At 58.3% G+C, this 229,517-nt stretch carries 222 protein-coding genes, 1 pseudogene, 2 riboswitches and 1 other annotated feature (2 of these 226 cut by a window edge); of the genes and pseudogenes, 49 read left to right on the top strand and 174 right to left on the bottom strand.

Annotated features, from left to right (window positions below):
- The 9 genes from ribH to ACP26L_RS14440 all read right to left on the bottom strand — a co-directional run.
- On the bottom strand, positions 1-308 hold the 5' portion of the coding sequence (gene ribH, locus ACP26L_RS14480; RefSeq protein WP_426453485.1) for a 6,7-dimethyl-8-ribityllumazine synthase. It extends 163 nt beyond the left edge of the window; only the first 308 of its 471 coding nucleotides appear in the window; it begins with the start codon at positions 306-308; its stop codon lies off the left edge, out of view.
- A gap of 36 nt (positions 309-344) precedes the next feature.
- Complete coding sequence (locus ACP26L_RS14475) at positions 345-1,583, bottom strand: bifunctional 3,4-dihydroxy-2-butanone-4-phosphate synthase/GTP cyclohydrolase II (RefSeq protein ID WP_426453483.1); 1,239 nt, start codon at positions 1,581-1,583, stop codon at positions 345-347.
- A 65-nt stretch (positions 1,584-1,648) separates the two neighbouring features.
- Entirely contained in the window at positions 1,649-2,317 is a 669-nt protein-coding gene (gene ribE, locus ACP26L_RS14470; protein ID WP_426453482.1) for a riboflavin synthase, read from the bottom strand.
- 29 nt (positions 2,318-2,346) lie between these two features.
- Positions 2,347-3,462 carry a bifunctional diaminohydroxyphosphoribosylaminopyrimidine deaminase/5-amino-6-(5-phosphoribosylamino)uracil reductase RibD gene (gene ribD / locus ACP26L_RS14465; protein ID WP_426453480.1) on the bottom strand — a complete coding sequence of 372 codons (1,116 nt, stop codon included), beginning with the start codon at positions 3,460-3,462 and terminating at the stop codon, positions 2,347-2,349.
- Between the two features lie 383 nt (positions 3,463-3,845).
- A riboswitch (FMN riboswitch) is annotated at positions 3,846-4,017 on the bottom strand.
- A gap of 29 nt (positions 4,018-4,046) precedes the next feature.
- Positions 4,047-4,478: a peptidylprolyl isomerase gene (locus ACP26L_RS14460; RefSeq protein ID WP_426453478.1), complete on the bottom strand. Its 432-nt coding sequence runs from the start codon at positions 4,476-4,478 to the stop codon at positions 4,047-4,049.
- A 147-nt stretch (positions 4,479-4,625) separates the two neighbouring features.
- Positions 4,626-5,960, bottom strand: coding sequence for a diaminopimelate decarboxylase (lysA, locus tag ACP26L_RS14455; RefSeq protein ID WP_426453477.1), 1,335 nt, complete (start codon positions 5,958-5,960; stop codon positions 4,626-4,628).
- A gap of 283 nt (positions 5,961-6,243) precedes the next feature.
- On the bottom strand, positions 6,244-8,298 hold the full coding sequence (locus ACP26L_RS14450) for a spore germination protein (protein WP_426453475.1): 2,055 nt from the start codon (positions 8,296-8,298) through the stop codon (positions 6,244-6,246).
- A gap of 68 nt (positions 8,299-8,366) precedes the next feature.
- Positions 8,367-8,792: a stage V sporulation protein AB gene (locus ACP26L_RS14445; protein ID WP_426453474.1), complete on the bottom strand. Its 426-nt coding sequence runs from the start codon at positions 8,790-8,792 to the stop codon at positions 8,367-8,369.
- A 3-nt stretch (positions 8,793-8,795) separates the two neighbouring features.
- The gene (locus ACP26L_RS14440) at positions 8,796-9,443 is read right to left on the bottom strand and encodes a stage V sporulation protein AA (RefSeq protein ID WP_426453472.1); all 648 of its coding nucleotides are present in this window, start codon (positions 9,441-9,443) and stop codon (positions 8,796-8,798) included.
- A gap of 192 nt (positions 9,444-9,635) precedes the next feature.
- Between ACP26L_RS14440 and ACP26L_RS14435 the strand changes: the two genes are divergently transcribed.
- The gene (locus ACP26L_RS14435) at positions 9,636-9,845 is read left to right on the top strand and encodes a DUF378 domain-containing protein (RefSeq protein ID WP_426453471.1); all 210 of its coding nucleotides are present in this window, start codon (positions 9,636-9,638) and stop codon (positions 9,843-9,845) included.
- Positions 9,846-9,995: 150 nt separating this feature from the next.
- Here the strand turns inward: ACP26L_RS14435 and sigF are convergent, their stop codons facing one another.
- The 16 genes from sigF to ACP26L_RS14355 all read right to left on the bottom strand — a co-directional run bounded on the left by sigF (position 9,996) and on the right by ACP26L_RS14355 (position 22,993).
- Complete coding sequence (gene sigF / locus ACP26L_RS14430) at positions 9,996-10,751, bottom strand: RNA polymerase sporulation sigma factor SigF (protein ID WP_013916438.1); 756 nt, start codon at positions 10,749-10,751, stop codon at positions 9,996-9,998.
- Positions 10,752-10,763: 12 nt separating this feature from the next.
- Positions 10,764-11,210, bottom strand: a complete 447-nt coding sequence (gene spoIIAB, locus ACP26L_RS14425) for an anti-sigma F factor (RefSeq protein WP_426453469.1) — start codon at positions 11,208-11,210, stop codon at positions 10,764-10,766.
- Positions 11,207-11,560, bottom strand: coding sequence for an anti-sigma F factor antagonist (spoIIAA, locus tag ACP26L_RS14420; protein WP_426453468.1), 354 nt, complete (start codon positions 11,558-11,560; stop codon positions 11,207-11,209). The genes spoIIAB and spoIIAA overlap by 4 nt, the downstream gene beginning before the upstream one ends.
- A 181-nt stretch (positions 11,561-11,741) precedes the next feature.
- Positions 11,742-12,920, bottom strand: a complete 1,179-nt coding sequence (locus ACP26L_RS14415) for a D-alanyl-D-alanine carboxypeptidase family protein (protein ID WP_426453466.1) — start codon at positions 12,918-12,920, stop codon at positions 11,742-11,744.
- Between the two features lie 104 nt (positions 12,921-13,024).
- Positions 13,025-13,570: a YhcN/YlaJ family sporulation lipoprotein gene (locus ACP26L_RS14410; RefSeq protein ID WP_426453464.1), complete on the bottom strand. Its 546-nt coding sequence runs from the start codon at positions 13,568-13,570 to the stop codon at positions 13,025-13,027.
- Positions 13,571-13,816: 246 nt separating this feature from the next.
- Positions 13,817-14,191: a hypothetical protein gene (locus tag ACP26L_RS14405; protein WP_426453463.1), complete on the bottom strand. Its 375-nt coding sequence runs from the start codon at positions 14,189-14,191 to the stop codon at positions 13,817-13,819.
- Between the two features lie 262 nt (positions 14,192-14,453).
- Entirely contained in the window at positions 14,454-14,858 is a 405-nt protein-coding gene (locus tag ACP26L_RS14400) for a flagellar protein (protein WP_426453462.1), read from the bottom strand.
- A gap of 385 nt (positions 14,859-15,243) precedes the next feature.
- Positions 15,244-16,101 carry a purine-nucleoside phosphorylase gene (locus ACP26L_RS14395; protein ID WP_426453461.1) on the bottom strand — a complete coding sequence of 286 codons (858 nt, stop codon included), beginning with the start codon at positions 16,099-16,101 and terminating at the stop codon, positions 15,244-15,246.
- A gap of 91 nt (positions 16,102-16,192) precedes the next feature.
- The gene (locus ACP26L_RS14390; RefSeq protein WP_426453460.1) at positions 16,193-17,020 is read right to left on the bottom strand and encodes a purine-nucleoside phosphorylase; all 828 of its coding nucleotides are present in this window, start codon (positions 17,018-17,020) and stop codon (positions 16,193-16,195) included.
- A 219-nt stretch (positions 17,021-17,239) separates the two neighbouring features.
- Positions 17,240-18,139 (bottom strand): site-specific tyrosine recombinase XerD, encoded by a 900-nt coding sequence (gene xerD / locus ACP26L_RS14385; protein WP_426453459.1) that lies wholly within the window; start codon positions 18,137-18,139, stop codon positions 17,240-17,242.
- A gap of 135 nt (positions 18,140-18,274) precedes the next feature.
- Positions 18,275-18,517, bottom strand: coding sequence for a YqzK family protein (locus ACP26L_RS14380; protein WP_426453457.1), 243 nt, complete (start codon positions 18,515-18,517; stop codon positions 18,275-18,277).
- 135 nt (positions 18,518-18,652) lie between these two features.
- Positions 18,653-19,777, bottom strand: a complete 1,125-nt coding sequence (gene ald / locus ACP26L_RS14375; protein WP_426453456.1) for an alanine dehydrogenase — start codon at positions 19,775-19,777, stop codon at positions 18,653-18,655.
- A 124-nt stretch (positions 19,778-19,901) separates the two neighbouring features.
- Positions 19,902-20,351, bottom strand: a complete 450-nt coding sequence (locus tag ACP26L_RS14370; protein ID WP_426453455.1) for a Fur family transcriptional regulator — start codon at positions 20,349-20,351, stop codon at positions 19,902-19,904.
- 115 nt (positions 20,352-20,466) lie between these two features.
- Entirely contained in the window at positions 20,467-21,114 is a 648-nt protein-coding gene (gene spoIIM / locus ACP26L_RS14365; protein WP_426453453.1) for a stage II sporulation protein M, read from the bottom strand.
- Positions 21,115-21,245: 131 nt separating this feature from the next.
- Complete coding sequence (locus ACP26L_RS14360) at positions 21,246-22,427, bottom strand: endonuclease Q family protein (protein WP_426453452.1); 1,182 nt, start codon at positions 22,425-22,427, stop codon at positions 21,246-21,248.
- A complete protein-coding gene (locus tag ACP26L_RS14355; protein WP_426453450.1) occupies positions 22,424-22,993 on the bottom strand; it encodes an NUDIX hydrolase in 570 nt (189 codons plus the stop codon). The genes ACP26L_RS14360 and ACP26L_RS14355 overlap by 4 nt, the downstream gene beginning before the upstream one ends.
- 205 nt (positions 22,994-23,198) lie before the next feature.
- Here ACP26L_RS14355 and mciZ point away from each other — a divergent pair, with 205 nt between their 5' ends.
- Positions 23,199-23,462: a Z-ring formation inhibitor MciZ gene (gene mciZ / locus ACP26L_RS14350; protein ID WP_426453448.1), complete on the top strand. Its 264-nt coding sequence runs from the start codon at positions 23,199-23,201 to the stop codon at positions 23,460-23,462.
- 206 nt (positions 23,463-23,668) lie between these two features.
- Here the strand turns inward: mciZ and ACP26L_RS14345 are convergent, their stop codons facing one another.
- A complete protein-coding gene (locus tag ACP26L_RS14345; protein ID WP_426453446.1) occupies positions 23,669-24,811 on the bottom strand; it encodes a M20/M25/M40 family metallo-hydrolase in 1,143 nt (380 codons plus the stop codon).
- A 74-nt stretch (positions 24,812-24,885) separates the two neighbouring features.
- Here ACP26L_RS14345 and prli42 point away from each other — a divergent pair, with 74 nt between their 5' ends.
- A complete protein-coding gene (gene prli42, locus ACP26L_RS14340) occupies positions 24,886-24,981 on the top strand; it encodes a stressosome-associated protein Prli42 (RefSeq protein WP_426453444.1) in 96 nt (31 codons plus the stop codon).
- 27 nt (positions 24,982-25,008) lie between these two features.
- On the opposite strand, the gene ACP26L_RS14335 is transcribed toward prli42, so the two are convergent.
- The 4 genes from ACP26L_RS14335 to lpdA form a co-directional block, all read right to left on the bottom strand.
- Positions 25,009-26,388 (bottom strand): dihydrolipoamide acetyltransferase family protein, encoded by a 1,380-nt coding sequence (locus ACP26L_RS14335; RefSeq protein WP_426453443.1) that lies wholly within the window; start codon positions 26,386-26,388, stop codon positions 25,009-25,011.
- 13 nt (positions 26,389-26,401) lie between these two features.
- Positions 26,402-27,382: an alpha-ketoacid dehydrogenase subunit beta gene (locus tag ACP26L_RS14330; RefSeq protein WP_426453441.1), complete on the bottom strand. Its 981-nt coding sequence runs from the start codon at positions 27,380-27,382 to the stop codon at positions 26,402-26,404.
- Between the two features lies 1 nt (position 27,383).
- Positions 27,384-28,394 (bottom strand): thiamine pyrophosphate-dependent dehydrogenase E1 component subunit alpha, encoded by a 1,011-nt coding sequence (locus ACP26L_RS14325; RefSeq protein WP_426453439.1) that lies wholly within the window; start codon positions 28,392-28,394, stop codon positions 27,384-27,386.
- Between the two features lie 166 nt (positions 28,395-28,560).
- The gene (lpdA, locus tag ACP26L_RS14320; protein WP_426453437.1) at positions 28,561-29,982 is read right to left on the bottom strand and encodes a dihydrolipoyl dehydrogenase; all 1,422 of its coding nucleotides are present in this window, start codon (positions 29,980-29,982) and stop codon (positions 28,561-28,563) included.
- Between the two features lie 209 nt (positions 29,983-30,191).
- Here lpdA and ACP26L_RS14315 point away from each other — a divergent pair, with 209 nt between their 5' ends.
- Complete coding sequence (locus ACP26L_RS14315; RefSeq protein WP_426453435.1) at positions 30,192-30,464, top strand: DUF2627 domain-containing protein; 273 nt, start codon at positions 30,192-30,194, stop codon at positions 30,462-30,464.
- A gap of 33 nt (positions 30,465-30,497) precedes the next feature.
- Here the strand turns inward: ACP26L_RS14315 and ACP26L_RS14310 are convergent, their stop codons facing one another.
- The gene (locus tag ACP26L_RS14310) at positions 30,498-30,797 is read right to left on the bottom strand and encodes a carboxymuconolactone decarboxylase family protein (RefSeq protein ID WP_426454948.1); all 300 of its coding nucleotides are present in this window, start codon (positions 30,795-30,797) and stop codon (positions 30,498-30,500) included.
- Between the two features lie 229 nt (positions 30,798-31,026).
- Between ACP26L_RS14310 and ACP26L_RS14305 the strand changes: the two genes are divergently transcribed.
- From ACP26L_RS14305 to ACP26L_RS14295, 3 genes are all read left to right on the top strand, one after another.
- Positions 31,027-31,347 (top strand): hypothetical protein, encoded by a 321-nt coding sequence (locus ACP26L_RS14305; RefSeq protein WP_426453434.1) that lies wholly within the window; start codon positions 31,027-31,029, stop codon positions 31,345-31,347.
- Between the two features lie 82 nt (positions 31,348-31,429).
- Positions 31,430-31,615 (top strand): DUF2524 domain-containing protein, encoded by a 186-nt coding sequence (locus ACP26L_RS14300; protein ID WP_426453432.1) that lies wholly within the window; start codon positions 31,430-31,432, stop codon positions 31,613-31,615.
- 173 nt (positions 31,616-31,788) lie between these two features.
- Positions 31,789-32,001 carry a hypothetical protein gene (locus tag ACP26L_RS14295; protein ID WP_426453430.1) on the top strand — a complete coding sequence of 71 codons (213 nt, stop codon included), beginning with the start codon at positions 31,789-31,791 and terminating at the stop codon, positions 31,999-32,001.
- A gap of 192 nt (positions 32,002-32,193) precedes the next feature.
- Here the strand turns inward: ACP26L_RS14295 and spo0A are convergent, their stop codons facing one another.
- From spo0A to ACP26L_RS14165, 26 genes are all read right to left on the bottom strand, one after another.
- A complete protein-coding gene (gene spo0A, locus ACP26L_RS14290; RefSeq protein ID WP_426453428.1) occupies positions 32,194-32,994 on the bottom strand; it encodes a sporulation transcription factor Spo0A in 801 nt (266 codons plus the stop codon).
- Between the two features lie 279 nt (positions 32,995-33,273).
- Positions 33,274-34,611 carry a SpoIVB peptidase gene (spoIVB, locus tag ACP26L_RS14285; protein ID WP_426454946.1) on the bottom strand — a complete coding sequence of 446 codons (1,338 nt, stop codon included), beginning with the start codon at positions 34,609-34,611 and terminating at the stop codon, positions 33,274-33,276.
- A gap of 155 nt (positions 34,612-34,766) precedes the next feature.
- Positions 34,767-36,470 (bottom strand): DNA repair protein RecN, encoded by a 1,704-nt coding sequence (gene recN / locus ACP26L_RS14280; RefSeq protein WP_426453426.1) that lies wholly within the window; start codon positions 36,468-36,470, stop codon positions 34,767-34,769.
- Positions 36,471-36,504: 34 nt separating this feature from the next.
- Positions 36,505-36,954, bottom strand: coding sequence for a transcriptional regulator AhrC/ArgR (ahrC, locus tag ACP26L_RS14275; protein ID WP_013916406.1), 450 nt, complete (start codon positions 36,952-36,954; stop codon positions 36,505-36,507).
- 10 nt (positions 36,955-36,964) lie between these two features.
- Complete coding sequence (locus tag ACP26L_RS14270; RefSeq protein ID WP_426453424.1) at positions 36,965-37,462, bottom strand: hypothetical protein; 498 nt, start codon at positions 37,460-37,462, stop codon at positions 36,965-36,967.
- Positions 37,463-37,589: 127 nt separating this feature from the next.
- Positions 37,590-38,426, bottom strand: a complete 837-nt coding sequence (locus tag ACP26L_RS14265; protein WP_426453422.1) for a TlyA family RNA methyltransferase — start codon at positions 38,424-38,426, stop codon at positions 37,590-37,592.
- Between the two features lie 21 nt (positions 38,427-38,447).
- Positions 38,448-40,334 (bottom strand): 1-deoxy-D-xylulose-5-phosphate synthase, encoded by a 1,887-nt coding sequence (gene dxs, locus ACP26L_RS14260; protein WP_426454945.1) that lies wholly within the window; start codon positions 40,332-40,334, stop codon positions 38,448-38,450.
- Positions 40,335-40,782: 448 nt separating this feature from the next.
- Positions 40,783-41,688: a polyprenyl synthetase family protein gene (locus ACP26L_RS14255; RefSeq protein WP_426453421.1), complete on the bottom strand. Its 906-nt coding sequence runs from the start codon at positions 41,686-41,688 to the stop codon at positions 40,783-40,785.
- Positions 41,685-41,933 carry an exodeoxyribonuclease VII small subunit gene (gene xseB / locus ACP26L_RS14250; RefSeq protein WP_426453419.1) on the bottom strand — a complete coding sequence of 83 codons (249 nt, stop codon included), beginning with the start codon at positions 41,931-41,933 and terminating at the stop codon, positions 41,685-41,687. The genes ACP26L_RS14255 and xseB overlap by 4 nt, the downstream gene beginning before the upstream one ends.
- Positions 41,908-43,308, bottom strand: a complete 1,401-nt coding sequence (gene xseA / locus ACP26L_RS14245; RefSeq protein ID WP_426453418.1) for an exodeoxyribonuclease VII large subunit — start codon at positions 43,306-43,308, stop codon at positions 41,908-41,910. The genes xseB and xseA overlap by 26 nt, the downstream gene beginning before the upstream one ends.
- 6 nt (positions 43,309-43,314) lie before the next feature.
- On the bottom strand, positions 43,315-44,181 hold the full coding sequence (gene folD, locus ACP26L_RS14240; RefSeq protein ID WP_426453417.1) for a bifunctional methylenetetrahydrofolate dehydrogenase/methenyltetrahydrofolate cyclohydrolase FolD: 867 nt from the start codon (positions 44,179-44,181) through the stop codon (positions 43,315-43,317).
- A 21-nt stretch (positions 44,182-44,202) separates the two neighbouring features.
- The gene (gene nusB / locus ACP26L_RS14235) at positions 44,203-44,667 is read right to left on the bottom strand and encodes a transcription antitermination factor NusB (RefSeq protein ID WP_426453415.1); all 465 of its coding nucleotides are present in this window, start codon (positions 44,665-44,667) and stop codon (positions 44,203-44,205) included.
- Between the two features lie 118 nt (positions 44,668-44,785).
- Positions 44,786-45,025, bottom strand: coding sequence for a DUF2273 domain-containing protein (locus ACP26L_RS14230; RefSeq protein WP_426453413.1), 240 nt, complete (start codon positions 45,023-45,025; stop codon positions 44,786-44,788).
- 15 nt (positions 45,026-45,040) lie between these two features.
- Positions 45,041-45,601, bottom strand: coding sequence for an alkaline shock response membrane anchor protein AmaP (gene amaP / locus ACP26L_RS14225; RefSeq protein ID WP_426453411.1), 561 nt, complete (start codon positions 45,599-45,601; stop codon positions 45,041-45,043).
- A 78-nt stretch (positions 45,602-45,679) separates the two neighbouring features.
- On the bottom strand, positions 45,680-46,093 hold the full coding sequence (locus tag ACP26L_RS14220; protein WP_426453409.1) for an Asp23/Gls24 family envelope stress response protein: 414 nt from the start codon (positions 46,091-46,093) through the stop codon (positions 45,680-45,682).
- A 349-nt stretch (positions 46,094-46,442) separates the two neighbouring features.
- Positions 46,443-47,801, bottom strand: a complete 1,359-nt coding sequence (gene accC / locus ACP26L_RS14215) for an acetyl-CoA carboxylase biotin carboxylase subunit (protein WP_426453407.1) — start codon at positions 47,799-47,801, stop codon at positions 46,443-46,445.
- Positions 47,802-47,815: 14 nt separating this feature from the next.
- Positions 47,816-48,316, bottom strand: a complete 501-nt coding sequence (gene accB, locus ACP26L_RS14210; RefSeq protein WP_426453406.1) for an acetyl-CoA carboxylase biotin carboxyl carrier protein — start codon at positions 48,314-48,316, stop codon at positions 47,816-47,818.
- 243 nt (positions 48,317-48,559) lie between these two features.
- Positions 48,560-49,468 carry a SpoIIIAH-like family protein gene (locus ACP26L_RS14205; RefSeq protein ID WP_426453404.1) on the bottom strand — a complete coding sequence of 303 codons (909 nt, stop codon included), beginning with the start codon at positions 49,466-49,468 and terminating at the stop codon, positions 48,560-48,562.
- A gap of 36 nt (positions 49,469-49,504) precedes the next feature.
- On the bottom strand, positions 49,505-50,140 hold the full coding sequence (gene spoIIIAG / locus ACP26L_RS14200; protein ID WP_426453402.1) for a stage III sporulation protein AG: 636 nt from the start codon (positions 50,138-50,140) through the stop codon (positions 49,505-49,507).
- Positions 50,141-50,146: 6 nt separating this feature from the next.
- Positions 50,147-50,887, bottom strand: coding sequence for a stage III sporulation protein AF (spoIIIAF, locus tag ACP26L_RS14195; RefSeq protein ID WP_426453400.1), 741 nt, complete (start codon positions 50,885-50,887; stop codon positions 50,147-50,149).
- Positions 50,888-50,914: 27 nt separating this feature from the next.
- The gene (gene spoIIIAE, locus ACP26L_RS14190; RefSeq protein ID WP_426453398.1) at positions 50,915-52,168 is read right to left on the bottom strand and encodes a stage III sporulation protein AE; all 1,254 of its coding nucleotides are present in this window, start codon (positions 52,166-52,168) and stop codon (positions 50,915-50,917) included.
- 24 nt (positions 52,169-52,192) lie between these two features.
- Positions 52,193-52,582, bottom strand: coding sequence for a stage III sporulation protein AD (spoIIIAD, locus tag ACP26L_RS14185; RefSeq protein ID WP_426453396.1), 390 nt, complete (start codon positions 52,580-52,582; stop codon positions 52,193-52,195).
- A gap of 19 nt (positions 52,583-52,601) precedes the next feature.
- Positions 52,602-52,805 (bottom strand): stage III sporulation protein AC, encoded by a 204-nt coding sequence (spoIIIAC, locus tag ACP26L_RS14180; protein ID WP_013916387.1) that lies wholly within the window; start codon positions 52,803-52,805, stop codon positions 52,602-52,604.
- A gap of 63 nt (positions 52,806-52,868) precedes the next feature.
- The gene (spoIIIAB, locus tag ACP26L_RS14175) at positions 52,869-53,387 is read right to left on the bottom strand and encodes a stage III sporulation protein SpoIIIAB (protein ID WP_426453394.1); all 519 of its coding nucleotides are present in this window, start codon (positions 53,385-53,387) and stop codon (positions 52,869-52,871) included.
- Positions 53,388-53,499: 112 nt separating this feature from the next.
- Positions 53,500-54,504: a stage III sporulation protein AA gene (spoIIIAA, locus tag ACP26L_RS14170; protein WP_426453392.1), complete on the bottom strand. Its 1,005-nt coding sequence runs from the start codon at positions 54,502-54,504 to the stop codon at positions 53,500-53,502.
- A gap of 91 nt (positions 54,505-54,595) precedes the next feature.
- Positions 54,596-54,862: a YqhV family protein gene (locus ACP26L_RS14165; protein WP_426454943.1), complete on the bottom strand. Its 267-nt coding sequence runs from the start codon at positions 54,860-54,862 to the stop codon at positions 54,596-54,598.
- 144 nt (positions 54,863-55,006) lie between these two features.
- On the opposite strand from ACP26L_RS14165, the gene ACP26L_RS14160 reads away from it, so the two are divergent.
- The 3 genes from ACP26L_RS14160 (at position 55,007) to ACP26L_RS14150 (ending at position 57,144) form a co-directional block, all read left to right on the top strand.
- Positions 55,007-55,846: a phosphosulfolactate synthase gene (locus ACP26L_RS14160; protein WP_426453390.1), complete on the top strand. Its 840-nt coding sequence runs from the start codon at positions 55,007-55,009 to the stop codon at positions 55,844-55,846.
- A 22-nt stretch (positions 55,847-55,868) separates the two neighbouring features.
- Complete coding sequence (locus ACP26L_RS14155) at positions 55,869-56,612, top strand: 2-phosphosulfolactate phosphatase (protein WP_426453388.1); 744 nt, start codon at positions 55,869-55,871, stop codon at positions 56,610-56,612.
- 67 nt (positions 56,613-56,679) lie between these two features.
- Positions 56,680-57,144, top strand: coding sequence for a DUF441 domain-containing protein (locus ACP26L_RS14150; RefSeq protein WP_426453386.1), 465 nt, complete (start codon positions 56,680-56,682; stop codon positions 57,142-57,144).
- A gap of 36 nt (positions 57,145-57,180) precedes the next feature.
- On the opposite strand, the gene ACP26L_RS14145 is transcribed toward ACP26L_RS14150, so the two are convergent.
- The 12 genes from ACP26L_RS14145 to ACP26L_RS14090 all read right to left on the bottom strand — a co-directional run bounded on the left by ACP26L_RS14145 (position 57,181) and on the right by ACP26L_RS14090 (position 66,885).
- On the bottom strand, positions 57,181-58,437 hold the full coding sequence (locus tag ACP26L_RS14145) for an aspartate kinase (protein WP_426453384.1): 1,257 nt from the start codon (positions 58,435-58,437) through the stop codon (positions 57,181-57,183).
- Positions 58,438-58,535: 98 nt separating this feature from the next.
- Positions 58,536-59,123, bottom strand: a complete 588-nt coding sequence (locus ACP26L_RS14140; protein WP_426454941.1) for a histidine phosphatase family protein — start codon at positions 59,121-59,123, stop codon at positions 58,536-58,538.
- Positions 59,124-59,278: 155 nt separating this feature from the next.
- Positions 59,279-59,551: a hypothetical protein gene (locus ACP26L_RS14135; protein ID WP_426453383.1), complete on the bottom strand. Its 273-nt coding sequence runs from the start codon at positions 59,549-59,551 to the stop codon at positions 59,279-59,281.
- Positions 59,552-59,619: 68 nt separating this feature from the next.
- Positions 59,620-60,282: an HAD family hydrolase gene (locus tag ACP26L_RS14130; protein WP_426453382.1), complete on the bottom strand. Its 663-nt coding sequence runs from the start codon at positions 60,280-60,282 to the stop codon at positions 59,620-59,622.
- Positions 60,283-60,307: 25 nt separating this feature from the next.
- Complete coding sequence (locus ACP26L_RS14125) at positions 60,308-61,006, bottom strand: DUF1361 domain-containing protein (RefSeq protein WP_426453381.1); 699 nt, start codon at positions 61,004-61,006, stop codon at positions 60,308-60,310.
- A 259-nt stretch (positions 61,007-61,265) separates the two neighbouring features.
- Positions 61,266-61,793 carry a hypothetical protein gene (locus ACP26L_RS14120; protein ID WP_426453379.1) on the bottom strand — a complete coding sequence of 176 codons (528 nt, stop codon included), beginning with the start codon at positions 61,791-61,793 and terminating at the stop codon, positions 61,266-61,268.
- A 179-nt stretch (positions 61,794-61,972) separates the two neighbouring features.
- Positions 61,973-63,301: a DRTGG domain-containing protein gene (locus ACP26L_RS14115; RefSeq protein WP_426454940.1), complete on the bottom strand. Its 1,329-nt coding sequence runs from the start codon at positions 63,299-63,301 to the stop codon at positions 61,973-61,975.
- A gap of 211 nt (positions 63,302-63,512) precedes the next feature.
- Positions 63,513-63,890 (bottom strand): O-methyltransferase, encoded by a 378-nt coding sequence (locus tag ACP26L_RS14110; RefSeq protein WP_426453377.1) that lies wholly within the window; start codon positions 63,888-63,890, stop codon positions 63,513-63,515.
- Positions 63,891-64,063: 173 nt separating this feature from the next.
- Positions 64,064-64,621 (bottom strand): elongation factor P, encoded by a 558-nt coding sequence (efp, locus tag ACP26L_RS14105; protein WP_426453376.1) that lies wholly within the window; start codon positions 64,619-64,621, stop codon positions 64,064-64,066.
- A gap of 126 nt (positions 64,622-64,747) precedes the next feature.
- Positions 64,748-65,821, bottom strand: a complete 1,074-nt coding sequence (locus tag ACP26L_RS14100) for a M24 family metallopeptidase (protein ID WP_426453374.1) — start codon at positions 65,819-65,821, stop codon at positions 64,748-64,750.
- Between the two features lie 2 nt (positions 65,822-65,823).
- Positions 65,824-66,270, bottom strand: coding sequence for a type II 3-dehydroquinate dehydratase (gene aroQ, locus ACP26L_RS14095; RefSeq protein ID WP_426453373.1), 447 nt, complete (start codon positions 66,268-66,270; stop codon positions 65,824-65,826).
- 114 nt (positions 66,271-66,384) lie between these two features.
- A complete protein-coding gene (locus ACP26L_RS14090; RefSeq protein ID WP_426453371.1) occupies positions 66,385-66,885 on the bottom strand; it encodes a YqhR family membrane protein in 501 nt (166 codons plus the stop codon).
- A gap of 152 nt (positions 66,886-67,037) precedes the next feature.
- Between ACP26L_RS14090 and ACP26L_RS14085 the strand changes: the two genes are divergently transcribed.
- A complete protein-coding gene (locus ACP26L_RS14085) occupies positions 67,038-67,964 on the top strand; it encodes a DUF1385 domain-containing protein (RefSeq protein ID WP_426453369.1) in 927 nt (308 codons plus the stop codon).
- Between the two features lie 37 nt (positions 67,965-68,001).
- Positions 68,002-68,274 (top strand): hypothetical protein, encoded by a 273-nt coding sequence (locus ACP26L_RS14080; RefSeq protein ID WP_426453368.1) that lies wholly within the window; start codon positions 68,002-68,004, stop codon positions 68,272-68,274.
- Positions 68,275-68,396: 122 nt separating this feature from the next.
- Here ACP26L_RS14080 and ACP26L_RS14075 read toward each other — a convergent pair whose 3' ends face one another.
- Together ACP26L_RS14075 and mntR are read right to left on the bottom strand one after the other, a co-directional pair.
- Positions 68,397-69,431 (bottom strand): patatin-like phospholipase family protein, encoded by a 1,035-nt coding sequence (locus tag ACP26L_RS14075; protein ID WP_426453366.1) that lies wholly within the window; start codon positions 69,429-69,431, stop codon positions 68,397-68,399.
- Between the two features lie 163 nt (positions 69,432-69,594).
- A complete protein-coding gene (gene mntR, locus ACP26L_RS14070) occupies positions 69,595-70,023 on the bottom strand; it encodes a transcriptional regulator MntR (RefSeq protein ID WP_426453364.1) in 429 nt (142 codons plus the stop codon).
- A 242-nt stretch (positions 70,024-70,265) separates the two neighbouring features.
- Between mntR and splB the strand changes: the two genes are divergently transcribed.
- The gene (gene splB / locus ACP26L_RS14065; RefSeq protein WP_426453362.1) at positions 70,266-71,327 is read left to right on the top strand and encodes a spore photoproduct lyase; all 1,062 of its coding nucleotides are present in this window, start codon (positions 70,266-70,268) and stop codon (positions 71,325-71,327) included.
- 44 nt (positions 71,328-71,371) lie between these two features.
- Here splB and ACP26L_RS14060 read toward each other — a convergent pair whose 3' ends face one another.
- The 11 genes from ACP26L_RS14060 to ACP26L_RS14010 all read right to left on the bottom strand — a co-directional run bounded on the left by ACP26L_RS14060 (position 71,372) and on the right by ACP26L_RS14010 (position 81,776).
- Positions 71,372-72,079, bottom strand: coding sequence for a cytochrome c biogenesis CcdA family protein (locus ACP26L_RS14060; protein WP_426453360.1), 708 nt, complete (start codon positions 72,077-72,079; stop codon positions 71,372-71,374).
- Positions 72,080-72,171: 92 nt separating this feature from the next.
- Positions 72,172-72,975 (bottom strand): metal ABC transporter permease, encoded by an 804-nt coding sequence (locus ACP26L_RS14055; RefSeq protein ID WP_426453358.1) that lies wholly within the window; start codon positions 72,973-72,975, stop codon positions 72,172-72,174.
- Positions 72,976-72,992: 17 nt separating this feature from the next.
- On the bottom strand, positions 72,993-73,775 hold the full coding sequence (locus tag ACP26L_RS14050; RefSeq protein ID WP_426453357.1) for a metal ABC transporter ATP-binding protein: 783 nt from the start codon (positions 73,773-73,775) through the stop codon (positions 72,993-72,995).
- 92 nt (positions 73,776-73,867) lie between these two features.
- A complete protein-coding gene (locus ACP26L_RS14045) occupies positions 73,868-74,872 on the bottom strand; it encodes a metal ABC transporter solute-binding protein, Zn/Mn family (protein ID WP_426453355.1) in 1,005 nt (334 codons plus the stop codon).
- 181 nt (positions 74,873-75,053) lie between these two features.
- Positions 75,054-75,602 (bottom strand): hypothetical protein, encoded by a 549-nt coding sequence (locus ACP26L_RS14040; protein ID WP_426453354.1) that lies wholly within the window; start codon positions 75,600-75,602, stop codon positions 75,054-75,056.
- Between the two features lie 31 nt (positions 75,603-75,633).
- Positions 75,634-76,719, bottom strand: a complete 1,086-nt coding sequence (locus ACP26L_RS14035; protein WP_426453352.1) for an alpha-amylase family glycosyl hydrolase — start codon at positions 76,717-76,719, stop codon at positions 75,634-75,636.
- Positions 76,720-76,943: 224 nt separating this feature from the next.
- Positions 76,944-78,017 carry a Gfo/Idh/MocA family protein gene (locus ACP26L_RS14030; protein WP_426453351.1) on the bottom strand — a complete coding sequence of 358 codons (1,074 nt, stop codon included), beginning with the start codon at positions 78,015-78,017 and terminating at the stop codon, positions 76,944-76,946.
- A 111-nt stretch (positions 78,018-78,128) separates the two neighbouring features.
- Positions 78,129-80,150: a methionine--tRNA ligase gene (gene metG / locus ACP26L_RS14025; RefSeq protein ID WP_426453349.1), complete on the bottom strand. Its 2,022-nt coding sequence runs from the start codon at positions 80,148-80,150 to the stop codon at positions 78,129-78,131.
- Between the two features lie 352 nt (positions 80,151-80,502).
- The gene (gene yidD, locus ACP26L_RS14020; protein ID WP_014369977.1) at positions 80,503-80,712 is read right to left on the bottom strand and encodes a membrane protein insertion efficiency factor YidD; all 210 of its coding nucleotides are present in this window, start codon (positions 80,710-80,712) and stop codon (positions 80,503-80,505) included.
- Between the two features lie 63 nt (positions 80,713-80,775).
- A complete protein-coding gene (locus ACP26L_RS14015; RefSeq protein ID WP_426453347.1) occupies positions 80,776-81,213 on the bottom strand; it encodes a hypothetical protein in 438 nt (145 codons plus the stop codon).
- 353 nt (positions 81,214-81,566) lie between these two features.
- Complete coding sequence (locus ACP26L_RS14010; RefSeq protein ID WP_426453345.1) at positions 81,567-81,776, bottom strand: hypothetical protein; 210 nt, start codon at positions 81,774-81,776, stop codon at positions 81,567-81,569.
- 291 nt (positions 81,777-82,067) lie between these two features.
- Between ACP26L_RS14010 and ACP26L_RS14005 the strand changes: the two genes are divergently transcribed.
- Positions 82,068-82,760: a response regulator transcription factor gene (locus tag ACP26L_RS14005; RefSeq protein ID WP_426453343.1), complete on the top strand. Its 693-nt coding sequence runs from the start codon at positions 82,068-82,070 to the stop codon at positions 82,758-82,760.
- A gap of 22 nt (positions 82,761-82,782) precedes the next feature.
- The gene (locus ACP26L_RS14000; protein WP_426453342.1) at positions 82,783-84,963 is read left to right on the top strand and encodes a histidine kinase dimerization/phospho-acceptor domain-containing protein; all 2,181 of its coding nucleotides are present in this window, start codon (positions 82,783-82,785) and stop codon (positions 84,961-84,963) included.
- Positions 84,964-85,074: 111 nt separating this feature from the next.
- Here the strand turns inward: ACP26L_RS14000 and ACP26L_RS13995 are convergent, their stop codons facing one another.
- The 3 genes from ACP26L_RS13995 to ACP26L_RS13985 form a co-directional block, all read right to left on the bottom strand.
- Positions 85,075-85,590: a hypothetical protein gene (locus tag ACP26L_RS13995; protein ID WP_426453340.1), complete on the bottom strand. Its 516-nt coding sequence runs from the start codon at positions 85,588-85,590 to the stop codon at positions 85,075-85,077.
- A 257-nt stretch (positions 85,591-85,847) separates the two neighbouring features.
- Positions 85,848-86,489: a DJ-1/PfpI family protein gene (locus ACP26L_RS13990; protein ID WP_426453338.1), complete on the bottom strand. Its 642-nt coding sequence runs from the start codon at positions 86,487-86,489 to the stop codon at positions 85,848-85,850.
- Positions 86,490-86,786: 297 nt separating this feature from the next.
- Positions 86,787-87,863 carry a rod shape-determining protein gene (locus ACP26L_RS13985; protein WP_426453336.1) on the bottom strand — a complete coding sequence of 359 codons (1,077 nt, stop codon included), beginning with the start codon at positions 87,861-87,863 and terminating at the stop codon, positions 86,787-86,789.
- Between the two features lie 537 nt (positions 87,864-88,400).
- On the opposite strand from ACP26L_RS13985, the gene ACP26L_RS13980 reads away from it, so the two are divergent.
- Both ACP26L_RS13980 and ACP26L_RS13975 read left to right on the top strand, forming a co-directional pair.
- The gene (locus ACP26L_RS13980; RefSeq protein ID WP_426453334.1) at positions 88,401-88,745 is read left to right on the top strand and encodes a hypothetical protein; all 345 of its coding nucleotides are present in this window, start codon (positions 88,401-88,403) and stop codon (positions 88,743-88,745) included.
- Positions 88,732-89,199, top strand: a complete 468-nt coding sequence (locus tag ACP26L_RS13975) for a type II toxin-antitoxin system VapC family toxin (protein ID WP_013916341.1) — start codon at positions 88,732-88,734, stop codon at positions 89,197-89,199. The genes ACP26L_RS13980 and ACP26L_RS13975 overlap by 14 nt, the downstream gene beginning before the upstream one ends.
- A gap of 277 nt (positions 89,200-89,476) precedes the next feature.
- On the opposite strand, the gene ACP26L_RS13970 is transcribed toward ACP26L_RS13975, so the two are convergent.
- The 7 genes from ACP26L_RS13970 to ACP26L_RS13940 form a co-directional block, all read right to left on the bottom strand.
- Positions 89,477-90,379: a GNAT family N-acetyltransferase gene (locus ACP26L_RS13970; protein WP_426453332.1), complete on the bottom strand. Its 903-nt coding sequence runs from the start codon at positions 90,377-90,379 to the stop codon at positions 89,477-89,479.
- Between the two features lie 127 nt (positions 90,380-90,506).
- On the bottom strand, positions 90,507-91,325 hold the full coding sequence (locus tag ACP26L_RS13965) for an inositol monophosphatase family protein (RefSeq protein WP_426453330.1): 819 nt from the start codon (positions 91,323-91,325) through the stop codon (positions 90,507-90,509).
- Complete coding sequence (locus ACP26L_RS13960; protein ID WP_426454939.1) at positions 91,326-91,940, bottom strand: metalloregulator ArsR/SmtB family transcription factor; 615 nt, start codon at positions 91,938-91,940, stop codon at positions 91,326-91,328.
- A gap of 214 nt (positions 91,941-92,154) precedes the next feature.
- Complete coding sequence (locus ACP26L_RS13955) at positions 92,155-93,741, bottom strand: DUF3889 domain-containing protein (RefSeq protein WP_426453328.1); 1,587 nt, start codon at positions 93,739-93,741, stop codon at positions 92,155-92,157.
- 233 nt (positions 93,742-93,974) lie between these two features.
- Positions 93,975-94,769, bottom strand: coding sequence for an ABC transporter ATP-binding protein (locus ACP26L_RS13950; protein ID WP_426453326.1), 795 nt, complete (start codon positions 94,767-94,769; stop codon positions 93,975-93,977).
- Positions 94,769-95,704 carry an ABC transporter permease gene (locus tag ACP26L_RS13945; RefSeq protein ID WP_426453325.1) on the bottom strand — a complete coding sequence of 312 codons (936 nt, stop codon included), beginning with the start codon at positions 95,702-95,704 and terminating at the stop codon, positions 94,769-94,771. Before ACP26L_RS13945 ends, ACP26L_RS13950 begins: the two co-directional genes overlap by 1 nt.
- 69 nt (positions 95,705-95,773) lie before the next feature.
- Entirely contained in the window at positions 95,774-96,823 is a 1,050-nt protein-coding gene (locus tag ACP26L_RS13940) for an ABC transporter substrate-binding protein (RefSeq protein ID WP_426454938.1), read from the bottom strand.
- A 234-nt stretch (positions 96,824-97,057) separates the two neighbouring features.
- Here ACP26L_RS13940 and ACP26L_RS13935 point away from each other — a divergent pair, with 234 nt between their 5' ends.
- Positions 97,058-97,234 (top strand): hypothetical protein, encoded by a 177-nt coding sequence (locus ACP26L_RS13935; RefSeq protein ID WP_426453323.1) that lies wholly within the window; start codon positions 97,058-97,060, stop codon positions 97,232-97,234.
- A gap of 213 nt (positions 97,235-97,447) precedes the next feature.
- A complete protein-coding gene (locus ACP26L_RS13930; RefSeq protein WP_426453322.1) occupies positions 97,448-98,482 on the top strand; it encodes a zinc-binding alcohol dehydrogenase family protein in 1,035 nt (344 codons plus the stop codon).
- A gap of 344 nt (positions 98,483-98,826) precedes the next feature.
- Here ACP26L_RS13930 and ACP26L_RS13925 read toward each other — a convergent pair whose 3' ends face one another.
- From ACP26L_RS13925 to ACP26L_RS13875, 11 genes are all read right to left on the bottom strand, one after another.
- Entirely contained in the window at positions 98,827-99,210 is a 384-nt protein-coding gene (locus ACP26L_RS13925; RefSeq protein WP_426453320.1) for a winged helix-turn-helix transcriptional regulator, read from the bottom strand.
- A gap of 34 nt (positions 99,211-99,244) precedes the next feature.
- On the bottom strand, positions 99,245-100,492 hold the full coding sequence (locus ACP26L_RS13920) for a chromate transporter (protein WP_426453318.1): 1,248 nt from the start codon (positions 100,490-100,492) through the stop codon (positions 99,245-99,247).
- A gap of 268 nt (positions 100,493-100,760) precedes the next feature.
- Positions 100,761-103,040: a hypothetical protein gene (locus tag ACP26L_RS13915; protein ID WP_426453316.1), complete on the bottom strand. Its 2,280-nt coding sequence runs from the start codon at positions 103,038-103,040 to the stop codon at positions 100,761-100,763.
- Between the two features lie 113 nt (positions 103,041-103,153).
- Positions 103,154-104,329 carry an ABC transporter permease gene (locus tag ACP26L_RS13910; protein WP_426453314.1) on the bottom strand — a complete coding sequence of 392 codons (1,176 nt, stop codon included), beginning with the start codon at positions 104,327-104,329 and terminating at the stop codon, positions 103,154-103,156.
- The gene (locus ACP26L_RS13905) at positions 104,326-105,051 is read right to left on the bottom strand and encodes an ABC transporter ATP-binding protein (protein ID WP_426454937.1); all 726 of its coding nucleotides are present in this window, start codon (positions 105,049-105,051) and stop codon (positions 104,326-104,328) included. Before ACP26L_RS13905 ends, ACP26L_RS13910 begins: the two co-directional genes overlap by 4 nt.
- Positions 105,052-105,088: 37 nt before the next feature.
- Positions 105,089-106,771: an efflux RND transporter periplasmic adaptor subunit gene (locus tag ACP26L_RS13900; RefSeq protein WP_426453312.1), complete on the bottom strand. Its 1,683-nt coding sequence runs from the start codon at positions 106,769-106,771 to the stop codon at positions 105,089-105,091.
- A gap of 158 nt (positions 106,772-106,929) precedes the next feature.
- Complete coding sequence (locus tag ACP26L_RS13895) at positions 106,930-107,154, bottom strand: hypothetical protein (RefSeq protein WP_426453310.1); 225 nt, start codon at positions 107,152-107,154, stop codon at positions 106,930-106,932.
- Positions 107,155-107,169: 15 nt separating this feature from the next.
- Complete coding sequence (gene ltrA / locus ACP26L_RS13890; protein ID WP_426449887.1) at positions 107,170-108,462, bottom strand: group II intron reverse transcriptase/maturase; 1,293 nt, start codon at positions 108,460-108,462, stop codon at positions 107,170-107,172.
- 672 nt (positions 108,463-109,134) lie between these two features.
- The gene (locus ACP26L_RS13885) at positions 109,135-110,004 is read right to left on the bottom strand and encodes an SDR family oxidoreductase (RefSeq protein ID WP_426453308.1); all 870 of its coding nucleotides are present in this window, start codon (positions 110,002-110,004) and stop codon (positions 109,135-109,137) included.
- 151 nt (positions 110,005-110,155) lie between these two features.
- A complete protein-coding gene (locus ACP26L_RS13880; protein ID WP_426453306.1) occupies positions 110,156-110,353 on the bottom strand; it encodes a hypothetical protein in 198 nt (65 codons plus the stop codon).
- A gap of 358 nt (positions 110,354-110,711) precedes the next feature.
- Positions 110,712-112,193, bottom strand: coding sequence for an aldehyde dehydrogenase family protein (locus ACP26L_RS13875; protein WP_426453304.1), 1,482 nt, complete (start codon positions 112,191-112,193; stop codon positions 110,712-110,714).
- 268 nt (positions 112,194-112,461) lie between these two features.
- Here ACP26L_RS13875 and ACP26L_RS13870 point away from each other — a divergent pair, with 268 nt between their 5' ends.
- Together ACP26L_RS13870 and ACP26L_RS13865 are read left to right on the top strand one after the other, a co-directional pair.
- Positions 112,462-112,842 carry a winged helix-turn-helix transcriptional regulator gene (locus tag ACP26L_RS13870; RefSeq protein ID WP_426453302.1) on the top strand — a complete coding sequence of 127 codons (381 nt, stop codon included), beginning with the start codon at positions 112,462-112,464 and terminating at the stop codon, positions 112,840-112,842.
- 39 nt (positions 112,843-112,881) lie between these two features.
- Positions 112,882-113,280 (top strand): hypothetical protein, encoded by a 399-nt coding sequence (locus ACP26L_RS13865; RefSeq protein ID WP_426453301.1) that lies wholly within the window; start codon positions 112,882-112,884, stop codon positions 113,278-113,280.
- 113 nt (positions 113,281-113,393) lie between these two features.
- Here ACP26L_RS13865 and mnmH read toward each other — a convergent pair whose 3' ends face one another.
- The 9 genes from mnmH to ACP26L_RS13820 form a co-directional block, all read right to left on the bottom strand.
- Positions 113,394-114,440, bottom strand: coding sequence for a tRNA 2-selenouridine(34) synthase MnmH (gene mnmH, locus ACP26L_RS13860; RefSeq protein ID WP_426453299.1), 1,047 nt, complete (start codon positions 114,438-114,440; stop codon positions 113,394-113,396).
- Positions 114,441-114,485: 45 nt separating this feature from the next.
- Positions 114,486-115,535 (bottom strand): selenide, water dikinase SelD, encoded by a 1,050-nt coding sequence (gene selD / locus ACP26L_RS13855; RefSeq protein WP_426453297.1) that lies wholly within the window; start codon positions 115,533-115,535, stop codon positions 114,486-114,488.
- A 41-nt stretch (positions 115,536-115,576) separates the two neighbouring features.
- On the bottom strand, positions 115,577-116,389 hold the full coding sequence (gene phnC / locus ACP26L_RS13850) for a phosphonate ABC transporter ATP-binding protein (RefSeq protein ID WP_426453295.1): 813 nt from the start codon (positions 116,387-116,389) through the stop codon (positions 115,577-115,579).
- Between the two features lies 1 nt (position 116,390).
- Entirely contained in the window at positions 116,391-117,137 is a 747-nt protein-coding gene (gene phnE, locus ACP26L_RS13845; RefSeq protein WP_426453294.1) for a phosphonate ABC transporter, permease protein PhnE, read from the bottom strand.
- Positions 117,138-117,172: 35 nt separating this feature from the next.
- Positions 117,173-118,117, bottom strand: coding sequence for a phosphate/phosphite/phosphonate ABC transporter substrate-binding protein (gene phnD / locus ACP26L_RS13840; protein ID WP_426453292.1), 945 nt, complete (start codon positions 118,115-118,117; stop codon positions 117,173-117,175).
- Between the two features lie 171 nt (positions 118,118-118,288).
- Positions 118,289-118,579 (bottom strand): DUF3817 domain-containing protein, encoded by a 291-nt coding sequence (locus tag ACP26L_RS13835; RefSeq protein ID WP_426453290.1) that lies wholly within the window; start codon positions 118,577-118,579, stop codon positions 118,289-118,291.
- 160 nt (positions 118,580-118,739) lie between these two features.
- Positions 118,740-118,961, bottom strand: a complete 222-nt coding sequence (locus tag ACP26L_RS13830; protein WP_426453289.1) for a hypothetical protein — start codon at positions 118,959-118,961, stop codon at positions 118,740-118,742.
- A 397-nt stretch (positions 118,962-119,358) separates the two neighbouring features.
- The gene (locus tag ACP26L_RS13825) at positions 119,359-120,636 is read right to left on the bottom strand and encodes a hypothetical protein (RefSeq protein WP_426453288.1); all 1,278 of its coding nucleotides are present in this window, start codon (positions 120,634-120,636) and stop codon (positions 119,359-119,361) included.
- A gap of 39 nt (positions 120,637-120,675) precedes the next feature.
- Positions 120,676-122,178 carry a tagaturonate epimerase family protein gene (locus ACP26L_RS13820; RefSeq protein ID WP_426453286.1) on the bottom strand — a complete coding sequence of 501 codons (1,503 nt, stop codon included), beginning with the start codon at positions 122,176-122,178 and terminating at the stop codon, positions 120,676-120,678.
- 155 nt (positions 122,179-122,333) lie between these two features.
- Here ACP26L_RS13820 and ACP26L_RS13815 point away from each other — a divergent pair, with 155 nt between their 5' ends.
- The 3 genes from ACP26L_RS13815 to ACP26L_RS13805 all read left to right on the top strand — a co-directional run bounded on the left by ACP26L_RS13815 (position 122,334) and on the right by ACP26L_RS13805 (position 125,954).
- Positions 122,334-123,188 carry an AraC family transcriptional regulator gene (locus ACP26L_RS13815; RefSeq protein WP_426453284.1) on the top strand — a complete coding sequence of 285 codons (855 nt, stop codon included), beginning with the start codon at positions 122,334-122,336 and terminating at the stop codon, positions 123,186-123,188.
- A 158-nt stretch (positions 123,189-123,346) separates the two neighbouring features.
- The gene (locus ACP26L_RS13810) at positions 123,347-124,342 is read left to right on the top strand and encodes a glycosyltransferase family 4 protein (RefSeq protein ID WP_426454936.1); all 996 of its coding nucleotides are present in this window, start codon (positions 123,347-123,349) and stop codon (positions 124,340-124,342) included.
- Positions 124,343-124,473: 131 nt separating this feature from the next.
- Positions 124,474-124,573, top strand: a riboswitch (purine riboswitch).
- An 88-nt stretch (positions 124,574-124,661) separates the two neighbouring features.
- The gene (locus tag ACP26L_RS13805; protein WP_426453282.1) at positions 124,662-125,954 is read left to right on the top strand and encodes an NCS2 family permease; all 1,293 of its coding nucleotides are present in this window, start codon (positions 124,662-124,664) and stop codon (positions 125,952-125,954) included.
- A gap of 151 nt (positions 125,955-126,105) precedes the next feature.
- Here ACP26L_RS13805 and ltrA (ACP26L_RS13800) read toward each other — a convergent pair whose 3' ends face one another.
- The 7 genes from ltrA (ACP26L_RS13800) to ACP26L_RS13770 form a co-directional block, all read right to left on the bottom strand.
- On the bottom strand, positions 126,106-127,497 hold the full coding sequence (gene ltrA / locus ACP26L_RS13800; protein ID WP_426453280.1) for a group II intron reverse transcriptase/maturase: 1,392 nt from the start codon (positions 127,495-127,497) through the stop codon (positions 126,106-126,108).
- A 1,138-nt stretch (positions 127,498-128,635) separates the two neighbouring features.
- Positions 128,636-129,847: a cytochrome P450 family protein gene (locus ACP26L_RS13795; protein WP_426453279.1), complete on the bottom strand. Its 1,212-nt coding sequence runs from the start codon at positions 129,845-129,847 to the stop codon at positions 128,636-128,638.
- Positions 129,848-130,765: 918 nt separating this feature from the next.
- On the bottom strand, positions 130,766-131,959 hold the full coding sequence (locus ACP26L_RS13790) for an acetyl-CoA C-acetyltransferase (RefSeq protein WP_426453277.1): 1,194 nt from the start codon (positions 131,957-131,959) through the stop codon (positions 130,766-130,768).
- Positions 131,956-132,636 (bottom strand): 3-oxoacid CoA-transferase subunit B, encoded by a 681-nt coding sequence (locus ACP26L_RS13785; RefSeq protein ID WP_426453275.1) that lies wholly within the window; start codon positions 132,634-132,636, stop codon positions 131,956-131,958. The genes ACP26L_RS13790 and ACP26L_RS13785 overlap by 4 nt, the downstream gene beginning before the upstream one ends.
- A 103-nt stretch (positions 132,637-132,739) precedes the next feature.
- On the bottom strand, positions 132,740-133,447 hold the full coding sequence (locus ACP26L_RS13780; RefSeq protein ID WP_426453274.1) for a CoA transferase subunit A: 708 nt from the start codon (positions 133,445-133,447) through the stop codon (positions 132,740-132,742).
- A 188-nt stretch (positions 133,448-133,635) separates the two neighbouring features.
- Positions 133,636-134,412: a 3-hydroxybutyrate dehydrogenase gene (locus ACP26L_RS13775; protein ID WP_426454934.1), complete on the bottom strand. Its 777-nt coding sequence runs from the start codon at positions 134,410-134,412 to the stop codon at positions 133,636-133,638.
- A gap of 51 nt (positions 134,413-134,463) precedes the next feature.
- Positions 134,464-135,843: a GntP family permease gene (locus ACP26L_RS13770; protein ID WP_426453273.1), complete on the bottom strand. Its 1,380-nt coding sequence runs from the start codon at positions 135,841-135,843 to the stop codon at positions 134,464-134,466.
- Positions 135,844-136,035: 192 nt separating this feature from the next.
- Here ACP26L_RS13770 and ACP26L_RS13765 point away from each other — a divergent pair, with 192 nt between their 5' ends.
- The gene (locus ACP26L_RS13765; protein WP_426453271.1) at positions 136,036-136,926 is read left to right on the top strand and encodes a LysR family transcriptional regulator; all 891 of its coding nucleotides are present in this window, start codon (positions 136,036-136,038) and stop codon (positions 136,924-136,926) included.
- Positions 136,927-137,049: 123 nt separating this feature from the next.
- Here the strand turns inward: ACP26L_RS13765 and ACP26L_RS13760 are convergent, their stop codons facing one another.
- Positions 137,050-138,156, bottom strand: coding sequence for an AbrB family transcriptional regulator (locus tag ACP26L_RS13760; protein WP_426453269.1), 1,107 nt, complete (start codon positions 138,154-138,156; stop codon positions 137,050-137,052).
- A gap of 97 nt (positions 138,157-138,253) precedes the next feature.
- Entirely contained in the window at positions 138,254-139,543 is a 1,290-nt protein-coding gene (locus tag ACP26L_RS13755) for a Gfo/Idh/MocA family protein (protein WP_426453267.1), read from the bottom strand.
- 157 nt (positions 139,544-139,700) lie between these two features.
- Here ACP26L_RS13755 and ACP26L_RS13750 point away from each other — a divergent pair, with 157 nt between their 5' ends.
- Positions 139,701-140,588: a helix-turn-helix domain-containing protein gene (locus tag ACP26L_RS13750; protein ID WP_426453266.1), complete on the top strand. Its 888-nt coding sequence runs from the start codon at positions 139,701-139,703 to the stop codon at positions 140,586-140,588.
- A 187-nt stretch (positions 140,589-140,775) separates the two neighbouring features.
- Here ACP26L_RS13750 and ACP26L_RS13745 read toward each other — a convergent pair whose 3' ends face one another.
- The 7 genes from ACP26L_RS13745 to ACP26L_RS13715 all read right to left on the bottom strand — a co-directional run bounded on the left by ACP26L_RS13745 (position 140,776) and on the right by ACP26L_RS13715 (position 147,020).
- On the bottom strand, positions 140,776-141,891 hold the full coding sequence (locus ACP26L_RS13745; RefSeq protein WP_426453265.1) for an aminopeptidase: 1,116 nt from the start codon (positions 141,889-141,891) through the stop codon (positions 140,776-140,778).
- A 166-nt stretch (positions 141,892-142,057) separates the two neighbouring features.
- Positions 142,058-142,240 (bottom strand): hypothetical protein, encoded by a 183-nt coding sequence (locus tag ACP26L_RS13740; protein ID WP_426453263.1) that lies wholly within the window; start codon positions 142,238-142,240, stop codon positions 142,058-142,060.
- A gap of 94 nt (positions 142,241-142,334) precedes the next feature.
- Positions 142,335-142,553, bottom strand: a complete 219-nt coding sequence (locus ACP26L_RS13735; RefSeq protein WP_426454932.1) for a helix-turn-helix transcriptional regulator — start codon at positions 142,551-142,553, stop codon at positions 142,335-142,337.
- A gap of 229 nt (positions 142,554-142,782) precedes the next feature.
- Positions 142,783-143,226, bottom strand: a complete 444-nt coding sequence (gene ndk / locus ACP26L_RS13730; RefSeq protein ID WP_426453261.1) for a nucleoside-diphosphate kinase — start codon at positions 143,224-143,226, stop codon at positions 142,783-142,785.
- A gap of 470 nt (positions 143,227-143,696) precedes the next feature.
- Positions 143,697-144,989 (bottom strand): UDP-N-acetylglucosamine 1-carboxyvinyltransferase, encoded by a 1,293-nt coding sequence (gene murA, locus ACP26L_RS13725; RefSeq protein ID WP_426453259.1) that lies wholly within the window; start codon positions 144,987-144,989, stop codon positions 143,697-143,699.
- A gap of 29 nt (positions 144,990-145,018) precedes the next feature.
- Positions 145,019-145,723, bottom strand: coding sequence for an FHA domain-containing protein (locus ACP26L_RS13720; RefSeq protein WP_426453257.1), 705 nt, complete (start codon positions 145,721-145,723; stop codon positions 145,019-145,021).
- A 103-nt stretch (positions 145,724-145,826) separates the two neighbouring features.
- A complete protein-coding gene (locus tag ACP26L_RS13715) occupies positions 145,827-147,020 on the bottom strand; it encodes a DUF2087 domain-containing protein (RefSeq protein ID WP_426453255.1) in 1,194 nt (397 codons plus the stop codon).
- Positions 147,021-147,234: 214 nt separating this feature from the next.
- Between ACP26L_RS13715 and ACP26L_RS13710 the strand changes: the two genes are divergently transcribed.
- Both ACP26L_RS13710 and hisS read left to right on the top strand, forming a co-directional pair.
- Positions 147,235-148,761 (top strand): LTA synthase family protein, encoded by a 1,527-nt coding sequence (locus ACP26L_RS13710; RefSeq protein ID WP_426453253.1) that lies wholly within the window; start codon positions 147,235-147,237, stop codon positions 148,759-148,761.
- Positions 148,762-148,900: 139 nt separating this feature from the next.
- Positions 148,901-149,192: a binding site (T-box leader), on the top strand.
- 98 nt (positions 149,193-149,290) lie between these two features.
- A complete protein-coding gene (hisS, locus tag ACP26L_RS13705) occupies positions 149,291-150,544 on the top strand; it encodes a histidine--tRNA ligase (RefSeq protein WP_426453252.1) in 1,254 nt (417 codons plus the stop codon).
- A gap of 464 nt (positions 150,545-151,008) precedes the next feature.
- On the opposite strand, the gene ACP26L_RS13700 is transcribed toward hisS, so the two are convergent.
- Positions 151,009-152,769, bottom strand: coding sequence for an ABC transporter ATP-binding protein (locus ACP26L_RS13700; RefSeq protein ID WP_426453250.1), 1,761 nt, complete (start codon positions 152,767-152,769; stop codon positions 151,009-151,011).
- The gene (locus ACP26L_RS13695) at positions 152,766-154,526 is read right to left on the bottom strand and encodes an ABC transporter ATP-binding protein (protein WP_426453248.1); all 1,761 of its coding nucleotides are present in this window, start codon (positions 154,524-154,526) and stop codon (positions 152,766-152,768) included. Before ACP26L_RS13695 ends, ACP26L_RS13700 begins: the two co-directional genes overlap by 4 nt.
- 243 nt (positions 154,527-154,769) lie before the next feature.
- Here ACP26L_RS13695 and ACP26L_RS13690 point away from each other — a divergent pair, with 243 nt between their 5' ends.
- Positions 154,770-157,112, top strand: coding sequence for an EAL domain-containing protein (locus ACP26L_RS13690; protein WP_426453247.1), 2,343 nt, complete (start codon positions 154,770-154,772; stop codon positions 157,110-157,112).
- Between the two features lie 146 nt (positions 157,113-157,258).
- On the opposite strand, the gene ACP26L_RS13685 is transcribed toward ACP26L_RS13690, so the two are convergent.
- The 3 genes from ACP26L_RS13685 to ACP26L_RS13675 form a co-directional block, all read right to left on the bottom strand.
- Complete coding sequence (locus ACP26L_RS13685; protein ID WP_426453245.1) at positions 157,259-157,717, bottom strand: GNAT family N-acetyltransferase; 459 nt, start codon at positions 157,715-157,717, stop codon at positions 157,259-157,261.
- A gap of 38 nt (positions 157,718-157,755) precedes the next feature.
- On the bottom strand, positions 157,756-158,415 hold the full coding sequence (locus ACP26L_RS13680; protein WP_426453243.1) for a metal-dependent hydrolase: 660 nt from the start codon (positions 158,413-158,415) through the stop codon (positions 157,756-157,758).
- Positions 158,416-158,667: 252 nt separating this feature from the next.
- Positions 158,668-159,030: a response regulator gene (locus tag ACP26L_RS13675; RefSeq protein WP_014650693.1), complete on the bottom strand. Its 363-nt coding sequence runs from the start codon at positions 159,028-159,030 to the stop codon at positions 158,668-158,670.
- A 335-nt stretch (positions 159,031-159,365) separates the two neighbouring features.
- Between ACP26L_RS13675 and ACP26L_RS13670 the strand changes: the two genes are divergently transcribed.
- Positions 159,366-160,337: a Gfo/Idh/MocA family protein gene (locus ACP26L_RS13670; protein ID WP_426453241.1), complete on the top strand. Its 972-nt coding sequence runs from the start codon at positions 159,366-159,368 to the stop codon at positions 160,335-160,337.
- A gap of 42 nt (positions 160,338-160,379) precedes the next feature.
- Positions 160,380-161,396: a LacI family DNA-binding transcriptional regulator gene (locus tag ACP26L_RS13665; protein ID WP_426453239.1), complete on the top strand. Its 1,017-nt coding sequence runs from the start codon at positions 160,380-160,382 to the stop codon at positions 161,394-161,396.
- Between the two features lie 236 nt (positions 161,397-161,632).
- Here the strand turns inward: ACP26L_RS13665 and ACP26L_RS13660 are convergent, their stop codons facing one another.
- From ACP26L_RS13660 to ACP26L_RS13635, 6 genes are all read right to left on the bottom strand, one after another.
- A complete protein-coding gene (locus tag ACP26L_RS13660; protein WP_426453237.1) occupies positions 161,633-164,062 on the bottom strand; it encodes an EAL domain-containing protein in 2,430 nt (809 codons plus the stop codon).
- A 183-nt stretch (positions 164,063-164,245) separates the two neighbouring features.
- Positions 164,246-165,949 (bottom strand): methyl-accepting chemotaxis protein, encoded by a 1,704-nt coding sequence (locus tag ACP26L_RS13655; protein ID WP_426453235.1) that lies wholly within the window; start codon positions 165,947-165,949, stop codon positions 164,246-164,248.
- Between the two features lie 37 nt (positions 165,950-165,986).
- Positions 165,987-167,039, bottom strand: a complete 1,053-nt coding sequence (locus ACP26L_RS13650) for a sugar ABC transporter substrate-binding protein (RefSeq protein WP_426453233.1) — start codon at positions 167,037-167,039, stop codon at positions 165,987-165,989.
- Positions 167,040-167,275: 236 nt separating this feature from the next.
- Positions 167,276-167,491, bottom strand: a complete 216-nt coding sequence (locus tag ACP26L_RS13645) for a hypothetical protein (protein WP_426453231.1) — start codon at positions 167,489-167,491, stop codon at positions 167,276-167,278.
- Positions 167,492-167,676: 185 nt separating this feature from the next.
- Positions 167,677-168,675, bottom strand: coding sequence for an SH3 domain-containing protein (locus tag ACP26L_RS13640; protein ID WP_426453230.1), 999 nt, complete (start codon positions 168,673-168,675; stop codon positions 167,677-167,679).
- A 284-nt stretch (positions 168,676-168,959) separates the two neighbouring features.
- On the bottom strand, positions 168,960-170,603 hold the full coding sequence (locus ACP26L_RS13635) for an alginate lyase family protein (protein WP_426453228.1): 1,644 nt from the start codon (positions 170,601-170,603) through the stop codon (positions 168,960-168,962).
- 775 nt (positions 170,604-171,378) lie between these two features.
- On the opposite strand from ACP26L_RS13635, the gene ACP26L_RS13630 reads away from it, so the two are divergent.
- Positions 171,379-172,320, top strand: coding sequence for a HAMP domain-containing protein (locus ACP26L_RS13630; protein WP_426453226.1), 942 nt, complete (start codon positions 171,379-171,381; stop codon positions 172,318-172,320).
- 70 nt (positions 172,321-172,390) lie between these two features.
- On the opposite strand, the gene ACP26L_RS13625 is transcribed toward ACP26L_RS13630, so the two are convergent.
- Positions 172,391-174,361: a discoidin domain-containing protein gene (locus ACP26L_RS13625; RefSeq protein WP_426453224.1), complete on the bottom strand. Its 1,971-nt coding sequence runs from the start codon at positions 174,359-174,361 to the stop codon at positions 172,391-172,393.
- Positions 174,362-174,449: 88 nt separating this feature from the next.
- Positions 174,450-175,094, bottom strand: coding sequence for a hypothetical protein (locus ACP26L_RS13620; protein ID WP_426453222.1), 645 nt, complete (start codon positions 175,092-175,094; stop codon positions 174,450-174,452).
- A gap of 96 nt (positions 175,095-175,190) precedes the next feature.
- Here ACP26L_RS13620 and ACP26L_RS13615 point away from each other — a divergent pair, with 96 nt between their 5' ends.
- Positions 175,191-175,367 (top strand): hypothetical protein, encoded by a 177-nt coding sequence (locus tag ACP26L_RS13615; protein ID WP_426453220.1) that lies wholly within the window; start codon positions 175,191-175,193, stop codon positions 175,365-175,367.
- A 468-nt stretch (positions 175,368-175,835) separates the two neighbouring features.
- Here the strand turns inward: ACP26L_RS13615 and ACP26L_RS13610 are convergent, their stop codons facing one another.
- The 11 genes from ACP26L_RS13610 to ACP26L_RS13560 form a co-directional block, all read right to left on the bottom strand.
- Positions 175,836-176,972 carry a sugar ABC transporter permease gene (locus ACP26L_RS13610; RefSeq protein ID WP_426454930.1) on the bottom strand — a complete coding sequence of 379 codons (1,137 nt, stop codon included), beginning with the start codon at positions 176,970-176,972 and terminating at the stop codon, positions 175,836-175,838.
- A gap of 59 nt (positions 176,973-177,031) precedes the next feature.
- Entirely contained in the window at positions 177,032-178,543 is a 1,512-nt protein-coding gene (locus tag ACP26L_RS13605; RefSeq protein WP_426453218.1) for a xylose ABC transporter ATP-binding protein, read from the bottom strand.
- Between the two features lie 83 nt (positions 178,544-178,626).
- A complete protein-coding gene (gene xylF / locus ACP26L_RS13600; RefSeq protein WP_426453216.1) occupies positions 178,627-179,727 on the bottom strand; it encodes a D-xylose ABC transporter substrate-binding protein in 1,101 nt (366 codons plus the stop codon).
- A 248-nt stretch (positions 179,728-179,975) separates the two neighbouring features.
- Positions 179,976-181,574, bottom strand: coding sequence for a helix-turn-helix domain-containing protein (locus tag ACP26L_RS13595; protein WP_426453215.1), 1,599 nt, complete (start codon positions 181,572-181,574; stop codon positions 179,976-179,978).
- Positions 181,567-183,033, bottom strand: a complete 1,467-nt coding sequence (locus ACP26L_RS13590) for a sensor histidine kinase (protein WP_426453214.1) — start codon at positions 183,031-183,033, stop codon at positions 181,567-181,569. Before ACP26L_RS13590 ends, ACP26L_RS13595 begins: the two co-directional genes overlap by 8 nt.
- Complete coding sequence (locus ACP26L_RS13585; RefSeq protein WP_426453212.1) at positions 183,030-183,986, bottom strand: sugar-binding protein; 957 nt, start codon at positions 183,984-183,986, stop codon at positions 183,030-183,032. Before ACP26L_RS13585 ends, ACP26L_RS13590 begins: the two co-directional genes overlap by 4 nt.
- 150 nt (positions 183,987-184,136) lie before the next feature.
- On the bottom strand, positions 184,137-185,120 hold the full coding sequence (locus tag ACP26L_RS13580; RefSeq protein ID WP_426453210.1) for a glycoside hydrolase family 43 protein: 984 nt from the start codon (positions 185,118-185,120) through the stop codon (positions 184,137-184,139).
- 162 nt (positions 185,121-185,282) lie between these two features.
- Positions 185,283-185,603 (bottom strand): hypothetical protein, encoded by a 321-nt coding sequence (locus tag ACP26L_RS13575; RefSeq protein WP_426453208.1) that lies wholly within the window; start codon positions 185,601-185,603, stop codon positions 185,283-185,285.
- Positions 185,604-185,728: 125 nt separating this feature from the next.
- A complete protein-coding gene (locus ACP26L_RS13570) occupies positions 185,729-187,123 on the bottom strand; it encodes a hypothetical protein (protein ID WP_426453207.1) in 1,395 nt (464 codons plus the stop codon).
- Positions 187,124-188,659: 1,536 nt separating this feature from the next.
- Complete coding sequence (locus tag ACP26L_RS13565; protein WP_426453205.1) at positions 188,660-189,997, bottom strand: replication initiation protein; 1,338 nt, start codon at positions 189,995-189,997, stop codon at positions 188,660-188,662.
- A gap of 136 nt (positions 189,998-190,133) precedes the next feature.
- Positions 190,134-191,330 (bottom strand): FAD-dependent monooxygenase, encoded by a 1,197-nt coding sequence (locus ACP26L_RS13560; RefSeq protein ID WP_426454928.1) that lies wholly within the window; start codon positions 191,328-191,330, stop codon positions 190,134-190,136.
- Positions 191,331-191,529: 199 nt separating this feature from the next.
- Between ACP26L_RS13560 and ACP26L_RS13555 the strand changes: the two genes are divergently transcribed.
- Positions 191,530-192,345: a TetR/AcrR family transcriptional regulator gene (locus tag ACP26L_RS13555; protein WP_426453203.1), complete on the top strand. Its 816-nt coding sequence runs from the start codon at positions 191,530-191,532 to the stop codon at positions 192,343-192,345.
- A 62-nt stretch (positions 192,346-192,407) separates the two neighbouring features.
- On the opposite strand, the gene ACP26L_RS13550 is transcribed toward ACP26L_RS13555, so the two are convergent.
- Positions 192,408-193,811 (bottom strand): MFS transporter, encoded by a 1,404-nt coding sequence (locus tag ACP26L_RS13550; protein WP_426453201.1) that lies wholly within the window; start codon positions 193,809-193,811, stop codon positions 192,408-192,410.
- Between the two features lie 115 nt (positions 193,812-193,926).
- Here ACP26L_RS13550 and ACP26L_RS13545 point away from each other — a divergent pair, with 115 nt between their 5' ends.
- On the top strand, positions 193,927-194,820 hold the full coding sequence (locus tag ACP26L_RS13545) for a LysR family transcriptional regulator (protein WP_426453199.1): 894 nt from the start codon (positions 193,927-193,929) through the stop codon (positions 194,818-194,820).
- A gap of 88 nt (positions 194,821-194,908) precedes the next feature.
- Here the strand turns inward: ACP26L_RS13545 and ACP26L_RS13540 are convergent, their stop codons facing one another.
- From ACP26L_RS13540 to ACP26L_RS13530, 3 genes are all read right to left on the bottom strand, one after another.
- On the bottom strand, positions 194,909-195,685 hold the full coding sequence (locus ACP26L_RS13540) for a DUF817 domain-containing protein (RefSeq protein ID WP_426454926.1): 777 nt from the start codon (positions 195,683-195,685) through the stop codon (positions 194,909-194,911).
- A gap of 180 nt (positions 195,686-195,865) precedes the next feature.
- Entirely contained in the window at positions 195,866-196,093 is a 228-nt protein-coding gene (locus tag ACP26L_RS13535) for a helix-turn-helix domain-containing protein (RefSeq protein ID WP_426453197.1), read from the bottom strand.
- Between the two features lie 10 nt (positions 196,094-196,103).
- Positions 196,104-196,586, bottom strand: coding sequence for a DUF2975 domain-containing protein (locus ACP26L_RS13530; protein WP_426453195.1), 483 nt, complete (start codon positions 196,584-196,586; stop codon positions 196,104-196,106).
- Between the two features lie 327 nt (positions 196,587-196,913).
- Between ACP26L_RS13530 and ACP26L_RS13525 the strand changes: the two genes are divergently transcribed.
- Positions 196,914-197,549, top strand: coding sequence for a glycoside hydrolase family 11 protein (locus ACP26L_RS13525; protein ID WP_426453193.1), 636 nt, complete (start codon positions 196,914-196,916; stop codon positions 197,547-197,549).
- 173 nt (positions 197,550-197,722) lie between these two features.
- Positions 197,723-198,583, top strand: a complete 861-nt coding sequence (locus ACP26L_RS13520; protein WP_426453191.1) for a formylglycine-generating enzyme family protein — start codon at positions 197,723-197,725, stop codon at positions 198,581-198,583.
- Between the two features lie 229 nt (positions 198,584-198,812).
- On the opposite strand, the gene ACP26L_RS13515 is transcribed toward ACP26L_RS13520, so the two are convergent.
- On the bottom strand, positions 198,813-198,962 hold the full coding sequence (locus ACP26L_RS13515) for a PDZ domain-containing protein (RefSeq protein WP_426453189.1): 150 nt from the start codon (positions 198,960-198,962) through the stop codon (positions 198,813-198,815).
- Positions 198,963-199,127: 165 nt separating this feature from the next.
- On the bottom strand, positions 199,128-199,520 hold the full coding sequence (locus ACP26L_RS13510) for a RidA family protein (protein WP_426453187.1): 393 nt from the start codon (positions 199,518-199,520) through the stop codon (positions 199,128-199,130).
- 105 nt (positions 199,521-199,625) lie between these two features.
- On the opposite strand from ACP26L_RS13510, the gene ACP26L_RS13505 reads away from it, so the two are divergent.
- The 5 genes from ACP26L_RS13505 (at position 199,626) to ACP26L_RS13485 (ending at position 202,311) form a co-directional block, all read left to right on the top strand.
- Entirely contained in the window at positions 199,626-199,967 is a 342-nt protein-coding gene (locus ACP26L_RS13505) for a winged helix-turn-helix transcriptional regulator (RefSeq protein ID WP_426453186.1), read from the top strand.
- 148 nt (positions 199,968-200,115) lie between these two features.
- On the top strand, positions 200,116-200,796 hold the full coding sequence (locus ACP26L_RS13500; protein ID WP_426453184.1) for an ArsR/SmtB family transcription factor: 681 nt from the start codon (positions 200,116-200,118) through the stop codon (positions 200,794-200,796).
- Complete coding sequence (locus tag ACP26L_RS13495; protein WP_426453182.1) at positions 200,780-201,127, top strand: hypothetical protein; 348 nt, start codon at positions 200,780-200,782, stop codon at positions 201,125-201,127. Before ACP26L_RS13500 ends, ACP26L_RS13495 begins: the two co-directional genes overlap by 17 nt.
- A gap of 58 nt (positions 201,128-201,185) precedes the next feature.
- Entirely contained in the window at positions 201,186-201,788 is a 603-nt protein-coding gene (clpP, locus tag ACP26L_RS13490) for an ATP-dependent Clp endopeptidase proteolytic subunit ClpP (protein ID WP_426453180.1), read from the top strand.
- Between the two features lie 298 nt (positions 201,789-202,086).
- Positions 202,087-202,311 (top strand): hypothetical protein, encoded by a 225-nt coding sequence (locus tag ACP26L_RS13485; RefSeq protein WP_013916249.1) that lies wholly within the window; start codon positions 202,087-202,089, stop codon positions 202,309-202,311.
- 153 nt (positions 202,312-202,464) lie between these two features.
- On the opposite strand, the gene ACP26L_RS13480 is transcribed toward ACP26L_RS13485, so the two are convergent.
- The 8 genes from ACP26L_RS13480 to ACP26L_RS13445 form a co-directional block, all read right to left on the bottom strand.
- Positions 202,465-202,818, bottom strand: coding sequence for a hypothetical protein (locus tag ACP26L_RS13480; protein ID WP_426453177.1), 354 nt, complete (start codon positions 202,816-202,818; stop codon positions 202,465-202,467).
- A 164-nt stretch (positions 202,819-202,982) separates the two neighbouring features.
- The gene (locus ACP26L_RS13475; RefSeq protein ID WP_426453175.1) at positions 202,983-204,968 is read right to left on the bottom strand and encodes a methyl-accepting chemotaxis protein; all 1,986 of its coding nucleotides are present in this window, start codon (positions 204,966-204,968) and stop codon (positions 202,983-202,985) included.
- Between the two features lie 184 nt (positions 204,969-205,152).
- Complete coding sequence (locus ACP26L_RS13470) at positions 205,153-207,627, bottom strand: beta-mannosidase (protein ID WP_426453173.1); 2,475 nt, start codon at positions 207,625-207,627, stop codon at positions 205,153-205,155.
- Between the two features lie 235 nt (positions 207,628-207,862).
- On the bottom strand, positions 207,863-208,060 hold the full coding sequence (locus tag ACP26L_RS13465) for a GapA-binding peptide SR1P (RefSeq protein ID WP_426453171.1): 198 nt from the start codon (positions 208,058-208,060) through the stop codon (positions 207,863-207,865).
- A 278-nt stretch (positions 208,061-208,338) separates the two neighbouring features.
- Positions 208,339-208,821, bottom strand: a complete 483-nt coding sequence (locus tag ACP26L_RS13460; RefSeq protein ID WP_426453169.1) for a DUF4385 domain-containing protein — start codon at positions 208,819-208,821, stop codon at positions 208,339-208,341.
- A 186-nt stretch (positions 208,822-209,007) separates the two neighbouring features.
- Positions 209,008-210,009: an aldose 1-epimerase gene (locus tag ACP26L_RS13455; protein ID WP_426453167.1), complete on the bottom strand. Its 1,002-nt coding sequence runs from the start codon at positions 210,007-210,009 to the stop codon at positions 209,008-209,010.
- A gap of 207 nt (positions 210,010-210,216) precedes the next feature.
- Positions 210,217-211,707 (bottom strand): L-arabinose isomerase, encoded by a 1,491-nt coding sequence (gene araA, locus ACP26L_RS13450; protein WP_426453165.1) that lies wholly within the window; start codon positions 211,705-211,707, stop codon positions 210,217-210,219.
- 367 nt (positions 211,708-212,074) lie between these two features.
- Entirely contained in the window at positions 212,075-213,835 is a 1,761-nt protein-coding gene (locus ACP26L_RS13445; RefSeq protein WP_426453163.1) for a methyl-accepting chemotaxis protein, read from the bottom strand.
- 200 nt (positions 213,836-214,035) lie between these two features.
- Between ACP26L_RS13445 and ACP26L_RS13440 the strand changes: the two genes are divergently transcribed.
- Entirely contained in the window at positions 214,036-217,167 is a 3,132-nt protein-coding gene (locus tag ACP26L_RS13440) for an ATP-binding protein (RefSeq protein WP_426453161.1), read from the top strand.
- Between the two features lie 160 nt (positions 217,168-217,327).
- On the opposite strand, the gene ACP26L_RS13435 is transcribed toward ACP26L_RS13440, so the two are convergent.
- The 6 genes from ACP26L_RS13435 to ACP26L_RS13410 all read right to left on the bottom strand — a co-directional run bounded on the left by ACP26L_RS13435 (position 217,328) and on the right by ACP26L_RS13410 (position 222,726).
- Positions 217,328-217,507, bottom strand: a complete 180-nt coding sequence (locus ACP26L_RS13435) for a hypothetical protein (RefSeq protein ID WP_426453160.1) — start codon at positions 217,505-217,507, stop codon at positions 217,328-217,330.
- Positions 217,507-218,730, bottom strand: a complete 1,224-nt coding sequence (locus ACP26L_RS13430; RefSeq protein WP_426453158.1) for a Ger(x)C family spore germination protein — start codon at positions 218,728-218,730, stop codon at positions 217,507-217,509. Before ACP26L_RS13430 ends, ACP26L_RS13435 begins: the two co-directional genes overlap by 1 nt.
- The gene (locus tag ACP26L_RS13425) at positions 218,717-219,838 is read right to left on the bottom strand and encodes a GerAB/ArcD/ProY family transporter (protein WP_426453156.1); all 1,122 of its coding nucleotides are present in this window, start codon (positions 219,836-219,838) and stop codon (positions 218,717-218,719) included. The genes ACP26L_RS13430 and ACP26L_RS13425 overlap by 14 nt, the downstream gene beginning before the upstream one ends.
- Positions 219,835-221,415, bottom strand: a complete 1,581-nt coding sequence (locus tag ACP26L_RS13420) for a spore germination protein (RefSeq protein WP_426453154.1) — start codon at positions 221,413-221,415, stop codon at positions 219,835-219,837. Before ACP26L_RS13420 ends, ACP26L_RS13425 begins: the two co-directional genes overlap by 4 nt.
- A gap of 269 nt (positions 221,416-221,684) precedes the next feature.
- Entirely contained in the window at positions 221,685-222,377 is a 693-nt protein-coding gene (locus ACP26L_RS13415) for an aspartate/glutamate racemase family protein (protein WP_426453152.1), read from the bottom strand.
- A 91-nt stretch (positions 222,378-222,468) separates the two neighbouring features.
- Positions 222,469-222,726, bottom strand: a complete 258-nt coding sequence (locus tag ACP26L_RS13410; protein ID WP_426453150.1) for a hypothetical protein — start codon at positions 222,724-222,726, stop codon at positions 222,469-222,471.
- A gap of 191 nt (positions 222,727-222,917) precedes the next feature.
- Here ACP26L_RS13410 and ACP26L_RS13405 point away from each other — a divergent pair, with 191 nt between their 5' ends.
- Together ACP26L_RS13405 and ACP26L_RS13400 are read left to right on the top strand one after the other, a co-directional pair.
- Positions 222,918-223,619, top strand: a complete 702-nt coding sequence (locus tag ACP26L_RS13405) for a pirin family protein (RefSeq protein ID WP_426453149.1) — start codon at positions 222,918-222,920, stop codon at positions 223,617-223,619.
- Positions 223,620-223,639: 20 nt separating this feature from the next.
- Entirely contained in the window at positions 223,640-223,996 is a 357-nt protein-coding gene (locus ACP26L_RS13400) for a hypothetical protein (RefSeq protein ID WP_426453148.1), read from the top strand.
- A gap of 129 nt (positions 223,997-224,125) precedes the next feature.
- On the opposite strand, the gene ACP26L_RS13395 is transcribed toward ACP26L_RS13400, so the two are convergent.
- Both ACP26L_RS13395 and ACP26L_RS13390 read right to left on the bottom strand, forming a co-directional pair.
- Positions 224,126-224,776, bottom strand: coding sequence for a phosphatase PAP2 family protein (locus ACP26L_RS13395; RefSeq protein ID WP_426453147.1), 651 nt, complete (start codon positions 224,774-224,776; stop codon positions 224,126-224,128).
- Positions 224,777-225,234: 458 nt separating this feature from the next.
- Positions 225,235-225,782, bottom strand: a pseudogene (locus ACP26L_RS13390) (manganese catalase family protein).
- A 162-nt stretch (positions 225,783-225,944) separates the two neighbouring features.
- On the opposite strand from ACP26L_RS13390, the gene ACP26L_RS13385 reads away from it, so the two are divergent.
- The 4 genes from ACP26L_RS13385 to ACP26L_RS13370 all read left to right on the top strand — a co-directional run.
- Positions 225,945-227,621, top strand: a complete 1,677-nt coding sequence (locus tag ACP26L_RS13385) for a ribonuclease J (RefSeq protein WP_426453145.1) — start codon at positions 225,945-225,947, stop codon at positions 227,619-227,621.
- 514 nt (positions 227,622-228,135) lie between these two features.
- Positions 228,136-228,534 (top strand): GntR family transcriptional regulator, encoded by a 399-nt coding sequence (locus tag ACP26L_RS13380; protein WP_426453143.1) that lies wholly within the window; start codon positions 228,136-228,138, stop codon positions 228,532-228,534.
- A complete protein-coding gene (locus ACP26L_RS13375) occupies positions 228,531-229,220 on the top strand; it encodes an ATP-binding cassette domain-containing protein (protein ID WP_426453141.1) in 690 nt (229 codons plus the stop codon). The genes ACP26L_RS13380 and ACP26L_RS13375 overlap by 4 nt, the downstream gene beginning before the upstream one ends.
- Positions 229,217-229,517, top strand: the 5' portion of a protein-coding gene (locus tag ACP26L_RS13370) for a hypothetical protein (RefSeq protein WP_426453139.1). Its footprint extends 521 nt past the window's final position; the window shows 301 of its 822 coding nt (coding positions 1-301); the start codon lies at positions 229,217-229,219; its stop codon lies beyond the right edge, outside the window. The genes ACP26L_RS13375 and ACP26L_RS13370 overlap by 4 nt, the downstream gene beginning before the upstream one ends.

Raw genomic sequence — 229,517 nt, 5'->3', positions numbered from 1 at the left:
GCCGCCACGCCTTTGGCTGCCTCGCTGCAGACATAGTCAAAGTGAGGCGTGCTTCCCCGGATGACCGCACCGAGGGTGATGACGGCATCATACCGGCCGCTCTCCGCCATCTTCTGGGTGATCAGCGGAATTTCGAAGGCGCCCGGCACCCAGGCAATCTCAATCTCGTCCTCCTGCACGCCATGGCGCTTCAGCGCATCAAGCGCGCCTCCGAGCAGCTTATTCGTAATGAATTCATTGAACCTTCCTACCACAATACCGTAACGCAGTCCCTGAGATACCAAATGTCCTTCGTATACTTTCGCCATATGTCTCCAACTTCCCTTCCCTGTAGGAACAAATTTTTAGATGTTAAATTCAAGCAGATGACCGAGCTTGCTGCGCTTGGTTTGCAAGTAGCCCGTATTGTCCTCATTCTCCTGCATTTGCAGAGGTACTCTCTCGATTACCTGAAGGCCGTAGCCTTCCAATCCCCGAATCTTGCGGGGGTTGTTCGTCATGAGCCGGATCTGGCCCACACCAAGATCCCGGAGTATCTGTGCGCCGATGCCGTAATCGCGCAGGTCCGCCGCAAAGCCGAGCTGCAGATTCGCATCGACCGTATCGAGCCCCGTTTCCTGCAGTTTGTAGGCTTTGAGCTTATTGATCAGCCCGATCCCGCGGCCCTCCTGGCGCATATAGAGCAGCACGCCTTCGCCCGCTTCGTCGATCTGCTTCAGCGCGGCGGCCAGCTGGGGTCCGCAGTCGCACCGGTGCGAATGGAACACGTCGCCGGTGAGGCACTCCGAGTGCACACGAACGAGCGTCGGCCGGCTGTTGTCGATACTGCCCTTCACCAGGGCGACATGCTCCTTGCCGTCCACATCGTTGGTATAGGCTACGGCTTTGAACACGCCGAAGTCCGTTGGCATCCGCACTTCCACCTCGCGCTGGACCAGTTTTTCCTTCTGGTTGCGGTAGGCAATCAGATCCTGAATCGTGATCAGCTTCAGGTCGTGCTTCCTCGCAATTTCGATCAGCTGGGGAACGCGGGCCATCTCGCCGTCTTCTTTAATCACCTCGCAGATGACCCCTGCCGGATACGAACCGCACAGACGGGCCAGATCCACGGCCGCTTCCGTGTGGCCGGCGCGGCGAAGAACGCCGCCCTTGCGCGCCACAAGCGGGAACATGTGGCCCGGACGCCGGAAGGCGTGAGGCTTCGTTGCCGGGTCGATCAGCGCTTGTACCGTTCGGGAGCGTTCTGCCGCCGAGATGCCGGTGGTTGTCTCTACCGCATCGACCGATACGGTGAATGCCGTCCCATGATAGTCCGTGTTGCGGGCGACCATCGGCGGTAGATCGAGCTCCTGCGCCCGCTCCTCAGTAATCGGCACGCACACCAGGCCGCGCCCTTCCTTGATCATAAAATTAATGATTTCGGGCGTCGACTTCTCGGCCAGCGCCACAAAGTCCCCCTCGTTCTCCCGGTCCTCGTCGTCCACGACGATGATGACCCGGCCCTGAATCAAATCGGCCAGCGCCTCATCAATCGAGTGAAACTGGAAGTCCGAGGATGTTCCGTCTTGTTTTTCTTTTGTCATAAGATTTGCCCTCCTCCAGTACGGTGTTCTCCTTCTCCCCCGCCCAAGCCTGTCCGAAACGCTTCTTAGAGGAATCCGTTATCGCTCAAAAACTGCGCCGTCAGACGGCCTCCGGACCGGGAGGCGCCGGCGCCTTCCCCTCCACGGAATCCAAGAAGCCGCTCAATGTACTTGCCGAGCACGTCCGCTTCGAGATTCACTTCATCCCCCGGCTGCTTGAACTGCAGCACGGTCTCGGCAAGGGTGTGCGGAATAATGGACACCGAGAACTCGGCACCGTCCGCCTCCACTACCGTAAGAGAAATGCCGTCGATCGTAATGGAGCCGTGCGGCAGTACGTACTTGAGCAGTCCCGGGTCCTTAGGAGAGACCCGGAACACGACGGCGTTCGCCTCCGCGCTCCGGCCCGTGATCGTTCCCGTGGAGTCGACATGCCCTTGTACGATATGCCCACCGAACCGGCCGTTCGCCGCCATAGCCCGCTCCAGGTTTAAGGTGGAGCCCGCCGAAAGCCTCTCAAGATTCGTCCGGCGGAAGGTTTCGGGCATCACGTCAACCGTGAAAGAATCTTTGCCGTAAGCTACGACGGTCAAGCAAACTCCGTTGACCGCAATGCTGTCGCCGAGCTTCACGTCCTCAAGCACGCGTGATGCGGCAATGGTCAGCACCATGGCCTCCCCCTGCCTGGCGATCCGCCGCAGTGTTCCGATTTCTTCGATAATGCCTGTGAACATTCCTTATTCCTTCCTTTCGCCGCCGCACCCTAGCGGCCGGCAGCCTCATAGCTAGGATAACCTGTGAAGCAGACATCCTCCCCGTAGGTCTCCACGGTCATCCGTTCCAAACGGATCGCCTGGCGCATAGCGGGAAACCCGGCGAAGTCGAACGTACCGGGGGCCGCCGCCCCGCCGCCGATAATCTTCGGCGCGAAAAAGAGCACGAGCTTGTTGGCCAGCTGCCGCTCCAGGAACGCACCGGCCAGGCGGCCGCCCGCTTCCACCAGGACCGAGCCGATCTCGAGTTCCCCAAGATGCGCCAAGGCGGCCTCAAGATCGACGGCCGGCCCCGGGCCGCAGTCGATGACCTGCACGCCGAGCGCTTCGAGTTCCCGCCGGCGGCCTTCCGGCGCTTCCGCAGTCGTAAGCACGATCACGGGCGCCGCCCCGTCATGCAGCAGCTTCGCCTCCAGCGGGATGCGAAGCCCCGAGTCGGCGATCACACGGATCGGGGAGAGCCCGGGGACCGGAAGCCGGGTCGTCAGCTGCGGGTCATCGGCGATCACCGTGCCGACGCCCGTGAGGATCGCCTGGTGGCGGTGCCGCAGCGTATGCACGTAGCCGCGCGCGGACTCCCCGGTGATCCATTTGCTGTCGCCGCCCGCCGCCGCCACCTTGCCGTCCAGCGTGCTCGCCGTCTTGATCGTGACGAACGGCCGGCGGGTGACGATGTACTTGTTGAACGCCTCGTTCAGGGCTTCGGACTCTGCCGCGAGCACGCCTTCGGTGACCTCGATCCCCTGGGAGCGCAGACGCGCTATGCCTGTGCCGGCCACCAGGGGATTCGGGTCCACCGCGGCGACGACCACCCGCTTCACTCCCTCGCGGATCAGCCGGTCACTGCAGGGGCCTGTGCGGCCGTGATGGCTGCAGGGCTCCAGGGTCACATAGGCTGTACTTCCGGCCGCCTCGGCGCCAGCCATATTCAGCGCATGAACCTCAGCGTGTGCATCGCCCCGCTTCAGATGGGCGCCCATACCTACCACACGGCCGTCCTTGACCAGCACGCAACCCACCACCGGGTTGATGCCCGTTTGGCCCGCCGCCGCCGCGGCCAGCTGCAGTGCAATTCGCATATACGTTTCATCGTTCATGATACTCATGTTACTCCACTCCTCCCTGTCGTTTGTGCAAAGCAGCCTACCCCTTCAACCGCACACTGCTCCGCACTTTCTCCGGTAGTCTTCCCGGTAAACGCACGTAGACCCCTTTTGCCGAAGCAAAGAGGGGCCTTGGGAATTGCGGTATCGCGATAACGGCTGTACGAAAGTACACATGCGCGCCGGCTTAAATGCCGGAAGTCGCATGCGAAAGCTTGGATTAAGCTCATCCCGGAGGGAAAAGTACGGCTGAACGCAAACCGCCCTAAGACCGCCTGCACCGAAACAGACAATGCCCAACATCGCATGTCTGCGGCGGCGCAGCCAGCGGAGGCATCCCCGTTGTGCTCGCAGCTCTTCCCGGACCGGTCGTTCGATCCGTCTCGCTTCCCCTTCTCCCATCCAGACTATACTGTCGGTCTCGGAATTGCACCGAGTCCACCGGCTTCCTCCTGCGGTTCAGCAAGGAAGAAGCTCGGGTCACGGACTGAGTGCGGCTCTACTGCTGAGCCGCCCATCACCGCCGGTAGGGAATTTCACCCTGCCCCGAAGGTTCAAGCTATTCAATTGATACAGGAACGGAAAGATTACACTTCCACTACCTGCACCGTCTCCATTTTCTCGCGTCCTTTGAACGCATCCACATGCTCCATGCCTTTGACGACTTTGCCGAACACCGTGTGCTGGCCGTCAAGATGCGGCTGCGGCGCATAGCAGATGTAGAACTGGCTTCCGCCCGTGTTACGGCCGGCGTGAGCCATAGCCAGCGTTCCACGCTCATGCTTGTTCGGGTTGATCTCGCAGTTGATCGTGTATCCCGGGCCGCCTGTCCCGGTACCGTGCGGGCAGCCGCCTTGCGCTACGAAGCCCGGAATGACGCGGTGGAACGGAATGCCGTTGTAGAAACCGGAGTTTGCCAGCTTCTCGAAGTTCGCCACCGTGTTAGGCGCATCGTTCTCGAACAGGTCCAGTACGATTTCATTGCCGTCCGTCATCTTGATAATCGCTTGTTTTGCCATGATATGTACGCTCCTTAGCTTCTTGTCCATAATGGGTGGCCGCCAGTCCGGCGGCCGATCTACTCTATTCTACTATGAAACGGGCTCCTGCACAAATAGGCCGGCCGTCCCCGGGCTAACGGAGGATTCGGCCAAGCCCATCCGCACTTAAAGACTCTTGGCGACAGAACGCTGCATCCGCTCCGGAATCACGTCATTGCCCACCAGATTCTCGTATGTTTCTCGCTTCACAACGACTTCCGCCTGGCCTCCTTTGACGAAGACGACCGCGGGACGGCGAATCCGGTTGTAGTTGCTGGCCATGGCATAGTTGTATGCACCCGTGCTGCCTACAGCAAGCACGTCGCCCGACTTCACCGCCGGCAGCTCTACGTCCCAGATCAGCATATCGCCGCTCTCGCAGCACTTGCCCGCGATGGAGACCGTCTCTTCCACTGCCGCGTTCGCCCGGTTGGCCAGCAGCGCTTCGTATTTGGCGCCGTAGAGCGCCGGCCGCGGATTGTCGGTCATGCCTCCGTCCACGGCGACATACTTGCGCACGCCCGGAATATCCTTATAGGTGCCGACCGTATAAAGCGTAGTTCCGGCTTCGCCGACAATGCTGCGGCCCGGCTCGGTCCAAATCTCCGGCAGCGGGTAGCCGTGCCGGCTGAACGTCGTCTTCACCGCATCCGTAATGGCGCGCACATACTCCGCGACAGGCAGAGGCGTATCTCCTCCAACATAGCGGATGCCGAAGCCTCCCCCGAGGTTGATCACCGGGAAGAGGACGCCAAGCTCCTCACGCATGCGTACTGCGAAGTTCGTCATCTTGTCTACAGCCAGCTCGAAGCCGCCTACCTCAAAAATCTGAGAGCCAATATGGGAATGAATGCCGAGCAGTTCGACATGCGGGAGCGCGGCAGCGTTCTCCACCGCCTGCTTAGCCGCCCCGTTGCCGAGGTCAAATCCGAACTTGGAGTCTTCCTGTCCGGTCGATATGAATTCATGCGTATGCGCGTCCACCCCGGGCGTGATCCGCAGCAGGATCTTCATCTTCTGCTTCTTCTCGCCGGCAATGGCGTTCAGCATCGCAAGCTCTACGAAATTGTCCACGACAATGCAGCCGATCTTGGCGTCAACCGCCATCTCCAGCTCCTGCGGCGTCTTGTTGTTGCCATGGAAGTGAATCCGCTCCGCCGGAAACCCGGCCTGCAGCGCGGTATACAGCTCGCCGTCCGAGACGACGTCTAGGGACATGCCTTCTTCCTCCACGATCCGGCACATGGCCATGACGCAGAAGGCTTTGCTGGCATAGGCTACCTGGAACGGCAGGCCCGAAGCGCGGAAAGCGTCCACGAATTCACGGCAGCGCTGACGGATCAGCTCTTCGTCCATGACATACAGGGGGGTGCCCCACTTCGCGGCCAGCTCGACCGTGTCGCAGCCGCCGATCTCCAAATGTCCTTGCCCGTTGATTTTACTTGTGCCGTGTAGATACATCGTGTCCTGCCCCTTTTTCCCCTTGAAACAAACCTCCCGCCTTGAAAGGACGGAGGATGCATATGGATAATAAAGTAATAGTCCTATCGTTTTACATTACATTAAAAGTACCATATGTCCCCCGGGTTGACAACAGTTAAGATCACCCGCCTGCCCGCACTTCATGAGCATGCGGGAAGGGGCGCTGGCGCGCCGCAGCACAAAGAGAGTCCCTTGCCGGGACTCTCTAAGGGCACTTACCCGTAAGCTGCCCGCCCTCTGTTCATCTGTCCCCGTCCGGCCGTTACTTTGCGGGCTGCCTTGTACGGTCCGACGTCTTATTCAGACTCATACGGGTCTTCATCGTAAGGAAGGGGCGCCGCACCAGGATATCGTACATTGCCTTCAGATTGAAGGGGATGAACGGCCACATGTACGGGGTGTTGTAGGAGCGCTGCAGCGACAGGAACACCACCAGGAAGGTGGATGCCAGCACGAAACCCGGCACGCGGAAGATTGCGGCGGCCGCCAGCAGGCCCAGCCTTGTGATCCGGTTGGCCAGCGAAAGCTCATAGCTGGGGGTGGCGAACGTGCCGACCGCCGCTACGGCCAGGTACATGATGACTTCGTTGACGAAAAGCCCCGTCTTGACTGCAATATCCCCGATCATGATCGCCGCGACCAGGCCCATCGCCGTGGCCAGCGGCGTCGGCGTATGCACGGCCGCCATCCGCATCAGGTCAATGCCGAGCTCGGCAATCAGGAACTGTCCGAGCAGCGGGATGAGCGCTTCTTTCTGCGGCCCGACAAACTCCAAGCCTACCGGCTTCAGCTCTGGGGAGGAGACGATCAAGTACCAGAGAGGCAGCAGGAAGATCGAAGCGGCGATTCCGAGGAACCGCACCCAGCGCAGATAAGAGCCGACAAGCGGCGTCTGGCGGTATTCCTCCGCATGCTGCACATGGTGAAAGAAGGTGGTCGGGATGATCATGACCGAGGGGGACGTGTCCACCATGACAATCACATGGCCTTCGAGCAGGTGGGCCGATACCACATCCGGCCGCTCGGAGTACCGTACCATCGGATACGGGTTCCATCCCTTTCCGACAATCGCCTCCTCCAGCTGCTTCTCCGCCAGCGGCAGTCCGTCGACCTCCACACCCTGGATCTTATCCTTCACGGATTCCACAAGCTCCATGTCGCAGATATCGGAAATATATGCGATACAGACATCACTCTTCGTCCGCTGGCCCACCTTCGTAAGCTCCAGCTTAAGGCGGGGATCCCGGATGCGCCGGCGGACCAGCGTCACGTTCGTCATGAGGGTCTCGACGAAGCCGTCGCGGGAGCCGCGCACGACGCGTTCGAGGTCCGGCTCCTCGGTGTTGCGGGCCGGGAAACTCTTGGCATCCACGCAAATGGCTTCCGAATGGCCTTCGAAGAAGAACGCCGAGCCGCCGGCTCCAACCGCATCAATCACCTTGCCGAGCTTCGAAGCCTTCTCGACCTGGATATGCGGAATCAGCGCTTCGTCGAACAGGTCAATGATGGGGAGTCCGCCGAGCTTCCCATCCTTCTCCCCATCTCCGCCCCGCGCGTCCCCGGCTCCAGCCCCGGAACTCCGCCGCTCGTCGAGATTCTCTCTGCCGTCAAACGCCTCATGACGCTTGCCCTGCCCGTAATCCGCATAGGACAGCCGCTCGAGCACCGAGATCAGCGCCGTATCCTTGGCGAATCCGTTGTAATAAAAGACCCCTGTCTTCTGGCCGCCGAACACCATCTCCCGGAAGATCACGTCGAAGCTTTTGTGCAGCCCGACCTGCTCCTCCAGCGCACGCTTCAGTTCCCCGAAATCCGTCGGGATCGCATCCGCTTCTTTCAACTCCTCTTCACGCGGGGTAAGCCGTTTTTGAGCCCTCAGCGTCTTGTCGTTCTTCTCACCGGGACTTACCTTTCGGTTCTCCTTATTTGCCTCCAGCCGCTGCTTCTCCGGCTCTTTCTTCTCTTGCTTTTGATTTTCAGGCTTTTGACTCCCGGGCTCTTGATTCCCAGGCCCCTTCTTTCCCGGGTCCCGCCGGTGGGCATGAATGATATTCCCTTCGATATCAATCTCGAGCTTTTCAAGCTCCTCTTTTTGACGCTCGGGCAAGACCAGCTCCGCCCTGCGGGACTTCCCCGCGGATTTCTCCGCCAGGCTCTCTTCCTTAATCTCCTCCAGCTTCGCTTCAAGCTCTTCTTTCAGCTGCTCCTTCAGGCTCTCCTCCCGCTCCTTCTCCGGCTCGGTATGCGCCTCTACGTGATCCTCTCTGCGCAGCGGAATGCTTTTGATCAGCTTGGCCCGTTTCAACTGCTTCTGCATCTATCCAAGCACCTCCTGTGTCTGTCCGGTCCTGTGAACCGAATTATGTACCTCTGCCCGTTAAGCCGTTATCCCAGTACGCCGAGCCATTCGGCCAGCGCACCGAGCACCTTGCCGAGAATCATCGCCATGAGCAGCCAAATGATGTAGCTCTCCATCCCGATCCGCTTCGCGAGGATGGGCAAGACGTTGATTACCTCGGTCAGTGCGGCGGCCAGCATCCCCACGAAGCACCCGGCAAGGAGCCCGAAGATCGACGATGCCAGCGGGAAGAGCCCGTATTCCCATTCGAAGAAATCCGTTAAGGTGAAGAACAAGGCGCCGCAGATCACGGCTCCCTCGTACCAGCGAATCTTGGCGTAGGAGCGCGTAAGCTGGGCAAGACGGGGGATGATGTCGAGAACAACCAGGAAGGCCACCAGCCCGCTTCCCACCGCCAGTCCGCCCGCCAGTCCCGTGAAGACAAGGACGGTCCATGCCAGCATATCGCTCATCCCTCATCCTTCCCCCTCCCTCCGCACCGCCTCCGCATGGATCCGGTGGTACTCCTCGGTGATGATATAATGGTTGACATTCTCCTGGTACATGAACATTTCCACTTCAAGCGGGCTCGGTTCCTCGTTGAATTTTTTCTTGAAGAGGTGATTGAAGAACACGATCATCCCGAGGCCGATGCCGACGGAGTAGGGAATCTGCAGCAGCAGCGGGTGAGCGGACTCCCTGCCCGTCAGCAGCTTGTAGATGTGCTGATGCACCTGCGCCATACTGACATCCGCATGAAAATTCATAATCGCAAGGCCGGAACCCACGAAGAGCAGCAGCCACACGAGGGCCAGCAGCAGCAGGTTCGGCGGCTTGGTCCTGCCCCCGATCTCCACGAGCGTATGCGGCTCCCCGAAGTATTCGATGGCGAGCTCCGGAAAGCGGGCCTTCACCTTCCGCACAATGAGCATCATGTCGATCAGAACGACCGAACCGTCCGCTTCCTTCGGCTCATAAAGCACGACGTTCTTCAGTTCCTCCTCGGAGTCCAGCCCGGTGAGCAGAACCTGGGCCACCTGCCCGAGCCGGATCGGCTCCCCGCGCCCGATCCTCCGGTTTTTCCGCAGACGGATATAGAGAGACGGCACCGAAGCAGGCCCCATCGCAGATTTCCTCCCTTACCAGGCTTTATGCTACTTATCGGTAGTATGAGCCCCGGCCGATGCCGCATAACCGCTTCTCCCCCTTCCAAAAAGTGGTTTCCCCCGCCGCGCATAGCTTTCTCCTCCGCGTAGGAGAGTAAACGTGAGCATACCCGTTACTTCCACTAAAGCTGCAAAGGATGGTGTCAGGCGATGGAAAAAGTGGCTCTTACCCTGGTTATTGTCGGTGCGCTGAACTGGCTGCTCGTCGGTCTGTTCGAATGGGATCTTGTAGCGGCTCTGCTCGGCGGCGAAGCACACCGGGAAGCGTCCGGCCTGGCCAGAATCGTATATACGCTTGTCGGCCTGACCGGCCTCTACTGTACGAAACTCCTGTTCCGTGAGGACTCCCGTGCCAGGTAGTTCAAGCCCAGCTTCCACAGACCAAAAAACCGCCGCGCCTCCAGGGCACCGCGGTTTCGGGGAACGGATGGAAAGCCCCGAATGCGATCGATCCGGGGCTTTCAGCCGTATGCGTATTACCGTTCAACTAAAGGATTGCACCGTCTGCTGCTACTGGGCAATCTGATTCTTGATGGACTGCAGAATCTTTTTCTCGAGCCTCGACACCTGGACCTGCGAGATGCCGAGGCGGCTGGCCACCTCCGACTGGGTCTGGTCCCTGAAGTACCGGAGGTAGACGATCAGCCGCTCTCTCTCGCTCAGCGAGCCGATCGCTTCATTCAGTGCCAGCTTGTCGAACCACTTGTCCTGCGTATCGTCGGCAATCTGGTCCATGAGGGTGATGGGATCGCCGTCGTTCTCGAATACCGTCTCGTGGATGGAGGACAGCGGCTTGTTCGCTTCCTGGGCGAACACGACATCCTCCGGCGTAATACCGAGCTCCTCGGCCACCTCCGAGATCGTCGGCAGCCGACCGAGCGTCTTCGAGAGCTCGTCGCGCGTCTTGCGGATCTTGTTCGCCAGCTCCTTCAGCGAGCGGGACACCTTGAGGGTGCCGTCATCCCGCAGGAACCGTTGGATTTCGCCGATAATCATCGGCACGGCATACGTGGAGAACTTGACGTCATAAGACAAATCAAACTTGTCAACCGACTTCAGAAGCCCGATGCAGCCGATCTGGAATAAGTCTTCCGCTTCGTATCCACGGTTCAGAAACCGCTGCACGACCGACCAGACCAGCCGGATATTGCAGTTCACAAGCGTCTCCCGGGCCAGAGAGTCCCCGGATTGGCTGAGCGCGATCAGCCGTTTGACTTCGGTATCGTCCAAATAGGTATGCGAGGCTTTCTTCAAATCCACATCCATAAGATCAGACCCCTAATTGAATAAGGCTTTTTTCGATTCGATTCGCTTCTTCATCTTGATGACAGTCCCCTTGGAAGGGGTCGAGATGACATCCACCTCATCCATGAAATTCTCCATAATTGTAAACCCCATCCCGGAGCGTTCAAGCTCCGGCTTCGACGTATAGAGCGGCTGCTTCGCCAGATCCAGATCCTCAATGCCGCTGCCTTCGTCCTCCACCTGGATCATCACCGTATCTCCCTCGATCTCCGCGAAGATCGTCACAATCCCGTCGGTACGGTTGTCATAACCGTGAATAATGGAGTTGGTGACCGCCTCGGAGACGACGGTCTTGATATCCGTCAGCTCGTCGAGCGTCGGATCAAGCTGGGAGACGAAGGCCGCTACCGTTACCCGGGCGAACGATTCGTTCTCGGAGCGGCTCGCGAATTTCAAGGTCATGAAGTTGCGCTCGCTCATAAGGCCACCTCCAGACTTTGCAGCGCCCTGCTCTCGTTATCTTCGACCGATACGATTTTGAACAGCCCCGACATCTCAAAGAGCCGGTAGACGGAAGGATTCACGTCGCACACGACCATCCGCCCGCCCTTGGCCGTAATCAGCTTGTACCTGCCGAGGATCACGCCGAGCCCCGAGCTGTCCATGAAGCTCAGATCCTTAAGGCTGAGAATGATATGCGAGACATTCCCTCTCAGAATGGCTTCTTCCATCTTCGCCTTGACCGCGTCGGCCGTATGGTGATCAAGTTCCCCGTTCAGGCGCACGATCAGCGTTTTGCGGTGATGCTCCAGTTCGATCTGCAGACTCAAGCGGCTTCACTCCTTCTTGGTTCATAGCCACTAGTTCTACGCCCCGGAAACCTTTTCCTGCACCCCCGACAAAACTAGAAGAATTGCGCCACAACTAGAAGAATTGCGACAAGGGTGCCGCCATAATGCACAAAAGTCCCCGCTCGGCGTCTATCTTCTGCGGGGACTCTCGGTGTGTGGGTTAATCCAGGAACAGCATCTTCTTCGCGGTCCGCTTGGTCAGCGTCCACCAGCCGGCTTTCTTGACTTCAACCGGGGATTCCAGCGGAAATTCGCTCAGGACCTGGTCTCCCTTGTAGACTACGATCTTGCCGATCGCCTGGCCCACGGCAACCGGCGCCTTCAGATCCGGGAGCAGCTGCACTTCATGACGGATCCCGTCTGCCGCCTCGCCCTTCTTGAGCAGCAGGGAGTAGGAATGCTTCGCCGTCAGAGGAACGACCGGCACTTCACCCTTGCCTACCCTCATCTCACCGATAGCGTCACCGGTCTTGTAGATCGGCAGGGTCGTGTACTGCGAGAACGAATAGTCGAACAGGCGCGTCACTTCGGCGTTGCGGGTCTTCGTATCCGGCTCGCCCATCACGACGGCAATGATGCGCAGGTTGTCCCGCTTCGCCGTAGCGGAGAGACAGAACTTCGCTTCGCTCGTATACCCGGTCTTAAGGCCGTCGGCACCGCTATAGAAGCGCACCAGCTTGTTCGTGTTGACCAGCCAAAAAGGCTTCGGCGTCTCTTTACGAAGGTAATCCTGATACTGCCCGGTGAACTTCGTGATCTCCTCGTGCTTCAGCAGCTCCTTGGACATCAAAGCGATGTCATAAGCGGACGATACGTGGCCTTCGGCCGGCAGACCGTTCGGATTGACGAACTTCGTGTTCTTCATGCCGAGCTGCTCCGCCCGTTCGTTCATCAGACGCACGAACGCTTCCTCGGAGCCCGCAATTTTCTCGGCCATCGCTACCGACGCATCATTGCCCGAGGCCATCGCAATGCCCTTGAGCATATCCTGGACCGTCATTTCCTCACCCGGCTCCAGGAAAATCTGGGAACCGCCCATCGAGGCCGCATATTCGCTCGTCGGCACCTTATCATCCATCTTGAGCTTGCCGGCGTCGATTGCTTCCATGGTGAGGAGCATCGTCATAATCTTCGTAATCGAAGCGGGCGGCAGCTTCGCATCCTTATTCTTATCAAAGATGACAGTACCGGTGTCCGCATCAATAATGACGGCGGATGTGGCATTCGGCGCCAGATCGACCTGCGGCGCACCCTTGCCCTCTTCGGCCAGCGCCGCAGGCAGCGCAAGCATCAGCAAGAGCTGGGCGGAAACAAACCATTTGAGTACTTTGGAGATCATACCTGTTCTACCCCTCCTGGCCATAGCTTCTAAAATGATTGTGCTCTTCTCTAGTGTTGACCGGTTGCAAGCAATTTATTCCAGCTGCATGCAGCCGAGTGCCGTCAATCTCCTTCCCCAGGAAAAGCAGCCTGAACCAGCTCGGGAAACTCCCGGTTGAAGCCCGGCATGCTCCCCCCGCGGCGGACCGCTTCGCTGTAGTCCTGCAGCCGCTTCATAAAGTAAGCGTGCGTGGTGACCCGGATGCGTTCCGCCGGTGTGCCGCTTAGACGCACCGCCTCGATGATCCGCTCCCGCTGCTGCGTACCCAGCCTGCCGTCCGGCTCGTCGAGCGCCACGGCGGCGATGGCCTCCCGGCGGTGTACGACCACGCAGGCTTCATTGATGCCGGGCACGGCTTCCACCGCCGCCGCCGCCTCATCGGCCGGGACGATCTGCTCTTCCCGCTCGGAAGGCCGGCCCGGCTGCATCCGGCTGAATTTCATGCCTGCCCCATACGCCCGCACCTCCCCTCCGCCGGGCCGCCGGGCAGGCTCTCCCGTGCACCCGCTGACCGTCAGGGCTGCAAGCAGGAGGCAGCATACGGGAGCAGATGTACAGCCGGGCGGCAGGAAACGGCGGAGAGATCGGTTACAGGAACGCAAACGCATGGACAGCTTCCTTCCTTTCTGCACTTGGCATGCACTTGGGATGCACCTTGCTTGCCGTGACATGGAGTGTCATAAAAGGTAGTATGCTGCCTTCTCCCCCAGGACATGCATGATGCTGAATATTTAAGCAGGCTGACGGGTTAGGCAGATGCATTTTCATACAAACAAAAAAAGAGGAAAGCCCCGGAAACAAGTTCCGGAGCTTTCCTCTTCTATTACGTGAGCCAGGGGCCGTATGTCGATCGATTACTCGACCACAAACTTGGCATGCATCTCAGTGTGGCCAGGACCGCAAGGCAGCGCACAAACCACTTCATACTCACCCGGCTTCTCGAAAGTGAAGTCGGCTGTTTTGGTGTTGCTGTCGAGCTTCACGCTTGTCCCTTTGATCTCAACCGCGTGAAGGCCTTCCTTATTCACCAAGGAGAGCGTTACTTTCTCACCGGCTTTCGCCTTGCCCGAAATTTCGAACTTGTAGTTCGAAGCATTGAACTTCAGCGACGGGCCGGCTGTAGCTTCCTTGGCGAGCTCGGCTTGGCGAGCCGAAATGTTCTGGAAGAGCACGCCCGTTCCGAGGAGACAGGCGACGATGAACAGTGAAAACATAATCCACTTTTGCATAGGTATTCCCCCCTTACACGACGAAGACGTATAGTATTATTGTACAAAAACCAAGCCAACTTACACATGCCTTTTGGAGCTCTACCCGTGAAAAATTTGTGACAAATCGCCGCTCGGGCTGCAGCTAGGATTCCCTCTGACATTTTAGCATAAAAGTGCCGGACAACCAAACCCGGCAGGCAAAAGATGTCATTCGGAAGAGCAGAAGGCCTGTCCGGTCTTGGACAAGCCTGTGGGGGGAGGCCGGCGTAACCTCAAACCTTCAGCGGTAAGCCGCATTCCGGATCTGGAAGGCGGACGGCCGCGGTGATTTCTTCGCTTCCTCCTCCTTGAGGATATGCAGGTCCGTGATAATACGGACCCGGCAGGAACAGCAGAGGTGATGCTGGCGGATCGGCGATTGGCACGAATTGCAGGGGTAGGTCAGATTCGGGTAGCTCGCCAGATGAAGACGGTTCTCCTTCAGGAAGACCGTGATTTTCTTCAGCGGCACGCCGGTCGCTTCCTTAAGCTGCTCGGTCGTTGCCCTGCGGTTCTTCCGGAGGTAAGACTCGCAGCGGTCCAGCTCATCATCCAGGGACCGGCAGCAGTCCTGGCACAGATTGCGGATATTGATCTGATACACCTTACCGCACGCAGAACAGTGGGCTACCTTCAGCATGGTCATGACCGACCCCTTCTTTCTCTGTATATTGGTCAAATGGTTCTCTGGTCTCTTCGTTTGATGTAGTTCTTTATGCCCACATTGTAGCACAAGATACCCACTTCTTCATAGGGGTCGCCAAAAAAATCCCGAGGTAACTTTCTCCTCGGCTAACGGTCCCTCTCCAAGTCATACTAATGATGTAGTCGGAACGACGATATTCACCTTAAGGAGGGGAAGCCAGATGGCAAAGCAGCAGGGTCACGGCAACCAGAACACCACGACCCGCACCAGCGACAAAGGTGCGAACAAATCCAAGTAGCCTTGAGCATATGGACGCCAAAAAAAGGACTGCTGGAGCTCTTCGGGGCTCCGGCAGTCCTTTATTTAGAAGGATAACCATACGAAATCAGTGCGGCACTTGCGCTTCGGCAATAAATCGCTTAACGAGTTCAATGAAGACGGGCTTGGTCCGGTTCGCGACGGCAACCACCTGTTCGTGGGTCAGCGGTTCGAGCTCTTCGCCGACCGCCATGTCGGTGATGCAGGAGACACCGAGCACGCGCAGTCCGGCATGAGCGGCGGCGATGACTTCGCCTACCGTGGACATGCCCACGGCATCCCCGCCGAGCTTCGCAAGCATCGTCAGCTCCGCCGGAGGCAGATAATTCGGACCGGTGATGCCGGCGTACACGCCTTCCTGCAAACGCACGGCCTCGCCCCGATCCGCCGATATGCGACCGGCAATGCTTCCAGCCAGCGCTCGGTACTCGCGGCTGTACGCCTGCGACATGTCCGGGAAGCGGACCCCGAGCTCCGGATGGTGGATGCCGATCAGCGGGTTGTCCCCTGTGAGATTGAGATGGTCGGAGATCAGCATGAGATCGCCGGGCTGGAATGTACGGTTCATCCCGCCCGCCGCGTTCGTTATGACAAGCGCCCCCACCCCGAGCTGTTTCATAACATAGATCGGGAACACTACTTTTTTCATGGAGTAGCCTTCGTAATAATGGAAGCGTCCCTGCATGACGATGACCTGCCGGCCTTCCAGTCGTCCGATCACGAATTGACCGGCATGCCCCTCCACTGTGGATACGGGAAAATACGGAACGGCCTCATAAGGCAGGATGACGGGATCCTCCACTTGATCGGCCAGATCCCCGAGCCCCGAGCCCAGTACAAGCCCAAAATCCAGCCGGCGCCGGTCGATCCGGTCGCTGATCCACTGAGCAGCCTCCAGAATATGCTGAACATAGTTCGGTTCCATGTCCTATCCGCTCCTCTCTCTCGTTGAAGGTGCCCCCGCAGCCGGGGCGGCGGAGACCCTCCGTTTCTCTGCTCCCGCTGTGACCGCCGTTTTACATCCGGCCGATTATGCCGAGCACGAGCTTCAGGAATTTTTGCTTGACGCGGTCCGTCGTTTCCATCACTTCCTCATGCGACAATGGCTGATCCAGAATGCCGGCAGCCATGTTCGAGATACACGAGAAGCCCAGCACCTCGATGCCCGCATGCCTGGCCACGAGCACCTCGGATACGGTGGACATGCCTACCGCGTCGGCGCCGAGCGTACGCATCATGCGGATCTCCGCCGGCGTTTCGTAGGACGGGCCGAGCAGTCCGATATAGACGCCCTCCTTGAGGGCCAGTCCCTGCTCACCCGCCACTTCATGGGCAAGGGCACGCAGACGTCTGCTGTACGCCTCGGACATGTCCGGGAAGCGGACGCCGAGCTCGCTGAAGTTCGGCCCGATGAGCGGGTTGCGGGACGTGAAGTTGATATGGTCGCTGATCACCATCAGGTCGCCCGGCTCATAGGACGTATTGACACCGCCCGCCGCATTGGTGACAAGCAGCTTCTCCACGCCGAGCTCCTTCATGACGCGGACGGGGAAGGAGACCGTCTCCACCCCATACCCTTCATACATATGGAAGCGGCCCTTCATTAGGAGCACATGACGGCCTTCCACCGTGCCGAGCAGCAGCTCACCCGCATGCCCTTCCACCGTCGAAACGGGAAAGTGAGGGATATCCTGGTAAGGAATCGTAACGGCATCCTGTACGAGATCGGCAAGAATGCCGAGCCCCGAGCCCAGAATGAGGGCGATCTCCGGCGTCGCCGGGTATTGTCCGCGGATAAATGCTGCGGCTTCTTTGATGTTCTGCAGTACGTTAGCTTTGTCCATACTTCTGCAGCCTCCTTCATTGATCATCGGTATGTATGTGTTCCTCAAGACAAATCTACCGTTATTATCGCAAATGCAGAGGCCTATTGCAAAAACGGGATGCCCCGCCGCTTATGCCGTTCCCCGGATGCAGCCCAAGCAGGCCCCCTCCCCACAACTCCGTTAGGGGATAGAGCCTGCTGCTTGTTGGTATGGCCGGGTGCTTCCCTTCCGGCCTGCTTACTCCATCCGGGCCCGGGGGTGGGCACGGTCATACACTTCCTTGATCTTCCCCCGGTTGAGCTGGGCGTAGATCTGCGTGGTCGAGATGTCGGCATGCCCCAGCATCTCCTGCACCGAGCGCAGGTCCGCCCCATTCTCAAGCAGATGGGCGGCAAAGGAATGCCGGAGCGTATGGGGCGTAATCTCCTGCCGGATCTCGGAGTCGGTGGCATACTTCTTGATGATCTTCCAGAAGCCCTGGCGGGTCATCCGCGTGCCCAGGTGGCCGACGAAGAGGGCCGGTTCCGGCTTCGATGCCTTGAGCAGCTTCGGCCGCATGGACTCGATATAGGCGCTGACGTACTGCGAAGCGATCTCACCGAGCGGGACGATCCGCTCCCTCCCCCCGCTGCCCGAGCAGCGAATGAACCCGAGAGACGTATTCACGCTCTCTACGTCAAGGGAAATGAGCTCCGAAACGCGGATGCCTGTGGCGTACAGCACTTCGAGCATCGCCTTGTCTCGCATCCCGTTCGGCGTTGACGTCTGGGGAGCGCCCAGCAGCTTGCCCACCTCCTGGATGGACATCACCATCGGCACGCGCTTCACCGGCTTCGGTGATTCGAGATGGATCGTCGGATCCGAATCCAGGAGATGCTCTCTAACCAAATATTGGTACAATGCACGGATGGACACCATGCTCCGTGACAGGGTAGCCACCGCTCTGCCCTTCTGCTTGAGCCCGAGCAGATAACCCGATATGTTGATTCTGGAGCTGGCCTGCAGCGAGAGGACCCCTTGGCTCTCCAGATAATCCAGATACTGCACGAGATCCCGCTCATAGGAATCCAGCGTGTTCTTGGCCAGACCCTTGTCTTCGGACAAATAACGGATAAAAGCTTGCAGTTGTTCTCTCATGCGATTAGGTATCCCCTTTTATGTAGTACAGAGGCAGTCCCTTATCTTTTCCACACGATCGTTCTATTCTCCTGCCGCCTACCCTGATTTTCTTACAAGCTGCGGTCTTCCCTGTGTCTTAGGGCCCAGGAATCGTTATTCCCCGATCTCGTAGAACAGCCTGAGCCGATCTCCCATCGTGCCGGTCCCAGCCAGCGCATCCCCCTCGTTCAGGAACACCTTCACCGCCCGGCCCTCGGGCTGCCTGTACCGGCTGCCCGGCTCGATCCAGGTGGTGATCAGCAGGAGGGCATGATACAGTGCTACCGTAAAAGCCGTGAACAGGAGCAGAAAGCGAAAGCGTTCTTTCCATTTGCGCAGAGAAAAATGAAAAATCATAGCCTGTACCTCCCAAGGTGCCGGAGGTGTCCGTGCAGGCGGACACCGGGCGTCTTAAGAAGAGACTATGATCCTCTGGTCAAAAATATGCGGATTCGCCTGCTCAGCCCTGTCCGGACGGCTGGGTTCCGGCGGCTACGAGATCGGCAGCAGCGAGTCGAGCCCCGTATAAGGAAGTCCTACCGCTTCCGCCACAGCCGGATAGGTCACATGCCCCCGGTACGTATTCACGCCGAGCTTCAGCGGCGGATTGCCGTACAATGCGCGGGTTACCCCTTTGCCCGCAATCTCCAGCGCATACGAGATCGTCACATTGGTGAGCGCCAGCGTTGAGGTACGGGGCACGGCCCCCGGCATGTTGGCGACGGCATAATGGATGACGCCGTGCTTCTCATAGGTTGGCTGGCTGTGCGTCGTAACGCGGTCGACCGTCTCGATCGAGCCGCCCTGATCTACGGCGACATCGACGATCACCGCTCCCGGCTTCATCGTCTTCACCATGTCCTCTGTGACGAGCTTCGGCGCGCGGGCACCCGGGATGAGGACGGCTCCGATCAGGAGATCGGCCTTCTGCACGGCATTGGCGATATTGTACGGGTTCGACATCAGCGTTCGGATGCGGCCGAAAAAGACGTCGTCGAGGTAGCGCAGACGGTCCGCGCTGCGTTCGATGACCACGACATTGGCGCCGAGGCCGAGCGCCATTTTGGCGGCATTCGTGCCGACGATGCCTCCGCCGAGGATAATCACATCGGCCGGAGGCACACCCGGCACACCTCCCAGCAGTATCCCCCGGCCCCCGTAAGACTGCTCGAGGAACTGGGCGCCGACCTGCACGGACATCCGGCCGGCGACTTCGCTCATCGGTGTGAGCAGCGGCAGCCCGCCGCTCGGCAGCTGGATCGTCTCATAGGCGATGGAGGTGACCTTGCTGCGCACGAGCGCCTCGGTCAGCTTCGGCTCGGCAGCCAGGTGCAGATATGTGAACAGCGTCAAGCCCTCGCGGAAATAGTCGTACTCGGAGGGAAGCGGCTCCTTGACCTTCATGATCATCTCGGAGCGGGCCCATACCTCCGCCGCTTCCGGTACGATCTGCGCCCCTTCTCCCGCATACTCCTCATCACTGAAGCCGCTGCCGCCCCCTGCTCCGCTCTCAATCAGCACCTCGTGCCCGGCCGCATGCAGCATCGCCGCACCGCCCGGCGTCAGAGCCACACGGTTTTCGTTGTTCTTCAGTTCCTTCGGAATGCCAATAATCACAGTAACCGCCTCCTTTGATCACGCAAACGTCTGTTTTATAGCGTTAGCCAAGCGGGCCGTATTATGTGGGACAATACAAAAAACCTTCTCTCTTGGAATCAGATCCAGGGGAAGGTTTCGTTTCTCACGATTTGTTCTTATCACGGCAGCGGTGGCAAATGCCTTGGAAGTCCAGCCGGTGATCGAGAACCTGGAAATTGAATTCCTTGTCCAGCCGTTCCTCCAGTGGTCCGAGCCAATCTTCCATGATCTCATCCACGGCGCCGCACTGCACACAGATTAGATGATGATGGTGGTGATGAGTGCTGTCATTACGCAAGTCATAACGGGCCACACCGTCTCCGAAGTTCATTTTCTCCACAACATGGAGCTCGCTCAGAAGCTCCAGGGTCCGGTAGACCGTTGCAAGTCCAATCTCCGGGGCTTTATCCTTAACGAGCATGAATACGTCCTCGGCACTCAGATGGTCTTCTTCGTTCTCGAGGAGCACACGCACGGTGGCTTCCCGCTGGGGCGTCAGTTTATAGCCTTGCGATTGCAGCTGCTGTTTGATTTTTTCAATTCGAGATTCCATGCTTCTCCCCCTACAATCGAAAGCAACCGCTCCGGGTTTCGCGGACGGCATCCCACCAGGGGCACTGCCGCATGCTTACATTATAGGTTCTGGGTTGCCGGAAAGTCAAACCTTATTAGGACCCCGGCAGTGTGAGCAGCATGGGCGTCACCCACTTCATCATCACGGGCGACAGATAAGCCTCCAGCCCGGCTACCCCGACCAGCAGCACCGCCGACCCCACCATCGTGCCTGTGAAGCGCATGAACGGTTCGTAAAGTGCCCCCTTACGGGAGATGAACCGGTTCTTGACGAGATGCACGGTGAAGGCCATCGCAGTCACGCTGCATACGATAAGCACCGGGATGATCACCAGGTTCGGGGGAACGACGGACACGAGTGCGAACAGCAGTCCTTTCCACGAGAGTGTCCCTACCATATATCCGACGGTGAAGCCGATCAGCACCCCTTTGAGAAAATCGAGGATGAGGATGAGCGGGAGCCCGATCACAGAGATGCCGAGCAGCCAGATCAGCAGAATCCACTTGATATGCATGCCGAAGGCTTCACGGAAGGATCCGGCCCCTTCCCCGTCCAGCGCGCCCTGGTGGACCGAAGAAAAGAAGTTGCCGAGATACCGGGCAATCTCCTCCCGCTGTTCGATCGAAAGGGCATTCACCATCACGGCCCCGAATACGACGCCTGTTACAAAGACGACGCCGACAAAAATGTAGAATGACAGGTGCTCTTTCATGTACAGCTCCAGCGTCCGGCTCTTCAGCATCGCCCATGCCTCCTTGTCCATATGGAACATCATATGAAGGCATGGACAAGGTTATGACTGCAGTAAAAAGTCGTCCCGCCGGAACGGCTCCGGAAGCATACAGGGAGCGCATCCCGGGCACCCGGCCTGCTCTACTTCTTCACCCGCCCGTACTTCCCTCCGCCTCCGGTTTCGAGCTGCAGGGTCCCGGCGCGGGCGTCCATAAGATACCCGGCGATCGTCTCCCCCGCCGCCTCCTCCAGCTCTTCGCGGGAGGCACGGTGCAGCAGGTTCATCTCGGTGCCGAATCTCTCCAGCAGCCGGCCGAGCAGTTTCGGTCCAAGCCCCGGAATATACTCAAGAGGCACCTGATTCCGGTATGGCGGCCTGCTCTTCGGCACATACGGCTCATCGCGGTCGGCGATGGACAGGATCCGGTCCATCACCCCGCGTACAATCTTCGTGCTGCCGCAGTAGAGGCAGCGCTCCGTCACCACGGCGCCGCCCTCATCCAAGATGGAGGAGCAGCTGTCGCAGTAGGTTCGGTGATACTTCCCGAGGCGCGGATTAAGGCCGTAGTTCGCCAGCACGCCCCGCCCCGCCTCACCGGCCAGCACCCGCCGCAGCTCGCTGAAAGACGCCTCCTCCATCGCGAACTCGTTGTATTCCCGCCCGATCTTCGGCAGGGAATGGGCATCGGAGTTCGTGAGGAATGTGTAGCGGTCGAGCTCGCTGATGTAGCCGGCCATGACGGAGTCGGCGCTCAGGCCGAGCTCCACCCCGGCGACGCCTTCCAGGTCAAACAGATGCTCCATCCGGCTCGAGCCGCTGCCGTAGACGCTCTTATGCGGCGTGAAGATATGCGCCGGGACGAGCAGCCCTCCGCGCCCGAGCACCTCCTGCTGAAGCTCCCGGGAGGGAACGTACAGCCGCTGCGAGCTCAGCTGCACGTTTTTCATGTGCTTCGACAGCCAGCCGGTGAACGACTGCATGTCGGCCAGCTTCGGCAGGTAGGCGATCAGGTGCACGGGACCCATGCCGGGTTCGCGCACCTCCAGCTCGCAGCCGAGCATCACCGTTGTCCGGTGGTAAGCGATGCCGCCTTCGGGGTGTTCCTCCATCTCCCCGTTCATGAGGTAATGCTCCATCTCGCGCTGAACGCCCGGTGAATGGGAGTCGATAATGCCGATGATCTCGATGCCCTTTCGCTCCGAAGCTTCATGGGCGATATTGTAGAAGGTCAGGTTGTTCGCCGCGCTGATCTTGACCGCTTCCCCCGCTTCCGTGCGCCCGATGTGAATATGCAGATCGGCATAATACGGCTTCAGGCTCATTCGGGCAGCGATCCTGTCAGGCGGTAGATCTGCCAGGCATAGACGGCCATGATCGTCTTGGCGTCGGAGATCCGGCCGTCCCGAATATACTCCTGCGCTTCTTCGAAAGTCAGCTCCTCGACGTTCAGGAACTCGTCTTCGTCCGGCTGGGCATCTCCTGCGATGAGTTCCTCTGCGACGTACAGGTGAATGATCTCATCGGCAAACCCGGGCGAGGTATAAAAAGAGGACAACAGCCGGATCTTCCCGCACCGGTAGCCGGTCTCCTCCTGGAGCTCCCGCTGGGCTGCTGCGAGCGGATCCTCCCCGGCGTCGAGCTTGCCTGCCGGAATCTCAACCTGGCTGCGCTCCAGCGGCTTGCGGTACTGCTCCACCATCAGGATCTTGTCGTCCTGTGTCAGGGCCAGCACGGCTACCGCCCCCGGATGCTTCACGATCTCGCGGGTCGCTTCACCGCCTCCCGGCAGCTTCACGGTATCTACCTGCAGCGAGATGATCTTACCCTGAAAGACCGGCTCGGTCGATATAGTAATTTCTTCAAATTTTTTGGGAATGGGACGTGTCATACCGATTCCTCCTCCGCTTCTGCGGGTATTGTATTGGTACAGCCTTTTCACATTATACCAGAAGTCAGGGACCAACCCGAAACCGGTGGACCTTGCATCGTTGAATCGAGCGCTGGTGAGATACAAATTCTTAGATGTGGACATAACCAATCAGTATCCAGCATAAGGTGGACTATAGCATCCTATCAAGCTGGGAGGGAATTCTATGAAATCCTATGTGACCGAGCAGCAGCTCCGACTCGTCGGCAAAGCCTGGGAAATCCGCAAGTACCTGCAGCGCGCCTTGGAACGCGCCGCGGCAGACGTGCCTCTCGCAGCCCTTCTCGACGGCACGCAGAGCTTCTCCGTACCGAAGGGCAAGCGGGTGATCCGTTCCGCAGCCGCCGTCTCGGGAACGTTCCGCGGGGCGGCTTACGCCCGGCAGAGCCGCATGTCCGATGTCTCCTCCGCCTATTCCCCCATGAGCTAGAGGGGTTCCCATACTGCAGCACCGGCCCCGTCCGTTTAGAGTGAATCCGGGGTCTTTTTGACCCCCAGGTGTACATGAGCCGGCTGAGCTCCCAGGATGCAGCCCTGCCGGCTCGTCCAAGTTCCGCGAACAGCAGGAAGCCGCCCTTATCAGCGATAAGCGCGGCTTCCTTTGTCTCTTCTTCCCTGTGTATGATCAATCCCTATCTAAGCTTGGCCTTGGGCGGCCGTTTCCTTCACAATCGCGACCACGACTTCCGCGGTCTTCACGAGATCGGATACGGCGATGCGCTCCTTCGTCGTGTGGATGTCGAGGTAGCCTACCGCCAGGTTCACGGTCGGAATCCCGATGCCGTTGAACATGTTGGCGTCACTGCCGCCGCCCGAGTGGAAGGTGCGCGGCGTGCAGCCGACACTCCGCAAAGCGGCGGAGGCGAGCTTCACGACCGGCGCCGTTTCATCATACATGTAAGCCGGATAGATGACTTCGCTCTTGAACTCGAGCTTCGCCCCCATCTCCTCAGCCGCCGATTCGCAGGCGGCACGCATTTTCTCCACCTGGGCGTACATCTTCTCGTCCGTGATGGAGCGTGCTTCGCCTTCCAGCCGCACCCGTTCGACCACGATGTTCGTCGCACCGTCAATGCCGCCTTCGAAGCGACCGATGTTGGCCGTCGTCTCGTTATCAATACGCCCGAGCGGCATGCGGGAGATGGCTTTGCTCGCCACGGCAATCGCCGAGATGCCGTCCTCCGGGTTCACGCCCGCATGGGCGGAGCGGCCCCAGAAGGTGATATAGATCTTGGCCTGGGTCGGAGCCGCCACCGCAATGTCCCCGATCGTGCCGTTGGAGTCCAGCGCGTAGCCGAAATCCGCGTCGACCAGCTTCGCATCCATGCTGCGGGAGCCGAGCAGTCCCGACTCCTCGCCCGCCGTGATGGCGAACTGGATCTGGCCGTGCGGAATGTGGTTCTCCTTGAGCACACGGATCGCTTCGAACATGGCGGCAAGGCCTGCTTTGTCGTCCGCTCCCAGGATCGTCGTCCCGTCGCTGCGGATGTAGCCGTCTTCCCCCAGCTGCGGTTTTACCCCCTTGCCCGGGGTGACCGTGTCCATGTGGGAGGTGAAGAAGAGCTTCGGCGCTCCTGTCACCCCCGAAGGAGCGAGGGTGAAGAACAGGTTGCCCGAGCCGTGGCCGGTCTTCGAAGCGGAGTCGTCTTCCTGGACGGTCAGGCCGAGCGCCGTGAACTTCTCCTTGAGCACCCGAGAGATCTCCTCTTCGTGCTTCGTCTCGCTGTCAATCTGCACCAATTCCATAAATTCCGCGACCAGCCGCTTTTCCTGAATCATGGACTTTCCTCCCGTATCCCCGTTGGGTTAAAATATAGGTATAGCCTTTCCATTTACAAGGAGCTGAACACGCTTTGCGAAACAAGACCATATTTAAAATCGTCGTTTATGTCATGATTGCATCCATGCTGCTCTCCACGGTCCTGCTGACCGCCGCTTCGTTCTATTAGAACCGGGGCCCACAAGACGTACGGAACTCAGTAGAGCTTCGTCTCCTGGTTGTACCCTTCCAGGTTCTCCTTCACCCGCTGAAGGAAGCGGCCGCAGATGACGCCGTCAAGGATCCGGTGGTCGAGGGACAGGCACATGTTCGCGATGGAACGTACGGCGATCATATCCTGAATCACCACCGGTTTCTTCACGATGGACTCGAAGGTCAGGATCGCGGCCTGCGGATAATTGATGATCGGATAAGAAAGAATCGATCCGAACGACCCGGTGTTGTTCACCGTGAACGTCCCGCCTTCGAGTTCGCTCAGCGACAGCTTGCCGGCTCTTCCCCGCTTGGTCAGATCATCGATCTCGCGGGCAAGGCCGGCAATTGTTTTTTCGTCGGCCTTCTTGATGACCGGCGACAGGACAAAGTCCTCCGTCCCCACCAGCAGCGAAATATTGATGTCCTTCTTCACGATAATCTTGTCTACGCCCCAGACCGAGTTCATGATCGGGTAGTCCTTAATCGCATTGACGACCGCCTTCAGCACGAACGCCAGGTAGGTCAGGTTGATGCCTTCCTGCTTCATGAATTCGCCCTTGAGCTTGTTGCGCAGATGCACCAGGTTCGTCACGTCCACTTCGATCATCGTCCATGCATGCGGGATCTCGGTCACGCTCTGGCGTGTCCGGCTCGCAATGATGCTGCGCACCGGCGTCACGTCCACCAGGTATTCGCGCCCTCCGGTATGGTGGCCCTCAGCCTCCACATTGGTATGCGGTGGATTCTCCGACAGGTGGATTCCCGTCGTGCGGACCGGCATCTTAGGTGAAGACGGCACGAAGACGCCTTCGGCCGCTGCAGCAGCCGCTGCGTTACGATCGGCCTGCGCCACCGGCATCACCCCGCCCTGTATGCCAGCGCCTGCTGGATTGGCTGCTCCGCCTGCTGCGATATACGCCTCGACATCCTTGCGCGTGATGCGCCCGCCAAGACCGCTGCCGCTGAGGGAGTCCAGCGCGATCCCGTGCTCGGCCGCCAGCTTCAGTACGGCCGGCGAATATCTGCTGCGCATGCCCACATCCGAGGACGCCGGGCCTGCAGGCCGGGTCGTCCCTGCCGGAGCCCCCGCCGCCGGCTTAGCCGGGCTGCCCGATGCGGCCCCCGCATTCGGCTCCTCAATATAGCAAAGCGGTGCGCCCACAGGAGCGGTTTCCCCTTCGGCGACCACCAGACTGACGAGTCGTCCTGCGATAGGCGAAGGCATTTCCACGGTCACTTTATCCGTGATCAGCTCGCAAAGCACATCGTACTGCTCGATGATATCGCCGGGCTGCCTCAGCCACTTGCCGACCGTAGCCGACACCAGGCTCTCGGCCAGGTGGGGTACGGGAACGGCGGTTCCTCTCGTCTTCTCGCTCATGTAGCTTATCCTCCTAGAACAAGGCCAGCTTGCGCATGGCTTCCATGATTTTGTCCGTGCTGAGCAGGAAGAATTTCTCCATCGGAGGATTCATCCCCACGGCAGGCACATCGGGACCGCACAGGCGCATGATCGGCGCATCGAGCTCGAAGAGCAGCTCTTCGGCGATGATAGCCGACACCTCGGCCCCGACGCCCCCTGTCTTGTTGTCTTCATGTATAATCAGCACTTTGCCTGTCTTCGAAACGGCAGCCAGGATCGCTTCCTTATCGAGCGGCTGCAGTGTCCGCAGATCAAGCACATGCGCGGAAATGCCTTCCGCGGCCAGCTCCTCCGCAGCCCGCAGGGCGTATTGGACCGTAATGCCGTAGGAAATCACGGTGATATCCGTTCCCTCCCGCTTCACGTCCGCCTTGCCGATCGGCACGATGTAATCCTCTTCAGGCACCTCGCCGGTAATGCCGAGATAGCACTTCTTATGCTCAAAATACAGGACCGGATCCGCATCCCGGACCGCCGCCTTAAGCAGCCCCTTCGCATCGTACGGATTCGAAGGAGCGACGATTTTCAGGCCCGGAATGCCGAAGAATACCGATTCCGGACACTGGGAATGATAGAGCGCCCCGCCGCCCGTCGCCCCGTAAGGAGCCCGTACGACCACCGGGCAGTTCCAATCGTTATTGGAGCGGTAGCGGATCAGCGCCGCCTCGGAGATGATCTGGTTCGTCGCCGGGAAGATGAAATCTGCGTACTGCATCTCGGCGATCGGCTTCATGCCGTACATGGCCGCCCCGATGGCTACCCCGGCGATGGCGGATTCCGCCAGCGGCGTATCCATCACGCGCTCTTCGCCGAACTGGTCGCGCAGTCCCTTGGTCGCGTTCATCACGCCGCCCTTGCCTACGTCCTCGCCGAGCACGAAGACCGACTCGTCGCGCTCCATCTCTTCTTTCATGGCCGTCCGGATGGCCTCAAGATATGTAATCACCGCCATGCTAGCGCCCCTCCTCTTCCGCGTATACATGCCGCAGCGTATCCTCGGGGAGCGGGAACGGCGCCTGCTCGGCGTATTGGGTCGCCTCGGTCAGCTCCGCCTTGATGAGCTCCGCCAGCTCCGCTTCCTGCTCGTCGCTCCACAGCCCCGCCTGAACCAGATACTGCCGGAAGACCGGGAGTCCGTCCTTCGCCCGGTTCTCCTCCACTTCCTCCTTGGTGCGGTACAGCAGATCGTTGTCCGAGGTGGAGTGGGGCGGAATGCGGTACATGACCGCTTCGATCAGAGTCGGCCCTTCTCCGCGGACCGCCCGTTCGCGGGCTTCCTTGACGACGCGGTACACCTCAAGCGGATCACGGCCGTCGACCTTCACGCCGGGGAAGCCGTAGCCGGCCGCCCGCTCGGCGATGCTGCCAGCCGTCTGCTTGTGCAGCGGTACGGAGATCGCGTATTGGTTGTTCTCGCACATGAAGATGACAGGGAGCTTGTGCACGCCGGCGAAGTTGCAGCCTTCATGGAAGTCTCCCTGGTTGCTCGACCCGTCCCCGAAAGTGACGAACGAGACGAAGTCCTTGCGCTGCATCTTTGCAGCCAGGGCGAAGCCTGCGGCGTGCGGAACCTGGGTGGTGACCGGCGAGGAGCCCGTCACGATATTCAGCTTCTTATGACTGAAGTGGCCCGGCATCTGCCGGCCCCCGCTGTTCGGGTCTTCGGCCTTGGCGAAGACGGAGAGGAGCAGCTCCTTGATCGTCATACCAACGGTCAATACGAAGCCGTAGTCACGGTAATACGGCAGAAAATAATCCTTTCCCTTCTGCAGGGCGTACGCCGCAGCAACCTGCGCCGTCTCCTGGCCGATCCCCGAAACGTGGAAGGCGATCTTGCCGGAACGCTGCAGCACGAAGCCGCGCTCGTCAAACATACGGGCCTTCAGCATATATGTATACATCTCGACGACCTGCGCATCCGTGAGACCAAGCTGGCGGTGTTTATGCATTTGTCCGATGGACATGGGAGGAACCCTCCTTGTAGGATACTGACCCGGCACAAGGGCTGGGTCTAATACCAGGTGCTAATACTACCTAATACATCTATATTATAATCTCTTCCGAATATGAAAACAATTTAGTATGAAGAGATTCATTAGTTCTTCATTATCCCTCTCGGGTCAAAGCTGCCTACATCGTGATCGACCGGCCGTCCACGGCAAGCATTGCCTCGCCGAGGATCTCGGACAGTGTCGGGTGAGGATGCATCGCAGTCCCGACCTCCCAAGGCGCCGCCTCCAGCAGCTGTGCCAGCACGGCTTCCGAAATATAGTCGGTCACATGCGCGCCGATCATATGAACGCCGAGGATATCGTTCGTGCGTGCATCTGCGACGACCTTCACGAACCCGTCCGTCTCTCCCAGCACGAGCGCCTTGCCGAGCGCCTGGAAGTGGACCTTGGACGTTTTGACCTCATGGCCGCGTTCCTTGGCCTGTGCCTCCGTCCAGCCGACCGAGGCCATCTCCGGACGCGAATACACGCATCTCGGAATCCGGTGCGGTGCATAGCGGTGCGTCTCCTGCCCGCAGATATGCTCTGCGGCGGCGATGCCCTCGTGGCCGGCGGCATGCGCCAGCTGTACACCTCCGGTGCAGTCGCCCACGGCATATATATGGTGCTCGGCCGTCTGCATCGAGGCGTTCACCCGGATGAAACCTCCCTCAATCTTCACGTCCGTATTCTCGAGGCCGATCCCTTCCACGTTCGCCTGCCGGCCTACGCTGACCAGCGCTGCCCCGGCTTCGAGCACCATGCGCTCTCCCCGCTGCTCCGCCTCGATGGATAACCCGGCGGCATTCCTTCGGTACGTTTCGGGCAGCACCGTGCAGCCGGTATGGATCGTGACCCCGCGCTTTCTGAGCAGCCGCTCGAGCTCCCGGGAGATGTCCTCTTCTTCCCCCGGCACAAGCCTTGGGCCTACTTCGGCAACCGTCACCTTCACCCCGAAATCGCTGAGCATGGATGCCCATTCAACACCGATGACCCCGCCTCCGATGATCAGCATCGAGGCCGGCAGCTCTTCCATCCGCAGCGCGTCATCGCTGCTTAGTACGGTAACCCCATCCGGCTCCAGACCCGGCAGCACACGAGGCCGCGATCCGGTTGCGAGAATCAGCGCCTCCGGTACAAGGGAGAGAATCTCCCCATCCGCCTGCTCGACGGAAACCGCTCCGCTGCGCGGCGAGAAGATCGACGGTCCGATCACCCGGCCTTTGCCATAGAACACCTGTATTTTATGTTTGCGCATGAGATACTGCAGGCCGGTATGCAGGCCTTCGACCACTTCATTCTTGCGGCGCAGCACCTGCGGGAAGTTCAGCTTCATCTCCCCGGTTTCGATTCCGAATCTTGTGCTTTCCTTCACTAATGCATATACTTCGGCGCTGCGCAGCAGTGCCTTGCTTGGAATACACCCTCTGTGCAGGCATGTGCCTCCGAGCTTGTCCTCTTCCACAATGGCCACAGACTTGCCGAGCTGCGCGGCCCGGATCGCTGCAGAATAACCGCCTACTCCGCCTCCGAGCACCACCACGTCAAAATTTTGGGACATCTTACCATTCCTCCTGCGTTAGGTCATTCTCTCTATTCTACCTCTACTTCCCGTAAGAAATATAGGTCCAATTTGTGAACATGCATGAATCCGGCACGGATTTATGGTAACTTAGTAGGGTATGCATGGCCTCTGACCTCCTTACGGAGCAGAAGTTCATGCCATAAGTCGACCGTGTCCGGCCTCTGCCGGATGAAGAAGGAGCCTGCATGAAAGCCCCATTCTACCGATTTATCGCTATCCTGATGCTGGTCATCCCCGGCCTTATGGCCACCTATGGGTTCTTGGCCGTCAAGGATGCCTGGTTCGCCCAATTCGATCTGAACGTCTCCGACCCCGGCATCCAGTGGGGCAAGCTGCTTTTTGGCCTCCTGCTGTTTGCTGCAGGGGTTGCCTTTATCGGCGGCTGGATTTTCTTCCGTGACCGCAAGCGCAATTATGTGGCCCCCCGGTTCCGGGCCAACAAACGCAAAAAGGGATAGGCCCCCGCCTACTCCCTTTTTTTTCTCTGGCTGCTACTGCTTTCCGTAAGTGAGAGAGCCCAGCGCCTGCTGGACACGGGTCACGCCCTGGGAGAGAATATGCCCGCTGCCGACAGCGGCAGCCACGGCCATCGCCTCCAGCACTTCCTGCTTCGAAGCTCCTTTGGACAAAGCTTCCTCCACATGATACATCGTGCACACCTCATTATTCGCATAGAGCGCAATGCCAAGTGCGATCAGCTGCTTTTGCTTTTCCTCCAGTGCACCGGGAGCGAAACAGCTGCCCGTAAAACCATGGTATGCATCGACCATAGCGGGCATATGCTCTTTCATGTGCCCGACGCCGATTTTGTAAGAGTCCGTTTTCGATTCCATTTGCATCTGCTCCACCTCCAGGCTGTACCCGGATTATCCTTCCCACCCGCTCAGGGAGGTATGCGGTTCAGCGCAAAAATAAAAGCACAAAAAACAAAAAAAACACGAAAACACTTACAAAATTCTACAAACCAGAGGAAAATGCTGTGCTATAATGTGTGGTATCCCAGTGCAAGGAGTAGATTCAATGCAAAAAACTTGTCAAAAAATTGTTCGTGTTCAGGATGGTCTGATTACGGAAATTTATGATGGCTTGGTCTACCGTATCTTCAGTGATAACGACAGCGCATTGAAGGAGTTGTTGATGGAGGATGTGGGTCTGGACTTCGATACGATCCTGCATACCTATGAGAAGTTGATATATGATCTCGCCTGCTCGGGCAGCGAAGTCCGTGCCTTCCTGATGAAACGGCTTCCGGAAGGATGGATGGATTGGGCTCACGCTATCTATTCGGAACACGGGCAGGAAGACAAGCAGCTTGTTCATACGTCGCAGCCGATCCTGTAATTGGCTGGGGTAAGGCGGCATGACTCTTTCTTGTGCACCCCATACTAAGGGAGCCAATTCACAACGAAGGAGGTGCACGAAGATGCTTGAACATCTCGAAAGCAATTACGACTGCGCCGAAGCAGGCCAGGATCTTCATGCGCTGCTCAGCGAGCTTGCAGAGCTGAGAGGCCGAGGCCCCGATGTGGACGCGCTCGCTTCCGAGCGGATCAACCGCCTGGAGAATCAGATTTCTTTCATCAAAAACAAATGCGATATCAGACCTTAGCTTTTATCTTCTCTCGCCCTTATGTCTGTACAAGCGGGAAACCCACTGCCGGACGCTGCCGTTCGGCTTTTTTTTCATGTTGGCTGTTAAAAGATGGCTTCATTCTTCCGATATATATGCTAACGGATACACAAGTTAACGGAGGGATGAGTATGTATTGTCTGGACAGTGATTTGAAACTGAGAATTGCCGCCGCCTGCGAAGTCGACGTAATGGTGCTGCGCGGCGAACAACGGATCGATGCGGGACAGGTTACGGAAGTAGACGCGGACTGTGTGGAAATCAATCGCGTGCCGTACAGCAAATCCCTGTATACCTTCTGGGACCTTACGCTCTGGGGCGGCTCAAGCGAACTGCAGGAACCTCAGGCAACGTTCACTTCCTGACCGTGGGCGCCGGATATGCCGGTTGCCGGTTCCAGACCTCTGACGCCACATATTATACAAGAATGACGCTTGGACCTTACCCGTCCCAGCGCCATTCTTTTTGGTGTGTTACAGCCCTAACCTCACCGGCATATAACGACCCGGAAGACTAACGATATGTTATTCATCCCCAGGGTCTGAGCCGGCTCCCTTTCAAGAAACCTTGTGCTCGATTCGCAGTTTGTCGGCGACCATCGCGATGAATTCCGAGTTGGTCGGCTTCGCCTTGGAGATATTGATGGTGTAGCCGAACAGGTGCGAAATGCTGTCGATGTTGCCGCGCGTCCAAGCGACTTCAATCGCATGACGGATGGCGCGTTCGACGCGGCTCGGAGTCGTCTTGTATTTCTCGGCAATCGCCGGATACAGCGTCTTCGTGATCGCACCCAGAATCTCGATGTTGTTGTAGACCATCGTAATCGCTTCACGCAGATACTGATAGCCCTTGATGTGCGCAGGCACGCCGATCTCATGGATAATTGTCGTAATGTTCGCGTCGAGATTCTTGCCCTTCGGCAGCTGCACCACATTCTTCATTCCGGAAGAATTGGACATCATCGGCATCGACTGGTTGGTCGAGACCAGCTGGCGGATGCGGTTCGTGAGGATCTCCATGTCAAACGGCTTCAGAATATAGTAGGAGGCGCCAAGCTGTACAGCCTTCTGGGTGATATTCTCCTGGCCGAAGGCCGTCAGCATGATGATCTTCGGCTGCGGGTTCAAGTCCATCTCGCGGAGCTTCTCGAGGACCCCGAGACCGTCAAGATGCGGCATAATAATATCCAAAATGAGTACGTCCGGCACCTTGGCGCTTTGTTCGATCAAACGCAGCACGTCGTTTCCGTTATAGGCAACACCGGCAACCCTCATATCGTCCTGATCGTCGATAAACTCCGAAAGCAGATTCGTAAACTCCCGATTGTCGTCTGCTAAAAGAACTTCAATGGTTTGCAACGTCTAACTCCTCCTTCATTTACGGCAATTGACTTTAGCATTTTTTACCTAGCTTATGAATTCGACATGGGCATCAAAATTCCTTCTGTCGAATATTATTTTTCTGGATTTTTTTTCGATGATATTTTATAATAATTAATTTAATCCATCATTATACATTTATCGACATCAGCTCGGCGAAAGCGGCAAAGGCTGACCGCAGGAATCCTTACAGCGCGTCATCCGTTTCCTCAATCCCTCTCCTCAACATCCCTACACATATAAAAAAACTGAAGGCCGCTAACTCGCCTTCAGTTCCTGTACATCCCCTGTCGTCGGCCTCAGCATGATGCCGGCATCCTGCAGCATCCATTCGATAAAGCAGCCGTAGCCGCTGGTCGGATCGTTGACGAAGACGTGGGTGACCGCGCCGATGACTTTGCCGTTCTGGATGATCGGACTTCCGCTCATCCCTTGGACAATGCCGCCCGTCTTCTCCAGCAGTCTCGGGTCGGTAATCTTGATCACCATGCCCTTGGTCGCCGGATAATCCTGCTTCGCGACATGTACCACTTCAATATCGAACTTCTCCACCTTCTGTCCGCCTACCACCGTATAGATCTGGGCGGGTCCTTCCTTCACTTCCTCTGCAAAAGCTACCGGAAGCGCCTTTTCACTGAGACTATGGCTGGGCGACTCGAACATTTTGCCGAAGATGCCAAACTGCGTATTGCGTTCGATGTTGCCGATGGCTTTCCCGTCCTTCGGGAAGATCGCACGCTTCTCCCCCGGCTCGCCGTTCTGGCTCTTGGAGATGGATGTTACGTTGGAATGCACGATCTCCCCGTTGCCGACCTTGATCGGAGTCTGGGTGTCCATATCGGTAATCACATGTCCCAGGGCGCCATATACTCCTTGATCCGGAGCGTAGAACGTCAGCGTCCCTACGCCTGCAGCCGAATCGCGGATATAGAGCCCGAGACGGTAGGCTTTGTCTACGATGTCATAGGCTGGCGTGATCGCAATATCGAATGTTTCCGTGCCGCGGACGATCGTCAGCATAATTTCTTTCTTGGCTTCACCTGCCGCTTTGACAAGCTCCGCCACCTTGCTGACCTCGCTTACCGGCTTCCCGTTCATCTTGACGATGAGGTCGCCAAGCAGCACCTTGGCTTCTTCGCCGGGGGAGGTCTTCTTGTCCTCGGCCACGGCAACCAGGTGATGGCCCACAACCATGATGCCGGCCGACTTCAGCTTGACGCCGATGGTCTGGCCGCCGGGAATGACCTTGAGGTCGGGAACCACATTCACTTTGACGGTCTTGAGCGGTATCGCTCCGAAGAGCTTCAGCTTCATCTCCGTCTGCCCTGCCTTATAAGTCTGAAGCGAAATCGGATGATGTAAATCCACTTGGAATGAGTGCTCCGCCGTGCCGTTCACCTTCAGGATCTCCGGGTGGGACACGGTCACCATCGCATTGACCGGCATTGATAGCTGCAGATGGGCTTGCTGTCCGGTGAAGAGCCGGACTTCCTCGGGGAATGAGGCAAAGCTGCGGAAAGGCGTGGTCAGGCTACCCAAACAAACGAAGAGGACGAGCAGTAATCCAATCAATCTTTTTCTCTGGTTGGAACTCAATTCGCTCACGCTCCCTTGCTTCCTGCTTAGCGGGCACGGAAGGCGGCACCAGGGCCGCCTCTCCGTGTCACACCTGCAATGTGCACCGCCGTTTGTGTACCTTTAAGATTGCCTCACGGGATTTCTTTTATGTTACGTAATTGCTCCCTAAGCTCTCAGACCATCCTTGCCTTCTTATCATTTGCCAGACCGAGCATTTCCTGCGCGTGCTGCAGCGTCTTGTCGGTCACTTCGACCCCGCCGAGCATCCGGGCCAGTTCGTGAATCCGGCCGTTCTCGTTCAAATCATCGATATTCGTATAAGTGCGGTTGCCGTCAACACGCTTATGAATGAGATAATGCACATCCGCCATGCAGGCTACCTGTGGCAGGTGGGTAATCGAGAACACTTGGCACGCGTCAGCGAGCTTCGACATCTTTTCGGCGATCGCCTGCGCCGCACGCCCGCTCACCCCTGTGTCGACCTCGTCGAATACGAGCACCGGAATCCGGTCCACCCGCGCAAAGATCGACTTCAGGGCAAGCATCACCCGGGAGATCTCCCCGCCTGATGCAATCTTGCTCAGGGAGCGGAGCGGCTCTCCGGGGTTCGCCGAGATGAGGAATTCGACGAGATCGCCGCCTTCTCTCGTCAGCTTGCGCTGCGGCCCTTCGTGCGGCGCAAAGTTGACTTTGAACTGCGTCCGCTCCATATGGAGACCGCGAAGCTCGGATACGATCTCGCCGGCGAGTTCCTCGGCTACCGCCATTCGTTCCACGGTGAGCCTGTCCGCCAGTCGATCGACGTTCTCCCTCGCTTTGGCTTCTTCCTTCTGAAGCTGCTGCAGCTTCTCATCCTTGTTCTCGATGAGATCGAGTTCCCGTTCAATCTTGTCGGCATGCGCCAGAATCTCCGCGACATTCTCTCCGTACTTCCGCCGCAGTGAAGAGATCGTGTCGAGCCGCTGTTCGATGAAATCGAGACGCACCGGATCGAATTCGATCTCCTCCCGGTAGTCCCGTACTTGATACGCCGCATCCTCCAGCTGGTAGAAAGCGCTCTGCACCTGCTCCACCAGCGGTCCCAACTTGGCGGTATCCAGCGGTGCGATATCCTGAAGCTTCTGCACCGCCTTCGATACGGCGTCAAGCCCCTTATTGCCATAGAGCAGATCATAGGCGTCCGACGCGTTCTGGTACAGTCTTTCGGCGTTCGCGAGCTTCCGCTTCTCATCGCCGAGGGCCTCGTCCTCCCCCGCCTTGAGCTTCGCGGAACGGATCTCCTCGACCTGAAACCGGTACAGGTCCAGCATTTGCAGTGCCTGCTTACTCGTCTCCTGCAGCTCGCGCACCTGCCTGCGAACCGCCTGATAAGCGTCGAATGCCTGCTGGTACTCCCGCTTGACCGGGAGAATCCGGCTCTCTCCGAACAGATCAAGCCAGCGGATATGCTCCTCGATCTTGAACAGAGATTGGTGCTCGTGCTGTCCGTGGATGTTGACGAGCCATTCTCCAATCTCCTTCAGCGTAGCGAGATTGACCAGATGACCGTTCACCCTGCTCGTGCTTTTGCCCGCTGCCGTTATTTCTCTGCGTATGATAAGATGCTCATCTTCCCCGGGTTCTATTCCTATCCGTGCCACAACGCTCCAGACCGGATGATCGGATGCAATCTGGAACAGCGCTTCAATCGTGGCCTTGTCACTTCCGTACCTGACCAGATCCGTGGAGCTGCGCCCTCCCGCAATCAGGCTCAGCGCGTCGATAATAATCGATTTGCCCGCGCCCGTTTCGCCCGTCAGCACATGAAAGCCTCTCTTGCAGTGCAGTTCGACGTGCTCGATCACCGCCAAATGACGAATGGATAATTCCAGCAGCATATTCATGCACCTCTTCACACTATAGATTTGCGGGTCAGCTCAGCATCCCCAGGACTTGATTCACCACATGTGTGCTGTGGTCCCGGTTGCGGCAGATGATAAGGACCGTATCGTCCCCGCAGATCGTTCCCATGATCTCATTCCACTCGAGCGAATCAATCAGTGCGGCAATGGTGTTGGCCGTACCCGGCAGGCTCTTCAGCACAACCAGATTCTCCGTGTAATCGATATGTACGAAGTGATCGTTCAGCGCCCGCCGCAGCCGCTGCAGCGGATTATACCGTTGATCGGCAGGCACCGAATATTTGTACCGGCCGTCATCCAGCGGCACCTTGACGAGATGAAGCTCCTTAATATCACGGGAGATGGTCGCCTGCGTGACATGGAAGCCCGCATTCCGGAGCTGCTCCACCAGCTCGTCCTGCGTCTCGATTTCATTGTTCGTGATGATTTCGCGAATTTTGATATGCCGTTGGCCTTTCATGATTTCCTCCCTATTCGTTTGCGACCTGCAGCTCGAACTCGTAACAATCCACGGTACCTCCCTGCAGGTTCACATACAGCACGCCTGCGGTCTGGGGATAAAGCAGCTGGTAGACCAGCAGCCTTTCTCTGATGGCACTGCCCGTCCTCTCGAGGGGCATACGCTCCTTGGCTACCTTCACGGCATAATAAGCGCCGTCCCTCTGCGCCACATAATCGATGAAGAGCCGGCTGTGCAGCGTTTCCCGGCGGTTAACCGCAATATCCAGCATTACCCGTTTTTTGCCGCTCAGCACCTCGTATCCGAGATCCTTCAGCAGCTGGGACGCTTCGTCTTCGGGCGGCTCTTCAAGCCCGCTCAACAGCTCCGGCAGTCCTTCCTCTTCCACCACTTCTTTCATCCTGGACCGTGCGGCCAAGTAAAGCCAACCGCCCAGCACCGCCACCACCAGCAGAATGATGAATCCGTCGCCGCTCTGCATGCGCTTCACCTCGACATCAGATTCCAACAGGATCGCTCACTGCCTAACCACTTGCCTGCAGCATCTGCCGCTCCCGTAAGACTGCCGGATTGGTGCCCTAGGTGAAGGGGCGGACTGAAGGGGGTCATGCGTTTTTATTAAAAAAACTCATCCGTTAAGATGAGCTCTGCATGTTTTGCGACTCTTGAATGACCTGCCGGATGCACTGGCCGAGCGCTTCGCCGGTGATCCCCTGCTCGTCCGAATTCCCAAGATAAGCCAGGAATTCGATATTGCCTTCCCCGCCCTTGATCGGGGAGTAAGTCAGTCCCTTGACCGAGAAGCCAATCTCCTGTGCAAAAGCCAGAACGGACTCCAGCACTTCGCGGTGTACCTCGGGCTCCTTCACTACGCCGGTCTTCGGCACCTTCTCGCGCCCCGCTTCAAACTGCGGCTTGATGAGACAAGCCACGGCCCCGCCGGGAGCGAGAATTGCCTTCAGCGGCGGAAGGATCAGCTTCAGCGAGATGAAGCTGACGTCGATGGAAGCGAAGGTCGGTACCGGACCTGGAAGCTCCCCGGGCTGCATGTGGCGGAAGTTCGTCCGCTCCATAACACATACCCGGGGGTCCTTGCGCAGCGACCAGTCGAGCTGGTTATAGCCCACATCGACGGCATACACATAGGCCGCGCCGTTCTGCAGCGCGCAGTCGGTGAAGCCGCCCGTCGAGGCGCCGATATCGAGCATCGTCACTCCCTCGAGGGGGATGCCGAAGGTCTTCAGCGCCTTCTCCAGCTTGAGGCCGCCGCGGCTGACATACGGATGGATAGCCCCCTTGACCGTAATCGGCGAGGTGCGGGGCACCTTCGTGCCGGCCTTGTCGACCGGCTCACCCGATACGAGCACGAGCCCCGCCATGATCGCCGCCTTGGCTTTCTCCCGTGTTTCGTAATAGCCCTGCTCTACGAGCAAGACGTCCAGCCGTTCTTTCTCTATCTTTTCTCCTGCCATGATTGCTCCTTGAATGGGCGCTTAAGCGCGCTGTCTCTTGCGGGGAACGAGCGTCTGCAGCTCTTGAACGAGCCGTTCGGCTGTCAGCCCTACTTCCTGGCGCTGCTCCTTCACGGAGCCATGCTCCACGAAATAATCCGGTACGCCGACCAGCTTGATCCGCAGGCCGTAGATGCCCTGCAGAGAGTAGAACTCCAGTACGCCGCTGCCGAAGCCGCCGAGCTGGGTCCCCTCCTCCACCGTGATAACCGGGATATCTTCGCCCGCAATGGCATTCAGCATCGCTTCGTCCATCGGCTTGATGAACCGAGCGTTGACGACACGAACCTGTGTGCCTTCCTTGGCCATGGCCTCGGCTGCTTCGAGAGCCGCCGGGATCATCGGACCGACAGCCAGAATGACCGCGTCATTGCCCGGACGTACGACCTCCCAGGTGCCGATCGGGATCTCCTTCAGCGTCTCATCCATCGGAACCCCAAGTCCATTGATCCGCGCATAACGGACGGCAATCGGCCCGTCATTATAGCTTACCGCCGTCTTCATCATGTGCCGCAGCTCGTTCTCGTCCTTCGGCATCATGAGCACCATGTTCGGAATACTGCGCAAATACGCGATATCGTATACCCCGTGATGCGTCTCGCCGTCCGGACCTACGAAGCCCGCACGGTCGATGGCAAAGATGACATTGAGGTTCGCACGGCAGATGTCGTGCACGACCTGGTCATACGCACGCTGCAGGAAGGTCGAGTAGACGGCGAATACCGGCTTCAGCCCGATGGTCGCAAGTCCCGCCGAGAACGTAGCGGCATGCTGTTCGGCAATGCCCACATCGAACATCCGGTCCGGGAACCGCTTCGCGAAGGGGAGCAGACCGGAGCCGCCCGGCATGGCCGGCGTGATGGCGACCAGCCGCGGATCCTGTTCCGCGAGCTCGATCAGCGTCTTGCCGAACACTTCCGTATACATCGGCGGGCCTACCGTCTTCAGCACCTGGCCGGATTCGATCTTGTACGGCGAGATCCCATGCCACGTATGGGAGTCGGCTTCCGCAGGCGAATAGCCTTTGCCTTTGGTCGTAATCACGTGCACGAGCACCGGACCGTTCACCTTGTCGGCCTGCTTCAGGGTCTCGATTAGCAGCGGCAGGTTATGCCCGTCGATCGGCCCGAAGTAGGTGAGCCCCAGCTCTTCGAACCATACGCCCGGCACCACCATGTACTTGAAGGCATCCTTGAGGCGCTCGGCCGTTTTGGCCAGTGTCCCCCCGATCGCCGGCACCTTCTTGATCAGATGCTCGACTTCTTCCTTCGCTTTCTTGTAATGGCGGTCGGAGCGGATCCGTGCCAGGTAATTGCTCAGCGCGCCTACGTTCGGCGCGATGGACATCTCATTATCGTTCAGAATGACCATCAGCTTCCGCTTCTCGTGGCCGATATGGTTCAGCGCTTCCAGCGCCATCCCGCCGGTCAGCGCGCCGTCTCCGATCAGAGCGACGACGCGGTTGGCATCCCTGTTCAGGTCGCGGGCGACCGCCATCCCCATCGCCGCCGAGAGCGAGGTGCTGCTGTGTCCGGCTTCCCAGACATCATGCTCGCTCTCCGCGCGCTTGACGAAGCCGCACATGCCGTGATACTTGCGGAGCGTATCGAACCGCCCCATCCGGCCGGTCAGCATCTTATGAACATAAGATTGATGACCGACATCATATATGAATTTGTCCGTTGGACTGTCAAACAAATAGTGCAGAGCAATCGTTAACTCGACAACACCAAGGTTCGACGCGAGGTGACCGCCGGTGACCGATAGCTTCTCGATAAGAAACTGTCTCGTTTCCGCAGCCAGTTGCTCCAGCTGTTCAGCCGTCAGAGCTTTCAGGTCTTCCGGCCCGTGAATTTGATCGAGCAGCACGCTTGTTCCCTCGCTTTCCGTCGTTGGAATGTAATTGCCTGATGCCTTACCGCTTGATGCCGAGACGATGCCCGGTGAACGCAAGACAAAGAAACCCAAGGAAGCGGATGCTCCCTGATCTGAATGAAAACATAATCGGTATCCATTGCTGATTCTTCTCCAAAAACCACTGTCCCTTTGGCCTGAAGCGGCGGCAGGCCCGCTGCCATACACGCCGGGCGTATGCCCATCCTTAGGGTATACACCAGGTTTATCCAGTGTGCGATAACTTTCCGCTCTTTATACCTCCCGCAGCCTGAAGCGGAACGCGGGGCACGTATCGGCCACTACAAACGAATGGCCTGTGAACGATTAGTGACAGCGCATACGTGGTCATTATAGCACACGGCAAGCGGCGGCTCAAATTCATCTTGAGCCGAAGCCGTACGTATGTTTGCCTGTTTTTGTTCTAATGATCGCGCTTCATGAGGTAATCCGCCAGCTCCAAGAGGCGCCTCGGCGCGGGAAACCCGCCGTTTGCGATCGCATTCTTCGCTTCCAGGGTAAGCTCCTCGACCTTCGCTTCCGAGGCTTCAATGCCGATGAAGTAAGGGTAGGTTACCTTGCCCTGCTTGACATCGCTCTGCACCGGCTTGCCCAGCTTCTGCTCGTCCCCGATCAGGTCCAGGATATCGTCCTGGATCTGGAAAGCGAGGCCGATACAGGTGCCGAAGCGCTCAAGGGCGTCGAGTTGGGCGCTTGTCGCGCCTGCAATCCGTCCTCCGGCCTTCAGCGAGAACACGATGAGATCGCTGGTCTTGTGCAAGTGGATGTACTCGAGCTCCTCGAGCTTCGTCAGCCCCTGCTCCCCGAGCATGTCGGCCGCCTGGCCGCCGACCATTCCCGGCGCACCGGCAAGCCGCGACAACTCTTCCACTATGTCCACGATCACGTCGGCCGGTACCCCGTGGCGCCTAGCCGCCTGCACCGCCGTATGGAAGGCATGCGTGAGCAGGGCGTCCCCGGCCAGGATGGCCATCGCTTCGCCGTATACCTTGTGATTCGTGAGCTTCCCGCGGCGGTAGTCGTCATTGTCCATCGCCGGCAGGTCGTCATGGATCAGGGAATACGTGTGAATCATCTCTACCGCGAGAGCGGCCGGCATGGCCGCTTCGGCCCGGCCCTGCAGCGCTTCCGCCGCCGCCAGCACGAGAATCGGCCGAAGCCGCTTGCCGCCGGCCATCAGCGAGTACATGACCGATTCCCTGAGGGCGCCCGGCACGCTCCACTGCTCCGGCAGCGAGGTCTTCAGCTCGTCTTCGATGCGGCCGGCCAGGGCCGTAATATATTCCTTAATGCCTGCTTCCGCATTCATCGCGTTTCCCCTTCACCCGGCTGGAACGGCTTCTTCACCATGCCGCCTTCCTGTTCCACCAGAATCTCGATCTTGCGTTCGACCTGCTCCAGCTTCTGCCCGCAGAGCTGGGACAGCCGCATTCCTTCCTGGAACAGCTCGATCGCCTTCTCCAGCGGCACGTCTCCGCTCTCCAGCTGGGCTACGATGCGCTCCAGCTGCTCCATTGCCTGCTCAAAACTAGGCGTCGCTTCCTGCGTTGTCATCCGGTTTCTCCTCCATTGACCAGACATGGCAGTCAATCCGGCCGTCAACCAGGCGCAGCTTCAAGATATCCCCAATCTGCACCTGACGGACGGATTTCACCAGCTCTTGTTCTCTTTCGTCATATACAAGGCCGTATCCCCTCTGCATTACCTTGAGCGGACTGAGCGCATCAAGCTGCCGCATCGCGGATACGAGTTCCTGGGTTTTTTTCTTCAGCTCGGACTGCATTGCCTGCCGAAGCAGGCGTCCGGCCGTATCGAGCCGCCGCCGGGAGTAGATGACATGCTCCCGCGGGTTAAACGAGGCAAGCCGGCGCTCCGTCCGGATCAGCCGGTCCTGCGCCCGGGTGACCCGGGCATTCGCCTTGAAAGCCAGCTGTTCCCGCAGACGGTCGAGCCGCTGGGCGGGGTGCAGCAGCAGCTGCCGCCGCGGGTCCGTGAGGTACGGCGAGCGCTGCAGTCTTCTCAGCTTCTCACGGCTGCGCTCGAGCTGCTTGTTCAGCCCCGCCTGCAGCCCCTGGCGCAGGTAGCCCACCTGCTGCTTCAGCTCCAGGTGGTGGGGAACCGCCAGCTCGGCGGCGGCGGTTGGCGTCGCGGCACGCAGGTCCGCGGCGAAGTCCGCGATCGTGAAGTCCGTTTCGTGCCCTACGGCCGAAATGACCGGAATCCGCGAAGCCGCAATGGCCCGTGCGACAATCTCCTCATTGAACGCCCAGAGCTCCTCCAGCGAGCCGCCGCCGCGCCCGACGATCAGCACGTCGGCTTCCGCACGCGCATTCATTTCCTTAATCGCCTTCACGATGGAAGGCGCCGCTCCCTTGCCCTGCACGAGTACGGGATAAAGAACGACAGGCACATTCGGAAACCGGCGCTGCAGCGTGATGATGATATCCCGCACCGCCGCCCCTGTAGGCGAAGTAATGACCCCAATGCTGCGGGGGTACTTCGGAAGCGGCTTCTTCCACTGCGGATCGAACAGCCCTTCCGTCTCAAGCTTCTTCTTCAGCTGCTCGAAGGCGAGATACAGGCTGCCAATGCCGTCCGGCTGCATCTGGGTTACATAGAACTGATACTGCCCGTCCCGCTCATACACCGAGATGTTGCCGCAGGCCAGCACTTTGGTGCCTTCCTTCGGAATAAAGGGGAGCCTCTGGTTATAAGATGAGAACATGATGCTCTTCAGCCGGCTGTCCGCATCCTTCAGCGTAAAGTACATATGGCCGGAGGAGTGGTGGGTGAAGTTGGAGATCTCCCCGCGCACCCATACATCCTGCAGCCGGTTGTTGCCTTCGAGCAGCATCTTGATGAAGCGGTTCAGTTCTTTGATCGAATAGACCTGCTTGTCCTTCACCGGATTGTCCCTGACCGTAGCCATGGCTCTCTACCGTACCGCTTCCGTCTGGGCCGTACGCTGGGCCGACTCGAGCGTGTTGCGCAGCAGCATCGTGATGGTCATCGGTCCGACGCAGCCCGGCACGGGCGTGATCCAGCCGGCTGTGTCGAGCACATCGTCGAAGTCCACGTCGCCGGCCAGCTTGCCGGTCTCGAGACGGTTGATGCCCACGTCGATCACGACGGCTCCCGGCTTCACATGGCTGCGGTTAATCATCTTCGGCCGGCCGACCGCCGCCACGAGAATATCCGCCTGACGGGTGATCTCCTCCATATTCTGCGTGCGGGAATGACAGACGGTTACCGTCGCATGCTCGCGGAGCAGCAGCATGGCCATCGGCTTGCCGACGATGTTGCTGCGCCCGATCACCACCGCATGCTTGCCGGCGATCTCAACGCCGATCTTCTTCAGGATCTCAATGACGCCGGCCGGCGTGCACGGAGCAGGGCCTTCCTTGCCGATCATGAGGTTGCCCACGTTCACCGGGTGGAAGCAGTCCACATCCTTGGCCGGGTCGATGCTCTCCACAATCCGCTCCTCGGAGATGTGCCTCGGCAGCGGCGACTGCACCAGAATCCCATGGATGGATGCATCGCCGTTGAGCTTCGCGATCAGCTCAAGGACTTCCGCTTCCGGCGTCGCTTCCGGCAGCTTGTACACTTCCGAATGCATCCCCGCTTCCTCACAGGCTTTCGCCTTATTGCGGACATACACGTGCGAAGCCGGATCGTCCCCTACGATCACGACAGCAAGACCGGGCTGGACGCCGCGGCCTTTCAGAGCTTCCACCTGTTCCTTGATCTCAGCGCGGTATGCGCCCACGATTTCTTTCCCGTTGATTACCTGTGCAGACATTCCGTTTCCTCCTCGTCCCTGTTAAGCTTCTGGTGCGGTATCCGGCTTGCGGAGCGTATCCAGATCCTTGATCATCTTGCCGAGCACGCCGTTGACGAATTTCCCCGATTCGTCCGTACCGAAGTGCTTGGCCATCTCGATGGCTTCGTTGACCACGACCTTGGGCGGCACATCATCCCGGAACACCATCTCGTAAGCGGCCAGTCGAAGAATCTGCCGATCCACCCGGGAGAGCCTGTCCATCTGCCAGCCCTTGAGGTAATCCGACAGCAGGCCGTCGATCTGACGCTTGTAGGCTACAGTGCCTTCCACGAGCTCTTGTACGGCCGGCGTGGCGATCTGGTCGCGCTCGCGCGTGAGCTGCCCCTCGTCCTCCGTCTGCGCTTCCTCGACCACGTGGGCGATCGCATCCACGGATGTCACTTCGTTCATCTCCAGTTGGTATAAGCTCTGGACTGCCAGCTCTCTGGCCAATCTTCTTCTCATTCTCGTTACGTCCTCCTGTGGTAAGCCTGCTCCCCGCAGGGAAGCAGCCCCTCATTACATCTGTCTGTCTAATCTGCCCTCTGGCCATAAGAAAATCCTTGGGGCTATCCCAAGGATTCTATCGGAACAGTCTCCATTTGTCCATCAGCCAGCGCCAAGTGTCTTCTGCGGGAAACACCGGTTCGCCTCGGTCCATCTTTTTCCCTATATAATACCCAGTATATACGATAAGGACAAAGATTAACATACGCCACAGGCCAAAGAACAAATAAATGAGTCCGAGCGCGCTGCCCGCCAGCACGCCGAGCGTCTTGCCCCTGTGGCCTTCCCACAGCCCTTCCCATATCCGCATCCACATCCGGGGGGCTCACCTCTATTCGACTCGACTTTTGAACGTGGGCGACGACGGCTGGATATTCGCGATGAACACCGACACGAAGGCGACCGGAATGCCTGTGATGTCCTCGATGTGGCGCTTCACGTTCGCCTGCATCTCTTCGGTCATACCCGGGATGGAGCTCTCCCCGTCCACGATGGCGCGAACGACAATCTCAAGCCCCGCTTGGCTTACCTTGACCCGGGCCCGCAGATCCTTCACCCCGCGGGAGCGGCCTGCCGCCTTCAGCGCCAGGTTCTCCACCGTATCCATCGAGATGCGGATATCCCCGAACTCCGTACGCTGGTCGATCGACGGCGCAGCTGCCTTTCCCTGGCGTACCGACAGGTACAGGAAGCGCAGCGAGATCAGGGCGAGCACGGCCGCCGAAGCGATGAAGATCACCGCCGTATCAAGATCGCGGTATACGTCCACCAGGAAATTGCCGGCGGTTTCCAAGGAAATCAGGCCGAATGCCCCGAACAGGCAGACGATGGCGATGAGAAGTACGGCGATGCTAAAAAGAAACAGCAGCAGTCTGTCGAGAACTTTAACCACGATTCCTGACTCCTTTACGCGAGTACGGAGGAAACCCCCAAACGCTCCGTCAGGGGGTTCAACCGGATTCTCGTTTTTTTATTTCACGCGCCCGGGAGCGGCCGCTTCCGGCTCCTCCGGTTTCTCCGCACCTTTGAAAATGACGTCATGAATGTGTACGTTCACCTGAACGACGCTAAGCCCCGTCATCGACTCGATGGCCTGCTTCACATTCTGCTGCACGCCGCTCGCCACTTCGGGAATCCGCGTTCCGAATTCAATGACAACGGATACGTCGATAGCCGCTTCGCGCTGTCCTACTTCCACCTTCACGCCCTTGGCCATATTCTTGCGTCCGAGAAGCTCGGCGATGCCGCCGGCGAACCCGCCGCTCATCCCGGCTACGCCCGGTACTTCCACCGCAGCCATGCCGGCGATGACCTCAATTACCTCCGGGGCAATCTGGATCGTGCCCATCTCGGTCTTCTCATAATCCGCAGCCAATGTGCTCATGGATTGGACCTCCTCGTTGTTTTGCGCCCGCAAATGCAAGGCACTGCAAAACCAAATTACGCAAGCCTCCGGAGTCTCCCCGGGCTTACGCCTCGATTTTGCCGGCAATGAATTCGCTTGCTGCCTTCTTGATGCAGGAGCGGCAGTCCGCCTCCGGCGACTGCCTGTGCCTTGTCTGTACCTGCTCTGTGGTTCGTATTGAAATCAGAGTGCGACTCGCCCCAGCCTGCTTCTGATGACTGATCTCCGGATGGAAACGGCCGACCCTCCCGCTTCAGGGAGGATAAGCCGTTTATTTTATATACTATACCATTACGTCAATAATATGACAATGAAACGGGTACGCCGCTTACGAGTTCGGGTCGTTCACGTCGTGCTCTTCAAGGAACTTGATATCGAAGTCTCCGGCGAGAAACTTCTTGTGCTCGAGCAGCTTCAGATGGAACCCGATCGTCGAGTGAATGCCATCGACGGCGAACTCGGACAGCGCCCGCTTCATCCGCTGGATCGCCTCGTCACGGTCCGCTCCCCATACGATGAGCTTCGCGATCATCGAGTCGTAATGCGGCGGAATCGTGTAGCCCTGATAAGCGGCCGAATCGACGCGGACCCCGAAGCCGCCCGGCGGCAGGTAGAACTTGATCTGGCCCGCCGAAGGCATGAAGTTGCGCTCGGGATCCTCCGCGTTGATCCGGCATTCGATGGCCCAGCCGTTGATGACGACATCCTCCTGCGAGAAGGACAGCGGCTCGCCTTCGGCTACCCGGATCATCTCCTTGATGATGTCCACGCCGGTGATGAGCTCCGTGACCGGATGCTCCACTTGGATGCGTGTGTTCATCTCCATGAAGTAGAACTGGCCGTCCGGGCTGAGCAGGAATTCAAGCGTGCCCGCGCCGGAATAATTCACGGCCTGCGCGGCACGAACCGCTGCTGCACCCATGGCCTCCCGTGTCTCCGGCGTCAGGATCGGACACGGCGCTTCTTCCACCAGCTTCTGGCGGCGGCGCTGCACGGAGCAGTCCCGCTCCCCGAGGTGGACGACGTTGCCGTGCTTGTCCGCGAGAATCTGAATCTCGACGTGCTTCATGCCTGTGAGGTATTTCTCCAGGTAGACGCCGGCATTGCCGAACGCCTTCTGGGCTTCCTGCTGGGCGGCTGTGATCTGCTGGATCAGCATCTCTTCGTTGTCCGCCAGCCGGATGCCCTTGCCCCCGCCGCCGGCTGTCGCCTTGATGATCAGCGGATAGCCGATCTCACGGCCGAGACGGATCGCCTCCTCGATATCCTCGACGAGGCCGTCGGAGCCTGGAATGACCGGCACGCCGGCTTCCTTCATCGTCTGCTTGGCCACCGACTTGTCGCCCATGCGGGAGATGGCCTCAGGCGAAGGACCGATGAAGGTGATGTTGCAGCTTTCGCAGATCTCCGCGAAATCCGCGTTCTCCGCCAGAAAGCCGTAGCCCGGGTGGATCGCGTCGGTCTCCGTCAGGGTCGCCACGCTCATAATATTCGTGTAATTGAGATAGCTGTCCTTCGACAGCGTGGGCCCGATACAGTAGGCCTCGTCGGCCAGACGGACATGAAGTGCTTCCTTGTCGGCCTCCGAGTATACCGCGACCGTCGAGATGCCGAGCTCGCGGCAGGCGCGGATGATACGGACGGCGATTTCGCCGCGGTTGGCGATAAGTACTTTATGGAACTTCAATGGGATCTCTCCTTCTACTCCGGCTTCACCTTAAAGAGCGGTTGACCGTATTCGACCAGCTGACCGTTTTCCACGAGCACTTCGACGATCTCACCCTTCACTTCGGCTTCGATCTCGTTCATCAGCTTCATGGCTTCAATAATGCAGACGATCGTCTTCTCCTTGATGGAGCTGCCCTTCGAAACAAACGAAGCCGCCCCCGGAGATGGCGATTCATAGAAGGTTCCCACCATGGGGGATGTAATTATATGTAAATTAGCATCTGCTGCAGCCGGCTTGCCTTCAACAGGCGCTTGCGCTGGCACGGCAGCGGGAGCCGTTGGCGGTGCGGAAGGATGGCTGACCACAGGAGCGAAAGCAGGAGCAGCAGCCGGAGCGGAGGCGTAGACCACCTGCTCGGTTTTGTTAGGTTTGCGGATAACAAGACGGGAGCCCTCGCTTTCGATCTCCAGCTCCTGCAGGGTCGATGCATCCACAGCCTTGATCAGTTCCTTGATTTCACTTAGTTTAAACACAACATTCACTCCTTTGGGCGTCTTGCTGCAGTCCTGGCATAAGCCGCACGGGGCTTGTCCTAACGCAGCATAGCGAAACAAACGACGTTGTTATTATATCACAAACTCTTATGAAGGAAAGAGTTTCTTGGTACGAGGTCCCAACCGGGCTGGAAAGCCGCCGCAGCCACAGGAAAAAGGCCCGGTCGCCCGGGCCTTGATTCGTCATCGTTCGTAATCCTGCACACTCACTCAAGGAGCTTCTTACGGCTTGAACGATACGGAGATGTTCTCCTTTGCAATGCCCAGCTCTTTCATCGCCTGGTCGGTGATGCTGAAGGCCTGGTTGCGGTCAAGCTTGTCGGTCTGCACCGTCACTTTCCACTTCGCACCTTCCTGGGTGACGACCGCCTGAGCGTAAGTCTGGGTCAGCAGTCCTTCCAGGTACTCGATTTTCGCTTCCATATCCTGAAGCTTGTGAAGCTCCGCCTGGGCGTTCGCCGCCGCTTCGGTCGTCTGCTTCGTGTCGGCGATGAGCGATACGAGCTGCTCGCTCTTCTTGGAAATCTCGGCTTCGCGCACCATCTGCAGGTCCTGGAAGTAGCCGGCTCCGTTCAGTGCCCCGGTCTGCATCGTTTTCAGCACCTGTGCATCCTCCGCGGAGAGGGACGACTCCGTGCCCGATACGGGCTTGGAGGCTGGCGTGCCAGCCGCATCCGGTGCGGCGGAGGAAGGCTTGTCGGTCTTCGTGCTGCTCTCCTTATGCTCGCCGCCGCCCTCGGTCGCTTTGCCCGCTTCCGCCTGCGGGTCCGCCTTCTGCTCGGCCGCTTGAGGCTGAGCAGCCTTCGCATCGGAGGCTTTCGGGTCCGCAGCCTTCGCATCGGAAGCTTTCGGATCCGCAGCCTTCGCATCGGAGGCTTTCGGGTCCGCAGCCTTCGCATCAGGCTTCGCTCCTTCAGCCGGCGCCGCACCGCTCTTCGCCGCCGCATCCGGCGCAGCAGCCGGATGCAGGCCGTCCATCTGGCCGGTATTCACCGTCAGCTCCTTCGTTGGAGCCCCCGCCGTTTTGACGTCGATCTGGTTGACATCCTCCGTGAACAGGTAGTAGGCCGACAGCACCACCATCAGACTCAGCATCGATACAAGCCACACCGTTTGCCGCTTTGTGTTCATCCTTGTATTCCTCCTTCAAAAGGGTTAATGACTGCTTTACTGCTTTCTCGGCTGGATCGAAATGCGGTGGGGCGGCACTTCCAGCCCCCGTTCCACGGCCTCCGAAATCATCTTCTTGACCGTCAGGTTCTCCGCTCCCTTGGCGATCACGAGCACGCCGCGTATCTTCGGTTTAATCGTCTTTGTGACCAGCGGCTGTTTGCCCCCCGACACTTCATACATGACGACTTCCCCGCTCTTGTTCACCTCGGTGATGTGCCGGGTCGAGCCTTGATGATCCTTCTCATTGGTGATCTGCTCGACATCCTTGCGGTTCTCCTGGACCACGATCTCCTCCGTCGATTCGATCGTGACCATCACTTCCACCTCGCCGACCCCCACCATCTTCGACAGCATCTCCTTGAGCTGGGTTTGGTAGGCTTCCTCATACTCGCGGAACGGACTGCGTTCCTTGCCCATCGAGAAGGCCGGCTGGTCCGCAGGGGCCGAAGGAGGAGAGGCCCGGGCCCCGTCAGGCGTATTGACGTCCTTGACGGTAATGAACGAATTCAGAATCATGAAGGCGGCGCCGACCAGACCCATCAGCAGCACCCAGCGGAGGGTCTGCATCCGCTTCGGTCCGCCCGGCCCCCCGCCCAGCAGCTCGCCGAGTCCCTTCCAGCCCGTTCCCATCCTCCCTCACCTCCCCATAGCCTCTTGAATGATTTCCAGCTGAATCTGGCTCTCCTTCAGCTGCCAATCCGCCGCGAGCAGCCGGGTGATCTCCGTCTTCTTCTGCAGCTCTTCCGGTGTCAGCTCGCCTTCCGCCGTCTCTTCCATCCGGGTGACTTCCCTCGCATCGCTTTCCTCTGCGCCGATCCGGATGCTCACGCTCTTCACGGGCTCGACCGGTTCAACCGGCTTTATCGCCTCGGGGCCGGCCCGCACCGGGGCTTCCCCGCCGCCGCTCCCCCCTGCCGGCCGGGCCGGCTCAGGCTCAATGGTGACGGCTACGCTCTTGATGACCGCCTGGCCTCCTTCGCCCCCCTCCGTCTCGACCCGGATGCTCCGGACCCGGACGCCCGCCGTGCTCTCCAGCTTGCGCTTCATAAGATCGGCAACCTGCTGCTTGACCAGCTTGTGCGCTTCCTGCTCCTGGCTTCGCTTCAAGGTCTCCGCTCTCATCTGGATGGCCGCCAAGCTTTCTCCGGCTGCCCCCTGGGCTCCCTTCTCGAATAGTGCCGCCGTCAGGCGTCCCTCCAGCTCCCCGCGGCCGGAGAACAGGGAGAGAAGGGGCTGCAGAAGCGTCAGCAGCAGGAACAGCGAGATGACGGTTCGGACGTAGCGCTGCATAGCCGCATTCGGCAGCAGGAGATCGACGAAGGTCGCCAGGAGGATCACCAGGATAACCGACCGCAGCCAGCCGCTTAGCCAATCCATGGGTTCTCCCCCTTCCGTAGCTGCATGCTACCGCATCATCACCGAGACATTCCCGGCGGCAATCATGATGGAGATCGCCAGGAAGAACATCAGGCCTACGACCGCCAGCGCGGCAAACACGTAGATGAGGCTCTTGCCGATCGTCTCGAGACACGAGATCATCGGGTTGTCGCCGAGCGGCTGCATGATGGCCGCCGCCACGTTGTAGATCAGGGCGAGCACGATGATCTTGATCGCCGGGAAGGCGCAGATCACGAGGATGATCATCACACCCGCCAGGCCGACCGCGTTCTTCACGAGCAGCGAAGCTCCGATCACCGTTTCGGAGGCGTCCGAGAACAGGCGGCCCACCACCGGAACGAAGTTGCCCGCGATGTACTTCGCCGTCCGGATCGTCACACCGTCGGCGACCGAGCCCGCTGCACCCTGCACCGAAACGACGCCGAGGAAGACGGTGACGAAGATGCCGAGGCATGCCAGCGAGATCGTGCGCAGCAGGTTCGCCAGCTGCGTCACCTTGTATTTGTCCGACAAGGCGCTGACGATGTGCAGCACCGCCGAGAAGAACAGCAGCGGGAAGACGATGAAGTAGATCACCGTGCCGACCGCGTGGACCATGAATACGATCAAGGGGTGGAGCACCGATACCGAGACCACGTTCCCCATGGAAGCCAGCAGCGTCAGAAGAATCGGCACGACGGCGATCATGAAGTGAATCATATCGCCGATCGCTTCCTTGGCGTAGCCGATCGCCACGCTGAATGAATTCACGGCCATGATCATCAGAACCAGAAAGGAGATCGCATAGGCGATTTTGCTCACCGCATTCTTCTCAAAGGAGCTCTGCAGCGTCTCGAGCAGCATGCTGAAGATCGTCAGGATGACGATGGAGACGAGCAGCTTGCCGTTGTAGAGCAGCTCATGGAACAGGTACCGGAGCAGCCCCTGCATCATCCCCTGAAACGAGATGTTCTTCGCGCCAAGCAGCAGGTCCATGAACGAAGGCGCCCGCGCATCCGGGAAATACCCGCCGTACTGCTGGACCAGCCGCGTCCAGAAGGCCTCGACCGAATCGAGCGGAAGCTGCTGCGCCTGCTGCCTCACCAGCTCCTCGGCCGGCGTGGCCGCCAGCAGCCTGCCGCCTGGACCGAAGAGTCCGTCCGTGCCGAGCAGCAGCACGAGAATCAGCGCCGCCATCAAGAGCCGCTCCCGTCTTATTCCTCCGGAGCCGCCGAGCCTCCCGCTCTCCTGCAGCCATCCCTTGCCCCGCATACAACTCACCCCTGCCTTGTCCCCTGCCGCCCGTCAGGTCGGCAGCAGTTTCACGACCGTATCGATAATGACCGAGACGATCGGAATCGCCATGACCATGATCAGGATTTTGCCCGACAGCTCGATCTTGGAAGCTACCGATTCCTGCCCCGCGTCCCTCACGATCTGCGCCCCGAATTCCGCGATATAGGCAATGCCGATGATCTTGAGAATCGTCTTCAGAAAAATCATATGGATATCCGCCCGGTTCGCCAGATCCTCCAGCACACCGATCACCAGCGCAATCTTGCCGATCAGAAACAGGAATATCGTAATACCGGTGAACGCGGTGAGAAGAAAAGCGAACATGGGCTTCTGCTCCTTGATGATGAGCACGAGGATCGTCGTGATCAGCCCGAGCCCCACAATCTGGGTGATCTCCACGGGAGCACTCCTCCCTTTCCTACTGGAAGAGGAAAATGGCTTTGATTTCTTTGAACAGGCTGTCGAGCAGGCTGACCACCATGAACAGCACGACGACAAACCCGATCACCGTCACCCAGTGGGCCATATCCTCTTTGCCCATCTGCTTCAGCACGGTATGAATCATGGCGATAATGATGCCGATGCCGGCAATCTGGAATATCGCATCTACATCCACGTTCATTGGCGGCACCTCACCCCCTACCCTGCAGCCGGCTCCGGTCCTGACGGGATGCCTCCCCGCCGGCTAGTACATCAGTATGACTACCAGCGCGCCCATGAGCACGCCGAGGCTCTTCCACATCCGCTCGTAGCGCTGCTGCTCGTCTCTCGCGGTCTCCGACTCGCCCTGAAGCTGGGAGACGGCCAGACGCAGGTGCTTCACCTGGTCCTCCCGGTCCGTCAATCCGAGCGTAGCCCCAAGCTGGAGCAGCACTTCACGCTCCGGCGGCTTCATGGCCGTCGCACGCCAGCCTCGGGTGATCGTGCGCTGCCAGACGCCGGCCGCCGGCTGGCCGCCGGCCCGCTCCAGCTCCTCCGCGGCCCCTATGAACAGGGTTCCGACCGGTGCGGCACAGGTGCCGCCCGTGCGCCGCAGCGCTTCCGGCAGCGGGGTGAAGCCGTAGAGGATCTCGGTCTCGAGCCGCTGCAGCAGCCGGATCAGATCCGCGATCTGCTTCGGCCGCCGGGCGAGCTGCGCCGCCTGATGAAAGCCAAGCAATGTGCCGGCGAGCAGCACCAGCGCCGCACCCAGCAGCTTCAGCATGGCGCAGCGCCCCGCTCCCCTGCAGACATTCCTATGCGAGGGCGAACGGCGGGAATCTTCGTCACCTTCCGCATCGCCATAGAGGATACACAGCTTCTGATCGGTCGCCGCATCAGGTTAGACCTCCTCTCAGCGCCAGCCGCTCATCCAGCCGCCGGCCCTTGGCATCGTACACGGCTGTGCGGGGCGCCCCGGTACGGGAGCCTTCGCCCCCTGCCCTCGACAGGACCACAAACCGGTCAAAGACGCCTTCTTCGAGCAGCTCCCTTAGGATTGGCCGCCGCCGGACATCATCCACATTCCAGCCGTGGGCCGTGGCTATGATGCCGATTCCCGCATGAAGCGCCTCATGGATGGCCGCCGCATCCTCACTGCGGCCGATCTCGTCGGCGATGAGCACCTCCGGCGACATCGAGCGGATCATCATCATCATCCCCTCCGCCTTCGGACAGCCGTCCAGCACGTCCGTTCTCGGACCGACGTCGAAGCGGGGCACCCCGCGCACGCAGGCCGCGATCTCGGAACGCTCGTCGACGATGCCGACCTTGAAGCTGCGTCCGCCGATACCCGCCTCCGTGCTGCCGCTGCTGAGCAGCCTCGCCAGATCCCGCACCAGCGTGGTCTTGCCAAGCTGCGGCGGGGAGATCACCAGGGTCCGGCAGAGCCTGTAGGTGCCGGGCTCCAGCAGGTGGGCCGCCACGCCCGCCGCCGCCCCTTTCCATTCCCGGGCAAGCCGGATATTGAAGGAAGCGACGTCTTTGACGTATTTGACCCGGCCCTGTTCCACGACCGTCCTGCCGGCAAGTCCCACCCGGTGGCCGCCGGCAATGGTGATGTACCCCCGCTTCAGCTCTTCTTCGAACGTATAGAGCGAATGCTGCGTGAGCAGCTCAAGCAGCGTCCGGCAGTCCTCCCGGGTGGGCCTGTACGCCCCTTCGCTGTCTTCGGCCGTCCGCCCTTCCGGGCTGACGAAGCGGCTGCCGCCCGCCCGGATGAGCTCAAGCGGGCGGTTCTCGCGGATCCGGATTTCCTGCAGATCGCTCAACATGTGCGCCGGTAGAGCTGCTAGAATGCGCTGCAGCGGAGCTGAGAAATATGGTAAGACCGACTGAATCAAGCGCCATCCCCCCCAAGCTGTCCATCTTACAATCCAATGTATGCCGAGCCTACTGAAATATGACAGTCTCCCATTTCTTTTTTAAGATTCGTTACTTTTTTAAGATTCCGATAAACAGGCACGCCACACCCGCCAGCACCCAGACAAACTTGCCTATCGATAGCTTATCCGCCAGTCCCACCAGCCCGATCGTCGTTGTCGTCAGCAGCACCAAGGGGCCGACAAGAGCCAGTCCCGAATTCACAAGCAGCGCTTTCTCGATCTGATTGAAGCGGAGCATGAGCAGCGCGGCCATGATCTCGATCGACCCCGATAGCAGCCTCAGCATAGCCATGCTCAGTACGATTTTGTTGATCATTGACATGGGATTCCCTCCAGCTTGGTTTCTCCTCATCAATGTATGCGAGCTCGTCTTCATTTAGGCTACCCGGGCACCACCCCATACAAAAATGCATATGCTGAGGGTGATTCAAAACAATATAGTACAGCGAGGCGATTGGACATGGAGGTTACATCACCGGGGCAGTGGCATCCCCTGCTGAGCGATCCGACCGGCGTGCGGACCGGCAAACCGAGAAGCCTGGGGCAGACGATGGTGATTGACAAAGGCCTGGGGCTCCATGCCTTGAACGATTTGCTCGAAACGGCAGGTCCTTACATCGACATGCTCAAGATTGGTTTCGGCACTTCGCCGCTCTATACAGCAGCGTTTCTCCGGCAAAAAATTGAGATGATCAAAGCGCACGACATTGTCGTCTATCCGGGCGGCACCTTTCTCGAAGTCGCGATCCGCCAAGGCGCAGTAGACCCTTTCTTCGAGATGGTCCGCAGCCTGGGCTTCAACGGCCTCGAGGTTTCGGACGGCACAATTGAAATCCAGCGCTCCCTTCGCAGCGAACTGATCTGCCGGGGGCTGGATGCAGGACTTACAGTCATTACGGAATACGGCAAAAAGGGCTGGGGCTCGGCGATCGAACTTCAGGAGCTGATCGAGACGGTCACGGTGGATTCGGAGCTTGGGGCTTCCCTCGTGACGATCGAGGGCCGGGAATCGGGGAAGGGCGTCGGCATTTTCGACGAGAATGGCGGATGTAAGGACGAAGAAATCGCGATGGTGCTGAAGGGTGTGCCTAGTCCCGGTGTTCTGCTATGGGAGGCGCCGCATAAAGAGCAGCAGGTTCACCTGCTGAGCATGCTCGGCACGGGCATCCATCTCGGGAACATTGCACCGGGGGATGTCATCTCGCTCGAGGCGCTCCGCCGGGGACTTCGCTCGGATACGCTGCTGCTCGGCAACTGCGGCCGCAAGACCGGGGATCCTACCTGGGCTTGGGAGATTTAGAGAGGAGGAGAGATTCTCCGCTATGAACATTAGTGTCATTCCTACGATTCAGGAAGCACGCGTGGAAGAGCTTAGGCGCAAAACCGTGATTGTCATCGACGTGCTGCGGGCCACCTCGACCATGCTGGCCGCCCTCGCGAATGGCTGTCATGCCGTCATTCCCGTCGAGACGGTCGAGCAGGCCAAGGAGCTGCAGCTCCCCGGGCATCTGCTCGGAGGCGAACGCGGATGCCGCCGCATTCCCGGCTTCGACCTCGGCAACTCGCCGGCCGAGTATACGCCGCAATCGGTAGGAGGGACCGTCCTCGTCATGACGACGACCAACGGGACCCGCGCTATCCGCAAAGCGGAGCAGGCCGGCCGGATCCTGGCAGGCTCCCTGCTCAATGCCCGCGCCTGTGCCCGTAAGGCGCAGGTGCTTGGACGGGAGGTCGTCATCCTCTGCTCGGGCACAAGAGATATCTTCTCCTTCGAGGACGGACTCGGGGCGGGAGCTATCGTCGATGAACTGGTCGGAGCCGCCTATGAAGCCGGACAATCCGGTGACTCCCTGCAGGTCAACGACTTCGGCCTGGCGATGATGCATGCCTTCCGTTCCGCCAAAGACAACCTCGAAGGCGCGCTGTTCGCCTGCGAGAACGGCCGGCGGCTCGCCTCCCTTGGGTTCCGGGAGGACGTGATTTTCTGCTCCCGGCTGAATGCGATCGACGCCGCGCCCGAAATTGTGGAGGGCCGCCTGCTTCTCACTCCAACGCCCCCTTCTTAGTAATCATGAAAAGCCCCTTGTCCTCATAGACATAGAAAGAATCCACGAGGACAAGGGGCCAATTGTGATGAATGGAGACATTCTGCTGGTTGCACTGATCATCATCGGTCTGATCGGGCGCTCGCATATCATAACGACAGCGGCATGCGTGCTGCTCATCGTCAAGCTGATCTCCCTGGAGCGCTTTCTTCCCTCCATCGAGCGGAGGGGACTTGAGCTCGGGCTGCTCTTTTTGACGATGGGGGTGCTTGTACCGTTCGCCAGTGAGCGTATCACGATCAAGGACGTTACCTCGATGTTCACCACCTGGCCCGGCATTCTGGCCCTGCTCGGAGGAGCCATTGCCACCTACATGAACGGCAAAGGGCTTGAACTGCTGAAAATAGACCCGCAAATGATTGTGGGCCTTGTCATCGGTTCGATCTTCGGTATTATCTTCCTAAAAGGAATCCCGGTCGGGCCTCTGATGGCCGCCGGGATTACCGCATTCCTGCTCAAATTGTTCACTTTTATCTTCGGTAAGCTGAGTTAAACCGGAACAAGCCCGGCCGCTTCCGGCTCCACCCTCTTAACGACGCTCGGACGGACCGCCTACGAAGGCGGTTTCTTCCGTATCTAGACCGTAAGCGCTGTGCAGGGCGCTGATCACTTCGTTCAGGCGGCTGTTCTCGATGACGCAGGACGTCTTGATTTCGGACGTGCTCACGAGGAGAATCGAAATGCCAAGATCCGAGATGACCTCGAACATCTTCGCAGCGACACCCGGCGTGGACACCATGCCGGCACCGACGATGGAAACCTTCACGAGGTTGATCTCGGAGGTTACTTCGCGGAAGCCCACACTCGGACGGATCGCTTCGATTGCCTGGAGCGCCGTTTCGCGGTCCGCCAGGGAGACGGTGCACGAGAAGTCGGCAAGGCCGTTCAGGACACCGCTCTGTACGATAATGTCGACATCGACCTGGGCGTTCGCCAGGGCCGTGAATACTTTGGCCAGCTGGCCCGGTTTCTCTTCCACACCCAAAATACTGATTCGTGCCACGTTCTTATCGTAAGCAATACCCCGGACTACGATGCCTTGTTCCATCGCCGCTTCCTCCTTCACGTACGTTCCTTCATTATGGTTAAAGCTGGATCTGACGACCAGCGATACGTTATAATTCTTCGCGTATTCCACCGCTCTCGGGTGAAGCACGGCTGCGCCAAGGTTAGCAAGCTCGAGCATCTCGTCATACGAGATCTGATTCAGCTTCCTTGCGCACTTAACAACCCGCGGGTCGGTCGAGTAGACGCCGTCGACATCCGTAAAGATCTCGCACACGTCCGCCTTGATCGCAGCGGCAAGCGCCACAGCCGTCGTATCGGAGCCGCCGCGGCCGAGCGTCGTAATCTCGCCCTCTTCGCTCATCCCCTGGAAACCGGCTACGATGACGACTTTGCCTTCGTCCAGTGCCGCGAGGACACGCTTCGGCTGGATGTCCGTAATCCGTGCTTTGGCATGAACCGCTTCGGTGTACATCCCCGCCTGCCAGCCTGTGAACGACACAGCCGGCTCTCCCAAACTATGTATAGCCATGGACAGCAGAGCCACGGAGACCTGCTCGCCTGTGGTCAGAAGCATATCCATCTCGCGGGCCGGAGGATTCCCATCCGCGATCTGCCTGGTCAGATCGATCAGTTCGTCCGTCGTATCTCCCATCGCGGAAACAACGACTACGCATTGATGCCCTTCGCGCTTTCTCTCCACGATCCGGGAGGCTACGCGCTTCATCCGCTCCGGAGTTCCCACGGAGCTTCCGCCGAATTTCATTACAATCAGAGACAAAGCTGCTCACTCCCTAAACAAACTTATACAACTAATAAGAGATTATAGCATATGCCCCTGCGCTCATGAAATAAAAAAATCGCAAATTGTCGAAAGACTCAGACGGAAATCGAAAAAAGCCAGTCTTCCCTTTCCGGGTTCACCCTGCAGGCCTCCTCCGCCTGCGTACACCGCGAACGGATATGCGCGATATACGCATCCGTGGTTCCCGCGTCGGTGACGATGAACACGCGCTGCTTACCGAGCTGCCGGCACCACTGCAGGAAGCGGTCCGCCTGCTGGGCGAACAGCAGCCCTGGAAGCGTATGAATCCCCTGCAGCCAGAGGTGCTCGGGAAGTTCGGGGGGCATGAGCCAGTCGGCGTATTCCGCACGAATCCGCGAAGGCTCCAGCGGCTCGTCACAGGGAGGCGTGCGGAAATCGTAGCGCACGGGATGCTGGCGCGGGCCCGCCAGCGGATGAACCATCCGCACGCAGTCCGATCCGGCAGTCCACAGCTGGGCGGTCTCGAGCATGCGTACCGTCGGACCGGCCAGGACCGCATCGGCCGACGACAGTCGGAAGCGCTGCCGCAGCCGCTGCGCTTCCCTGCGCCCGGCCTCGCTCAGTCCCGGATCTCTCATCTGCTCCCCATCCTGATGGAGCGAGTGCTGCGACTCACCATGAAGCACAAAGACCATGTCCATCCTTCTCACCCCGGCCATTTAGAATTTTATATATTTATGCTTGCTCCGCCTGTCTTCATTCTGCGGTTTCTCCGCAGTCCCCCCATAGCCCAAAGGCTTCCGGCTGCGACGCCGGAAACGCTCCCATCCGTATCCGCTTCCTGAGATCCGAACCGTCATCTCTTACGGCGCCTGTTCAGCAGCGGATGCACGGCGGCCATGTACAGCACCATACCGCCCAGTACAGTCCATACGTAATCCCACCCGGAGAAGGCGGGAAGGGTACCGAAGCTCACCTTATGCTCCATGTATTCAACGGAAGAATAAGCCTCGACGATATCCGGCACGTATGTGTACGTGAGATACATTCCGTACAGAACGGAACCCGCAATAAACAGCAGGTGAAGCCCCACTGAGAAAAGCAGCGCGTTTCTAATCCATTTACCCATCTTTCCCTCCTCCTGAACCTGCTCCGATCGCCAGGCTCCCTGAGCTGAGCTCTTGCCGGCAGCCCCCGCTATCTTGCGCTCTCCAGCCACGGAATCCATTCGTCGAGGTGCATGATCTCCCCTGCCGGGCGCACACCGCGTGCGGCCATGACCCCCTCCGGACTGCGGTAGCTTACGAAGGGAATCCCTGCGTCCATCGCCGCCCTGCCGTCGATCCATGAATCCCCTAGCGACACCCAGTCCGCCGCAGGAAGTCCCGGGTACTTCGCGAGCACCGCCAAGCAGCCGGCCGGCGATGGCTTCAGCGCTTCCATTCCTTCCCGGCCGACAAGCAGGTCGAGATAACCGCTGATGCCCGTGAGCTCCAGTGCCGCTGCGGCCGCCGGCTCCGCGTTATTGGTTACCACGGCCAGCGGAAGCCTGCCGTGCAAGCGCTTCAGCATGGTCTCCGCACCCGGCTCCAGCCCCGCTCCCTCCATGCCCCGAAGCTCGTGCTCCGCCACGAGGGTCCAGACCTCGGAGAGGGGACCCGCTCCGAGCCCCCGCTCTTTGGCCAGACCGATGAGGGTGGCCGTGGTGTGCTGCTCCAGGGGCAGCCCGTCCGGCAGTCCCCCAAAGTCCAGCAGTGCCCGGTGCACTTCCGCCTTCATCGCGGCAAAATCGATCCGGGATGAGAGCAGCGTATTATCCATATCAAAGATGATGCCCCGTACACCGCTCTTAAAAATCAACGATTTTCCCCCTCCGTCCTCTTCATCAGGGATCGATTCCATAGGGCCTCTGCCGGGTATAACGGACCGTAAGCCGGATCAGCGCATGGATCGTCACATACATCATCAGGATCACCGTCCCGAAGAACAGACACAAGGTGATGGCAGACGGCTCCAGGGTATCCCGTACGACGTCAACCACTGCCTTGGGATGGCGAAGCACGTCCCAGGAGTTCAGCCGGTACTCCCTGCCCAGCAGAATCCCATAGCCCGACAAAACGGAGACCAGCAGGACGAACAGCCAGGAGAGCGCCTCGTTCGTCCGCGAATAGACGATGTACTGAAATTGATAGAGCGAGAGAACGCCCAGCAGGATTCCTGTCCAGGCAAAGGTGAAGATGTGCAGCAAATCCGTCCAGTAGCTCAGGCCCAGACGCCCGGCTTCGGAATAGATACTCTTTCTTACCGTGAGGTGAATCAGATCCGTAAGGATGTAGGGACTGTTCGGCAGGAGCAGAAGCCAGGCTGCCCCCAGGACCGCCATGACCAATCCGGCTGCCCCCAGTCTCCGGCGGCCGTTCAGCACGAGTGCCGCCGAAGAGAAAAGCAGCGGCAGCCAGGCCAGGAACAGGTTCCAGATCAAAAAATCGTAGTAGGTCTCCCGGGCTGCCAGCAGGTGCACGGTCAGGCACACCGCGGACAGTCCCCCTAGCAGTCCGAAAACCGGACGTGTGGGAAGCGGCATCATTGGAAGCAGCGCATCCTTTCTCGTCGTGTAACAGAGCTCACCCGATGCAGAGCTTGGTCATCAGCTTGAAGCGGTGCGCGATCTTCCTCACCAAGCTCGGGCAGCTTCCTTCCAAGATTCCTTCCAAGTTCCATAGGGACTCTCCTTTTCAAGCAATCCTTCTTACATTCGAAAATCTACCATTCCTCTCCATCATAAAAGATTCCCTTCTTCTTGTAAAATCCTAGTAAATCATCCTGCCAAAGGGGAATGGAGGTTAGCTGCCGTCCCCCTCTTTCTTCGAAAACAAGGCATTCACCCGCTTCTGGATATGCCAGAGGGAAAGGCTCTGCCGCGTCATTCGATTCTTGCACAGGGTGAGGAGCCTTGTCCGAAGCTCCCCCGCCCCGATCCGTCGTCCTTCTTCCACCATAAGAAAATAACCATATAACTTCCACAGCACAACCCCCATACAGGCCATGGAGGCAAAATGGAATGAGAGATGCACATCCTCCCCATGCTCTTGATCCCAACAGAACATAACGGTATACCCAACCGTATACAGCAGGCAGACCGCAGGGAGCAGCGGGGATAGGACTCGCGGCAAACCGGAGGTTACCGCCGCCCTCCTCAGATGAATCCAGAGGGAATAGAGATACAGGGCAAGCAGGCTTACTTCCAAGATTAAGCCGGTGTAGGCCACCACAAAGCGGCCCGTCAAGGTGCCGGTCAGACCCGGAATCAGCCCAGCCCCTATAAACAAGAGGATGAGGGGAGTAGGTTTCATGGTAAGCAGGAATTTCATGTGTCACACTCGCTTTTGTCAAAAGTAGTTGCTTCCTTTGATTATATCCCGTTCCGCGGAAAGACGGCAGGGGATATTCCCCGGGATTCACACTCCACTTCTTTCCATGATGCAAGCCAAAAAAAGCCGTCCGGGAGGACGGCTTTACTCGCAGAGGACAGCCCGGCAGCCCTGGCCGGCTAGATCATCCTAGCAGTAAACATGGAGCGCGCTACACGGGTTCCCCCGGTGCGGATGTCCATATCGATCTTGCAGAACCGGCGGCTCATCTCCACAATCGACGGCACAATCTCGATGACATCGTCGATCTGCAGCGGAACCAGGTAGTACGTCGAGGAGCTGTCGATGATGAGATCCCCTTTCTTCTGATCCTGGACGGTGCGGTAAGCCGCGCGGACCATCAGGGTGCTCAGCATGCCCTCGGAGACCATGCCTTCGAAGTTCGTCATCTGCGGCGTGATGACCCCGCGGAAATACAGGCTTCCCCCGCTGTCCCTCAGCTCCTCGATCCCCGCGCAGATCTGCACCTCGAAGGTCTCGGCATTCTGCGGCTGACGCTGCATATACTGCATCGCTTTCATGACATCCTTGCGGGAGATGACCCCGATCATCCGGCGGTCCCCGTCAATGACGGGCAGCAGCTCGATGCCTTCCCAGACCATCGTGTGGCCGGCCGAGGCGACCGATGTCTTCACATTGATGAGCAGCGGATTCGGCGTCATCAGCGAGCCGACTTCCTGCTCGGGAGCCGCCCCGATGATATCCTTCGTCGTGATGATGCCGATCGGCCGCATGTCTTCATCGACGACCGGATACCGGGTATGCGTCGTCTCCTCGACGAGCCGGCGCATCTCACTCACGGTATCCGACGCCAACAGCGAGCAGACGGGGGTATCCTTGCGGATGATGTCCTCCACGCTCATGATCTTCTTCTTGATCAGCCGGTCTTCCATCGCGCGGTTGATCATCGTCGCTACCGTAAAGGTATCATAAGCCGTTCCGATGATCGGCAGCCGCAGATCATCCGCGAGCTTCTTCACTTCGGGTGTCGTATCGAAGCCTCCGGTGATAAGTACCCCGGCGCCCTGGCTCAGAGCGCACATATGGGCCTGCACCCGGTTGCCAACGATGAGAAGGTTGCCCGGTTCGATGTACTTCAGCATGGCTTCCAGCTGCATGGCACCGATTACAAATTTGTTCAGCGACTTCTCGATCCCCTCCGAACCGCCGAGCACCACACCTTCGACGACCTTCACGATCTCGGCGAAGGTCAGCTCGTCGATCTGCGGCTCCTCCTTCTTCTCGGTCCGGATGGTGCCGATCCGCCGTTTGGTCGTGACCAGCCCCAGGTTCTCCGCTTCCTTGATCGCCCGGTATGCCGTACCCTCGCTGACATCGAGATCCTGGGCCATCTGCCGCACGGAGAGCTTCGTCCCTACACTAAGGGACTCGATATATTTCATAAGCTGGTCATGCTTCGTCCCCAGCTCCGGATGGCCTGCGTTCATTCCGCTCACCTCAGCCCTGTTGTTCGTAGTCACGCCATTATAACCCAAGGGAGCGCAAAAAAACAGGGTAAGATCCAAAGGGGAAACGCTCACAACGGTTCCCTCTCCCGCTCCGCCTCATCCCCATTTTAACATAAAAGCCCCCGTATCATTTATCATACGGAGGCATTCACGGACCGTTCTTCATTAAGAACAATCCGGCAAAGAAAATTTATCTATACCGATGACCCGTGTCATTTACCATCGAGGCCATATTATAATTCGATTCAAACGTAATCGAAGTGCAGAGCGTATCCTGTCTCGTGGCGAACTCAAATTGAATCTCGCCATGCGTCCACCGTTTGTACTTCAAGGATTCCTTCGCCGTCTGGCGGAAGGAAATCTGCTGTGTCTCGGACAATCCCTTCTCGACTTTCTTCAGCTCGGTTCCCCGGCTCTCCAGCGGAAAGTGTCTGATCCCGAACTTGCCTACGGCATTATTGCGAATCTGCATAAACACGGTTCCCGAATCCAAATGCTCCAGTTCCTCTCTCAATTGTGTGAACACCATATCTACCTGTCTGGCGAGGGGGACTGATTCTAACATCATGTTTCAAAATCTCCTTTACTTTTCCCTTGTTGGAATATTTTGTATGATATGACTATAGCCTCATTATAGGACATAATATCTATTAAATCAACCATTATTTTCAATATAAAGCCAAAAAAAGACTCTCTTTCCACAGAGGAAAAGAGAGTCTTGTCGTACAATGTCGAATTTGACTACGCGCGGGAAATATAGTCGCCCTCACGCGTATCGATCAGCAGCACGTCGCCTTCGTTGATGAAGAGCGGCACGTTGACTTCGAAGCCGGTTTCCACTTTCGCCTTCTTCGTCGCACCTTGAGCCGTGTTGCCTTTGACGCCCGGCTCGGTTTCGATGACTTTAAGCTCCACGCTGTTCGGAATGTTGATCCCGAGGATCTCGCCCTGGTAGCTCAAGATGTTGATGTTCATGTTCTCACGCAGGAAGTTCAGCTCCCACTTGATTTGCTTCTCTTCGAGGTTGATCTGGTCGAACGTTTCGGTATCCATGAACGTATGCTCGGTGCCTGCCGCATACAGATATTGCATTTGACGGTTCTCGATATGAGCACGGGCCACGTTCTCACCTGCACGGAAAGTGCGCTCCACGGTGTTGCCGTTGCGCAGGTTCTTCAGCTTGGAGCGGACGAATGCCGCGCCCTTGCCCGGTTTTACGTGCTGGAAATCGATGACCGTGAACAGGTCTCCCTCTACTTCAATTGTCAAGCCTGTTTTAAAATCGTTAACTGAAATCACTCAAAAACCCTCCCTAAAGTGGTGGCATACCGGTTCGGCGGAGGACGGTTGCCCGCCCTCTCCCCTTGCAGGCAGCCAAGCTGCCAAGCCTGTCCAGCGCATATGCCGGACCGCCGGTCAGCAAACTTATGATAACACAATCAGGTCTTTGCCTGAATGTGTTAATCTACGGTTGCCCTGCTCCGTAATGACGATATCGTCTTCGATCCGGACGCCGCCGAATCCGGGCAAATAAATCCCCGGCTCCACGGTAACCGTCATGCCGGGCTTCAGCACGGTGTCCCCGAGCTTCGAGAGCCGCGGCGACTCATGCACTTCCATGCCGAGCCCGTGGCCGAGGCCATGCCCGAAATGGTCGCCATAGCCGTGCTTCGTGATGATGTCCCTCGCCACGGCGTCCGCTTCCCGTCCGGTCATGCCCGGGCGGATCGCTTCGAGCGCGGCCATCTGGGCTTCGAGCACGATGCCGTAGATCTCCCGGTGCTTGTCCTGCGGCGTACCCAGAACGACCGTACGGGTGATGTCGGAACAGTACCCTTGGTAATACGCGCCGTAATCAAGCTTGACGAATTCGTTATTGCCGATGATCTTCCCGCTGGCTTTGCCGTGCGGCAGAGCCGATCGCTCACCCGAAGCCACGATCGTCTCGAACGAGGTGGACGCCGCGCCGTTCCTGCGGACGAACATCTCGATCTCGAGCGCGATATCGAGCTCTTTGACGCCGGGCTTCAGGAAATCCAGGATATGGGTGAAGGTACGGTCGGCCAGATCAGCCGCTTCCTGCATCACCGCGAGCTCGGCATCATCCTTCACCATGCGCAGCGTCTCTACCAGCCCGTCGGTCGGCAGCAGCTCCACCGGAGCCAGTCCCTCCGCATAAGAGCGGTACGCTGCGAAGCTCAGGTCGGATGCTTCGAATCCCAGCCGGGTAATGCCCTCCCGGGACAGGATCTCCTTCACCGTCTCCGCCACCTTCGGCGCATGCTCGATCACTTCATACCCGGCAGCCTGCTGGGGCGCCTGGGTCATGTAACGAAAATCCGTCAGCAGCACGGCGCGCGATCCGGTAATAAGCACATACCCTGCCGAACCTGTGAAGCCGGTCATATAAGTCCGGTTCGTCGCATTCGTGATGAACAGCGCGGGAATGCCCTTCTCGTCAAGAAGCTCCCGCAGACGCTGAACTCTCTCCAGTCCCATCGTTATCCCTCCGAACTCTCTAAGTGTCGAACGAGCGCCCGCAGGCCGAGTTCATAGCTGTCCGCACCGAAGCCGGCAATCTGGCCGACGGCGACCGGTGCAATCACCGAGACATGGCGGAACGCTTCCCTGCGGTGAATATTCGAGATATGTACTTCAACCGTCGGCAGTCCCACCGACGCAACCGCATCGCGAAGGGCGTAACTGTAATGCGTGAATGCCCCCGGATTGATCAGTATGCCGTCCTTCACTCCGAAGGCCGCATGAATCCTGTCGATAAGCACGCCTTCATGATTCGACTGGGCGCATTCAAGCCCCACGCCGAGCTCCGAGGCCAGGCGCCCGAGGCGCTCTTCAATCGCCTGCAGAGACAGCGTACCGTAGACGCCGGGCTCTCGGACACCGAGCATATTGAGATTCGGTCCGTTCAATACCAGAATCTGCTTCACACCATACGCCTCCTACTTAAGAAAACAGACATACTTCCCCATTTTACCATAAGCGAAGTACGTTTGAGAAGTTCTTAAGTTTGGGCGGTACCCTCAAGAAGCCGGCATTCCCCGTCAGGCCAGCTTACGCCGTCTGCCTATAGGCTCTCTAGCCCGTTCATCCGTGAACTCGAAGGCGATCGAAAAGCCGATGAACAAGCCCCAAAGAGCGAACAACGAAGCATCCGTCAGGATGGTGTTGAGGTCGAGATACAGAATCCACGGCATCATTCCGATGAGCGGGCCGATCAGCAGATAGAGGGCTCCCCACCATGCCATACCGTAAGCAATCCCGTACCACGGGCCCTGGAATTTGGAGAGTACGAGCGCATAAGCAAGCGATGCCGCGATGGAGAGGGCGATGAACGCTCCCCAGCCGATCAGCATGCCCGTCCAGGTGATCAGGAACGAATGAAGAAAGAAAGGCTCGACAAGAAAGCCCGGGGTAAGTACCGTAAAATGAAAATAATGCTCGATCAGCTTCAATCCGCCCCACAGAACTCCGGCAAAAAAACCGATGTAGACGGCGAAAATCCATTTGTTCGTTTGGTGTTTTTTATGGTGACGGTGCCCCATTCTCTGCAACCTCCCGCATGGTGGAATCGTCCTTAGTATGTACCAAAAGGTTCTCTATAAACAAAGTGGCAATATGCCAACGGATTCGTTACAATAGGCTGTAAAGGCTCTTAGGATCCATACTCAACCATGTAGAAGAAGGTGCATTGATATTGTCGGATAAGCAGTGCCAGACTGCCATTTATGGCGGCCAGGCCGTCATTGAAGGCGTGATGTTCGCCGGCCAGAAGGTTCACGTGACGGCCGTCCGCCGCAAGGATAACACGATTCACTACCTCGAGGTGCCGAAGAAGGATATTCCCTGGGTTCAGAGCCTGAAGCGCATTCCGCTTGTCCGCGGGATCGTCGGCATAGTCGAGGCCAGCGCCAAGGGCGCGCAGCACCTCAACTTCTCGGCGGAAGTATTCGCGGAGGAAGAAGGGGAGCCTAAGGAGGAGCAGAAGGAAACGCTCGCCGGCCGTCTTTCGATGATACTCGGTGTCGCCGTGGTCGGGGTGCTCTCCTTCCTCTTCGGCAAGTTCGTATTCACATTGATTCCGCCGGTCATCGAAGATCTGCTCTTCGGCCGCATGTTCCAGAATCAGATCGGCCATAACCTGATTGAAGGACTTATCAAAATCATTCTGCTCGTCGGCTATATTTATTTCATCTCTCTGACCCCGATGATCAAGCGGCTGTTCCAGTATCACGGAGCGGAGCACAAGGTGATCTCGGCTTATGAGGCGGGACTTGAACTGACGGTAGCCAACGTACAGAAATTCAATACACTGCATTACCGGTGCGGCTCTTCCTTCATTGTATTTACCGTCCTGATCGGCGTTGTCATCTACTCGTTCTTCCAGTACGATTCGCTCATCGAGAGGGTGCTGCTGCGGCTGCTGCTCCTGCCTCTCGTCATTGGGGTATCCTATGAAGTGCTGCGGTTTACGAATTCGCTCCGCGATGTGCCCGTCCTCCGCTATCTCGGTTATCCCGGTCTTTGGCTGCAGCTGCTCACGACCAAGGAACCGGACGACGCCCAAGTGGAAGTCTCGATTGCGTCGTTTAACCGGATGAGAGAGCTCGACAGACAAATGTAATTCACTTCAGTTCCGTATCTCGCAGGGAGGTCAGTTCATGAGAAATCGCGGCAACACAGCGGCTTACATCGTTTTTGGGCTCATCGGTATCGGCATACTGGTGAACCTGCTGTCGAACCCCGGGGATATCCTCGTTCCCCTGATCGTCTTCGGCGGGATCTTCCTGCTCTATAAGTTTCCTCCGAACCGCTGGGGAATGAAACGCAGCACCTCCTCCCGATCCGCTAAGGGACCCAAGCGGAAGAACGCCAAGTTCCGGGTAATCCAGGGAAGCAAATCCGACGGCGACGAACCGCCCAGATATCATTAAAGGCCAGGCGTAACTAAAAAGCAACGGATACAGCAAACCGAAAGAGCCGGGCGGCGCCGCCCGGCTCTTTCGGTTTCTATATGGGAAGGACAGCATCAACCAGGCTGTTCCCTGCTCCGACGCTACACACGCAGAATCGTCTGCGGCTTCTCTTCCATGTACAGCTTCCCCGCTCCTTCCGGTGAATCCATTCTTGGATGAAACTTCGTCCAGTGCTGCTTGTATTCCTCGAGCTTCCACTTCTGAAAGAAAGACATGGCCGCCCGGTGTCCGGATTCGTACAGCTCCTGGCTTTGGCGGGAAGTCAGGTCGAAGTCCGTAACCGACACGCCAAGCGTGGGAATCTTGACCGTCCGGAAGCGGTTCTGCTCCTGGATATACCTCTCGTCATGCGCATCGAGCATGGTCGAGAATAAGGCCCGCATCATCGACACCGGTCCCCGGATGCGGTTCGGCGTCCCCGCTCCGCGGCCGACGAGCTGAAAGCCAATCGTCGGTATGATCTGACGTGTTGCGGCTGCCGAGGCTTCCATCCGGTCGAAGATCCACAGCGGAAAGTTGCTCAGCAGCGCCCCGTCGACAATGAATACGAATCCATCGTTAAACCCTTCGCCGGGCTGACGGGCTGCGGCCTTCTTGCGGATGATGACCGGATCGAAGAAATACGGAATGGCGCTGCTCATCCGGACCGCCTTCGCTACAAGGAAGCGCCGGGGATCAAAACCGTAATGGGCGATGTCGTCCGGGAGGACCAGCAGCCTGCGGCCGGAAATATCCGAAGCGATAATCCGCAGCTGATCCTTCTCGAGATCGCCGAAGGTGCGGATTCCTTTGGCCAGCAAGAGCTGGTAGATCCAGTGCTCCAGCCGCTCGCCGGAATACAGCCCCCGCTTAATGAACAGCCGGGCGAGCGGACCGACCCACTTCGTATTGAACACGGGAGCCCGGTGCAGGAAGGAGCGGAACGGCGTCGCTTCAATAACTTCTTTCAGCTCCTGGGCCCGGTATCCTGCGGCCACCAGGGAAGCCACGATCGAACCGGATGAGGTGCCGGCCACCTGGTTGAATCCATACCCCAGCCCTTCTACGGCGGCTACCGCCCCGGCCAACCCGATCCCTTTGACCCCGCCGCCTTCGAATACCGCGTTAATCTTCATTCCGCTCCACTCCCCCACTGCCGCGGCAGTCACCATCTTATCATCTATGTATGCGGGAATGCCTGGACGTTATGCGGCCGTGCGGCACAAGCCGGAACAATAAAAAACACCCGGCGCAGGGCCGGATGTTCTGGTTCTTCAAGGGAGACGTATTCGAAAAGCTCTAGTTGGGGTTTTCTTCAATTTCCTTCTTAATCTGCAGCAGCGCCTCGCCGCGGGAAGGATCCTGCTTGAAATACTCGAGCAGCATTTCGATGCAGGTAATGGAGTCCCAGCTGAGATGATGCTCGATGCCTTCGACATCTTTGTATATGTTCTCCTCGGAGACGCCGATCAGCGTCAGGAACTCCTCAAGCAGCTGATGCCTGTCCACCAGACGCTTGCCGACCTTCTGGCCCTTGGAGGTAAGTACAAGTCCACGGTACTTCTCATAGATCAGATAGTTATCCTTGTCGAGCTTCTGGATCATCTTGGTCACGGAAGAAGGATGAACCTCCAGTCCTTCCGCAATATCGGATACGCGGGCGTAGCCTTTTTCGTCAATCAATTTGTAAATCTTCTCTAAGTAATCTTCCATACTCGGCGTAGCCATGCGCGTTCCTCCTGTGTTTCGCGAACCGGCGGAGCATGGGCCCCGGAAGGTTCGTTCATTCGTCTGAGCGTTAGGAAAGTGCCAAGAATCGGGGGCTGCCCCCATGCTTTCCCTCGGTTCGGAAGCGCACCAGCGGCACATCCTAAGGTCATCTTAAGCGTTCTTTACTATATCATAGGCTTCTTCCACTTCGCAAGTCCGCACCACCGCCCCACCAACCTTGCCCGCAGGGAGGAAAAGCGATGACCACCGAGCTGCTTGCACCCCCGGTCCGCGGTACCCAGGTATTCGTACCGGAGCTCGTGTACTTCGAGCCGAATGCGCTGGAATACCCCAAAGGCCAGAGAATTCACGAGTGGGCCCAAAAAGAAGGTCTGCCGATCCGCATCACCCCGTCGCACAACCGGATCACGAATCTGCCCGGGGAGAGCGATCTCGAGAAATACCGTATCGCCAAGCGCACGCTTGTCGTCGGCATCCGCAAGACGCTCAAGTTCGATACGTCGAAACCATCGGCCGAATACGCGATTCCGATCGCGACGGGCTGCATGGCCCACTGCCATTACTGCTACCTGCAGACGACGCTCGGCGCCAAACCCTATATCCGTGTCTATGTGAACACGGACGATATCCTGAAAGCCGCCCAAGGGTACATTGACGAAAGGGCCCCTGAGATCACCCGTTTCGAAGCGGCCTGTACGTCCGATCCGGTGGGGCTTGAGCACATCAGCGGCTCGCTGAAGGAATATATCGAGTTCATGGGACAGCAGCCGCTAGCCCGGCTTCGTTTCGTAACGAAGTTTCATCATGTGGACCCTCTGCTCGATGCCAAGCACAACGGGCATACCCGGTTCCGGTTCAGCGTGAATGCCGACTATGTCATCAAAAACTTTGAGCCGTCAACCTCGTCGTTCCATGAGCGGATTGAAGCGGCAGGCAAAGTAGCCAAAGCCGGCTATCCCCTCGGCTTCATCATCGCGCCGATCATCTGGCATGAAGGCTGGGAGGACGGGTACGCCGAGCTGCTGACGAAGCTGAAAGAAACCCTGCCGCCCGAAGCCACCGCCGATCTGACCTTCGAGCTGATCCAGCACCGGTTCACGAAGACGGCCAAAACCATTATTCAGCAGCGTTATCCGAAAACAAAGCTCGAGATGGACGAAGAAAAGCGCAAGTACAAGTGGGGGCGCTGGGGACAGGGCAAGTACGTCTATCCCGATGAGCAGGCGAACGCCCTGCGCGAATTTATTACGGAGCGGATCTTTGAGAACTTCCCGGAGTCGAAGATCGAGTATTTTACGTAACAGCGCAGTGGAATGGAAAAAGCGGTCCGTGGGGCCGCTTTGTTTTATCCTATCCAGCTTGGCGTGATACGCTGCAGCCATATGGTGATGCGCGTCATTTGGTCCGTATAAAGCAGGACCGCCATGAGCAGCATGACGCCGCCGCCGATTTTCATCATGAGCGAGCTGTACTTCAGAATCCACTTCGTCGACCCGATGAAGAAAGCCAGCACGAAGAACGGAATCGCAAAGCCGAGTGAGTACGCAGAGATCAGCGGGAGCCAGGAGTCCGGCTGCGTCGCGGCCAAGGACAGCATGGCCGAGAGGATCGGCCCGATACAGGGGGACCAGCCCGCCGCGAAGCCGATGCCGACCAGCAGCGAACCGAGATATCCGGCCGGCTTTGCTTTCAGCTGCAGCTTGCGTTCTTTCATCAGCCACTGGGGCTGAAAGATCCCCAGAAGGAACAAGGCCATGACGAAGATGAGAATGGCGGACAGCTGTCTCAGAAGATCGCGCTGATCGTCGAACAGCGACGCTACCGCGCTGGCTCCCAGTCCCATCGTGTAGAAGACGACGGAGAAGCCGAGGATGAAGCACAAGGTATGGGTGATGAGCTTCAACCGGATTTCGCCGGAGCCCTCCTCGCTCTTCAACCGGCCCACCGAGACACCGGTAATATACGACAAATAAGACGGATACAATGGCAGGCAGCACGGTGAGATGAACGAGATGAACCCGGCCCACAGCGCGATCCAGATGTTAAGTTCCATGATGAGACTTCGACCCCTTTCTTGCCGGCGGCATTACATAGGCGGTATGACATAAGCGCGGGATGCAAGGTATGTATTCAGGGAGGGCACGGTTATGTGCGCCATCCCCGCTTGAAAGCGAGCAGAATCACCAATACGCCGATCAGCATAAGCACGACGGTCGCACCCGGGGGCAGATCCCACAGCCCGGCGGAGATCAGTCCTAGCGACACGGCCAGCTCGGAGAACAGGATCGCCCAGAAGACGGACCACTTGAAGCTTCGGGCGACGAGCAGCGAGCAGGCGACTGGGATCGTCAGCAGCGAGGATACGAGCAGCGCGCCGACGATCTTGATCGATACGGAGATGACAAGCGCCGTCATCATCGTGATCATGATGTTGTAGAACCGCAGCGGCAGCCCGCTGACCCCGGCCGCTTCCTCATCGAAGAAGAGCAGGAACATCTCCTTGTAATTGAACGCGACGAAAGCGGATACGAGCACCGCCACTCCGCCGACAACCCATAGATCCGTGCGGTCCAGCGTATAGATGCTCCCGAAGAAATAGCTCATCACGTTAATGTTGAAGCCTTTGCCCAGTGTGAACAGCAGGGTGGCCAGGGCCACGCCTCCGGACATGATAATGGCTATGGACAGCTCCGCATACGACTTGTACGCTTTGCGCAGCTTCTCAATTCCGAAGGAAGCCAGCAGGGCAAACACGAGCCCGACTCCGATCGGATACACGTTGATCAGAAAACCCAGCGCGACGCCCGCAATCGAGACATGCGCCAGCGTGTCCCCGATCATCGACAGCCTTCGCAGAACGAGAAACACGCCCATAAGCGGAGCGGTCAAGCCGATTAGCAATCCGCCGATCAGCGCCCTTTGAAAAAAGTACTCTTGAAAAATATCCAACCTGCAGCCTCTCCTATCTACGTCAGCACTTCCATGGACTCTCTTAACTGCTGCATCGAATGCGTCAGATCCGTTTCCCTGCAGTCCTCCGGCGAATGGGTATGCTTCACATAGAAGGAGAGCGACCCGCTCCGCTGGATGGCTTCCTCGCCGAGGTACGACTGGACCATGTCCATATCGTGCGAAACCATCATGAACGTAATGTGATGATGCTGGTGCATGTGCCGGATCATGCGGAAGAAGCCCGCCTGCGTCTCGGCGTCGATCCCGACCGTCGGCTCATCGAGAATGAGCAGCTCGGGGTTGTTGATCAGCGCGCGGGCCAGGAACACCCGCTGCTGCTGGCCGCCCGACAGCTGGCCGATGCGGCGGTCGGCCAAATCCTCGATGCGCATGGCGTAGAGCGCGTCATCGGCCTTCGACAGCTGCGCCTTCGACAGGCGGCGGAACATGTTCTTTTTGCCGTAAAGGCCCGACGTTACGACCTCCCGCACCGTTGCCGGGAACAGGGGGTTCAGGGAATTCTTCTGCGGCACATAGCCGATCCGCTCCCAATCCCGGAAGGTCGAGAGCGGCTCCCCGAACAGGCGGATCTCGCCGCGGGTCGGCTTCAAGAGGCCGACGATCATCCGCAGGAGCGTCGTCTTGCCTGCTCCGTTCGAGCCGATCAGGCCGACGAAGTCCCGCTCGAGCACCTTGAAGTTCAGCCCGTTAATGACGGTTTTGTGTTCATAAGAAAAAAAGACGTCATCGATCGATACGATCTCCCGATGACATCCGGAATGAGCGGTTTGCTGCATGGTGTATGGCTCCTCCAGGGTTCATGCGGCCATCCGCTCCCTTCCGCTTGCAGAAGAAGCGGGTGACGGCCGTTCTGTAATTGCGGTCTCTCTTATTGTAATGCTTTTACTAAAGAATTCAAATTATTCTTCATGACCTTCACATAATCGTCACCGGCCTTGATCTGATCTTCCGTCAGTCCTTCCAGCGGATTAAGCACGGCTGTCTGCACGCCCGCATCCTGGGCCAGCGTCTTGGCCAGCTTGTCGGAGACAAGCTCCTCAAAGAATATATATTTCACATCGTTGTCTTTTATGAATTGGAGAATGCCCTGCAGGTCCTTCGAGGTCGGCTCGGCATCCGGCGCAAGGCCCATGATCGGCTTCTGGGTCAGTCCGTACTCCTTGGCCAGGTAGCCGAAGGATTGGTGCGTGACAACGATCTCCTTCTTCGGAACCGTGGAGAGCTTCGTCTGGAACTCGAGGTGCAGCGCATCCAGATCCGCCGCAAGCTTGGTGAAGTTCGCTTCATAGTCGGCCTGGTGTGCGGTATCCGCCTGCACGAGAGCATTCTTGATATTCTCGGCGATCTTCTTCGCATTGACGGGAGAGAGCCAGAGGTGCGGATCGACCGCATGCTCGTTGTGCTCCTCTTCTTCGTGGCCGGCTTCATCCTTATGCTCCGTCTCATGCTCGTGAGCAACACCTGTGCCTTCGATAAGCGCTACGCCTTTTCCGGCTTCCACGACAAGCGACTTCGAATCGGACTTGAGGCTCTCCAGCGTATCGTTGACCCAGCCTTCGAAGCCCGCCCCAAGGTACACGAACACCTGCGAATTCTTGATATTCTGGATATCACGGCTCTTCGGGGACCAGTCGTGGGGCTCGACTCCAGCCGGCACCACATTGATGGCATTGACGTGCGCGCCGCCGATCTTCGAGGCGAAGTCGTACAGCGGATAGAAGCTCGTTACGACATTGATCTTGTCATTGACGAGCGCCGCCTGCGGCTTGCCGCAGGCCGACACCACCGCCAGGACCGCAATCAGGGCAAGCGGCAGGAACGACCGGCGCAGCCGCGGGAAGCGGAACCTCCGGGATAAGAAGAAACGGAACATAATGATTGCACTCCTTTGTATGTAAATCGTAAAAATTTTTATTAGAACAAAACAGATTATACGGCCACCCTTCCGGCTTGTCAATGGTAAATGTAGAAATTACTATAAAGAGGAGCTGCCCCCCTTCCCCTGGAACCTCTTTTTCTCGAACAACGAAAAACACCCTGTGCGGGTGCCTTTTCTAACTTTTGGACAGCCTATGGGTCCTCTGATAAATCTGTGTCTCCCATCCATGGATCAAGAGATCATGCGTCCCGGGAGAGGTGCCTCCACCACCGCCTTGACCGGATGAATAGATCAAACGATGATTTGCCTCTGCTAAAGTATCGGCAACCCTTCGATCATCAAACCAGATTCCCAGGGGCTCTTCGGATACATTGACGACGATCAGGAACTCCTCACTCCCGCTCCTTCTTATATAGGAGAGCACCGAATCCTCCGAATTGCCGACAAACTCCAGCTCCCCGTCCCATAATGCCGCATACGAGGTTCTCAGGTGAATCAGAGCCTTATAGTGAGCGCACAGCTCCTCATCAAACAAGTTCCAGTCCAGTCGGTACTCGTGAAACAGGGAAGTCCAGGTATCCAGCGTGCGCTCGTTAAACTCCTGGCCCATCATGATCGCAGGCACGCCTTCCACCGTCAGCAGAATGGACGCTGCGGGCTTGGTCAACGGTTCTCCGGCGTAGGCCCGCATCCGGGACTGCTCCTTCTCCTCCAGCCACCGCATCCGCAAAGCGCCTTTCGGAAAGCTGTACTTATTAGGAATGATAGATCCGGACGAACTCATCCCGTGTGATCTTCCGTTCGGCCAAGTCTTTGATCGTCAGCCTCAGGCTGCCGTCATAAGTCAAATCGCAGCATTCCAGGTGATGATACTCATCGTAGGATTGGGAGATCAGTGCGATGTCCGCTTTCACTTTCAACAGCGCCTGCCGGATCTGCGCCAGGAAATCCATCGGAGTGATATCGGAGTCGTCCAATCGGAAGCCGTCGAACTCAAACCGGGTGACCCAATAGGTCATGGCTTCTATAATATAAGCTCTCATCTCTTCATTATCGAAATTCAATCCCGCAAAATAGTCCCGGTTCGGAACCTCATAGTACAATTCACCGTTCTCTCTGCGCGTAAAATAGTCCGGGTGGCTCCGGGTCAGGATGTGATCCACACTGCCGCGGTTCATCACCCAATCCATGATCACCCTCATGCCATACTCATGTGTCTTGGCGATGAGCGCCTGCAGCTCGTCGGGTGTTCCAAACCCGCTGTCTATGGAATAATAATCCCTCACGGCATAGGGATCGCCGAAGCTTCCGATTCTTTTCTCCAGGCCAATCTCTTGGAAAGGCATGATCCACAGCGTATTGACCCCAAGCTGGTGCAGGTAATCCAGTTTGCCGGCCAGCCCCTTGAACCCGCCTTCCGTAAAGGCGCCGATATGCAGCTGATAAATCACAGCCTTTCGGATCCATTCGGGACTGTCCAATGCGTGAAATCCTTCATAGAGGAAACCGGGTGTTTGCTCCGAAATGCCGGTCGTTCGGATTAGAACATCCCCCTGCTCCGTTACAGTGATGGAAGAATTATGTTGTCCGTCCTCCGATACATTCGGGTTCAGCGGATCGAGGATCCATTCCGAATCATTCACCACGATCTTGTATAAATGTCTTCCTTCCGGCAGCTTCAGTTCAAGCTCCCAGGTATGGTTTTCCTTTCGCTGCATCCTATGCTTGGCCGCATCCCAGCTGTTAAAGGTTCCCGCTACGGCGACGCTGCGGACGTGCTCCCCCGCTTCATAAACAAATCTTACCCCATGCTGGCCTCTGGCCGGAAAATAAGGTTTCATCTGGTTCTCCCTCGTTTGTACCATCGCTTGGTTAGTGCAGTGCTATCGTTAATCTACCATGGAATGGGGACAAGATCTGTCACCATTCGAACGCAGGGAGAAAGACGACATCTCAAGCAAAAAAAGCATCCCTCCAGGCCAGAAATTCCTGACTTGGAGAGATGCTTTTGGCTGCTTAATTCATATCCACCGCGTTGACACGCCGCAGAGTACGGGGAGGTTCACTACTCGATACGCACGGCCTGCTCCTGCGCCCGGAGGCACAGTTCCGCCGCCTTGAACGCATGCTCCTGCGTCATCGCATTCTCGGTGCGGTGGATGCAGTCAAGGATGAGCTGGCCGAAGTACGGGTAGCCTACCTGCCCGTTGACGCTGAAGTGGTGCTCGCCTTCCTGGTTGACCAGGTACACATGGCCGCCCTGTTCGTCGCGGGCGATGTCCACATACTTGCGCAGCTCGATGTAACCATCCGTACCGAGGATAATCGTGCGGCCGTCGCCCCAGGTGCTGAGGCCGTCCGGCGTCAGCCAGTCGACGCGGAAGTAGAAGGTCGCCCCATTGTCGCCGACGAGCATCGCATCGCCGAAATCCTCGAGTTCCGGATACTGCTTGTTGTTGTAGTTCGCCACCCGCGAGCTGGTTACCGTGCCGTCCTTGGCTCCGGTATAGAACAGGAACTGCTCGATCTGGTGGCTCCCGATATCGCAAAGGATGCCGCCGTACTTCTCATGCTCGAAGAACCACTGCGGACGGGACGGGGCATTGAGCCGGTGCGGCCCCCAGCCCATCACCTGAACCACGCGCCCGATCGCGCCCTGCTCCACGAGCTGGCCCGCGTAGATGGCGCTTTCGACATGCAGCCGTTCGCTGTAGTAGACCGCGTACTTACGACCGGTCTCTTTGACCTTCGCGCGCGCGGCTTCCAGCTGGGCCAGCGTGGTGAACGGCGTTTTGTCCGTGAAGTAGTCCTTGCCGGCGTCCATGACGCGAAGCCCGAGGGCACAGCGCTCGGATGGCACAGCGGCGGCCGCGACCAGCTTGATCGACGGATCGCTCAGGATCTCCTCCTCGGAAGCGGCTGCCCGCGCCTGCGGGAACTTCTGCCGGAAGGCTTCCACTTTCTTCGGATCCGGATCGTAGACCGCCACGAGGTCGGCCCCCGCTTCGATCAGCCCGTTCGCCATCCCGTAGATATGCCCGTGGTCCAGCGCCACCGCGGCAAACGCGAACTCGCCCTGCGACACCACCGGATTCGGTTTCCCCTTCGGCGCGTAGTTCATTCCGTCGTGCTTCGACATATGAGAATCGGCCTCCCATGAAATCCTTACGGATTTGGTAGTGTTAACGTGAACAGTCATTATTTTACCACAGGACTGTTCACGTGAACATCCCTTATTGATCCGAATTCGTTATTTCACGATCGCGCCGTTCGGCAGGTCTTCGGCAACCGTCGCCAGCGTCAGCTGGTCGCCCTTGGAAGCCGCAAGGATCATCCCCTGCGACAGCTCGCCGCGCAGCTTCACCGGCTTCAGGTTCGTGACGCAGATGACCTTGCGTCCGACCATCTGCTCGGGGGTGTAGAACTTCGCGATGCCGGAGACGACCTGGCGCTGTTCATCGCCGAGATCGAGCTGCAGCTTCAGCAGCTTGTCGGCCTTCTTCACCGGCTCGGCGGCGATGACCTGGGCTACGCGGAGCTCCACCTTGAAGAAATCGTCGATGGAGATTTCCGGCAGGTGCTCTACTTCCTCCGCATCCGTTGCAGCTGGTGCAGCTGGAGCCGCCTGACTGCCTTCGGCAGCAGGTGCCGCGGCTTCGGTTTCTGACGAAGGCGTGCCGCCCGTCATCGAAGCGGCAATGTACGCGATCTCGACGTCGGCCTCGAGGCGCGGGAAGATCGCTTCGCCCTTCGTCACGCGGGTGCCGGATGGCAGCGTGCTGAACGCGTGGACGGTATCCCATGCCGTCAGCTCCCCTTCCGCGATGCCGAGCTGCGCCCAGATCTTCTTCGGCGCCTGCGTCAGGAACGGCTGCAGGAGCACCGAGGAGATCCGCAGCGATTCGGCGAGCACGTACAGCACGGAGCCGAGCGTCGCTCGCTTGTTCTCGTCCTTGGCGAGCACCCATGGCGCGGTCTCGTCGATGTACTTGTTCGTGCGTGAGATCGACTGCCATACCGCCGACAGGGCGACGGAGAACTCCATGTTCTCCATGCTCTCTTCGACCTTCGCCACAGAGGCGCGGATCGTCTCGAGCAGGTCCTTGTCGAACTCGGTGGCCCCTTCGATGTACGGCTGCACTTCACCGCCGAAGTACTTCTCGATCATCGCCACGGTGCGGCTCAGCAGGTTGCCGAGGTCATTCGCGAGGTCGTAGTTCACGCGCTCCACGAAGCTCTCCGGCGTGAAGGTGCCGTCGGAGCCGAACGGAACATCCCTCATCAGGAAGTAGCGCAGCGCATCCAGGCCGTAGCGGTCGATCAGCGTAACCGGGTCGACGACGTTGCCTTTGGATTTGGACATCTTGCCGTCCTTCATCAGGATCCAACCGTGGCCGATGACCCGCTTCGGCAGCGGAATGTCCAGCGCCATCAGCATGCACGGCCAGATGATGGAGTGGAAGCGGACGATTTCCTTGGCCATGAGGTGGACGTCCGCCGGCCAGTACTTCCGGTACAGGCTGTCGTCATCGCTGCCGTAGCCAAGTGCCGTAATGTAGTTGGACAGGGCGTCGATCCATACGTAGATGACATGCTTCGGATCGCCGGGCACCTTGATGCCCCAGTCGAATGTCGTCCGGGATACCGCGAGATCCTCGAGGCCCGGCTTGATGAAGTTGTTGATCATCTCGTTGCGGCGCGCTTCCGGCGTCAGGAATTCCGGATGCTCCTCGTAGTGCTTCACGAGCCGGTCCGCATACTTACTCAGGCGGAAGAAGTAGCTCTCTTCCTTCACCCACTCCACCGGGCGCCCGCAGTCGGGACAGTTGCCGTTGTCGAGCTTGTTCTCGAGGAAGAAGGATTCGCACGGCGTACAGTACCAGCCTTCATAGTGGCCGAGATAGATGTCGTCCTGCTCCTTCAGCTTCGTAAAAATCTTCTCAACCGCCTGCTTGTGCCGCGGCTCGGTCGTACGGATGAAGTCGTCGTACGTGATATCGAGCTTTTTCCACAGCTCCTTGATGCCTACCACGATGCCGTCGACGAATTCCTGTGGCGTTTTGCCGGCTTCCTGAGCCTTGCGTTCGATCTTCTGCCCGTGCTCGTCCGTGCCGGTCAGGTAGCGGACATCGAAGCCGCGAAGCCGCTTGTAGCGGGCCATCACATCGCCGGCCGTGGTGGAATAAGCGTGGCCGATATGGAGCTTGTCGCTCGGATAATAAATCGGCGTAGTAAGATAGAAGCTTGGTTTCTGGGACTGCGGTGTCGACATGGACAACAACCTCCTTGGTCATGGAAAAACAAAAAAGCCCTCATCCCTTTGGGACGAGAGCTTGTGCTCACGCGGTACCACCCAACTTCCCCTGCAACGAGGCACACTTCGGTAAGATGTGCGCAGGGCTCAGCGGCCGGGCTGCTGCCGGCCGTCCGTTAACGCCGGACCTACGATGAAAGCTCACCCGCCATGCTTGGCGCGGCTCACCGACATATCCTCCCGGACCATTTTCCTTCCGCTCCGCCAACCGGCTCTCACCTAACCCGGCTCTCTGCTGTGGCTTCTGCCTGAAGTACTTATCCGTTCACGGGACTGTTATGCCAAATATAGCGAAAATCCCCTGCGCCTGTCAAGGGACGTGATCCACGCCTCCCGGATGGAACGGGTGGCACTTGCAGATCCGCTTGACGGTCAGCCAGCTGCCGCGGGCCGCCCCGTGCTTCTCCAGCGCTTCGAGCGCGTATTCCGAGCAGGTCGGGTAGAACCGGCAGGTCGGCGGCTTCAGCGGCGAAATAAACCGGCGGTAGAACCGGACCGGCGCCTGGAGCGCTTTTTTCATATGGTCTTCCGCCCTCCCTCCGCCCTTCTTGCGTCTCATGATGCCATGGGGGAAGGCCGCCTGTCAATTGGGCTTCACGGCTGCCGGCTTGACTACCGCCTCATCCGGCGTCATGGGCTCCTCGTACAAGCTGTTTCCGAGGCTCAGGCCTGAGTAGCTCCAGTGCTCGACCACTTTTCCCTGCCGTGTAAACACCAGAATGCTCGTCTCCTCGTCATTCGAGAGAAAGCTGTCGGTCCAGTGATACCCTATACGCTCGTTGATCTGCTGAGGACCCGTGTAAGGCGGGAACACATACAGCAGGTCCCACTCGAAAGGCGTATAATTCCGAATCCGCACCTCTCCTCCCTCGGCTTCCGCGCGCTTTACCGCTTCCCCGATCGCCTCTTTAACGGCGGCTTCCTTGTTGGTTTCGCTCACAGCACTCCCGGTCGCGAGTCCGACCCAGGAGCCCATGCCGATGACTCCGGCCAACAGGAGTATGTGTATTTTTTTGTTCACGATTGATCCCTTCCTTAGCCGCTCGGGCATATCTTTTTGTGCTCCGTTAAGTGCTCGGGCATATCTTTTTGTGCTCCGTTATGCTTCGCATAAAGGTCGCTTTCAAAAAGATATCTCCTCGCTGGCAGGTAAAACCCGGCAAACAAAAATACGGACTAACAGCGATGAATGCACGTTTTTTTTACCTAATACCTAACTGCATACAAACCCTTAAATCCACACCAGCCCATAGCCAGTACTGCCTGCTTACTTGTTCCGGTGGCTGTACCATGTCGTCGCTAAAATCTTAATGGCGTTCCCACGTGTTATCCAAACGCGCTTGCAAGCTGTGCTGCGGGCAAAAATCAGGGCATCTACGCGAGCCACTTGTATGTATATCCGATGATGAGCCCGAGCCCGTAAAAGGCGAGCGTGCCGTAGCGTTTGTTATCCTCGCCATTCAGAAAGCCGTCGGCCATGAAGACGCCGGCAAAGATAAGAAGCTTCAGCCAAAAGTTGCATTCCAGCTGCGGATGAATGACGCCATAACCCAAGGCCGTAGCGCACAGCAACCAGGATACCACGGTTTTTGTTTTTTCTCTATTTTCTATCTCCGTCTCTCCTATCTTATCATAGAATTGTTACATATTTTACCTTTTATTTGGTTTCATACGCTATTTTACCATGGAAGTTCCATTTTTGTGGCCGCCCTCTCCGTATTCTTGATATACTTAAGAAATTTGTAAGAGATTTGTAGAGTGTGTTGTCATTCCCTTCTGGTAAGCTCACTACTGTCCCTCTTCCTTCCCGGAAAAGCGGAGACGAAGCAAATGCGGTACATCCATTCCATGAAATAAGGCAGGTAGAACCCCCCTATGCAAACCTATAATGTGCTGGTAGCCGACGACGAGCCCGAGATTGCCGAAGCGATCGAAATCTATCTGAGGACCGAGCATATGAACGTGCTCAAGGCATCGAATGGCCTTGAAGCGCTGCGCATTCTCGAGGAAGAAGACATTCATCTGCTCATCCTCGATGTCATGATGCCGATGCTCGACGGAATCAAGACTACGCACCGCATCCGGGAGCAGCGCAGCATCCCGATCCTCATGCTCTCCGCCAAGTCCGAGGATACGGACAAAATTCTCGGACTCAATGTCGGAGCGGACGATTACCTCACGAAGCCGTTCAATCCGATGGAGCTCGTCGCCCGGGTGAAGTCGCAGCTGCGGCGGTATACTCTCTTCGGCAGCTACCAGGCGCAGGAGAATGAGATCCGTGTCCGCGGCCTTGTGCTCAACCAAGCGTCGAAGACCGTGTCCGTGGAGGGCGAGGAAGTGCGGCTGACCGCGACGGAGTACAAGATCCTCGAGCTGCTCATGCTGCACAAAGGACGGGTCTTCTCCATTGAGGAGATCTACGAGAAGGTATGGAAGGAGCCGTACTTCCAGGCCGAGAATACGGTGGCCGTCCATGTACGGCGCATCCGCGAGAAGATCGAGATCAATCCGAGGGAACCCGAATATTTGAAGGTGGTGTGGGGCATTGGTTACAAGATGGAAAAGTAAACGGCTGGCATTCACCGCCTGGATGCTACTGATCGGTCTGACGGCGGTCTCCCTGGTTACGGCCGGCGATATCTGGACGCATAGGGCGTTCCTGAAGGACAATTACTACTTCGAGAGCCGCGACTTCCAGGAACAGCTCCGCGCGCATACGAATCTGATCCAGTTCATGCATGGGGAGAACCAAAGGTACAAGGAGCTGACGGCGGAAGAGAAAGTCGGAAAGGAACGGCTGGCAGCGTGGGATGCTTCCTATGCCGCCATGCTGAAGAGAAGCCAGCTCCGCATCCAGGCTGTACACAGCGCACGGCTCGAGCAGGCGGTGCAGCAGGGTCAGGGTCCTGAGGAGCTGGCCCGCATCCGTCAGGAGCAGCAGCAGGATCTTGAGAAGGCGGAAGCGGAAGTCGCCGCCTTGAAGCGGAAGCGGATTGCGGAGTACGTGGCGTACCGTGACAAGCAGTATCAAGAAGCGGAGCTCGATCTTCGTAAGAGGGCTGGGTCGGTTCAGTACTACATCTGGGATAAAAGCCAAAACGGTACCTATACAACGTATGCAAACATAACCTCCGCACCGGATCAATTTTATCTTGATGATTCCCTTTATTATGTACGCATGCCGCAGGAAAGCCCGGTCAACAGCGAGTATCTGAGGTCGCTCAACGAGTATTTCCAGGCGCATCAGTGGGAAGGGTACCTGATGGTCCCGAAGGTTCCGAAGGGGTTCTCCCAGATTCACCTTGATTCCATCTATTACAGCTCGATCAAGAACCGGATCGTCAAGGAGCTGGAGCTGCTGGTGGCATGTTTACTGAGTATGGTGATGCTCGGTTACTATCTTTTCCGGTGCAAAGCGGCTTTGGGTTCGACCATCCCTGGGCGGGTGGCAAGCAGGATCAGTCAATTGCCATTCGATGCGCGCCTTGCTTTGTTTCTGGTCAGCGGCCTAACCGCGATCGGAATAATTGACGAGATTGCTGTGTTCACAATGCCGCCTCATCCTTCACAACTGCTGTTATTGCTTCTGCTGACCATGTTATTGGGCGGCCTGCTTCTGCTGCTGCGTGATGCGATGCAGCTCGCCAAGGAACCGGGATTGATCAGGGCGGAGTGGGAGAAAAGTATTACGAAGCGTGTGCGTGGTAAACTGGTGGATCGGACGATGTATCGCAGTATGACGTTTAAAACGGTTGTGATAATGACTGCGACGATTGGACCCGCATGGTTAACGGTTATTTCTCGCTCCGATAATTTAGGTTTGGGACATGATGAGGTAACCGTGTTAACATCGGGATACTGGATTGCCTATACCCTTTTCGTCGTCCCCTACGTCCTGCGTCGAATCCGCACCCTTGACACCATCCTCGCAGGCGTCACCCGAATGACCGAAGGCCAGATCCACGTGGCCTTTCCGGAGAAGGGCCGGGGCAGCCTGTACCGGCTGGCCCACGGCATCAACAACATGCGGGAAGGCCTGCAGACCGCGCTTGAGTCGCGGATGAAGAGCGAGCGTATGAAGACCGAGCTCATCACGAACGTCTCCCACGACCTGAAGACACCGCTGACGTCCATCATCAACTACGTCGATCTGCTCAAGTCGCCCGAGCTGCCGGAGGAGACGCGCAGGGACTATGTGGCCATACTGGACCGCAAGGCCCAGCGGCTGAAGGCGCTGATCGACGACCTGTTCGAGGCGTCCAAGATGGCCAGCGGGGCGGTCGAGCTCCAGGCCGAACCCGTCAATGTGGCCGCCCTGCTCCAGCAGGCGCTTGCCGAATTCGAGGACAGCTTGGCCGCCTCATCTCTCACCTTCCGCGTCCAGGTGGATCAGCCGCAGATGATGGCCGCCCTAGACGGCCGGAAGACGTGGCGCGTCTTTGAGAACCTCATCGGCAATGCGGTCAAGTACGCTCTCCCGCAAACGCGGATCTATGTCACGCTGAGCCAGGGGCCGTCGGATATTCTGCTGACGGTGAAGAACGTCTCCGCCTACGAATTCGAAGGCGAAGCCCAGGAGCTCGCCGAACGCTTCAAGCGCGGGGACGCTTCCAGGCATACCGAAGGTTCGGGGCTCGGGCTCGCCATTGCCAAGAGCATCGTGGAGCTGCAGGGCGGCGAGCTCGGGATCGAGGTCGACGGCGATATTTTCAAGGTGACCGCGAGCTTCCCCAGTCTGCCTGTCGGAGTGAAGATCCCGGAGGCCGGCTAGGACCTGTACTGCGCATACGGCTGAGCAGCCAATAAATCTAAAAACCGGCATTCCTCTCTAAGCGAGGAACGCCGGTTTTCTACTTCTCAACCCTATAAGGCCGCCCACGAACTACCAGGCAGACAAGTACCGCTGCAGTGCGCTGAGCGGCTCAATGACGCGCGCCCCCCGCCCCTGCAGCTTTCGCGCCGCATCCGCCATCGACAGCTGGGCGGCGGCGACAGGCACAGCGGGATCCTCCGCCGTCAGGCCGGCGAGAAACGCGCTGGTCTCTTCGGCATAGCGATCCTCCCTGCCCTGCAGCAGATGCTCGAATAGGCTGGCGTCCGCCACGACGGCTTCGGCACGAAGCGGGATGCCCCGTGCTTCCGCATAGGCTTCGAGCCGCTTCATCGTCCCCTGGACGGTGGCCGGATTTGTGAAGGCAACACGGCACGCTCCCCCGCTCTCCGCCACCTCCCGGAACCAGGGTTCGTCAATGGCGATGACCTCGGCACCGACGCTCTCCAGCCGTGCGCGGTCCAGCTTCGCCAGCTCGGCGATATAGTTCGTGCACGTGATGAGAATCGCGTCGACCCCGCAGCCGGCGATCCACTCCAGTTGACCAGTCAGTCGGTCCTGCAGCACGGAAGTGGTCCCCCGGGTTTCCAGCGGACCGGTCTTCTCCCCCTGCTTGGTCAGCCAGTGAATCAGTCCCGGATCGACAAAGTGCAGAAAGCCGAAGGACGCTGCATCGAAGGTTCCTTCAAAAAAACGGATGTTGGAATGGTGGGCATGCAGGCACCCGATCAGACGTTGGGCGGCGATAAGAATCCCTTCTTTCGTTAACAGTCCCAGGGGGTGAAGGCCTTCTTGGACGATGCCCCGTCTGGATATTCTTTACATCATAGCCCGCCCTGGCCCGCAGCGTCAACGGCTGCCGCCGCATCGTACAAGTCCTGTGCAGCCGAGCCTGCGCGGTAGTACGGATAATCCATGGACTTCTGCACGATCCGGACCGCCTCCACCCCGGCCAGCTGTTCCGCCACGTACAAGCCAAGATCGATCGAAGCGGCCACACCGCCGGCGGTAATCACGCCCCCGTCTCTCACAATCCGGGAGTGAAGCACCTCCGAGCAGTACGGCCGGATGCCCTTGTACAGCCCGGGATTTGTCGTCGCCCGTTTCCCTTCCAGGAAGCCCGCCGCTCCGAGCAGTAAGGCCCCCGTACATACGGAGATTTTGAGAGGGACGGATTCCGCCGTCCGCAGCCATGCGAGGAACTCCGGATCGAGCTGCAGCTCCCGTGTTCCCATGCCGCCCGGGATGAACAGCATGTCGTAACCGGACAAGTCCCCAATCCGTTTGGGGATGCGCACGGTCATTCCCCGGTCATCTGTGATTTCTTCCTCCAGAGCGCACAGGTCATAGGTCAGCCTGCCGAAGCCCTCTACCCGGTTCAGCCGGGTCACCGCATCGAAGAATCCGTGAAAATCAAGCATCGTCACTTCATTGAACAGAATGCATGCCATGCGAATCACCTTCATGACGTTCCCCCCACCTAAGCGTTTGCGAGGTTACGGAACCCTTGTCCGCTGTGCAGGCTTGTCGTAGGTGTCTTCCTCTTTCTTGATTATAACCGGCTTCCTTGCAGATCGCTCAGGCCCATGGGCACATTTCCTGCCCAGCCGTTTTGAGCCTGAGGTATAATAGCCGTACTCGAGGACCAGCCGGACGAAGATAAGGATGGCCTGGCGGACTCTGTCACGCCGGAAGCGGGCCCCCTCCCCAAAAAGACAAAAGGACCCCGCCACTCCAGGCGGAATCCTTTCGTCCCTGCAAGCTTACGCCTCCTGGCGCATCCGCTCGCCCTCTCTCTCCGCAGACGCCGCACTCTCGCGGTAGCCCGGCAGGCCGGTGCCCATCCGCCGCTCCCGGCGGTAGTCGAGCATCATGCCCGCCCCGAGGGCTGTGCAGTCGAGCGGCTCCGCGGCGATGTGAACCGGCACCCCGGTCTCCGCCTGAATCCGGTCGTCGAGCCCGTGGAGCAGCGCTCCGCCGCCGCACAGCAGCATGCCGCGCTCCACGACATCGCCCGCCAGCTCCGGCGGGCAGTGCTCCAGCGTATAGCGGATCGCCTCGAAGATCACCGCCAGGAAATCATCGAACAGCCCGCGGATTTCCCCTGACGTGAGGCGCACCGCACGGGGTAGCCCGTCGATGAGATCACGCCCGCGGATGTCGATGGAGATCTCCTCCGGCAGCTCGACCGCGGAGCCGATCCGCATCTTGATCTCTTCGGCCGTACGGTCGCCGATCGCGAGATTGTAAGTCTTTTTGACATACTCGATAATGTCCTTGTCGATCGACATCCCCGCACGCCGCACCGTATGGCTGACGACGATGCCCCCGAGCGACAGCACGGCCACCTGGCTGGTGCCCCCGCCGATATCCAGGACAAGCGAGCCGATCGGCTCGTCCACCGGCATCCCCGCACCGAGCGCCGCCGCCAGGGGCTCTTCGACGGCTACCGCCTTCTTCGCCCCCTTGTGCACCATGGTCTCCTCGACCGCCCGCTTCTGCACGCTCGTGATCCCGCACGGTACCGAGATGTATACCTGGGAATTGCGCAGCCAGCGCCGGCGGCCCTCAATCTTACGGATGAACAGCTGCAGCATCTGCGAAGTCATCTCGAAGTTCGCAATCACTCCGCTTGTCAGCGGATAGACGATCTCCAGCGATTCCGGCGTACGCCCGATCATCGCCTGCGCCTCCGTGCCTACGGCCACAATCTCGCCCGTATCCTGGCGGATCGCCACCACGGACGGTTCTCTGAGCACGATTCCCCTCCCCTGCTGATAGATCACCGTATTCGATGTTCCAAGATCAATGCCGTAATAAATATCAAAGCGTCCCAGCACGCTTCATCTCCTCCTTTTCCCTCTTCAGGACCGAGGTTCATCGGCGCCAAGGCAGCCTTACCGTATACCTTCCTGCAGCCGACTCCCCAAACGGCCCCTGCACCCGCCCTTCCGGCACCCTCGCCGGGACGGCTGCGAATGATTGCCCATTGGTTGTTTGCCTGCCATTCCTGCTATGTACCTGTGCGGGCCGAGCGCGGTGATGTCTCACGCTCTCATGTGCTTGACCTACCTGAAGTTCCGCCCTTTTTGGGAAGCATTTCCCTAAAGCATTCTGTACACGACCCGTATTTACGGGGGCACACCGCCAAAAAACGAACGGACCACCACCTCGCCCCCACGTTTTCCGGCTTGATTCAGGGGCTGTTTGAATTCGGGGAGCCGCGGTTAAATAACTATGTTATAATGAGACTGTTCCGTCTTTTCCGACAAAAACCCCCATAAAATTGGAATATTACGTCGAATGGTATAGGACGGCGACAGTACACAGAACCGAAGCAACCGAATGAAACTACTGGAGTTTGGAAGGTGACGCCCATGAGCAATTCCAAAGATCTGCTGCAAAGCAAGCTGAAGGCTTGGAAGAGCGCCGCAACCTCGCTGATCTCTTCCCCCGAAGGCGAAAACGAAACCGACAGCCATGTGATCGAGCTGGAGCCCGAATATTACGAGAAGTGCCGGCAAATGGCCGAAGCCCAGCATACGACGGTCAGCGGTGCCGTCCACTATATGATCGAGCAGTTTTTTGCCGTACGCAGCCACGAGATGATGTTCCAGGCTACCGTGGAGCAAAAAGAGAAGAATCCGCTTCTGCAGCTTGATGCGCTTACCAAACGCAGAGACCGGCGGGTAGAGGAGGCAGAAGAATATGAGCGTACTTGATACGGACGGACTCGGCCAGACGGTCTTCCTGGAGCAGTCCGCCCTGATGGCGTTCATGAATCCCGAAGACCCTTATTATCTCAAGGCCCGTACACTGTTCTACGATATGGATGATATGGACCGGCGGCTCGCTACGACGAACTATGTCGTGTTCGAGACCCACCAGTGGCTGCGCAATCATTTTGATTATTCGGATGCCCAGATCTTCCTGAACACGATGGACAAAGCGGCCCAGAAGGGCGTCTTGACGATTATTCCAAGCTCACCGGAACTGGAGCAGGAGGCCAAGCGGCTCATCATCGACTTCCCGAACTACCAGTTCTCGCTGAGCGAAGCGCTGACGGCGGTTGTCATGCTCTCCTACCAGATGAAGCGGATCTTCACCTTCAATCCGAACTATTCGTTTCTGCCGAAGATGGACCGGGAGATCAAGGTGCTGCCTAGCATGTGGTGACAAGCGGCCCCCAACCGCGGATCCCGAATTGAACCGCTTACATAATGTTCCGCCAGGAACCCCGGCAGGCCGGCTTACCATAGGGTAGGCCGGCCTGTTTGACGCGGAAGCCGGGATGCCCAGAGGATTCGGCTACTCCCGAAAGGGACGGACCGCACGGACGACGGCTGCCGGTCCGATGCGAACGGTGAAGACAGCGGAGCCCTGTACGGTCTAAGGCAGCTCGCGCCAACAGCCCCGGGTTCGACTGATGATCGTCACTCCTGTTCTAACTTGCTCAGGAGAGCTGCGCGGTCTTGGGCTCGATCGTCTTCTTCAAATAGTATCTCTGGTACCCTTCCGGAAAGCCGTCGAGCACCCCGAATACTTCAAACCCCATCTTCCTGTAGAACTCCGGCGCCTGGAAGCTGAACGTATCGAGGTGCATCAGCTTGCAGCCGCGCAGCCGCGCAGCTTCTTCCGCCTCTGCAATCAGCCTCCCGCCCAGCCCCCGTCCTCGGTACTTCTCATGTACCCACAGGATCTCGACATACAGGGCGAACCGGTAGGTCCGGCCTAGCAGCCCGCCAGTTACCGAACCATCCTCGTCCTTCAGCAGGAAATTCATCGTCTCCGAATGAGCGTGGAAGGCGGTCGGTGCCGTGAGCTGATTGAATGCCATCAGCTGGGCCCGCACCGTACGGGCCTCTTCTTCCGTCCACTGGTCCGTCAGCAGCGGAAGTGGATCTTGTTTCGCAGTCATGGTTGGTTCCTCCCTCTTTACTTGCATGGCAGCATGCGCTGCAATGTCCCCTTCCCAATCCTGGAGCACGCGGCGTCCGGTCCCCAGCTCATAAGTACGCACGAAGAACCAGGCGAATCCCGCATAGAAGCCAAGCAGCGGATACCGGAAGGAAGCCGGCTTGTTCTTCTCGAAGCCGAAGTGTCCTGTCCAGGACAGAAGGTAATGTATCGCTGCGAAGACCGCCGTAAGCCGCCAGTCGACCAGCAGGAAGATCCACCCGAGGAAGGCAGCGAGAAACGCTGCGTAATGCAGCCGCAGGTTCCACGGATGGCGGTGAGCCTGCAGATACCGTACCACATCCGACTTCACGCGTCCGGGCGTCCGCAGCTGGGGGCCGTGGGCAGGATCTTCCAAAATCCCGGAATCATTCTCCGGTGTGGAGACGGTCTTCTTCATGCGGCACGTACTTCCTTTCTCCTTGGAGTTCCCGTTCCCGCGAGTAAGGTTTGCCTCCGTTCTGAGGGGCTATTCCTCTGCCGCCCCAGCCTGTCGTACAGCCCCTTCTCTCCAGATCTGCGCCTCGTTACTGCGGCAGAATCGCTCCAGCCTCCATCCCCCGGCGTACGAGCTCCAGGAGCTCCTCCAGCCGGTCCGGCGCACAGGAGACGAGGTACGGCTCGGGGTTCATTCCTTCGAACGGACGGCCTTCAAAGTCGGTGACGACGGCACCCGCTTCCTTGGCGAGCAGCACACCGGCATACAGGTCGTCGCCTTCCGAGTTGTAGAGCACGATGCCGTCGAGGTCTCCTCTCGCCAGCATGCTCCACTGCAGCGCCGGCGCCCAGAGTGGCAGCACCCGCTTCGAGTTCTCTTCGAGATGCCGCTTCAGTGCGGCGGCCCGGCCCCTTCGGCCTACTTGATGACCCTGAATCCAAGCCAGCGTCAGCTTCGGCGTGGGCCGCCCCGTCTTAGCCGTGAGCGGCAGCCCGTTCATCACGGCGCCCTTCCCCTTCTCAGCCACGTACAGGTTGCCGAGATGCGAGTCATAGATCACGCCGAGCACCGGCTCCTTGCGGTACAGCAGCGTGATCGATACGCCGTATGCGGCCAGCCCGATCGCATAGTTGTTCGTGCCGTCGAGCGGATCAACCAGCCAGAGCCAATCGCCCTCCACTCCCGACCAGCCGCTCTCTTCGCTGCGGACCTGATGCTCCGGGAAGGCGGCGTTCAGCCTGCTCAGGATCTCACGCTCTGCGAGCAGGTCGACGGCCGTCACCAGGTCGCCGTCACTGCCCTTGGCCAGAATCTCCTTCTCCTGGTCAAAATGCTCCTTCGCCAGCCGCCCTGCCGCCACGGCCGCTTCCGCCGCCACTTCTTTTGCCTTCGTCAACAAGTCCTGCATCTACCTGACTTCCTCCCACTTCGTCCACATTTCTTCCGGATTCAGCTCATACACCTCGTTCTCACGAAACATAAAGTGATGCATGATGAATTCCCGCCGGATCGTTGCAAAATCCTCGTGATATTCCCGGATGACTTCGTTCAGCTCCCGTTCCGGATAGGTGCGCCCATGCTCCAGGGTTCGGGCGATCCGCTCGAGCGCGATCAGCTTCTTCTTGTACTGGGCGGGAATCCGGATCAGCCTGCCTTCTTTGGTAAAAAAATGCTTGAACACGGATGCTTGTAACTTCTCGTTTTCCAAGGACAATTCCTCCTTTTCGACCAGGGGATTCTGAAAGATGAGATCGAGGGACGCCTGGGCGTGCTCTCTCAGAAAATACTCGCTCAAGGAGAAGTAGATCGTATTCTTCTCCCGACGTTCGCGGATCAGCGCTGCTTCCCGCAGCTTGGCCGCATGGTGCGTCACCGTCGCCGGAGCGAGATGAAGCCGCTCGGCCAGCTGCCCGCCGCTGCATTCCCCTTGGGCGAGCAGAATCAGCATCCGGAAGCGGGTCGGGTCGGCCAGCGCTTTATGATACGTGATGATTTTATCCAATTGTACAGGCAGGGGCTCCATCTCCTTTGACATTTATCTAATTAGATATTAATCGAATTAGATTCCTTTGGCAATAAGGGGACAAAAAAATAACCGGCCGCCGCGATGGGCGATGCCGGGTAGGATGTAACCGTGCTCTGTTCCTAGCTTCTGGACCGGGACGGCTCTTATCCGCTGTACTAGGAGAGTTGCCGATTCCTTGGGAGCGCTCAAGACTGTGCCCTGCGCCATCGACTCACCGGTCCGTCTCTTCGAAGGTAACGGACTGCAGCCGCTCGGTCGAGGTCTCCCACCGCACATGGACGAGGACACCGAAGCCGTGGCCGTCCTTCACCACCCACAGCTTGAAGGTATCCTCGGTGAGATTCGGACCGGCCTCCTTCCGGCCGACGTACAGATAATCATGAATTTCGGCGTTGTATTTCTTGGCGGTCTCCTGCATGGCGATCCGCCCCCATGGCGCATAGGACGGAACACCTGCAGCGATAGCCGCTCTTATTCGCCCCCCCATGCCTGCCGCATGCAGCGGCTGCGGATCATACCAGGCCAGAGCCCAGCTCCAGTCAAAATGCTCGTAATAGGACGTGCCGGCTGCAAGTCCTTTGATGTAAGGCTCCGCTCCCGCGCCCGAAGCATCTGCGATCCAGACGTCCGCTTCCTTGCGGTCCGAGCGCACCCACGTCAGATTCCCCGAGCGTCTTACATAGTAAGGCGCGAAGTCCCCGGAGCCGCCTGGCGGATTCGTGAGCCGCTGTCCGTCGTCAGGCCCTGCGGTTACTGCCGTTACCCGGTAGAGCGCAGGCAGCGGCCGGAGGCTCTCTTCCGTCTCCCAGTCACTCTCCTTGGAACGGGAGACCGCCAGCGTGCTGTCATCGAGCCAGGTGAAACCCCTGTCGGCATAGCCGGGAGGGGTATAGCCTCCTGACCTGAAGGCTCCCGCTTCCCGGATCAGAAGCCGCTTGTTCTGCGTCACGAGCCGGCCTTCGCCCTCAATGTAAGCCAGCTTCTCCGCCTTGGGGGCCCAGTGGAACCAGGACTCATAGCCGAGCATCGAACCGAGCCTGCGGAACGTGCTGCCATCGGCCGAGAGCAGGCACAGCGTATTGCTGTCCGCCGACAAGGAGGCGGTAGGCCGCGCGATGAAAGAGATCCAGCGCCGGTCAGGCGACCACTTGAACGTGCTCGTGCCGATCGCGAAGAAATCCTCGCTCTGCAGGGGCAGCGTGAACAGAGGCCTGGGCTTGGACGGCGCCGAACCGCTGCGCAGGGCAACGGTGTACAGCTCGACCGCGCTCCAGCCCGCCGGGTTCAGCTGCGCAGCGGAGGAAACCAGGAAGCCGCTGCCATCCGGCAGCCAGGCGTAATTGCCGACGCCCACCGCCTCGCTCTTGAAGGTTCCTGCGCCGTTGTGGCCCACCTCGACCGTCCCCAGTACCGTTTCAAGCTGAAAGGCCAGCACATTGCGTACGGGTGACCAACGGTAATGCGATCCGCCCTGGCTTCTGACTTGCACATGCCGTCCTGTCTGGACGGCATAGACCCAGATCTCCCCCTGGGATGATTCGGCGGAAGTCCGCCGGGTATACGCAACGTACTGTCCGTCTGCGGACCACTGGGGCGTGTCCGCTATGCCTCCCTCCGTCAGCTCTCTTTCCTGGCCGTCCGTCTTCAGCCAGAGATGACCGCCGCGGATGAAAGCCGCCTTCGGTTCTTCTTTCTGCGGAGCCGGCCGCCCCTCGACCTGGGTCACCGGCAGCCAGGTCCCGCACAGCAGCACGGCCGTTAAGCTTGCGATTCTTATTTTTCTTCGATTGAAGTGCATGGGGGTTGGTCGCTCCCTTCGTCATGGCTATCTTCAGGCTTGGATACGATTAGCATGGCCTCCTGCCTCTGGATTATGTGACGGATCGGACGTCACTGCCATAGAACCGGGTACGGGAGCTCCGCAGATCTAACTTAGAGAGATGAGCTGCTGCGAGTTATGTTTAATTGGATAAAAAAAGCCCCCATCCCACATCTGTGGTGGAATGGAGGTTTGGTGTGCGTAAACTACTCTTATCCGAGGACGACCCGGTCATCCGCCAGCTTCTCCCCGCGGATCCTCTCGAATTCCTTCAGGAGGCCTTCGACGGTCAGTCCCTGCTTCTTCTCCGGCGGCACATCGAGAATGATCGTACCCTTGTCCATCATGATGAGGCGGTTGCCGAGCCGGATCGCCTGTTCCATGTTGTGGGTGACCATCAGCGTGGTGAGCTTCATCTCCGAGACGATGGATTCCGTCAGTGTGGTAATGAGCTCCGCTCGGGACGGGTCCAGCGCCGCCGTATGCTCGTCAAGCAGCAGGATGCGAGGCTTGGTGAACGTCGCCATAAGGAGGCTCAGCGCCTGGCGCTCCCCGCCGGAGAGCAGGCCGACCTTCGCGTTCAGCCGCTTGTCGAGGCCGATGCCGAGCCGTCCCAGCTGCTCGCGGAAGAACTTGCGTTTGCTGCCGGTGACGCCGATGGAGAGGCCTCTCGGCTTGCTGCGCGAATACGCGAGGGCCAGGTTTTCCTCGATCGTCATGGTAGGCGCCGTACCGGCCATCGGATCCTGGAAGACCCGGCCGATCCACTGGCTGCGGCGGTGCTCCGGCAGGCCTTCGACCGCCTTCCCCTCGATATGGACCTGTCCGAGATCCGGCGTCATCACGCCGGAGATCAGGTTCATCAGAGTGGATTTGCCGGCCCCGTTGGAGCCGATCACGGTAACGAAGTCGCCTTCATTCAGATGCAGGTTAATACGGGACAGCGCCACCTTCTCATCCGGCGTGCCCGGGTTGAACAGCTTCGTAACATTCGCGATTCTCAGCATTACCGTACACCTCCCCGGGAGCTCTGTGCTGCTGCCGTGCGTTCGATCTCCGCGGCCCGCTTGCGGATGAACGTCCGCTGCCGGATCGAAGCGCGGACCTTCGGTACCGTCAGCGCAGCGATGACGATCAGCGCGGTCATCAGCTTCATGTCGGTCGCTTCGAGACCGATCTGCAGCGCCAGCGCAACGATCAGCCGGTAGACGATAGCCCCGAGCAGGACCGCGAGCGTAGCGCGGATAATGGTACGGGCGCCGAACAGCGCTTCACCGATGATAACCGAAGCCAGACCGATAACGATCATCCCTATCCCCATGTTCACGTCAGCGAATTGGGAATACTGGGTGATCAGCGCACCGGAGAGCGCAACCAATCCGTTCGAGAGGGAGACGCCCACGATAATCGTATTGTCGGTATGAACCCCGAAGCTTCGGATCATGCGGGGGTTGTCACCTGTCGCCCGCAGAGCGAGGCCAAGATCCGTATGCAGGAACCAATCGAGCGCGAACTTGATCAGGACAACCACAATCCCTACTGTGGGGATGACCCAGTGCTCCTCCACATTGCTGAGCAGGGAATCCATGCCGAACAGGGAGATGTTCGCCTTCTTGTCCATGATCCGCAGGTTGATCGAATACAGCGCTATCATCATGAGAATCCCAGACAGCAACGCATTAATCTTCCCCTTGGTGTGCAGCAGGCCCGTGCAGGCACCCACCAGCATCCCCCCTGCAAAAGCGGCTGCCGTCGCGACAAGCGGAGGTGTTCCTCCGGTGATGAGCACGGCTGCGATGGCGCCGCCGGTCGTGAAGCTTCCGTCCACCGTCAGATCCGGAAAGTCAAGAATGCGGTAGGTGATATAGACGCCAAGCGCCATCAGGGCGTAGAGGAGGCCGAGCTCCCCGGAGCCTTCTATAATGTCTAAGAATCCACTCATGTAGGTTCCCCCTAGAAAGAATGAAGAGTGACCTTGGCAGCATACGCAAAGGTCACTCCGTCTGACGTACTATTTCGCCGAACCGCTAAGCAGGTTCTTCGGATCCTGCACCTTGCTCTTCAGCGCGTCGGTAATCTCAACGCCCTGCGCCTTGGCAGCATCCAGGTTGATGATGAGATCCAGCTTATCCGGGTAGCTCACTTTGAGGTCGCCCGGCTTCGCGCCGTTCTTCAGAATCTCGACAGCCATCTTCCCTGCCTGGTAGCCGTGGTCGTAGTACTTGAAGCCGTACGTTGCCGTTGCGCCTCTCTCCACCGTATCCCGGTCAGAGGAGAAGAGCGGAATCTTCTTGTCATTGGCCACCTTGATCATCGTATCGACCGCACTGACGACCGTGTTGTCGAGGGTGATGTAGAACGCATCGACCTTGCCGGCCAGGGAATCCGCCGCCTGCTTCACTTCGGAAGAGTTCGTGACAGCCGCCTTGAGCACCTTGATATTATGTTTGGCCAGTGCCGTCTCGGCGTTCTTCGCCATCACGGCCGCATTCGGCTCTCCCTCGTTCAGGACAATCCCGACGGTCTTGACTTTGGGGAAGTCGGAGGCGATCAGGTCCATCAGCTTCGGTACCGCGTCCGGATGCGTGTCAGCCGCTCCCGTCACATTGCCGCCCGGCTTGTCCATGCTCTTCACAAGCTTGGCGCCGACCGGATCCGTAATGGCGGCGAACAGCACCGGGCTGTCCTTCACGCTCTGCACGGCCGCAAGTGCGGACGGCGTCGCGATCGCGAGCACGAGATCCTTCTTGTCCGATGCGAACTTCTGGGCGATCGTCAGATTATTGGTTGAATCGCCCTGGGCGTTCTGGTAATCTACCTGAAGGTTGTCCTTCTCTACCAATCCGCTGTCCTTCAGCGCCGCCAGGAACCCTTCGCGTGTCGCGTTGAGCGATGGATGCTCGACGATCTGCGTGATGCCGATCTTATAGACTTTCTTCTCTGTTGCGGCCGGAGCCGTGCTCCCGGCACTGCTGCCGTTAGTCGCGGTCTCCTTCGTTCCACAGCCTGCGAAGATCAGGGGAACGGCGAGAAGAAGCGGGATGAGCTTGAATGATTTCATCATGAATGACCTCCTGCATATGTAGATAAAACGGATTGACCCGCCCGAAGAGGACTGGGTCTGCGACATTCTGTATATCCGGGTCCGTCCTGCTAAAGAGAACAACCTGTCGCTTTTTCTGAATATTTTGTAGAAATTTGCTTTAACGCGGTAATGCTATATTATTACGCCGCTTCACATTCCGTCAATCATTATTTAACCTTCGTTCATTATTTCCAATATAAGGAGTACCCCGTGAAAATCGCCTTATTTATCCTGCTTTTGCTCTTGTATCCCCTGTTTCTTCAGGCGGTTCGGATCACCGACCTGCGTGCAGTCCCCCTCATCGTTCCGTATCTGCTCGGATGCCTCGCCGTCGTCATCCTCCTCTCCGAGGCCGCCGGTTTCTTCCTCAAAAAGAAAGACAAATAGTATAGAAGAAGACACGAGAGAATCCGGCCGGCGGTCCGGGGTTCTGCAGCGGCTTAAGAGATGGCGCGGCCTGCCAGTGCGGCAGTCACATTCCGTATACTATCTCACATCCATGTGCGTTCTTACGCCGGAGCTTCCCCCGGGGTATACTTGGTTTTGTTCGATTCACACCGATTTTCCTACTACTACCTATACCGAAAGGATGAACCTGTCATGTCCGCACAAGATCAAATGAAAGCCGTAGGCCTGTATCGTTATCTTCCCGTAGAGCACCCCGAAGCTCTGCTTGATGTGGTTGTGGAGAAGCCCGTCCCGGGCGAAGGCGAGCTGCTCATCCGCGTGATGGCGGTCTCCGTCAATCCGGTGGATACCAAGGTACGTGCCCCGAAGGACCGGATCGAGAGCTCCCCGCGGGTGCTCGGCTGGGATGCCGCAGGCATCGTCGAGGCCGTGGGTCCGGGCTGCACCCTGTTCCGGGCCGGCGATGAAGTCTATTATGCGGGCAGCATTGCCCGGCAGGGCTCTAACGCCGAATTCCAGACGGTCGATGAACGCATTGTCGGCCGCAAGCCGCAGGGACTGAGCTTCGCGGAAGCAGCCGCCCTGCCTTTGACGGCGATCACAGCCTGGGAAGGCCTGTTCGAACGGCTGCGCCTCCCAGCCGAAGCCGGAGCCGCAAGCGGGCGGACGGTGCTCATCATCGGGGCCGCCGGCGGGGTGGGCTCCATCGCGGTCCAGCTCGCCCGCTGGGCGGGCCTTACCGTCATCGGAACCGCCTCCCGCAGCGAATCGCAGGATTGGGTCCGGTCGCTTGGCGCCCACCATGTCATTGATCACCACGGGAACATGGCAGAACAGCTGGAGCTGCTGGGAATCGAGACGGTGGAATCCATTTTTTGCCTGAACAGCACGGCCTCCCATTGGGAGCAGATGGCCCGGATCGTGGCTCCGCAGGGGAGCATCTGCTCTATCGTCGAGACGGATGTCCCGCTCAACCTCACCCTGCTTAAGAACAAAAGCGCCTCGTTCGTCTGGGAATTTATGTTTACCCGCCCGATGTACGCTACGGAGGACCGGATTGAGCAGCACCGGCTCCTGAACCGGACGGCGGAGCTCCTGGATGCCGGCGTGCTGCGCACGACACTGACCAAGAAGCTGCAGGGGCTGAGCGCGGCGACGATCCGGGAAGCCCACACCCTGCTCGAGAGCGGCAGCGTGATCGGCAAGGTGGTTGTGGAAGCGGATTGATCCTGCCGTCAGGAGAGCGTCGGATCGTTCCCCTCCAGGAGTATGGCTATTTGGAATGAGACCTTGAGACCTTGAGACCTTGAGACCTTGAGACCTTGAAGCCGGCCAACCCTATTGGACGTTTAGCCATGCTCTACTAGAACAAATAAGGTTATCCGGCCAGGTACCGGATAACCTTGTTTTTCTGCCGGTCCGCCCTCTCCCCCCGGACCCTCCGACGTCTTAAGCCTCGCGAACCGGCGGGGCTTTTTGGCATTTTCTTCTTGGTACGCAGAAACCTAAAGGAGCCGACGCATCAGGAATCGGCCGGGATGCAGGATGAATTCCTGCCGCGGCATTGCGTGTCAGGACCCGCTTTCCGTTCCCGAATTCGTCCGTGCGGTCAAGCGCTGGTATTTCTCTCCCCAATCGCGCATCTGCAGAATGATTCCTTCGAGGGAGCGGCCAAGCTCCGTTAGCGAATATTCCACTCTCGGCGGAATTTCCTGATACACCTCGCGGTGGATCAGGCCGTCACTCTCCAGTTCCCTGAGCTGCAGGGTCAGCATCCGCTGCGTGATGCCGGGCATCAGGCGGCGGAATTCATTGAAGCGGACCGTTCCTCCGGTCAGGTGATAGAGGATGACCCCTTTCCACTTGCCACCGATGAGATCCAGCGTCGCTTCGACCGGACACCCGTAAGCGTTGTCCCCTTCGCACACTCCATAGCCTGCTTTGCGGTTGCGCATGGAACGCCCCTCCTTTCTTCCTTCTTCTGGTTAGTTATAGGCCCGGCAGGAAAGCTAGTGCAATGCCGATCAAGGCGCCCGAGATCACAACCACCCACGGCGGCAGCTTCCAGAACTCGAGCATGCCGTACAATAGAGCCGCTGCGGCAAAATCAGCGGGCCACAGGACCGCCGTCGACCAAATCGGCTGGTACCAGGCCGCGAGCAGAATGCCCACGACCGCCGCATTGATGCCGGCAAGGGCCCCCTGGGCCCGCGGGCTGGTGCGCCAATCCGCCCAGAACGGGAGCGCGCCCAGAATGAGCAGGAACGCCGGCAGGAAGATGGCGAGCGTAGCGACGACGGCCCCCTGCCAGCCCAGAGCGGACGCGCCCAGGTATGAAGCGAAGGTGAAGAGCGGACCGGGCACCGCCTGTGCGGCGCTATAGCCGGCGAGGAACGTCTCGCTGCTCATCCACCCTCCCGGAACCAGCTCGCGGTCCAAGAGAGGCAGGACGACGTGGCCGCCGCCAAAGACGAGCGAGCCCGCACGGTACATGATATCGAAGAGCGCCAGGGACGGGCTGTCCACGGCGCTGCGCAGCAGGGGCAGTCCGAACAACAGGGCGAAGAACAGTACGAGGCTGGCCGCCCCCGCCCTGCGGCTTAGGGGGATGCGGAAGGAGGGCGCGGCCTCCGCCTGCGCACCCTCGCCGCGGTAGACCCGAAGGCCGTACAGCCCTGCAGCCGCGATCAGCACGACCTGGCTGTAAGGCGCCTGCCACAGCAGCGCGGCCGCGGCCGCGAGCAGGGCGAGCGTCCGCCGGGAGCGGTCGGGGGCCAGCTTGGCGCCCATGCCGATCACTGCCTGCGCGACGACGGCGACGGCCACGAGCTTCAGCCCGTGCAGCCAGGGACTCGAGGCGGACGCCCCGCCCTGCACGGCGAAGGCGAAGAGCGTCAGCGCCAGCACGGAGGGCAGCGTGAAGCCGAGCCAAGCCGTGAGCGCTCCGGCGAGTCCGCCGCGCAGCAGGCCGATGCCCATGCCCACCTGGGAGCTGGCCGGTCCGGGCAGGAACTGGCACAGGGCGACGAGGTCGGCATAAGTACGCTCGTCGAGCCAGCGGCGCCGGACTACATACTCCTGCCGGAAGTAGCCGAGGTGGGCAGCGGGGCCGCCGAACGAGGTCAGCCCAAGACGCAGGGCGACCGTGAAGAGCTGCCACAGGCCCGGCGGTTCCGAAGCTCCGGATAAGGAGGCCCCCTTGTTCGTTTCTTGTTCCGTTAACGGGGATTGCTGCATATCAGGTTCTGACGCTCCTTCTGTTCCTGAGGTGGTCGTTTACAATAAGCCTGCACAGCAAGCCTTCCTCCTCCCATCTAAACAAATCGCATGCCAAGTTACAAGTGTTTTTGATATGAAGACGCGGGAAACGCCAAAAAAACCGCCCGTCTCTTCCCGCAGGGGAAGAAGCCGGACGGCTTTCGGATGGATGCTGAACTCCTGTCCAGGTTAATGGATAACCTTCACTTTACTGCACCTTTACCGCATTACCTTTACCGCATTACCTTTACTTCAGTACCTTCACAAGACGCTTCGCCGTTCCTTCCGGCGTGGTGACCGTCTCGTACACATGAATCGACGTGCCGGATTCGATCTGCTCGGATTGGATATCCGTGAAGGTGATCTTGTGCTTGCCGGAGTTCAGCTTCTGGGTGCCCATGAAGGTGCCCGTCGATGTGCTGAGCACGCGGCCCGTCGCATCCACCAGATCGAATTCGATGCCGGAGAAGCCGGAGTCAATGATGACGTTATCCTTACGCGTCACAGTCAGCGACATGTTAAGCACATAGGAATAGTCTCCGCTGCTATACAGCCAGCCGCCCGTGTACCAGTCGAAGCCCACCTCGAACGGATAGAAGCTGATCTTGTCCGAAGTCGTATCATCCTTCTGGAAGGCCACCTGGTACGTGCCGAGCATCAGCTTGGCCGGGGCCGCCGCCTTGGCATCGGTCACCTGCAGCGCATACTGCTCTTCTTCACCCGCGTTGTCCGCAAGCATGAAGGAGTAGCTGACGACATAGCTGGTACCCGGCGCGATGGTCGAAGCCGTCGTGCTCTGGCGCGTACCCGGGTAGGACAGGCCATTGCTTGCCAGCAGCTCAAGCCCCACATCCGGAAGCGATACGGCGGTGGTGCCGTTATTGGTCAGTTTGATCTTCGCGATGGCCGTGCGGTAGCCGTACTCCTCGTTCTCATGCTCGTGCAGCTCCACTAGCGAGGTGGTGAGCTGCGAATCGATGGAGGAGGTGGCTTCGAGCGGCATCACATTGCCAAGCGTGTACGCCTTGGCCGTCTGCAGTGAATTCGCCTGCCGCGTGATCCCCTTCAGCGACGCGATCATCACGGGACGGGTCACCGATACGGTGGACGTTGTCGATGCCTTCGTCGTGGTGGATGTCGAGGAAGTGCTGTTGGAGCCCGCAGTCGAAGCCGACGAGCTTGTGCCTGTAGCAGACGAAGTGCTTGTGCTTGATGTACTGCCCGACGTACTGCCCGAGGTTCCGGACGAAGTGCTCGTTCCCGTGCCTGTCCCTGTCGAAGACGACGTGCCGGAAGAGCTTGACGTACTGGAAGTGGAAGCCGTGCCGGTATCCGCACGCACGACCAAGCTGGCGCTCTCCGCATCGATGCCCTCTGGAAGCAGAGCCGAAAACTGCAGGGTCACCGTGGATTTCGGCTGCACGTACGATTCACTTGTCGTCCGTACCAGCGTGGCCGCCTCCGAAGCGTTGTAGCCGAACTGGTAGGTTCCCGTCAGATCCGGCAGAGCCAGCACGCTATCGGTGTCGTTGCGGACAGTGACGGTCGTCTGGACGAGCGTCTCATCGTCCTGTGCGGCGGAAGCCGCTTTCTCCGCCACCAGCGTCAGACCCTCATAGCTGCCGGTCAGCTCGCGTTCGCCGCCAAGTGCCGTCGCCGCGGCAGGTCCGGTCACCGGCAGGCTCGCCAGCACCTCTTCATCGCCGGAAGCATCGGTCCAGAGCTGGAAGCTCATCGCACCGGCTGCCGCCGCCTCGGCCGAAGGAGCAAGGGAGCGGACTGTGCGCACGACCGTACCGCCCGGAGGAAGCACGGAAGAGTCGCCTGTCAGCAGCGAGCCTTCATAAGAGTAGCCTTGGGCGTCCCTCAGACGGTACTGCAGGGCAGAAGGGAGTGTCAGATCCGAACCGCTGTCATTGGTGAACGCGAGTTCCACGTAGAGGTAGCGCTTGCCGCTCTCCACTGTCTCGTAAGCTTCGCCCCGCTTCACGGTCACGAAGCCTTCACTGTCGAGACTCGTGTCGGCATCCTGCAGGGAGATCGTCGCTTGGACACCCGGCTCGCTGCCGGCCGGGGCTTCAACGGCGGCGTTCAGCGCGCCGATATCCCGGATGCCGTCCGTGCCGCTGCCGTTCCATTCGAACAGGTCGACCTTCAGCCCTTCAGCCGATGCGAGATTCCCAAGCTCCGAGTAGAACGGGAACTCCTGGTCGGCCCCCGGCTGAACCCGGGCGCTGAACTTGCCCGTCAGCCGTGCCGGGTAGCGGTTGCCCGCGGCATCCAGCACTCGGACGCCGTAACGGTTGAAGTCGACAACGGACGAACTGCCGTTATGCAGCTTCAAGGTGAACTGCATCAACGCGGAGCTGCCGGAAGCCACCGAAGCCCGCTCCAGTGTAAAGTAAGTATCGCCCGCAAGGAAGACGCCTTCCTTGCCGGCCCAGGCACCCGACGGCAGAGCCACCGAGCCGAACGCCGCGGTGACCGCCAAAGCGTAGAGCAGTGATTTGTTCCATATCTTCTTCAAAGGATAATCCTCCTTCAGTGTTCATCTGGATGGATGCCCCCGGACCGGAAAGTCCTTCTCTCCGGCCGGGGGGCATGTTGTGTTCCAATCGTTCTAGGGTTGGTATCAAATCATCAGTCCGTACGCAGCGCGTCGATCGGACGGAGCTTCGAAGCCTTGTTCGCCGGATACAGGCCGAAAATGATCCCGACGAGCACGGAGAACAGGAAGGCATAGAGGCCGATATCCATCGACAGCTCTGTCGGCTGCTTCGGATTGAGGTACGGCCATGCCAGGGCCAGACCGGAGCCCAGTGCGAGCCCGATGAAGCCGCCGAGGCCGCTGATGACTGCCGACTCGACGAGGAACTGCATCAGGATGTTGCGCCGCTTGGCGCCGATCGACTTGCGGATCCCGATCTCGCGGGTCCGTTCGCTGACGGTCACGAGCATGATGTTCATGATCCCGATCCCGCCGACGAGCAGCGAGATGCAGGCTACGCTGATGAGCTGATTCGTCAGGGAGCTTGACGCTTCCTTCCTGGAGTTCATGAGCTCATCCTGGTTCGAGAGGTTGAAGCCTGTGTCGCTTTTGAATTTATAAGTCAGGTACTGCTTCATGGTTGCCTGCGCCGTATAGATCTCCTCGTTGCTCGGCGCCTCCACATACGTCGTGCGGATCGCTCCGAGCTTGAAGGCACGTCTGGCCGTCTCCAGTGGAACGAAGACCGAGTTGTCCAGCGAATTCCCGGTACTGTTGGAGCCCTTGCTCTTCAGCTTGCCGACGACTTCGAAGACGACGCCGTCAATGTTGATCGTCTCGCCGATCGGATCCTCCGTACCAAAGTATTCGGTGGCGATCTCACTGCCGAGGACGGCCACGCGGCTGCGCAGCTCCGAATCCGCATCGACCAGGAACCGGCCGTCGGCCACTTCGCCCTTCATGATGTCGATATAACGGTCATTCGTACCAATGACATTGTGGGTGGCCTGCGTACGGTCGTATTTGACATTTGAGCTCTTCGTCATCGTCGGAGCGATTGCCGAGAATTCGGGCAGGAGTTCGAGCTCCATCAGCTCGTCATAATCGAGCTGCGTGGCCCGGCCGTTGCCAAGGACGTTTACCACCATCATATTGGTGCCGAGCGCCTCGTACTGCTTCTCGATCTGGGCCGTCGTCCCCCGCCCGATCGATACGAGCGTGACGACGGAGGCGACGCCGATGATGACCCCGAGCATCGTGAGCATGGTCCGCATCGGCGAGGAGACCACCGTGCGGAGCGCCATGCGGATCAGTTCTGAAGCTTTCATACCGTCACGCCCTCTTTCACTTCGCGGGCAGGAGCCCCGGGAATCGGAGCGTTCCGGATGTCCGAGACGATCCGGCCGTCCCGGATCGAGACGACTCTGCGCGCATTCTCCGCAATGTGCAGGTCATGCGTAATGAGGACGATGGTGTTGCCCTGCTCGTTCAGCTTCTTGATGAGCTCGAGCACCTCAATGCCCGTCTTGGAATCAAGAGCTCCCGTCGGCTCATCCGCCAGGAGCAGGGCCGGCGACATCGCCAGGGCGCGGGCTATCGCCACACGCTGCTGCTGGCCGCCGGAGAGCTCGCTCGGCTTGTGATGGCCGCGCTGGCCCATGCCGAGCAGCTCCAGCATCTCGAGCGCCAGCTCCCTGCGCCGCTTAGGCGGCACGCCGGAATAGATCATCGGCAGCTCTACGTTCTCGATCGCCGTCATCCGGGGCAGCAGGTTGAACTGCTGGAAGATGAACCCGATCTTCTTGTTGCGCAGCTCGGCAAGCTGGTTGTCGGACATCTTCTCCGTCGAGACGCCGTCGAGCTTGTAGGTGCCCGAAGTAGGCACGTCGAGCAGCCCGATCGTATTCATCAGGGTCGATTTGCCGGAACCGCTGGGCCCGACTATCGCCACCAGGTCGCCGCGCTCCACTTCCAGAGTCAAATCATCGAGGATCCGGAGCTTCTCGGCGCCGCGGGCGTATTCTTTGCATATGTTGCGTAATTCGATCATGACTTCCACCTGCGTATCTCCTTTCCGTGCGCCGCGCTTACCGCTGTCCGCCTGTCCCGCCCGTTCCTCCAGTGCCGCCGCCAGGGAATCCGCCGGCACCGCCGGCCGGGAAGCCTCCTGCGCCGCCGCCCTGCTGCATCATCTGCCGGATCCGTTCAATGTCAGCCTGGGAGCCGTTCGTTGTGCTCTGGCGGACCGGAATCACGACCTTCTCGCCTTCCTGCAACCCTTCGGTAACTTCAATCGTCGTCTTATTGCTGATGCCTGTCTTCACTTCACGCTGTTCTTTGCTGCCGTCCGCTTTCAGTACGGTGACCGTCCGCTTGCCTTTGGCCCGCTGCAGCGCTTCGACAGGGAGCGTAATGATATCTTTCTTATCCTGGACGAGAATCTCCGCAGTGGCCGTAAGACCGTTGCGCAGCTCACCTGAATTTTTTACCGTTATGACCACGTCGAAGAAAGTTACGCCGTTGGTCGTCGTTCCTACGGTAGACACCTGGCTGACCTCGCCCTCGAACACCTTGCCGGTGATGGAATCGACCGTGACTTCGGCCTTCTGCCCCACCTTGACGTTCGGCAGATCGAGCTCGTCGACTTGAATCGGCAGCTGCATCGTATCCAGGCTGGCCACGCCCCCGAGCACTGTATTGGCTTCGATGCTCGAACCGACCGGATAGCTCGCCAGCACGTTTTTCTTCTTATCCGCAAAGTCGGTCGAGAACACCCCGTCGAACGGAGCCGTCAGCGTCAGCTTCGCGAGCCGTTCCTCAAGCAGCGCGATCTGCTGCTTCTGCTTATCGATAGCCGTGATCTTGTCTTCGATGTCGTCACCGAGCGTGTCGCTGCCGAGCACCGCCAGCACGGCCCCCTTCTTGACCGTATCTCCGGTCTTCACCTTAAGGTCGCGGATCGTTCCGCTCGCCGCTGCGAATACGGGTTCGACTTCATCATAAGCCAGCGCAGCCTTCGCCGTCGACTCCGCTTCCCGGCCGCCGATCCGCACCGAGCCTTCGACGTTCATGCCTTCGTCCAGCGTCCCGTCGTTCTCAATCTCGATCTCTACGTCTACAAGCTTGTTCCCCGCAGCATCCCCGCGGACCTGCTTGCTGACCGAAAGCACCTTGCCTGTGCGGCTGAGAGAGAATCCATCGGCTTCCAGCTCCACTTCGTCGCCCGCTTTGAGCTGAAGCGCATCATCCACGAGGAAAGGCAGCTTCACCGTCAGCACGGATGTATCCGTAATCGTGGCGACACGGCCCGATTTGTTCACGCTGCCCCCCGCATCAATATTGCTTGAGAGCGTCACTTCACCGGAGATGGGCGCCGTGATCGTCATGCTGCCCTGCTCGGCCTGGAGATCGGCCAGATCCGATTCGAGCGTAGCCAGCGTCGATTGGGCTTCGCTGAGGTCGTTATCGAGCTCCGGGTCGGAGACGACCACGAGCACATCCCCCATTTTGACCGCCTGGTTGCGGGTGAGATTCAGCGTCTTGATCGTCCCGTCCACTGGAGCGATGATGTTCTGCAGATCTCTGGCTTCGAATTGCGACGTGCCGGAGACCGTGGAGCGGATCTCGCCTTTTTTTACATCCGTCGTTTTCACTTGATTTACGGCCGCCGTAGTTTTCGGTTTTTGCTGGAGATAAACATAGGTGCCCCCTCCGGCCAGCACCACGGCCAATCCGGCGATAATCCAAGTTTTGCGTTGTGGTAATGCCATTGTGTGTGTTCCCCTCCTGAAAGGACCTGCGTAAATTCTTTTCTATAGGCTTCATGATAGCTTGTATTTGTGAATCAATCGTGAAGAAAGCTTAAGATAAGATGAAATTCAGCTGGAAGTTTGCTGAAAATGAAGGAGAGGGAGTCCTGTAAGGGAATTCATTGTGTTCCGTGACGAGGAGAGAAACCATTGGCACAGCCGTGAACCGGAACAAGATAAACGGCTTCGCCGTCCTTTAGAGATGAGACACGTTTATAAGGAATATAAGATGACGGGATCAAGCGCGAGATATAAATTCTAGAGTAAAGGGCAGAAAATTTCTGCCCCTCCTCATCAAACCGTACGTGAGGTTTTCCCTCATACGGCTTTCCGATGTTCGTCATTCATGTGCATGCAGATCACAAAAGCGCTTTAAGTCCATATTGCCTGGTCAGAAACCTTACTTCTTGAAGCGAACTCCCCCACCTCGCACGTTGCCTCTTCTTGGCATACCATCTCGTAAACCTTTGCAAAATGTACCAGTCCAGTTTGGCCAGCTTTAATTGGCTGTAGGCTGTGTAGTAGTAATTCCTCCACCCCTGAATCTTTGGATTCAGCCACCGCACATGTTCGGCGAATGACTTGTGTCTCATCTTCGGCGGTGCGAGACGTTCTTTAACAACCTCCCGGATACGTTCTTCCGCTTTCCGGGTTAACCACTGCTGGGTTGTGTAGTACACCTTCCCTTGGGAAGTTTCCGCTTTTGTTTTGCGATGGTGCATGCCGAGAAAGTCAAACCCTTCTTCTCCTGTCCATAACCCGACAAGGCGCGTCTTGATGGGATGCAGGGTAAGATCGAGCCGTTCCATAATCGTCTGGATCAGTTGGTAGGCTCGTTCTGCTTCTTTCCTTGTTTTGCACACTACTACCAGATCATCGGCATATCGTGTGAGTTCCCCCAGTCCGCTCCCATGTCGTTCCCACAGGATGTCGAAGTAGTTCAGATAGATGTTCGCCAAAAGGGGAGAGATGACTCCGCCCTGCGGCGTTCCCAGATCCGTGCGTCGAATCATTCCTTCCTCCATGACACCCGCGTTCAGCCACTTTCTTACCAGCTTCAAGAGGCGCCTGTCACTAATTCGCATTTCCATCAGCTTCATCAACTTCTCTTGATTGATGTTATCGAAGTAAGCTTGGATGTCGACGTCGACCACCCAATTCCCTTTACGGTTGCATGCTTTTCGGATACGATCCAGCGCCTGCTTGGCGCTTCGCTTCGGCCTGAATCCAAACGAAGCTTCCTGGAAATCCGCTTCAAAGATCGGTTCTATGACCAGTTTCGCTGCCATCTGTACGACGCGGTCTCGGATGGTGGGGATACCCAGCGGCCTTTGCTTTCCATCTTTCTTCGGAATGTAGCGCCGTCTTACCGGCTGCGGATGGTACTTGCCTTCTTTAAGGATTCGTTGACATTCGTGCAAAAAGACGTTCTCTCCTTGTTCCTCTATGTCCGCCAGTGTCTCTCCGTCGATTCCAGCCGATCCTTTATTGGCTCGTACTCTCCTCCATGCCTCCCTCAGAATATCCATCCGATACACCTTGTCATAGAGCGCATGGAATCTACGCTTCTTATTCTCCTTGGCCGCATGACCTAGTTTCTCTTGGAGTTGTTGAACGTTTTCCTTTGGTGTCGTTAGCCGCTTGGCATTCACTGACTCGTACCTCCTTAAGAAACATGAACAAAGCAGAGCCCCTTCCCTCCCGCAGATTGTGTTGTCCTGCGTTCCCCGGTAGTATGAGCCCCTCGGACTCCCTTCCTGCAGACTGCTCATTTCGCCGTGCATGCTTATAGAGAGTCTCTTTACGGGTTCAAAAAAAAAATTCCCGTGCAGGGGAGGGTCTCCCCAGTTCACTGCATCCTCTTTCATGTCATGCCGCTCCCTATACGCCGGAAGATTCTTCGCTGCAGCTCCAAGTTCCATACAGCTTCCTTGGCCTTCGTCCTTATAGGCGAGACTCGGCTTCCTCTTTTCCCTCTTGCGAGGCCTTTTTGACGACGCGGCAGGATTCACTTCATGTTACGGCCTGACATGTTGCTCGCGCTGTCTCTGACAGCACTTCCGTCGATACGCTTTTACGTACAGATTTCGCCATACGCAAGTATCCAAGCTACGCGGGGGCTTGGCCCCTCCCGCGACCGGACTTTCACCGGCTAGAAGATGCGTGCTTAGCTGGGCACGCCTTATAATAAAAAAAAGGCCGCCGTCAGGCAGCCTTTCCCGGCGCACACCGGGTTGGATGCGCGCAGGTGATGAATCTATGAACGCTTCGGGATGCTGAAGCGTTAGGTCATGCTTCAATCTGTAATTTGGGTCCGGGGATGCTTACCCGTTGATAATCTCGCCGCCGTTGATGTGCAGGAATTGGCCGGACATGTAGGACGAGTCGTCCGAAGCGAGGAACACGTAAGCCGGCCCGAGCTCCTCCGGTTGACCCGGACGCTTCATCGGCTGGGAGCCGCCGAACTCCGCTACCTTCTCCGCATCGAAGGTCGAGGGGATCAGCGGTGTCCAGATCGGTCCCGGCGCTACGCCGTTCACCCGGATGCCTTTGTCCGCGAGGTTCATCGAGAGAGAGCGGGTAAAAGCGACGATCGCCCCCTTGGTCGACGAATAATCGAGCAGGGTCGGCTGTCCGCGGTATGCCGTGATCGAAGCGGTGTTGATGATGGCCGCGCCTTCCTTCAGATGCGGCATCGCCGCCTTGGTCATGTAGAACATCGAGAAAATGTTCGTGCGGAACGTGCGCTCAAGCTGCTCCTGCGAAATCTCAGTGATCGACTGCTGCGGATGCTGCTCCGCCGCGTTGTTCACTAGAATGTCGAGCTTGCCGAATGTCTCCACGACCTTCTGCACGGCCTCGAAACAGAAGGGTTCCTGGCCGATGTCGCCTGAGATCAGCAGGCAGCGCGTCCCCTCCTCTTCCACAAGGCGCTGCGTTTCCTTGGCGTCGTCGTGCTCATTCAGGTAGATGATCGCAACGTCCGCGCCTTCCGCAGCATAGCAGGCCGCCGCGGCGCGGCCGATCCCGCTGTCCCCGCCGGTGATGATCGCCACTTTGCCGAGCAGCTTGCCGCTGCCTTTGTACTTGCGGTCCTTGGCCACCGGCTTCGGCGTCATCTCGCTTTCCACGCCGGGCTGGCGGTCCTGGTGCTGTGCGGGCATCGTCATTTTCTCTTTCTGCGTCGTGCTCATGATTATCTCTCCCTTCGGTTATAGAACAAGGAATGAATTTGGGATTTATGGGTCACTGCTCCGATTCATCATCATGCATCCGTCATGGCCGCCTTCCGGCAAGGGTCCTTGCCCTCTCGACCGTGTTGAACCTGCCGGCGTCTACTGCAGGCTATTTCGGCGCATCCCTGGCTTCACCGCCCCCATGCGCCTCGTGCCACTCCTTGGCCTTGGCTGTGGCGATGGCGATCGCCCGTCCCTCTTCATGTCCATCCTCCAGCAGGGCATTGGCGATCTCGACGGCCTTGTGGCGGATCTGCGGATCCATGTTCTTCATGGATGGGGGATAGTCCCCGTTTCTCCACGGCATGGCTGACACCTCCTCCTTCCACAAATTGGGTACTCTTATACTTATCCGGGCCCCCGTCTTATGAAACAAGCCTGGTTCCGCCGGCAGCCTCACACATCGGAGCTTCCAGCCTGGAGATCAATGAAGCCAACTCTCGAAACTGCCTGCAGCCGGTCCGTCTCCCGAAAGCAGCCCGAATGGCGGTTCAGCGGCTGCCTATGAGGAAAAACATCGGATAACGGGACTTGGGCACATTCCCTAAGACTCCAGCTTGCCGGCTTCCTTTTGCTGCGAACACGAATAACCCTCCGCCCCAAGGGCAGAGGGTTACTTCTACGCCGGCCGTCACCCCTGCGGAAGGACTTCCGCAGGGCAGCCGCTACAGCTGAATCCAGACACTCTTGACTTCCGTGTAGTTGTCTAGCGCGTACGAGCCCATCTCCCGGCCGATGCCGGACTGCTTGTAACCGCCGAAGGGGGAGGCCGCGTCGAATACGTTGTAGCAGTTGACCCATACCGTACCCGCTTTGAGGCGGGAGGCGGCGTAGTGCGCGTTCTTGATATTCTCGGTCCACAGACCGGCGGCCAGGCCGTAGTCCGTCGCATTCGCACGGGCGAGGACATCGTCCAAATCCTCATACGGCATCGCGGCCACAACCGGCCCGAAGATTTCTTCCCTGGCGATCGTCATCTCGTCGCGGACATCCGCGAACACCGTCGGTTCCACGAAATATCCCGATCCGTACGGATTCGACCCGCCGTACACCAGCTCGGCGCCTTCGCTCTGCCCCTGCTCGATGTAGCGAAGAACCCGGTTCTGCTGCTCTGAGGAAACAAGCGGTCCGATCTCCGTCGTTTCCTCCAGCCCCGCCCCCTGCTTCAGGTTCCGGCAGTGCAGCGCCAGATCGGCGATCACATTGTCGTAGACCTTCTTCTGGATGAACAAGCGTGAGCCCGCGCAGCACACCTGTCCCTGGTTGAACATGATGCCGCTGAGCGCCCCCGGAATCGCACGGGAGAGGTCGGCGTCCGGCAGAATGATGTTCGGCGACTTGCCGCCGAGCTCCAGCGTCACGCGCTTGAGGGAATCGGCCGCCTGGCGCATGATCAGCTTGCCGACCTCCGTTGAGCCGGTGAAGGCGATCTTGTCGACAAGCGGATGGTTCACCAGGGCCTGACCGGCCGTCTCCCCGAAGCCCGGCACGATGTTCACGACGCCGTCCGGGAAGCCCGCTTCCTGGATGAGCTCCGCCAGATAAAGCGCCGACAGCGGCGTCTGCTCCGCCGGCTTCAGCACGATCGTACATCCGGTGGCCAACGCCGGACCGATCTTCCACATCGCCATGAGCAGCGGGAAGTTCCATGGGATGATCTGGCCGACCACGCCGACCGGCTCGTGTCTTGTATAATTAAAATAATCGCCGCTGACCGGGATCGTCTGTCCCATCAGCTTCGTTGTCCAGCCGGCATAATAACGGAGGTGCTCCACAGCCAGAGGCAGATCGGCCCCGCGTGTCTCGCGGATCGGCTTGCCGTTGTCGAGCGTCTCCAGCCTGGCGAGCTCTTCCCTGTTCTCCTCGATGAGATCTGCGAGCTTGTACATCAGCCGTCCCCGCTCCGCGGCACTGATCCGGGACCAGGGACCTTCGTCGAAAGCCCTGCGGGCAGCGCGTACCGCCGCATCGATGTCCTCCGCATCCCCTTCGCTTACGGAAGCCAGGGTCTCTCCCGTGGCCGGATTCGGCGTATCGAAGGTGCGCCCCGAAATCGCTTCCACAAATTGTCCGCCGATAAATAATTTCTTCGTCCCCTGCAGGAAGAGGTCCAGCCGGCTGCGCTGCGCCATCGTCGATTCGCTCATGAAAGATCCTCCATTCTTGAAATAAAGTGCTTTCACAAGTATTCTAAAAGAAGAAAGCGCTTTTGGTAAGAATGCACTTATTTGTGCGGTAGTTACCCGTAGGATACTTATGGGCGGGACGTGGCTTCGCAGTCCATCCCGGCTCTGCCCGCACGTCCCCTGCTTGGAGACATTCTCTTGCAGGAACGTCTTCCGGACTTGCCCCCAACCTGTCAGTCTCCCCCTATTTTCAACAGCCTATAATTTTAGTGGAAAGGCGGGATCCCTCGTGTCTGACGTCCTGAGGAAAGAAGTCAAGAAACGGCTCGAGAGCAAGGAATTCCACTGCGAGAAGGAGCTGACGCTCTCCCTGATCTCCGGCAAATGGAAGATCTCCATCCTGTATTACCTGGACCAGGAAGGCTCCCTGCGGTTCAGTGACCTGCAGCGCCTCTTTCCTAAGATTACCCACAAAGTCCTCACCGCGCAGCTGCGCGAGCTGGAGGAAGACGGCATCGTGGCCCGCCGTATTTATCCGGAAGTTCCGCCCCGCGTGGAATACTCGCTTACCGTCCGCGGCGCGTCCCTGCTGCCGATCATCCGGATGATGTACGACTGGGGCAAAGAGCATATGACGCATTATGCGGGAGTGACCGGCAGCCGGACGTAGCCTGCATACGAATCCTGCGCCCAAGGAGGCCGTCTTTACATGAACATCAGAGCGGCTGTATTACGGAAGCTGCTGGCCGCAGGCATGACTTCATTCCTTCTCTCGCTGGCACTCACGGTTTTTCATGGCTATGCACCTTATCCGGTATATTTGATGTACTTTCTCACAGGACTTCTGCTTCTCGGCGTTCCCTGCTCTTTGGCTTCGGACTGGATCCAATCCAGGGGAAAAGGGATATTTCGTTCCCAGGCCATAGGGCTTGGTGTCCATCTGCTTGCTGCTGGAATTCTTCTCCTAATCTTGATGAAGGTGGAGCAAGATCCTTTTCTGTTCCTGTATGCGGACATACTTGTCTCCTCCACCTTCACGGCGGCGGCGTGCCTGTGGCTCATGGATCTGCTGCTGCAGGCCGCTGCCCGCTTCTTACAGACCCCATAGCAAAAATAGGTCCCGCCGGATCACCGGGGGACCTATTCGCGAGCAGAGGCTCAGCGAAAATCTTTGAATCTTGTGCCTGAAGCCTCCGCACCCTGGTTCTGGAAGTGCCGTATTCAGCGCCGTTCTTCGGGCTGGAGAGCCGGTATGCGCTGCTTGATCGCTTCGATGGCCTCTTCCACATTCGCGGCCTTCAGCGTCACCCGCTCCGTGTCATACTGCTTCGAGGCGTGCTCGTAGCGCGGATCGTAGTAGTGCTCAAGGAGCATCCGCACCGCGCCTTCAAACTTGCCCTCCCGCAGGCAGCCCTCAATCTCCGCTGCTACCGGCGTATGAATGCGCCGCTTGATATGCTCGAACGCCTGGATGCAGGCTTCCTTATGCTCCCAAGGCTTGTAATCCTCGAGGATGTGCTTCACCCGCTCTTCGGCCGGCATGTCGATGAAGAGCTGGATGCCCTGCTCCTTGCTCTTCACGAGAAAATCAGGGAGCACCACCTTCCCGACCCGCTTGCTCTCCGCCTCCATGAGGACATATGGCGAATGCTGGTAGGCCAGCAGCTCGTGCAGCAGAAGGGACTCAAAGGTCTTCTGGTTGTTCGCCTTGAGGCCGATCTGCCCAAAGATGGACCCCCGGTGCCCCGCCAGGCCCTCCAGGTCGATCACGGGATACCCTTCTGCCTTGAGCCGCCGCAGAATCTCCGTCTTGCCCGCTCCGGTATATCCGTGCACCACGTAAGCCGGCGGCTGGAACTCGAAGTGCTCAAGCGTGTCCACGACCCACTTGCGGTAGGCACGGAATCCGCCCGCCAGCCGGTACACACGGATGCCCATGAGCGACAATACCGTCGCCGTTGTCTTGCTGCGCATCCCTCCGCGCCAGCAGAACACCGCCTTGCGCGAGTCGATCGCCTCGAAGCGCTTGATGAAGGCCGGCAGCTTCGCCGACACGATCTCGAGCCCCCGGTCCTTCGCCGCCTGGACGCTGACCTGCTTGTAGATCGTGCCGATCTCGGCCCGCTCCGCGTCATCGAACAGCGGAATGTTCAGACTGCCCGGAATCGTCGACTCCTCATACTCGGACGGCGACCGGGCGTCGACGAGCGTCAGCTCCCTTTTCTGCTGGAGCTCAAGCAGTTCCTCTACCGAAATATCTTGAAACACCGGAAATCCGCCCCTTCCCCTGCTGACCTGCTTCTTCGCTGAAGATTACTCCACTACGATATGACCCGGATGCTCCGCCGTCGCCTCGCCGATGATACTCGCTTCAACGCCGGCCTTGCGCAGGTCCGCGAGCAGCGCGTCGCCCTGGTCGCCCGCTACCGAGATGAGCAGGCCGCCGGAAGTCACGGCATCGCACAGAATCCACTGGCCCACCTGGTCCAGTGTCTCCGGGAAGGTAACCGAGCCCTGCAGGTGTGCGAAGTTGTTCTTCGTGCCGCCCGGCACGATGCCTTCCTCCGCCAGTTCGCGGACACGCGGCAGCACCGGCACGTCCGCCTGGCGGATACGCAGGCCTACCCCGCTGCCCTTGGCCACTTCGGAGGCGTGGCCCAGCAGGCCGAAGCCTGTGACGTCCGTGCACGCGTGCACCTCGTACGGCTCCATGGTCTCGGCCGCCGTCTTGTTCAGCGTGGCCATAACCTGCGTCACCCGCTTGATCTCCTCCGGCGTCAGCTTGTCCCGCTTGATCGAGGTCGTGAGAATGCCTACGCCGATCGGCTTCGTCAGGATAAGCTTGTCGCCCGGCTTCGCCCCAGCGTTGGCCCGGATCTTGTCCGGGTGGATTAGACCCGTCACGGCCAGGCCAAACTTCGGCTCGTTGTCGTCGATGGAGTGTCCGCCGACGAGTGTCGCCCCGGCTTCCTTGACCTTGTCTCCGGCGCCGCGCAGGATATCCGCCAGCACCTGCTTGTCGAGCTTCGAGATCGGGAAGGCGACGATATTGAGCACGGTCAGCGGCCGGCCGCCCATTGCATAGATGTCGCTGATCGCATTGGCCGCAGCCACCTGGCCGAAGTCATAGGGATCGTCGACAATCGGTGTGAAGAAGTCGACCGTCTGCACGAGCGCCAGGTCGTCGCTGAGCTTGTACACGCCCGCATCGTCGCTTGTATCGAGGCCGACAAGCAGGTTCGGGTCCGGCACGGCCGCCGGCAGGCTGCGGATCACCTGGGAGAGGTCGGCCGGGCCGATCTTGCAGCCGCAGCCCCCTTTGGTCGAGTAAGAAGTTAGCTTCACTGGCTCATGTAGCGTCATAGGAATCATCCTTTCGAATAAGTTTGGATGGAATATATGGGTTAAGGCTGCAGCGTATCGTCATCCGGCGGATAGATCCGCTGCAGCTCGGCTTCCCCAAGCTCACCCGGCGGACCGTCGAACACGATACCCCCGTGGGCCAGTCCGATAATCCGGGTGGCATACCGGCGGGCCGCATGCACATCGTGCAGGTTCGTCACGACCGTCATGCCCCGCCGGTGCAGCGTTCCGATAAAGTCGAGGACGCGCACCGCCGTCACCGGGTCGAGGCTCGATACCGGCTCATCCCCGAGCAGCAGCTGCGGGTCCTGCATCAGCACGCGCGCAATGGCCACGCGCTGCCGCTGGCCGCCGCTCAGCGCCTCGACCCTGCGGCCGGCCAGATGGGCCAGGCCCACACTGCGCAGCGCCTCCATGGCCTGGGCCTTGTACGTGCCGGAGAATACGCCGAACAGACTCTGCCGCAGCGGAATCTCCGCGAATCTCCCGGCGATCACGTTGGTGAGGACACTGAGCCGCGGCAGCAGGTTGTAGTGCTGGAAGATCATGCCGATATCGCCGCGCAGCCGCCTCAGCTCGCTTCCGGATACGCCGGTGACCGGCTGCCCGGCCCAGCGGATCTCCCCGCTGTCGGGCTCAATCAACCGGTTGATGCAGCGGATGAGGCTGGATTTGCCAGCCCCGCTGCGTCCGAGCACCGCCACCCATTCCCCCGGCCGGACCGTCAGCGAGATGTCCTGAAGCGCGGCTTCCTTGGCGCCCGGGTATTGCTTGGTCAGCCCGCGGATCTCCAGACCCGGCCGGGTCGGAGGTCCGCCCTGATCCTGCTGACCGTTTTTCTTCTGCGCCGCCATCTCAGCTCACCCGCTTTCGGATGAAAGCGCCGAGATAGTCGACGCCTGTCACCAGGACCATGATCAGCAGCACTTCGAAGGCCACCTTCTGGTACATAAATTGTTTGAAATCATTATAAAGCAGCTGCCCGAGGCCGCCGGCTCCCACGACGCCGAGAATGAGACAAGTGCGGATGGCGACCTCGAGCCGGTAAAAGAAGTGCGAGATCACGAGCGGAATGATCTGCGGCAGAATCCCATACAAGGACACAAGCAGTCTCGTGCCCCCCACGGATTGAAGAGCCTCCTGCGGCCCGCGGTCGATCGCTTCGATGGTCTCCGAGATCATTTTGCCGAACACGCCCGTGTTATGAATAATGAGAGCCACCACCGCCGGCAGCGGGCCGAGCCCGAGCGTCGGGATGAATAGAAGCGCAAGCACCAGCTCCGGGATGGACCGGAACAGGTTGAAGCAGAACCGGAAACCGTCGTAGAGCCAGCGTGCAGGTGTAGAGTTACGGGCTGCGAAGAAGCTCGCCGGCAGCGCGATGCCAATGGCGATCATAATGCTGAACAGCGAGATCTGCAGCGTCTCGACCGCCGCCTGAAGCGCGATCTCATAGTCCGCGGGATCCAGGGGAAACCACTGCTCCGTGATGAAGCGGTAGGTGTTCCCGAGGTCCCGGAAGAGCGCGATGTCGAATCCGACGCCGCGGCCCGACCAGATCAGCAGAAGGACGGCAAGTGCGAGGAGAAGTATTTTGTTCATTGTTGCCCCTCATCTCTTTCCTATACCTGCCCGCCTTACTGCTTCGGCTTCACTCGTCCGTCTGTGATCGCGGCCTGGCGGATCGCCGCGTAATCCTCATTCTTCGCGACCGTGAACCCGCTGGCTCCGCCGAAGGCGTCCAGAATGTCCTTGTCGGTAATGGCGACCATCGCATCCTGAATGATCTTGATGTCCTTGTCCGAGGTCCTCTCGGTTACCGCCCACGGGTACTGGAACAGCTCTTCGGACTGCCAGATCGTCTTGATCTTCGTCCCGTCCACCTTCCCGTCCTTCACAAGCCGGTTGAAATACGCGCTGTCGATCGCGCCAACGTCCTGTGTCTTGTTCTGAACGGCCAGTGCGGTAGCCAAGTGGTCTCCCGTGTAGGTCACGCTCTTGAACTGGTGCTTCTGCTGTGTTTCGAATACGCCCGCTTTCTTCAGCGCAATGCCCGGGATCAGCGAGCCCGAGGTGGAGGAGATGTCCCCGAAGGCAAAGCGAACGTTCTTCGAGTCCTTGACGACATCATCCAGCGTCGCATAAGGCGAGTCGGACGGCGCGATCATGTAGGCGTAGTAGAACGGCTTGCCGTTGATGAGCTGCGTTACGACCGCTTTGACGTTGTAGCGCTCATGCGCTTCCACATAGGTCAGCGGCCCGAGGTAGGCCATGTCCGCTTTGCCCGCGCCCATCGCTTCGACGACCCCGTTATAGTCGGGATACACTTCCGCCCGCACCTTGCGGCCGAGCTTCTCCGACAGGATCGCGGCCAGCTTGTCCGCCCCGGTCTTCATCTGGTTGCTGCCCTGCGCCGGGATGACGCCGATCAGGAACTCCCCCTGCTCCGCCGCTTTTTCCTGCCCCTTACCTCCTGCAGCCTGCTGTCCTTCATTCGATGCCTTCTGACCGCATGCCCCAAGCAGCATGCCGGCGATAAGCAGAAATGTTAATACTAGAAATGGTTTTCTTCTCCAGAACATTTCGCTGTTCACTCCCTTGTTGTCTGATATGAATTCCAACTATTAAGATTAGCATAACCGACGGCAAAACAAAAGAAAGCCCCCGGACTCCTGAGCGAATCCGGAAAGCTTCCCGTTACATGCTTCAAGTTTCCTCGGCACGATGCTGCGGCCAACCGTAAAACGCCCGAATTACCAGCGTTTCAAACGGGTATCGAGCACGAATGTGCCGAACGGCAGGAACGAAGCAATCACCGCACCGATCACCTTAAACAACGACCAGCGGTGCACGAAAGTTACGTGGACCACCGCAAGCAGGTAAGCCACGAACAGGACCCCGTGGGCCATCCCCACCACGCTGACCATCTGCGGCAGATCCAGCATATACTTAAGCGGCATGGCAATCCCGAGAAGCAGGAGAAACGAGATTCCTTCCAGCAGTCCCACTACGCGCAGCCGTCCGATTGGAGTACGCATTGTCATATCCGATTCACCTCCCTGTCGAAGCCGTAGTTTGAAGATCCGGCCTTCTCTATACCCACAGTATAAGACAGGGAGGACGGGCCCGGCTACGGCCGCCGCGAAGTGTTCACAGAAGAGACACCGAAAATGTGAACGTTGTTACAGACAAGAGCCCGGCGGCTCACCGGCCGCCTTCCAACTGCGTGCCGTCCAGCGGGAAACCGGCCTTTTGTGCGCATTCCGTACAGCACTCCGTGAGGTCCGGAATGACCCGTTTTGCCTCTGCGATGTCGGGCCGCTCCCAGCAGGCCGACCCGCATTCGGGACAGTGAACCAGCCTCCAGCCCGGCTGGCCGTCGGTGACATGGGATACAAGGGGCATGGCGGCAAAATGCTGTGTCATTCAATGACCTCCTACATTCCTTAGTTGGGCCCGGCATGCCCTGCGGCTTTATATAGTAACCACAGCCGCAGTGGAATGAACCTTGGCAGGGGCGCTTGTACCTTTTTACCCTCCGGCCTCCGCTCTGCATCCCCTCTGAAGCATCTTCCCTGTCTTGCCGGAACGATCAATCCCGGATCGGACTTCTCATCGGCTGCTGTGCTGCGGCAAAACAAAACGGCTTCGCCGTCCTTTAGTGGACGACAAAGCCGCTAAATAATTGCCGCTAAGTATAATAAAATATCGAAACAAAATCCACCGTGACTTCGGCCCGCCCGGCCTCACCGCTGACGAGAGTGCTCGGCAGGCTGCGAGCTCCCAAGGTGCGGGAGGCCGCCTAAGCAACATCCGGGCAACACTACAGCCCCGTCGCCGGGTTCGGCCGGCCAAGGAAGCGCCAGAAGGCGCCTCCGAGCAGCTCCGCCGCGTCTCGCTCGACGTCTTCTGCGGTGATGCTCCACCCGGCATCCGCCAGAGCAAGGTACCGCTCGGAGAGCGCGGACCCGATCAGGGACCGTCCCTGCTCCCAGGCCGGCAGCAGCAGGTCGACCGCGCCGGCTTCCGAGTACAGCGGCGTCATGGACAGGCCGAGCACGTCCAGGCCCCCCTGCAGCCTTCCGGCCGCGCTGCGGTCTGGAGTCCCGGCTGCCGCGCAGCCGGCCAGGTGCAGGTTCGGCATCCTGCGTGCGGCTGCCAGCTCGGGCGGGGTGAGCTCAGCGCCGGAAGCCAGCGCAATGAACTTCTGCCCGGGATGCTGCCTGCAGAGCTCGAGCAGGGCAGAAAAGCCGGCCGCAGGGCCGGCTTCTCTTTCCTGTGGCGCAGGAGCCATCCCTCTTCGCCTCAGACCCGAGGCTCCCAACCGGATGCCGAGCGGAATTCCCGCTTCAGCGGCAACCGGCAGGACGGCTTCCCGCAACAGGCGGTCCGCATCGGACGCACGGCCGGGGGAGAACCCGTCCGGTAGTGACGCCGCCAGATAAAGCGGATCTAGCCTGACGGTCGAATACCTCAGATAGGAGCGCACGGCATCCAAGCTCGCCGCGGAGAGCTTCTCCTCCACTCCGTAATCCTTCTCCCGGAGGCGGGCACAGGCTGTCTTCCAATCACACAGCAGGAGATCGACGGAGAGCACGGGATTGAAGCGCGGGTCCAGGCCGTAAAGACGGTTCCACACTTCACCTTCGATGCCTTGAAGCGGGTCGCTCAGCATACAGACGGTGGTGACGCCCGCTCTGCCGAACACAAGATCCAGGTAATCTGGGGCCGGCAGGGTGCGGAAGTACTCCCTCCACGCGGTGAGCTCCTTGTGCCTTCCGTCCCCTCCCAGCGCGTGTAGCACGGCGACGACTTCCCGGCACCCCGGGCTGAGGGGCGTCCGGTCGATGAAGAGCGTCTGCCAGACAAGCTCTGCCGCTTCCGGCTTCGGCATCGCCAGCAGGTCCTCTAGCGGGGGACCCGGATGGAAGATGTACGTCTCCTCCAAGAGCGGACGGGAGGTCAGCAGCTCATCGATGCCCCACCGCATCAGGCTCCCGAACGCTTCCGGGTACAGTCCCGTGAAGACGTCGGTGACCGGTACCGCCTGGACCGTCTTCCGCACAAGCTCCCGCAGCGCTTCCTTGGTCCGGATCGGCATGGAGCCTCCCCCTTTCATGCACACCGGCTCACGCCAAGCTTACTTGCCGAGCAGATCCAGGTGCTTGCCGATGTGGCTGCGCAGGGACTCCTCGTAAGCTTCTTCCTGCTCGCTCAGCGTGCGGTAGAAATCGTCGCGGAACAGGCTGCCGCCCTGCTCGTTCTTTGCTTGAAGCAGAATGCCGTACGTGATGTGGATCAGCTGACGGGCATTGTCTTCGTTCATGTACGTATCGGCCAGGTCGGCATCAGCCACGCCATCGAGCGGTGCAATCTTGCTCAGGTCGGTAGTTACATGGTAGTAAGCTGTTGCTTCTTCAAAATGCTCCAGCGCATAAGCGTGCATAGCGCGGTACAGGGAAGGGTTCACCTTGGCTACCGTGCGAACCGCTTCGAGCCAGTTCGTGCCTGCCGTCTTCACGTGGAAACGGCCCTTCGTGTACTGGCCGATCAGCGGGAATACGCTGAACTTGTCGCTGCCGGAGTGGATGCTGAGCTTGTAGCCGAAGTCGTCGGCGATGCCGGCATGCACGGCCAGTTCTTTCTCGAACTGCGCGATGTCGCCTATGTAGTCGATGCCCTTCTGGAACTCGCCGATGAAGCGCGGCGCCATGCTGTAGATCGTCAGTCCGCGGCTGTACAGTTCCTTCGCCACGAAGAAATGGGATTCCGGTGCGGTCGGCGTCATCGTCTCGTCGATGGAGATTTCGAAGTCGATCTCGCGGTCCGCCTTGGTGATATATGTGTTGTAGATATGCTCCATGAAGTCTACGGCCGCCGCATAGATCAGCACGTTCTTGATCAGCGTCTCGCGGTCGAAAGTGATCTCGCCGCCGGCCACCTGGAACGTCTGGTTCAGGTAACGGTTCTCGTAGTGCTCGCGTACTTCGGCAGGCAGAGCCGCATATTTGGCTGCCTGAGCTTCAGCGGACGTACCTTCCACGTCGTTGTCAATCTTCTCGGAGCAGTCCAGGGTCAGCATCGTGAAGCCGAGACCGAGTGCGAGCTCGATGTCCGCTTCCACCTTGAGGTGGTCGCCGTCCGCGCCGAAGCCGTCCTTGTAGCCTTCCTGGAATACGGCGAAGCAAGCGGCGTCGACAACCTGCTTGTAATCGCGGCCGGTCAGCGCCAGCTCGCGGATGGACTGCTGGGCCAGGATCGGACGGATGTTGCGGCCGCGGACCGTCTTGATGTGGCCCGGAGAAGCGATGCCGAGGCGGTCGCCGAGACCGATCGTCGCGATCTGCGTGCCGAATGCGCGGGGCACCGTATAATCGAAGTATTTGTTAAGCACGAGGCGGTTCTCATGAGTCAGCGGGGAGAGCTTGACGCCGTCCTGCACTTCACCCTGAAGCTCGTCATACAGCGCGCCTTCGCCGGCGGCAACGATATATTTGGTATGGGCAGCCGTGTCCTTGACCATCACCAGTTTCGTCGTTTCGTTCTCAGTCAATGATTGCGCATACACTTTGATGCCCTCTGCATTAACGTTTGCCACTGTGCCGGCGCGCAGCGCTTCGGCGATTGTTCCCCATTTGCTCATGAACGTGAGCCTCCTTGTATATCCCTAGGTCTTTTTCCTTCAAATCCACAATCTCATCTTAACGCAATAATGGTTTACATTCTCCGTTTATTTTGCTATTTTAACATATACCTATGCATATTTTGCGAAAGCATCCTGGAACGGAGATGAACACCGTGAGCGAAACGGTAACGCTTCATTATGGAGAGGAAGAAGGCGACTTTCATATCGAGCACGTCCGCCGGACCGAGCCGTTCGCCCGCACGAACCACTGGCACGGCACCTATGAGATTTATTATCAGCTGTCGGGCCAGCGCGCCTATTTTATCAAGGACCGCACCTTTCTCATCTCGCCCGGCGACCTCGTCTTCATCGGGAAGCACCAGGTGCACAAGACGTCGGACGTGGGCCTGCCGGGCCATGAGCGCGTCGTCATCAACTTCAGCGACCGGTTCATCGGCGGCGGCCAGGAGCATCCTCTCTCCCATCCGGCCATGCTGGCGGCGTTCCAGAGCTCCTCGCGCGTGTTCAGCCTGAAGCTGCCCGACCAGATCTTTGTGCAGAACATCCTGCAGAAGATGGCCAAGGAGATCAAGGAGCGCGCGACTGGCTATGAAACGTATGTCAAGCTGCTGCTGCTGGAGCTGCTGCTCTTCTCGGGGCGCTATTCGGAGAGGGCCGAAACCACGGCGATCGAGCACCAGAGCCCGGTCCACAAGAAAATCTCCGAGATTGTGCGCCACATCAACGCGAATTACCCGGAACCCATGACGCTGACCGGGCTGTCCGAGCAGTTCTACATGAGCCCCTACTACCTCAGCCGCGCCTTCAAGGAAGTGACGGGCTTTACCTTCGTCGAGTATGTGAACACTACGCGGATCCGGGAAGCCCAGCGGCTGCTGAAAGAGTCGAATAAGAAGATCATTGAGATCGCCGAATTGACAGGATTCGAGAATATTGCGCACTTCGGACGCACCTTCAAGAAGCTCGCCCGCATGACGCCTCTGGAATACCGCAAGGGCGAGCGCTGATCGGATGATTCGCATAAAAGCGGAATAGCAGCACCGTGAGCGGCACCCTCCTGCCCCCCGGTGCTTTTTGTTATTCTGATGCCTTCCTGATAACAGGAGGGCGTTTGTGTTTCCGGCCGGCGGCTGTGGTATAATTGTTAATCATTGCCACGCAAAAAATGGCGGATCCTGGAGGGATATGTATCTTGTACCTGTACTCGTACGCGGCCGCTTTTGTTATGTCGTTCATCATCGTTCTCGTTCTTATTCCCCCGCTGCGCCGCTGGGCGTTCCGGATCGATTTTGTGGACAAGCCGAGACCCGATCAGGAGCGCAAAATTCACCGGGAGCCCATCCCCATGATGGCGGCGCTCGCGATCTTCGCCGGCTTCGCCTGCACGTACCTGCTCTTCGCGGAGGATGACAGGACCCAGACGTCGGCCATTCTGGCCGGCTCGCTGCTCATTCTCGGGATCGGCACCCTGGATGACTGGTATAAAACCCGGGGCAAAGAGCTCGCCGCCTGGCCCAAAATGCTCGTCCAGATGGGCGCCGCCGTCATCGTATACAAATCCGGCATCGTCTTCTACGGCTTCAACAACCCGCTGACCGGGCAGGACTTGATCCTGTGGGACTGGCTGCAGTTCCTGCTCACGGTGCTCTGGATCTTCGGCGTCACGACGGTGATCAACTTCACCGACGGCATGGATGGTCTCGCCGGCGGCATCTCCGCCATCTCGGCCGGCACGCTGTTCGTCGTCGCAGCGGCCAAGGGACAGGAGGATTCCGCGATCCTCGCCATCATCCTCGTCGGCGCGTCGCTCGCTTACCTGCGCTACAACAAGCCTCCGGCCCGGGTATTCATGGGCGACGCCGGCGCCACCCTGCTCGGCTTCCTGCTCGGTGTCATTGCGCTCGACGGCGCGTTCAAGCAGGCGACTGTGCTGTCGCTGCTCATTCCCATACTCGCGCTCGGCGTGCCGATCTTCGATAATCTGTTCGTCGTCTTCAAGCGCTGGCGCAGCGGGAAGCCGATCTACATGGCCGACGCTTCCCAGGCGCACTACAGGCTGCTGCGAAGCGGGCTGAACCAGAAGCAGGTCGTCATGGTGCTCTGCCTGCTCAATGTATGCTTCGGGCTGACGTCGATCATTCTGCTTTTGCTCAGGGTATAACCAGGGGTCGATGCGTTTTGTTCGGATTTCACAAGAAATACACCTCTAGCAGACACTCGTCGAATGGCCTGGATACATAAAAACGAACATTAGAATAAAATAACGTTGACATCGTTGCTGATTTCTCCTACTATACGTAAGGGACAACCTTTCGTATATCCCCGGCAATATGGGCCGGGGGTCTCTACAGGAGACCGTAAATCTCCGGCTACGAACGGGCAGGTGAAGTGTACCTGTCCGTTTGCGGCCGGTTTTTTTGTGCGTTCCGAGCCTGCGCCGCCCGCACAGGTGTTCCTTACCGAGAGGAGACGACCTACACATGCTAGCCCAGTGGTTTCAACTGAAAGAGAGACAAACCGCCATCCGTACCGAAGTGACGGCGGGCCTTACAACCTTCCTGACGATGGTGTACATCGTCATCGTCAACCCGGCCATTCTGTCCGCCTCGGGCATTCCGTTCGGCCAGGTCTTTACGGCAACGGTCTGTGCAGCCGTCATCGGCACCCTGTACATGGCCCTCTTCGCCAATCATCCGATCGCGGTCGCGCCCGGCATGGGCATGAACGCTTATTTCACCTCTGTCGTCGCCTCCCAGGGCGTCACGTATCAAGCCGTGCTTGGGACCGTATTCCTCGCCGGCGTCCTGTTCCTGCTCTTGAGCTTTACGAAGCTCCGCGAGACGCTGATCGCTTCGATCCCCGCCTCCATCAAATACGGTATCACGGCGGGCATCGGTCTCTTCATCGCCTTCATCGGGCTGCGGATGTCTGGCATCGTCACCGCCTCGCCGTCGACTCTCGTGGCCCTCGGCGACCTGAGCCAGCCGGGCACGCTGCTCACGATCTTCGGTCTGCTGCTCACCCTCGTGCTTATGGCCCGGAGGGTGAGGGCAGCACTGTTCATCGGCATGGCGGTGACGGCGGCTGCGGGCTATGCGCTCGGCCTGCTGAAGTTCAAGGGCATCGCCGCGCTTCCGACTGCGCCGGTGCTCTTCGACCTGGATGTCGCCGGTGTGTTCTCCGGCGGGCTGTACACGGTCGTGTTCGCCTTCCTGCTCGTCACGATCTTCGATACGACCGGCACGATGATCGGCGTGGCCGAGCAGGCCGGCCTGCTCCGCGGCGGCGTGTTCCCGCGGGCCAAGCAGGCGCTGATGGCCGACGCCGTCGCCACGGTCGCCGGCTCGCTGCTCGGCACCTCCCCGTCGAGCGCCTACGTCGAGTCTTCGGCCGGTGTCGCCGCAGGCGGCCGGACCGGACTGACGTCGCTGACCGTCGCCGTGCTGTTCCTGCTCTCACTGTTCTTCGCGCCGGTGGTTGAGGCTCTCTCTTCCCTGTCCGCAATCACCGCGCCGGTGCTTATCATCGTCGGCTGCTTTATGATGGAAGGCCTGGCGAAGATCGAGTGGGGGACGTTCGATGAGGCATTCCCCGCCTTCGCGATCCTGATCGCCATGCCGCTCACCTCAAGCATCGCCACCGGCATCGCCATCGGGTTCATCACCTACCCGCTGCTCAAGCTCGTAACCGGCAAGGGCCGCAGCGTCCATCCGCTGCTGTACGTGTTCGGGGTGATTTTCCTGGTGCAGATGACGTTCTTCCCGGCGCATTGAGAGGCGCAATCCCCCACACCACTGTATTCATGAATCTGCGTGCGGCTTGGATCCACTTTAACCATAAATAAAATCGAGTAGGAGGAGGCGGCTAGCCTCCGTCCTCTCACACCACCGTACATGCGGGTCCGCATACGGCGGTTCCAAAAGGTTAACAAAGTTCCGAGTAACGAGAAAGCAAACTTTTAAGCCCTTTCGCTTCCCAGTAGGAAGTCGGGAGGGCATTGTTTGTGCTACGGGACATTTCCCACGGACCTCGGCGGGAGTTTGCCAACATATAGGCAGCCCAGTTCGGAACGCCGAGCGCACGTAGTTCGCGAATGCGTGTCTTCACCCGTTTCCACTGTTTCCATAGACACATGCGGAGTCTTCTCCGAATCCACTTGTCAAAGGCTTGGCAGTGCGTCTTCGCCGAGGCTAGGCGAAAATAACCTAGCCAGCCCAGCATGTACTGGTTCAGGCGCCGGATGCGTTCCTCCATCGGTACAGGCTTGGTTCGGTTCGTCAGTTCCCGGACTTTCTCTTTGAATCGCGAAATTGTCTTAGGAGCCAGCCGAATCGTCGCCTGTTTGTTCGACAGGAAACTAAAGCCTAGGAATTTGCGGTTCCATGGCCGGTCCACTGCACTTTTATCCCGGTTCACTTTCAGTTTCAGCTTTCCTTCCACAAAGCGAATCACCGATTCCATCACGCGCTCCCCTGCTCGCTTGCTGGAGACAAAGATGTTGCAGTCGTCCGCATAGCGGACAAACCGCAGTCCCCGTCTTGTCAGTTCCTTGTCCAGATCGTCCAGCAGGATGTTCGCCAGAAGCGGACTGAGCGGACCGCCCTGCGGCGTGCCTTCCGGTGTGCGCTCCAACGCTCCATGCGACATGACTCCGGCGTTCAAATAGGAGCGGATGAGCTTCAGGACACGCTTGTCCTCCACCTTCCGTGCTACTCTCGCCATGAGCATGTCATGGTTCACCCGGTCAAAGAATTTCTCCAGATCCATATCCACGACCCATCTGAGGCCGCTTTGGATATAACTTTGTGCCTGCTTTACGGCGTCATGCGCCCGTCTTCCCGGGCGGAAACCGTAGCTGTACCCCGAGAAATGTGCATCAAAAATCGGATTCATCACTTGCAGAAGCGCCTGCTGGAGAAAACGGTCCATTACGGTCGGGATGCCAAGCAGCCGTACACCGCTTCCGGGTTTGGGGATTTCCACCCGTTTGACTGGCGCGGGTCTGTAGCTTCCCGTCAGGAGGTTGGCTTTCACCTGTTCCCAGTGGGTTTTCAGGTAAGCTTGTAGCTCGGCTACCGTTACACCATCCACTCCGGGCGCTCCTCCGTTCTGTACCACTCGCTTGTAGGCGAGCCGAAGGTTGTGCCCTTCGAGCATCTTCTCCAGCAGCCTGCTCTGGTCTTTGCGAGAGAAAAGGTCGGCTTGTGCCGGCGAAGAACTCGGCGCTCCGGCATACCCTGGCGGCTTCACCGCTTCTCTCTGCCGCGAGCTCCCTTGCGGGATATTCTGCTGTCTCTGCTCTTCACGCGAACGCACCGGTTTCCTCTCTCCTTTCGGTTCAGCCCTTCCGCTTTCCGGCGTCCCGTACTCGCGTACTATGGCCTCTGCTGACTCCTGCGGATTCAGCGCGGCTTCTCAGCCGCGGTTACGAAGTCACTTCGCGTATCCGCAGGCCTCCCCAGATAAGAACGCCATCTGTCTGCCCGCGACCACCTAAGTTTACAGCATCAGCCCTTGGCGGCTTTGGATTTCGTCTTGTCTTGGAGACTCATCCGACTGACACTGCCTCAAATTAGGTTCGTGTACCTTGGCCCGTGCATTTGCCTCCGGCTTCCTTCAGATTCCGCCTCACGGCCGACACCCTTGCCCTTGGCTAACGGTAGGCGCTCGCCAGCCCCCGTTCGGGACTCTCACCCTAGAGATGGCGCCCATGCTGGGCGTACAAAGAAGCAAGCCCTCTGCCGGAGTCGGCAGGGGGCTTGCTATTGGCGGGAGAAGTTACGTGGGATGGCAGCCGGGGCGGCGGGGATGCCGATGGGGTCGTTCGCGGGGTGGATGCTGACCTTCGCGTGAGGGAGCGATTGAAAGAGGCAGCCTAGGGTAGAGGCTTTGCGAAGGTGTGATGGGTTCGCTCGGCGTGGTGCTGCGGTAAAGGAGAAGCACTCCAACACGCAAGAATTAAGTTGGATGATGCTCGTTACGGCGCCGCTAACACGGATTTTCCGCCTTACGCGGCTGTTTCGCTGCATTTGCCGCTCCGAAGACGGATTTTCCGCGTTCGGTGGAACGAAACAGCGGTTGAGGGCTCGCTTCTGCTCCGCTAACACGGATTTTCCGCCTTACGCCGGCTGCTTCGCTGCAATTGCCGCTCCGAAGACGGATTTTCCGCGTTCGGCGGAACGATACAGCTGGTTAGTGCTCGTTACTGCGCCGATAACACGGATTTTCCGTTTTACGCCGGCTGTTTCGCTGCATTTGCCGCGCCGAAGACGGATTTTCCGTCTTCGGCCGAGCGAAACAGCTGGTGAGAGCTCGCTTCTGCGCCGCTAACACGGATTCTCCGCGTTACACCGCCTCTTTCGCTGCATTTGCCGCTCCGAAGACGGATTTTCCGCGTTCGGAGCGCAGGCCCCCACCTTCATGCCGGCAGCTGACTGGCACACCTTGCTGCTTATCAGACCAGCACAGGAAGACTTTGCAGCCCGCGCATCAGGCGGCCGTGACGCCAGTTGATCTCCTCGCGCGGCACGGCGAAGCCCAGGTTCGGCAGCTCGCGGATCAGCGTGGAGATGGCGATGCTGCCTTCCAGCCGCGCCAATGGCGCACCTAGGCAGAAATGGATGCCGCTTCCGAACGCTAGATGGCGGTTCTTTTTGCGGGTGAGATCCAGCCGCGCCGGCTCCTCGAACTGGGAAGGATCACGGTTGGCGGATGCGAGCGAGACGAAGAGCAGGTCGCCGCGCTGCAGCTGCTTGCCATGCCATTCGAACGGCTCGCGGACCCAGCGGTTCGTCGTGATCTCCACCGGCCCATAGAAGCGCAGCAGCTCCTCGACAGCGGACGAATCGAGCTCCCGGTTTCCGCGCCACAGCGCAAGCTGGTCCGGGTGCTCGAGCAGCGCGAACGTGCCGTTGCCGATCAGGTTGACCGTCGTCTCGTGGCCGGCCACGATAAGCAGGAAGATGGTCGATGCCAGCTCTTCACGCGTCAGCCGGTCCCCGTTCTCCTGCACGCGGATCAGCTCCGTGATCAGGTCGTCCTTCGGCTTCGCTCTCCGTTCTTCGATCAGCCCGTCGATATAGGAAGCGAAGGCCTCGAGCGAGGGCTGTACCGCCTTTACCTTCTCGATATCCGTCGCCGCAGCGATGAAGTCGTCAGACCACTTCCGGAACAGGGCATGATCTTCCGGCGGAATCCCAAGCATCTGGCAGATGACATAGATCGGAAGGGGAAAGGCAAACTCGTCGATGAGGTCGCCTCCTCCTTTTTGGCGGAGCTCCCCGATGAGGCGTCCGGTAATCTCTTCAATCTGTCCCCGGAGATTCTCCGCGACGCCCGGTGTGAACGCCTTCGATACGATGGATCTCAGCCGTGTGTGATCCGGCGGATCGGCTCCCAACAGATTGTTGGAGAGAAGCGTGAAAACTTTATCCGGTAAAAGAGACGCCTCGCCCTCCCCCCTCACCGTCCGGCTGTTTTTCGTAAACCGCTCCTCATTCTTCAGCGCCTCCACGGCATCGTCATACCGGGTAATCAGCCAAGCCTGCATTCCTCCGGGCGCCCCCATCGAGTAGACCGGCTCCTCCACTCTCCAGCGGTCATACAGCGCATAAGCACGGTTCTTGAATTCGGGCGAACTCATGTCCAATCCGGTGTCCAAACTCATGGAATCCCTTCCTTCAAGTTGATATCCATCCGGCAGGATCTCAGGTGTCGTCTGTGAAGCTTACCATTCCAGTATATTACATTCCTCCCAAAACAGTTGTGAACATTCCGTGGGGGATGTGTGACTTTTTGAGGGAGGGGGGTGTCTGCAAAAAGGAAAGCCGGGTTGAAATAGGCGGATCCTGACTTCCGCCTGTCCGCGGCCCCAGGTACGACCGCAGGATGCGACTGCTGGTTGCGGAAGCAGAATGTGGAGCTGCTTGATGAGACTGCTGGATACGGAAGCAGAATGTGGCAGCTGCTGGGGCGCGAAGGATCTGCGGGCAGGGGAGCCTGAAGACGGCAACAGGCTGACGGCACGATCCTCAACCGGCGGCGACAGGTGATCCTTAAGGCTGCAGCTTCCGCCGCGGGGACTCATCGGTGATGCCCGCATTCAGCCCTCACCCGATTTCTGGGCAGCCCAAAAAGCACCCATCCCACGTTACCGCGAAATCGGGTGCTTCTTTACTGCTGCCCTGCCGGCACCTCTTCGACGCAAAACAGGAACGTCTTCTCGGCAAGCGGTCTCCACTGACATGCGCCTCTCGGGATGGATGAAAATGAACGGTCTAAGTGCCAAATAAACAGGCCCATCGAGTTGTTCCCTCGCGCTCCGCCTAGCACCAGAAGCTTCTCTTGCTTGAACCTCATCTATTCGCAATGATAGTACCTTCTCAGCTTCGGGCTGCTCCTGACCGCTTTCGAACCGTACAAGTCAGGTGGGGGCCTGCGGAGCTTGGGCGGAGACTTTCCCATCTTTTCAGCCAATCTCCACCACGCCACACCTGCCCTTACTCACGCCTTCAGCCCTCTATCCGCGGACTTTCCATCCCTGCCCCTCGAGCCTCACGCACGGAACCCCACCTTCGGCCGCCCTTCATTCCGCCCGTTCCACGAGCATCGCCACCCCTTGGCCGCCGCCTATACACAGCGCCGCGATGCCGTAGCGCGCCTGCCGCCGGCCAAGCTCGTGCAGCAGCGTGACGAGCACACGCGCTCCGCTCGCGCCGATCGGGTGGCCGAGAGCAATGGCACCGCCGTTGACGTTCACGCGGTCCGCCGGCACGCCGAGCTCTCGAATGACGGCCAGTGACTGGGCGGCGAATGCTTCATTGAGTTCAAAAAGATCGACCTCGCCGAGCGCGACGCCCGTCTTCTGCACGAGCCGGCGCACGGCGTCGACGGGCCCGAGGCCCATCACGGCCGGATCGAGCGCCGCCTGCGCATAGCCCCGGATCCGCGCCAGCGGCTTCGCGCCGAGCTCCCGCGCCCGCCCCGCGGACATCACGACGAGCGCCGCCGCTCCGTCGTTGATGCCCGAAGCGTTGCCGGCCGTGACGGTGCCGCCCTCGCGGAACGCCGGGCGCAGCCGGGCGAGCGCCTCTGCCGTCGTGCCGGCCCGCGGGTGCTCGTCAGCCTCGAAGAGTACGGGCGGCCCCTTGCGCTGCGGCACGGGCACCGGCACGATTTCGGCGCGCAGCCGTCCCTCTGCCGCAGCCTCCGCAGCCCGCCGCTGACTCTCCGCCGCGAAGGCGTCCTGCTCCTCCCGCGTCAGCCCGTACCGCTCCGCGATATTCTCGGCCGTGAGGCCCATGTGAATATCGCAGGAAGCGCACCACAGGCCGTCGCGGACGAGCGAGTCGACGAGTGCCGCATCGCCCAGGCGCAGGCCGTCCCTCGCGCCCGGCAGCAGGTAAGGAGCGCGGCTCATGTTCTCGGTACCGCCGGCCACGACGACATCCGCGTCGCCGAGAAGTACGGCCTGCGCCGCCAGCATGACGGCTTTGAGCCCCGAGCCGCACACCTTGTTGACGGTCATCGCCGGCACCGAGACACCGAAGCCCGCCTTCAGCCAGGCCTGCCGGGCCGGATTTTGGCCGAGCCCCGCCTGCAACACGTTGCCTAGGATGACCTCGTCCACTTGCTCTTCACTCATCCCGGCCCGCTGCAGGGCCTCCCGAATCACGATGCTGCCGAGCTCCGGCGCGGTAATCCCGGCCAGAGAGCCATGAAAGCTCCCGATCGCGGTCCGCACCCCGCTGACAATGACGGCTTCCCGATCCACGCTCATCCTGCCGCTCCCCCTTTGCCTGCCATTTCGCCGTCCAGCAGCCCGGCCGACACGGTGTAAGATGCCTCCGTCCGCTGCCTGACCTCGTCCAGCCGGACACCCGGCTGCAGCTCGACAAGAACCATTCCCGCCGGCGTGAAGTCAAACACCGCCAGATCGGTGATCAGCCGGTTCACAACGCCGGCGCCGGTGAGCGGAAGCGTGCAGGCTTTTCGAACCTTGCTCTGCCCGTGCTTGTTCACATGCTCCATGACGACGACGATCCGCTTCGCCCCGCTGACGAGATCCATGGCGCCGCCCATCCCCTTCACCATCACGCCGGGGATCATCCAGTTGGCAAGGTCCCCATTCTCCGCAACCTCCATGCCGCCGAGAATCGCAAGGTCAATATGCCCGCCGCGGATCATCGCGAACGACTCCGCACTGTCGAAGAATGAGGCGCCGCGTACCGCCGTCACGGTTTCTTTGCCTGCGTTGATCAGATCCGGATCTTCCTCTCCCTCATACGGGTAAGGCCCAATGCCGAGCAGCCCGTTCTCCGACTGCAGCATGACGTTCATCCCTTCGGGAATGGCTCCCGCCACCAGTGTAGGCATCCCGATACCGAGATTCACATACATCCCGTCCCGGATTTCCCGGACCGCCCGCTCCACGATGATCTCTCGCTGTCCCTTCATAACACTCCCTCCTCTGCGCATACGCTATTCAGCTCTTTCGACGTCCACTGCACGGCATGCTGCACTCCGCTCCCCGGCGCATCCACCATCTCCCGCCGTCTCTTCATGCCATTCCCTCCTTCGCACGTACAGTGCGCCGCTCGATGCGCTTGCCTGCCGCCGAGCCCTTCACGACCCTCTGCACGTAGATTCCCGGAGTATGAATCTCATCCGGGTCCAGCTCGCCCGCTTCCACGATGATCTCCGCCTCGGCGATCGTAATGCGGCCGGCCGCCGCCGCCAGCGGGTTAAAGTTGCGCGAAGTGCGCCGGTACACCAGATTGCCGAGCGTATCGGCCTTCCAGGCTTTGACCAGAGCAAAGTCGCCCACAATGCCGCGTTCCAGCACATACGTGCGCCCGTCGAACGTCCCCAGCTCTTTGCCTTCGGCCACAACCGTTCCCACGCCCGTCGGCGTATAGAACCCCGGGATGCCCGCGCCGCCAGCGCGGATGCGCTCGGCTAGTGTCCCCTGCGGTACGAGCTCGACCTCCAGCTCCCCGCTGAGGTACTGCCGCTCGAACGTCTTGTTCTCCCCGACGTAGGAGGAGATCATCTTGCGTATCTGCCGTCCCGCCAGAAGCAGGCCGAGACCGCCGTCGTCCACCCCGCAGTTGTTGCTGACCACGGTGAGTTCTTTCGTCCCCTGCGCCTGCAGGGCCCGGATCAGACCCTCGGGAATGCCGCAGAGACCGAAGCCCCCTACGACCAGCAGCGAGCCGTCCGCAATATCCCGTACCGCCTCTTCCATGGAAGCCATTCTTTTATCCATCTTCTTCTCTCCTCCCGTATCTGACTGTTCCCACTGCGTGCAGGATGTTACCTCAGCCCATGAAGAACCCTCATCAGCCTCTCAACCTCTATTTCCAAGCCTCTTTTCAGCACTTCCAAAACCTCAATCCAGCACTTCCAAAACCTCAATCCCAGCACTTCCAAAAACCGAATCAAGCACTCCCGCCTCTACTGAGCCGTATAGCCGCCGTCAATCAGCAGCGACGCGCCCGTCACGCCCCGCAGCTTGTCGCTCGCGATGAGCACGGCGTAGTCCGCGATCTCCTCCACCGTCAACAGCCTGCGCTGCGGCACGAGCGGGTAGATCACTTCCTCGAGCACGCTCTCCAGCGGCACGCCCCGCGTCCGCGCCAGATCCTCAAGCTGCCCGCGGACCAGCGGCGTATCGACGTAGCCCGGACAGAGCGCGTTCACTGTGATTCCGTGGGACGCGCCTTCGAGCGCGGCCACCTTCGTCAAGCCGATCAGCCCATGCTTTGCACTGTTATAAGCCGCCTTGCCTGCGAATCCGATCACCCCGTTGATCGACGCCATGTTGATAATGCGCCCGTACCCGCCCCGTTTCATCAGCGGAAACGCATGCTTGATCCCGATAAAAGCCCCTGTCAGCATCACCTTCAGCATGAACTCGAATTTGTCCACCGGGAACTCTTCCAGCGGGGCCACATGCTGCAGCCCAGCGTTGTTCACGAGGATATCGAGTGAGCCGTACGTCTCGTCCGCCGCCTGCAAAGCCGCCGCATACTCCCCTTCCTGCGTCACATCGCACCGCAGACCAAGCGCTTCGAAGCCTTCTTCCTGCAGGCGGGATGCCGCCTGAAGCGCCCCTTCCGTACGGATGTCGGTAATCACCACCCGGGCCCCCTCCCTCGCGAATGCGCGGGCGATCTCAAGCCCGATGCCGCTGGCCGCCCCCGTGACGAGGGCGGTGCGGTTCCTGAGCAGCTGTGTCATGAACGTTTTTCTCTCCTTTTTTCTTGGTCTATTGGATCTTCTTTAGAACAGCGACAGCACGATCGCCAGCACGAAAACCGTAATCGTCTTCACCACCGTGATCGCAAAAATATCCTTGTATGCCTGCCTGTGCGTCAGCCCCGTGATAGCGAGCAGCGTGATTACCGCACCGTTATGCGGCAGCGTATCCATCCCGCCTGACGCCATCGAGGCGATCCGGTGCAGCAGCTCCGGCGAGATGCCTGCCGCCTGGGCGGCCGCCAGGTACGTTTTGCCCATGACCTCCAGCGCGATCGACAAACCGCCCGAGGCCGATCCGGTCACACCGGCGAGAATGTTCACAGACACCGCTTCGGAGATCAGCGGGTTATCGGAGATACCGAGAATCCAGTTCTGGATGAGCTTGAATCCTGGGAGCGTTTTCACGACATTGCCGAAGCCCACCTCAGAAGCCGTATTGAAGATGGCCAGCAGGGAACCCATCGCCGCAGCGGTCAGACCTGCCGCGAGCTTGCCCTGTACCGCACGGACGTTAATGCACAAAGCCGCCGCAATCCCGATGCAGAGCGCGATGATGAGCGCCCAGGAAGACGAGACCGTTTTGACATTCGCGATGTTGAAGCTCTTGAGCAGCTCCGCACTGTACCAGTTGTTCACCGTCAGGGCGCCCCGGCTCAGCAGATAGTTGAACAGCAGAACGAGCACCAGGGGCAGCGCGGCAATCCAAATGTTCGGGTACGTCTGATTCTCCAGCACTTCCGGCTCGTTCTTGTGGCCCGTACCGTAGCCTTCTCCAGCCTCGGCTGCCTGTCTGCGCCGTCTCTCAAGCCAGAACAGCCCTCCGGCCAATACCATGAGTCCCCCAATGATACCGAGCACCGGGGCCGCATAAGCGTCCGTTCCAAAATACGTCGTCGGAATGATATTCTGAATCTGCGGAGTACCTGGAAGCGCATCCATCGTAAACGTGAAAGCGCCGAGGGCAATCGTACCGGGGATCAGGCGTTTGGGAATATCCGCCTCCCGGAAGATCGCTACCGCGAACGGATACACTGCGAAGGCGACCACGAAAAGCGACACGCCCCCGTAGGTCAGCACCGCACAGGCGGCAACCACCGAGAGGATCGCCCGCTGCGAGCCCAGCGCTCTTACGATCGTCTGCGCAATGGAGGACGCCGCCCCGCTGAGCTCCATCACCTTCCCGAAGATCGCGCCGAGGAGGAAGATAGGGAAGAAGCTTTTGACATAATTGGCCGCATTGCTCATGTACGTCTCCGTGTAGCTCGGCAGCAGGGCGTTCCCCGAGATTACCACCGCCAGCAGCGTGAAGACCGGGGCGAAGACGATGACCGGATACCCCCGGTAGGCAAAAAACATAAGCAGTCCCAAGGCTAACACAATGGCCAAGACCTGTAGGATCATCAGGCACTACCCCTCTTCATGGAAGTTGAAAGCTTTCATGTCACCTAAAAACGCTTACAAAACGAACTTCCGATAATTCCGGTAACGAGCGCTTCCTATGCCTTTTCAGTTTACATCCCGCTCCCCCACAGGTAAAATTCAGAGATAGCATGATCTGCATGAAAAATTGTTATGAATCGGGGTTGCCCTCACTTGGATATCCGACAGCTTTCCTACCTGCTCGAGATTGCAAAGCACCAGAATATCACCAAAGCGGCGGAAACGCTACATATGACCCAGCCCACCTTGAGCAAGATTGTCAAAGCGATGGAAGAAGAGCTCGGGGTCACCCTCTTCGACCGTTCCGGCAAGACTGTCAAGCTCACCGATGCGGGAGAAGCCGCCGTGGTTCAAATCCAGTCAGTGCTTCAGGCCTTCGAAGGCCTGCACACGGCCCTCGGGGATGTGGTCCAGCTGAAAAAAGGCATGATCCGCATCGGTCTGCCTCCTGTGATCGGCTCCGTGTTCTTCCCCCGGATCCTGGCCGGGTTCCGCGCCAAGCATCCGCATATTGAATTCGACCTTGTGGAAGAAGGGGCGAACAAGGTCGAGAGCCTGCTCCTCGAAGGCTCGCTCGACATGGGGGTCGTCGTCTCGCCGGTGGACCCGGACCGCTTCGATGCCCTGCCCTTCCTCTCCCAGCAGCTCACGCTGGTGATCCACGAGAGCCATCCGCTCGCTGCCCGGCCCTCTGTCCGGCTGGAGGAGCTGCGGGATGAGCCCTTCGTGCTCTTCCCCCGCGGATTTGCCGTCAGGAGGCATGTGATGCGGGCGTGCCGGGACCTCGGCTTCGAGCCGGCCATCGTGTACGAGAGCTCCCAGTGGGATCTCCTCGCCGAGATGGTTGCCGCCAGGGTCGGTGTCTCCATTATCCCGCAGGCGATCTGCAGCAAGATCACGAACCGGGACGTCCGTACGCTGACGCTTACCGACCCGGTCATTCCATGGAATCTCGAAGTCATTTGGCCCAAAAGTAAATACGTCTCCTACGCGATGCGGGAGTTCCAGGCGTATATCCGGGAGGCTGCGAGCTCGCGGCCTTGACGGGACCGTCAGCAAGAAGCCCCGGGCCGTGAAGGATGGCCGGGGCTTATCTGTGTCCTTGCCCATATGCCCCGACCCTTTCGGTTCATCGGCCCCTATCCCGCCATACCGGCTGCCGCTGGATTACGGAGCGGGCGGCTCCGGCTGAGCTGAGGCACCCTGCCGCTTCCGGGTCGCGGCCCGGCGGAAGCCCCAGCGCAGCAGATACGGCACCGCGAAGAGGATGAACAGGATGCGGAACATCTGGAAGGCGACGACGAGCGACACGTCCGCCCCGATCACGGAGGCGACGACCCCCATCTCCGTCATGCCGCCGGGCGAGGTGCTGAGGAAGGCGGTGGCCATGCTCATCGGCAGAAGCTTGCTGTAGACCCAGGAGAGCCCGAACGAGAACACCACGAGCCCCGCTCCCGTGAGCAGCGAGTAAGGCAGCAGCCGGCGCCACCCGGCCAAGCCGCTGAGCTTGATGCCGAGGCCGAGGTAGATCCCGAGGCTCAACTGCGCGGCAAGCAGCAGCGGGGCCGGCAGGTGGGGCGGCGCCAGGCCGGCGATGGTGAGCAGCGCCGAAGCGAGCATCGGGCCGAGGAACCACGGCGTAGGCAGCTTGAGGCGAACGGCGCCGAGGGCTGCGAGCGGGACGAGCACGACGGCAGCCGTCAGGCCGAACGGATGCGCTGCAGCCGCGCCTGGGGCCGGCAGCGGCACGGCGGACACGGAGCCCGCTGGGCCGGCAAGGCCGTGCACCGCGAGGAACGGCACCGCGAAGATCACGGTGAGCAGCCGGATCGTCTGCATGAAGGCGACCACCGTGCCGTCTGCCCCCGGCGTCTCCTCGCTGACGAGCACCATCTGGCTCAGGCCGCCCGGCACGCTGCCGATGATGCCGCTCTGCGGGGAGATGCCTGCCCGCCGGGCGAGCCAGTAACCGGCGAGCATGCTGAAGCCGACCGTGAGCAGCGTGGCCGCCGCCATCGCCGGCAGCTGGGCCGCGATCTGTCGGGCGCTGTCTGCCGTGAAGGCGAGCCCCATCGCATAGCCCAGCAGCAGCAGGCCGCCATTGCGGCAGGCGACCGGCCAGACCAGCGGCCTGGCCTTCCCCGCTGTCAGCGATTGCCACAGCACCGCAGCCGTCAGCGGCCCAAGCATCCAGCTCAGCGGCAGATGCAGCCAGGCGAAGAGCAGCCCGCCGGGGGCGGTGACGGCAAGCGTCGTAAGCAAACGTATGATCATGATGAAAGCCGCCTTCCTACGAAACGAACCCCCGGCTGCAGTTTCAGGCTGCAGCCGGGGGCCGATGTACTTAATTTAGGTTAGTATACCACATGACCTAGAAACGGACCAATTCGGATACGCGGACCGGCTGGCCGGTGCGGAGCGAACGGTTGCCTGCGATCCCGGTCAGGATCGACATCGCGCCGTCTACATGGGAGGCTGCGCGGCCAAAACGGTCCGGCTCCGGCGTGCCGAACAGGTCGTTCAGGAGCACCGGGTCGCCGCCGCCGTGGCCGCCCTTGCCCTCCTTCACCTGCACCTCGTAAGGTGCTTCGAAGATCGGGTGAACGATGATCTTCTTGCCGACTACCGCGCCTTCGAGCGCCTGGTCGCCGCCCGAGTTCACGTAAGAGGACTCGACAACTTCCATCTCGATGCGGCCCTTCGTACCGTTGAACGCTACACGGAAGCCTTCCCACGGAGCATAGGCGTACAGATTGTACGTCAGGATCGCGCGGTTCTTGTACTGCACCATTACGCCCATCGTGTCTTCGATGGAGATGCCTTCGCCGAATACGCTCTGGTCACGCTGGTAGCCGTCCTCGTGCTCCGCATCGAGATACATGCCCTTCAGCGAGTCGTTCTTGTCGAGATGGAGCGCGAAATGGTCGTTCTCCGCGTTCTTGCTGCCGGTCGCACGCTGGTAGAACTCGGTGACGCCGCGCTTCTCCGCGTTCTCCTTGCCGTAGAACATGAGGTCGCCGAGGGCGAACACGGTCTGCGGCTGGGTGTTCAGCCAGAAATTCACAAGGTCGAAGTGGTGCGTCGACTTGTGCACGAGCAGGCCGCCGCTGTTGCGCTTGTCGCGGTGCCATCTGCGGAAATAGTCTGCGCCGTGCTTCGTGTTCAGCAGCCACTCGAAGTGAACCGAATGCACGTCCCCGATCACGCCGTCCTCGATCAGCTCGCGGATCTTCGTGTTGTGCGGGGAATACCGGTAGTTGAACGTTACGCGCAGCTGGCGGCCCGTCCGCTTCACCGCGTCGAGAATCTCCTGGCATTTGTCTTCGTCGACTGTCATCGGCTTCTCGGTCATAACATCGCAGCCGAGCTCCATTGCGCGTATAATATAAGTATGGTGCGTGCGGTCGACGGACGTGACGATGACCACATCCGGCTTCGTCTCCTCGATCATCCGGTCGAACTCATGGGCTTTGTACGTAGGCACCGGCTCTGCGCCGAGATCCGTGATCTGTTTGTTCGCATAATTCATGCGGGTCTGGTTTACGTCGCAGAAGGCAATGAGCTGGGAGGTTTCTTTGAAATCGGATACAATGGCCTTATAGAAAAATGCCGCGCGGCCGCCGGTTCCGACCAGGGCATACGTCTTGTGCTGTGCTGTCATGTGTTGCTCCTCCTCTATGGGTTAAGGTATAGTTGGAGTATAGCGCAAGATTGATAGGTATTCAGCACGTAAATTGTCTAAATTCTAGATTTTCAACATATATTGCACACATGATTTGTCACTGATTCCCAGTCCTCCGATGAAAGGAGTCCTTCCGATGACGTCCACTGACACGCCCCGGGTCCCGTCCGTGCATCTTACGGATGAGCCTGCTTTCATCCTGCACCAGGCCCACCGGTCCGCCTCATTCAACATGGAATCGAACCATTCCCATGATTCCTATGAAATCTACTATATGCAGTCGGGCAGCCGCTACTATTTTATCAAGGACCGCTCCTATCTCGTCCGCGAAGGCGATCTCGTGCTGATCGAGCCCTCCGTGCTTCACCGGACAACCGAAGCCCACAGCTCCGAGCATGAGCGCATCCTCATCAACTTCAAGCCCGAGTGGCTCGGCTCCCTGCTGCCGGCTATGGAGGCCGATCTGCTGGATTCGTTCGGGAGGATCCCGGTCGTGCGGCCGGAGCCCAAGGAACGCCAGCGCATTGAGCTTCTGCTGACCACCATGCTGGCCGAGCAGAGTCACCCGGACGAGCCGGGGGCCGGCAGCGCGTTGAAGCTGTACCTAGCGGAGCTGCTCCTATGGCTGTACCGCTGGCGGAAGAAGGAGCAGGCGGCCGAGGCCGGAGGACGCTCCGAGCACCCGACGTCGCTGCACCGCAAGGTATCGGATATCGTGCAGCATATCAACGTTTCGTTCCATGAGGAGCTGTCGCTGCAGGTACTCGCCGACCGGTTCCACATCTCACCGTATTACCTCTGCCGTATCTTCAAGGAAGCTACGGGCTTCACCCTCGTCGAGTACATCCAGCGGCTGCGGGTCCACGAGGCACGGAAGCTGCTGGCCGGCACCTCCATGCGGATCACCGAAGTGGCCGGCGAGGTCGGCTTCGATTCGTCCACCCACTTCGGGCGCGTGTTCAAGTCAATCTGCGGTCTCTCGCCGCTGCAGTACCGCAAGTCACTAGAGGGAGGCGGGAAGTAGCCTGGGGGAGGCCTGCGATAAACGCCTGCAAAGCACAGCCTGGCGCCCCTTCGCGCACCGAACACGGATTTTCCGTGTTAGAGCGTACAAAAAAGCCGCCCCCCATCGGAGCGGCCTGCCTTGCTTCCTACCCTGTACCACGTTACCCCTAAACTCTAACCGCAGCCGATCCGCCGGCCGCTGCCTTCTACTTCAGGTTCTCGGGGTTGAGCTTCTCGAGCTCCGGCAGGACGAAGCGTCCGTCCTTGCGGATCAGGCGGTCATCGAAGTAGATTTCCCCGCCGCCGTATTCCGGACGCTGGATGAGCACCATATCCCAGTGCACCGAAGAGCGGTTGCCGTTGTCGGCACTCTCATAAGCGTTGCCCGGGGTGAAATGGATGCTGCCGTCGATCTTCTCATCGAAGAGGATATCCTTCATCGGATGCTGGATATGCGGGTTGACCCCGATCGCGAACTCACCGATGAAGCGTGCGCCCTCATCCGAATCGAGGATATCGTTCAGCTTCTTCGTTTCATTCGCCGTCGCTTCGACGATGCGGCCGTTCTCGAAGCGCAGAACCACCTTTTCGAAAACGGTGCCCTGGTAGATCGTCGGCGCGTTGTACGAGATGACCCCGTTCACCGAATCCTTGACCGGCGCCGTGAACACTTCGCCGTCCGGAATGTTGAACTCCCCGGCGCACTTGATCGCCGGGATGCCCTTGATCGAGAAGCTCAGATCGGTGCCTTCGCCGACGAGACGCACCTTGTCGGTCTTCTCCATGAGCTCGACGAGCGAATCCATGGCGGCGGACATTTTGCTGTAGTCCAGGTTGCAGACGCGGAAGTAGAAATCCTCGAACGCTTCCGTGCTCGTGTTCGCCAGTTGGGCCATCGAGGCGTTCGGATAGCGCATGATCGTCCACTTTGTATGATTGACACGCTGGTCGGTGACCGGGCGCTGGAATTCCTTGAAATACAGCTTGAGTTTGTCCTCCGGCACATCAGAGGTCTCCGTGATGTTGTCTCCGCTGCGGATGCCAAGATACGCCTGCATCTTCTTCATCCGCTCCACTTCGATCTCCGCCATCTGGCGGTACAGCTCCAGCGAGCCTCCGAGCATCAGGGCACGGGTGACCGCCGGGTCTCGGTACTCGACGAACGGCCGGCCGCCGGCCGCGTATACCTCCTCAATGATGCACTTGGTCAATTCCTGATCGCGCAGGCCGATCGCTTCGATCAGGATGTTCTCGCCCGGCTGCAGGTTCACCGAGTAACGCACCAGATTATGCGCCAGTTCTTTTAAACGGGGATCTCTCATACGACTTTTCTCCTTTGTTGCACCAGTTTCCCGAACGAATCGGATCCGTTCGCGGGTGAAATCGGAAGTGTTACAGTACCAATGTAACCAATTCCCGCGCAAACATCAAATCTCCCGGCACACGGGACAGTATTCACAGGTCGATTGGAAGTAACAGGGAATTTTTTCATCCGCGCACCGTGAACAAGGTGCAAAACCAGGCCGCCGCACTCGCCCTCTGCCATCCGTACTGATATCTCTCATCCAGCAGTCTGCGGCGGCCGGCCGCTCTTCGCGCTCCCCAGCAGAAAAGCAGCCCTATCGCCGGTCCCCCGATCAGTCCTGCCCATCCCCACATCGCATCGATCATCGTTCCTTACCGCTCCTCTCCCCAGATCGAATTCCCGCCTTGATAATGCTGCTTGCTCCCAAGGTTCATCTACTGCACTGACCAACCGGAGGCTTCACGGACCCTCGGCCTCACGCCCCTCCTCCTCCGAGATGAACAGCTCCTCAATGCGACACCTGAAAACCTTGGCCAGCTTAAAAGCCAGCTCCAGCAACGGATTGTAGCGTCCGTTCTCGATGGAGATAATCGTCTGACGGGATACGCCTACCCGCTCCGACAGCTGCTCCTGGGTCCATGACCTCTCGGCCCGCATGTCCCTGATCCGGATTTTCACCCGTCCTCTTCCCTTCTGCCTGCCCTGCGTCTGACTGATCCTCACCGATGTAAAATAACCTTTACGAAAATCTTACTTTACCTACCAGCTATTCATCAAGCTTGCTTTACATTGCGCAGGCAGTTGGGAAGCAAATCAAAAACCACTGGCCGTCCCGGGGGACGAACAGTGGCGACCTGCAAGCATGATATACCCGTATGAACGGCTTTTCGTCACCGGTGTCCCGCTTCTAAATGCACACCTGCAGCGGGCAGTCGTAAGCTACGATCTCTTCCGGGCGGAAGAAGTTCGCAATCTCCCTCTCCGCACTCTCCACGGAATCGGAGCCATGAATGACGTTGAAGCCTTTATGTACCGCATAATCCCCGCGGATCGTTCCTGGAGCGGCTTCCAGCGGATCCGTCTTTCCGATCATGTTGCGCGTGAGCTGCACCACATTGTCGCCTTCCCAGATCATAGCGAAGCAGGGGCCGGAGGTGATGAAATCGACCAGCTCGCCGAAGAACGGCTTCTCCCGGTGCTCGGCGTAGTGTCTCTCAGCCTGTTCCCGTCCGAAGATGACAAGCTTGGCTGCCGTAAGCTGGAACCCTCTCTCCTCAAAGCGCTGGACAAGCCGGCCAACCAGCTGTCTGCGAACACCGTCTGGCTTAACCATCAAGAATGTTCTTTCCATGGAAATGCACTCCATTCTCTTTTTGGGATTGTTGGAAAAATTCGGATTGGACCACATCTCATTATGTCCGGAATGGGGCTCCCGTAATCTTACCGGGTGAAGCTTCTCGGTTCATTGCGGCACATAGGAAGCAAATTCACTACAATAGAACATATCATATACTTATTATCAAGTAAATAGTGTGTTCTATTTCTAGAACCTCTAGGAGATTCCGTATCCTTCTGTCAGCGGCTGTATGGGTATATTACACCGCAGAGAAGCCCCAGAAACCCTGACTCCCCCGCACGCATCTCACCAAGCATCCCCGCTCCCATCCACCCATTTCTTCCCTTCATCGGATGCAGCAGAACGCCCGTGCCCGAAGCTTGCGAGGCCGCTTCGGGCCAACGCCAAAGAAGCAGGTTACACCCCTAGTGTACCTGCTTCCCGTCCGTAGGGTCTGTGATTCAGTTCACTTCCGGCCCTCGATTTCAGGAGCAATCCAAATTCAGGACCGTCTCCTGCTGTCCGCCGGACCGGAGGGTAATCTTCGCTCCCAAAGCGCGGAAGCTGCCGAGCACATCCGAATAGCCGCGCTGGATATGCTCGGTTCCGGTGATCCGGGTTACCCCTTCGGCGGCAAGGCCGGCCAGGATCAGGCTGGTGCCGGCACGCACATCCGTGGCATGCACCCACCCGCCCGAGAGCGGCCGGCCCCCGCGGATGAACGCCGTCTCCCCGCGCACTTCGATGTCGGCGCCCAAGCGCCTCAGCTGGGGCACATGATTGAACCGGTTCGGGAACACATGGTCCGTCACCAGGCTCTTGCCCTTCGCCTGGGTCAGCAGTGCCGTCATCGGCTGCTGCAGATCCGTAGCGAAGCCCGGGTACATCGCCGCACGCACCCGCACGGCACGGACCGCTCCGGTACCGTAAGCCGTGATGCTGCTCTCCCGGCTCTCGATCTCAAGCCCGGCTTCGCCCAGCTTGGCGATGCAGGAGCCGAGATGCTCGGGGATGACGTCACGCACCGTCACCACCCCGCCGGTCATGCCCGCCGCCATCAGGAAGGCCCCGGCGATGAGCCGGTCAGGGATGACTGCATGCCGGCCTCCGTTCAAGTACGGCACCCCGACGATCCGGATGCGGTCCGTGCCCGCCCCGTACACCTTGGCGCCGAGCGCGTTCAGGAAGGCGGCGGTATCGACCACCTCGGGGTCGACGGCGGCGTGGTACAGGTTCGTCGTCCCGCGAGCCCTTGCCGCCGCCAGCATCGCATTGATGGTAGCCCCCGAGGTAATCGTATCGAAGTAAATGTCCGCGCCGCGCAGCCATGCGGCTTCAACGGTATACGACTCCTCACAGGTGTACACCTTGGCTCCCATGGCCTGGAAGGCCTTGAGGTGCTGGTCGATTGGACGCGACATGAAATCATCGCCGCCGGGAAACCCGACGGTGACGCGTCCGAACTTGGCGAGCAGCGCCCCGGCGAAATAATAGGAGGCCCGGAAGCTGGAGGCCTTGCCGGGATCAATCACCGCGCTGTGTATGTATCTTGGGTCGAGAACCAGCTCGGCCTGAGGCGTCCACTCCATCGTCAGCCCGATATCCCGGGCGATGCGGCCGATGACCTTGACATCGTCGATCTCGGGAATGCCTTCGAGCGTGACGATCCCGTCAGCCAGACAGGCGGCCGCCAGGAGGGCGAGCGAGCTGTTCTTCGAACCGGGAATGCGGACTTCGCCGTGCAGTGCGCCCGCCGCTTCCACTTCAAAATAATTCATGGTATGGCCCCGCTTTCCGTGAGCATGATCTATCTCGCTTGAGCTTCCGCATCCGTCTCCAGCACATACCCGCTTCCGCGGACCGAGGAGATCAGGAAGGTGTCCTTGCCGTACTTCTTGCGGATCCGGTACACCAGCGCGTTGAGCTCGTCCATCGTGACATCCGGCGCCCCGTCCGGCCCGGCCGAACGCTCCGGCCAGACGCCTTCTTTGATCTCGGAGATCGGCACCAGGCGGTTCGCCTGCTCGTGGAGAAGCTGCAGCAGCAGATACTCCTTCTCGGACATCGCGATCCGTTTGCCGTTCACGACGCATTCGCGCTTCTCCCAGTGGATCGTCATGGCCCCCAGCGGCTCATCCAGCCGCTGGGTTATGCTCAGCGGTTCAAGCTCAAGCGTCCGGTCGGCGAAGACGTACGAGAAGTGCAGCACGGTCATGCCTTTGGCCAGCTTAATAATGTCGAAGGACTGCAGCGGGTACGCACGGCCGGGCTCGATCAGTTCCCCGTTGAGCTCGGTCCCGTGGCGGCTGCCGCAGTCGTACAGCACCGCCTGATCCCCTTCCCGGCGGATCAATATATGCTTGCGCGAGATGAACGCATTCGAGAATGCGAAATCCGGCGAATAGGTATTGGAAGCGCGGCCCACCACCGTCTCCGGCGCGGCCAGGTTCAGGCAGGTTCCCGAGCGGAAAGGCTCTCCGCGTATGACGTATAATGATGCATAAGTGTCCATAACCTTTTATCCTCCCTGCAGGTGAAGCAGACTCCTTTACTATCATAGCGCACCCCTGCAGGGTTTGAAAAGTTCACGGCCCTGACGCCTTCCTCACAACTGCCTAACGGCCGCCGTTCTCCCGCGTTCCGGGATTATACCCCCGTTCACCGTATGGCTGCAGCTCCTCCATCCATTTGGCTTCGAGCTGCGCCAGCATCTTGCCCGCCTCGTCGGCATGGATACCGCGCAGCGGAAGCTCCTCCAGCACCTCGAACTCGATCCCGTCCCCGCCCGAAGCCTGGAACTCCTCCTGCAGCTCCTTGTTCGGGTAAGCGCCGTTCTCCAGCTGGAACCAGATCCGGTTCTTCATCCCGCCGAGATTGCGGGAGGAGCCGACGAGCATGCGCCCCGCACGCCGGTTAATCACCCGGAAGACGCCGGCAGGCCGCTCGGTCTCCTCATACGCAAGCACCATCTCCTTGCGCTTCTCGCGGGTCGTCTTTGCACTCACCTTGTCCGGGTGCTCCCGAACTTCGTCAGCGGAGCCCGCTCTCTCTTCCGCAAGCCAGTAGGCGCTGCCGTCATCCCTTCGCTCCATGAACCCGTACTCGACCATATACCGCCGCAGGACGGCGTAATCCGGCCACGCCTGCTCGAGCACCTCGCCCACTTCCTTCTCCGTGTACTGCCGGCCGGGCTCGAACCGCTGGGCGAGCAGACCGGCAATCCGGATGCGCGTGCTCTCCTTGCCCGGCCAGCGTTTCAGCGGGCCGTGTACGCCCTGCGGGAAGAGCTTGCCCAGCCCTTCGGGCAGCTCATCGTCCGGCGAGACCGCTTGAGACGCTGTCCCGGCCGCCTTCGGAGCGCTCTCCTTGCTCTCTTTGAGCAGCTCCATCATGGCCAGGAACAGCCTCGCCTGCTTCTCCTTCTCCCTCAGCATGAAGCGGTGGTTGCGGATCGTCGAGGCGCTGCCCCCTCCAAGCTTCTTGACGATCTCCCCGTCGCTGTGGCCCTCGTGGAACAGCAGCAGCAGGCTTCGCTGCAGATCGGACAATCCGGTCCACTTCTTGTCGAGACCGCACAGGTAGTGCATCATGGATCCATGAGTCGAAGCGACATGCTCCTTCATCCATCGGCAGGCATCAAGAAACAGACCCGGCCGCCCCTCGCCTGCCGGGTAAATGAGGCCCTGCTCCGATTCGGCACTGCAAGCCAGGCAGCGGTATAGTCCGCTTTCCGCCTCGAAGCGGTACCCTCTCTTGAGCTCTTCCTGCGAAGCGGACCACAGGAGCTCGGACGGCTGGTGTTCCTTCATTGCGACAGTCCTCCCAATATACTATTTATATACAAACATTTTATGGTTCCGTTCATATATTGTCAAACACATATCCTTTTGGTTTACTTGATTTCCACTGACTTTTTTTGTCCCGCCGATAGCTTCTCCCTGTATCGTTCGGTTGTCAAGCATGATATAATAACGTTACTTTTCCCATGCGCAAACGCATACAAAATACAGGAGACCTGATCCCATGGCGCGTTTTTCCCGGTTGGCCGCAGCGGCCGCCACCCTTCTCCTTGTGCTGACCTTCAGCGCGTCCGAATACAGCAAGCCGGAAGATCCGGGGCCTCCCCCCGATCTCAGCGAACCGGTCGCCCTCACGCCCGAGGAGCTCCGGAAACCGCCGAATATTATCATTGTGCTGAGTGAAGCTTTCTGGGATCCTACTCAGCTGCCCGGTCTTCAGTTCAGCCGGGATCCCATCCCGTTCTTCCATTCCCTGCAGCAGCGCTTCCCGCACGGAACGATGCTCTCTCCCATGTTCGGAGGCGGCACGGCCAATGTGGAGCTGGAGGTGCTGACCGGTCTCTCCTACCGTTTCTTCCCGCCGGACTCCATTGTCTATGAGCAGTTTATCAAGCAGCCCACGCCTTCGCTGGCCACCATTCTGTCGGCTCAAGGCTACAAGACGACCTCGATCACGCCGTTTCACCAGTGGTTCTTTACGTCTACCGATGTCTACCGGTACTTCGGTTTCTCCAGGTACATCCCGCTCGAATATTTCGATCCCGACGAATTCGTGGGGCCGTATATGGGGGATGCGGCGGTGGCCCGGCGCATTATCGAGGAGAGCGGGCGCAGTCCCGGCTCCGATTTCATTTTTGCCAATACGATGGAGAACCATTACCATTATTTTCCCGGAAAATTCAAGCGCAATACGATTGACGTGAAGGGCAAGGGCGTATCGGCGGAGACGATCGGGCTGACCGAGACGCTTGCACAGGGCATGTCGGGGGCCGACCGGATGCTGCAGGGGCTCGTGACCCACTACAGCAAGGTGAAGGAGCCGACGATCATCGTCTTCTTCGGTGACCACCTGCCTTCGCTGGAGAAGTACAATGCCTACATCGACACCGGCTATATCTCGGGAGAGGACGACCCGGATTTCCTGGAGAAAATGCACAATGTTCCGCTCGTGATCTGGAACAACTACCTGCCCCGCGGGCAGGCGGACGAGCTCCATATCAGTCCCTCCTTCCTTGGCCCGTACATCCTCGAGATGGCCGGCCGCGAAGGCAGCGATTATACGGACTACCTGGCCGGCCTGTCCAAGAAGCTCCCGGTTCTCCCGCCGGCGCAGGATTATGCCCGGTATGGTGTCGATCCTGCCCTGGCGGAAGAGTATGCCCGCAGGCAGGCCGAGCATTTTGCCGAAGCCCAGCGGCTTGCCCCGCAGCGGAGTGAAGGCGAATTCGAGCTGGGTTATGGTCCGCCCCGCCTGGAGAGCATCTCTGCGGGAGGGACGGACCGCGGCGGCAATCGCGATCCTCTGTCCCTGGCACTCCATGGAGGCCGTTACGGACTCGGCTGCACGGTATTTGTCGACGGTCAAGCGGTACCGACCACCTGGCAGAGCGAGTCCAGCCTTCAGGCGCTGGTTCCGCGGGAGCTCATCGGAGCAACCGGCTCCATTGCCGTGCAGATCAAGGTGCTCGACTCGAAAGAGAATGTGCTCGGCGTCTCGGAGACGATCAGCTATGCCGTTCAGAGGTACTAAGAGCGGAGCCTGGAAACAGAGCGGCCCCTCCTCCTCGCAAGGGAGTTGACAACCGGAAGACTCCCGTTGTAGAATCCTTGGTAAGTTGAGCAGGAATGATCCAAATCATTCCATTCGTGTGATGGATTCACTTATAGCAATGCAGGCGTTGACAGGGAGAGTAAGTCCCTTGCCCGTACGTACAGAGAGCCGGTGGTTGGTGCGAACCGGACGTAGGAAGAGACCGAAACACACCCTTGAGCTGTGCTCCGAACCGCTCCGCGGCTTAACCCGCGGCGGCCCAGTAGGCGGCACCGGAGACTTCCACCGTTATCAGCGGAAGAGGGGTTAGTCGTTTTGACCCCTATCGAGAGATGCTGTGCTCCCCTTCCTTGGATGGGCCGGGTGCAGTGTAACATGGGTGGTACCGCGAGCCGAGCCTCGTCCCGTTTGGGATGGGGCTTTTTTGCGTTCTCCTGCCCGGCTCTCCCTGTCCCAGCTCAACGCACGGATGCTGTACACCAAACTTGTAACCAGGAGGGAAAAGACAATGAAAATCAAAGAATGGATCCGCCCCCGCGGCACGGCTGACGTGCTGCCCGAAGAGAGCTTCCTATGGCACCGCGTGGAAGACGCTGCAAGAAAGGTGGCGCGCCTGTATCATGCCAAGGAAATCCGCACGCCCCTCCTGGAATACGAGGAGCTGTACAGCCGCAGCGTAGGGGACGCCACGGACATTGTCGAGAAAGAAATGTATACCCTGACCGACCGGGGCGGCAGGCGGCTGGCCCTGCGGCCGGAAGGAACCGCCGGTGCAGCCCGGGCCTTCCTGCAGGGACGGCTCTACTGCGGCTCCCTGCCGATGAAGCTCTACTACATCGGCCCGATGTTCCGCTACGAGCGTCCGGGCCAGGGAAGGCTGCGGCAGCACACGCAGTTCGGCGTGGAAGCGGTCGGCTCCGCCTCCCCGCTGGCCGATGCGGAGCTGATGGCCATGGCGCTTCGCTTCTACGAGGAGCTTGGCGTGCCCGGGCTCACCGTGTCCGTAGGCAGCGTAGGCTGCCAGGGCTGCCGGCAGGACTATACCCGCAGGCTGCAGTCCTATCTGCAGCAGGAGCCCGGGGAGCTCTGCGCCGACTGCCTGCGGCGGCTCGAGCTGAATCCGCTGCGCACGCTCGACTGCAAGCAGTCCGGCTGCCGGCGCCGGCTGGAGCAGGCGCCCCGGCTGTCCGAGGCGCTGTGCCCGCCCTGCCGCGGCCATGCCGCCGGAGTCGACGCCGCGCTGGAGTCGCTCGGCATCCCTTATGTGCGCGATGCGCTGTTGGTGCGGGGCCTCGATTATTACACGGGAACCGTATTCGAAATCCAGCACAGCGGATCGGCCGTCGCCGGAGGAGGCCGCTACAACGCGCTGTACGTGGAGCTCGGCGGACCGCCGCTGCCCGCCGCCGGCTTCGGCATCGGACTTGAGCGGACGCTGCTCCTCCTACGGGAAACCGGAGCCCTGCCGGCGTCCCCCGCCCCGGGGCCCGACGTCTGGGTCGTGCCCCTCTCCGAAGCCGCCTGCCCCCGGGTGCTCCCTGTGCTGGATGCGCTGCGCCGGGCAGGCCTGGCCGCCGCGTCCCCGCTCGAGCCTGCCGGCTGGAAGGGGGCGCTGAAGTCGGCCCTCCGGGCAGGGGCCGCCTACCTGCTCGTCCTGAGCGGCGAAGAGGAAGAAGCCGGCAGCGTCGAGATCAAAGAGCTCGCCACCGGAGATCAGATGCGTCTTCCGCTCGACGCCTTTCTGTACCGCTGCGGCAGGTAGATACCCGGCTTCCTTTTCCGGCCATGGACAATCGATGCCTAAGCCGCCCCGCTCAGCTTAGGGCAAGGGCGGCTGAAGCCAGCGGTTTGTCCGCCCCGCGGGCAGCCCGCTGATGACAGCCCCCTCCTCCGTGTACGTCCCTTCTACGCCTGCACGGCGGCATTGCGGCGTCAGGCCCGGGGACCGCGCCCGCCGTTTTATCCATCCGACGGGCAAGGTAGCGGCTTATTCCGCGGCAGCTCACCCCAAAGAAGCCCTTCCGGCAGGCGGCACGGAAGGGCTTCTTTGGGGTCACGTCAGCGGAGGTGCACGGCCCCCGGTATGCGGCGATGGGGCTGAGCGGCGGGCATTGCCGCTTCCTGCCGAAGGCTGTCGACTTCTGCGCTTCCCCGGGAAATAGCTGTGGTGCCGGGCATCCTCTTACCGCTTGATCGCACCAGCGGCAGCGGGCGCCGCCCGGCACCTCAGTTCTCGCCGCGGTGCCACAGTCTGCGCAGCTCCACGCTTGTCTCGAGGAGCTCCTCCAGCGTTCCCGAAGCCTCGACCCGGCCGTCCTTCAGCACGATAATCCGGTCCGCCCGAGCCAGCGCCGCCTTGCGGTGCGAGACGACCAGGCAGGCGGCGCCGGAGCGCTGGGCTTCCAGCCGCTCCCACAGCTTACTCTCCGTGTCGACGTCCAGAGCGCTGGAGAGGTCGTCGAAGACGAGCAGCTCGGCCTCCCGGACGAACATCCGGGCAGCGGCCGCACGCTGGGCCTGGCCGCCCGAGAGCTTCACGCCGCGCGGGCCGATGACCGTCTCCATCCCGCGCCCGAGCCGCTCAAGGTCCTCCTCCAGCACGGCCGCCTGCACTGCCCGGCTGACCCTGGCCGGGTCCGCCCGCATTCCGAGCAGGATGTTGTTCTCGAGCGTATCGCTGTAGAGCCGCGGAATCTGCGGCGTATAGGCGCTGTGAGGCGGGATGAAGAACTCGGACGGCTCTGCGACCCTTTTCCCGTTCCAGACGATGTCTCCCGCCTGCTTCGGCAGCAGACCGAGGAGCGTGCGCACGAGCGTTGTTTTTCCCGAGCCGACCCGGCCGGTAACGACGACGAAGGCGCCGCGCTCAAGCTCCAGGTCAATGTCCTCGACCCCCCGGCCCGTCTCCGGATAGCGGTACGTCAAGCCGGAGACGCTCAGCCGCTGCAGCCGGTCCTCCGGACGGCGCACCGCTTCTTCCGGTTCCGGCAGCTCGCCGCGCAGCAGCAAGGGGTGATGCTCCGTCAGCCGCTCGGGCGGCGCGCCCTGCAGCAGGCTCTGCAGCCGTTCCTGCGCGACGGTGCTTTGCTTGTAATAGGTCATGAACTTTCCGAAGTTCTGGATAAACTGGGTAACGAAGTTCAAATAGTATACGAATAGGGCGAAATCTCCTACCGTGAAGGTGCCGCTTCGCATGGAATCCGCAGCTAGGATGAGGATCAGCCCCGTACCGAAGTTGACGGCATTGCTGAAGATCGACTCGAGCGACGTGCTAAGCAGCCGGTCCTTCAGCATCGCTTCCCGCCGCTGCTCTCCGAGTTCCTTGAACCGCCGGATGACCCGGTCCTCCGCGCCGGCGACCTGGATGGACTGCACGGTGCTGAACATCTCCGAAATCGCCCCGGTCACCTGGCTGGTCGCTTCCCGGCTGGCGGCCCGGTACTTCTGCAGCATCGCCGTGGAGAGCTGCGCCACCGTTACGACAAGAACGAGCGGCAGGAACACCCACAGGGTCATCTCGGCGTTGATCCGGATGAGGATGAAGCAGGAAACCGCGGCGAAGAGCGTCATGCCGAACGCGTCCACCGACCAGCTCACCGTCTCCTCGACCTGTTCGACATCGTCACGGAACGAAGAGATCGCCTCCCCGGGTGAGGTCGGAATCGCACGGGCGCCCGGCTCCTTCAGCACATGGCTGAGCAGGTTGCGGCGCAGCAGGCCCCCGATCCGAAAGCGGAACTGGACGTCCGTCATGAAGCCAAAGATAATGAGTACCACCCGGGCCAGCGCCGCCGCCAGGAGGAGCACGATGATCATGCCGAGGCCCAGCTGATACGGCGAGCTCCCGGACAGCATGTCGAAGAATGCTTTGGTAAGCAGCCCCGGAACAATCGGTGCCAGATAGATCAGGGTCCAGGCGAGCGCATTCAGAAAGTAAAGTCCGAGCCGGTAGCGGGTCAGGCGCCACAGAAATGTAAAGGTCGTCATACGAGCATCTCCTCCATTCCTACCTGCAGCATTCGGGCATATCGGGAATCGGGATCGCGCCGGAGGGCCTCCCGCTCCCCTTCCTCGATAATCCGGCCGTCCTCCAGAATCAGGATGCGGTCGGCCCGCTCGATCGTGGCAAGCCGGTGGGCGATGATAATACAGGTGCGTCCGACGAGCAGCCGGTTCATCGCCCGCTCGATCCGCTGCTCCGTAGCCGGGTCGAGCCGGGATGACGCTTCGTCGAGAATGACGAGCCCCGGGTCGGTGAGGAACACTCGGGCGAAGGAGAGCAGCTGGGCTTCACCCGCGGACAGCCCTCCGCCCCCGGATTCCAGCTGCGTATCGAGTCCCTGAGGCAGGGAGTCCAGCCAATCCTGAAGCCCGAGCTCGCCGAGGACGCCGGTTACCTGGCCATCCGGGATCGTGTCGTCGAAGAAGGTCAGGTTATCGCGGAGCGTGCCCTGGAAGATCTCGATATTCTGCGTAACCATGCCGACCCGGCCCCGCAGCTGCTGGAGCTTCGGTTCCCGGATCTCCGTTCCGCCGATGCGGATCTCGCCCTCATCCACGTCGTAGAAGCGGAGCAGCAGGCGGGCCAGCGTCGTCTTGCCGCTCCCCGTGCGGCCGAGCAGCCCCAGCACCTGACCTGGCTCCAGACGGAAGCTTATGCCGTCGAGAGTCCGTCCCCCGGCATCATAGCTGAAGGAGACCCGGCCAAACTCAACGGACAGCGGACCTTCCGGCACCGGTGTGCCGGGGCCGTCCTGGATCGCGGGCGGCGTAGCCAGCAGCTCCCTGACCCGGATGATGCTTGCATCGGCTTTTTGCAGATCCTCCATCTGGGTGCGGATCTGCTCGATGGGCTTCGACATCAGCTCCGTATAATAGAAGATCATATAGACGGTACCCAGCGTAATCGCCCCCTGCTTCCATAAGCTGTAGCTGAGCGCGAAGGCTACGGCGCTGCCGATCGTGAACACGATCAGCGTGGTGATCCACATGGAAGCCCAACCGAGGAAAGCCCGGATTCTCAGCGGAAGCCACTCCCTGAGCAGCCCATGAAAGCGGAACATGACGTAGCCTGTCGCCCCGTTGGCCCGTGTATCCTCCGTTCCCTCGAGATGCTCACCGAGGAATCCGTAGAACCGGGCGCTGATTTCCCTCAGCTTGCCCCAATGGGGCACGGCGAAGCGGCGTATGTATTGGATGGACGCCAGGGCGAAGAGCACGAAGAACAGCATGCCCACACCGATCAGCCACCCTTCGCGGAACAGCAGCACAAGCATGCCGGCCACCAGGATCACGTTGCTCAGCAGGGTGATGACGAAGCTTGAGAAGAAATTGGACAGAGCGTTGATGTCCCCGTCCACCCGCTCGATGATGGCCCCCGAGGTCTGGGATTTGTGAAAGGACATATCCAGCCTCAGACAGTGGGACGCCACATCGAGGCGGAGCTGATTCGTCGCAATCCATCCGACGCTCGCTCCGACGTAGCTCGCCCCAACATTCACCACCTGCTGCAGCAGTGTGGCGGCCAGGAAAAGTCCGGCGGCATAATAAAGCGGCCGGGAGCTCGGCTGCGACTGCGCCGTATCGATAAAGTAGCGGATAATCTGCGGCGTGATCAGCTGCATGGCGATACCGAAGAGCAGCAGGAAGGTCAGCAGCAGCATGCTTCCCCGCTGGTTTTTCAGATACTGGGACAGCAGCAGTACATAATCGCGTACGGGAATTTTGGGCAGCCCTTTAGCCATGTTGTTCACCTCTAATTTTACCTGGTAGGTACGCTATCGTATGAATCCGTATCGTCGGTTACGGTTTACAGGATCCGGCCGATAGTTCAATAGTCTAACATATCCTCCCCAATCACACTATAGGACACCTGCACTTTACAAGCCGGACCGCAGCAGGGAGGAAAACGGTTTCTGTTGTCGAATTATAAAGCATCCTGAGACTGCGCAGCATCGCTTCTTCTGCATAGGAGGTTCACCACTACTATGACTTCTTATTTGATTTGGGGTTTCTATTTCTTACCCGGCCTTCTTTGCCTGATCATGGCGTGCGAGATGGAATGGCGCCACAACGTCAAAAGCCGTACAGCCGCCGCGCTGATGCTCTCCCTGGCCTTCTTCTTTTTCGGGGAGATGGTGCGGGCGCTGCTGCCCCCTGAATATTCGATTCCCATTGTGGAGAATTGGTCGGGGATTTCGGCAGGGCTGTCGATCGGCTTTGCCTATCATTTCTACACCCTGTTTGTTCGTTGGAACGAACGCGTACACCCCCTGCTTTACTACACCGTCTGTTATGGTCCGGCCGTGGTGCTTACACTGCTGTTCCAGAGCGGCCATACGGATCTGATCTTCACCGGGACGATTGTCGAAGGCCCCTGGAACAAGCTGGTCATCGAGCCTACAGGGTATTTTGCCCTGATGATCTTCGTGCTCTTTTACATCTCCGCCTTCGTGCCGCTGATTCTGCTGGCAAGACGGCGGGTTCCGACCGACCGGATGAAGCGCAAGTACACCCTTTTGGCCGCATCCTCATCGATTCTGTTCGTCTGGGTCTTTCTCTTCGGGGTGCTTGCCGAGCTGTTCCCTCCGCGGTTGCCGCTGCCGTCGCTCTTTTTTGTATACGGCACTGTGATCTGGATCGCCATGATCCGCTACCTCATGGTCAAATATGATTTCCTGAGCTCAATCGGCAACCGGTTCCGGATCCTGTTCGAGACGAGCCCGCTCAGCATCATGGTGCTGGACCGCTCCGCCCGGATTCGCGAACTGAACCCGATGGCCGAGCAGATGTTCCATATCCGTCTCAGCCCCGGAAGCTTGTTTACGGATATCTTTCCCGAAGCGGAGCGGGCAGCCAGGCTTCAGCATTTTCGCGATGACTTCGACCGGCGGGCGCGGCACCGGGGCTTTGTCTTCCCTATCATGACGAAGAAGGGGGAACTCCTGCACATCTCGCTGGACTGCGACTTCTTCGAATATGAAGATGAGCTTCTGCGGATGGACATCATCCGGGATGTGACGGCCGTGAAGCTGGCGGAAGACCGGATCCGGCAGATGGCTTATACCGATACCCTGACCTGTGTCGGAAACCGGGCGCTGTTCCACAAGCGGTTCGGCGAGCTTGTCTCACAGGACCCCGGCCGGAGCATGGCCGTCCTGCTGCTCGATCTCGACCGGTTCAAGCAGATCAATGATGTTCTCGGACATGGGACCGGCGACCGGCTTCTGCAGCACGTCGCAGAGTCTCTAACGGCCGCTGTCCCTGAACCCCACCTCATCACACGGCTGGGCGGCGACGAATTCCTCGTCCTTCTCACCGATGTAGACCGGGCGGAAGCGGAAGATCTGGCTCACCGCATTCTGGCGATGATCCGCCGGCCGTTCGTTCATGGGGGCCAGGAGCTTCACCTGACCTCGAGCATCGGCCTTGCTCATTATCCGGATGACGGCACGGATACCGAATCGCTGATGAAGCATGCGGATCATGCTATGTACCGGGCCAAAAGCCTCGGGAAGAATCGGGTCTGCGTCTATGATCTGGAGATGAACCGCCTGTCCGAGGCGCGCTTCAACCTGGAGCAGCGGCTCCGCCTTGCGCTGGACCGGGGAGAACTCGTTCTGCACTACCAACCCCAGGCGGAGCTCGCCACCGGCCGGATCATCGGCATGGAGGCTCTGGTCCGTTGGATGTCGCCGGGTGCAGGCTTGATCCCTCCCGGCGAGTTCATCCCGGTAGCGGAGGAGTGCGGCCTCATCGTGCCGATCGGACAGTGGGTGCTCGTGGAAGCCTGCAGGCAGAACAAAGCCTGGTACGACCTCGGGCGGCGCTGGACGATATCGGTCAACGTGTCGGCCCCCCAGCTCATTCGCTCCGCGTTCCCCGAAGAAGTGAAGATGGTTCTCACCGAGACCGGCCTTCCGCCGGAGCTGCTCATCCTGGAGATTACCGAGACGGCCGCCGTGCGGGATCTCGAGCACACGCGCCGGATGCTCCTGGAACTCGCGGACCTCGGCATCTCCATCTCCCTGGATGACTTCGGGACCGGCTATTCTTCGCTCGGACTCATCCGCCAGCTCCCGGTAAAGACAATCAAGATCGACCGATCCTTCGTGCAGGAGATGACCGACGAGGGCGGGGGCGGCGCGATTGCCGAAGCCCTGATCACTCTGGCTCTCAGCTTCGGGATGGGGACGGTTGCGGAAGGCGTGGAGACCGAAGTGCAGCGCAGCCGGCTGGCCCGCAGCCGCTGTGCGGCCATCCAAGGCTACCTGCTCAGCAGGCCGGTGCCCGCCGAGAGGATCACGGAGCAGTATGTGGCCGCACCGTAACGAGGCGGCCGGAGCGGCGTGCCGGGCTGTCCGCTGCCAAGTGGTCATCTTCGTTAACACAAAGAAAGCGGCGGCTGCTGCCCCGCTTTCTTTGGTGTTTCACTTTCTTTGGTGTTCCTCTTTGTTAGGATTCCGCATTCTTTGCTCTATGCTTCCTGAGAACGAAGCTCCTTCCGCATCCGCACATGCCATATGCCCGCGTCAAGGAACGGCTCTTTCGAGATTGTCTCATAGCCGAGCTTCCGGTAGAAGGCTTCAGCCTGCACTTGTCCGTCGAGGATGACTGCCGGCACGCCCGCTTCCCTCACATCCCGCTCCATCGCCTCGATGAGCGTACGCCCGAGACCTTGTCCCCGGCGGGAGTCCAGAACGGCGATCCGCTGCAGCTTGGCTGTCTCGCCGTTATACATACGCCATCGTCCGGTGCCCACCGGCTCCTCTCCGTCCCGCAGCAGCCAGTGCCTGCAAGCGGCCGGACTGGCGTCGAACTCGTCGATTTCTTCCTCTTCCGGCACCTGTTGTTCTTTCACGAACACGGTCTTGCGGATGCCGAGGCATTCCTCAAGCTGCTCGCTTGTCTCTACGGGGATGGCCAACACGCCCACAACCCATTCCTCCTCTATGCTGTAGGGTCCACGGCAGCTTACGCTTCCAGGACCCGCTTCTCTCCCGGCTGCATGGCCAACCCGCGGATTCCCTGCGCGGACAGACCTGCGGCGAACTTCTCCGCATCCTGGCGGATCGGCGGGAAGGTGTCGAAGTGCAGCGGCACGACGGACTTCGCTCTGAGCCAGGCGGCGGCGGTCGCCGCGTCTTCCGGTCCCATGGTGAACACATCGCCGATCGGCAGGAACGCGAGGTCGATGCTGTGGCGCTCGCCGATCAGCTTCATATCCGAGAACAGCGAGGTGTCCCCGCTGTGGTAGATCGTGAAGCCGGCCCATTTCACAACAAAGCCGCCCCGCATGCCGCCGTAGATAATCTTCTTCTCCTCCTCAAGCACGATGCCCGAGCTGTGGAACGCAGGAGTCATCTCGACATCCGCGTAACCGAGTGAGGTGCGTCCGCCGATATTCATGGCAGAGGTCTTCAGCCCCTGCCAGCTCATGTAGGAGGCGAGCTCGAAGGTAGCGACCACCGTGGCGTCATTCGCTTTGGCGATCGGCACCGTGTCAAGAATATGATCCGCATGCGCATGCGTCAGCAGGATATGATCGACCTTAACGTCCTCGGGACGTGTCACGGCCAGTCCGTTGCCCGAGATGAACGGATCGATAATCAGGGAATGGCCCCCGTGCGTCAACTGGACTCAGGAGTGCCCGTGGTACCAGATTTCCATTATAATCGACTCCTTCTTGGCGAGTATAGTTGAGACGTTGACCGGCAGGCGGTTTTGCTTCCCTGTTTTCCTACCTGTATTCCTACCCTATTGTAACTGGAACGCTTACCGAATTCAAAATACCGGACCGGCCGCACCGCCTTGAAGACAGGCTGAAGAGACCGGCGGTGAATGCCGGCCCGTACCCGTTCGCCTGGGAAGCGGCCGCCGCCGGCTTCAGGAGGCGAATGCTTTCTTCAGCGCCTCCCGGACCCGGTCCTTATTGAACGGCTTCACGATGAAGTCGCTGGCTCCCATCGAGACGGCCCGGATCAGCAGCGCCTGCTGCCCCATCGCCGATACCATGATCACCTTCGCTTCAGGGTCGCGGCTGCGGATCTCTTCCAGCGCCGTCATGCCGTCCATCTCGGGCATCGTGATGTCGAGGGTCACGAGGTCCGGTTTGATTTCCTCATATTTTGTCAGCGCTTCCATTCCGTTGCTGGCTTCTGCTGCAATTTCATATCCGAGCTCCTGAATCACGTTCTTGAGAATCATGCGCATAAACAGCGAATCGTCGACAACCAGAATCTTCTTCATCCCGTCACAGCCCCCATCTCTATCGTTGTCATCGTCTTTGTGAAGCCTCCGAAATGCATACCAAATACCCCGCCAACCTGTACAGGGGGTATGAGAGCTGTATGGTGCCTTCCCTTCCTGATACACCGAATGGAGAACCGCAACTGCAGCGGGCCGAACCTGCCCTATATATCGGAAACGTTCGATGGTATTTCACATTATAGCACTGCTCTCCAAAAAAAGACAAGGCGCGGGGACGCGGCACGAACCGCCGGCCTGAAAAGAAAGTGGCTCCGTGCTCCCCCCCTTGATATAATGGATGGGATCAACAGCCGCGGGAGAGGATGAGGCAAGCCATGAAGAAAGAGATCAGATGGGGCATGATCGGCTGCGGCAGCGTGACGGAAGTCAAAAGCGGTCCGGCCCTCCAGCAGGCGGGTGGCTCCCGGCTGACCGCCGTGATGAGAAGAAACGGGCCGCTTGCGGAGGATTACGCAAGAAGGCACGGGGTGCCGAAATGGTACGATCAGGCCGAGGATCTCATCGCGGACAAGGACGTGGACGCCGTCTATATCGCGACGCCTCCCTCATCTCACAAAGCTTATGCTATCGAAGCATGCCGTGCAGGCAAGCCGGTCTACGTAGAGAAGCCGATGGCGCTGAACGCGGCTGAATGTGAGGAGATGATGGCCGCCTCCGAGCGGTACGGCGTGCCGATCTACGTCGCCTACTACAGGAGAGCTCTTCCGCGGTTTGTCCAGGTGAAGCAGTGGCTTGACGCCGGTGCCATCGGCGAAGTGCTTACCGTCAACACCCTGCACGTGGCCAGGCCCAAGCCGGAAGAGCTAAACGGCACCTCGGCCTCCTGGCGGACCCGGCCCGAGATCTCGGGCGGCGGCTACTTCTTCGATCTGGCGAGCCACACGCTCGACCTGCTCGACTATCTGCTCGGTCCGATCGCCGCCGCAAGCGGGTTCTCCTCGAATCTTGGCGGATATTATGAGGCCGAAGACACGGTCACAGGCACGTACCGGTTCGAGTCGGGCGCGCACGGCACGGGCACCTGGTGCTTTGCGGCGGACCGTTCTTTCGAGTACAGTGAAATCACCGGTACCCGGGGACGCATCGAGTTCTCCAGCTTCACCGAAGCACCCGTACGGCTGTTGGTTGATGGGGCTGCAGAAGAGCGGATGATTCCGAATCCCCCTCATGTGCAGCAGCCGCTCATCCAGCATATTGTCGACGAATTGCTCGGCCGCGGAAGCTCTCCGAGCACCGCTGCGTCGGCGATCCGGACCAGCCGGGTGATGGATGCGCTCGTACGCTGAATTCCCAGGACCTACCCTATTGAACGAAAGAAGCGGCTTCCCATGAAAAAAGTAACGATCAATGACATCGCCAAAGCGGCCAATGTGGCCAAATCAACGGTGTCCAAAGTCATGAATGATGCGCCCACCGTCTCCCCCGACACTAAACGCAGGGTGCGGGCCATCATGAAGCAGATGAACTATACGCCGAGCTCCATCGCCACCCAGCTCGCCCGGCAGAGCAGCTCCACCATCGGAGTGCTTGTGGATTTGTCGCGCAAAGCGGATTTCCTCAACCACTTCTTCTATACGATCATCGGCGGCATCGAGAATGTCGCCGGCCCGCTCCACTATGAGGTCACCATCTCGAACATCCAGTCGACGGGGCCCGACAACTTCATGAACCGGCTGGTCCGCGGGCGCAAGGTCGACGGGCTGATTATGGAGAAGTCGATCCTGACCCGGGAACAGACGGAGGAGCTGAAGCTCCTGGAGTTTCCCTTCGTCTCCATCGGCCAGATCCCGGGTGCCGAAGGCATCAGCTCCGTCGATATCGACAACACGCTCGGTTCCGGCATGCTGACGGAGCACCTCCTGGAACAGGGATGCCGCCGGCTCGTGTTCCTGGGCGGTGAGCCGGCCGACTCGATCTTCGAGAGCCGAAGCCGGGGCTTTCGCCGGAGCTTGAAGGCCCGCGGCCTGGAGGGAGAAGTCTTCTGCGGCGAAGGGACCGTGGCGGAGGGCTGCCGGATGATGAAGAACCTCCTGCAGTCGGGTCCTGTGCCCGACGGGATCGTCACCATCAGCAATTATGTCGCCTTCGGCGTGCTTCAGGCCCTGCAGGAAGCGGGCCTCCGGATCCCCGCCGACGTCTGCGTCGCCACCTTCGACGACTATCCGCTGGCTCCGTACACGTCGCCTCCGCTCACCTGTCTGCACCTCGATACCTTCGAGCTCGGCATCCAGGCGGCCTCCATGCTCATGGAGCGCATTGACGGTACCGTGACCGGCGTAGAGACGCGCCTCCTGCTGCCGACGCTGATCACAAGGCAGTCCTCGCTGCGGCAGCCGGCGAAGTAATAAGGTTTGTTGTTGGGGGTTTCATCTTTCCCACTCCTCCGCAGGGTGGTTCTAATGTTTCCCCCTGCCGAGCGAGATGGTTTATTTTGGTAGTGGCCTTTGAGCGAAGCTCAACAGAACGCAAAATAAAATCATCGAGCGCCCCGACTTAAGAAAGCCGCCATCCCCGCAGAACATCTGCAGGAATGGCGGCTTTGCTGTCTTCGTCAGGCCTCTCTTCGGCACGGACGGTAAGTCTATTTCTTCTTCGCCTCGTCCTCGAGCTCGTCCCAGAACCGGCCGAACGCCTCGGCCCCGAGGGGCGGGCTGTAGTAATAGCCCTGTACCTGATCGCAATTCTGCTGGCGGAGGAACTCCAGCTGCTCCCGGGTCTCCACGCCTTCGGCGATGACCGACAGCTTCAGATGGTGGGCCATCGCCACGATCGTTGCGACGATCGACGCCCCGCTCTCCTCCTTGAATAGGTCGCGGACAAAAGACTGGTCAATCTTCAGCTTGTCGATCGGGAAGCGGTTGAGGTAGCTCAGGGAGCTGTACCCCGTGCCGAAGTCGTCCATGCTGACCTTGACGCCGAGCGCCTTAAGCCGGTGCAGCGTGTCTTCGGTGGCCGCCGCATCCATCGCCATGCTCTCGGTGATCTCGAGCTCCAGATACTGCGGCGGCAGCCCCGAATCCGCAAGGGCCTCTTGCACGATCTCCACCAGGTTCGGCTGCTCGAACTGCTTGATCGACAGGTTCACCGAAACCGGCACCGGCGGGCGGCCCTCAAGCTGCCACTCGCGGTTCTGCCGGCAGGCCGTGCGCAGCACCCAGCTGCCGATCGGATTGATCAGGCCGCTCTCCTCGGCTGTCGGGATGAAGACCCCGGGCGGGATGTTCCCGCGCTCCGGGTGGCGCCAGCGAACCAGCGCCTCGGAGCCGATCAGTTTGCCGTACATGTCGAGCTGCGGCTGGTAATGCACCTCGAACTGCCCCTGCTCCAGCGCCTCGCGCAATCCCCGCTCGAGCTCGAGCTTCTCCCGGGCCTCGGTATCCATGTCCTCGGAATAAGCGAGCGCCCGTCCCAGTCCCTCCTTCTTCGATCGGAACAAGGCCGTACCGGCATGCTCCAGCAGCAGTTCCTGGGACGCACAACCGGAGGACAAGTCGTACCCTGCGCTTACACTGAGGTACAGCTTGTGGGCGTCGAGATCGAACGGCCGTGCGAGTACTTCCATGATCCGGACGGCGTGTTGCTCCGGGTCCATCTCCTCCCGGCTCCAGGGGAAGAGGACGGCGAACTCGTCGCTGCCGACCCGGGCCGCCGTCCCCCCTTCCCCGGCGGCCGCCCGGAGCCTTCCGGCCAGCTGGCGCAGAAGTTCATCTCCGAGCCTCGACCCGATCGAATCGTTCATCATCTTGAACCGGTCGATGTCGAGCAGAATCAGCATTGCGCCGGGATCGGTTCCGAGCTCACGGATCCGGGCAAGCAGATATCTGCGGTTGGGCAGGCCGGTCAGATCATCATGATATGCCATGTGCTCGATGAGCTGCTCGGCCTCTTTTTTCCTCGTGATATCCTGGATAATACCGTAAACGCCGGTGACCTCGTCATCCACGACAATCGGCACCGTAGTAATATTGACGGCCACCTCATGCCCTCGCTTGTGCCGGACCACCGATTCGAACTTGACGGATAAGTTCTCCGTAACGGCCTGATCGAAAACCTTCTGCAGCTTCCCCGTGTTCGGGGCTGTGCGGAGCTCGGTCAGGTGGATCTGCAGCGATTCCTCCTCTGTGTAACCCGTGATCCGGGTTACGGCCGGATTGACCGCCGTCACGCGGCCTTGCAGATTAAACGCAACGACTCCATCGAGATTATGCTCGAACAGCGATTTGAACTGCTGCTCGCTCTCAAAGAGCTTGGCGGTGGCGCTCTCGATCCGGCGGTCGAAAAAGGCCGTAACGAGTGCGGCGGACAGGACGATCAGCGTAGCCAGTCCGACCACATAGCCGAGATAAGCGCCCCCCATCAGCAGGCTGTGATCATGGACCGGTGCCCCTCCCGGGGTGAAGCGGGCCGCGGCCATGCCCGTATAATGCATGCCGACGATGGCCCCGCCCATCACAAGGCCGCTGAGCAGTTTGCGGTATACAGCCCTCACTCCGCCCTCTCCGCGGAAGTAGAACGTAAGCCACATGGCCGCCGCCGAAGCGCCCACGGCAATGATCAAGGAAGCGGCAAAGGGCACCGGCGCATACGTGACGTCAACTTCCATCTGCATGGAGGCCATGCCGGTATAGTGCATAGCCGCCACGGAACTGCCCATCAGCAGGCTTCCGGTAATCAGCCGGCTCCAAGCGAGCTGAGGCCGGGCGATCAGGGCTAAGGCCGCATAGGAGCCCAGTACGGCGAACAGCATGGACAAGAGCACAAGTCCCAGTTCATAGCTTGTATGTACAGGCAGGCGGAACGCCAGCATGGCTACAAAGTGCATGGACCAGATGCCGATGCCCATCGCTGCGGCGCCGCAGAGCAGCCAGGCGGAGCGGGCACGGCCCTGGGATGAAGAAACCCTTCCTCCCATATCGAGAGCGGTATACGAAGCGATGACGGCGATGAGATAGGACAGTACGACAAGGACCCAGTCATATGAGCCTTCGATACCATGTTCGGTCGGGTGCATTCCAGGGCCTCCTTGATGTGTTATTCTTCGTGATGTGTAATGAGGTTAATACTCATTATTATAGTAAGCAGTACGGGACAGTGTCTACTGATTTTGTCGAATTTTGAAATTAATTATCATATTTTTGTCGAAATATGAAATGTGGAGACCCGCCTCTTCCGAGACGGGTCGTAGGACTGGAATTTAGAGTTTGAAAATCGCAAGCGAGTCCTGCAGCTCTTCCGCCAGGCGGGACAGCATAGCGGAAGCCGCCGCAATCTCCTCCATCGTCGCATTCTGCTCCTCAGCCGAGGCGGCTACACCCTGGGCATGGTGGGAAGCTTCCTGCGCCACTCCGGAGATGACATGGATGTCGGATACCACCTGGCCGGTCTCGTGCCGGATCTGCTGCGCATCCCGGACGGCCTTCTGCGCGGTGGCATGGACCCCTTCGACCGACCGTCGGATATGCTCGAATGCCGATCCGGCCTGTCCGATGATCACCGTGCCTTCCTTCACCGCCGTGTTGCCTTCTTCCATGGAGGCGATGGCATGCGTAATGCCGCCCTGGATTTCGGTGATCAGGGCATGGATCTGCTCGGCAGCCATTCTGGACTGCTCTGCGAGCTTGCGCACTTCCTCGGCGACAACAGCGAAGCCTCTGCCGTGCTCACCGGAGCGCGCCGCTTCAATGGCCGCATTGAGCGCAAGCAGATTCGTCTGTGCGGCGATGGTGGAGATCAACGAGACGATATCGCCGATCTGCGACGACTTCTCTCCAAGCGCGAAGACATACTCGGACGAAGCGGATACCTTCTCTTCGATGCGGCCGATCTGCGTGACGGACTGGCCTACGACCAGGTTCCCGCGCTGGGCATGGTCGATGGCATCGCTTGAGGTCTGTGATACTTCCTCAAGGGATCGGTTCACCGAGTCTACGCTGCGGTCCAGCTGCTGGGACGATTCCAGCGACTGCTGCATCGTGCGGCTCTGCTTCTCGGAGCCGTCGGCGATTTCCTGCACGGCCACGGTAATCACTTCCGTGGCCTGAGCCGTTTGTTCGGCCGACGCGGTCAGCTGCTCAGAAGTGGCCGCTACCTGCTGCGAGGCAAGGATGATGTTCGACAGCTTCTCGCGCAGGCTGGCGGTCAGGCCGCCGATGTCCTTCGAGAGGTCGCCGACTTCGTCACGCAGCGTAATGGCCGGCGCCTCCGCTGTCAGATCCCCGTCGGCAACACGGGACACATAGGCCGACAGGCGGCGGATCGCCCCGCCGATCTGTACCGAGATCCAGGCGGCTGCCACCACAGCGAACAGGATGGCGATGAGTCCAAGCGAGATCATAATCGTTTTGCTGGAAGTGATGATCTGACCGGCTTCGGCGGATTGCAGCTCGGCTTCTTCGCGGTTGGATTTGACGAGCTCGGAAGCCGATTCGTTCGCCTTCCTGCTGAGATATTTCATCAGATTAATCGTCTTCGTCTCATTGAGCGAACTCCCCGGAGTCTCCACCTCCTGGAGAAGCTGAGGAATCGTTCCTTCGAAGGCTTCCCAGTCATTCATGAACTGGAAGTACAGCCCTTCCGTACCGTGGCCCTGCGGCATACTCTCGTACTTGGCACGGAGCTCCTTCATCTTGCCCTGCTCGCCCGCTATCGTTTGCTTCAACTCCTGAATCTCGCTGTACTTGGCCGTACTGAGCATCTGGAGCATGCTGTTCTCCATGTTCTTCATGGACTGGCCCATATCGTTAATCAGGATCACCTGCTGGAGATGGACCGAGGTGATGCGGATCACGGCGTCACCCAGCATGGAGATCCGGAAGAGGCCGACCGCGTTCGCGATAACCAGCAGGAACGTGCAGAGCAGGAACCCGCTGATCAGTTTGGCGCGAATGGAAAATCTCATGATTATTCTCTCCCTCTTATTTGGTTGCGGATGGCTCTTATGGCTTTGGCCACTGCTCCTTCGGAATGCCCTGGTATACATCCTCCATGGCGGCATAGCCTTCTTTGATGACCGTCGTCACCACATTCTCCTTCGTGACGACGATCGGCTCCAGCAGGTTGGAAGGCACGTCTTTTTTGCCGTTCGGCACCTTGTTGTTGGAGACCGGCTCCTGCTGCCCGGCGAGTGCCAAAGCCGCATCGGCTGCGGCCTTCGCCATGTTCTGGATCGGCAGGTAGATCGTCATGGACTGTGTGCCGCGGACGATACGCTGCAGCGCCTCCAGCTCGGCATCCTGACCGGATACCGGCACCCTGCCTGCCAGGCCCAGCTCGCCCAGCGCCTGCACCGCTGCACCGGCGGTCCCGTCGTTGGCGGCAACGACGCCTTGGATGTCCCCCTTCGACTCCTTGAGCGCCGCTTTCATATGCTTGTAGGCTTCTTCGGGCTTCCAATCGGCGGAATATTCATCGGACACGACCGTGACCTGCCCTTTGTGCTTTTCGAGCACGCGGATGGAGCCGTCGCGCAGCAGAACGGCGTTGTTGTCGGTCTGGCTGCCGCCGATATACACATATTTTCCCTGCGGGGCCCGCTTCAGGATATCCTCCGCCTGCAGCTCGCCCGCCTTCACGTTGTCGACAGAGACATAGAAGTCCGTGTCGGCGTTCTTGATCAGACGCGCGTAGGACAGCACCTTCACGCCTTGGCTGTGGGCTTTCTCCACCACCGAAGCGAGCAGCGGGGACTCCGTATTCTGGGCGACGATGACGAGCACATCCACACCTCGTCCCAGCAGTTCTTCCGCCTGGGCGGCCTGCTTCTTTTCGTCCCCTCCGGCAGTAAGCGTAATGACATCGGCGCCCGCCTGGCGGATCGAAGCTTCGAAGTGATCGCGATCGCGCTGCCAGCGCTCATCGATCAGGTTGTGCATGGAGAAGCCGATGACCGGTTTGTCCTGCGTGGCTGTGGGTGCAGCCGGACTGCACGCGGTCAGCAGCAGGAGCAGTGCACCGCCGAGCAGCCCTGATTTGGTTGTCAAGCGAGACATATCTTTTACCCCTTTATCAATAGTTTCAACGGATGATATCCGCCTGGTCCACTACATAGTATCGGAAGATGACTCTTAAAATTGAAATGGGAATCTAATCTGTAACCGCCTGCAATTGTTGGGAGAAGACTGGCGAGATAAAAAATTCTTATTTTGCCACAAAAAAACACCGGCGCATGAACCCATGCACCGGTGTCCCTCGGCAACAGACCGCAATGGTCCGCGCCCCTGATCTCTTACGACCTATCCTCGTTTTCCTCGTTGTCGCCGTTAAAGAAATCCGCCACGTTCCGTGCCGCATTCTGCGCGGCATCCACGGTGTTCTCAGCTGCGCTGCTTACGAATTCACCCGCGGATTGAAGTCCGTTTCGGGCTGCTTCGACCGTGTTCTCCATGAACCCATCCTGTTCTCCACTCTGGTTCCCGTACTGATTCCGGTTCTGTCTGGCCATTCTTCAAGCACCTCCTTTGTCGTCTCGGTAAGAGCAGAAGTTAGGTTGCGTTACTGTTTCTCTCCCTATGCATTTTCACTTCATACAGACGGCAGCCCTGGGGGAACATACAAAAAAGCGTCACCGGGCATTCCCGGTAACGCTTCATGCTGCTGCATTTGCCTCTTATTCGGTTACCGCAATGACTACAGGGCGCTGCCGCCGAAAATAAAGCGGTACTCCCAGTGACGATCGGTAATCGTATCAACTTTCACGCCGCCTGTGCCCCAAGTGTTCAGCATTTTCCCGTCGCCGAGGTAAATGCCGACGTGGGTGATCCGCTGCTCGGACTTATCGATTCCCGCGTAGCTGCTCTGCGAGGTGCCGCGGTAGGACATGAAGAACACAAGATCTCCGCGCTTCAGGTTATCGATATTCGTCACGATCCGGCTCGAATGCTCACGCACATAATCGGCCTGCGTCCGTGAATTCGAGGGAAGCGTAACACCAAGGGCGTCCTTGAAGGCCTGTCTCACAAAGTCGGAGCAGTCGAAGGTTGCCGTTGTGCTCCGGTCGGAAGCATACTCATACGGTGTGCCAAGGTATTTGTTGCCGGCCGCAATGACCTTCTCGATCTTCTGTGACGAAGTCGCGGCTGTGCTGGAAGGCTGGCTTGCCGTGGAAGCTGCAGCCGGTTCTTTGTACGATGTCGAGATATACTGCGAGCTTGTCGATACATAACCGGTGACGCCGTTCTTGTCCTTCACCTTGTACCAATAGCTGTTCACCTTATCCAGGATAGTTACCGTCTCGCCTTTCTGCAGGTAACGAATGCGCGCCGAATCCGTGTCCGCCGCTTTACGGAACGAAACGCCGCTGACCATTTTTCCTGTATTGGAAGATGCAGACGTACTTGTTGTAGTCGTACGTGGTGCTGTTATATATTTGCTGCTTGACGATACGTAGCCCGTCACGCCGTTCTTGTCTTTTACTTTATACCAGTACTCGTTGACCTTGCTCACAATCGTAACTTTCTCGTCCTCCTGCAGATAACGGATCCGGGCCGCATCCGTGTCCGGTGCTTTGCGGAAGCTGACGTCATTCACGATGGTCGAGGTCGTCGCCGCATGGGCTTGTCCCTGCGGCAGGGCGAAGATCCCTGCGATTAGAGCTGCGGAAGCTGCTGTGATGATGGTGCGTTTCATATGATGTATCCCTCCTGGGTATTTGGTGTAGTAAGAGAATGCAGGCAAATCCCCGAGCAGATGCCCCTTGTTCCCTTAGGGCTGCTTCATCATAACACAAGCTCCCCGCCGGGGGGTCAGGTAGTTACTGGGCTGCCGGTATATGGAACCTGTCTCACCGATAAACGGAGTGGAATATCTGTATACTATAATAAAAATAGCCCTCCCCCTGAATCTTCGGGGACGGGCTAGGCCATACGTTCAGTCTTGTAGTGGAGCCGATCAAAATTGCCGGAAGCATGCACTTAATTCGTAATGTTCACCTGATCGATATACAGCGTTCCCGTCTCCCCCCATGCCCCCGCAAATTCGATTCGATCGAGAAAACTGACAGCGCTGTGGAAGGTCACTCCCGATGCTTTCAACACCCCGTTAACATAAATATCCACTTTGCCTGCAAACGGATTTGCGATGAGCTTGACCGAATACCAGGTGTTCGGGGACAGGCCTTGAAGCACGATGTCGCTGCCCGTACTGCTTCGGTACACCAAGCCCGAGGGGGTGGTCAGCAGCTCTGCCGCATAGGCACCTGCACCCTTCAATCCGAACTTGGCCGACGGAAAGAGCGCGGTGTACATGAATTTCCATTCCGCCTCAACGATCCCGTATTGGTCTGGGAACACTTTAGTGGCTGCAGCCGTCCCTGCGGCGTTCATATCCCAGATCTTGAGGCTCTTGTCGGTCGCAGTCGGAATATTCCAAACAACTGCACTGGTATTCGCCGACTTGGATACCGTCCAGCTGTACGGAGCTGCTGTAGACGTATAGCTGTCGAAATTCTCCTCTGTCAACCGCAATCCGCCCTTCGTTACGCTTAGGAGATTCCATGCAAAGTGGCTGGACAAATACATGATAGGCTCTCTCGCCGAAGCAAAGTCTTTATAAGAAGGCTCATCATAATAATCGGACATCGCCTCGAACAGATTGTATCCCCAATCCTCACTGGAGCCCGGCATTCTCGGATTCTCCCCATACGGCCATTGGTCCGGATGGTTCATATAATACAAAAGATAATCAAGTGCCTGCTTGATCGTTGTGCCTCCAGGGGATGTCCAATGGAACAAGTCGATGCCGGCAGCTTCCTTAGCGATATGAGCGGCAGATGTGATCGGCGCCAGCGCAAAATAGGTATACCACAGACCGCTCACCCCCCGCCCGGCTTCTTGAGGCATGGAGCCATCCGCAGCGATGCTGGATTCAATCTTGTTCTTGAGACGAATAATCTCGGCATTCAACTGGACGTTATCATCTTTGTAATAGTAGGCTGACATCGCACCATAAATGCCCCAGTCCCCCCAATTGTTGCTCTCGGTCTTGATCGCATTCGCCGCCTTGGCCAAGTACACGCCTGTGAGCCAGGTCTCGAATGCAATCTTGTCGGCTATGTTCCATCCGCTGTAATCCCGGAGCAGCTCGGCCGCATGAATCAGACCGACGCCAGAGTAAGTCATCACCAAGGGACCGTCAGTGCCGCTGATCCGGGTATTCTTGCCGGCCCAATTCGCAAGAAAGCTCTTCGCCTTCTCTGCATAGGCTGTTTTTCCCGTCAACTGATATGCAAGAGCCAAGGTATAGGCGGCGCGAACATCATTTTGCAGTACCTCGGATGCCCTGGTATGCCCCGCAGGATCTTCATAGTAGCCCGGCACGTTAAAATCAGTTACAGCACTGGGAGGCTCCGATAAATAAAACTCGGCTCTAGGAATCAGTTCATTCCTGCCGTCCACCCACGGCTGCGAGCCCCCTGCAATATTCCTCTTGGCAGATGTGAGCTGCTTGGCTGAGTGCACTCCCCCCGGATGGGGATAGGCCGATACTGCAGAGCATAGGGCCATCTGTACAGCCAATCCAGCAGCCGTTAAAACCGCCAAACTCCATCTTTTTCTCATCACAAAAGCCCCTTATGTCCCCTGTACAACCACAAACCGAATAAGGCAAGCGAATACCTCCGACTGCATACGTAAGCGTCATACCCTCATTCCCCGATCAGAACCGGTGACGCATTCGGATGAGGTACGTGAAGAAACATCCTGCTGTCTATACACTAAGGCTGTTCCGTACAGAAATAGTTATCGATAATCTTAGCATGAAATGATCCGCAGTACATGAGCGAAAAGATAGAGAAATGCGTCCCACTTCCTGCAGGCTGCCGTTGAGGAAGCACTTCAGGAACAGCCGGCCCTTCTCACAGGCAATAAGCGGGAAGCTCAATGGAAAGGTATACCACCGGAATAATTCGCGTTGGATCAAGAATACTAAGAGCAGCCGCACCGCAAAATAATACACAAAAAACCGCTTTGTTCAGGCGGTCATGTCTCGTAATTGCACAAAGTGAACTTCCCTCCACTGTTTCCTGTACAAGCTATAATAAAGCAGGAAAAGTCCAGCTTGAACGTCCAGGAAACAAGGAGGAGAACGTTTTGCGCTTGCACAAAATGAGACGCAACGGCAAGCTGTACGTCAGATTGCTGCTTGGCACTAAGTATCGCATTGATCCTCATCGTTACCTCTATGGTGTACTATCTTACCTTCTCCCGCATTCTCCAGAAGGAAGCCTTTGATTCGATCTCAGCAATCTGAGACAAACGGGACAAGCCGTCGCCAAGACTACGGAAAGCGCAAAGAGTCTCCTTCCAAATCTATCGAAGCACGGCCGTCGCCAAATTGCTGTATTACAGCGTTCCCAATGCCTTTGATATCCAAGCGGCCATGATCGACCTCTATAATTACTTGGCTACGATGCCCTTCATCCAATCTATCTATATCTATAATCCCATGGTTAAGCGCTATAATATAGCCGCTCAACAGGGCCAGTCAGGGTTGATCGCTGAAGAAACCTTGAACGACAAGAACATCATTGACATCCTGGGGAATTATAAAGAATATCGTCCCTTCACCCCCATTCCCAGAGTACTGGAAACCCAGACGGACGGATCCCAAGGCACGGGGGTTTATACCTATTTGTGTTATGATGCGATCAGCTTTGACCGCCGAATCAACTCTGCGGTTGTCGTCAATATCACCGCTTCATGGGTCAACCGGGAGCTGGGAAGCAGCGAAATCGCCACATCGGGCCGAACGTTCCTCGTCGATGACCATGATCGGGTTCGGACGGTCAATGAGTTGACGGACGTCGCTTTATCGCCGGATGATCTTCTTGTGTTCAAGAATGCCATCCGTCATCACCAGTCCGGTTATCTCGTCACGGATTCCGGGAACGTCAACTCGCTTGTAACCTACACGGTCCCCAATCAGTATACGTGGCACTACGTCCGCATCACTCCGTATGAGGACATTACCCGGAAGCTCAGTGGCATCCGTGCGAAGACCTTCCAGATTGCAGCCGCGGTTTTAATCATCGGGTTTCTGCTTGCGTGGCTGTTGTCCCGATTCCTGTATGTCCCCATCCACCGGATAGAAAACCGGATGGAAGACCTCGAATCCGAAAGACGGGACAGCAGCTACACCGTCCGGCAGAATATGCTCCGCAAGCTGATTCAGATCCAAGATTTTGACCCGGAGTACCAAGTGGAGAGGTGTGGCTGCAAAAAATGGGGATTTCCTTTAATTTTACGGAGCCCTACCGCCTCGCCTATGTGCGTATAGACCTTACGAGCGTTTGCTAAAAAAATTAAACAGAGCCTTAGTCTCAAGTAATTCAGGACTAAGGCTCTGTTTATTTATAAACATTCACTTCCTGAATGGACCACCAATTCGGCGAGGTGTCCGTCTGCACGACCTCGATGTACTGCGCCGTCTGCACGGGGAAGTCCACGATGATCACGGCTCCGCTGCTGGATCCGCTGGCCACCGGGGCGCCCCAGGTCACTCCGTCATTCGAGATGTACATCTCGTAGCCGCGGGCGTAGTCCATGCTGCTGCCCGAGGAGTCCATGACGAGCCTGCTGAAGGTTTGCGGCGCTTTCATGTCCAGGGTGATGGATTGGCCCGGTGCCATCGATTGCTCGGAGCTCCAGCGCGTGGACAAGCTGTCATCCAGCAGATTCGCGGGATTCTCGCCGGTTGCGGGAAGGGTGGCTGCCGTCCAGCCGGTCCTCTCCAGCGCGGTCTTCTGCGTCGTGGTGATCACGTCGCCGCTGGCGGGCGAGAGGTTGCCCGCCCCATCCTTCGCGATGAGCGAGTAGGTATAGGTGGTGAATGCCGTCAGGCCCATGTCCTTGTACGAGTTCGACAAGGTAAAGGCAACCGGTACCCCGTCCCGGTAAATATCATAGCCGGCCAGGTTGACGTTGTCCTTGGATGCCGTCCAGCTCAGATCAATCTCGCTGTCGGATACGGCTGTGGCCGTCACGTTCACCGGCGAGGTGGGAGCCTGGGTATCCGGAGTCCCCCCGACGAATTCATTCACGGTCTGCCTCATGCCTTCAGAGGTCGAATTATCATGAACCTTGCCGCCTATACCGTTGATGACATGGGTAATCTCACTTCCCTCTGTAGCCGGCAGCCAGATGGAGGTCGCATGGTGGATGTTCACGCCCGGAACATCAGGAACCTCGATACTGCTGTTCAGCTTGACGGCCGCATCCCGGAAGTAGGAATACACTCCAAGCCCCCAAGCTTCATGGCGGGTCACGGTATCCGCCACCTTATACGAGGCATATCCGTTCACTGTGCCGCCGCCGCTCATCCAAGCCGACTGGTTCGGAACGTCATATGGGATTTCCGACTGGTAGAAGTACACCCGGCCGCCGTTGCCGTTCCACAAGGTCTGGTACTCCTGATGGTGCTCGTTGAACAGACCGTAGACCGTCACGTTGTTTCCATTCACAACCAAGCCGTTCTTCGATACGTTGGCATCCCAGCCGACTCCGGTTCCATGATCCGCGCGCCTTATCCAGAAATGGTCGCCGATGACATCGCTGCTGTTGATCATAAGACTCACATCAACCCTACCCGCTTGGGCTCCGCCGGTTCTAAAATAAAGATCGTGCAGAGAGGTAGGATGGGCCGCATGGTCGTTCGAGCTGCCGGAAGGGCCTACTTCCAATAGGGAAGGAGAAGCGGCAGGTCCGGCATCGAAAAGCAGTCCGGCAATCTTCACGTCGTCGACGTCAGCTACGGACATGGCGGTTTTTCCGTTATCGGGGATCAGGGTCGGCATGGCGAGGCCCAGGACGACCGTGCCCGGATTCGTGACCCGAATCGTATCGTTCAGGTGGTAAACCCCCGGCGTAAACAAGAGGTTCTTTCCCTGGCTCAGAGCCGCGTTAATGCTGGCCGCATCCGAAGTATCCGGGTCGGCGAGGTAAAATTGATCGATCGGGACGGACGCGCCCGGCGTGGCCCCGCCCGCCCAGCTGACGCCCTGGGTATTCGTCTGAAGCTCGGGAACGAAGACGTTATATTTCCCTTCGCCATCGATGTAGAGATAAGGTTTCTCCCGCATCACCGGCGTGCTGCCGACAACCGTATAAGGCTGCTCGGGGAAGATGCCGGCCGGCGGATTGGTATCACCGACGAACACCATGTTCCACACCCCGCTGGCCCAGCCGGCATACTGGCTGTTCCTGGAGAAATACTGCTGCTGCGAACCGGGGACGACGAGTTGATCGACGATGGAATCGGCCAGGAAGCCGTCGCTCGCCCAGCCGGCATTGTGATTGGAATCAAAGTCAAACAAATTCAAGCTTCCTTTCACATGAACGCGCCGCAGGGGGGCCGCCTGGGAGACCGCCCATCGCCCGCTTCCGCTGGAAGGGGTTACAGTGAAATTCTCAGCGGAACGCCAAAATTACGGGTGGCGTTGGCATTGCTCCACTGGGCATCCGCATCCATGCTCCCCTGGATGTCGCATCGCCGGGGTTTTGCCCGAGACCGGAGACCTGGGTGTAGAACCCGACCCGGCCGTTCACTTGGTACGAGCCCGGTTTGAACAGAAGGGCATACCGCTCTGGGCTGAATTCCGCGGATTCCTGGGTGGCGAAGACGGTATCCATCGTGCTCTGGATGGAAGCGGGATCCATGGATGGATCGAATAGATATACATGAGTGCCGAAGTCGAGCTGTGTCGTCCCGGCGACCGGAGTGCTCAGCGCCGATTCGCCACCGGAGCCTACGGCCGAAATTTTATAATAAAAGGTCGTGCTCGTGGTGAGGCCGATATCCGTATAAGCGGCCGCGGCGATGGGGGAGCTGTTGATCTTGCTGTATGCGCCGCCGCTGCTTACAGCGCGGTAAAGGTTGTACCCCGCTGCGCCGGAAACGGGCGACCAGCTGAGCCGGCAGGAATTGGTTGTACAGGATGCGCCAAGTCCAACAGGCGTAGACGGAGCCCGGGTCGAATGCGATGACGATCCCCCGCTTGTCTGCTGCGGTTGCGAAGGCTGCGAAGGTTGAACTGAGAGTTGGCGAAGAGACAAAGACGTACACGGGCCAGCCAGGTTGTTCTCGACGAGAACGGGGCTGAGTCCCTCCCCTTAATCAAAGGTCGTGCCATTTACCGCACAGATCGAAAGGTGATCGTTCAAACCCCATATATCAATAACGACTTTATTGACCGTACGATTAAGCCGCATATCACGATCAAAGCGAGAAAGGAGCTGACGGCCAATGTCGAAGACTCAAGCTGCCAAGATGGTGCGAGAGGAGGCGATACTGTCATCCTTGATGAAGCTGGATTACTTGAGCCGTAGTCAAATTCAGCGCCTCCATAGCCTGTCCGGTGATCGTAATGCGCGGCTGATTTTGGCTGCCATGGCACCTTACCTTTCAAGGTGCCGAAGCAGCACCAGCGAAAATGTGTATTATCTGAACAAACTGGGCGCGAGAGAATGAACTGCGAGATCGTTCGGACAAAAACAATGCAGCCAACCAGCCTAACCATGGTTTAACAAGTAGGGAGGATGAACTGAATAACTCTCGGGATCTAAGTCCCACGGGCAGTTACGTTCGATTCCCGGCTACCGCTATCTTACGTCCACAGAAAAATGAGGTCGACCAGAAAGATCTGGTGACCTCATAATACGATTGGGTAGAAAAGATGAACAAGAATTAGACGAGTGCAGCAAAAACCAAGTAAAAAACAAGGTAAGAATAATAAAGTTCATGGAGTGGATCCGTCGATTTCCTGCAAAGCGAATCCCCCAAGGACGGGAGGGAGATTACACCCCGCGGTTCTTGCTGCGGCTCGAGATGTCCATCCAAACGGCGAAGACCAATATACCGCCCTTCACCAGATACTGCCAGAACGATTCCAACCCCATCAGCGACATCCCATTGTCGAGTGAGGTCATCACCAGGGCGCCGAGAAGAGCACCGCTAACGCGGCCGGAGCCGCCCATGAGAGAGGTCCCGCCGATGACGCAGGCTGCGATGGCATCCATCTCCGCCATATTCCCCGCCGAGATCGTAGCGGAAGATAACCGGGAGGTCAGTACGACCGATGCGATCGACGCCAACAAGCCGCTGAACACAAACACCATCATGGTTTTGAGCTTGATATTGATCCCGGACATGCGCGCGGCTTCGGGATTCCCGCCAATGGCATAAATGTGACGCCCGAACGTCGTCTTGGTGGAGATGAGAGTAAAGAGCACGGCAAGGGCAAGAACGAAGATCATCGGGAACGGAATGCCTTTGTAGCTGTTCACGATCAGCACGAAAGCAGCGATCAGCAGGCTCAGGCCGGCTAACTTGACCGTGAGTGCAGGAAGAGGATCAACCTGGAAGCCATACTTCAGTCTGGAGCTTCGCTTCATTACGGCAGCCCAGACGAAGCAAGCTATCGTAACGGCAGCGAGGATCCATCCGAATCCCTTGGCAAAATAAGCGTTGCCCATCAATGCAAAAACAGGGTCTGAAATGGGGACCGTCATCGACTCGGTAATCCCCATTAGCACCCCGCGGAAGACCAGCATGCCGCCCAGCGTCACAATAAAAGCCGGTACGGCTTTATAGGCTACCAGCCATCCCTGCAGCACTCCGAGCACCAGTCCCGCTGCAAGCGTCCCGAGGAGGACCACGATGGTCGGCTGTCCCATCCAATTGCTGAGGATCGCTGCAATGCCGCCCGTTAATCCGACGATCGAGCCGACCGACAAATCAATATGCCCTGCTACGATCACGAGTACCATGCCGATCGCCAGGATCGACGTCACAGACATTTGAGTGAACAGGTTGGACAGATTTCGGGGGGTGAGGAACGTCTCGTTCAAGACGCCAAAGAGAATCCAGATCAGGATCAAGGCCCCCACCATCGTATAGGCGCGGACATCGAATTGGAATAAAGCCTTCCACATGGCCGGCCGCCGGCTGGCTCCTTCCGGATTCGTATCAGGCTGCGTAACCGTCGTCATTTTTATTTTCCTCCCGCTGCAGCGAACATAATTTTTTCCTGCGTGGCCTGCCGGTAGTCCATCTCTCGGACAAACTGCCCCTCGCACATTACCAGGATCCGGTCACTCATGCCGAGAATCTCCGGAAGCTCGGAGGAGATCATGATGATCGCGACGCCTTGATCCACCAGGCGGTTCATCAGATGATAGATTTCATATTTGGCCCCCACATCAATTCCGCGCGTCGGTTCGTCCATGATCAGGATCCTGGGGCTCGACATCAGCCACTTGGCGATGACCACCTTCTGCTGGTTGCCGCCGGATAAGGTGCCGACCGGTGTTTCCAGGGAAGACGTCTTCGTTTTCAGTTCCTCTACATACTTCTGCCCCCACTTGATCTCTTCATTGTCGTTAATCATCCCGTACCTGGAGACACGGTCCATTGTGGCAAGCGTCGTATTCGTCTTGACATCCATGGCCAGCACCAATCCCTGACGCTTGCGGTCTTCGGATACCAATCCGATGCCTGCGCGGATGGCATCGGCAACCGTTCGGATCCGTACGGTCTGCCCTTCGATCCTTACTTCGCCTTCGGACCTCCCTTCGTATGCCCCGAACAGAGAAGTGACAAGCTCGGTCCGTCCAGCACCCATCAGACCTGCGATGCCCAAGATTTCGCCTTTACGGAGCGTAAGATCAACCTGTTTGATCAACTTCTGATCTTTATTGTCTGGATGCCATACCGAATAGCCGCGGACTTCCAGCACCACTTCTCCCGGGGTATGCTCCACACGAGGGTAGCGGTCCGTCAGCTCGCGTCCGACCATCAAAGAGATGACCTGATCCTCGTTCGTTTGGCCGGTGTCCAGTGTGGTAATCGTTTGACCATCGCGCAGCACCGTAATCCGGTCGGATATTCGGAACACCTCAGGCATTTTATGAGAGATATAGATACAGGAAACTCCGTTCCGGCGAAGCTGATCCAGAATATCCATCAGAATCTCCACTTCGCTTTCCGTCAAAGCGGCTGTCGGTTCATCCAGGATCAGAATCCGGGTATGCTTGGACAGTGCCTTCGCGATCTCCACCAGCTGCTGTTGACCGATGCCGAGCGTTCCTATATTAGAGTCCGGGCTCACATGAAGACCCACCCGTTTCAGCCAGACGGAGGCATCGTGGTAAAGCCGGTCCCACTCGATCATCCCCCGCTTGGTCGGTTCCCGTCCCAGGAAAATGTTCTCCCCGACGGTCATGTCCTTCACCAAGGCAAGCTCTTGATGAATGATGGAAATCCCCGCCTGCTCCGCATCGATAATACTGTGAAACGGTTTGGTTTCCCCCTGTATACGGATCTCGCCCGTATAAGTCTCTGAGGAATACAGACCGCTCAGGACCTTCATGAGCGTCGATTTGCCTGCCCCGTTCTCACCGCAGAGCGCATGAATTTCCCCTTCCCTAACATTGAAATTCACCTGGTGAAGCGCCTTGACGCCGGGAAATTCTTTGGTGATGTTCACCATTTCTAATGCGAGCATAGCCGCCAGCTCCTTACCCTTCGATATCCATACACCCCATTGGGAGGGGGCGCCATCCCTCATCGCCCCCTGTCGGACAGACATTACGGCTTCGGCCACTGATCCTTCGGTACGTTCTTATAGACGTCCTCCAGCTTGTGGTACCCGTCCTTGATCACCGTATCTGCCAAATTGGCCTTCTCAACGGCGATCGGATCAAGCAGGATAGACGGAACATCGATTTTGCCATTGTTGACCTTGCCCGATACCCCATCAACCCGGCCGTTCTTCGCAAGAGCAACGGCCATCTCCGCCGCCTTGCTCGCGATCGCCTTAATCGGCTTATAAACCGTCATCGTCTGCTTGCCTTCGGCAATACGCTGTACGGCGGCCAAGTCGGCATCCTGGCCGGATACCGGAATTTTGCCCGCCATGCCTTGGGCGGTCAGTGCCTGGATCGCGCCGCCCGCCGTACCGTCGTTCGCCGCCACAACCGCTTGAATGTTGTTGTTATTGGCGGTAAGCGCATTCTCCATATTCTTCAAGGCCTCTTCCGGCTTCCAATCTTTGGAGAATTGGTCGTATACAATTTTAATATCGCCCTTGTCCTGCAGCGCTTTCAGGATGTTCATCGCCCCCTGCTTGAACATATGGGCATTGTTATCCGTGTCCGCTCCGCCGATATACACAAAGTTCCCTTTGGACACCTTTTCCGTGATCGCCTTCGCCTGCATTTCGCCTACCCGGACATTATCGAAGGAGACATAGTAGTCCACATCGGAATTTTTGATCAGCCGGTCATACGAGATGACTTTGATCCCCTCTTTATGGGCCTTCTCAACGATGGGTGCGGTAGCTTCGGCGTTATGCGGAATGATCACGAGCACGTCCACTCCCTGCGAGATCAGCTGCTCCGCTTGGCTGAGCTGCGTAGAATCGTCCCCATTGGCTGCCAGGACTTTCACATCACCACCCAGCTCCTTCACCTTCGCAGTGAACAGATCCCGGTCCTTCTGCCATCGTTCTTCCTTCAGCGTATCCATCGACATCCCGATGACAAGCTTGCCGTCATCCTTCTTCTCAGCCGTCGTGCCGGCAGGATTGGCCGTCTGATTGTCCGTCGATACGACACCGCATCCCGACACTACAGCAATCAGCAGCAGTCCGCTCAAGCCCCAACTCGTTCCTTTACGCCATGGGTTCATTCTTGTTCTCCCCTTGTGATCCAGAATATCAAGCGGAATCCGCTTACATTTACTGTAACAAAGGGGCAGGCGGGTGCCCACTATGGCGGCATGCACTCCTTTGCCTTGATGCAGCACAGCTTTGACCCGACTTGAAAGCGGGTCCATCGAATTTCAAGAATTGGTAATTTGTTGCTCCAGGGCAGCAAAAAAATGCCAGCTTAAAGAACCTTCCGCTGCCTGAACGGAAGGCTCTGAACACCGGCTATTCACTCCCGTTTCGCCCGGAAGGTATGCCGGCCGGACTGCTGACGATACTCCGAGGGCGTACAGCCTGCTGTTTTTTTGAAAATCCGGCTAAAATAACTCGGGTCGTGGTACCCGACTTCATAGCAGATTTCCTTGAAGCTGAGCTCCTCCCTCTCCAATAACCGTTTGGCCTCGCTGATCCTCAGACGGGTGAGGTAGTCGACAAAGGTCTCCCCCGTATGCAGCTTGAAGATTCGGCTGAAATAATAAGGGCTGAGATTGACGTGTTCCGCCGTCTGTTCCATCGAGATATCCGACGAATACCTTTCCGCCAGGTACAGCTTTGCCCTTTCGACGGCATGGATTTTGCGGTCCTCCCTCTCCCTGCTCATCTCCTCCATCATTTGTTCCATAAGCTCCAGTGCCGTCTGCCGCAATACGGCGCTGCCGTCCACTCCGGCAAATGGCTCCAAAATCTCAGCCGGAGCGCGATTTCCCGTCTGCCGCGCAAGGGAGATCAGCATGGCGCTGATCTCATCCCTGCACATCCGTATATTCCCGCCCGCTGCCACCAGCATCCGATCAAGCACCTGGGAAAAATACAAAGCGGTCTCCTCCCGGTTCCGCCGGTACAGGGAATCGAGCAGCTTACGTTCCTCTTCCATTGTAATTCGGCCCTGCTCTCCCCGGCAGCTCACCAGGATATCGTCTGCGTGACAGACCGTCCCCTCTTCCATGCTGCCGGCTGCGGCTGCCGCGGCTTCCTGGTAAGAGAGCCGCAGTCCGTCCAGCCCCTCCTTCAAGGAACCGATCCCGACCCTTACGGACAGGCCGAAGATCCCATCCATCCGTGCCTGCACCCCCTCTCCCCACCGCAGCGATTGCACCCGGTGGGACAGACCGGCCTCCTGCGGCGAAGCAGGGATGAATACGGCCATTCGGCTGCCGATCATGGGACTGATCAAGCAGGGCAGCTGGGGCTTCAGATACTGTTTCACGCTCTCGTAGACTTCCTTTCTTCGCGAATGGAAAGCATCCCAATCCTTTTGCTCTTTGAACGGGAAGGAGATCACCATGGCGTACCCCCGGTCCCAGCGGAGATCGAACAGCTCTGCAAGCTGCCGGCAATCCAGATCGTGCACGCTGTCCGTCAGGAGCATAAGGGTCAGTTCATTTTCCGCCAGCGGCAGGAGCCGGTGTAACTTCTCCTTTATCTCCAGCTCTTCCTGTCTTTTTCCTTTTTCCGCTTCCAGCTCGGAGATCATCCTGCGGAGCAGGGACATGATTTCCTCTCTTTTGGCCGGCTTCAGAATATAGTCCTTGACTCCCAAAGCCAAGGCTTCTTTGGCATAAGCAAAATACTCATGTGCGGTGACGAGGACGATACGGACACCCGGCAGCCGCCGGTTGATCTCCTTAACGGCGTCCAGCCCCTGAATCCCGGGCATCTTGATATCCATAAAGATAAAGTCCGGGTGCGCCTCTTCCGCCGCCTGTATCGCCTTCCGGCCGTTCTCCGCATGGATGAACTGGAACTGGACCGGCATCATGCGGCTCACCATCAGCTCGAGCCCCTCCCTCTCCCACGCTTCGTCATCGGCTATCAGCAGTTTATACACCGTGACACCTCCACTCCGTTTCTTCTGCCCTCGCTGAAGAGGGGAACGTCAGCCTGACCGTGGTGCCTTCTCCGATCCCGCTCCGAATCTCGATGGTCTGCGAGCCATCATAGAACAAGTGCAGCCGCTTGAATACATTGGCCGTACCGAGTCCCGAAGATTTCCCCTTTCCGCTGAAGGGGTGCTGTACGTCCTCCCGGGCGGAGCGGATCAGCCGGTCTCGGATCTCCGGATCCATCCCCGCCCCATTGTCCGCCACTTCGATGCATGCCCGATCCTCCTTCCTTCGGATGGACAGCCGGAGTACCGCCCCTTCTTCCAGATGCTCAATCCCATGCACGATGGCATTCTCCAGCAGCGGCTGGAGGGTCAGGCAGGGAGTCCACCATCCCAGCGCCTCCTCGTCGATCTCGGTGATGAACCGGATCCGGTCTCCGAAGCGTTCCTTCTGTATCGCCATGTACTCCTCCGCGTGGAACACCTCCTCCCGCAGCGTGACCGGATGATCGAGCTTTTGAAGGTTATATCGCAGCAGACGGGAGACGGATACCGTCAGGTCACTTGTCTTTTCGGCCCCTTCGATATAAGCCATCTTCGCGATGACATTAAGCGTATTGAACAAAAAGTGCGGGTTAATTTGGCTCTGCAGCATTTTCAGCTCCAATTCTTTCACCATCCGCTCCTTCTTCAAACTCTCCAGGTTCTTCACCATGAGTTCCTGGATATTATCGATCATGTGGTTAAAGGTCCGGCACAGAATGCCGATCTCATTACCGGTCTGCAGTTCTGGGGCTTTCGTATCCAGATTTCCTCTCGAAATCTGCTTGGCCGTCAATACGAGCTGCAGGATCGGACGGCTGATGCTGCTCGATAGCCACAGGGAGAACAGGATGCTGAGCAGAGCCACCGTAATGACAAGATACACGCCAAGCCGGTTCATATCTTCTGTGATCTTCATGAGCTTCTCATACAGGGGGCGGTAGTTCTCCAGCTCCAGATCCACCATAGCCTGCCCCTCTTCGCTGATAAAGCGGGAGAGCTGATCCGCCTGAAGATACGCGCTTGCCTTACTCTTGGGCTCCTGGGTTTCGGTATCCTCTGCCATATTCCATGCCTGTTCCATAAAGGTACCCATCAAGTTGATATAGTTGCCAATCGCTATGGCATTCGTTTCGTTCTTCTCCAAGCGGTACAGCTCATCCTGAAGATGGTGCAGGCTGTTCAAGTGGAAGACGAGATCGGGATAGCTTTCGGCGCTTACCTGAATCACATACCGGTTCAGATCCTGCATCACCTCCTTGCTTTCGCGGGACACCTGCTTATAGAGCAGAATCCGGTTCATGAACAAGTGATAGCTCTCCTGCGCGCTTCGGCTGCTCTCAAACAGAAAGTAGGAGACGAAGCTCATCAAGAGCACCAGCAGGGGGATAAAAATAAAAAGCCTCAGTCGGATGGTCATGGCAGCCTCCCGGTATCAGGACTGTTCGATTCAATGATCTCCACTTGGGCATGCAGGGTGGAGGGAAGTGATTTTCCACTAAAGTAGTCACGGAGAAGATGGACGGACGTGGCCCCCATCCAAAAGGGCTGCTGAACGACGGTGGCGTCGATCTCTCCTTGACGAACGGCATCCAGCGTTTCCTCCAAATCATCGAAGCCGATAATGGCAATGTCGCTCCGGTTCATACTCTTCGCGGCCTGGAGGATTCCCAGCGCATCCGTAGCGCTGGTCCCTGCCATAATCGTGATGTCCGGATGCGCTTGCAGCATATCCGCCGCCTGCTGGATAGCCTCCATCGCCGAGATATTCGAAGCCCGCACGTCCACGATACGCAGTCCTTTGTATTCGCTTACAATACTGCGCAGCCCCTGCAGACGCTGCAGCTGATTCTCCGCAGATTCGCTTCCGATGAGGATACCTATGGTTCCGCTGCCGCCGGTCTTCCGTACGACAAGCTGCCCCAGGATCCTGCCCGCCGCCTTATTATCCGTCCCTACGTAAGCGAGCCGCTTGCTCGTCGGGGCATCCGTGTCGATCGTCAGTGTGGGAATCCCCTTCTCCGCCGCCCTGTTAATCACGGGAGTGAACTTCTCGTCGTTTAATCCCTGCACGATGATTCCGTCCACACGGGAGGCAATGGCTTTCTCCAGCAGTTGAATTTGTTCCTCCATGCTGTGGTGAACGGGACCTACAATTTCAATGTCCATCTGATCGGCCCGGGCCGCTTCCGCGGCTCCGTTCGCAACCAGCTGCCAATACGGATGCCCCAGCTCCTGTACAATCAGTACGATGTGCCTGTTCACACGGGCCGGCTGGTCCTCCTTCAGTTGACGGGCAATCAGCTGAATCTCCTGGGATGAATGGACAAACCGGCCAAAGAAAAAGCAGAACACAATCATCACCAGCCCCATGCTTAGAAACCACCTCTTATCCGCCATTGCCTCACCTCACTGCAGGTTTGAAGTGTGCGCTTGACATCACACACCAGGAACCCTTTTCCGGTAATTATACAATCGAAAAAAGCCTTCTCATAGGGGAAGGCTTTCGGGCAGGTTTCCGGGCTAGCTCTTGTATGGATCAATGGGGCGGATCGTACCGTCCTCGTTATACTGGAGCTCCGTGAACTTGACGCACCGCTTATTATCCGCGCCTCCCGACAGGGAGCTGTCATGATAGAATAAATACCACTTGTCACGAAACTGCACGATCGAGTGATGCGTCGTCCAGCCGATGACGGGAGACAGAATCGTTCCCTGGAAGACGAAGGGTCCCTTGGGGTGCTCACTCACGGCATACACAATCTTGTGCGTCGTTCCCGTGGAATAGGACAGGTAGTACTTCCCTCGGTACTTATGAACCCACGGTCCCTCAAAATACCGTCGTTCCTCATCCCCTGCGGTTAGCGGCTTCCCCTGATCATCCACAATGAGTATTTCTTCCGGCTCCCCTTGAAAAGCCAGCAGATCTTCGCTCAATTCGGCCACCCGGGGTCCGAGCGCCGGCTCCTCCTTGGCAGGCCCCTCGGCCTCGGAAACGTATTCGCCTGTACGCCATTTCTCCAATTGTCCGCCCCACAGCCCGCCGAAGTACATATAAGCCCGCTGGTCCTCGTCTACCAAGACGGCCGGATCTATGCTGAAGCTTCCCGCGATGTAATGGGGCTCGGGAATAAAGGGCCCGGCGGGTGAGGAGCTCTTCGCTGCGCCGATACGAAACACCCCATCGTGATCTCTGGCCGGGAAAAATAAATAATAGCTTCCGTTCCGGAAAGCGGCATCGGGAGCCCACATTTGTTTGGAGGCCCACGGAACATCCCGGATATGCAGGGCTTCCCCATGATCGATGCACGCCGATTCCGTATCATCCATGGAGAGAACATGGTAGTCTTCCATATCGTATTGGTCGCCGTTATCATTCGAGGCATGGTTCCGGTCCAGGTCGTGAGAAGGATAAATGTAAAGCTTGCCATCAAATACATGCGCCGAGGGGTCCGCCGTATAGATATGGGTGACCAGAGGCTCGTTCGCTTTTACCGGTTTTGACATGGTATCGCTTCCTTCCCAGGCTTCAAGTGCCCGCTCTCTGTTATAAGATCGTCGCTTATAGGTTCAATCTCATTGTAGAGGATCGCGCCGCTCCGGTGGGACACACAAATTAAAGAACTTTCCGTTAAAAGTTTAGATGATGAATCTGTTATCTATTCATGCTTATGTCAGTAATAAATCAATGGATAAATCCAATGAACAAACTAATACATGAATAACATCATTTAATATCATGATAACTTTTTGAAAAAAAACCTGCTGGGGCAAGCATGACAGCCATCTTCCCCGATTAAAAAACAGCCGTCCGCTTGCATCCTCAACCCGAGACTTTTCGTTTACAGCGTGTCCCCCTTGTTCTACAAGTCCAATTTTCTTATCCACAGTGGATAAATGATAATTTACGTCCTGCCGCGTCTTATTCACAGGACAGCAAGCCAGCGTTTCTGTGGATAAAATAACTGTGATGAGGGCGCTTATCCACATGAAAAGATGAAAAAATAAAAAAGCAGCTCCGTCGGATCAACGGAACTGCTTGGGTTATAACGATACGGAAACGCCGAACGGCACTCGTATCGGGCTATATCAGCTCTTACCAGTGCTCGGTGTCTTTATGCGGTTCTCATGCGGAGGTTCTTCGCCGCAAGATCGGCTGTGCGGGATTGGATCTCGATAAAGTATCGCTCCATGGCTTCCTCGAGCGCTCCGGCGGGTACACGCATTCCGCTGCCCACATGAGCTCTCATGGCCGTCAGGAGTTCCTCCTCATGCTTAAGCAGCTTCCGGAGCTGCGCCTTCCCGTCCTCAATGCTGGTCCAGCCGCGGCGCTCCAGAATTCCCTCCCGGTCTGATAGGGAACGCTCGGCTTCCGCTACGTCTTTCGACAGCGTCGCTACCCTGGACAGCAGCCACTGCTGGCAGACGGTCTCGAGTACAGCCGCCACTCTCCTCATGCCATCGATATGCTGCACGAGTGCCTGTACTTCCGGGCCGCCGTAGGAGATCCCCTCTTGCCCAGTCCTATCCATATAATAGCAAAGCAGACTCTCCTGCTGCAGTACCTGGTAATGGCAGGAAGCCATCTCCTGAGTCATCACTTCATGGACAATGGCGCTGAAATAAGCCGCAAGCTTGTCCTTATGCGTCAGATCCATTCGTTTGACCGAGAAGGATGCGGATAAGCGGGCCAGGGCGGTATTATACATATGACGTGCCATGCGCAGAATCCCTTTGCGGCGCTCCTCCGCATCTCCTTCTCTGCGGTTCAAGGCGCTTTCCGAATCCAGCATGGACTTGAAGAGATGGTATCCTACGGACAGCAGGGCATGGCAAAGCTCATCGCTCGGTACAAGGCGATGCAGGCCTAACTTAAAAAGCTCGCGCTTTAAAAGATTCATTTCCGTATGGTTCTCAAGGTAAGCTTGTTGAATATCGTCGGAGAAGTGGATCACTACATTCTCCTCACCCTGGTACTGCACGATCTCCGCGGATGCCAGACCCGGGAGCTCCGCGCTGCGAATTTCCTCAAGCACGTGAAGCAGCTGCGTGCTTGTCAGCGGCAGACGTCCTTCTTGTCCAGCCGTGCGGACAAGACGAAGCCTTGGGATATGAAACACGGTATCCTGGGTTTCGCTGATCCGGCATAACGCCATGATGAGCAGCCGCTTCGCGTTCAAAGACAGCGAGCGGAACTCGGGAGTGTAGTACAAACTGAACTTCTTCCCGTACCGCGTGGTTCTCTCGTCATATAGAAGGGAGCTTTGCCCGAAGCGGAAGGCATACGGGTCTTCCTTACGCTCCTTGCTGAGCACCTTCTTATCACTGAGAAACTTGCGCACCATATCCCCCATGTACTTGGAGGTCGTGCCGATTTGTCTTGCCAGGTGGTCCGGTCTGATGCGAAGACGGTTCTCCCAGTCCACATAAAGCAGCATGGCAAGACAGGCATCGATTTCGGTCGAGGAGAGACTGTTCATCATGAGGTGATACGTATCTTTGTAGATCATCTTCGTCTCTCCTTTCCCGAAATTTAGAAGGAATTTCATTGGTTAATAATGTATATAGTGATTGAACCCGGCGGGTATCATTGCTATAATGAATTTAGACGTGCTTGAAGAAGACCCTGGTTTTACTGCAAACCGGTCACTGTCTGTTCTTGAATGGTCAGATAGGATCACTTGCGACAGCTCGTTTCCGACATCTGATAGGGTTAATAAACGCACATCGTCCTTCATTGGACGGCATAGGCGTTTAACTCACAGCGGTGGATCAGGTCCTTCCTTCAATCAAACGTCACTGCCCAGCGCCAAAGACCTTCCAAGTCTAGCGGCATGGGACTTCCCGGCAGCCGTGCTTCCAACACGCTGCGAGTGGATTCGCTTTTCTTTTCTTCCAATCAGATCACGGGTGCTTCCAACACCTTTGCGATCTGGCCCGACCCTCTGTAGGGTCTTTTTTTTATTAACCTTATACGATATTACACATGTTTATCCCATTTGCCAATCCCCCGAACCACCCTCCTCTAAAGCCCAAAAAGGTTGTACTAGCCAACAGATTCGGACTCTTTTCCCAGCGGATACCAGGAACAACTAGGTTGTACTGCCGGACAGATTCACCCGGAACGGATCCATAGAATAAAGGTTGTACTAGCCAACAGATTCGTCATCGGAGTCCTCCCCGAATGGGGTTGTACTAGCGGACAGATTGGCGTAAAGGTAAAAAACGGAACCGGTTGTACTAGCGAACAGATTACACGGCGAGGCCTGCCGAACGGATGGGAGCCCGTGGTTTTGTATTCGACCAAGGGATATTTGCGGGAACCTACAGCCTAAGTTGTTCCCAGCCAATCGTACGCCGATTAGACCGGGTACACTCCCCCTTCATCATAACAGGTTGTACTAATGAACAGATTCGCTGGGGGCTGCGCAGTGGTATAGGTTGTACTAGCGAACAGATACCGGAACGATTTCTTGCAGCAGCAAGCTTACATTTTTGTTTTTTCATAAACTACCGGTTGTACTAGCGAACAGGTTGGGGATAATGCGGAGCGGAGCGATGTGTTATCAACAAGGGGATCCTTCTCTTCACAGCATGCTTCTTCCTTATTCGAATAGCTGCCATAGGAATCATGCTGACCAACAGACTCCGTTCCTTGTCACCAAGAATATCGGTTGTACTAGCGGACAGATTAGCATTCCGGTAAACAGCCGGGTCAGCGAAGAAGGGGACGCAGGCGTATAAAGATCAGGTTGTACTGGCGAACAGATTCGTATTCATTGAAGAGTTCACACAGGTTGTACCGGCGAACAGATCGGGAGACAACGATGAGAGGTGAATAGGTTGTACTAGCGAACGGATTCCCTGCCAAAGGCCGCGTACTGGAAGGTTGTACTAACGAACAGACGAGAAGCGCCTCCGCCGCTCCCCAATCCGCCAAAATAGGAGAAAATTCGACTTATAAAATTTTTTTTGCTCCACAGGCGAAATCAAAAAATGATTTTATCCACAAAAAAAAGAGACCCCTAAGGTCTCATGACTTATCCCTATGTTAGTGCCTTAACTTCTTCTTTTTTCAACAGGGTGCCCGGGTAGAACCGGATGGCACTGCAGGAACGGCCGGTGCCCAGTTTGACATAGTCCTGAAGTACATAGACTTCCTTCAATTCCTCACAGGCCTTGAGGATATTCCGACGGTTGTCGTATTCATTATTGGCCAAGTGCATATACTCGCTGATTTCCGTAAGCGAGACATCGAAAGCGCCGGCCTCCACCGTATACTTGAACTGTTCCTGCGGGGCCATATCGCGGATCGTACATAGGAGCTGGTACAGCTCTCTGGAGGTCTTCGTATTCAAGGTATCGAGAATCCCCAGGGAGATCAGCGTCGTGTACCCGTCCTGGAACGACTGCCGGATCTGATCCGCGAACTGGAACTGGTACTCCCGGGACTGCAGCTTCCCGTCATCCTTGCTGTATTCCTCGATCGTCGTTTCGGACGCGACCAAGTGAAACTTGCTGGTTACGATGCGGTTGGCGTTTTTCTTTTCATAGAACTCCTTGATCACGATTTGGGTTGTGGTCAGCGCCCTGAGGGAATCGCGAACACGCTTATGCTGCATGCCTCCCTTGGGGTTCATCTCCAGCCGCCGCAGGAGTTCGAATTCCGTAAACTTGAATATTTGTTTGCAGTTCTGGTCCACCCAGATGGAAGTCAGGGCCGTGAAGACGCGCTTATCAAACTCGGACAAATACAAGCCTTCGCTGTTTTGGTATTCCAAGGTTTTGGTGCCGTTTTTGACGACTTCCGCCAAACCCGTTTCCTTCACCTTCTCTTTGTAGCTGTTGGGAATGCCTGTGAAGAAAGGGTTGCTTGCCATTAGATTCAGTTCCATCGGCTGCGTTTTCTTTCGCTCACGCATCTCCTTCGCGAGCTTGATGATCTGCCGCGCGTATTGGTTCTTGGTCAGGCTCAAGTTATCCACGACGCTGGAGGTTTCACTGACAATCTGAGACAGCTTTTGAAGCAGATAGACACTGGCCTCCGTGATATCTTTCGTAAGATAAGATTTGGTCGAATCGAGCTTGGATGCCGACTCTTTCAACAGATCTTCAACGGATGTCACATCATCCGGGTTTGTGCTCTGCTCGATTTGGCGGATGAGTTTCTCCGCCATCGCTTCCGCTTTGTCGGCCAGACGGATAATGCTCGATTTTACTTTGGGCTTTGGTGTGGAACGGGGTTTCGTATCCTGCTCATCTATGGAAGAAGAGGCTGGCGTTTCTTCGCCCTTCATTTCTAGTTCCCGAATGAGTTTACCGGCGAGGGACTTTTGCTGTGTCCCTGCCTTGCTTGCTTCTTGAGTCTTCTTTCCTCTTGGCATAAGTCGCCCTCCCCTCTGTATTTTCCTATAAGAAAGGGAGAATTACAATACACTCTTCGCAGGTCTCCGTTTACTAAACCTTGGAATTCGGGTCCCATACACCAAGAGGAAGCCGACCTGACTGCCGCAGGATCCGTCAGTACCTTTTTAACTCGATTACGCTTGCGGCTTTTGCTATGCTGTTCGAAATCATATGGAACATGGCATTCATAACGAACGGGATACGAAGCATCCAGCTTTGCAGCGTAATTTGGAAGCTTGAGCTGGCGACCATTCCTCCGGCTGCCGTGAGGCCGATTTTCTGATTCTTTTCTACAAACTGTCTCATCTCTTGTTCGTAGGCTGCAAAAGCCTTGGTATAATCCCCCTGCGCACGCTTCAACTCACCGGCCAATACATAAGCTCCGACAAGGGCGAGGCTCGTGCCCTGCCCGGAAAGGGGGGACGGGCCATAAGCCGCATCCCCTACAAGTGCAACACGGCCTTTAGACCAGGCAGGCATATGGATTTGGCATATTTCATCAAAGTAAAAATCCTCCGCCTCTTTCATGGCATGCAGCAGGCGCTGGGTTTCCCAGCCCGTCTCCCTGCTGAACTGATCGGCTGCGAGCTGCTTCTGGGCTTCGGAATCGTGCCGGTCGTATTGGAGCGGAGCCGACTTAAATATAAACATTCCCTTTGCCTCGCTGTTATCGCGTGCGGAATACAGGCCTACCGTTTTGCCGGGAATGGTATACAACTGCTGACAGTGCTTAAGATGAAGATCATTGCGGGTGGTAAAGATGGAGATATAGCATCCAAGCGTACGTTTAAACTGCGCTTCATCCCCAAAGGTCAGCCTGCGAACATGGGAATGAAGACCGTCCGCCCCGACAACCAAATCGAATGTTTGCGGCTTGCCATGAGCAAAGTGGACCTCCGTCCCCTCTTCGGTCTCCTGAATGGCGGTGATGGAATCATTCCAAATGTAATGGACGGTGTCCTTGGTCAATCGGTACAAGATGTCCGTTAAATCATCCCGCATGACTTCGATGTCCAGCTCCGGCCGGTTGCCCATCCCCGCTTCGCTGATCCGGCCTTTGATCCTGCCATGGCTGTCTACAAAATAAACACCCGTCATCCCCGTATCCGCTGCGCGTACCTGATCGAGTATACCCATCCGTTGAAGCACGGAAATAGCCGCTCCCCGAACATCGACCCCGTAACCGCCTCGTCGCAACGCGGGGGCCCGCTCTACGATCGTCACCTCATAACCGTACGTCTGAAGCCAGTAGGCGAGTGCCGGTCCGGCTATACTTGCTCCTGATATAAGAATTCGCTTTAGTTCTCCCATAGATAAGCTCCACTCCATCATATAATGAAATAAAATCAGCGGGATTGCATCGGCTTGTAAGTTAAATTGTGTATTGCATAAACAGTATATGATATATACAATAAAAGATGCAATCAAAATTTATTACAGTTTGGCGGTTACAGCTCCCTATCCGATGAATGGTCACTGACGATTCTCAGCCGCAAGGAAGGTACAATCGATGGATAACAAATATGAAGAAGCTTTACCTCGCGGTGTGGCGCTCAGCTGGGGATTGGTCAAATCCACTCAGCGGGGGCCCAAACGCGTCATGAGTCTGAAGCAGATCGTCGGGGCCGCCGCCGCCATAGCCGATAAGGAAGGTCTGGCCGCTGTTTCGATGAACAAGGTCGCCGCATCCTTGGGATTTACAACCATGGCCCTCTACCGGTACGTTCCAAGCAAAGAAGATCTCATCCTTCTTATGCAGGATGCCGCATTTGAGATTTCTCTGCCGGAAGAGATTTCCGCCGATTGGCGTGAAAATATGAGCATTTTTGTTATGGCCATTATGCGATGCTATCAGGATCACCCCTGGCTGTGCGATATTCCTGCCTCCGGGATCCCGATCACCCCGAACAACTTGCGTTTTGTAGACTGGGCGCTGGGGATTATGCAGCACCTTCCATTAGATCACCAGGAGATGATCTCTATCGTGGTCATGCTTACCAGTCATGCACGGATCTATAGCTTTTTTGGGCGGGATATGGACCGCGCCGTCCGGACCGGCGTGAACTCAGGTCCTGTCCCCGGAGTGAGCTATACTGCAGCGTTGGAGCAGCTCGTGACTTCGGAACGCTTTCCCTATCTGCGGCCTGTCTTCCTTGCGGGCGCTTATTCACCGGATGAGGATGGGATCAAGGATGAGCATCCTTATGGTTTTGAATTTGATTTTGCTCTCGCGAGAATCCTGGATGGGATCGAGCATTATATTACTGCAAAGCGTATGCAGGAGCAGGAGCGGGATGGATCCCCAAAAAGCCCGGAGCCGCTGTAAATTCAGCTTCTCCGGGCTTTTTCTATCTCCGCACCACCATTATATGCCCGATCGTGATCGGCCTAGGATATAGATGAAGACTTTTCCAATGACCCTGACCCTGCATTCCGGGACCGCAGATTCATAACGACCAAGACGAAAGCAATAAGCGCGAGGATCATCCCAAGCCGTCGAAATCCTTCGAAGCTGAAGGCGCCTCCCATGATGATGCCTGTCAGCAATGAAGATGCGATGGTGCCCAAATATCTCGATGTATTGAATAGTCCGGAGGCTGTTCCGGCCATTTCTTTGGGAGAACTGCTAAACAAAGCCGCCTGCATACCCACAGCGTTCAGCCCGTTGCTGACGCCGAAGGCGGCTAACGCCAAGCTCACGCTGATCACCGGTGAAGTTGGAGTTAAGGTCACGATCCACACGGAACCGAGGGTCATCAGTAGGGCGGATACGATTAGTGCGGGTCTCGGTCCGGATTTATCGATCCATCGTCCTGCCACAGGTGAAGCAGCGAGTGAGCTCAAACCTAGTGTCAGCATGAGCATCCCTGTATGGAACTCGCTGACATGGCGAACCATTTGCAGGTAAGACGGAAGCCCGAAGAAGAGAGCGTAAAAAAGCAGGTTCACAAGCATGAATTGAATATTGACCCAAGTCATGGCGGGATACTGGGCGAAGGTGCGCAAAGGAATAAAGGGCGACGCCGTTTGCAACTCGTGTCTTACGAAAGCCGCGAGCGCCAATAGACCGATCACCACCGCCATCACATGGCTGAAGGAGACATGCCCGGATGATTTGGCTGACAGCAAGCCAACGAGCAGAGCAACCAGTCCCCCCACGAAGAGCAGCACCCCGTACGCATCAACCAAAGCCAACCCTTGGCGAAGGGACATGCCTTGTACAAGGGATGCGGCCGGTTCGTCCTTGGGAATCCTCTTCCAGGCTAACATAAAGCCCGCGGCTGTGAGCGGAATATTGACGAGAAAGATCGCAGGCCAGTCCCCCCATTGAATCAAGGCCCCGCCAACAAAAGGACCGATCGCTGCCGCTCCCGACAGGAACATCGACAAAATCGAGAGCGCAGTCGCTCTTTTCTCCGTAATATGAACCCGTACAATGGCCATTCCAACCGCTGCCATCATACTTGTTCCGATGGACTGCAGGATGCGGGACACGATAAGCCATCCAAAGGTTGGCGACAAGGGAGCCAGTAAGGATGCAGCGAAGGAGATCACCAGACCTGCCAGGAATATTCTCCTGCGGCCGAATACATCACTGGCCTTGCCCATGACCGGCTGAGCGATCGCGCTGGCAATGTAGAAAGAAAAAATAATCCAGGAAACTGCGGTAAAATCAAGGCTGTACACCTGCTGCAGTCTTGCAATAGCGACAGCGATCATCGAAGAATTCAAGGGGTTCAATAAGATCCCCAGTCCAACGGCGATCATCAGCCACCTGCTGTTAGCATTCATTGGTTACTTCCTCCCCCAAAACGTATTGATGCTATCGTACGGGAGATCCTTCATTTATTCCAACGCATTTCATGTTATAATTTCATTGACTACAAGGAATGAATGGCGGTGCCTTATGGAGCTTCTTCAACTGCAATATTTTCTCGCGGTCGCCCGCTTGGAGCATGTAACCGAGGCTGCACGAAGTCTGCATGTGACTCAATCGTCCTTAAGCAAAACCATTCAACGGTTGGAGGAGGATCTGGGAGCACCTCTATTCGATCGTACAGGGAGGAAGCTGCGATTGAATGAGTTCGGAAGCACCTTTCTTCGCCGTGCCGAAAGGGCCTTGTTTGAATTGGAACAGGGGAAGCAGGAGCTTCGCGATTTGTCAAGCCCGGAGCATCGAACACTCGAATTGGCGGTGACCACCGCAAGCACGCTGCCCCAGATCCTTCGAGAGTTTCGCACAAAGCGGCCCCATGTCCCCATTCATGTGCAGATGCTAAGTATGCAGGAAATGGTTACGCTGCTTCATAGAGGGGAGGTCGATTTTTGCTTATCCTCCCCTCCTCTCCACGCGGATGACATTGAATGTCAGATCGTCTATACGGACCCCATCCTCGTAGCGGTTCCTAAAGGGCACCGGCTGGCTGGCCGAAGCAGCGTATCCTTGAACGAAATAAGGGATGAATCATTTGTCGGAGTCAAAAAAGGCTACGGCATCCGCAATTTTGTAGACGCGGTTTGCCAATCGGTCGGGTTTGTACCTAAGTATGTGTATGAGGGAGATGAACCTGCGAGGCTGAGCGCTCTGGTGGAAGCCGACATCGGACTGGCCTTCATCCCGAGCACGGCGAGGAATGCGTGGGAACCTATCCATTATCTCCAGGTAGAGGATCACGGCTTGGTACGGGAGATCGCCCTGCTATGGCACAAGAGCCGGTACATTTCGGGGGCTGCACTGGAATTCCGTGAGGTTGTAGCGGACTATTTCGAGGCGCTGACCCATTCTCAGCGTGCGATTTGACCCAAGTCCCGGTGAGCTATCCATTCTTGTACTTGAACCCAGAGCAGCCGATCGTCCTGACCGGCTGCCTTCGCTTTCGACCCAGCTATCATTCCTTTTTCGGCTTCAGGCCTGCTTTCACATGCTTCAGCTGGGCAACAATAATGACGCTGATGATGACGAGAAGGAACCACGAACTGATCTTACTGAAGCTGACCAGCTGCCAGGCTTGGTGCTGATCCGGATATTTCCAAGCATTAAAGAATGTAGCTATATTCTCGGCTAACCAGATAAAAAAGCCTACAATGAAAAACGCAAGGGTTAAGGGCATTCGATACGTCATGTTCCGAACCCTGTATATGATCCAAGTTCTCCAAAAGACAATCACCACAAGCGCCGTCAGCCACCAACGAAAATCGGGAATGAAATGATGCGTGAAAAAGTTCAGATAGATGGCTCCCCCCAGCAATCCCGCAGAAGCAAGCCCCGGCCAGCCGGTCATCTCCATCTTCAGTCTGCGCCATACCTGACACATAAAGCTGGCTACACTTGCATACATAAATCCGCTATAGAGCGGCACACCGAACAGCTTCGTATACGCGGACTCAGGGTAGGACCAAGAGCCCATCCCTACTTTGTACACTTCCAGCACCAATCCGATCAGATGAAATACGCAGATCACTTTGATTTCATCGCGTGTCTCTAATCCGCTGCGGTACATCAGGTACTGCACGGCAAGCAGGATAAGAAGAATGGCATCATAGCGGTAAAGGAAGGGCACTTCGCTTACGCTGGATAGAGCTAGCGTGCTGAAGATCGAAACAGGAAAAATGCAGCTCATCGCCTGATGATAGCCAAAATGCAGCAGTTGTATGACCGGTTTCATGGGAAACGCGTAGGTCCGGTGCGCAAAAGTAAAGGACATCGAACAGCACGGCCTCCTCTCTTCAACTAAACGGTTTTTCATCATAGGTTATCCCTCGCAGCTTGCGTGTAACGATAACAAAGGAAAGTTCGCTGCGGCAAACTTTCCCTCTGTCATTCCCCTGCGCTTCCCCGTTATTCTTTACTCGGTGATGTCGGCGTCTGTGTCCGCTCTGTATTCTAAAATATCGCCAGGCTGACATTCTAAAGCCTTACAAATCGCATCTAACGTGGATAATCGAATCGCTTTTGCTTTTCCATTTTTCAATATGGAAAGGTTCGCCATGGTGATTCCAACCCTCTCCGAAAGCTCGGTTACGCTCATTTTTCTTTTCGCCAGCATCACATCAACATTGATTATAATCGCCATGTTCGTCACCTCAGACCGTCAGATCATTCTCTGATTTTATATCAATAGCCTCTTGTAACAGCTTCTGGAGTACGGCAGCAAAAACGGCAATCACCAAGGAGGCAAAAATCAAAACCAATCCGATGACGATGAGGCCCGGGGCATCGTCTTTCTCCGCAATGAGATAGTAGAGCGGCATGCCTGCCACATACAAACCGCTGATGGTGACTGCACAGTATTTTATTTTCTTCAGCACGACTACAGATAGCTCTGAGAAAGCTTTGTTCTTGTCAATATAGTTCAAGAGCTTAAAAGCTTGATACAGAGCAAAGTAATAAGGGATCGCCGTTGCATACAAATCGATGAAGACGAGATATTTCAGATACGTGTGATCCGGATACAATTCCGCTGCAAAATTCGCTATCTCAGGCACCAAGAAAATGCACAAAGCAAGAACCGGGATGCCCATAAGAATCACAGCAGCCTTTAAAAAGAGTGTTGTCCCTCGTTCCATAACAAGCCCCTCGCTTCATTCTTAAATTTACATTGACTCTAACATAAAATATATCGTTTTACAATAAATTATTACTTTTAATTAATGTATTATTATTGTTATGATGGCCACCCCACAATCTTCCCCTTTCCGTAGAAATGCTGACCTGATTTTTTTCGCCCATAGCGAAAGTTAAAAAAATTGGGGTAAAACTTTAATTTGTTACGTTGTTATGTATACGCTTACCTTCTATAATTTTCCTTATCGAGGAGGTGAATGCGAGGAACAACCGATTAGCAGTATTGCAGGGAAGCAGCAACAAACAAACTACGTTTTAGGAGGTTCTTTATGTTTAAATTGAAGAAGAAAATGTTGACGGTGCTTGCTGCAGTTTCCATGAGTTTCAGCTTGTTTGCAGCCCCTACTCATGCAGCGACAGACTATTGGCAGAATTGGACCGATGGCGGCGGGACGGTTAATGCGGTCAATGGATCCGGCGGCAACTATAGTGTCACATGGTCGAATACCGGCAACTTTGTGGTCGGTAAAGGCTGGGGAACCGGATCACCAACCAGGGTAATCAACTACAATGCCGGCGTCTGGGCGCCTTCCGGCAATGGTTATTTGACGCTCTACGGATGGACAAGAAACTCACTCATCGAATATTACGTCGTTGACAGCTGGGGCACTTATCGGCCTACCGGAACGCATAAAGGCACCGTGACCTCCGATGGGGGCACTTATGACATCTATACGACTACGCGGTACAACGCCCCTTCCATTGACGGCACACAAACGTTCACCCAGTACTGGAGTGTCCGGCAGTCGAAAAGACCGACCGGAAGCAACGCCACGATCACGTTCAGCAACCATGTTAACGCATGGAAGAGTAAAGGTATGAATCTGGGAACGAGTTGGTCTTACCAGGTGCTCGCGACAGAGGGATATCAGAGCAGCGGGAAATCGGACGTCACCGTCTGGTAACAGGGCACCTGCAAGCAGGTTGCTGCCGGATGCCGGATCGTTTCCCTGCTATGGAATAAGGTCTATTCATTGTTGATATGGCTAAGGGCTGCCGGTCTCACAGCCGGCAGTCTTATTTGATTTAACAAGAGATGCATACTATCCGATCCCTCAGTTTTAAAGGAGATTTATTCATGAGGAAAAAGCTGTTCATTGTCTTATTCATAGCCATCCTCGTTGTTGTCAGTGCTTGTTCGCAAGAAAAGCCTGAACACAGTAAAAAGCCTGAACCGAATGATAACCTGGTATGGGTCCAGGGTGGGAAATTTACGAACAACAAGTCCAACTACTATGGAAAAAGCGCCATCCTGCCGAACTTTTATATCGGCAAATATGAGGTTACTCAACAAGAGTGGACGCAGGTCATGGGAAGTAATCCCTCGCAATTCATAGGCGACCATCTGCCGGTAGAAAGGGTCAGCTGGTATGACGTTGTGGAGTACTGCAATCAAAGGAGCATAAAAGAGGGTTTACAGCCTTATTACCATATAGATAAGAATAAACAAGACCCGAATAATCACAGTGATAACGATCATGTAAAATGGACAATAACGATCAATGAAGGAGCAAATGGGTACCGATTGCCTACCGAAGCCGAGTGGGAGTATGCTGCAGGCGGAGGTCAGATGAGCAAGAGTTACACCTACAGCGGAAGCAATAATGCGGATGAAGCAGCATGGTATTGGAAGAATGCCGGAGATCAATACTTAACCGGGGACTGGAACTGGCCTATCATAGAAAAGAACCATAATCAAACAAAAACAGTCGGTGGTAAGAAGCCCAACGAGCTGGGGCTTTACGATATGTCGGGTAATGTAAGGGAATGGTGCTGGAATTGGTACGGAGACCAGGATCGTGACAGCGGTGTCTACCGGGTTGTGAAGGGTGGCGGTTGGCTCGGCGACGTCCGCAGCAGCGAGATCACTTATCGGGGCAAGTTTGAGGCCAATGGCCTGGGCCCCGACCAAGGATTTCGTGTGAGTCGGGGGGAATAGCTTGCTTCGACTTCCTCACTCATCCGGATGGCGGGGCGGCAAATCCGAAACCGGAAAGAGACGGCACATTGACGTCGAAAGCGTCGGCGGATCGCCTCCGAATGCACCGGAGGCTGCCTGCCCCGGCGAGCCCCCTTGCATACGACAAAAATCCGGCAGATCGGAAACACAGCCTTTGCAAGCTGTGTCTCTCCGATCTGCCGGATTTTTCTGTGGCAGGCACCTGGTTTTACATCTGCAGATTGTCCGTCAGCGCCAGCCGGACGGTCCGCTGCTCCGCTCCGCGGTAGAAGGTGACCTGAAGCGTATCGCCTACCTTCTTCTCGGCGAATAAATATTGGCGGAATTCGCTGGTGCTCGTGACCGGCTGGCCATCCAATGCGGTAATGACCTCGCGGGCATGCTGCGCTCAATTACGACACCTTCGGCAACGTCTGCCGGTAGGACAAGCAGATTTCACCGGCACCAACCTGGACTTTCCTGTTGCAGATCCGCTTGCGCCAGGGGCGCCGCGCCTATTCGAAGCCCGGCCGCTGTGACCGGGTCAGTCCGTGTGCGCGACGGCGCGTATTTCAATCAGCTGGTGAGGGAAGGCCAGACCCGACACGCCGATGAGGGTGCCGGCCGGCCGGTGGTCCCCCACATATTCCTTGAATAGAGCGACGCACTGCTCGAAATGCTCCTGCGGGTTTGTCAAAAAGATCTCCATCTCCGCGATGTTCGACCTTGTGACGCCAAAACCCGCCAGCACACGATCGAGGTTCTCCAGCGTCTGCCGGGTCTGTGCCTCGATATCCCCCTCACCAACGAACTCGCCCTGCATATCGTGGGAAAATTGCCCTGCAATGTAGATCGTGCCGTTGACGCTGTACCCTTGGGCCACGCCGAAAGCTTCCTCCCACGCAACACCGTGATTGTAGGTTTTCGTGTTCGTCATATTACCTCTCCTTTAGTTCAAAGTAAGGTTAGTATAAAATGAACGCAAACCATAAAAAAAGTACGCACTTTTTTGATAGGTGCTACCGGAAAGGATAGTGTACATATGGGTATGGCGGAATATAAAGGCAAAGTTAAAAATATGGAAGATACACCTTTCGGTTATACGCTGTCCATTATAGGCGGAAAATGGAAAATGGTTATTTTGTACCTCCTCGCAGAAAATCAAACGGTTCGCTTTAATGATCTGAAAAGACAGATCGGAGCGATTACATATAAAATGCTGAGTTCACAACTGAAAGAATTGGAAGCGGACGGGATGGTGAAACGGAAAGAGTACCCCCAAGTTCCCCCTAAAGTCGAGTACAGTCTCACAGATAAAGCGGAAACCCTAATACCCGTACTGGAGCAGTTGTGTGAGTGGGGGGCCAAAAACCAGCGTAATTAGATTCTGAATGGGAACTGCGTGCTTCTTGCCAGGCTGCAGCGTAATTGTTTCTCAATTCGTAATAGGTCAACTTGAGGCCTTGACAATACTTTCCTGACGTAATAATATTGTTTTACGTAAACCGTATCTATTGTGGAGATGATGCCCTATGACCCATCACGAACCGATCCCGGACAGTGTCCTGATCGAATCACCGGAGCAGGCGATGGTGCTGCTCAACCCGCTTCGCGCCGAGATCGCGGCGCGCCTGGCGGAGCCGGGCTCTGCGGCCGAGATCGCGAGGGCCATCGGAGAGGCGCCTCAGCGGATCAATTACCACCTGAAGGCGCTCGAGAAGGCCGGTCTGGTGCGCCGCGTCGGCTCCCGGCAGGTGCGCAACCTGGTGGAGGTCCTGTACCAGAGCATTGCCCGGAGCTTCGTCCTGTCGGAGCGCCTGGGCATGAAGCCCGAGACGGTGCGTAAACTGAAGGATCAGGGGTCTCTCGCCCACCTGATCGGCACCGCCGACCGGATCAAGCAGGACGCCCTCCTTCTCATGGAACAGTCCGATGAAGGCGAGGAAGTGCCGAGCGCCACGCTGAAGTTCCAGGTAGAGCTGGGTACACCGGAGCGGCGGCAGGCCTTCGTGGAAGAGTATGCCCGGCTGGTTCGGGAGCTGACGGAGAAGTACAGCGGGAACGCTGAATCCGGCGCCTACCAGGTCGTGGTGGCGGTCTATCCGGAGGCGGCCGGCCGCACATCCGGTGACGGCGTGTCCGACGGCGGGGCGTCCGCCGGGAAGCCCGTACCGAAGAAAAGGAGGAGTAGTGTCAATGGAACACAAGCCTGAGAAGCACCTGGAAGACGCTGCAGAGCATCCGCAGCAAGAGGCTGCCCCGCAGCCTGCCGTTGTCTGGGAATCAAGCGGCAGCTCTGCCGTGGAGCCTGCTGCGCCGGACCGGGGACAAGTGAGTGACCTGGACGCTTACCGCGAACGCAAGGAAGCGGCTGCCCCCGCCCGGGAAGCCGCAGTCACCCGCTGGGCCCTTCCCGGGCAGCAGAAGGAAGGAGCCGCGCAGTGGCTGATTATGGTCTCTTCCGGTTTCGGCACCGTCTCCCCGCACGTCATCCGTTCGGGCCAAGGCGGCTCCGGGGAGATCAAGGCCTGCCTGGCTGCATAGTCTGCACTGAACAGGCGAACACGGCTGCACAGTTTTCCCATATGAAGGAGGGCTTACGATGAACTATATTCCGATGGTTGTCGAGCAGACCGGACGCGGAGAGCGTTCATACGATATTTACTCCCGCCTGCTGAAGGACCGGATCATCTTCCTCGGCAGCGCGATTGACGATGCGGTCGCCAATTCCATCATCGCCCAGCTCCTGCTCCTCTCCGCCGAGGACCCCGACAAAGATATCCACCTGTATATCAATTCGCCGGGCGGATCCACCACGGCAGGCCTCGGGATCCTGGATACGATGCAGTACATCAAGCCTGACGTATCTACGATCTGCGTGGGCATGGCCGCTTCCATGGCTGCAGTCCTGCTCGTCGCCGGAGCACCGGGCAAGCGCTTCGCCCTGCCCCATGCCGAGGTGATGATCCACCAGCCTCACGGCGGCTCCCAAGGGCAGGCGTCCGATATCCATATCCAAGCGAAGCGGATCGTTGAGACCCGCGAGCTGCTGAACCGGATCATCGCCGAGCGGTCGGGACAGCCCTACGAGAAGGTCGAGCGGGACACGGACCGCGACTACTTCATGACCGCCCCCGCCGCACTGGACTACGGCATGATCGACAAGGTGCTGCACTCCGTACAGGGAACGGGCGCGGCCAGCTAAGACAGGGACGCACTTCTCCGCCTGTGGCTCACGGCCGCTCACCGAATCCAAACCATACAAAAGAACCGTACAGGAGGCCTGCTTGCTGCAGCCTGTACGGTTCTTTTGTTTATTCCGATCTGAAAAATAGGCATGGTAGGTTATCGACATGCTATCAAAAATTCTATCCTTTTCTTCAAAAATAGCTTGTACTTTGGAAGATCCTGTAGTATTTTAATAGAGAAGTCGCAGAACAGTCCTCTGTATGCTAATTCTTTATCCCAAACCAAACGAAAGAAAAACCGAGGAGGAATTGACTGTGGAGAAGATGGAATCAATGTGCATGAACATGATGATGACGATGTGTATGGAAGACATGATGGGCAAGATGAACTGTATGAAGACCATGATGAACACCATGAATGAAATGAACATGACCGACTGCATGGACATGAACAGCATGATGATGAAGATGCAGCAGTGCGACGAAATGATGACGTCGATGATGGAAACCATGCGCAAGATGGAGCAGGTTTCGAAGTAATTCATCCCTACTCCACCCCGCTCGAGTGCCGGCCCCTTGAACTCCTACCTTCAAGGAACCGAAGAGCAACTTGGCAGAACAGACCACTGTATGCTTTTGCAGGAACTTATAACCTCATGACCCATGGCAGAGCGGTTGACCGCATGCCTTTTTTTATTTTGCAGGCATCCCCGGCTCCACCGAATGAATGCGCCGCATCACTTGAATGCGCTCAAGCTTCAGGTCCCACACCTGCTCCTGTAGAAGCCAGTTCTCCGTCCCATCCCGATTGGATTTCAGCTTATCATACAGCTCCAGCATGCGCCGGTTGATCTCGTCGAATCTCCGCCACAGCTCCTGCTTCATTCTGTAATGAATTTCAGCGCCTGAATGGCGCTTGTACTCGCGGAGCGTCTGCAGCAGTTCCTGCTCCCATTCCGTATCGTGAAGCTGCTTCGCCAGATTCAGGAGATCCAGATAGTCATCCACCCAGGCCTGCTCCCAATCTTTCTTTGCTGTTATGAACATCTCTGGAATCCCCTCTCCGAATACCTTCACCTTTATACCTAGTATTATACCCCGAATAATACGAATTGCAACCCTTTTTCTTAACCCCTTGGCCAAGCAGGTACAAAAAAAGAAGGAACTGCAGCTGCAGCCCCTTCCTAGACCGTTATTCGATGTGTGATTCGCTACTCTATCTTGAACCGGGAGGCTGCCGCCGCAAGCTCTTTAGTCAGGCTGTCGATCGTCTGAACCATCTCCGCCAGCTGCTGAACCGTTGCCGACTGCTCCACCATGGTAGCCGTCACTTCCTCTACCGATGCGGACACTTCTTCTCCGGAAGCCGAGAGGCTCTGGGCGGATTCGAGTACCTCATCCTTATCCCGTTCCATGCGGGAGACTTCTTCCGTCATGCTCTTGATCTGCTCGGCGATTTCCGTAATCTTCTCCAGAATCGCCTGGAACGCCCCCTGCGTCTCGCCTACAAACTGGTCCTGCTTGAGTGCAATCGTACGAATTTCAGAGACGCTCTCATTGTTCTCCGCCACATAAGCCAGGTTCTGCTGGATGATGGCATAAATCTCGCTGGACTGCTGCGAGCTCTGTTCCGCCAACCTGCGGATCTCCGAGGCGACGACCGAGAAGCCCCGCCCGTGCTCTCCTGCTCTAGCGGCTTCAATGGAAGCGTTCAGTGCCAGAAGATTCGTCTGGTTGGCGATATCGCTGATCGCACCGGTGATGGAGCTGATTTGATCCGAGCTTTCCTGAAGCTTCCCGGTAATTGCCGAAATGCGCTGCACCTGAGTTTCATTCTGCTCATTGATATGGCTCAGCTCATCCACCACGCGGCTGCTCGTATGGAAGACGCCGATGATTTCCTCCGCCCGCTCTTGTACCGAGCGCGCCTTCGCACTCATCAATCCGAACTTTTCGCCGAAGCCGTAGAATTTCCCTACGATATGCTCCGTATCATGGGACTGGGATTCCATCGCCTTGGAGATTTCAACGGACGTCACCGAGGTTTCATTGATGGAAGCAGCCGTCTGCTTCGAGGAGGCCTCCAGTTCATTGGTGCTGGTATAGAGCACCTCGATCGATTGGTTCATTTGGGTGATGAGTTCCTTGTTCTGACGCACCATGCTGTTGAAGCTGTCCGAGAGGACCTGGAACTCGCCGTCATATTGGTTCCCGGCCTCCACCGTGAGGTCTCCGGAAGCAAGCTGCTTGAACAGACCCGCAAGCTCGGTAAGCGGCTTGGCGATGTAGCGGGAGAGCAGCAGACCGAAGCCGATGGCGGCCAGAATAATCACCAGGGTAATGATCGCAATCACGGTAAACATATCGTTAATCGGCCGCTCGATGTCTGCGTACGTATCGAGGACGGTGATCGTCAGATCGGCCCCGGGAATTTTATTGATCCGCAGGTACTGACCGTCCAGATCCATACTCACGATTTTAATATCCCCGACCGCGCGGTCCTTTAAGAATTCTTCCGCCTCCAGCTTGGTTCCGATCAGCGAGGAATCCTTGGAGCTGTACAGGAACGTGCCGCCGCGGCTGAGAATTTCGATGCCGCCTTCCCCATTGATCGTTATATTACCAAGCTTGCCCACAAAAAATTGGCTGTCTACGGTTGTGACGAATACGCCCAGGATGCGGCCGTCGCTGTCTTTGATCGGCACGGAAAAGGCCAGCAGGATTTTTCCGCTGCTCTTGGACTCAATGGCGTCGCTGACAAAGCTTTTTCCCTTCAGGGCTTCTGTATAATATTCACGGTCTGCCCGCGACTGGTTGATGTTCTCGAGGTTGGTGGCGGACACAATAATCCCTTTGGTATCCAGAATCAAGTAGGAACTTGTATCCTTGGCCCCTTCCAGGCTGGACTTCAGGGTCTCATTCGACTTGTCAAAATAAGGGTTGCGTGCGGAGAAGAACTCCGCATCCGTCATGGTGCCCGCTTCCCGAAGCTTCAGCAGGTCACGGAATGTGCTGTGATTCGAAACGAGGAAGGTCGCCTGCTCCTCCAGCAGAAGGGAGGTCCAGAGTCCTTCCCCGAGGCGGTCCGCCATGGCGTTGATTTCATCTTTGCTTTTACGGAGTATGAGATTGGATGAATAAAAGTAGGTTGTAATCGATGTGGCGAGCAGCGCGGCGATGACCAATAAACTGATCATGATCGGTAGCTTCACTCGCAGCGAAGTATTCCTCGCTCTGCTAATTATGCCCTTGGCAGTATGTTTCATACGGCTCCAAGCTCCCTCTTGTTGTTGGTATCAAGCTAGAGGTTATATCGGCAGCCTTCTGAAATGTTGTGAGCGGGGATTACTGCCAGCCTCCCGGGGCTGCGGCAGGCACGTTTCATTCGATGTCGATCAGACTGCGCAGGCGCAGCTGTTCCCGGAAGCCCTCCAGGCTGAGCGGTACGGACAACCGGTCCTTGGCGAACAGAATCTCTCTCGGCTCGCCTGCCGACAGGTCGAAGTAATTGTCCGAGGCCATGCCGTCCGCCTCCCGGAGCGACAGCTCCACATAACGGGCAAACGATAAGGACTGCACCCGCACCAGGAAGCTGTGTTCGTGCTCCTCCACTTCTGCGGTCAGCCGCGGAGAAAGAAGCTCGAAATGCTTGGAGGGCACGAAGAGCACGGTTCCCCGGCTGAGCACCTCCCCTTCCCCGCTGCGCAGGCGGAACTCCAGATAGCTGCGCCGGCGCTCGGGACCTGTCAGCTCGCCGTCGAAGTCGAGCTGAAGAGGGCAGTACGAGGCCAACTCCCCTGCCGTCGTCCACACCCCTCCCTCCTGAAGCACCCTCGAGCGATGGTCCCGCAGCTGCCACTCGAGCATCCCCTCCACGGGCACCCGTGTATCGTTGGTGATATGGAGCTCCACCTTGAGATCCCGCTCGGAAGCGGAGACACAGACAGGGCTGTAGAACCGTTTGGCCGCATAATGCAGCGCCTTCCACCGCCCATAATAGTCGATGCTCGACCAGGAGGCGGCGGGCCAGCAATCGTTCAGCTGCCAGTACAGGGAGCCCATGCAGATCCCGCGATGCTGCCGCCAATACTCCACCCCGTACCGGATCGCTTCCGCCTGCACGAGCTGCGAGGCATAGATCAGCGAATCGAGATCCTTCGGGAATTTGAACAGCTGTGCGAGATAGTTCATGATTTTGCCGTTCGCTTCGGGATGATTCTGGTGGCGCTCCATGATATACGAGAACACGTTGCGGTCCTCCGGCAGCGAGAAGCTCTCCACCGTCTTGAGGTCGGGATAGGACTGGAAGCCGAATTCCGAGCAGAAGCGAAAAAGATTCCTGCGGTAATCGGTGAACGGCTTCGTGCCGTGCCACACATCCCAATAATGCACATCGCCGCGTGAAGGATCGTTAGGATGATCGAATCCGCCGCCGGACGAGGGCGAGGCCAGCCAGTAGGGAGTCTGCGGATCGTGGGTCTTCACCACCTTGGGCAGCACCATCTCGAACTGCTTAATATAGTCCGAACGGAGCTTGCCCGCCTTCGGCAGGCTCCACTCCACCCAGGCCCACTCCATCTCATTGTTGCCGCACCACAGTGCAAGACAGGCATGGTGCCGGATCCGGATCACATTGTCCGCCGTTTCCCGCTCGATATTCTCCGTGAAGCTGTCCGTCATCTCGTAAGCCGCGCAGGCGAAGAGCAGATCCTGCCAGACGAGCAGCCCGTACCGGTCGCAGAGGTCGTAAAATGCATCCTCTGGAAAATAGCCCCCACCCCACACGCGCAGCATATTGAAATGGGCCTCGGCACAATCCCGGATGAGCCGTTCGGTCCGCTCTGGAGTGCAGCGGCTGATGAGGCTGTCCTGCGGAACATAGTTGGCGCCCTTGGCGAAGATAGGGATCCCGTTCACTACGCATTCGAACGATTCGCCCCAGGCGTCAGGCTCCCTCCGCCAGATGATCGTCCGCAGCCCGATCTGCAGCCTTCGTTCATCGAGTATCTGCCCGGAGGATCCGAGCAGCACGGCGGCCGCCTCATACAGCGGCTGCTCCCCATATCCGTTCGGCCACCACAGCTCGGGATCTGCAACCGGTACATCCACGATGAGTTCCTCTCCGCTGCAGGTCTGTACGCTCCGGTGAAGCACCTCTCCCCGAGGGCTCGTCAGCGTCACAGCCGCGAGCACTCCCTCTGCATTCCACAGGGTGCTGCGGATTCGCACGGCAAGCCTTACTTCCCCATCCGGTGCGTGATACTGCGTGACCAGGACATCGCTGAGCCTCCCTGCGGAATAACCCTCCAGCCGGATATCCCGCCAGATGCCCATGTCCGGGAGCACGGGGGCCCAGTCCCAGCCGAACATGTAGGACGCCTTGCGGATCTGGTTGAAGCCGCCGACCACACCGACGGTGGTGCACCAGACCGGATGCTCTGCATGACGCTGCCGGACATGGAGGAGCGCCGAGCGGAACGAAAGCTGTAGCGTATTCATGCCGGGACAGAGCATCTCCGTCACATCGAAGGAATAGCAGCGGTGCATATTGTCCGTCTCCCCCAAGGGCTGGCCGTTCAGGCGGATCTGTGCGAGCGTATCCAACCCTTCGCAGACGAGCAGCACCCGCTCGGAAGACAGCAGCTCCGCATCCGCCGAGAAGCTCTTGCGGTATTCGTAAGCGTGCTGGGCGAGCTCCATCGCCTGATCCGCCTGATCCCGGTAGAACGGATCGCTCATCCGTCCAGCCCGCAGGAGATCGGTGAAGACGGACCCCGGCACTATCGCTTCCATCCATGCATCCTCCCCCCGGCGGCGCATTCGCCAGGTGCCGTTCAAGTCCTGTATCTTTTTCATCCCGAGCTCCCCCATCCCAAGGTTGATCCCCCGTTCTGCCAGAGGACAACCGCTTCTGTCCTACACTGTATGAGGAAGCCAGACAAAATAGCCCTGATCCGCCGGGGATCAGAGCTCAGGATGTTCGGGTATATCCTCTGGCGTTCTGCTGCGCTTACACAAAGGAGCTTCCATCGGGATACAGCCTCACTCGCTTGCAGCGAGCTGATGGTATGTAGTTCTATCCCTCTCCGAGCTAGCTGCAATAGGCCTGCTGTGCCGCAATCCCGGTCAGCTTGAGCCCCGTGGAGCGGCAGTCCTCGCACTCCCCGTAGAATACCTGCACCCTGCGGGTCGGCAGCGTATCCATTACACCCTCACAATGCTTGCATACAATCGTCCCCAGCTCCGGTGCAGCGCCATTCCCCTGTTCCAGCAGTTCGCTTCGATTCATCTGCTCCGCCTCCTTAAGGTTAGGCCCCGCAGCTGTCCGCCAACGGGAGCCGTTCGATTTCTTACCCTTACTATACCACAACCTTTCCACATTTGGCCATATATAATGCGTAATTTATTTTATATAATACACATCATTAAATCTAAATAGCTGCAATCGATGCACAAAAAAAGGACCCTTCTGGTCCTAAAAATCCTTATATACCGATTACAGTTGTCTTCCGGACGCACCAGTGACAAGCATCCTTCAAGGCTGATCTGGAATCCGCCTTTCTCAGCTTAGTGCTCTCCCTCTCCCTCCCTGCCCTGCTCATAACGCTCCCGGTGCTCCCGTTTCATCCTTACATAGTCCTCATCGGACTTCGCCAGATTCCACTTCTTCTTGAAGATCGCAGCCGCCTCGGCCTTCACCGGGTTCAGTTCGTATGGCAGCACGGTCCCGTCTTCCTCTGAGTATTTGCGTCCGCCGGGATGATTGGCATATCGCCTTGCACGGGTGTAGCCCATCTGCAGGAACTTACGGGCCATATCCATGCCGACGAAATCCCCGTGGGCTTTGTACTCCAGGAACATCGCGTAGATCTTCTCGGAGGAGGCCTTCGCGATCTCAGGGGTCTTGAAGCGCCAGTGCGGCAGAATCTCGCTCTTGTAGGGCTCCACAAGCAGTACGCCTTGTTCCCCACGGCCGACCTGGTATAGCTCCGGATGCTTCCGGAGATCGAGACGGGCATAATCCAGCGAATAATCGAAGGATCGAAGCATGGTTATCCCTCCTTTGGTCTCCTTTATTACCCGTCCGGCCATGTACTGCTCTCCTCACGCCTATCCGACGCTCGGGTCGCTGCCGCAAGGGGCTCAAGCCGCTGGAACCCTCACACTTTGTTGCCTGCCCTTGACCTGTACATAAAAAAATGCACCCGGCGGGGCCGGATGCATGCTAACTGCTGCTTATTTACGAATGAGGTACAGACGCGACGTTTCTTCCCACACCGCACCCGGCTCCAGGGCGAACAGACCGATCTCCTCGGCCGGCAGATCGACGCTTGGCGCGTTGACCAGGTTCACCTGAGGCTCGGGGCAGAAGAACTTGCGGGATGCCTCGTTGTTCCAGATCATCCACTGCTTGTAGGACGTACCGACGTCGTATACGAGCGTGACGCCTTCCTTGTGGTCCCGAAGTTCCATCCGGTTGCGGCCGTTCTGCGCAGCCGCGGTGTAGTGGTTGTCCATCGCCGCGAAGTAAGGGGACACGCCGCCTTTCTTCAGCTGCTCTTCCTCCGGAGTCAGCTCCTGGAAGCGGCCGGTCGGCAGCATTCGCTCATTGAGCTCCCACCGCTGGCCGATGGTCGCGAAGAAGGTCACATCGTCCGGCGTGCTCTCCGGAGCAAACGGCGCGTTGATCGCCGTATGGAATGCGAGCAGGCACGGCAGGAGCTCTTCCCCGTCGTTATGTACGGACACGTGCTGCAGAAGCCCCGACTCGCCAAGCGTGTAGCGCAGGCGGATCGTGAATTCATGCGGCAGGTAGCGGTGCACGGAGTGGCCTTCGGACACCTTCTGGTTCAGCACGACCCAGCTCTCGGTCTCATCGCTGCCGAACTTCTCCACGGTCCAAGGGATCGTGTGCAGGAACCCATGAAGGTGATTGCCCGTGGCCGGTTCATTCACCGGGAATTCGTAGGTGCGGCCGTTCCACGGGAACTTGCCGTCAACATAGCGGTTAGGCGGGAAGAGCACCGGGATGCCGTGCACGCCGGGGTTAGCTTTGAACGCTTCCATCTCGCCGGCTTCCGGCTCGCGCAGAATCTTGTACCCCTTCTCGGTCTCGCGCAGTGCGATCAGGTTGGCACCCACGCCCGGCAGCACGGCCGCTTCGTACGGGCCCGCCTGCAGCCATACGGCCGCTTCCCCCTGATAATCGCCCTGGTAGGCCTTCGGTTGAGTCGTCATGATCGGTTACCTCCTGCTTCTTCGTATCTTGGAATGGAATATAAGAGCGTCCTGACTTCTGTATCTTACCAAGTTTATCCGTGTACGGACAACTCTGATCGGTTAGAAAAGATAAAGAAGCCAACATACCGACAAAAGCCGCCTCTCTGCCCGTAAAAGAAACGGTAGAGAGGACGGCCTTGTTAGCCCTGGGAACGCGGGTTCGAATTAACGCAGCTTCCAGGCGATGTCGCTCCAGCGCAGCTCATTGCGAAGGGAGACCGGCGTCGTGTTCTTGTCGATGACGACACACTCGATACCTGTCATCTCGGCGAAGTCCAGCATGTGCTCGGTCTTCACCACATAGGAGAAGCCGGTGTGGTGGGCGCCGCCTGCCTGGATCCAGGCTTCCACGCCGTCGCGCAGCGATGGCTGGCACTTCCAGAGGACGCGAGCCACCGGCAGCTTCGGCATCGCCTTCTCCGGCTGAACGGCTTCCACTTCGTTGACGATGAGGCGGAAGCGGTTGCCCATGTCGATGATCGACGCATTGATCGCGGAGCCGGAGCGGCCGTCGAACACCATACGCGCCGGATCCGCTTTGCCGCCGATACCGAGCGGGTGTACTTCGAGCTTCGGACGGGTAGCCGCAATCGTTGGGCAGATCTCGAGCATGTGGGAGCCCAGTACGAGCTCGTTGCCTTCTTCCAGGTGATAAGTGTAATCTTCCATGAAGGACGTGCCTTCATTGCCCGCCATGATCTTCATGAGGCGTACGAGCGCGGAGGTCTTCCAGTCGCCTTCGCCGCCGAAGCCGTAGCCGGCTTCCATGAGGCGCTGTACCGCAAGGCCGGGAAGCTGCTTCATGCCGTGCAGATCCTCGAATGTCGTCGTGAACGCGCCGAAGCCGCCTTCTTCGAGGAACGCCTTCATCCCGAGCTCGATGCGAGCCTGCTCTTCGATGGAGCTGCGGATTGCGCCTGCCGCGCGGGCTTCCGGGGAAAGCTCATAGCGTTCGGTGTACTCGTCGAACAGCTGGCGCACTTGCGCGTCGGACACGTCGTTGACGCGCTGCACGAGATCGCCGATGCCGTAGCCGTTCACCGACCAGCCGAACTTGATCTGGGCTTCCACCTTGTCGCCTTCGGTTACGGCCACTTGGCGCATGTTGTCGCCGAAGCGGGCCACCTTCAGCGTGCGGCTCTCCGCGAACGCCACCGCCGTGCGCATCCAGCCGCCGATGCGGCCGAGCACTTCCGCGTTCTCCCAGTAGCCGACGACGATCTTGCGGGAGATGCCCATACGGGCGCCGATGAAGCCGTACTCGCGGTCACCGTGGGCGGCCTGGTTCAGGTTCATGAAATCCATATCGATCGTATCCCATGGGATATCGCGGTTAAACTGCGTGTGCAGGTGAAGCAGCGGCTTGCGGAGCTCGGAGAGACCGGCAATCCACATCTTGGCCGGGGAGAACGTATGCATCCATGTGATGATCCCTGCACACTCCGCATCGGAGTTCGCTTCGATACAAATGCGGCGGATGTCTTCCGGTGTCGTCACAACCGGTTTGAATACTACCTTGTATGGGATCGCCGCATCGCGGTCAAGCCCTTCCGCAATCACCTGGGAGTGGGCGTCCACTTCCTTCAGCGTCTCAGGTCCGTACAAATGCTGGCTGCCAGTCACAAACCAGAATACATAAGGCTTAACGTTTACCATGAATGAGTCCTCCTTGGATTATCAATGCGAGTCTTTCCTCTTAAGCGCATTCATATGTACGAACATTATCCGGAACACCCCTTGTAACCGGGGGCTATACCTATGCATTGCATAATGTTGTACGTACAACTGCTTTCACCCTTATTGTACTCGCAATCGGCGCGCATTTCAATAAGCAGTTTGCTGTTTGCTTCCCTTTCCCAAACCTGTCCCTGACAAGGATGCCCGGCTCCATCCTGAAAGGAACGGCTCCTACGAGTTCATAAGCTTCCGTGAGCTCGATAGCTTATCTCCAACGTTCTGATTCGCCCTGCAAAAGCAAAAAGAAGGACGGCTGCCCGGCGGCACCCGTCCCTCTCCTCTTCCTCTATTCCAGCGTGAACCGGCCCACCAGCTCCTGAAGCTCCGCTGCCGTGCGGCGCAGCTCCCCGGAAGCTTCCGACACCTGGTCTGCCGATGCCAGCTGCCCGGCGGCGGCTTCGGCGACATTCGCCGCTCCTTGGGCCGAGGTGCGGGCAATATTCGCCATATCGCCAACCGTTGCGGTGACCTCCTCGGCTCCCGCCGAGATCTGCTCCGAGGCGGAGGACACTTCGAGGATCTGGTCCGCCACCTTATGGCTGACCTCGAAGATCCGCTGGAAGGTGCCGGTCGCTTCCCCGGCCAGCTGCAATCCCAGTTCCACCTCGCTCACCTGCGCTGTCATGGCATCGACCGCGCGGCCGGTGTCCTGCTGGATCTCCTTAATGACGGTCACAACCTGATCGGCCGCATGCTTCGACTGCTCTGCGAGCTTGCGCACTTCTTGCGCAACCACCGAGAACCCGCGCCCGTGCTCGCCGGCCCGCGAAGCTTCGATCGATGCGTTCAGGGCGAGCAGGTTCGTCTGGTTCGCTATGGCCGTGATGCCGCCAAGGATCTGCTCGATCTCATGGGAGCGGTCGTTCAGTGACCGGATCACAGCCGCACTGCGGTGGGCGGTGTCCTGGATGGAGCCCATCTGTTCCATGACGCTTCCGATCGTCCGTGTCCCCTGCCTCGCCTCCTCGAAGGCCAGCTTGGACCGGTCGGAGACACAGGAGGCGGACTCGGCGATCCGTACGATGCCTGCGGCCATCTCTTCCATCGCGCGTGCGCTCTCCTCGGCGCTGACCTGCTGCGTCTCGGCCCCGGACGCCACTTCTCGGACGTCTGCGGCCACTTGTGTCGCCGCGCCCGCCGTCTCTTCCGCCGCGGCGGAGAGCTCGCCGGACATCCGCGCGACCTGCTGCGCATGATCCGCCATCTTGGCGATCATCTCCTGCAGGTGGCCGATCATCCGGCCAACCTCCCGGGTCAGGGAGCCGATCTCGTCTTTGGATGTCACTTGAAGTGTGCGAACGATCCGCCCCGCTTCCCCAAGATCACCTTCCGCCATGGTCTCCACCGTCCGCTTCAATATCAGCAGCGGGGAGAGCCTGCGGATGATGTATACCATCGCGAGTGCAATGAAGAGCAGGGTAATCCCGATGATGCTCCCCACATAGAGCGGCATAGAGGCCTTCATCACCTCCGAAGTAACGACATCTACCGTATCCGCCGAGGTATCGACCCCCAAGATGCCGAGCACCTGCCCTGAGGCATCCTTGATCGGCGCGAAGGCTGACAGGTAGTCGCCGTACTTCTCATCGTTCACGATGGGAGTCGAGATCGTGCCGCCCTTCAGGACGGGCAGGACCATCTCCGGGGTCGTCGTTGACGTCGGCTCTCCGATCGGCGAATAATTGGCGTCATCGCGCGGCGCCCCGTCGATGAAGAGCTGTGGGTTCTCCCCGCCGCTTCCCGTTTGGATCGTATACACGTACAGCACTCCGTTCTTTTCACGGAAGTCGCTGAGCTGGTCGCGCAGCTCCCAATACACCCCGTTCTCCTGCGGATCCTCCAGGAACTCCTTGTACTTCATCGGATCCACTGCCTTCGCCAAGCGCACGGCCGTATCGATACTGCGGTTCGCGACCGCAAGCTCCGTGACCGATTGGGTATGGTAGTATAAGTACACCGTATTGAGAAGGTTCATCGTAATCAGAATCCCCATAACGATCAGGGCGATGCGGATCCCGAGCGAATGTCTCCAAGGCTGCCTATTCATCTTTCCTCTCCCCTTTATGTGCAATTTCATTGAAAAGCCTGGTCTCCTGAAGAATATCGGCTGGTTTCGTATGAAATTTTACCTTACATCCCCTCCAAGGGCCTTCGCGCCTATGGTAAAATACACCTTAGGACGCTTCCCCGAATATCTATTCGCCTCAGAAGACGCCACTCGCACGGAGGAAGGATCGTGTCATTCGCATGCAAGCCCGCTCGTTATTTCTAAGCAAGGTCATGGTTCTGTCGGCGGTCATCGCCGTCTTTTTTCTGCTTACCCTGATGTACGGACGCCATTCGCCTCCCCTCTACGATCTGCGTTCCTCCGGAACGTGGACCGTGCTGCTTTCTGAGCAGGCGGGTGCCGAGGCCGCCCCTCCGGAGGCCGGAGGATGGGTGACCCCGGAGGAAGCCGGCACCCTCCCCGGGGCGGCCGCTTACCGCGGCTATTACTGGGCCAAAGTGACGCTGCCCGGCCTGCCCATCCGGGATCCTTATGTGATTGCCCAGGGCCAGGGCCGGATCGGGGCTAATCTCGGCGGAGCGGGAATCTACGATTTCAATATCAGAGGCCCTTACGTCAAGGTGTATCCCTCCTACCACTGGAATTTCATCCGTCTGCCGGATGGATACGCGGGACAGACCCTGTATCTGAGGCTCTACAAATCGGGCGAAGCCCTGAACCTGGGACAGTTCACCCTGGCCGGACGCCAGGAATATACGGCGAACGCGCTCGTCAAGGACGGCTTCAAGATCCTCTTCAGCTTCTGCTTCGCCATGGCCGCGATCCTCTCCCTGCTGCTCTACAAGAGGCAGCGGTCGCAGCCGATGTATCTGTACTTCGGCCTGTTCGCGCTGAGCTCCCTGCACGGCTGTTTCGCGAGGACCTTCCTCTTCAACGAATTCTGGCACATCCCGCTCGTGACCTATCTGCACGACGTGGCGTTCTATCTCGGCACATTCTCGATCCTGGCTTTCCTGAGAGCTCTCTTCGGAGACGGCTTCGGCGGAATGCGCGGCAAGCTGTCGGTGTTCTCGCTGGCCTTCTCTTGCGTTACGCTGGCCGCGGCACTTTACAGCGACAGGCTCTACTTTGATATCGTGAATTACTTCGCGTCCGCCGCCTTTATGCTCATCTTCCTTGCTGACAGTGCGCTGATGTACGTCCAGCTGCGCACCCAGAGATCCAGCGAAGCCCAGTGGACGGTCCTCGGCTATCTTCTGCTGATCTTCTTCGGGATCAGCCACTCTCTGTTCTTCCTGCTGGAGCGGTGGGACCTCGCGGCGTTCCGGACGGCGCCCGCCCTGCTCTATTTCCTGCGGGAGGATCAGCTCAGCTTCGGAATCTTCCTGTTCATGCTCTGCCTCGTCATGGTGCTCGCGCAGCGCTTCGACCAGGTGAACGAGCGGGTGAAGCGGTATGCATTGGAGCTTGAAGAGAAAAACCGCAAGCTGCAGGAGCTCGACCGGCTCAAAGACGACTTTCTGGCGAACACGTCACACGAGCTGCGGACACCGCTGCACGGCATCATCGGCCTGTCGGAAGCGCTTCTATCGGACCGAGCCGGAGTCCAGGGGGAATCACGGCGGAACGTGGAGCTGGTCATCTCCAGTGCCAGCCGGCTGGCGAGGCTCGTCGACGACATCCTGGATTTCTCAAAGCTCAAGCACAGCGACATGGTGCTGAAGCAGGAGCCGGTGGGCCTCCACGCACTCGCCGACCTCGTACTGACGGTCTTCGGCCCGCTGGCCGCCCGCAAGGGAATCACCCTCGTGAACGGCCTGCCGGAGACCAGCGCCGTCTTCGCGGATGCCAACCGGCTCGAACAGATTTTCTACAACCTCATCGGCAATGCCCTGAAGTTCACCGACCGCGGGGAAGTCCGTTTGAGTGCGGAGGCGGCGCGCGAGGGGATGCGCATCTGTGTCCGGGATACCGGCCTCGGCATTCCGCCGGAGAAGCTGCCGTTGCTCTTCGAGCCGTTCGAGCAGGCGTCGGAGGGGCTGAAGCGGGGCGGCACGGGCCTCGGACTCTCGATCACGAAGAAGCTGGTGGAGCTGCACGGCGGGACGATCGCCATCGCCTCCGAGCCGGGGAATGGCACCGCGGTGACCTTCACCCTGCCTGTCTATGACGGCGCCTCGTCCGCCCTGCTGCCCGAGGCGCCGGCTTCCCGGCCCCTGGCCCCGGGAGGTTACAACGCGGAGGAGAGGTCCGCCGCGGAAGAAGCGGCCCCCGCCTCGAACCCCGAGGCCGCATCCCTGCCGCTGATCCTGATCGCCGACGACGAACCCGTCAACCTGCTCGTGCTGCAGCAGCATCTGGCGAGCCAGCCCTACCGCCTGATTCAGGCGCGCACCGGAACGGAAGCTCTGGAGCTTGCGCTGCGCAGCAAGCCCGATCTGATGCTGCTCGACGTGATGATGCCCGGGCTGAGCGGGGTGGAGGTCTGCCGGCAGCTCCGGGAGCGCTTCAACCCGAGCGAGCTGCCGGTGCTCCTGCTCACCGCGAAGTCCGCGCCGCAGGATCTCGCCGATGGCTTCGAAGCCGGCGCCAACGACTATCTCACGAAGCCGATCCTCCGCAGCGAGCTGCTCGCCCGGGTCCGGATTCAGCTGCAGCTGTCCCAGCTGAATCTCTCCCTCGAGGCGCTCGTCGCCGAACGAACGGCTGCGCTGGAGAAGGCCAACCGCAAGCTCTCCTCCTCCATGCAGGAGACCGTCGATGCGATGACGGAGATCTCTGTGCTTGAGGAGCGCAACCGCATCGCACAGGAAATACATGACATCGTCGGACACACGCTGACGGTGATCAACATTCAGATCGAAGCGGCGAAGCGGCTGCTGACTCAGAATCAGGAGCTCGGCCTGGAGAAGCTCGAGCTCTCCCAGGCGCTGGTCCGCAAGAGCCTGAGTGAGGTCCGCGAATCCGTACGCATGCTCCGGGACCGGGGCACCGAGGGGAACCTGCGCGACGCGATGCTCCAGCTCCTGCAGGATACCCGGCAGGCCGCAGGTGTCGAGATCGACGAGGAGGTGGACGTCCTCCCCGAGCTCGAAGCCCAGCAGCGCCGCGCCCTGTACCGGGCGCTGCAGGAAGGGCTGACGAACGGCATCCGCCACGGGGGGAGCACCCGCTTCCGGTTCCGCCTGACCTGCCGGGAGCGCGAGCTGATCTTCGAGCTCTCGAACAACGGCCGGCGCTTCGATGCCGAGGAGATGGGCTTCGGCCTGCGGGCCATGTCGGAGCGGGTGCAGCATCTCGGCGGCACGCTGCAGATTGCGCCCGACGGCGACACCGGCTGCCGGATCACCCTGATGCTGCCGGTGGCTTAGCCGTACTCCATTCCACTGCGAGGGGCGCAGCCGCCTCTGAAGCGGCTGCCCGCCACGCCCAATAAGCCTTCGTTTTCCCGCCCGGGACAACGAAGGCTTATCAGTCTGGGGATGTACTGTAGTCCGGGGATGTCCGCATGGAATGTTCCCGAGTGCTGTCTTATTCCTGTCTTCCCTTCTCCTCCGCGCGGCTCTCCCGCTCCTCCTGCTTCATCCAGGGAGGGTCGCCGAGCTGATGAATGCGCCGGTTAACCCGGTACATTACGTACGGAATCACCAGGGACAGCACCGCGCAGAACAGGACGAAACCCGATGGAATGCGTCCTACCAGGTTGGCCACTATTCCCCTACCCCCTTCTGCTCATTGGCATTGATGCTGCCGATCCGGCGGATACTCACATCGGTCTGGATTCGTACTTTCGCCTGCCGGAACAGCTTGTCCCCGTACTCCCACTGATCCTGAACGGCGGTCCACTGCTTATAGTGTTCTTCCCGCAGATAGGAACCCAAGCCTACGGCATCCGTGCTGTACTTCTGCTGCAGCAGCTTGACCAGCTTCGTACAGGTGTCTGTGATTTTGGCATTCATCTTGGCCTCCACCTCGCTGAGCGTTACGGAGTTCGTCAGATCAAGCCGGGCGAAGGACTTGCCGAGGCTCCCCTCAACCTGGATATACACCGTGAAGACCGGATTCCCGCCAGGCGGCCAATCCACCTTGATCCTCCGCTTCGAACGCTCCACCTCCAGATCGACCGTTTTGCCCTCCATCTCGACTTCTACAATCCCCCCTCGGACCTGCCCCTTCATAAAATTCAGTCCCTGGGTTTCCTCCCCCGTCAAAAAACCGATCATCCGGTTGGTCCTCCCGTCGAACAAAGCGGAGCCCGTCAGAGATACGCCCTCCTTGTAGGGGTGCACCTTCTGCACCGTGAAACTCTCCTCGGTAAGCATGTATTCATGTACGTCCCCTATGCGGGTTTCGGGGAGCATGTAATTGCTTTTCCGCTTATTATTCGATACGGATTCGATGTAGTTCACCGGCATATTCTCGCTTAACGCCTTTACGTTCAGCACATCCTCAGCCCGCCCATCGGCTACCATGATCTTCACATTGCGCCGCATCTCATTGTCTCGGAGGAAAAAGTCCAGGATATCCGCAAACTCCCCCTGAACACGGGCAACCTCATCGGAGATGATAATCAGCTTCAAGTGTTCAAAGTAGGGAGTCCGGCTGGTCTTGGTGGACATCTTGCCGGTTAGGGAATGCATGGAATTCTCGGAAGCGGAAATGTTGAAATAAGCGCGGCCGCCCCCCTTCCCCTGCCCCCCGCCCTCTTTGAGGCCCGACGGCACGACAATCTGATAGGTGCCCAGATACTTGTCCGTACCTCCGGATGTTTCGCGGGTTATCGTCTTCTGGGAACTCCGGTCGATCCCGACCCCTACGACGAAGCCCCGCTGGTCGATCTCGATACGGTCCCAGCACCCGGTCAGCAGCACGGGAAGAAGCACGCAGAGCCCGAGACTGCTCATCTTAACGCTTCCCATCTTAACGCTTCTCATGCGGCTTCCTCCCTTTGATCACAGCGAGGCCATAGAGCAGACAGGGAAGCACAATAGCGAACAGAATGCCGCTGTAATTCACAAGCGTCCCCATCCGATTGAATTCAATCCCGTTCTGCGGAAACATGCAGATCAGGTAAATGACGGGAGCCAGGAAAAACAACCCGTAATGGCGCGGAACCCTCGGAAAGAGTGACCCCAGATTCAGGACGGCAAGATCCAGCGCCATGCAGGCCGTATTGAATATCGTCATGATCCAAATCGTAAAGAAGATGGATTCGAAACGCTCGAAAAACTCTCCCGGCACCTGCATCTCCTTGGCGAGCTCGACGGCCGGGTACGTCACTTCCTTCAGCGCCGGGTGGGAGAATACGCCGACCGAGATGATGTAGATCACAAAGTACAGCAGCACGGGAAGGGCAGCGCCGACGGCCGCCGCTCTTGGAGCATCTTGGGGGCGGCTCATCATCGCCGTGTAGAACAGCACCACCTCGAAGCCGAGCAGAGAGAAGACGGTCTCTTTGGCACCTCCGAGTATTTTACGCCAGTCCGTGATGAAGAACGGCTTGACGTCGCTTACGTGAAACAGCGGGATCGAGAACATAAGGACGAATACCGAGATGCTGATGACCAGGGGTAAAAACAAGGTATTGAGCCGGATCAGGCCGACCCTGCTGCCCGCCGCGGCGTATACGGTTACGAGCAGAAAGGTAAGGGCGATGATCTCCACCGGCGTCCTCTCAAAGAGATACTGCTTCGATATATTCGCGATGGCCCGGATTTCATAGGCACAGAAGATCAAGAAATACAGGGACAGCCCTGCTGTCCAGAGCCAGGCGGCCGGTCTCGTCACCAAAGAGGCGGTAAAAGCGAACGCACCGTCTCCCTGTCCATGGTAAAGGCCCGCGAGCTTGCCTAGAATCCAGGCGCAAACTACAGCCATTCCTCCCGCGATGAGGATGGATATCCAGCCGTCGGACGACATCGTCACCCGGGCGAGAGTCTTCGGGAGCGTCAGTATGCCAACGCCGATCATCATGGAGGAAACCGTGACCGTCAAATCCAGGGAACTGATGCCTTCCTCTCCAATCCGAAACGGATGCTTCATGGCTTCACCTGCTTGGACGGCTGCCGCTTCTTATCCTGTTCTCCCAGCATCCCGGGGCGCTCTCTCAAGAAGACCATCGGGGCACGAAAAACTAGATCCTTCCAATCCCGCATCAGCTGCGGGGCAAAGGGAGACGTGTACGGCACCCCGAAGCTGCGGAGATTGACAAGATGCACGTTAATCATGATATAGCACATGATGAGCCCATAAAGCCCGAAGATCGATGCCGCAAGCATGACGGCGAAGCGGATGATTCTCAGGGTGATCGCAAACGAGTACGACGGCAGCGCGAAAGACGCAATGGCGGTGACCGCCACGACGATCACCATGATGGGGCTGACAATGCCGGCGGATACGGCCGCCTCTCCAATGACCAATCCGCCCACGATCCCGATCGTCTGCCCGATGGGCTTCGGCAGACGCAGTCCCGCTTCCCTCAGCAGTTCCAGTGTGATCTCCATGATGAAGGCCTCCACTACGGCGGGGAACGGCACGCCCTCCCTGGCCCCGGCAATCGAGAAGGCCAGCTTGGAGGGCAGCATCCCGTGGTGATATTCCACCAGAGCGATATAGATCGCCGGCAGGAAGGTGGCAATAAAGGCCGCAATGAGCCTGAGCAGCCGGGTCAGGGTAGAAATGAGCCAGTGCTGGTAATAGTCCTCCGGGGAATGGATGCAGGTAGAGAAGGTAATCGGCAGAATCAGCCCGAATGGATCTCCATCCACAAGAATGGCCACCCTGCCCTGCAGCAGAGCCCCGGATACCCTATCGGGACGCTCCGTATTCAACAGGAGCGGGAACGGCGTAAGATAGCTGTCGGCTATCCACTGCTCGACGAAGCCCGAGCCCTCCACATCGTCGATATCCAGCGTCCTCAGGCGCCGGCGGACCTCTTCGAGCAATCCGGCATTCGCTATGCCGTCCATATAGATAAGCACGGCGTCCCGGTTGGCGCGCCGGCCGAACCGGTAGGATTCGAACCGCAGGCTGGCGCTTCGGATCCGCCTGCGGATCAGGGCCGTATTCGTTCGCAGGTCTTCCGTGAAGCCCTCGCGCGGCCCCCGGATGATCGACTCGTTCTGCGGGTCCTCGACGGGTCTGCTCTTCCAGTTCCGGCTGCCGACCACCAAGGCTTGGTCGATTCCCTCCAGGAATACAGCCGTATCACCGGAGAGAACGGACAGCATCGCCTCGCGGAGCTCCTTCACAAGCGAATAATCCGAGGTGCCGAGCACCCGCTGCTGCAGCAGGGCCAGCAGTGCCCCTCCGGACGGAGCCGCCGGCCCCTCCTCGGTAAGCAGCAGCGGCAGCAGCAGGTCATCGTTCACTAGCGTCTGGTCGGCAAGCCCATCGATATATATAATGACACCAGTCACCCCGGCTGTGCCTCCGAGGACCAGCTCCCGTACGATCAGATCATCCGGTGCGCCGAGCAGCCCGCGGATCCGTTCCGTATTCGCTTTGGCGGAGACGGAGACCGGTACCGCATGGGGCTGTTCCGCGGAGGAATGGCCGATGCTCCGGGCTTGCTGCAGCTGCTTGCTGCGCATGGTACGGAGAAGCCATGACCAACGCATTCCCCTCACCTCCGGACGGTTATGTTAAGTACTGCCCGCTTCCGGGCTTGTCTGAATGCTGTTACCGCTTCCTGAGTCGACTGTCTATCCTTCACTATTTGCCAATAGGGAGGAATTTATCCAGATGCCGGTACGCAGGGATCCGCAACATCAGGATCAAGCCAAAAACACTCATCCGGCTGCGGATGAGTGTTTTGGCTGAATAGGAATGGATGGGGGGCTGCTGCGTTACCCGTTCGGTTCGCTTGGCTGCCAGCGGCCCTAAAGCCCTAATCCTTAAGCGCTTCGGCCACGGCCTGCTTCGCATGCAGGTAAGCCGTATCGAAGAGCGGCAGCGGGCTGTCGTCCTGACGGAGGAGCAGTCCGATCTCGGTGCAGCCGAGAACGATCCCCTCGGCACCGCGGGCCTGCAGCCTGCGGATGACCGCCACGAACTTCTCCCTCGATTCGGGGAGAATGATCCCCCGGCACAGCTCGTCATAAATGATGGCATTCACCGTCTGCCGGTCTTCCTCTTCCGGGATCAGAACGCCGATGCCCCGCTCTTCGAGCTCACTGCGGTAGAATTCGCCCTCCATCGTATAGACGGTGCCGAGCAGCCCGATGCGTCCACAGCCCTTGGCCCGGATCTCATCGGCCGCAGCGTGAGCGATGTGCAGGAACGGAATCTCCACGCTGTCGCGGATCTCCGCCGCCAGCCGGTGCATGGTATTCGTGCAGAGCAGCAGGCAGTCTGCTCCGGCGCGCTCGAGCGCCTGGGCCGCTTCGATGAGGATGTGTCCGGCGTCCTCCCAGCGGTCCTCCCGCTGGCACAGCTCAATCTCGGCAAAATCCACGCTGTAGAGGATACATTTTGCGGAGTGCAGGCCTCCCCGTGCCTCCTTCACCAGCGTGTTCACGAGCTTATAATACTCCACGGAGGATTCCCAGCTCATTCCTCCGATCAATCCGATGGTCTTCATACCCTTCTCTCCCTCCCAAAGGTTCTCTCTTTCCTCTACCTTCGCATAATAGGAGATTATTGGCAATACCAACTTCGGAAAACCCTCAGCACTACTCCCTCAGCGCATCCCTGAGGCGGGTCGACATGGATTCCGAGGCGCGGGCCGCCGCTGTGCTTCTCGCTTTGACGAGCAGCTCTTTCAGCCTGCGGTTCTCCTCTTCGAGCTCCCCCATCCGCTGCCTTGCGCCTTCGGCCTCTTCGTAGGCCGCCACCGCTTGAAGCAGCGCCTCGTCCCTGCGTCCCGCCTCGGCGAACAGCCGCTCGAGGGCGTTCGTCAGCGGAGACCCTCCATGTGTTTGTTCTGTCATACTCTTTTTCCCTCCGTCCGCTTTCCATGCTGCTTCTACAAGCCTATCATAACCGGACGAGCCCTATGGCGGCAAACGGTCAGGAAAGGCCGCAGCCTCCAAGTTATGATGCGGTTGTGTTTTGAATGAATCATCAGCTATAATAATGTTAGTAACCTACTTTATGCGTAAAACCAGAGAGGAGCATCCCGATGATCTCGATCTATCCCGCCTCATCGCGTTATTCGGCAGATCATGGCTGGCTGCAGAGCAACTTCAGCTTCTCGTTCGGCGATTACTATGATCCGGACAATACGGGCTTTGGCCCCCTGCGTGTGTTCAATGACGACACGATCCAGGGCGGGCGCGGCTTCGGCGCTCATCCGCACCGGGAGATGGAGATCGTCTCCGTTGTGCTGCAGGGCCAGCTGAAGCACGAAGACAGCACGGGTCATTCCGCCGTCACCACCTTCGGCGAAGTGCAGCGGATGTCTGCCGGTACGGGCATCATCCACTCCGAGATGAACCCGTCGGAGGAGCCGGTCACTCTGCTGCAGCTGTGGTTCACGCCGGACCGCAAGGGCCTTGAGCCGTCCTACGAGACGAGCCGGTACGAGTTGTCCGCCTTGAAAAATGCGCTGCTGCCCGTCGTCTCGAACCGTTCGGGGGAGGGCGTCGCCCATATCCACCAGGATATGACGATCTACCTCTCCGAGCTCGAAGGAGGCCGGGAGCTTCTCTTCGAACAGCCGGAAGGCCGGCGCATTTTCGTCTTCGTCATGGAAGGCGGCCTGACCCTGAACGGCGAGCAGGCCCTCTCCCGACGGGATGCGGCAAGGATCACCGGTACGCCTTCCCTGCGTGTCCGCTCCGAGCAGGGGGCGCAGTGGATGCTGATCGATCTGCCATACTAGGGCGAGGAGGACAACAAGCAATGAACGAACCTGCGATTCACCAGACCCTGCTCATCAAGCATGTCACCGGCCGGTTCCTGCTCGATTCACGCAAGCTGGGCGGCGACTTCCGCTTCTCCCTGCAGGAGAAGGCCGGACGCTGGGTGGTCGAAGCCGGCGGCGTAGAGCCGGAAGTGATCCGGGAGGTGCTCCGGCTCTCGGATGAGCTGAACCTGTTCTATTTCGAGGAGGACACGAAGGCCGGCACCCTGCGCAAGTGGTGGCTGTATGACAAGGATACGCCGGAGGTCACAGGCGATGCAGCCGAAGGCACGCTGACCCTGTCGCTCAATACGCGTACGCCTTATTCCAACGAGAACACGAACATTCCGATGTAAGCTGGTAAAGACTGGATGGCGTCAATAAACAAGCCCCGTACCTCGGCCCGCGAAAGGGACCTTCATTGGTACGGGGCTTCTTGCGCGGCAGCCATGCCTATTGAGGCTGCGATCTGGCTTCCGCTCTCCTTACATGGCACGCGGCGGGAACGAACTGCTTCGGCGTTGAGCACGCCGGCTCTCCACCGCATTCAATACCCATGCCGCCCCTGTGATGCAGAACAGCCCGCCGAGATAGCCTGCTGCGATGTCCGTCAGGTAGTGGACGCCAAAATACAGGCGGCAGTACCCAAGGAGCAGGATCATGGCGGCTCCGGCCGCGGCGGCGGTGATGCGAAGCGCACCGCTGCGCGCATACTTCCAGATCACGAAGACCAGGATTCCGTAGAGCGCCATCCCCATCATGGCGTTGCCGCTCGGGAAGCTGTACCCTGTCGCCTCCACCCAGCCTGCGTGATCCGGTCTTGGACGGCCGACAACCGCTTTCAGTCCGGTGTTCAGTGCGAGCGCCGAGACCAAGGTCCCGAGAACGGTCAAGGCGGCTCTGCCGCTGTGCACCCACCAGGCCGCAGCGGCGGACAGCAGGGCGACACCCGTAAACCCAGCCGTCGAGCCCAGCATGTTCAGGGCAAGCAGCAGCCCCGACGGCTCTCCCTGCCGGTCCGCGCCAAGCAGCTCGGCCGCCTGCCGGTCCCACGCCGTCGGACCTTGCGCCGGAATTACGGCCGCGATGGCCCCGAACAGGATCGAGATCACCAGCATCCATCCGATGTGTTTCATCGTTTTATTCCCCTTTTGTGGTCTAGGTATGTTGAAAGATAGCGTCATATTATACCACGAAGCCCCCACGGAGAGGAATAAGGGAACCATACTCTGTGCAGTGTATGACGTTTCTTAAACTGGTTCGGTATCCGAAGGCGGTGTCATCCTGGTGCTGATAAGCACACGGCAAAAAGACCGGCAGGCCGAAGCCCGCCGGTCGCAGGTACGTCTTGTGTTCTATGAGCGAGCCGCCCCTGTCAGCTCCCGTGGAATGCCGGGGCTGTGCTCGGACACCCGTTCCGGCATCTGCGGCACCGGGAATCCGGCCGGCGGAGGCTCGACCTTGAGCGTGCCGCCGTGGCGTCCCGGAGACTCGCCCTGGAAAATCTCGCCGATCCGCGTCGGGTCGAGACGGAAGTTGAACTGGGCGTTATGCCAGCCGCGCTCGATATACTTGCGGCACTCCGGATACTGTGTCAGATCGTATCCGGTACGGGCAGCACCTTGCCCCAGTTCACGCCGAGCGTCCCAAGCGCCATCGCATACGCATTTTGATGCGCATTGCCCCGTACCATAAGGAAAGCGAGGGTTTCACGGAACGTTTTGTTCGTGCTCATCTCATAGATCCTTGACTTCTGAAGCGTACGGTCTCTTCCAGCACCAGGTTATCGAGCAGGTTGCTCACTAGATTGCCGTGGTCATAGACCCACGAGCCGTTCCATGGGTTGCCCGAGGAATTCACCGGCAGCGAGCTCTGCGCCCCGATGATGTAACGGTACGTCTGACCGTCCCCGGGCGCATTCGCCAGCAACGGCTTACTGCCGTCCTCCTCACTCCGGCCGGATCCGTTGAGCAGCTTGTTGATCGTGGTCTGCACGAGCTCCACATGGGAAATCTCCTCCAGGAAGATCCCGCGGATGAGATCCCTGTACTGCGTGGCCGGGCCCCGGAAGTTCGCGCTTTGGAACGAAAACTGCATCATCGTGCGCATCTCGCCGTAATGCCCGCCGTGAATCTCCTGCATCGCTTTCGCCGCAGACGGGTCCGGCTGGTCCGGTACGATCTCGTTAATCAAGGCTTCTAAATATGAAATCAGGGGGAATGCTCCGGAGATTCATAATTTTGCATGGGATGGAAACAGTAACTCTATGCTGACTTCCAAGTGCAAAAGGGAGGATATAACCGAATGAGCAGTGAGCAGGAACGCACCTTATCCGTCATGGCCCTGGGCGGGGTAGGCGAAATCGGAAAGAACATGTACGTCATTCAATACGGAGACGATATCATTGCCATCGACTGCGGTTCGAAGTTCCCGGACGAGAGCCTGCCCGGCATCGACCTGATCGTCCCCGACATCTCGTACCTGCTGGAGAACCGCGATAAAGTCAGGGGCATCATCATCACCCACGGCCACGAGGACCATATCGGCGGCCTTCCGTATATTCTCAAGCAGATGGGAATGCCTGTGTACGGGACCCGGCTGACGCTCGGGCTGATCGAAGGCAAGCTGAAGGAACATGGCCTGCTGGGCTCCACGAAGACGCATGTCATCACCGAGGATTCCATTCTTGAGCTCGGGTCCTTTACCGTGTCCTTCTTCAAAACGAACCACAGCATCCCGGACTGCATCGGGATCGTCTTCGAAACACCGGAGGGGACCGTCGTCCATACGGGGGACTTCAAATTTGACCTGACGCCCGTCAACGAGGAGTCGGCCGACCTGCACCGGATGGCGGAGATCGGCAAGAACGGCGTGCTCGCCCTGCTCTCCGAGAGCACGAATGCCGAGCGCCCGGGGTTCACTCCTTCGGAGCGTAAGGTGGGGCTCCATCTTGAAGAGGTATTCCGCAAGGCGCAGCAGAAGGTATTCATCGCCACCTTCGCCTCGAACGTGCACCGGCTGCAGCAGGTCGTTGATGCGGCTTTTGCTACGGGGCGCAAGCTCTCGCTGATCGGTCGCAGTATGGTGAACGTCGTCTCCATCGCCGCCGAGCTCGGCTATATGAACATTCCGGACGGCATGTTGATCGACCCCGGAGAGGTCGGCCAATACTCCCCCGACAAGGTGGCGATCCTGTGTACGGGCAGCCAGGGAGAACCGATGGCCGCCCTCGCCCGCCTGGCCCGCAACAACCACCGTCAGGTGGAGGTGCTGCGCGGCGATACGATCATCGTCTCCGCCACACCGATTCCCGGCAACGAGCGCAACGTCTCCCGCACGGTCGACGACCTGTACCGGCTTGGCGCCCATGTCATCTACGGTCCGGGCTCCGCAACCGGGATGCACGTCTCGGGGCACGCCAGTCAGGAAGAGTTGAAGCTGATGCTTCACCTGATGCGGCCGCAGTATTTTGTCCCCATCCACGGGGAGTACCGTATGCTCCACCAGCACCGGCAGCTGGCCGAAGCCGTCGGTGTCGAGAGCGAGAATATCTTCATCATCGACAACGGCGATGTAGTGGAATTCGAGCGGGGGCGGGGCCGCAAAGCCGGCAAGGTGCCCGCCGGGAGCACGTTCGTCGACGGCCTCGGGATCGGCGACATCGGGCACATGGTGCTGCGCGACCGCAAGTCGCTCTCCCAGGACGGCATCCTGATCGTCGTCATCACGATGAGCAAGGCGTCGGGCACCGTCCTCTCCGGCCCGGACATCGTCTCGCGCGGCTTCGTGTATGTCCGCGAATCCGAGAGCCTCATGGAGCAGGCGAACGGAATCGTCGTCCGCACCCTGGCGAGACTGCAGGATGAGAACGTGAACCAGTGGAACATCGTGAAGCAGAAGATCAAGGATTCCCTTGGCAAGTTCCTGTACGACCAGACGAAGCGCCGCCCGATGATCCTTCCGATCATTGTGGAAGTGTAGGTTCGAATCAAGCTGTGAAATTACAAAAGCGTCCAGCGCTGCGGTATCCCCTATCCAGCCGCCGGTTCAGTGAGCTGTGAGCCCCTGAGCTGTTGGCTGTGTCGGAGGATATCCAGCCGCAGGGGCGCTTTTGGCTTGCCGGCCGTTATGCCTTGGATCGCCCGACAATCCGGCAGCAGCGGGACACCGGAGGCATGGGGCCTGTCGGATTAAGGCCCCCTCCTTCATTCTGCGAATCAACCTCGCGGCACTCTGGCGTATCCGAGCAAATGCCGGCAGCCCAAATCCGGTGGCAGTTATGCGGCGTGACTCCCTCAACATTGATTGCAGGCTCAACGGGTACGTTCCCTTGGAATTCTGGATACCAATATTGAATTTACCAATTTTTGATTGACACCTAAAGTGTATTAAGGGTATAGTACACCTTGGGTGTATGAACCACTTGATACACACACTTTTTTCTCGGAATCCCTGCAGGCACTCAGGCACAAACACCAACTTAGGAGATGGGCCGATGAATGTAATCTTCAACAATCGAGATCCGGTGTACCTTCAGGTGATCCGTCACTTCAAGGAAGAGATCGTCACGGGCCGGATGGCGGCAGGCCAGGAAATTCCCTCTAGGCGGGAGCTCGCCGCCCTGCTGCAGATCAATCCCAACACGGCCCAGCGGGCCTATAAGGAAATGGAGGAGCAGAAGTTGATCACAACGGAAGGCAATTCCCCTAGCCGAATCACGACGGACGAGGAGCTCCTGTCCCTGCTTCGGGAGGAGCTGCTGCGCGAGGCCGTCGAGGCGTTCGTGGATTCGGTGAGCCGGATCTCGGTGCCGGTGGAGGAGCTGCTCTCTATCGTCCGGCAGAAGTATGAAGCGAAGCAGCGGCACAAAGAGCAGGAGGACGGTGCCACATGATTGAGATCAGCCGAATCAGCAAGAAGTACGGCCGCAAGCGTGTCCTGAGCGAGGTCACCTTCACGGCCGAGAAAGGCCAGATCACCTGTCTGATCGGCCTCAACGGGGCCGGCAAATCGACCATCCTGAAGGCCGTCATGGGGCTGACTCCGGTCAGCGGCGGAGGCATTCGGATCGACGGCGAGCCGGTCACCCCGCGGATCTACGAGCGCGTCTCGTTCATCCCCGACTCGCTGACGATGCCGCCGGGGATGCGGATCGAGGAGGCGATGCGCTTCATGGCGGACTTTTATCCGAACTGGAACCCTTCCCGCGCCGAAGAGCTCCTCTCCTTTTTCCAGCTCAGCAGGAAGGACAAGATCGGCGACCTCTCCAAGGGAACCGCGGCCAAGGTGAATCTGATGCTCGGGCTGTCCCTGGATGCCGACTATGTGCTTATGGACGAACCCTTCTCGGGCATCGACATCTTCAGCCGCGAGCAGATCGCCAGCGTCTTCACCTCCCACCTGATCGTGGACCGCGGCGTCATTATTACTACACATGAGATTCACGATATCGAGCATCTCATCGACAAGGTCGTCCTGCTCGACGGCGGGCGGGTCTACCGGGAATTCAGTGCGGAGGATGTGCGCATGCAGGAAGGCAAGTCGGTGGTTGATGTGATGAGGGAGGTGTACCGGGCGTGAAACACAGCTTCTGGAAGCTGCTGCATTACGAGATCGACCGGTTCAGTAGGATTTATGGGGCCTTGGCGCTGCTGACGCTGGTGGTTCAGTGGGTTAGTACGGTTTGGTTGGCGAAGGGGTTAGTGGATCGGATTGAGGAGGAAGCCCGCTTATCTCCATTCGCTTACGCCGACCGCTTTGGCAAAGTCAGCTTTGTGGATTACAGTTCCAACTTTTTCTTCATCGCTCCTGCAGTCTTTTGTGCTGCCGCTCTGGTTCTCTACGTTTTTCTGATTTGGTACCGGGACTGGTTCGGCA

It is taken from the genome of Paenibacillus sp. S-38 (assembly GCF_049942825.1).
In the GTDB taxonomy this organism is placed as follows: domain Bacteria; phylum Bacillota; class Bacilli; order Paenibacillales; family NBRC-103111; genus Paenibacillus_G.
The sequence above is the reverse complement of the archived record's forward strand: the minus strand, read 5'-3'. Positions and strand labels throughout refer to the sequence as shown.

Bases quoted from the DNA above. Each gene is read 5' to 3' on its own strand.
- ACP26L_RS13830 (WP_426453289.1), bottom strand. From the start codon at position 118,961: ATGACACAGCATTTTGCCGCCATGCCCCTTGTATCCCATGTCACCGAC.
- ACP26L_RS13605 (WP_426453218.1), bottom strand. From the start codon at position 178,543: ATGCTCGCATTAGAAATGGTGAACATCACCAAAGAATTTCCCGGCGTC.
- folD (WP_426453417.1), bottom strand. From the start codon at position 44,181: ATGTCTGCACAGGTAATCAACGGGAAAGAAATCGTGGGCGCATACCGC.
- lpdA (WP_426453437.1), bottom strand. From the start codon at position 29,982: ATGTCCCAAAATTTTGACGTGGTGGTGCTCGGAGGCGGAGTAGGCGGT.
- ACP26L_RS14330 (WP_426453441.1), bottom strand. From the start codon at position 27,382: ATGGCGGTGATTACATATCTTGAGGCCATCCGGACGGCCATGAAAGAA.
- ACP26L_RS13700 (WP_426453250.1), bottom strand. From the start codon at position 152,769: ATGACGACCTTTACATTTCTGTGGCGCCTGACCCGCTACCGGCTCGGA.
- ACP26L_RS13980 (WP_426453334.1), top strand. From the start codon at position 88,401: ATGAGCAATTCCAAAGATCTGCTGCAAAGCAAGCTGAAGGCTTGGAAG.
- ACP26L_RS13660 (WP_426453237.1), bottom strand. From the start codon at position 164,062: ATGCACCCGACCGAACATGGTATCGAAGGCTCATATGACTGGGTCCTT.
- ACP26L_RS13970 (WP_426453332.1), bottom strand. From the start codon at position 90,379: ATGAAGAAGACCGTCTCCACACCGGAGAATGATTCCGGGATTTTGGAA.
- xylF (WP_426453216.1), bottom strand. From the start codon at position 179,727: ATGAACCCATGGCGTAAAGGAACGAGTTGGGGCTTGAGCGGACTGCTG.
- ACP26L_RS13425 (WP_426453156.1), bottom strand. From the start codon at position 219,838: ATGAAGCATCCGTTTCGGATTGGAGAGGAAGGCATCAGTTCCCTGGAT.
- lysA (WP_426453477.1), bottom strand. From the start codon at position 5,960: ATGTATCTACACGGCACAAGTAAAATCAACGGGCAAGGACATTTGGAG.
- splB (WP_426453362.1), top strand. From the start codon at position 70,266: ATGACCACCGAGCTGCTTGCACCCCCGGTCCGCGGTACCCAGGTATTC.
- xseB (WP_426453419.1), bottom strand. From the start codon at position 41,933: ATGACAACGCAGGAAGCGACGCCTAGTTTTGAGCAGGCAATGGAGCAG.
- ribE (WP_426453482.1), bottom strand. From the start codon at position 2,317: ATGTTCACAGGCATTATCGAAGAAATCGGAACACTGCGGCGGATCGCC.
- ACP26L_RS13710 (WP_426453253.1), top strand. From the start codon at position 147,235: ATGGCGCGTTTTTCCCGGTTGGCCGCAGCGGCCGCCACCCTTCTCCTT.
- spoIIM (WP_426453453.1), bottom strand. From the start codon at position 21,114: ATGCTGAAGAGCCGGACGCTGGAGCTGTACATGAAAGAGCACCTGTCA.
- xerD (WP_426453459.1), bottom strand. From the start codon at position 18,139: ATGAGAGAACAACTGCAAGCTTTTATCCGTTATTTGTCCGAAGACAAG.
- ACP26L_RS13670 (WP_426453241.1), top strand. From the start codon at position 159,366: ATGAAGAAAGAGATCAGATGGGGCATGATCGGCTGCGGCAGCGTGACG.
- ACP26L_RS14310 (WP_426454948.1), bottom strand. From the start codon at position 30,797: ATGAAAGAGCATATGCCCGCTATGGTCGATGCATACCATGGTTTTACG.
- murA (WP_426453259.1), bottom strand. From the start codon at position 144,989: ATGAATTATTTTGAAGTGGAAGCGGCGGGCGCACTGCACGGCGAAGTC.
- spoIIAB (WP_426453469.1), bottom strand. From the start codon at position 11,210: ATGAGCGAGCGCAACTTCATGACCTTGAAATTCGCGAGCCGCTCCGAG.
- ACP26L_RS13755 (WP_426453267.1), bottom strand. From the start codon at position 139,543: ATGACAGCACAGCACAAGACGTATGCCCTGGTCGGAACCGGCGGCCGC.
- ACP26L_RS13510 (WP_426453187.1), bottom strand. From the start codon at position 199,520: ATGACGAACACGAAAACCTACAATCACGGTGTTGCGTGGGAGGAAGCT.
- ACP26L_RS13470 (WP_426453173.1), bottom strand. From the start codon at position 207,627: ATGAAAAAGATACAGGACTTGAACGGCACCTGGCGAATGCGCCGCCGG.
- ACP26L_RS14160 (WP_426453390.1), top strand. From the start codon at position 55,007: ATGGAGGTTACATCACCGGGGCAGTGGCATCCCCTGCTGAGCGATCCG.
- phnE (WP_426453294.1), bottom strand. From the start codon at position 117,137: ATGAACAAAATACTTCTCCTCGCACTTGCCGTCCTTCTGCTGATCTGG.
- ACP26L_RS13475 (WP_426453175.1), bottom strand. From the start codon at position 204,968: ATGATCAGTTTATTGGTCATCGCCGCGCTGCTCGCCACATCGATTACA.
- ACP26L_RS14315 (WP_426453435.1), top strand. From the start codon at position 30,192: ATGAAAGCCCCATTCTACCGATTTATCGCTATCCTGATGCTGGTCATC.
- ACP26L_RS13460 (WP_426453169.1), bottom strand. From the start codon at position 208,821: ATGCTTCGATCCTTCGATTATTCGCTGGATTATGCCCGTCTCGATCTC.
- sigF (WP_013916438.1), bottom strand. From the start codon at position 10,751: ATGGATGTGGATTTGAAGAAAGCCTCGCATACCTATTTGGACGATACC.
- ACP26L_RS13480 (WP_426453177.1), bottom strand. From the start codon at position 202,818: ATGTTCATAACAGCAAAGAAAGATTGGGAGCAGGCCTGGGTGGATGAC.
- ACP26L_RS13540 (WP_426454926.1), bottom strand. From the start codon at position 195,685: ATGAAACCGGTCATACAACTGCTGCATTTTGGCTATCATCAGGCGATG.
- ACP26L_RS13455 (WP_426453167.1), bottom strand. From the start codon at position 210,009: ATGACGACTCAACCGAAGGCCTACCAGGGCGATTATCAGGGGGAAGCG.
- ACP26L_RS13395 (WP_426453147.1), bottom strand. From the start codon at position 224,776: ATGAAACACATCGGATGGATGCTGGTGATCTCGATCCTGTTCGGGGCC.
- ACP26L_RS13415 (WP_426453152.1), bottom strand. From the start codon at position 222,377: ATGAAGACCATCGGATTGATCGGAGGAATGAGCTGGGAATCCTCCGTG.
- clpP (WP_426453180.1), top strand. From the start codon at position 201,186: ATGAACTATATTCCGATGGTTGTCGAGCAGACCGGACGCGGAGAGCGT.
- ACP26L_RS13835 (WP_426453290.1), bottom strand. From the start codon at position 118,579: ATGACAATGCGTACTCCAATCGGACGGCTGCGCGTAGTGGGACTGCTG.
- ACP26L_RS13895 (WP_426453310.1), bottom strand. From the start codon at position 107,154: ATGACGAACATCGGAAAGCCGTATGAGGGAAAACCTCACGTACGGTTT.
- ACP26L_RS13910 (WP_426453314.1), bottom strand. From the start codon at position 104,329: ATGAAAGCTTCAGAACTGATCCGCATGGCGCTCCGCACGGTGGTCTCC.
- recN (WP_426453426.1), bottom strand. From the start codon at position 36,470: ATGCTGCTGGAATTATCCATTCGTCATTTGGCGGTGATCGAGCACGTC.
- ACP26L_RS13535 (WP_426453197.1), bottom strand. From the start codon at position 196,093: ATGGCGATTATAATCAATGTTGATGTGATGCTGGCGAAAAGAAAAATG.
- ACP26L_RS14345 (WP_426453446.1), bottom strand. From the start codon at position 24,811: ATGATTCAGGAAAAGCGGCTGGTCGCGGAATTTATGGAATTGGTGCAG.
- ACP26L_RS13940 (WP_426454938.1), bottom strand. From the start codon at position 96,823: ATGAAATCATTCAAGCTCATCCCGCTTCTTCTCGCCGTTCCCCTGATC.
- ACP26L_RS13560 (WP_426454928.1), bottom strand. From the start codon at position 191,330: ATGGGAGAACTAAAGCGAATTCTTATATCAGGAGCAAGTATAGCCGGA.
- ribD (WP_426453480.1), bottom strand. From the start codon at position 3,462: ATGAGTATCATGAACGATGAAACGTATATGCGAATTGCACTGCAGCTG.
- ACP26L_RS14305 (WP_426453434.1), top strand. From the start codon at position 31,027: ATGCAAAAAACTTGTCAAAAAATTGTTCGTGTTCAGGATGGTCTGATT.
- ACP26L_RS14325 (WP_426453439.1), bottom strand. From the start codon at position 28,394: ATGTCCATCGGACAAATGCATAAACACCGCCAGCTTGGTCTCACGGAT.
- ACP26L_RS14140 (WP_426454941.1), bottom strand. From the start codon at position 59,123: ATGGACATGGTCTTTGTGCTTCATGGTGAGTCGCAGCACTCGCTCCAT.
- phnD (WP_426453292.1), bottom strand. From the start codon at position 118,117: ATGTTCTGGAGAAGAAAACCATTTCTAGTATTAACATTTCTGCTTATC.
- ACP26L_RS14080 (WP_426453368.1), top strand. From the start codon at position 68,002: ATGAGAAATCGCGGCAACACAGCGGCTTACATCGTTTTTGGGCTCATC.
- ACP26L_RS13740 (WP_426453263.1), bottom strand. From the start codon at position 142,240: ATGATCGATGCGATGTGGGGATGGGCAGGACTGATCGGGGGACCGGCG.
- ACP26L_RS13820 (WP_426453286.1), bottom strand. From the start codon at position 122,178: ATGAGCAAATGGGGAACAATCGCCGAAGCGCTGCGCGCCGGCACAGTG.
- ACP26L_RS14355 (WP_426453450.1), bottom strand. From the start codon at position 22,993: ATGACACGTCCCATTCCCAAAAAATTTGAAGAAATTACTATATCGACC.
- selD (WP_426453297.1), bottom strand. From the start codon at position 115,535: ATGACGCTACATGAGCCAGTGAAGCTAACTTCTTACTCGACCAAAGGG.
- ACP26L_RS13805 (WP_426453282.1), top strand. From the start codon at position 124,662: ATGCTAGCCCAGTGGTTTCAACTGAAAGAGAGACAAACCGCCATCCGT.
- ACP26L_RS14415 (WP_426453466.1), bottom strand. From the start codon at position 12,920: ATGATCTCCAAAGTACTCAAATGGTTTGTTTCCGCCCAGCTCTTGCTG.
- ACP26L_RS13400 (WP_426453148.1), top strand. From the start codon at position 223,640: ATGAACGAACCTGCGATTCACCAGACCCTGCTCATCAAGCATGTCACC.
- ACP26L_RS14255 (WP_426453421.1), bottom strand. From the start codon at position 41,688: ATGAATGCGGAAGCAGGCATTAAGGAATATATTACGGCCCTGGCCGGC.
- mntR (WP_426453364.1), bottom strand. From the start codon at position 70,023: ATGGCTACGCCGAGTATGGAAGATTACTTAGAGAAGATTTACAAATTG.
- ACP26L_RS14400 (WP_426453462.1), bottom strand. From the start codon at position 14,858: ATGACCATGCTGAAGGTAGCCCACTGTTCTGCGTGCGGTAAGGTGTAT.
- ACP26L_RS14410 (WP_426453464.1), bottom strand. From the start codon at position 13,570: ATGCGTTTGCGTTCCTGTAACCGATCTCTCCGCCGTTTCCTGCCGCCC.
- ACP26L_RS14445 (WP_426453474.1), bottom strand. From the start codon at position 8,792: ATGAGCGATATGCTGGCATGGACCGTCCTTGTCTTCACGGGACTGGCG.
- ACP26L_RS13825 (WP_426453288.1), bottom strand. From the start codon at position 120,636: ATGCCGATCCGGACCAAGGAAGCGCTGCGGGAGCTTGTGCGGAAGACG.
- ACP26L_RS13610 (WP_426454930.1), bottom strand. From the start codon at position 176,972: ATGTGGAAGGCTTTATTCCAATTCGATGTCCGCGCCTATACGATGGTG.
- ACP26L_RS14000 (WP_426453342.1), top strand. From the start codon at position 82,783: ATGCTACTGATCGGTCTGACGGCGGTCTCCCTGGTTACGGCCGGCGAT.
- ACP26L_RS13420 (WP_426453154.1), bottom strand. From the start codon at position 221,415: ATGCGTTGGTCATGGCTTCTCCGTACCATGCGCAGCAAGCAGCTGCAG.
- ACP26L_RS13745 (WP_426453265.1), bottom strand. From the start codon at position 141,891: ATGAGAGATCCCCGTTTAAAAGAACTGGCGCATAATCTGGTGCGTTAC.
- metG (WP_426453349.1), bottom strand. From the start codon at position 80,150: ATGTCGACACCGCAGTCCCAGAAACCAAGCTTCTATCTTACTACGCCG.
- ACP26L_RS13525 (WP_426453193.1), top strand. From the start codon at position 196,914: ATGTTTAAATTGAAGAAGAAAATGTTGACGGTGCTTGCTGCAGTTTCC.
- ACP26L_RS14450 (WP_426453475.1), bottom strand. From the start codon at position 8,298: ATGCAGAAGCAGTTGAAACGGGCCAAGCTGATCAAAAGCATTCCGCTG.
- ACP26L_RS14395 (WP_426453461.1), bottom strand. From the start codon at position 16,101: ATGGAACCGAACTATGTTCAGCATATTCTGGAGGCTGCTCAGTGGATC.
- ACP26L_RS14165 (WP_426454943.1), bottom strand. From the start codon at position 54,862: ATGATCAACAAAATCGTACTGAGCATGGCTATGCTGAGGCTGCTATCG.
- ACP26L_RS13580 (WP_426453210.1), bottom strand. From the start codon at position 185,120: ATGTCAAAACCGGTAAAAGCGAACGAGCCTCTGGTCACCCATATCTAT.
- ACP26L_RS14370 (WP_426453455.1), bottom strand. From the start codon at position 20,351: ATGGAATCTCGAATTGAAAAAATCAAACAGCAGCTGCAATCGCAAGGC.
- ACP26L_RS14405 (WP_426453463.1), bottom strand. From the start codon at position 14,191: ATGCAAAAGTGGATTATGTTTTCACTGTTCATCGTCGCCTGTCTCCTC.
- ACP26L_RS13545 (WP_426453199.1), top strand. From the start codon at position 193,927: ATGGAGCTTCTTCAACTGCAATATTTTCTCGCGGTCGCCCGCTTGGAG.
- ACP26L_RS13565 (WP_426453205.1), bottom strand. From the start codon at position 189,997: ATGCCAAGAGGAAAGAAGACTCAAGAAGCAAGCAAGGCAGGGACACAG.
- ACP26L_RS13785 (WP_426453275.1), bottom strand. From the start codon at position 132,636: ATGAAGGGACAGCGAGAGATCATCGTGGAGCGGGCGGTCCGGGAAATC.
- ACP26L_RS13585 (WP_426453212.1), bottom strand. From the start codon at position 183,986: ATGGGGCTGGTGATGATTGTGTTCTGCTTTTTCTTTGGCCGGTTTGTC.
- ACP26L_RS13880 (WP_426453306.1), bottom strand. From the start codon at position 110,353: ATGCCGTGGAGAAACGGGGACTATCCCCCATCCATGAAGAACATGGAT.
- ACP26L_RS14110 (WP_426453377.1), bottom strand. From the start codon at position 63,890: ATGATGTTAGAATCAGTCCCCCTCGCCAGACAGGTAGATATGGTGTTC.
- ACP26L_RS13665 (WP_426453239.1), top strand. From the start codon at position 160,380: ATGAAAAAAGTAACGATCAATGACATCGCCAAAGCGGCCAATGTGGCC.
- ACP26L_RS13720 (WP_426453257.1), bottom strand. From the start codon at position 145,723: ATGGACACTTATGCATCATTATACGTCATACGCGGAGAGCCTTTCCGC.
- ACP26L_RS14040 (WP_426453354.1), bottom strand. From the start codon at position 75,602: ATGCGGTGGCTGGAGGAGAAGGAGCAGTCCCGGATGCGGGCCTACGCC.
- ACP26L_RS13575 (WP_426453208.1), bottom strand. From the start codon at position 185,603: ATGTGGATAAGCGCCCTCATCACAGTTATTTTATCCACAGAAACGCTG.
- ACP26L_RS14390 (WP_426453460.1), bottom strand. From the start codon at position 17,020: ATGGACAAAGCTAACGTACTGCAGAACATCAAAGAAGCCGCAGCATTT.
- ACP26L_RS13645 (WP_426453231.1), bottom strand. From the start codon at position 167,491: ATGGCCAGACAGAACCGGAATCAGTACGGGAACCAGAGTGGAGAACAG.
- ACP26L_RS14075 (WP_426453366.1), bottom strand. From the start codon at position 69,431: ATGAAGATTAACGCGGTATTCGAAGGCGGCGGGGTCAAAGGGATCGGG.
- ndk (WP_426453261.1), bottom strand. From the start codon at position 143,226: ATGGAAAGAACATTCTTGATGGTTAAGCCAGACGGTGTTCGCAGACAG.
- ACP26L_RS13465 (WP_426453171.1), bottom strand. From the start codon at position 208,060: ATGAATCGAAGCGAACTGCTGGAACAGGGGAATGGCGCTGCACCGGAG.
- ACP26L_RS13650 (WP_426453233.1), bottom strand. From the start codon at position 167,039: ATGTCTCGCTTGACAACCAAATCAGGGCTGCTCGGCGGTGCACTGCTC.
- ACP26L_RS14035 (WP_426453352.1), bottom strand. From the start codon at position 76,719: ATGAAACCTTATTTTCCGGCCAGAGGCCAGCATGGGGTAAGATTTGTT.
- ACP26L_RS13715 (WP_426453255.1), bottom strand. From the start codon at position 147,020: ATGAAGGAACACCAGCCGTCCGAGCTCCTGTGGTCCGCTTCGCAGGAA.
- ACP26L_RS13885 (WP_426453308.1), bottom strand. From the start codon at position 110,004: ATGAGCACGACGCAGAAAGAGAAAATGACGATGCCCGCACAGCACCAG.
- hisS (WP_426453252.1), top strand. From the start codon at position 149,291: ATGAAAATCAAAGAATGGATCCGCCCCCGCGGCACGGCTGACGTGCTG.
- nusB (WP_426453415.1), bottom strand. From the start codon at position 44,667: ATGAGAAGAAGATTGGCCAGAGAGCTGGCAGTCCAGAGCTTATACCAA.
- ACP26L_RS13385 (WP_426453145.1), top strand. From the start codon at position 225,945: ATGAGCAGTGAGCAGGAACGCACCTTATCCGTCATGGCCCTGGGCGGG.
- ACP26L_RS13430 (WP_426453158.1), bottom strand. From the start codon at position 218,730: ATGAGAAGCGTTAAGATGGGAAGCGTTAAGATGAGCAGTCTCGGGCTC.
- ACP26L_RS13770 (WP_426453273.1), bottom strand. From the start codon at position 135,843: ATGATCCTACAGGTCTTGGCCATTGTGTTAGCCTTGGGACTGCTTATG.
- ACP26L_RS14030 (WP_426453351.1), bottom strand. From the start codon at position 78,017: ATGTCGAAGCACGACGGAATGAACTACGCGCCGAAGGGGAAACCGAAT.
- ACP26L_RS14090 (WP_426453371.1), bottom strand. From the start codon at position 66,885: ATGGGGCACCGTCACCATAAAAAACACCAAACGAACAAATGGATTTTC.
- ACP26L_RS13950 (WP_426453326.1), bottom strand. From the start codon at position 94,769: ATGCTGAGAATCGCGAATGTTACGAAGCTGTTCAACCCGGGCACGCCG.
- ACP26L_RS14230 (WP_426453413.1), bottom strand. From the start codon at position 45,025: ATGTGGATGCGGATATGGGAAGGGCTGTGGGAAGGCCACAGGGGCAAG.
- ACP26L_RS13865 (WP_426453301.1), top strand. From the start codon at position 112,882: ATGAACATCAGAGCGGCTGTATTACGGAAGCTGCTGGCCGCAGGCATG.
- ACP26L_RS13975 (WP_013916341.1), top strand. From the start codon at position 88,732: ATGAGCGTACTTGATACGGACGGACTCGGCCAGACGGTCTTCCTGGAG.
- ACP26L_RS13635 (WP_426453228.1), bottom strand. From the start codon at position 170,603: ATGAGAAAAAGATGGAGTTTGGCGGTTTTAACGGCTGCTGGATTGGCT.
- ACP26L_RS14115 (WP_426454940.1), bottom strand. From the start codon at position 63,301: ATGAACGCAGGCCATCCGGAGCTGGGGACGAAGCATGACCAGCTTATG.
- ACP26L_RS13990 (WP_426453338.1), bottom strand. From the start codon at position 86,489: ATGAAGGTGATTCGCATGGCATGCATTCTGTTCAATGAAGTGACGATG.
- ACP26L_RS13500 (WP_426453184.1), top strand. From the start codon at position 200,116: ATGACCCATCACGAACCGATCCCGGACAGTGTCCTGATCGAATCACCG.
- ACP26L_RS13555 (WP_426453203.1), top strand. From the start codon at position 191,530: ATGGATAACAAATATGAAGAAGCTTTACCTCGCGGTGTGGCGCTCAGC.
- ACP26L_RS13530 (WP_426453195.1), bottom strand. From the start codon at position 196,586: ATGGAACGAGGGACAACACTCTTTTTAAAGGCTGCTGTGATTCTTATG.
- ACP26L_RS13640 (WP_426453230.1), bottom strand. From the start codon at position 168,675: ATGAAACGCACCATCATCACAGCAGCTTCCGCAGCTCTAATCGCAGGG.
- ACP26L_RS13690 (WP_426453247.1), top strand. From the start codon at position 154,770: ATGACTTCTTATTTGATTTGGGGTTTCTATTTCTTACCCGGCCTTCTT.
- ACP26L_RS13925 (WP_426453320.1), bottom strand. From the start codon at position 99,210: ATGCGCAACCGCAAAGCAGGCTATGGAGTGTGCGAAGGGGACAACGCT.
- ACP26L_RS13505 (WP_426453186.1), top strand. From the start codon at position 199,626: ATGGGTATGGCGGAATATAAAGGCAAAGTTAAAAATATGGAAGATACA.
- ACP26L_RS13780 (WP_426453274.1), bottom strand. From the start codon at position 133,447: ATGGATAAAAGAATGGCTTCCATGGAAGAGGCGGTACGGGATATTGCG.
- ACP26L_RS13405 (WP_426453149.1), top strand. From the start codon at position 222,918: ATGATCTCGATCTATCCCGCCTCATCGCGTTATTCGGCAGATCATGGC.
- ACP26L_RS13655 (WP_426453235.1), bottom strand. From the start codon at position 165,949: ATGAGATTTTCCATTCGCGCCAAACTGATCAGCGGGTTCCTGCTCTGC.
- ACP26L_RS14205 (WP_426453404.1), bottom strand. From the start codon at position 49,468: ATGAACACAAAGCGGCAAACGGTGTGGCTTGTATCGATGCTGAGTCTG.
- ACP26L_RS13900 (WP_426453312.1), bottom strand. From the start codon at position 106,771: ATGGCATTACCACAACGCAAAACTTGGATTATCGCCGGATTGGCCGTG.
- ACP26L_RS14265 (WP_426453422.1), bottom strand. From the start codon at position 38,426: ATGGCAGGAGAAAAGATAGAGAAAGAACGGCTGGACGTCTTGCTCGTA.
- spoIIIAB (WP_426453394.1), bottom strand. From the start codon at position 53,387: ATGCTGAAGCTGCTGGGTGCGGCGCTGGTGCTGCTCGCCGGCACATTG.
- spoIIIAC (WP_013916387.1), bottom strand. From the start codon at position 52,805: ATGAACGTGGATGTAGATGCGATATTCCAGATTGCCGGCATCGGCATC.
- ACP26L_RS13875 (WP_426453304.1), bottom strand. From the start codon at position 112,193: ATGAGCGAATCGACGATGGCGCAGCGCAGCCGGCTGGACCTCTTCCTG.
- ACP26L_RS14045 (WP_426453355.1), bottom strand. From the start codon at position 74,872: ATGTTCCGTTTCTTCTTATCCCGGAGGTTCCGCTTCCCGCGGCTGCGC.
- ACP26L_RS13930 (WP_426453322.1), top strand. From the start codon at position 97,448: ATGTCCGCACAAGATCAAATGAAAGCCGTAGGCCTGTATCGTTATCTT.
- ACP26L_RS13810 (WP_426454936.1), top strand. From the start codon at position 123,347: ATGGCGGATCCTGGAGGGATATGTATCTTGTACCTGTACTCGTACGCG.
- ACP26L_RS13445 (WP_426453163.1), bottom strand. From the start codon at position 213,835: ATGAATAGGCAGCCTTGGAGACATTCGCTCGGGATCCGCATCGCCCTG.
- ACP26L_RS13750 (WP_426453266.1), top strand. From the start codon at position 139,701: ATGACGTCCACTGACACGCCCCGGGTCCCGTCCGTGCATCTTACGGAT.
- spoIIIAG (WP_426453402.1), bottom strand. From the start codon at position 50,140: ATGGGAACGGGCTGGAAGGGACTCGGCGAGCTGCTGGGCGGGGGGCCG.
- ACP26L_RS14005 (WP_426453343.1), top strand. From the start codon at position 82,068: ATGCAAACCTATAATGTGCTGGTAGCCGACGACGAGCCCGAGATTGCC.
- ACP26L_RS14100 (WP_426453374.1), bottom strand. From the start codon at position 65,821: ATGGGACTGGAGAGAGTTCAGCGTCTGCGGGAGCTTCTTGACGAGAAG.
- ACP26L_RS14440 (WP_426453472.1), bottom strand. From the start codon at position 9,443: ATGGGGCCTGCTTCGGTGCCGTCTCTCTATATCCGTCTGCGGAAAAAC.
- ACP26L_RS13945 (WP_426453325.1), bottom strand. From the start codon at position 95,704: ATGAGTGGATTCTTAGACATTATAGAAGGCTCCGGGGAGCTCGGCCTC.
- ACP26L_RS14380 (WP_426453457.1), bottom strand. From the start codon at position 18,517: ATGATTTTTCATTTTTCTCTGCGCAAATGGAAAGAACGCTTTCGCTTT.
- araA (WP_426453165.1), bottom strand. From the start codon at position 211,707: ATGGTAAACGTTAAGCCTTATGTATTCTGGTTTGTGACTGGCAGCCAG.
- mciZ (WP_426453448.1), top strand. From the start codon at position 23,199: ATGAAATCCTATGTGACCGAGCAGCAGCTCCGACTCGTCGGCAAAGCC.
- ACP26L_RS13960 (WP_426454939.1), bottom strand. From the start codon at position 91,940: ATGGAGCCCCTGCCTGTACAATTGGATAAAATCATCACGTATCATAAA.
- ACP26L_RS14435 (WP_426453471.1), top strand. From the start codon at position 9,636: ATGGAAAAAGTGGCTCTTACCCTGGTTATTGTCGGTGCGCTGAACTGG.
- ACP26L_RS14300 (WP_426453432.1), top strand. From the start codon at position 31,430: ATGCTTGAACATCTCGAAAGCAATTACGACTGCGCCGAAGCAGGCCAG.
- ACP26L_RS13590 (WP_426453214.1), bottom strand. From the start codon at position 183,033: ATGACCATCCGACTGAGGCTTTTTATTTTTATCCCCCTGCTGGTGCTC.
- ahrC (WP_013916406.1), bottom strand. From the start codon at position 36,954: ATGAAAGGCCAACGGCATATCAAAATTCGCGAAATCATCACGAACAAT.
- ACP26L_RS13790 (WP_426453277.1), bottom strand. From the start codon at position 131,959: ATGAGCGTGGATCGGGAAGCCGTCATTGTCAGCGGGGTGCGGACCGCG.
- ACP26L_RS14335 (WP_426453443.1), bottom strand. From the start codon at position 26,388: ATGAGCGAGAAGACGAGAGGAACCGCCGTTCCCGTACCCCACCTGGCC.
- ACP26L_RS13795 (WP_426453279.1), bottom strand. From the start codon at position 129,847: ATGAGTTTGGACACCGGATTGGACATGAGTTCGCCCGAATTCAAGAAC.
- ACP26L_RS13955 (WP_426453328.1), bottom strand. From the start codon at position 93,741: ATGCACTTCAATCGAAGAAAAATAAGAATCGCAAGCTTAACGGCCGTG.
- ACP26L_RS13675 (WP_014650693.1), bottom strand. From the start codon at position 159,030: ATGAAGAAGATTCTGGTTGTCGACGATTCGCTGTTTATGCGCATGATT.
- xseA (WP_426453418.1), bottom strand. From the start codon at position 43,308: ATGGCTACGGTCAGGGACAATCCGGTGAAGGACAAGCAGGTCTATTCG.
- ACP26L_RS13520 (WP_426453191.1), top strand. From the start codon at position 197,723: ATGAGGAAAAAGCTGTTCATTGTCTTATTCATAGCCATCCTCGTTGTT.
- ACP26L_RS13410 (WP_426453150.1), bottom strand. From the start codon at position 222,726: ATGACAGAACAAACACATGGAGGGTCTCCGCTGACGAACGCCCTCGAG.
- ACP26L_RS13440 (WP_426453161.1), top strand. From the start codon at position 214,036: ATGCAAGCCCGCTCGTTATTTCTAAGCAAGGTCATGGTTCTGTCGGCG.
- ACP26L_RS13495 (WP_426453182.1), top strand. From the start codon at position 200,780: ATGGAACACAAGCCTGAGAAGCACCTGGAAGACGCTGCAGAGCATCCG.
- ACP26L_RS13375 (WP_426453141.1), top strand. From the start codon at position 228,531: ATGATTGAGATCAGCCGAATCAGCAAGAAGTACGGCCGCAAGCGTGTC.
- ACP26L_RS13570 (WP_426453207.1), bottom strand. From the start codon at position 187,123: ATGATCTACAAAGATACGTATCACCTCATGATGAACAGTCTCTCCTCG.
- ACP26L_RS14460 (WP_426453478.1), bottom strand. From the start codon at position 4,478: ATGGCAAAACAAGCGATTATCAAGATGACGGACGGCAATGAAATCGTA.
- phnC (WP_426453295.1), bottom strand. From the start codon at position 116,389: ATGGCGGCGCAGAAGAAAAACGGTCAGCAGGATCAGGGCGGACCTCCG.
- spoIIIAF (WP_426453400.1), bottom strand. From the start codon at position 50,887: ATGGATTGGCTAAGCGGCTGGCTGCGGTCGGTTATCCTGGTGATCCTC.
- ACP26L_RS13920 (WP_426453318.1), bottom strand. From the start codon at position 100,492: ATGCAGCAATCCCCGTTAACGGAACAAGAAACGAACAAGGGGGCCTCC.
- ACP26L_RS14360 (WP_426453452.1), bottom strand. From the start codon at position 22,427: ATGAGCCTGAAGCCGTATTATGCCGATCTGCATATTCACATCGGGCGC.
- yidD (WP_014369977.1), bottom strand. From the start codon at position 80,712: ATGAAAAAAGCGCTCCAGGCGCCGGTCCGGTTCTACCGCCGGTTTATT.
- ACP26L_RS14050 (WP_426453357.1), bottom strand. From the start codon at position 73,775: ATGCAGCAAACCGCTCATTCCGGATGTCATCGGGAGATCGTATCGATC.
- ACP26L_RS14125 (WP_426453381.1), bottom strand. From the start codon at position 61,006: ATGCCGCTTCCCACACGTCCGGTTTTCGGACTGCTAGGGGGACTGTCC.
- ACP26L_RS14220 (WP_426453409.1), bottom strand. From the start codon at position 46,093: ATGAGCACATTGGCTGCGGATTATGAGAAGACCGAGATGGGCACGATC.
- ACP26L_RS14120 (WP_426453379.1), bottom strand. From the start codon at position 61,793: ATGAAATTCCTGCTTACCATGAAACCTACTCCCCTCATCCTCTTGTTT.
- ACP26L_RS13695 (WP_426453248.1), bottom strand. From the start codon at position 154,526: ATGGCTAAAGGGCTGCCCAAAATTCCCGTACGCGATTATGTACTGCTG.
- ACP26L_RS13380 (WP_426453143.1), top strand. From the start codon at position 228,136: ATGAATGTAATCTTCAACAATCGAGATCCGGTGTACCTTCAGGTGATC.
- ACP26L_RS14475 (WP_426453483.1), bottom strand. From the start codon at position 1,583: ATGACAAAAGAAAAACAAGACGGAACATCCTCGGACTTCCAGTTTCAC.
- ACP26L_RS14155 (WP_426453388.1), top strand. From the start codon at position 55,869: ATGAACATTAGTGTCATTCCTACGATTCAGGAAGCACGCGTGGAAGAG.
- ACP26L_RS14135 (WP_426453383.1), bottom strand. From the start codon at position 59,551: ATGGGTAAATGGATTAGAAACGCGCTGCTTTTCTCAGTGGGGCTTCAC.
- ACP26L_RS13760 (WP_426453269.1), bottom strand. From the start codon at position 138,156: ATGATCATACGTTTGCTTACGACGCTTGCCGTCACCGCCCCCGGCGGG.
- ACP26L_RS13550 (WP_426453201.1), bottom strand. From the start codon at position 193,811: ATGAATGCTAACAGCAGGTGGCTGATGATCGCCGTTGGACTGGGGATC.
- ACP26L_RS14060 (WP_426453360.1), bottom strand. From the start codon at position 72,079: ATGGAACTTAACATCTGGATCGCGCTGTGGGCCGGGTTCATCTCGTTC.
- ACP26L_RS14150 (WP_426453386.1), top strand. From the start codon at position 56,680: ATGAATGGAGACATTCTGCTGGTTGCACTGATCATCATCGGTCTGATC.
- ACP26L_RS13905 (WP_426454937.1), bottom strand. From the start codon at position 105,051: ATGATCGAATTACGCAACATATGCAAAGAATACGCCCGCGGCGCCGAG.
- ACP26L_RS13965 (WP_426453330.1), bottom strand. From the start codon at position 91,325: ATGCAGGACTTGTTGACGAAGGCAAAAGAAGTGGCGGCGGAAGCGGCC.